190 protein-coding genes, 2 pseudogenes and 3 riboswitches (1 of these 195 running past the window's edge) are annotated in these 230,686 nt (G+C 50.0%); of the genes and pseudogenes, 29 read left to right on the top strand and 163 right to left on the bottom strand.

All coding sequences use genetic code 11. The features are described 5' to 3' along the window. From R50912_RS29900 to R50912_RS30010, 23 genes and pseudogenes are all read right to left on the bottom strand, one after another. Positions 1–578: the 5' portion of an ABC transporter ATP-binding protein gene (locus R50912_RS29900; RefSeq protein WP_052416757.1), read on the bottom strand. Its footprint begins 151 nt before the window's first position; the window shows 578 of its 729 coding nt (coding positions 1–578); its start codon is at positions 576–578; the stop codon falls past the left edge of the window. A 2-nt stretch (positions 579–580) separates the two neighbouring features. Further along, positions 581–2,302, bottom strand: a complete 1,722-nt coding sequence (locus tag R50912_RS29905; RefSeq protein ID WP_156123505.1) for an alkaline phosphatase — start codon at positions 2,300–2,302, stop codon at positions 581–583. A 227-nt stretch (positions 2,303–2,529) separates the two neighbouring features. Then, positions 2,530–4,542, bottom strand: a complete 2,013-nt coding sequence (gene ligA, locus R50912_RS29910; protein WP_042240045.1) for an NAD-dependent DNA ligase LigA — start codon at positions 4,540–4,542, stop codon at positions 2,530–2,532. A 76-nt stretch (positions 4,543–4,618) separates the two neighbouring features. Next, entirely contained in the window at positions 4,619–6,976 is a 2,358-nt protein-coding gene (pcrA, locus tag R50912_RS29915) for a DNA helicase PcrA (protein ID WP_042240049.1), read from the bottom strand. Between the two features lie 222 nt (positions 6,977–7,198). Continuing rightward, positions 7,199–7,909, bottom strand: a complete 711-nt coding sequence (locus tag R50912_RS29920; protein WP_042243610.1) for a heptaprenylglyceryl phosphate synthase — start codon at positions 7,907–7,909, stop codon at positions 7,199–7,201. A gap of 219 nt (positions 7,910–8,128) precedes the next feature. Further along, positions 8,129–8,995 carry a phosphatidylinositol-specific phospholipase C/glycerophosphodiester phosphodiesterase family protein gene (locus tag R50912_RS29925; RefSeq protein ID WP_042240051.1) on the bottom strand — a complete coding sequence of 289 codons (867 nt, stop codon included), beginning with the start codon at positions 8,993–8,995 and terminating at the stop codon, positions 8,129–8,131. A gap of 121 nt (positions 8,996–9,116) precedes the next feature. After that, positions 9,117–10,517 (bottom strand): undecaprenyl-phosphate glucose phosphotransferase, encoded by a 1,401-nt coding sequence (locus R50912_RS29930; RefSeq protein ID WP_042240053.1) that lies wholly within the window; start codon positions 10,515–10,517, stop codon positions 9,117–9,119. Continuing rightward, complete coding sequence (locus R50912_RS29935; RefSeq protein ID WP_042243612.1) at positions 10,514–11,413, bottom strand: glycosyltransferase family 2 protein; 900 nt, start codon at positions 11,411–11,413, stop codon at positions 10,514–10,516. The genes R50912_RS29930 and R50912_RS29935 overlap by 4 nt, the downstream gene beginning before the upstream one ends. A gap of 354 nt (positions 11,414–11,767) precedes the next feature. Then, a complete protein-coding gene (locus R50912_RS29940) occupies positions 11,768–12,781 on the bottom strand; it encodes a glycosyltransferase family 2 protein (protein ID WP_042240056.1) in 1,014 nt (337 codons plus the stop codon). A 442-nt stretch (positions 12,782–13,223) separates the two neighbouring features. Beyond that, positions 13,224–14,084, bottom strand: a complete 861-nt coding sequence (gene rfbD / locus R50912_RS29945) for a dTDP-4-dehydrorhamnose reductase (RefSeq protein ID WP_042243614.1) — start codon at positions 14,082–14,084, stop codon at positions 13,224–13,226. An 8-nt stretch (positions 14,085–14,092) separates the two neighbouring features. After that, entirely contained in the window at positions 14,093–15,115 is a 1,023-nt protein-coding gene (gene rfbB, locus R50912_RS29950; RefSeq protein WP_042240058.1) for a dTDP-glucose 4,6-dehydratase, read from the bottom strand. A gap of 75 nt (positions 15,116–15,190) precedes the next feature. Continuing rightward, a pseudogene (locus R50912_RS29955) lies at positions 15,191–15,520 on the bottom strand (dTDP-4-dehydrorhamnose 3,5-epimerase family protein); the annotation flags it as partial. 161 nt (positions 15,521–15,681) lie between these two features. After that, a complete protein-coding gene (locus tag R50912_RS29960; protein ID WP_042240063.1) occupies positions 15,682–16,029 on the bottom strand; it encodes an EamA family transporter in 348 nt (115 codons plus the stop codon). 34 nt (positions 16,030–16,063) lie between these two features. After that, positions 16,064–17,137, bottom strand: coding sequence for a Gfo/Idh/MocA family protein (locus tag R50912_RS29965; protein WP_042240066.1), 1,074 nt, complete (start codon positions 17,135–17,137; stop codon positions 16,064–16,066). 11 nt (positions 17,138–17,148) lie between these two features. Then, the gene (locus tag R50912_RS29970) at positions 17,149–18,306 is read right to left on the bottom strand and encodes a glycosyltransferase family 4 protein (protein WP_052416758.1); all 1,158 of its coding nucleotides are present in this window, start codon (positions 18,304–18,306) and stop codon (positions 17,149–17,151) included. An 85-nt stretch (positions 18,307–18,391) separates the two neighbouring features. Then, positions 18,392–18,760 carry a DUF2304 domain-containing protein gene (locus tag R50912_RS36535; protein ID WP_042240071.1) on the bottom strand — a complete coding sequence of 123 codons (369 nt, stop codon included), beginning with the start codon at positions 18,758–18,760 and terminating at the stop codon, positions 18,392–18,394. 10 nt (positions 18,761–18,770) lie between these two features. Further along, entirely contained in the window at positions 18,771–19,472 is a 702-nt protein-coding gene (locus tag R50912_RS29980; RefSeq protein WP_042240075.1) for a glycosyltransferase family 2 protein, read from the bottom strand. A gap of 12 nt (positions 19,473–19,484) precedes the next feature. Further along, on the bottom strand, positions 19,485–20,957 hold the full coding sequence (locus R50912_RS29985; RefSeq protein WP_042240078.1) for a DUF2142 domain-containing protein: 1,473 nt from the start codon (positions 20,955–20,957) through the stop codon (positions 19,485–19,487). Next, complete coding sequence (locus R50912_RS29990) at positions 20,954–21,517, bottom strand: hypothetical protein (protein ID WP_042240081.1); 564 nt, start codon at positions 21,515–21,517, stop codon at positions 20,954–20,956. Before R50912_RS29990 ends, R50912_RS29985 begins: the two co-directional genes overlap by 4 nt. After that, positions 21,498–23,729 (bottom strand): glycosyltransferase, encoded by a 2,232-nt coding sequence (locus R50912_RS29995; RefSeq protein ID WP_042240085.1) that lies wholly within the window; start codon positions 23,727–23,729, stop codon positions 21,498–21,500. The genes R50912_RS29990 and R50912_RS29995 overlap by 20 nt, the downstream gene beginning before the upstream one ends. A 14-nt stretch (positions 23,730–23,743) precedes the next feature. After that, positions 23,744–24,496, bottom strand: a complete 753-nt coding sequence (locus tag R50912_RS30000; protein WP_052416759.1) for a glycosyltransferase family 2 protein — start codon at positions 24,494–24,496, stop codon at positions 23,744–23,746. A 118-nt stretch (positions 24,497–24,614) separates the two neighbouring features. Then, the gene (locus R50912_RS30005) at positions 24,615–25,352 is read right to left on the bottom strand and encodes an ABC transporter ATP-binding protein (protein ID WP_042240088.1); all 738 of its coding nucleotides are present in this window, start codon (positions 25,350–25,352) and stop codon (positions 24,615–24,617) included. 11 nt (positions 25,353–25,363) lie between these two features. Then, positions 25,364–26,149: an ABC transporter permease gene (locus R50912_RS30010; RefSeq protein ID WP_042240090.1), complete on the bottom strand. Its 786-nt coding sequence runs from the start codon at positions 26,147–26,149 to the stop codon at positions 25,364–25,366. A gap of 269 nt (positions 26,150–26,418) precedes the next feature. Here R50912_RS30010 and R50912_RS30015 point away from each other — a divergent pair, with 269 nt between their 5' ends. Then, positions 26,419–29,160, top strand: coding sequence for an O-antigen ligase family protein (locus tag R50912_RS30015; protein WP_042240094.1), 2,742 nt, complete (start codon positions 26,419–26,421; stop codon positions 29,158–29,160). Positions 29,161–29,289: 129 nt separating this feature from the next. Here R50912_RS30015 and galU read toward each other — a convergent pair whose 3' ends face one another. Further along, positions 29,290–30,177, bottom strand: coding sequence for a UTP--glucose-1-phosphate uridylyltransferase GalU (gene galU, locus R50912_RS30020; RefSeq protein ID WP_042240096.1), 888 nt, complete (start codon positions 30,175–30,177; stop codon positions 29,290–29,292). Between the two features lie 246 nt (positions 30,178–30,423). Continuing rightward, on the bottom strand, positions 30,424–32,943 hold the full coding sequence (locus R50912_RS30025; protein ID WP_042240100.1) for a U32 family peptidase: 2,520 nt from the start codon (positions 32,941–32,943) through the stop codon (positions 30,424–30,426). A 267-nt stretch (positions 32,944–33,210) separates the two neighbouring features. On the opposite strand from R50912_RS30025, the gene rfbA reads away from it, so the two are divergent. Together rfbA and rfbC are read left to right on the top strand one after the other, a co-directional pair. Further along, positions 33,211–34,089, top strand: a complete 879-nt coding sequence (gene rfbA, locus R50912_RS30030) for a glucose-1-phosphate thymidylyltransferase RfbA (protein ID WP_042240103.1) — start codon at positions 33,211–33,213, stop codon at positions 34,087–34,089. A 21-nt stretch (positions 34,090–34,110) separates the two neighbouring features. Next, the gene (gene rfbC / locus R50912_RS30035) at positions 34,111–34,665 is read left to right on the top strand and encodes a dTDP-4-dehydrorhamnose 3,5-epimerase (protein ID WP_042240107.1); all 555 of its coding nucleotides are present in this window, start codon (positions 34,111–34,113) and stop codon (positions 34,663–34,665) included. Positions 34,666–34,777: 112 nt separating this feature from the next. Here rfbC and R50912_RS30040 read toward each other — a convergent pair whose 3' ends face one another. From R50912_RS30040 to R50912_RS30050, 3 genes are all read right to left on the bottom strand, one after another. Next, a complete protein-coding gene (locus R50912_RS30040) occupies positions 34,778–36,748 on the bottom strand; it encodes a copper amine oxidase N-terminal domain-containing protein (protein WP_197073001.1) in 1,971 nt (656 codons plus the stop codon). Beyond that, a complete protein-coding gene (locus R50912_RS30045) occupies positions 36,729–37,874 on the bottom strand; it encodes a S1C family serine protease (protein ID WP_081956719.1) in 1,146 nt (381 codons plus the stop codon). Before R50912_RS30045 ends, R50912_RS30040 begins: the two co-directional genes overlap by 20 nt. Before the next feature lie 127 nt (positions 37,875–38,001). Continuing rightward, on the bottom strand, positions 38,002–38,211 hold the full coding sequence (locus R50912_RS30050; protein WP_039307102.1) for a DUF2759 family protein: 210 nt from the start codon (positions 38,209–38,211) through the stop codon (positions 38,002–38,004). 424 nt (positions 38,212–38,635) lie between these two features. On the opposite strand from R50912_RS30050, the gene R50912_RS30055 reads away from it, so the two are divergent. Together R50912_RS30055 and R50912_RS30060 are read left to right on the top strand one after the other, a co-directional pair. Continuing rightward, positions 38,636–38,875, top strand: a complete 240-nt coding sequence (locus tag R50912_RS30055; protein WP_042243624.1) for a DUF3977 family protein — start codon at positions 38,636–38,638, stop codon at positions 38,873–38,875. A 196-nt stretch (positions 38,876–39,071) separates the two neighbouring features. After that, complete coding sequence (locus R50912_RS30060) at positions 39,072–39,884, top strand: hypothetical protein (RefSeq protein WP_042240113.1); 813 nt, start codon at positions 39,072–39,074, stop codon at positions 39,882–39,884. A 224-nt stretch (positions 39,885–40,108) separates the two neighbouring features. Here the strand turns inward: R50912_RS30060 and R50912_RS34610 are convergent. The 3 genes from R50912_RS34610 to uvrB form a co-directional block, all read right to left on the bottom strand. Then, positions 40,109–41,442 (bottom strand): IS3 family transposase gene (locus R50912_RS34610; protein WP_156123452.1). Its coding sequence is split into 2 segments (ribosomal slippage): positions 40,109–41,061 and positions 41,061–41,442, totalling 1,335 coding nucleotides; the frame shifts between segments, so codons are not numbered across the junction. Positions 41,443–41,585: 143 nt separating this feature from the next. Continuing rightward, entirely contained in the window at positions 41,586–44,462 is a 2,877-nt protein-coding gene (gene uvrA, locus R50912_RS30075; protein ID WP_042240115.1) for an excinuclease ABC subunit UvrA, read from the bottom strand. Between the two features lie 483 nt (positions 44,463–44,945). Next, positions 44,946–46,937 carry an excinuclease ABC subunit UvrB gene (gene uvrB / locus R50912_RS30080; RefSeq protein ID WP_042140176.1) on the bottom strand — a complete coding sequence of 664 codons (1,992 nt, stop codon included), beginning with the start codon at positions 46,935–46,937 and terminating at the stop codon, positions 44,946–44,948. 179 nt (positions 46,938–47,116) lie between these two features. Here uvrB and R50912_RS30085 point away from each other — a divergent pair, with 179 nt between their 5' ends. From R50912_RS30085 to R50912_RS30095, 3 genes are all read left to right on the top strand, one after another. Next, positions 47,117–47,905, top strand: a complete 789-nt coding sequence (locus R50912_RS30085; protein ID WP_042240117.1) for a flagellar motor protein — start codon at positions 47,117–47,119, stop codon at positions 47,903–47,905. Beyond that, entirely contained in the window at positions 47,902–48,795 is an 894-nt protein-coding gene (locus tag R50912_RS30090; RefSeq protein WP_042240120.1) for an OmpA/MotB family protein, read from the top strand. Before R50912_RS30085 ends, R50912_RS30090 begins: the two co-directional genes overlap by 4 nt. Positions 48,796–48,879: 84 nt before the next feature. Beyond that, a complete protein-coding gene (locus tag R50912_RS30095; RefSeq protein WP_042240123.1) occupies positions 48,880–49,512 on the top strand; it encodes a hypothetical protein in 633 nt (210 codons plus the stop codon). A gap of 86 nt (positions 49,513–49,598) precedes the next feature. Here the strand turns inward: R50912_RS30095 and gcvH are convergent, their stop codons facing one another. Beyond that, positions 49,599–49,991 carry a glycine cleavage system protein GcvH gene (gcvH, locus tag R50912_RS30100; protein WP_042240125.1) on the bottom strand — a complete coding sequence of 131 codons (393 nt, stop codon included), beginning with the start codon at positions 49,989–49,991 and terminating at the stop codon, positions 49,599–49,601. Between the two features lie 184 nt (positions 49,992–50,175). After that, a riboswitch (glycine riboswitch) is annotated at positions 50,176–50,271 on the top strand. Positions 50,272–50,274: 3 nt separating this feature from the next. Next, positions 50,275–50,374: riboswitch (glycine riboswitch) on the top strand. A 135-nt stretch (positions 50,375–50,509) separates the two neighbouring features. Here gcvH and gcvT point away from each other — a divergent pair. From gcvT to gcvPB, 3 genes are read left to right on the top strand one after another with little or no spacing between them, the layout of a single operon-like run. Continuing rightward, positions 50,510–51,631 (top strand): glycine cleavage system aminomethyltransferase GcvT, encoded by a 1,122-nt coding sequence (gene gcvT / locus R50912_RS30105; protein ID WP_042240127.1) that lies wholly within the window; start codon positions 50,510–50,512, stop codon positions 51,629–51,631. Continuing rightward, positions 51,631–52,983, top strand: a complete 1,353-nt coding sequence (gcvPA, locus tag R50912_RS30110; protein WP_042240130.1) for an aminomethyl-transferring glycine dehydrogenase subunit GcvPA — start codon at positions 51,631–51,633, stop codon at positions 52,981–52,983. The genes gcvT and gcvPA overlap by 1 nt, the downstream gene beginning before the upstream one ends. Continuing rightward, positions 52,980–54,440 (top strand): aminomethyl-transferring glycine dehydrogenase subunit GcvPB, encoded by a 1,461-nt coding sequence (gene gcvPB, locus R50912_RS30115; RefSeq protein ID WP_042240133.1) that lies wholly within the window; start codon positions 52,980–52,982, stop codon positions 54,438–54,440. Before gcvPA ends, gcvPB begins: the two co-directional genes overlap by 4 nt. A 117-nt stretch (positions 54,441–54,557) precedes the next feature. Here gcvPB and R50912_RS30120 read toward each other — a convergent pair whose 3' ends face one another. Then, a complete protein-coding gene (locus R50912_RS30120) occupies positions 54,558–55,364 on the bottom strand; it encodes a helix-turn-helix domain-containing protein (RefSeq protein ID WP_042240135.1) in 807 nt (268 codons plus the stop codon). A gap of 216 nt (positions 55,365–55,580) precedes the next feature. On the opposite strand from R50912_RS30120, the gene R50912_RS30125 reads away from it, so the two are divergent. The 4 genes from R50912_RS30125 (at position 55,581) to R50912_RS30140 (ending at position 58,793) form a co-directional block, all read left to right on the top strand. Beyond that, the gene (locus R50912_RS30125; protein WP_042240138.1) at positions 55,581–55,931 is read left to right on the top strand and encodes a hypothetical protein; all 351 of its coding nucleotides are present in this window, start codon (positions 55,581–55,583) and stop codon (positions 55,929–55,931) included. Positions 55,932–56,134: 203 nt separating this feature from the next. Continuing rightward, positions 56,135–57,151, top strand: a complete 1,017-nt coding sequence (locus tag R50912_RS30130; protein ID WP_042240141.1) for an ABC transporter ATP-binding protein — start codon at positions 56,135–56,137, stop codon at positions 57,149–57,151. A gap of 15 nt (positions 57,152–57,166) precedes the next feature. After that, positions 57,167–57,976, top strand: coding sequence for an ABC transporter permease (locus R50912_RS30135; RefSeq protein WP_231637735.1), 810 nt, complete (start codon positions 57,167–57,169; stop codon positions 57,974–57,976). Positions 57,977–57,995: 19 nt separating this feature from the next. Beyond that, the gene (locus R50912_RS30140; RefSeq protein ID WP_042240144.1) at positions 57,996–58,793 is read left to right on the top strand and encodes an ABC transporter permease; all 798 of its coding nucleotides are present in this window, start codon (positions 57,996–57,998) and stop codon (positions 58,791–58,793) included. A 344-nt stretch (positions 58,794–59,137) separates the two neighbouring features. Here the strand turns inward: R50912_RS30140 and R50912_RS35415 are convergent, their stop codons facing one another. From R50912_RS35415 to R50912_RS30165, 6 genes and pseudogenes are all read right to left on the bottom strand, one after another. Then, positions 59,138–59,311 (bottom strand): hypothetical protein, encoded by a 174-nt coding sequence (locus R50912_RS35415; protein ID WP_197073002.1) that lies wholly within the window; start codon positions 59,309–59,311, stop codon positions 59,138–59,140. A gap of 635 nt (positions 59,312–59,946) precedes the next feature. After that, positions 59,947–62,970 carry an efflux RND transporter permease subunit gene (locus R50912_RS30145; protein WP_042240145.1) on the bottom strand — a complete coding sequence of 1,008 codons (3,024 nt, stop codon included), beginning with the start codon at positions 62,968–62,970 and terminating at the stop codon, positions 59,947–59,949. Positions 62,971–63,209: 239 nt separating this feature from the next. Further along, a pseudogene (locus tag R50912_RS34615) lies at positions 63,210–63,813 on the bottom strand (cation:proton antiporter); the annotation flags it as partial. A 194-nt stretch (positions 63,814–64,007) separates the two neighbouring features. Beyond that, the gene (locus R50912_RS30155; RefSeq protein ID WP_042240148.1) at positions 64,008–65,171 is read right to left on the bottom strand and encodes an ABC transporter permease; all 1,164 of its coding nucleotides are present in this window, start codon (positions 65,169–65,171) and stop codon (positions 64,008–64,010) included. Next, entirely contained in the window at positions 65,164–66,330 is a 1,167-nt protein-coding gene (locus R50912_RS30160; protein WP_042240151.1) for an ABC transporter permease, read from the bottom strand. The genes R50912_RS30155 and R50912_RS30160 overlap by 8 nt, the downstream gene beginning before the upstream one ends. 16 nt (positions 66,331–66,346) lie before the next feature. Continuing rightward, positions 66,347–67,282: an ABC transporter ATP-binding protein gene (locus R50912_RS30165; protein WP_042240154.1), complete on the bottom strand. Its 936-nt coding sequence runs from the start codon at positions 67,280–67,282 to the stop codon at positions 66,347–66,349. A gap of 217 nt (positions 67,283–67,499) precedes the next feature. Between R50912_RS30165 and R50912_RS30170 the strand changes: the two genes are divergently transcribed. Both R50912_RS30170 and R50912_RS30175 read left to right on the top strand, forming a co-directional pair. Further along, the gene (locus R50912_RS30170) at positions 67,500–68,663 is read left to right on the top strand and encodes a sensor histidine kinase (protein WP_042240157.1); all 1,164 of its coding nucleotides are present in this window, start codon (positions 67,500–67,502) and stop codon (positions 68,661–68,663) included. Between the two features lie 49 nt (positions 68,664–68,712). Continuing rightward, a complete protein-coding gene (locus R50912_RS30175) occupies positions 68,713–69,372 on the top strand; it encodes a response regulator transcription factor (RefSeq protein WP_042240160.1) in 660 nt (219 codons plus the stop codon). A 378-nt stretch (positions 69,373–69,750) separates the two neighbouring features. Here the strand turns inward: R50912_RS30175 and R50912_RS30185 are convergent, their stop codons facing one another. From R50912_RS30185 to ftsE, 5 genes are all read right to left on the bottom strand, one after another. Continuing rightward, a complete protein-coding gene (locus tag R50912_RS30185; protein WP_442950497.1) occupies positions 69,751–71,073 on the bottom strand; it encodes a PDZ domain-containing protein in 1,323 nt (440 codons plus the stop codon). Between the two features lie 169 nt (positions 71,074–71,242). Continuing rightward, positions 71,243–72,709 (bottom strand): S41 family peptidase, encoded by a 1,467-nt coding sequence (locus R50912_RS30190; RefSeq protein ID WP_042240165.1) that lies wholly within the window; start codon positions 72,707–72,709, stop codon positions 71,243–71,245. A 117-nt stretch (positions 72,710–72,826) separates the two neighbouring features. Continuing rightward, positions 72,827–74,134 (bottom strand): murein hydrolase activator EnvC family protein, encoded by a 1,308-nt coding sequence (locus tag R50912_RS30195; RefSeq protein ID WP_042240168.1) that lies wholly within the window; start codon positions 74,132–74,134, stop codon positions 72,827–72,829. Between the two features lie 43 nt (positions 74,135–74,177). Beyond that, on the bottom strand, positions 74,178–75,092 hold the full coding sequence (gene ftsX / locus R50912_RS30200; protein ID WP_042240171.1) for a permease-like cell division protein FtsX: 915 nt from the start codon (positions 75,090–75,092) through the stop codon (positions 74,178–74,180). Next, positions 75,082–75,768, bottom strand: a complete 687-nt coding sequence (gene ftsE / locus R50912_RS30205) for a cell division ATP-binding protein FtsE (protein ID WP_039302777.1) — start codon at positions 75,766–75,768, stop codon at positions 75,082–75,084. The genes ftsX and ftsE overlap by 11 nt, the downstream gene beginning before the upstream one ends. Positions 75,769–76,057: 289 nt before the next feature. On the opposite strand from ftsE, the gene R50912_RS30210 reads away from it, so the two are divergent. Beyond that, positions 76,058–77,485: a VanW family protein gene (locus tag R50912_RS30210; protein ID WP_042240174.1), complete on the top strand. Its 1,428-nt coding sequence runs from the start codon at positions 76,058–76,060 to the stop codon at positions 77,483–77,485. A 208-nt stretch (positions 77,486–77,693) separates the two neighbouring features. Further along, a complete protein-coding gene (locus tag R50912_RS30215) occupies positions 77,694–78,092 on the top strand; it encodes a CBS domain-containing protein (protein ID WP_042240177.1) in 399 nt (132 codons plus the stop codon). 77 nt (positions 78,093–78,169) lie between these two features. Here the strand turns inward: R50912_RS30215 and R50912_RS30220 are convergent, their stop codons facing one another. From R50912_RS30220 to R50912_RS30255, 8 genes are all read right to left on the bottom strand, one after another. Continuing rightward, positions 78,170–78,772: a DL-endopeptidase inhibitor IseA family protein gene (locus R50912_RS30220; RefSeq protein ID WP_052416762.1), complete on the bottom strand. Its 603-nt coding sequence runs from the start codon at positions 78,770–78,772 to the stop codon at positions 78,170–78,172. Positions 78,773–79,013: 241 nt separating this feature from the next. After that, positions 79,014–79,637 (bottom strand): type 4a pilus biogenesis protein PilO, encoded by a 624-nt coding sequence (gene pilO, locus R50912_RS30225; protein ID WP_042240180.1) that lies wholly within the window; start codon positions 79,635–79,637, stop codon positions 79,014–79,016. Next, the gene (gene pilM, locus R50912_RS33695) at positions 79,621–81,249 is read right to left on the bottom strand and encodes a pilus assembly protein PilM (protein ID WP_052416763.1); all 1,629 of its coding nucleotides are present in this window, start codon (positions 81,247–81,249) and stop codon (positions 79,621–79,623) included. The genes pilO and pilM overlap by 17 nt, the downstream gene beginning before the upstream one ends. 15 nt (positions 81,250–81,264) lie before the next feature. Further along, positions 81,265–82,014, bottom strand: coding sequence for a prepilin peptidase (locus R50912_RS30235; RefSeq protein ID WP_042240183.1), 750 nt, complete (start codon positions 82,012–82,014; stop codon positions 81,265–81,267). Between the two features lie 86 nt (positions 82,015–82,100). Continuing rightward, complete coding sequence (locus R50912_RS30240) at positions 82,101–82,544, bottom strand: type II secretion system protein (RefSeq protein ID WP_052416764.1); 444 nt, start codon at positions 82,542–82,544, stop codon at positions 82,101–82,103. A 193-nt stretch (positions 82,545–82,737) separates the two neighbouring features. Then, positions 82,738–83,943: a type II secretion system F family protein gene (locus tag R50912_RS30245; protein ID WP_042240186.1), complete on the bottom strand. Its 1,206-nt coding sequence runs from the start codon at positions 83,941–83,943 to the stop codon at positions 82,738–82,740. Continuing rightward, positions 83,943–84,992 carry a type IV pilus twitching motility protein PilT gene (locus R50912_RS30250; protein ID WP_081956721.1) on the bottom strand — a complete coding sequence of 350 codons (1,050 nt, stop codon included), beginning with the start codon at positions 84,990–84,992 and terminating at the stop codon, positions 83,943–83,945. The genes R50912_RS30245 and R50912_RS30250 overlap by 1 nt, the downstream gene beginning before the upstream one ends. Before the next feature lie 43 nt (positions 84,993–85,035). Beyond that, entirely contained in the window at positions 85,036–86,700 is a 1,665-nt protein-coding gene (locus R50912_RS30255; protein WP_042240190.1) for a GspE/PulE family protein, read from the bottom strand. Between the two features lie 366 nt (positions 86,701–87,066). Here R50912_RS30255 and R50912_RS30260 point away from each other — a divergent pair, with 366 nt between their 5' ends. Continuing rightward, entirely contained in the window at positions 87,067–91,761 is a 4,695-nt protein-coding gene (locus tag R50912_RS30260; protein WP_042240191.1) for a collagen-binding domain-containing protein, read from the top strand. A gap of 96 nt (positions 91,762–91,857) precedes the next feature. Here R50912_RS30260 and R50912_RS30265 read toward each other — a convergent pair whose 3' ends face one another. The 3 genes from R50912_RS30265 to R50912_RS30275 are packed head-to-tail and all read right to left on the bottom strand — an operon-like array spanning position 91,858 to position 94,781. Next, positions 91,858–93,630 (bottom strand): hypothetical protein, encoded by a 1,773-nt coding sequence (locus R50912_RS30265; protein WP_042240194.1) that lies wholly within the window; start codon positions 93,628–93,630, stop codon positions 91,858–91,860. A gap of 13 nt (positions 93,631–93,643) precedes the next feature. After that, entirely contained in the window at positions 93,644–94,192 is a 549-nt protein-coding gene (locus R50912_RS33700) for a type II secretion system protein (protein ID WP_052416765.1), read from the bottom strand. Then, positions 94,176–94,781: a type IV pilus modification PilV family protein gene (locus tag R50912_RS30275; protein WP_042240198.1), complete on the bottom strand. Its 606-nt coding sequence runs from the start codon at positions 94,779–94,781 to the stop codon at positions 94,176–94,178. Before R50912_RS30275 ends, R50912_RS33700 begins: the two co-directional genes overlap by 17 nt. A gap of 206 nt (positions 94,782–94,987) precedes the next feature. Here R50912_RS30275 and R50912_RS30280 point away from each other — a divergent pair, with 206 nt between their 5' ends. Further along, the gene (locus tag R50912_RS30280) at positions 94,988–95,791 is read left to right on the top strand and encodes an alpha/beta hydrolase (protein ID WP_042240201.1); all 804 of its coding nucleotides are present in this window, start codon (positions 94,988–94,990) and stop codon (positions 95,789–95,791) included. Positions 95,792–96,025: 234 nt separating this feature from the next. On the opposite strand, the gene argH is transcribed toward R50912_RS30280, so the two are convergent. The 88 genes from argH to R50912_RS30715 form a co-directional block, all read right to left on the bottom strand. Beyond that, complete coding sequence (gene argH, locus R50912_RS30285) at positions 96,026–97,441, bottom strand: argininosuccinate lyase (RefSeq protein ID WP_042240205.1); 1,416 nt, start codon at positions 97,439–97,441, stop codon at positions 96,026–96,028. 138 nt (positions 97,442–97,579) lie between these two features. Then, entirely contained in the window at positions 97,580–98,815 is a 1,236-nt protein-coding gene (locus tag R50912_RS30290; RefSeq protein WP_039302739.1) for an argininosuccinate synthase, read from the bottom strand. A gap of 705 nt (positions 98,816–99,520) precedes the next feature. Further along, positions 99,521–100,489, bottom strand: a complete 969-nt coding sequence (gene argF / locus R50912_RS30295; RefSeq protein ID WP_042140216.1) for an ornithine carbamoyltransferase — start codon at positions 100,487–100,489, stop codon at positions 99,521–99,523. Continuing rightward, a complete protein-coding gene (locus R50912_RS30300) occupies positions 100,486–101,778 on the bottom strand; it encodes an aspartate aminotransferase family protein (protein ID WP_231637736.1) in 1,293 nt (430 codons plus the stop codon). Before R50912_RS30300 ends, argF begins: the two co-directional genes overlap by 4 nt. Positions 101,779–101,929: 151 nt before the next feature. Next, positions 101,930–102,745, bottom strand: a complete 816-nt coding sequence (gene argB, locus R50912_RS30305) for an acetylglutamate kinase (RefSeq protein WP_042240208.1) — start codon at positions 102,743–102,745, stop codon at positions 101,930–101,932. Positions 102,746–102,855: 110 nt separating this feature from the next. Further along, positions 102,856–104,088 (bottom strand): bifunctional ornithine acetyltransferase/N-acetylglutamate synthase, encoded by a 1,233-nt coding sequence (gene argJ, locus R50912_RS30310; RefSeq protein WP_042243645.1) that lies wholly within the window; start codon positions 104,086–104,088, stop codon positions 102,856–102,858. A 22-nt stretch (positions 104,089–104,110) separates the two neighbouring features. Then, the gene (gene argC, locus R50912_RS30315) at positions 104,111–105,166 is read right to left on the bottom strand and encodes an N-acetyl-gamma-glutamyl-phosphate reductase (protein ID WP_042240212.1); all 1,056 of its coding nucleotides are present in this window, start codon (positions 105,164–105,166) and stop codon (positions 104,111–104,113) included. Positions 105,167–105,349: 183 nt separating this feature from the next. Continuing rightward, positions 105,350–106,234, bottom strand: coding sequence for a YitT family protein (locus R50912_RS30320; RefSeq protein WP_042240214.1), 885 nt, complete (start codon positions 106,232–106,234; stop codon positions 105,350–105,352). 105 nt (positions 106,235–106,339) lie between these two features. Beyond that, positions 106,340–107,453 (bottom strand): peptide chain release factor 2 gene (gene prfB, locus R50912_RS30325; RefSeq protein ID WP_156123417.1). Its coding sequence is split into 2 segments (ribosomal slippage): positions 106,340–107,380 and positions 107,382–107,453, totalling 1,113 coding nucleotides; the frame shifts between segments, so codons are not numbered across the junction. Between the two features lie 571 nt (positions 107,454–108,024). After that, complete coding sequence (gene secA / locus R50912_RS30330) at positions 108,025–110,529, bottom strand: preprotein translocase subunit SecA (RefSeq protein WP_042240217.1); 2,505 nt, start codon at positions 110,527–110,529, stop codon at positions 108,025–108,027. Positions 110,530–110,840: 311 nt separating this feature from the next. After that, positions 110,841–111,398 carry a ribosome hibernation-promoting factor, HPF/YfiA family gene (gene hpf, locus R50912_RS30335; RefSeq protein WP_042240220.1) on the bottom strand — a complete coding sequence of 186 codons (558 nt, stop codon included), beginning with the start codon at positions 111,396–111,398 and terminating at the stop codon, positions 110,841–110,843. Between the two features lie 262 nt (positions 111,399–111,660). Next, positions 111,661–113,097 carry an S-layer homology domain-containing protein gene (locus R50912_RS33705; RefSeq protein ID WP_052416766.1) on the bottom strand — a complete coding sequence of 479 codons (1,437 nt, stop codon included), beginning with the start codon at positions 113,095–113,097 and terminating at the stop codon, positions 111,661–111,663. A gap of 340 nt (positions 113,098–113,437) precedes the next feature. After that, positions 113,438–113,635 (bottom strand): cold shock domain-containing protein, encoded by a 198-nt coding sequence (locus R50912_RS30345; protein ID WP_019915069.1) that lies wholly within the window; start codon positions 113,633–113,635, stop codon positions 113,438–113,440. Between the two features lie 229 nt (positions 113,636–113,864). Beyond that, entirely contained in the window at positions 113,865–114,200 is a 336-nt protein-coding gene (locus R50912_RS30350) for a flagellar protein FliT (RefSeq protein WP_042240222.1), read from the bottom strand. After that, the gene (fliS, locus tag R50912_RS30355; RefSeq protein WP_042240224.1) at positions 114,193–114,582 is read right to left on the bottom strand and encodes a flagellar export chaperone FliS; all 390 of its coding nucleotides are present in this window, start codon (positions 114,580–114,582) and stop codon (positions 114,193–114,195) included. Before fliS ends, R50912_RS30350 begins: the two co-directional genes overlap by 8 nt. 24 nt (positions 114,583–114,606) lie before the next feature. Continuing rightward, positions 114,607–116,133, bottom strand: coding sequence for a flagellar filament capping protein FliD (gene fliD, locus R50912_RS30360; RefSeq protein ID WP_231637737.1), 1,527 nt, complete (start codon positions 116,131–116,133; stop codon positions 114,607–114,609). A gap of 18 nt (positions 116,134–116,151) precedes the next feature. Beyond that, the gene (locus R50912_RS30365) at positions 116,152–116,556 is read right to left on the bottom strand and encodes a flagellar protein FlaG (RefSeq protein WP_042240225.1); all 405 of its coding nucleotides are present in this window, start codon (positions 116,554–116,556) and stop codon (positions 116,152–116,154) included. A 141-nt stretch (positions 116,557–116,697) separates the two neighbouring features. Further along, positions 116,698–118,077, bottom strand: a complete 1,380-nt coding sequence (locus tag R50912_RS30370; protein WP_042240227.1) for a flagellin N-terminal helical domain-containing protein — start codon at positions 118,075–118,077, stop codon at positions 116,698–116,700. A 148-nt stretch (positions 118,078–118,225) separates the two neighbouring features. Next, the gene (csrA, locus tag R50912_RS30375) at positions 118,226–118,459 is read right to left on the bottom strand and encodes a carbon storage regulator CsrA (RefSeq protein WP_042240230.1); all 234 of its coding nucleotides are present in this window, start codon (positions 118,457–118,459) and stop codon (positions 118,226–118,228) included. A gap of 1 nt (position 118,460) precedes the next feature. After that, on the bottom strand, positions 118,461–118,907 hold the full coding sequence (gene fliW / locus R50912_RS30380; protein WP_042240231.1) for a flagellar assembly protein FliW: 447 nt from the start codon (positions 118,905–118,907) through the stop codon (positions 118,461–118,463). Positions 118,908–118,994: 87 nt separating this feature from the next. After that, entirely contained in the window at positions 118,995–119,558 is a 564-nt protein-coding gene (locus R50912_RS30385) for a DUF6470 family protein (protein ID WP_042240233.1), read from the bottom strand. Between the two features lie 14 nt (positions 119,559–119,572). After that, positions 119,573–120,493 (bottom strand): flagellar hook-associated protein FlgL, encoded by a 921-nt coding sequence (flgL, locus tag R50912_RS30390; protein ID WP_042240236.1) that lies wholly within the window; start codon positions 120,491–120,493, stop codon positions 119,573–119,575. Between the two features lie 18 nt (positions 120,494–120,511). Next, entirely contained in the window at positions 120,512–122,113 is a 1,602-nt protein-coding gene (flgK, locus tag R50912_RS30395) for a flagellar hook-associated protein FlgK (protein WP_042240238.1), read from the bottom strand. 57 nt (positions 122,114–122,170) lie between these two features. Continuing rightward, a complete protein-coding gene (locus R50912_RS30400; protein ID WP_042240241.1) occupies positions 122,171–122,671 on the bottom strand; it encodes a flagellar protein FlgN in 501 nt (166 codons plus the stop codon). 12 nt (positions 122,672–122,683) lie between these two features. Next, complete coding sequence (gene flgM, locus R50912_RS30405) at positions 122,684–122,971, bottom strand: flagellar biosynthesis anti-sigma factor FlgM (RefSeq protein WP_039302663.1); 288 nt, start codon at positions 122,969–122,971, stop codon at positions 122,684–122,686. Between the two features lie 106 nt (positions 122,972–123,077). Beyond that, positions 123,078–123,485: a TIGR03826 family flagellar region protein gene (locus R50912_RS30410; RefSeq protein WP_042218081.1), complete on the bottom strand. Its 408-nt coding sequence runs from the start codon at positions 123,483–123,485 to the stop codon at positions 123,078–123,080. A 142-nt stretch (positions 123,486–123,627) separates the two neighbouring features. After that, entirely contained in the window at positions 123,628–124,506 is an 879-nt protein-coding gene (locus tag R50912_RS30415; RefSeq protein ID WP_052416767.1) for a ComFC family protein, read from the bottom strand. A gap of 62 nt (positions 124,507–124,568) precedes the next feature. Next, positions 124,569–126,728, bottom strand: coding sequence for a helicase-related protein (locus R50912_RS33710; protein WP_052416768.1), 2,160 nt, complete (start codon positions 126,726–126,728; stop codon positions 124,569–124,571). A gap of 501 nt (positions 126,729–127,229) precedes the next feature. Further along, entirely contained in the window at positions 127,230–127,673 is a 444-nt protein-coding gene (locus R50912_RS30425) for a hypothetical protein (protein WP_052416769.1), read from the bottom strand. Between the two features lie 313 nt (positions 127,674–127,986). Continuing rightward, on the bottom strand, positions 127,987–128,709 hold the full coding sequence (locus R50912_RS30430) for a response regulator (protein ID WP_042240243.1): 723 nt from the start codon (positions 128,707–128,709) through the stop codon (positions 127,987–127,989). A 4-nt stretch (positions 128,710–128,713) separates the two neighbouring features. After that, on the bottom strand, positions 128,714–129,871 hold the full coding sequence (locus R50912_RS30435; protein WP_042141753.1) for a sensor histidine kinase: 1,158 nt from the start codon (positions 129,869–129,871) through the stop codon (positions 128,714–128,716). A 57-nt stretch (positions 129,872–129,928) separates the two neighbouring features. After that, complete coding sequence (locus tag R50912_RS30440; RefSeq protein WP_042240245.1) at positions 129,929–132,661, bottom strand: stalk domain-containing protein; 2,733 nt, start codon at positions 132,659–132,661, stop codon at positions 129,929–129,931. 232 nt (positions 132,662–132,893) lie between these two features. Next, positions 132,894–136,943, bottom strand: coding sequence for an Ig-like domain-containing protein (locus tag R50912_RS30445; protein WP_042240248.1), 4,050 nt, complete (start codon positions 136,941–136,943; stop codon positions 132,894–132,896). Between the two features lie 216 nt (positions 136,944–137,159). After that, positions 137,160–138,362 carry a methionine adenosyltransferase gene (gene metK / locus R50912_RS30450; protein WP_042240251.1) on the bottom strand — a complete coding sequence of 401 codons (1,203 nt, stop codon included), beginning with the start codon at positions 138,360–138,362 and terminating at the stop codon, positions 137,160–137,162. Positions 138,363–138,565: 203 nt separating this feature from the next. Next, positions 138,566–138,838, bottom strand: a complete 273-nt coding sequence (locus R50912_RS30455) for an alpha/beta-type small acid-soluble spore protein (RefSeq protein ID WP_042240253.1) — start codon at positions 138,836–138,838, stop codon at positions 138,566–138,568. 191 nt (positions 138,839–139,029) lie between these two features. Beyond that, positions 139,030–139,599, bottom strand: coding sequence for a hypothetical protein (locus R50912_RS30460; protein WP_042240256.1), 570 nt, complete (start codon positions 139,597–139,599; stop codon positions 139,030–139,032). An 85-nt stretch (positions 139,600–139,684) separates the two neighbouring features. Further along, a complete protein-coding gene (locus tag R50912_RS33715) occupies positions 139,685–142,447 on the bottom strand; it encodes an S-layer homology domain-containing protein (RefSeq protein WP_052416770.1) in 2,763 nt (920 codons plus the stop codon). A gap of 514 nt (positions 142,448–142,961) precedes the next feature. Then, the gene (locus R50912_RS30470) at positions 142,962–143,303 is read right to left on the bottom strand and encodes a hypothetical protein (protein WP_042240259.1); all 342 of its coding nucleotides are present in this window, start codon (positions 143,301–143,303) and stop codon (positions 142,962–142,964) included. A 155-nt stretch (positions 143,304–143,458) separates the two neighbouring features. Beyond that, complete coding sequence (locus tag R50912_RS30475; protein WP_042240263.1) at positions 143,459–147,361, bottom strand: S-layer homology domain-containing protein; 3,903 nt, start codon at positions 147,359–147,361, stop codon at positions 143,459–143,461. 158 nt (positions 147,362–147,519) lie between these two features. Then, on the bottom strand, positions 147,520–148,647 hold the full coding sequence (locus tag R50912_RS30480) for a glycosyltransferase family 4 protein (protein ID WP_039303756.1): 1,128 nt from the start codon (positions 148,645–148,647) through the stop codon (positions 147,520–147,522). A 113-nt stretch (positions 148,648–148,760) separates the two neighbouring features. Next, on the bottom strand, positions 148,761–149,519 hold the full coding sequence (locus tag R50912_RS30485) for a WecB/TagA/CpsF family glycosyltransferase (protein WP_042240265.1): 759 nt from the start codon (positions 149,517–149,519) through the stop codon (positions 148,761–148,763). Positions 149,520–149,526: 7 nt separating this feature from the next. Next, positions 149,527–150,702 carry a polysaccharide pyruvyl transferase CsaB gene (csaB, locus tag R50912_RS30490; RefSeq protein WP_042240267.1) on the bottom strand — a complete coding sequence of 392 codons (1,176 nt, stop codon included), beginning with the start codon at positions 150,700–150,702 and terminating at the stop codon, positions 149,527–149,529. After that, complete coding sequence (locus R50912_RS30495; RefSeq protein WP_042240270.1) at positions 150,675–152,714, bottom strand: DUF5693 family protein; 2,040 nt, start codon at positions 152,712–152,714, stop codon at positions 150,675–150,677. The genes csaB and R50912_RS30495 overlap by 28 nt, the downstream gene beginning before the upstream one ends. Positions 152,715–152,861: 147 nt before the next feature. Next, positions 152,862–154,580: a phospho-sugar mutase gene (locus tag R50912_RS30500; protein WP_042240273.1), complete on the bottom strand. Its 1,719-nt coding sequence runs from the start codon at positions 154,578–154,580 to the stop codon at positions 152,862–152,864. Between the two features lie 47 nt (positions 154,581–154,627). After that, positions 154,628–155,050, bottom strand: coding sequence for a 3-hydroxyacyl-ACP dehydratase FabZ (fabZ, locus tag R50912_RS30505; RefSeq protein WP_039303787.1), 423 nt, complete (start codon positions 155,048–155,050; stop codon positions 154,628–154,630). A 305-nt stretch (positions 155,051–155,355) separates the two neighbouring features. Next, positions 155,356–155,589 carry a DNA-directed RNA polymerase subunit beta gene (locus R50912_RS30510; RefSeq protein WP_042240276.1) on the bottom strand — a complete coding sequence of 78 codons (234 nt, stop codon included), beginning with the start codon at positions 155,587–155,589 and terminating at the stop codon, positions 155,356–155,358. Between the two features lie 9 nt (positions 155,590–155,598). Continuing rightward, on the bottom strand, positions 155,599–156,420 hold the full coding sequence (locus R50912_RS30515; protein ID WP_042240280.1) for a flagellar hook-basal body protein: 822 nt from the start codon (positions 156,418–156,420) through the stop codon (positions 155,599–155,601). Between the two features lie 68 nt (positions 156,421–156,488). Next, positions 156,489–157,367, bottom strand: coding sequence for a flagellar hook-basal body protein (locus R50912_RS30520; protein ID WP_042240282.1), 879 nt, complete (start codon positions 157,365–157,367; stop codon positions 156,489–156,491). Between the two features lie 46 nt (positions 157,368–157,413). Continuing rightward, a complete protein-coding gene (locus tag R50912_RS30525; RefSeq protein WP_042240285.1) occupies positions 157,414–158,412 on the bottom strand; it encodes a rod shape-determining protein in 999 nt (332 codons plus the stop codon). 128 nt (positions 158,413–158,540) lie between these two features. Next, positions 158,541–158,828, bottom strand: a complete 288-nt coding sequence (gene spoIIID, locus R50912_RS30530; protein WP_038597396.1) for a sporulation transcriptional regulator SpoIIID — start codon at positions 158,826–158,828, stop codon at positions 158,541–158,543. A gap of 227 nt (positions 158,829–159,055) precedes the next feature. After that, positions 159,056–159,796, bottom strand: a complete 741-nt coding sequence (locus R50912_RS30535) for a M23 family metallopeptidase (protein ID WP_039303727.1) — start codon at positions 159,794–159,796, stop codon at positions 159,056–159,058. 61 nt (positions 159,797–159,857) lie between these two features. Then, on the bottom strand, positions 159,858–161,015 hold the full coding sequence (spoIID, locus tag R50912_RS30540; protein WP_042240289.1) for a stage II sporulation protein D: 1,158 nt from the start codon (positions 161,013–161,015) through the stop codon (positions 159,858–159,860). Positions 161,016–161,048: 33 nt separating this feature from the next. Next, entirely contained in the window at positions 161,049–161,231 is a 183-nt protein-coding gene (locus R50912_RS36310) for a group II intron maturase-specific domain-containing protein (RefSeq protein ID WP_331281936.1), read from the bottom strand. A 399-nt stretch (positions 161,232–161,630) separates the two neighbouring features. After that, positions 161,631–163,013: a UDP-N-acetylglucosamine 1-carboxyvinyltransferase gene (gene murA, locus R50912_RS30545; RefSeq protein WP_042240291.1), complete on the bottom strand. Its 1,383-nt coding sequence runs from the start codon at positions 163,011–163,013 to the stop codon at positions 161,631–161,633. Between the two features lie 198 nt (positions 163,014–163,211). Continuing rightward, positions 163,212–163,469 (bottom strand): DUF1146 family protein, encoded by a 258-nt coding sequence (locus R50912_RS30550; RefSeq protein WP_042240294.1) that lies wholly within the window; start codon positions 163,467–163,469, stop codon positions 163,212–163,214. Between the two features lie 194 nt (positions 163,470–163,663). After that, the gene (locus R50912_RS30555; protein ID WP_039309326.1) at positions 163,664–164,080 is read right to left on the bottom strand and encodes a F0F1 ATP synthase subunit epsilon; all 417 of its coding nucleotides are present in this window, start codon (positions 164,078–164,080) and stop codon (positions 163,664–163,666) included. 58 nt (positions 164,081–164,138) lie between these two features. Continuing rightward, the gene (gene atpD, locus R50912_RS30560; RefSeq protein WP_039309318.1) at positions 164,139–165,536 is read right to left on the bottom strand and encodes a F0F1 ATP synthase subunit beta; all 1,398 of its coding nucleotides are present in this window, start codon (positions 165,534–165,536) and stop codon (positions 164,139–164,141) included. A 124-nt stretch (positions 165,537–165,660) separates the two neighbouring features. Beyond that, complete coding sequence (gene atpG, locus R50912_RS30565) at positions 165,661–166,530, bottom strand: ATP synthase F1 subunit gamma (protein WP_039309316.1); 870 nt, start codon at positions 166,528–166,530, stop codon at positions 165,661–165,663. 112 nt (positions 166,531–166,642) lie between these two features. Then, on the bottom strand, positions 166,643–168,154 hold the full coding sequence (gene atpA / locus R50912_RS30570) for a F0F1 ATP synthase subunit alpha (RefSeq protein ID WP_042140249.1): 1,512 nt from the start codon (positions 168,152–168,154) through the stop codon (positions 166,643–166,645). Positions 168,155–168,165: 11 nt separating this feature from the next. Then, positions 168,166–168,717 (bottom strand): F0F1 ATP synthase subunit delta, encoded by a 552-nt coding sequence (locus R50912_RS30575; RefSeq protein ID WP_042140251.1) that lies wholly within the window; start codon positions 168,715–168,717, stop codon positions 168,166–168,168. Next, positions 168,714–169,202 carry a F0F1 ATP synthase subunit B gene (atpF, locus tag R50912_RS30580; RefSeq protein ID WP_039309309.1) on the bottom strand — a complete coding sequence of 163 codons (489 nt, stop codon included), beginning with the start codon at positions 169,200–169,202 and terminating at the stop codon, positions 168,714–168,716. The genes R50912_RS30575 and atpF overlap by 4 nt, the downstream gene beginning before the upstream one ends. A 97-nt stretch (positions 169,203–169,299) precedes the next feature. Further along, entirely contained in the window at positions 169,300–169,512 is a 213-nt protein-coding gene (atpE, locus tag R50912_RS30585) for a F0F1 ATP synthase subunit C (RefSeq protein WP_036699216.1), read from the bottom strand. A 107-nt stretch (positions 169,513–169,619) separates the two neighbouring features. Next, positions 169,620–170,387, bottom strand: a complete 768-nt coding sequence (gene atpB, locus R50912_RS30590) for a F0F1 ATP synthase subunit A (RefSeq protein WP_042140252.1) — start codon at positions 170,385–170,387, stop codon at positions 169,620–169,622. A 29-nt stretch (positions 170,388–170,416) separates the two neighbouring features. Beyond that, entirely contained in the window at positions 170,417–170,794 is a 378-nt protein-coding gene (locus R50912_RS30595) for an ATP synthase subunit I (RefSeq protein WP_042140253.1), read from the bottom strand. Beyond that, a complete protein-coding gene (locus R50912_RS30600) occupies positions 170,787–171,020 on the bottom strand; it encodes an AtpZ/AtpI family protein (protein ID WP_042140254.1) in 234 nt (77 codons plus the stop codon). The genes R50912_RS30595 and R50912_RS30600 overlap by 8 nt, the downstream gene beginning before the upstream one ends. A 179-nt stretch (positions 171,021–171,199) precedes the next feature. After that, positions 171,200–172,360 (bottom strand): non-hydrolyzing UDP-N-acetylglucosamine 2-epimerase, encoded by a 1,161-nt coding sequence (gene wecB, locus R50912_RS30605; protein WP_039309304.1) that lies wholly within the window; start codon positions 172,358–172,360, stop codon positions 171,200–171,202. 67 nt (positions 172,361–172,427) lie between these two features. Then, positions 172,428–173,057: a uracil phosphoribosyltransferase gene (gene upp, locus R50912_RS30610; RefSeq protein WP_020426095.1), complete on the bottom strand. Its 630-nt coding sequence runs from the start codon at positions 173,055–173,057 to the stop codon at positions 172,428–172,430. Between the two features lie 444 nt (positions 173,058–173,501). Next, a complete protein-coding gene (gene glyA, locus R50912_RS30615) occupies positions 173,502–174,749 on the bottom strand; it encodes a serine hydroxymethyltransferase (RefSeq protein ID WP_042240296.1) in 1,248 nt (415 codons plus the stop codon). Positions 174,750–174,818: 69 nt separating this feature from the next. After that, the gene (locus tag R50912_RS30620; RefSeq protein ID WP_081956726.1) at positions 174,819–175,472 is read right to left on the bottom strand and encodes a TIGR01440 family protein; all 654 of its coding nucleotides are present in this window, start codon (positions 175,470–175,472) and stop codon (positions 174,819–174,821) included. A 98-nt stretch (positions 175,473–175,570) separates the two neighbouring features. Further along, a riboswitch (ZMP/ZTP riboswitch) is annotated at positions 175,571–175,654 on the bottom strand. A 50-nt stretch (positions 175,655–175,704) separates the two neighbouring features. Next, positions 175,705–176,292: a low molecular weight protein arginine phosphatase gene (locus tag R50912_RS30625; protein WP_042240300.1), complete on the bottom strand. Its 588-nt coding sequence runs from the start codon at positions 176,290–176,292 to the stop codon at positions 175,705–175,707. Positions 176,293–176,391: 99 nt separating this feature from the next. After that, positions 176,392–176,964, bottom strand: coding sequence for a manganese efflux pump MntP (locus tag R50912_RS30630; RefSeq protein ID WP_042240305.1), 573 nt, complete (start codon positions 176,962–176,964; stop codon positions 176,392–176,394). A 474-nt stretch (positions 176,965–177,438) separates the two neighbouring features. Beyond that, a complete protein-coding gene (locus R50912_RS30635) occupies positions 177,439–178,599 on the bottom strand; it encodes an L-threonylcarbamoyladenylate synthase (protein WP_231637738.1) in 1,161 nt (386 codons plus the stop codon). A 303-nt stretch (positions 178,600–178,902) separates the two neighbouring features. Continuing rightward, entirely contained in the window at positions 178,903–179,682 is a 780-nt protein-coding gene (gene spoIIR, locus R50912_RS30640; protein ID WP_042240312.1) for a stage II sporulation protein R, read from the bottom strand. A gap of 76 nt (positions 179,683–179,758) precedes the next feature. Beyond that, entirely contained in the window at positions 179,759–180,958 is a 1,200-nt protein-coding gene (locus R50912_RS30645) for an FtsW/RodA/SpoVE family cell cycle protein (RefSeq protein ID WP_042240315.1), read from the bottom strand. Between the two features lie 453 nt (positions 180,959–181,411). Further along, the gene (locus tag R50912_RS30650) at positions 181,412–182,596 is read right to left on the bottom strand and encodes an FtsW/RodA/SpoVE family cell cycle protein (protein WP_042240319.1); all 1,185 of its coding nucleotides are present in this window, start codon (positions 182,594–182,596) and stop codon (positions 181,412–181,414) included. 157 nt (positions 182,597–182,753) lie between these two features. Continuing rightward, a complete protein-coding gene (locus tag R50912_RS30655) occupies positions 182,754–183,794 on the bottom strand; it encodes a N5-glutamine methyltransferase family protein (RefSeq protein ID WP_042240322.1) in 1,041 nt (346 codons plus the stop codon). Between the two features lie 25 nt (positions 183,795–183,819). Beyond that, positions 183,820–184,887 carry a peptide chain release factor 1 gene (gene prfA, locus R50912_RS30660; RefSeq protein ID WP_039309100.1) on the bottom strand — a complete coding sequence of 356 codons (1,068 nt, stop codon included), beginning with the start codon at positions 184,885–184,887 and terminating at the stop codon, positions 183,820–183,822. A 780-nt stretch (positions 184,888–185,667) separates the two neighbouring features. Next, positions 185,668–186,768 carry a redox-regulated ATPase YchF gene (gene ychF, locus R50912_RS30665; RefSeq protein ID WP_042140262.1) on the bottom strand — a complete coding sequence of 367 codons (1,101 nt, stop codon included), beginning with the start codon at positions 186,766–186,768 and terminating at the stop codon, positions 185,668–185,670. A 414-nt stretch (positions 186,769–187,182) separates the two neighbouring features. After that, the gene (locus tag R50912_RS30670; RefSeq protein ID WP_231637739.1) at positions 187,183–187,653 is read right to left on the bottom strand and encodes a GNAT family N-acetyltransferase; all 471 of its coding nucleotides are present in this window, start codon (positions 187,651–187,653) and stop codon (positions 187,183–187,185) included. Positions 187,654–187,697: 44 nt separating this feature from the next. Next, positions 187,698–188,837, bottom strand: coding sequence for a type 2 isopentenyl-diphosphate Delta-isomerase (fni, locus tag R50912_RS30675; RefSeq protein ID WP_081956727.1), 1,140 nt, complete (start codon positions 188,835–188,837; stop codon positions 187,698–187,700). A 139-nt stretch (positions 188,838–188,976) separates the two neighbouring features. Next, entirely contained in the window at positions 188,977–190,452 is a 1,476-nt protein-coding gene (locus tag R50912_RS30680; protein ID WP_042240325.1) for a phytoene desaturase family protein, read from the bottom strand. Continuing rightward, positions 190,449–191,606, bottom strand: coding sequence for a glycosyltransferase family 2 protein (locus tag R50912_RS30685; protein WP_042240329.1), 1,158 nt, complete (start codon positions 191,604–191,606; stop codon positions 190,449–190,451). The genes R50912_RS30680 and R50912_RS30685 overlap by 4 nt, the downstream gene beginning before the upstream one ends. Then, positions 191,603–192,343 carry a lysophospholipid acyltransferase family protein gene (locus tag R50912_RS30690; RefSeq protein ID WP_042240334.1) on the bottom strand — a complete coding sequence of 247 codons (741 nt, stop codon included), beginning with the start codon at positions 192,341–192,343 and terminating at the stop codon, positions 191,603–191,605. The genes R50912_RS30685 and R50912_RS30690 overlap by 4 nt, the downstream gene beginning before the upstream one ends. Continuing rightward, a complete protein-coding gene (locus R50912_RS30695) occupies positions 192,312–193,097 on the bottom strand; it encodes a carotenoid biosynthesis protein (protein ID WP_042240337.1) in 786 nt (261 codons plus the stop codon). Before R50912_RS30695 ends, R50912_RS30690 begins: the two co-directional genes overlap by 32 nt. Positions 193,098–193,099: 2 nt before the next feature. Next, entirely contained in the window at positions 193,100–193,957 is an 858-nt protein-coding gene (locus tag R50912_RS30700) for a phytoene/squalene synthase family protein (protein ID WP_042240338.1), read from the bottom strand. Then, a complete protein-coding gene (locus tag R50912_RS30705; protein WP_042240341.1) occupies positions 193,950–195,470 on the bottom strand; it encodes a phytoene desaturase family protein in 1,521 nt (506 codons plus the stop codon). Before R50912_RS30705 ends, R50912_RS30700 begins: the two co-directional genes overlap by 8 nt. Further along, the gene (locus tag R50912_RS30710) at positions 195,467–197,023 is read right to left on the bottom strand and encodes a phytoene desaturase family protein (protein WP_052416771.1); all 1,557 of its coding nucleotides are present in this window, start codon (positions 197,021–197,023) and stop codon (positions 195,467–195,469) included. The genes R50912_RS30705 and R50912_RS30710 overlap by 4 nt, the downstream gene beginning before the upstream one ends. A 209-nt stretch (positions 197,024–197,232) precedes the next feature. Continuing rightward, entirely contained in the window at positions 197,233–198,162 is a 930-nt protein-coding gene (locus tag R50912_RS30715) for a MerR family transcriptional regulator (protein WP_231637740.1), read from the bottom strand. Positions 198,163–198,444: 282 nt separating this feature from the next. Between R50912_RS30715 and R50912_RS30720 the strand changes: the two genes are divergently transcribed. Then, positions 198,445–199,986, top strand: coding sequence for a phospholipase D family protein (locus R50912_RS30720; protein WP_081956728.1), 1,542 nt, complete (start codon positions 198,445–198,447; stop codon positions 199,984–199,986). Between the two features lie 70 nt (positions 199,987–200,056). On the opposite strand, the gene cls is transcribed toward R50912_RS30720, so the two are convergent. After that, positions 200,057–201,565: a cardiolipin synthase gene (gene cls, locus R50912_RS30725; RefSeq protein ID WP_042240349.1), complete on the bottom strand. Its 1,509-nt coding sequence runs from the start codon at positions 201,563–201,565 to the stop codon at positions 200,057–200,059. Positions 201,566–201,769: 204 nt separating this feature from the next. Beyond that, entirely contained in the window at positions 201,770–202,465 is a 696-nt protein-coding gene (locus R50912_RS30730) for a TorD/DmsD family molecular chaperone (RefSeq protein ID WP_042240353.1), read from the bottom strand. A gap of 384 nt (positions 202,466–202,849) precedes the next feature. On the opposite strand from R50912_RS30730, the gene moaA reads away from it, so the two are divergent. Further along, the gene (gene moaA / locus R50912_RS30735) at positions 202,850–203,851 is read left to right on the top strand and encodes a GTP 3',8-cyclase MoaA (protein WP_042240355.1); all 1,002 of its coding nucleotides are present in this window, start codon (positions 202,850–202,852) and stop codon (positions 203,849–203,851) included. A 104-nt stretch (positions 203,852–203,955) separates the two neighbouring features. Here moaA and R50912_RS30740 read toward each other — a convergent pair whose 3' ends face one another. The 4 genes from R50912_RS30740 to R50912_RS30755 form a co-directional block, all read right to left on the bottom strand. Next, entirely contained in the window at positions 203,956–205,278 is a 1,323-nt protein-coding gene (locus tag R50912_RS30740) for a helix-turn-helix domain-containing protein (protein WP_052416772.1), read from the bottom strand. An 85-nt stretch (positions 205,279–205,363) separates the two neighbouring features. Further along, complete coding sequence (locus R50912_RS30745; RefSeq protein ID WP_042240357.1) at positions 205,364–205,543, bottom strand: aspartyl-phosphate phosphatase Spo0E family protein; 180 nt, start codon at positions 205,541–205,543, stop codon at positions 205,364–205,366. Positions 205,544–205,830: 287 nt separating this feature from the next. Then, on the bottom strand, positions 205,831–207,222 hold the full coding sequence (locus tag R50912_RS30750) for a helix-turn-helix transcriptional regulator (RefSeq protein WP_197073003.1): 1,392 nt from the start codon (positions 207,220–207,222) through the stop codon (positions 205,831–205,833). 176 nt (positions 207,223–207,398) lie between these two features. Further along, positions 207,399–208,010 carry a LysE/ArgO family amino acid transporter gene (locus R50912_RS30755; protein WP_042243688.1) on the bottom strand — a complete coding sequence of 204 codons (612 nt, stop codon included), beginning with the start codon at positions 208,008–208,010 and terminating at the stop codon, positions 207,399–207,401. A 331-nt stretch (positions 208,011–208,341) separates the two neighbouring features. Between R50912_RS30755 and R50912_RS30760 the strand changes: the two genes are divergently transcribed. From R50912_RS30760 to R50912_RS30770, 3 genes are all read left to right on the top strand, one after another. Continuing rightward, complete coding sequence (locus R50912_RS30760) at positions 208,342–209,829, top strand: aminotransferase-like domain-containing protein (protein WP_042243691.1); 1,488 nt, start codon at positions 208,342–208,344, stop codon at positions 209,827–209,829. A gap of 109 nt (positions 209,830–209,938) precedes the next feature. After that, positions 209,939–210,538 carry a TetR/AcrR family transcriptional regulator gene (locus R50912_RS30765; protein ID WP_042240360.1) on the top strand — a complete coding sequence of 200 codons (600 nt, stop codon included), beginning with the start codon at positions 209,939–209,941 and terminating at the stop codon, positions 210,536–210,538. A gap of 19 nt (positions 210,539–210,557) precedes the next feature. Beyond that, complete coding sequence (locus tag R50912_RS30770) at positions 210,558–211,301, top strand: SDR family oxidoreductase (protein ID WP_042140276.1); 744 nt, start codon at positions 210,558–210,560, stop codon at positions 211,299–211,301. Here the strand turns inward: R50912_RS30770 and R50912_RS30775 are convergent. From R50912_RS30775 to R50912_RS30785, 3 genes are read right to left on the bottom strand one after another with little or no spacing between them, the layout of a single operon-like run. Further along, the gene (locus tag R50912_RS30775; RefSeq protein ID WP_042240362.1) at positions 211,294–212,361 is read right to left on the bottom strand and encodes a sensor histidine kinase; all 1,068 of its coding nucleotides are present in this window, start codon (positions 212,359–212,361) and stop codon (positions 211,294–211,296) included. The two genes, R50912_RS30770 and R50912_RS30775, sit on opposite strands and share 8 nt — an antisense overlap. A 2-nt stretch (positions 212,362–212,363) precedes the next feature. Beyond that, the gene (locus tag R50912_RS30780; protein ID WP_042240366.1) at positions 212,364–213,035 is read right to left on the bottom strand and encodes a response regulator transcription factor; all 672 of its coding nucleotides are present in this window, start codon (positions 213,033–213,035) and stop codon (positions 212,364–212,366) included. Next, positions 212,965–214,830: an ABC transporter ATP-binding protein gene (locus R50912_RS30785; protein ID WP_042240369.1), complete on the bottom strand. Its 1,866-nt coding sequence runs from the start codon at positions 214,828–214,830 to the stop codon at positions 212,965–212,967. Before R50912_RS30785 ends, R50912_RS30780 begins: the two co-directional genes overlap by 71 nt. 236 nt (positions 214,831–215,066) lie before the next feature. Here R50912_RS30785 and R50912_RS30790 point away from each other — a divergent pair, with 236 nt between their 5' ends. Further along, positions 215,067–216,284, top strand: coding sequence for an MFS transporter (locus tag R50912_RS30790; protein WP_042240373.1), 1,218 nt, complete (start codon positions 215,067–215,069; stop codon positions 216,282–216,284). A gap of 102 nt (positions 216,285–216,386) precedes the next feature. On the opposite strand, the gene R50912_RS30795 is transcribed toward R50912_RS30790, so the two are convergent. Next, positions 216,387–218,099: a glutamine--tRNA ligase/YqeY domain fusion protein gene (locus R50912_RS30795; protein ID WP_081956730.1), complete on the bottom strand. Its 1,713-nt coding sequence runs from the start codon at positions 218,097–218,099 to the stop codon at positions 216,387–216,389. A gap of 247 nt (positions 218,100–218,346) precedes the next feature. Here R50912_RS30795 and R50912_RS30800 point away from each other — a divergent pair, with 247 nt between their 5' ends. After that, on the top strand, positions 218,347–218,592 hold the full coding sequence (locus R50912_RS30800; RefSeq protein ID WP_042240376.1) for a DUF2164 domain-containing protein: 246 nt from the start codon (positions 218,347–218,349) through the stop codon (positions 218,590–218,592). A 40-nt stretch (positions 218,593–218,632) separates the two neighbouring features. After that, complete coding sequence (locus R50912_RS30805) at positions 218,633–219,181, top strand: GNAT family N-acetyltransferase (protein WP_039309141.1); 549 nt, start codon at positions 218,633–218,635, stop codon at positions 219,179–219,181. A gap of 291 nt (positions 219,182–219,472) precedes the next feature. Here the strand turns inward: R50912_RS30805 and R50912_RS30810 are convergent, their stop codons facing one another. From R50912_RS30810 to R50912_RS30855, 10 genes are all read right to left on the bottom strand, one after another. Continuing rightward, positions 219,473–220,132 carry an MOSC domain-containing protein gene (locus R50912_RS30810; protein ID WP_042240379.1) on the bottom strand — a complete coding sequence of 220 codons (660 nt, stop codon included), beginning with the start codon at positions 220,130–220,132 and terminating at the stop codon, positions 219,473–219,475. Beyond that, positions 220,129–220,641, bottom strand: a complete 513-nt coding sequence (locus R50912_RS30815; RefSeq protein WP_042240382.1) for a GNAT family N-acetyltransferase — start codon at positions 220,639–220,641, stop codon at positions 220,129–220,131. Before R50912_RS30815 ends, R50912_RS30810 begins: the two co-directional genes overlap by 4 nt. A gap of 61 nt (positions 220,642–220,702) precedes the next feature. After that, entirely contained in the window at positions 220,703–221,920 is a 1,218-nt protein-coding gene (locus R50912_RS30820; RefSeq protein ID WP_042240385.1) for an MFS transporter, read from the bottom strand. A gap of 569 nt (positions 221,921–222,489) precedes the next feature. Beyond that, on the bottom strand, positions 222,490–223,317 hold the full coding sequence (locus R50912_RS30825; RefSeq protein WP_042240388.1) for a formate/nitrite transporter family protein: 828 nt from the start codon (positions 223,315–223,317) through the stop codon (positions 222,490–222,492). A 238-nt stretch (positions 223,318–223,555) separates the two neighbouring features. Next, positions 223,556–224,920, bottom strand: a complete 1,365-nt coding sequence (locus tag R50912_RS30830) for an FAD-dependent oxidoreductase (RefSeq protein WP_042140284.1) — start codon at positions 224,918–224,920, stop codon at positions 223,556–223,558. Between the two features lie 370 nt (positions 224,921–225,290). Then, positions 225,291–226,925, bottom strand: a complete 1,635-nt coding sequence (locus R50912_RS30835) for a formate--tetrahydrofolate ligase (protein WP_042240391.1) — start codon at positions 226,923–226,925, stop codon at positions 225,291–225,293. Between the two features lie 250 nt (positions 226,926–227,175). Further along, positions 227,176–227,655 carry a glutathione peroxidase gene (locus R50912_RS30840; RefSeq protein ID WP_042243697.1) on the bottom strand — a complete coding sequence of 160 codons (480 nt, stop codon included), beginning with the start codon at positions 227,653–227,655 and terminating at the stop codon, positions 227,176–227,178. Between the two features lie 694 nt (positions 227,656–228,349). Continuing rightward, the gene (locus tag R50912_RS30845; RefSeq protein WP_042240394.1) at positions 228,350–229,381 is read right to left on the bottom strand and encodes an LLM class flavin-dependent oxidoreductase; all 1,032 of its coding nucleotides are present in this window, start codon (positions 229,379–229,381) and stop codon (positions 228,350–228,352) included. A gap of 39 nt (positions 229,382–229,420) precedes the next feature. After that, on the bottom strand, positions 229,421–230,020 hold the full coding sequence (locus R50912_RS30850) for a methyltransferase family protein (RefSeq protein ID WP_042240399.1): 600 nt from the start codon (positions 230,018–230,020) through the stop codon (positions 229,421–229,423). 195 nt (positions 230,021–230,215) lie between these two features. After that, positions 230,216–230,554, bottom strand: coding sequence for a DUF3243 domain-containing protein (locus tag R50912_RS30855; protein ID WP_039309166.1), 339 nt, complete (start codon positions 230,552–230,554; stop codon positions 230,216–230,218). Positions 230,555–230,686 lie beyond the last annotated feature (132 nt).

The following is a 230,686-nucleotide window of genomic DNA, read 5'->3' on the forward strand; positions in this document are numbered from 1 at the left end:
TGAGTCCTACTAAGGTCCAGCAAAAGCGAGGAAATCTCATCTGCAGTCTCCCAATCCAAGCTGCCCGTAGGCTCATCAGCCAACAGCAGCGGCGGCTGATTCACTAATGCCCTTACAATTGCAACCCGCTGTTGTTGTCCGCGCGACAGCTGGGAAGGAAGATGCTTGCTGCGGTCCGCCAGGCCCACCTGTTCCAGCAAGCTGTCAACAATCTGCTTCCTCTCCTTATGCGGAAGCCGCGAGGTCATAGCAATCTCGACATTCTGCCTGGCTGTCAGCGAAGGAAGCAGATGAAAGTCCTGCAGCACATAGCCGATAGCAGAAGCCCGGAAAGCATCCCGCTTCGACTCTGTCATATTGTGAAGCGGTTGGCCGTCCACAACAATCCCGCCGCTGTCCGCACTCATCATTCCGCTGATTAAATGCAGGAACGTGCTTTTACCGGACCCGCTGGGTCCGGTAATGGCTACGTGTTCTCCTTTTTCAACATACCACTGGGGGATATCGAGAATCGGCACAAATCTTCCGTCTACTTTGAACTGTTTTTTCAAATCCTGAATTTGGAGCAATAAGGCCACTCCTATCTCAATAGAATACGTTCAGACAAAGCATCCCAAGTTAAGGTTGTGCCCTTCAGCTGGTTGAATGCACTAAGCGGCAGGTACAGCACGCCATTATCAATATCTACTGTGTACGATGCTGCCTTGCCGTTCAGCTTGGCTGTCTTATCCGTCAGGTTAACATCAATCGTATTCTTCGCAAAAGTCAGCTTAGCAGCGGCTGTATCCCCTTTATAGGTTCCTCCAAGCGCTTTGGCCAGAGCCTCTGCCGGGTAGAGCACCTCATTGTCACGGCTGATTTTAAACTTCGGATACACATATTTGGACTGCAGCTCTGCCGAACGCTTATTCAAATCGATACCCAGTATACCTGCGCCTGCCGTTGCGATTTGAGTGTTGTCTACCTGACCTTTCACCTTGTCCGCAATTGGACCATAAGCCCAGACCCCCACATCCACAGCCGAGTGTCCGTGACCAGACCAGCCTACCAGCAGACGCTTGGAAATCACCGCATTATACGCACCTTCACGTTTGTAAGAAGAACCGTCGCCATTCATGATCTGAGTAACTTCCTCTTCAGAGAGATCCGTAATCCATGTATTCGCCGTCACGATACTGCGGATCTCTTCCGGTGTCTGTGCCGCTTCAAGATCTGCTGCCAAACTTTCGGAGGAATGCTTCTGCTTGTTCCACAGATCGATGTTGATCTCGTAAATATTGTCGCGCGAGAGTGACAGGCCGCCTGTTTCATGGTCAGCAGTGACTACCACCGAAGTGTTGCCATTTTTCTTCGCAAAATCAATGGCTGTCTTGAATGCAGCATCAAAGTCGAGCGTTTCCTGAACAAGCGTCGGCAGATCGTTGGCATGACCGGCATGGTCGATACGCCCGCCTTCAATCATCATGACAAATCCGTCTTTATCCGTAGACAAAATATTCAGCGCTTTAGAGGTCATCGCCGCCAGACTCGGAATTTCTGCAGTCCGGTCCGGGACATAGGCAACATGCGAGCTGCCGAACAAGCCCAGCACCTTGGTGTTTTTGGAGGTGAGCGCATTTAAGGCCGAAGTATTCTCAACCACAGTGTATCCTTTGGCTTTGAAATCAGGGAGGATGTTCTTGTCTGTGCGTTTACCCTTCTCATCTTTGGTTACAAAAAACTGCTTGCCGCCGCCCAAAAGAACATCTACGCCGCTCTCCAGATATTGCGAGGCAATCGCCGATTCATTATCACGGCTGCGGACATGAGAAGCATAAACGGCTGGTGTAGCATGAGTAATCCGTGCGGTGGTTACAAGGCCGGTGGCTTTGCCGCTGCTCTCAGCTGCTTCTATAATAGAAGCAAATGGTTTAGATACGTCCTCGTTAGAGACGCTGATGCCTGCATTGTAAGTTTTATGGCCTGTAGCAAATGCCGTACCGGCTGAAGCCGAGTCTGTGACGATCCCGGACACGATTTTCCCGCCGTCCTCACCGCGGTCTGCATATGTAGTTGCTTGTCCAACGTAGTAAGGATCGAGGTTCAGATGATTGACGCTTTTGGTGTATTGTTGAAAATATCTGGCCGCAGAAATTTGGGCCGGACCCATGCCGTCGCCAATCAGAACGATAAGATTTTTGGACTGGGCTTTTGCAGCTCCCGCTGTACCTGTCGCACTCTGCGCTGCTCCAGCGAGCGTCGCCCCCGAAACTACTGCTGCCGCCAATCCTCCAAAGACAATGCCCTTCATTAGCTTTTTCATCATATACCCCTTCCTCATTATGGTGATTCTTACCCAAGCATACCTTGGGAAGGTTATCCAATTGTCAAAATAACTACGGTATTGTATTAAATTATCAGTTACTCATATATTGCTATAACGTTTATCCGGAATTCTTTCACACAGAAAAAGCCCTGCAACCTTCGCTGCAAAGCGAATGATTACAGGACTCTATGGGTTTAACTGGTTATTTGGGAATGTCTGCTTACCTACATCTCCAAAAGCCGGATCAGTTCATCTTCATCCTCAATGACCTGAATGCCGAGTTGCTGCGCTTTAGCCAGCTTGCTGCCTGCCTTCTCGCCGGCAATGACCAGATCGGTTTTCTTGGAGACACTGCCGGACACCTTAGCCCCGAGAGCCTCCAGACGCTCGGCCGCTTCCTCGCGGGTCATTTTCTGCAGAGAACCGGTCAACACAACGGTTTTGCCGCTAAAGAAAGTATTCGTACTGACTACACGCGGAGCTTCGGGCGCCTTAGCCTCTACACCCAGCGCCAGCATGCGGTTAATGCTTACAACCACAAACGGGTCGGCAAAATAATTCACGATGCTCTCCGCTACAATCCCGCCGATATCCGGCAGACCCGCCAGCTCCTCCGCCGTTGCGGACATTACAGCTTCCAGACTGCGGTAGTGGTCAGCCAGCATTCTGGTGGTAGCCTTTCCGGTATTCGGGATACCGAGGGCATATAAGAAGGAAGCGAGATCCCGCCCTTTGCTCTCTTCCAGTGCTTGGAGCAGATTATCCGCCTTCTTCTCCCCGAAACGGTCCAGCTTCACCAGTTGCTCGAAGGTCAATTCATATAGATCGGCCGGCTCACGTACACTAAGCTCTTCATGCAGCTGAGCAGCCGTCTTCTCACTGAATGTCTCAATATCCATGGCATCGCGTGACGCGAAATGCGTGATCCGGCTAACAATCTGAGGTTTACAGTCCAGCTTGTTGTTGCAGAACAGATGCGCACCGCGCATCTCCAGCGGGAACCCGCAGGCCGGACAATTCTCAGGGAAAATAATCTCCCCGCCGTCACTCTCTTCCGTCACCTTGCCCAGAATCTCCGGAATCACATCATTGGAGCGGCGGATGAATACCCGTGTGCCCAGCGCGAACTTCAGGTTCTTGCGTTCAATGTCTCCCACGTTGTTAAGTGTGCAATTCTGCACAGTAACACCTGCCAGCTCCACAGCCTCTACCCGTGCCAGTGGCGTCACTTTGCCAGTACGGCCTACGTTCCAGCTGACCGACTCCAGGATTGTCGTGGTTTCTTCCGCCTCGAATTTATAGGCAACCGCCCAGCGGGGGAACTTATCTGTATAGCCTAGTGCTTCACGGATCCGGAAATCTGTCACCTTGATGACTGCCCCGTCAATCAGATAATCAAGGCCGGAACGGCTCTCTTCGATCTCAGCCAGCTGCTCGGTAACGTCATCGAAATTACTGAAGTAATTGAGATACGGGTTGACCTTGAACCGGTTGCTGCGAAGGAAATCCATCATTTCCTGGTGATCGGCAAACTGCACACCCTCCGAGTACCCCACATTATAAAAGAAGGCATTCAATCTGCGGTCTGCAGTCATCTTCGGATTCAGGTTGCGCAGTGCGCCGGCTGCACCGTTACGTGCATTCTTCAGCGGCTCCGCCGCACGTGTATTATAGTCAGCCAGAACAGACAGGTTCATGATCCCCTCGCCCTGCACTTCGATCAGCCCTTCCTTGAACGGGATGTTCAAAGGAACGGATTTGATCGTCTTCACCTGAGCAAGGATACCTTCGCCTGTTACGCCGTTGCCCCGTGTTGCCGCCTGGACAAGTACGCCGTCACGGTAGGTCAGGTTCAGCGTTAAGCCGTCAAACTTCAGCTCCACCGCGTAACACGGGTCAGGCAGAGGATTCTCCGGATTCTTGGTATTGTAGTCATTCACCAGCTTCAGCACACGGGCGTTCCAGGTACGCAGCTGTTCAATGTTCTGCGCCTTGTCAAGACTCCACAATGGTGCCAGATGGCGGTGTGGCGTGAAGCCCTTCAGCAGTTCCCCGCCTACTCGCTGGGTTGGAGAATGCGGCAGTACAATTCCGCTCTCCGCTTCCAGCGCCACCAGCTTGTCGTAGAGCGCATCATATTCCTTGTCGCTGATCTGCGGCGCATCCATTGTATAGTAATGATAGTTATATTGATTCAGCTCGGCTACGAGCTCTTCCATCGTGAACATCATATCCATCCGGCACATCCCTCCGTCAAATAGGTTTCCTACGGTTAGCGTGATCCAAAAACACAATCGTTAATCGCAGCTTGCTTTATTCAACTTTGGTGATCGGTGCAAAACCGGCCAGCAGCCGCTTCACGCCCACCGGCGCCGGGAAGGCAATCTGCAGCTCCGTATCGTTGCCGCTGCCCTTCACGGCCACAACGGTGCCTATGCCCCATTTGCCGTGGGAGACCTTGTCTCCCGCCTTGAAGCCGGCGGACGCTGCGGCCCCTGCTCCCGGAGCGCTCTGCGCGCCTCCGGTCGTCACCACTACGCGGCCCGCGCCGGGCACCGCGCTCGCCGAGCTGCCGCTGCCGAAGCTGGCGGCACCGCCGCCTGCCGGCGCATTCCCGGCAGCAGCGGTGCGGCTGCCGAAGTTCCCGCGGCTGCCTCCGCCGAAGCCGCGGCCGCCGTAAGCACCGCCAACCTCTGCGCCTCCGCGCCGGAAGCGGTCTGATTCCTTAACGGTGTCTTCCTTCAGCTCCTCCGGAATCTCCTCCAGGAAGCGGGACGGCGCATTCGCGGTCGTCCGCCCGAACAGCGTGCGCATCCGTGCACAGCTGAGGAACAGCTGCTTCTCCGCACGGGTAATGCCCACATACGCCAGCCGGCGCTCCTCTTCCAGTTCATCATTGTCCTGGAAAGCACGGCTGTGCGGGAACACGCCCTCTTCCATCCCAATAATGAAGACGGTCGGGAACTCCAGCCCCTTCGCGCTGTGCATCGTCATCAGCACGACAGCATCGCTGCGCTCTTCTTCGTCATTCACGCTGTCAATGTCAGCGATCAGCGCCAGATCCGTCAGGAAGGAGACCAGCGACTTATCCTCGTTGTTCTTCTCGAATTCCATCGTTACGGACAGGAATTCATCGATATTCTCCAGACGGGAACGGGATTCAAGAGTATTCTCATTCTGCAGCTCCAGTCGGTACTGGGACAGTTCAAGAATCTTCTCTGTCAGCTCCGTTACCGAGAGGAATTCCACCATCCGGTGCAGGGCTTCGATCATATCATAGAACTCTACCAGCGTATTACGCGTCCGGCCGGCAAAGCCCAGATCATCCACCGTCTGCAGTGCCCGGAAGATCGATACTCCCTGGGAAGCCGCTGCTGCCGCCAATTTACCGACAGTCGTATCCCCGAGGCCACGCTTAGGAACATTGATAATCCGCGTCAGGCTGATATCATCATCAGGATTGGAGAGCAGGCGCAGATACGCCAGCAGATCCTTGATTTCTTTGCGGTCATAGAACTTGATCCCGCCGACGATCTGATAAGGAATATCCGATTTGATCAGAATTTCTTCTATTACACGGGACTGGGCGTTCGTACGGTATAGAATCGCATGATTCTGGTACGCCTGGCCCTGCTTCACATTCTTGCTGATCTCTCCGGTGACGAAGTATCCTTCATCATGCTCGGAGTCTCCGCGGAACACCTTGATCTTCGCGCCTTCGTCCGAATCGGTCCACAGCTTCTTCGGCTTGCGTCCGGTATTCAGTGCGATAACACCATTGGCTGCGTTCAGAATATTGGAGGTTGAGCGGTAATTCTGCTCCAGCATAATGGTTTTGGCTTCCGGATAGTCTTCTTCGAAATTAAGGATGTTCGAAATATCCGCCCCGCGCCAGCGGTAGATCGACTGGTCACTGTCCCCGACAACGCAGATCCGGTGATGACCCTCGGCCAGCATCCGGCAGAGCATATACTGCGCCCGGTTCGTATCCTGATACTCATCGACATGAATGTATTTGAACTTCTTCTGGTAGAAATCCAATACCTCAGGAACTTCCTTGAACAATTGGATCGTCTTCATGATGAGGTCATCGAAATCCAGCGAGTTATTGCTTCTCAGCCGTTGCTGGTACTTGGTATACACTTTGGCCACAAGGCCTTCAAAATAATCGCCGATCTTCTGTTCATACTGCGCCGGTGTAATCAGCTCATTCTTGTTTGTACTGATCACAGCCTGAATGGCCTTCGGCTCGAACTTCTTGGTATCAATGTCCAGATCCTTCATACAATTGCGGATAACGGATAACTGGTCCGTCGAATCCAGAATGGAGAAGTTCGAAGTGAAGCCGATCCGCTCAATATCCTTCCGCAGGATCCGCACACACATCGAGTGGAAGGTGGATACCCAAATATCCCGGCCCTCCGTCCCTACCAGCTTAGAGACACGATCCTGCATCTCCCGGGCGGCCTTATTTGTAAAAGTAATCGCCAGAATCGCCCAAGGCGGTGCCTTGCGGTTCGCAATCAGCCAGGCGATCCGGTGGGTCAGCACGCGGGTCTTACCGCTGCCCGCTCCGGCCATGATCAACAGAGGACCTTCGGTAGATTCTACAGCCTGACGCTGCGGAGGATTTAGCCGGCTTACGGCGTCTTGTATGTTAACAAGTTGCATGTGTGACATGCTCCTTTCTGAATATAAGCTTGTATAAACTGAGTTAAGATGTTTACTTAGCCTTAGTCGTCACTGCGGTGAATATTTGGACTTCCGGCCGCTGTTGTCTCCAGATTTCTTGATTGAATACCGCTTATTGCGGTTGAAATCCGGTGACAAAGGCGTTCGCTACCGCTCCTACAGTTCCTAATTTCCCCTCTGTTCCTTTCGGCTTTTATTAGTTTATAACCAGTCCAGCTGCGGCGTATTTCTCACTGCCTGAACGGTCAGCAGCGCCTGCTCCAGATCATAGTAAATAATATTGCCGACCACTACTGTATCACATAGAGCAGCTGCCTGCATGGCTTCTTCCTCACCTGTAATACCGCCTCCATAAAAAAGCTGGCTGTGCTCGACCATTGCCCTGACCTCACGCACAGTCTCCATATCTCCGAACCTTCCGCTGTACTCCAGATAAACCACCGGCAGATTCATCAGCTTGTCCGCAATCTGTGCATAAGCCGCTGCCCCGTCTGCGCTAAGCGAGTGGTCTGCTCCTGTAAGCCGTGCTACGGATGAATCGCCATTGAGCACAATGTAGCCCTCTGTCAGCAGCAATTCCCATGGGATCAGACTGCCGAACCGTTCAATTGCCCGGCGGTGATGGCCAAGAATCCATGAAGTATCGGCAGTGTTGAGCACCATGGGAATCATATACAGATCAAAACCGGGCACAGCGGCTTCCAGATCCGACACCTCCAGCGCACAAGGCAGATCATACTGCCGGATTCTCGAGAGAAGACTAACCGTATTCTCATAAGTTACACCAGTGGAGCCGCCTACAAGTATCGCATCGGTTCCCGAGAGACAGACAGACTCCAGCTCCCTGTCGGCAAGCTCCCGGTCCGGGTCCAGCTTGAACACATGCCGCCACGGCTTGATCATTTGCCGCATTCCATTCATTATCGTCCATCCTCAATGTTCATCTTAAGTAAACATTCTATTTCCATGTATTTCATAACAACAAATATACTCCTGCACACGCAAAAGCCGTATCTCTAGTCTAAGTCAGTACGAAGGCGGGTGTCAATTTAAAGCGAACAAAAATGCGAACATTTTTTCGCGTTTTTGGAGCGGCAGCTTTTGATGTACAGAAGCCCGCACGTTCAACTACTAGCGTATACCCTTGATCCGGCTTAAGTCGTCCTCAGAGACAAAATCGGTATAGAATCCGTCGACTCCCATCCGGGACAGCTCCGAAATTTCCTTCTCGTCATTCACCGTATGCACATAGACTCTTGCCCCGGCATTCTTCAGCTTCCTTACGAAGCTTTTGGTAGCTCTTACCGTCGGCATGGTGATGTCCACTCCGGTTTGACTGGCGAAATCAATGACCACTTCATCACTATCCTGTGTCTGATACAGCGTAAAGATCACTTCAGGAAAAGCATACACCCGGTTCACTACATCCAGCATATCTCTGCTGTATATCTGCGGAACGATCCGCTTGAGCAGAGCAGGGTCCCGCTTCTCCGCCGCTTCCACGATAAGCTGAAACTGCTTCTTTATCCGTTCCGGTTCAAGCTCCTTCGTGTCCGTTACAATATAGGCATCCGGGTAGATCACCATCAGGTTCATTATCTTCTCAATATCCAGCGGAGAGTAGATCTCCAGAACCGGACTGTTCATGACATCCTCATAATTCAGCACGGTCCCTTGCTTGGCGGCGGGAAGAACATTCTGCTGGCCCAGAAGCTTGCTCATATTGGCCGTCCATTCATGACGCGCAACGAGCCTGTCATCACTTGTCAGCAGCAGATCCGCCTCAAAAACCCGGGTTCCCTGCTCATAATTAGCGATAAATGCATCCAGCGTATTGGTATACGTAAAGTTATGAATTCCGCCCATGGCATGGGCTACAACTCTATGGGCTGCAAAGCCGGTAGCCGGCTGTTTCTCTTTTCCCCCAAGAGTGAGTACAAGCAGGAGTGCAATAGCTACGATCATAATGACGGAAGCGATAATCTTTTTTCTATCCATGATGGCAGGTTTCCTTTGCAAGTGTTAGAGTAGTTGGCCTGAAAACAAGAAGAAACGGCTGTGTCGTCCTCAGGGGGGCAGCAACCGTTTCTATGGAATAATATAGTATGAGACCGTTTCATTAATAAGCGTTCTTGAAGCCGTTGCGGATGGTTTTGGCGATGATCCGGATGTCGAACAATAGTGACCAGTTCTCGATATAGAAAATGTCGTGTTTGATCCGGTCCTCAATCGACGTGTCCCCGCGCAGACCGTTGCTCTGAGCCCAGCCGGTAATCCCCGGACGCACATGGTGCTTCACCATATACTTCGGAATCTCACCCCGGAACTGCTCTACAAAGTACGGGCGCTCCGGACGCGGACCAACCACACTCATCTGGCCAAACAGCACATTAAAAAATTGCGGCAGCTCATCCAGACTGGTCCGGCGGATAAATGTCCCAAAACGTGTACGGCGTGGATCTTCACGCGTACTCCAGCCCGTATCTACTTCGCCGTCTGTCTGCATCTTCATCGAACGGAACTTGTACATCATGAAGTTACGGCGGTTAAGTCCTACACGCTCCTGCTTGAAAATAATAGGTCCGGGCGAGGTTAGGCGTACACCCAGCGCTACAATCAGCATGACAGGAGACAACATAATAATGGCGAACAGGGAAAATACCAGATCAAACGCCCGCTTAGCCATTTTGTTCCCGGCCATATCCAGCGGAATGTCGCGTACGTTAATCATCGGCATCCCCGCAAAGTTATCGAAGTAAGGACGGGCCGGCAGGTAGTCGAAGAAGTCAGGGATAATCAGCGTCCGTACACCTGCCTTCTCGCAGGTAGCAATAATGGTCGGATATTTCGAATGGGCATCCAGCGGAAGCGCCAGAATGACCTCATCGACCGGCAGCATCTCCAGCATGCCTTCCAGCTGATCCACCGTGCCGAGAATCGGCTTATAACGCTCTTCCTCAATGCCATCCCATTTATGGAAGTCATCCAGGAACCCTATAGCCTCGTACCCCAGCTCAGGATACTGCTCCAGATTATTGTAGAATCTTTTGCCCAGTGTGCCTGCACCGAGAATTAGTACAAACTGGCGGTTGAATCCTTTTTCACGCAGCGATTTAAGCATCTTCTTCAGCACATAACGGTACAGCATAATGGAAAGAATATTGAAGCCCATATAAATAGCAAGGTATTGCCGGGATACATCGATCTCCTTCAGGAAGAACATCAGACCCAGCAGAATGAAGATGCCCATGGCGTGAACCTGAAAAATTTTAACGAATTCATCAATGAACCGTTTCTTGCGCTTTGGCAAATACAACTGAAGCACAATTCCGATCAGAATAGCGATGGCTCCGTAGATAATACTCCAGTAAGCATAGGACTCTACAGGAAGGGTCCTGTAGGATTCCAGCAAACCGCTTTTGAACTTCAGCCACCAAGCAGTCAGAAAGGCCACTTGAATAACCAGGAAGTCGGCAACCATATATAACTGTGTTAGAAACTTTTGATTACGGCGGATCATAATCTCACCTCAGCATTCGATTCATTGCGTAAACCGGCTTCCCCGGGGACTGTCAGACTCTGTGCTGGTGTTGGAACCTTACGTGGAGCAATCAGCGCATTGTGCAGCAGCGAAAGCGTGAACTTGACACCGACTCCCGCATATACCGCTCCGTTTATCATACTGTTGTACCGCTTGCTATAATGCTTCTTATGGAATAAAATCATCGCCCGGTGGAATTCGTACACGATCTTAAACGGTCTGCGGCGCGCACTGCCGCCCTTCAGATGCACGATCGATGTCTGCGGATAGTAATAGATCCCCCAGCCGGCCGCTTTGATCCGGTAACACCAGTCCAGATCCTCTCCATACATAAAGAACGTCTCATCCAGTCCGCCCACCTGCTCGATGGTCTCCCGCCGCAGCAGCATGAACGCTCCCACCAGACAATCTACCGGGTAAGAGTCATCGGGGTCCAGATAACCCAGCTGATAGCCGTTGAATCTTGGACGGTCGGGGAACAGCTTACTGAAGCCAAAAGCATAATAGAAGGAAGCGGACGGTGTCGGGAATCCTCTTTTACAAGCCTTATCCAGCGAACCATCCGGCAGTATCACCTTACAGCCAGAAGCCCCCAGATCCGGACGGCTGTCCATAAAAGCAACCATCGTCTCCAGCGTATCCTTGCGCACCACTGTATCGGAGTTGAGCAGCAGCACATATCGCCCTGAGGAAGCTTCCATTCCCTGATTATTGCCCTTGGCAAACCCTACGTTCTCTGAATTGGCGATCAGTAGCACATCCGGAAATTCCTTGCTTATCATCTCTACCGAGTCATCATGGGAGTTATTATCTATTAGAATAATTTCATAGGAGTAGCGGGTCTCGGAGTCATATACCGACCTCAGACAGTCCATCGTCAGGCGGCATGTATTGTAATTAAGAATGATTATGCTAACATCTACATTCACTGCTGTACTCTCCTGACAAATATAGTAATCTATCGACAATTATTATAACACAAAAACCTCCTTGATAGGCGGAGCCTGTTTAGGGAGGTTTTTACAGGTGTGAGGATAATGTGGGAGGAACAGTGCTATAAGATTGAACTTGTATTTTTTCTATTATCGGATTGCCGTGACTCCAAAGAATGTTTGGCCCTCCGGCCGCTGTTGTCTGCAGATTTCTCGATTTTCACCGCTGTTCGCTGTAGAAATCCGGGGAATAGAAGAATATTTTTCACAATCGGTTGAGTTCTCTTTCGTTTCGCTTCATAATCTCTGGCGCTTAGCCTTCTCCTGAATATAGCGGCGCTTGCGTTTCAAAGCGGCTCTCTGTGCGAAGAATGATGACCAGGCTCCCATTAACTTGGGTTCCTTCAATAACGAGTAGCCATGTGCTGCGATCTCGTAAGGCAGAGAATATAGTAGGGTAAGCAGCATCCTGCCGGAGGACTCGTTCTTGTAGATCATTTTATAACGGTTGATATATGAGATCCGCTTGATGAACATCGCCTTGCCGCTCCGTCCGGATGTTTTCCAGCCCCGTTCGTGGTAGCCTATAGCTTCCGCATCATAATAAGCTTGCCAACCAAACAATCCCGCGCGCCATGCCACATCCACATCTTCCTTATAGGCAAAAAAGTCCGCATCAAAAAACTCGCCTTCGACGCTAATATCCTCAATCATCCGCCGGGAGTACATCGCCGCCGCGCCGGATACGCCGAATACCACACCAGACTCGTTCCACAGATCAGCGGACTCTCCCGCTCCACGGTCAAACGCCCTGCGGGCTCTATTCATCCGCAGTCCCGTGCTGTCAACGAGTGAATGATCTGCCTTCAGCAGCAGTTTGCCTGTGGCACTGCCGATCTGGGGATTGGCTTCAAAGCAGGCGACTAGTCTGGATATATAATCCGGAGCCAATGTAAGATCGGGATTCAGCACCAGTACATAATCTGTATTTGTGCCGGCAATAGCCTGGTTGTGTGCGGGGGCAAAGCCGGTGTTGTGTTCATTTTCTAGGAGGACGAGAGATGGCATTCGGGTAATGCTACCTGCAGAACCGGCTACTCCTTGGACCGTTGTAGTTCCTCGGCCCGAGTTCGAATTAAGCCCGTGGTAGAACGCTCTGACTTTATCCGCCGAACCATCCGTTGAAGCGTTGTCCACAATGACAATTTTTTTGACCTGATAATCCTGGGCCAGCACGGCCGACAAGCATTCAATGATGTCATCTGCGCTGTTATAGGTAACGATATGTACACTGACTGTTTTAGGGTTCATGGGTGACCTCGAATTCCTGGTTCTTTAATGAAATCTATATTTATTATAGCGGAAAGAAGGTTGACAGGCTATGTTAAGCACATTAGAAGGTAATGTTAGTTACATAGTTATTGTAGTTCAACCCTATTGCTATATTGTCGCAGACAGCAAAAAACTCCTTACCGCATAAGCGATCAGGAGTTTCATTTGTTGCTATATAAGAAGTACTTTTGATTTGAACTTGAAGCTTAGTCGTCACTGCGATGAACATTTGGACTTCCGGCTGCTGTTGTCCCCAGATTTCTTGATTTGAACCGCTATTCGCGGTAGAAATCCAGTGACAAAGGCGGTCGCTACCGCTCCTACAGTTCCAAATTTCCCCTCCGCTTCTTTCGCTTTTTGTTCTTTTTTTAGTGCGTCTTATATAGTTAGTTAGTTCTTTCTGCAAATCCCGTGCCAGTGATTACTTCAGCTCCAGCAAAAAGTCTCTTAGACCTTCCCGCCATGGGCGGATGTCCTGGAACCCGTTGGTACGGATGGCCAGATGCTCCATCACCGAGTTGCGCGGGCGCGGCGCTGGTCGTGGAAACTGTTCGGTAGCACACGGCTCAAGCTTCGCTGTGAATTTCAGCCCCAGGATATCCTCTGCTTCCGCAAAGATCGCTTGGGTGAATTCATACCATGTGCAAGATTCACTGTTCGAGACATGGTACACTCCATACTTTTCAGTCTGGATAAGCTCAAGCAAGAATCTTGCCAGGTCCACTGTATAGGTAGGTGAGCCCTTCTGGTCATCGACAACCTGTAGCAACGGCTTTTCCTGCCCCAGCTTCAGCATGGTTTTCACAAAGTTATTGCCGTATTTGCCATAGACCCAAGAGGTACGTACGATATAGAATTTAGACGATAAAGACTGGACCAGGATTTCTCCAGCCCGCTTAGACTTACCGTAGATACTCTTAGGGTCTGTATTATCATATTCATGGTAAGGTTGAACCCCCATGCCATCGAACACATAATCCGTGCTGATATAGACCAGCTTAGCTCCAGCCTTCTCTGCGGCAAGAGCGACATTTCGGCTTCCGGTAGCATTGATCAGATACGCTGCGTCAACATCGGTCTCTGCTGCATCAACCGCTGTATGGGCCGCACAGTGAATAACTGCATCAGGAGCGAAAGCGCCGATGATCTCCTGGCACTGGTCCAAATCGGTAATATCCATCTCTTGACGATCACAGCCTAGTACCTCATAATCCTGGCCTTGGAGCAAAAGCATAAGATCCTGGCCTAGTTGTCCGGCTGAGCCTGTAACGAACACTTTCATCTTCGCCATTACAGTGAGTCCCCCAGACGGCTGCCGTACTGGAGTGCAGCATATTTCTGGTATTCTCCAGACTGAATGCGGGTCCACCATTCCTTGTTATTCAGATACCACTGAATAGTTTCCTTAATGCCAGTTTCGAACGTGTGCTTAGGCTTCCAGCCCAGCTCGTTCGTGATCTTAGTGGGATCTATGCCGTAACGGCGGTCATGTCCAGGACGGTCCTGAACATACGAAATTAACGAATCCGGTTTGCCCAGCTCCTGAAGTACGGTATTCACGATATGCACATTCGTCCGCTCATTATTGCCGCCGATGTTATACACTTCACCGTTAACTCCTTCATGAATAACCAGATCAATCGCGCTGCAGTGGTCCTCAACATACAGCCAGTCACGGATATTCATTCCGTCACCATATACAGGCAGCGCCTGATCAGCCAGCGCACGGGAGATCATCAGCGGAATCAGCTTCTCCGGAAACTGATAAGGACCGTAGTTATTGGAGCAGCGGGTAATATTAACCGGCAATCCGAATGTTTCGTGATAAGCACGAACCAGCAAATCCCCGCCCGCTTTGCTCGCGGAGTAAGGGCTGTTCGGTGTGAGCGGTGTTTCTTCAGTGAACAGGCCAGTAGCACCAAGCGATCCATAGACTTCATCCGTGGATACTTGCACGAATTTAGTTACACTGTATTTCTTGGCCGCATCCAGGAGCACCTGCGTACCGAGAACATTCGTCTTCACAAATATATCAGGCTCCAGAATACTCCGGTCCACGTGAGACTCAGCCGCAAAGTTAACCACTACATCCACACCGTCGCCGATCAGCGCATCCATCGCCGCTACATCGGTAATGTCCGCTTTGACAAACGTATAGTTAGGATGATTTTCGATTGATTTCAGGTTCTCCAGATTCCCTGCGTAAGTCAACGCATCAACGTTGACGATCTGGTAATCAGAATGTTGCTGCAGCATGTATATTACGAAGTTGCTGCCGATGAATCCGGCTCCGCCGGTAATGAGGAGTTTCATTTGTGTACCCACCTTTTACTAGAGAAATGATTTATGCTATCGATTCCAGAGCGGAACGATTCTGTACATTGAGTATTAATCAAAATTCAACTCTGCATCCTTCAATAACGGATGATGCTGATCTTTGCCAGACAACACTGGCTTCGTTGTCGGCCAGTCAATCCCAAGCGCCGGATCACTCCATAGTATGCCGCGGTCATTCTCAGGGGAATAATATTCGTCCACTTTATACAAGACTTGGGTGTTTGGCACGAGCGTGCAGAAGCCATGAGCAAACCCCTTAGGCACCAGCAGTTGCCGCTTATTATATTCACTGAGAATAACCCCGACCCATTGTCCGAATGTGGGGGAATTGCGCCGGATATCTAGGATCACATCATATAAAGATCGAGTCAGCACACGAATGCGGCACCCTAGTTTAGGCCTAACTCTACTGAAAAAAGTTAAAATTAATTAATTTAATGTATTATATATAAGCCCTTCATAACTGGAATATCACTTCTAATATTAATGAGCCAATAAAATCAACATATACAACCCTATTTGTCTTCTATTCACATAAAACTTTATTTAATATTCATAAAAATAACACCAATAAATATGATCCCTATCCCTATCCATTGAAAACTACTAATTTTTTCATTTAGGATGACTAAAGATAATGTAATTATTAAGATGTATGAGATTCCAGAAACTAATGGAGAAATATAACTGAGTTTAAATTTTTGTAGAATAATTATCCACAGAAAAAAGCTCATTAAATAAAATAAAACTCCTCCTACTAGCCATAAATCAATATGAATACCGAAAGTTCTATTTAAATAATTTATTTTTGTGTTTGATCCGCCTAATTTAATTAGTACCATCCCAAATGCTGATAATAAAAGGTAAAGCACTACCAAAATATAATTCATAAAAAAACTCCCTAAGAGAAAAATATATAATTCATTAATTAATATTGTATTTTTTGTGAACCTGACTGACAATTTCATTCATTGATTCAACATTTCTATACCCGCTCTGGCTATCTATACTGGGATCACTTTGACCCGTTTCAATTGCTTTAATAAATTTACTTATAACAACGTCATGACCGTATAATAATCTTCCAGTAAGCATTTTAAAGCCATTCATAATAGTTCCTTTCCAATGATGGAACGTCATCATCCATGATGTTGTAATTACATTTTTCGCTCTATGCTCTTCATCATTTGGTACCGTGATGACAATATCTCTAAAAAAATCATATATAAGTAACTTCTTTTCGCAAGAAATTATTAACGCCCATTCACAAATCGGTGAATTGAAATTAATTAGTAAATTCACAGGCTTTTCCCCTGCGATCATATCTGTGTTTAATAGCATAGGAGTGTTTTCGCTCTTATCCTTACCATAGAAGGCATTTGTATTGATTATTTCCACTTTCCCACCTAATCTGTCGAGAAGATAGAGGAAGTGTGCCGCTTCATCATAGAATAAACCAAGAGGAAGATCATTATACCAGACTGGTAGTCTTCGATTTCTATTCGTATATTGAACTTCAAAGAAAGAAATAATCTCACCAAATTCCCCTTTATTAATTCTTTTTTCAAGTTTCATAAAATTATCAGCAAATTGAAAATTATGCATAACATTCAAAATTAATTTATTTGATTTCGATATATCCCCGAGCTCTTTGGCCTCAGTTGTGTTCATTACCATAGGTTTTTCAATTAAGACGTGTTTATTTAGTAATAAGCAAGCCTTGGCGACTTCAAAATGATCTTGAGGCGGTATTCCTATAACAACTGAGTCTATATCTTTAAACCAGCTCAATTTCTCTAATTGTTCATAAATTCCCTTCCCCTTTTCAAACACATACGAATTAGTGATTTTGTTTTTTAATGATGTATTGTTAACATTTTTTTCAGAAACTCCAATAACTCCGGCAATATTTAAATTTTTCATTGTTTTTATAGCTGGTATATGCCTTGTGTTAGATATATTACCGGCTCCGATTATACAAATGTTATGTGTTTTCAAAAAAAAACCCCCTAGACATATTTATCAAGTTTATCAATTCGTTGCAAATTATTAATAAGGTTTGTTGCAGTTACCGACCAATCAAACTCAGCCAATACTTTTTCTCGAACATTCTTCGAAAGCATTACTCTATTTTTTTTATCCGAAATCAAGATATCTAGACCTCTATATATAGCATCATTATCCAATGGATTGATCAGAATACCATATGAATCATCTATTACTACTTCAGGAGTACCGCCCCTGGGTGAAGCCAAAATTGCACATTGATATAAAGCCGCCTCTAAAATAGATGTAGGTAACCCTTCTGGGAAATTAGTTGTTAGAACAAAAATATCTGAAGTAGTCATTAATTTCAATACCTCGTCATGTTCCATTCTGCCTAACAAACTAATCTTTTCTGTTTTCATTTTAATCACTTCAGAGTGTAATGGACCATCGCCCGCTATTACCAGACTTATATTATTATGTTTTGCACACAGTTTATTAAATGTATCTACTAGCGAAATAATCCCCTTTTCTTTGATTAATCTCCCAGCATAAGTAATTACTACTTCATCATTATCTATGTGCAGAAAATCCCTATAATTTTTGTGGCTTTTGATTTGGTAATTAACATCAATACCATTATAGAGAACATCTATTGCAGTAATCCCAAAGTGTTGAAGCCATTTATTACAAGCGTAAGATACACCATAAAACTCTTTTACTAGACGTTTGAGGAAAAAGGTAATCGTATGCTCATATATATGCCCAAAAAGGTCTAATAATTTATTATTGAGGGTAAAGTGCCCCGTTCCATGTTCGATAAGAATAACGGGTTTCTTTTCTCTTTTTGCAATTAATGAACCAATAATGGAATGTATATAAAAACGAGCATTAAGTATATAGTAATCAGAATTTTCCGCTTTTATCTTCTTAAGTATCTTTAAAAAGCTCATATTAAACTTTGGAAATGGAAGTCTCCCGTTTATAAATTTCAGTACTGGAAATCGATATACTTTAATCCCTTGATAAAGCTCATATTCAGGTGAATCATCAATATTTGAAGTTACTACTATGACCTCATAATTACTCAAAATCATTTTTTTCGCCAACTGCAAAGTATATGTCTCTATCCCTCCCAAATGCGGATAGAAATGGGCTGCAAACAAGCATATTTTTTTCAAACTATAAACACTCCTATATTCAAAGACCAGAATATTAAATTATTTTGTCGTGTTATCAGATAGGACAAATTCTATACACAGCCCTTTATTCTTCACACGACGAACTATTCTCCAACTCTTTGAGTCTTTTTTTCAACAAGCCCATTTCTTGTGATATTTGCCTCATTTTGTATGATTGATTGGATATTGAAACACTTAAGCTAAATATAATCATTAAACTAAAAATAATCCCAATAAGGAAAATGAAGTTTGATGGTTCCTGAAAACCAAGAAAAAAGGTAAAATAAAATGCTATTTTCGGAAAAACAGAGATGATAATCATAATTGATACAACCATGATCCAAAGCAAAGCATACTTTAATTGCAACTCATATTTTTTTATCATGTTAAAAAGTAATAATAAAAACAATACGGAAATTACAATTAAAAATATTTGTAGTTTTAATGGGAACATTCAATCACCCTTAGTTAACTTGTTGTTTTCTAGTAAAATCAATAAATATAGCCAACGTAACTTTAATCATATAGTATATCGACTTGAATGCTCTTATAGATGAAACCCCACCACTTCGCTCACGCATCTTCACAGGAATTTCCTGTATAATATAACCGTTTCTACTAAGTGCCATGATGGACTCTGGCTCTGGGAAATCCACTGGATAATGCTCAGCAAAATAATCAATAATTTTCTTATTACATGCTCTAAATCCTGATGTTGGGTCAGTTAAATTTTGTTTTGTTAAAGTATTCAGTAAGCGAGCGAAATATACAATGCCTAATCTTCTTGTAAGCGAAGATTGGAATCCCTCCTTGTTTATAAATCTAGAACCAATTACAAAGTCACATTTACTATTAATTATTGGATTGATTAGTTCTTTAATGTAACTCGGATCATGTTGCCCATCTCCATCAATTTGAATAGCAATATCATAGTTCATTTTTTTTGCGTAAATATAACCTGTTTGAACAGCCCCACCAATACCTAAGTTACAAGGCAAATTTATCACATTTGCGTTTGTAGCTTCGCAAACAGTCGATGTCATATCGGTCGAACGATCATTTATAATAACAATATCCAACAAATCTTTGTACATAGACATTTCATTAATCAAAGCTTCAATATTTTCTTCCTCGTTATAACATGGAATTATTCCCAAGACTTTCACAACTCACACTCCTCATATTTGAACAAAAGGGATCCAATAACGCAAAAGTATTATTATTATTGTTAATACTAATGAAAAAACTGTTACCCTTGGAACAATGAAGTCAATCATGTTATAAATCCCTAACGGCTTAAGTCCCTTATGCTTAATAAGGCCCATTTTAAAGACTGCAAAGCAAATGATTGAGATTGGAATAAAATATCTACCTTGAACGCCAGATATATATGGATATCCTACTCCACCAATATCATTCTTTGAAGTCCATATTATATACAAAGCTGTCTCTAACAAAGCGATTATTGATAAAGCAACCAAAGTAATAAATACCTTACTTTTAATATCAATCTTTATTTCTTTGCCCGAATTATCAAGGATAGAAGTGAAAATCAAAAAGATAAAATACAAAATAGTAAAAACATATGGGAAATTAGTATCTAACCACCCCAAATTCCCAACAAAACTAATAAAGTAAAATTCAGAGTTACTCACAACAGAACGAACTAAGATATGAATATATTCGAAAGGTGCACCCAATATGAATTTGATTTGCTCTGTAGAGTTGTTATCGGTAGATATGCTTCCCACACCTAACATTAAATTTGATAGAATACTCCAAATTAAGTAGGAGAAACAGCCAGAAGCTATGATTATAGAAAACCAGACATATTTTTCTTTTTTACTATTAAACTTAGAATATGGAATCAGTAGAAATAGTAGAAATAAAGGAAAATAAATTTGCTTAAATTGTATTATTATGATGGAGAAAAAAATAAATGAAAATAAATAATTTTTGTTTATCTTAGTAACGTTGATATCATAACAAACTTTAAACATCAATGATATAAATAAGAAGATAGTGCCTATTATAACTCCATCATAGCTCAATGATGCGGATAGACTGAATGTCATTGGCATTAAACAAATTAAAAATAGTGTATTTTTTAAAAAAGGAATCCATTTAATTGAAAAAAAACAAGCGATAAGATAAAAAAGTAAATTAAATATCCTACCCAAGTATAGATAATTTATAGGAGATATGTTGTTATTTAAATTAAAAATCGGATTATCGATAGTTAATTTCATAACCAACATCCCTATGGCCTGTGGTAAAAACAAAATTGGATTACTCCTTGAAGTTGAGTATTCAATAAAAACGTCAGATCCTTTGTTAACTTGAATATGGGAATCTATATATTGACTTTTATAAGCATACTTTGCATCTATATTTCCCATTAAATATTTCTGCTTATTTTCAAAATCAACAATAGCTTGTGGAATATAATTCCCCACTTGCCCTTCATCATTAATTTCAGGGAATAAATGAAATGATGCAACTAAAAATGCCTTTTTAAAATGACTATCTTCATCTGCTGCTTGTAGGGGAGGAATCAAAAACACAATTAACAAACCAAAAATCAATCCAAGAGAGAGAAATTTATATTCAAGTTTCATACTATTTCCCAATATCCCGCCTACTTCCTTCAAAAATTAATATTCCACTTTTCGCCAATATAATTAAATATTGTTCTATTATAAAACACTTTGAATGTCAAATCCCCATCCTGTCGAGATCCATTTATAAATAGAGAACCTTCCTTGTATGAATCCATACTACTTTTATATGCAGCAATTGATTCTCCTTTTCCGCTATCTAGCGATTCTATATACACATAATATTCTTGTTCTTTAGAAAATTTAATGGGAGGAAATCTAAAATCGAAAAACTCATTATCTCTTACACTATTTGCTTCAACAGATGTTTGATATATGTCATTCTTATCATTTATTCTTCTTATACCTATCTTTAACTTACCCTCGTTAACTCTCATAAAGGTAGCTAACTTTATAGAAACACCACTTAGATTATTCTGATGGTAAATGAATGACTGCCCCACTTCATTGCCTTGTGTCAATTCATTAACTGTTTTGTCAGCGACACTCTGTTCAATACTGTCTCTAATCACACCTATATTTCCAACGTATACGTAAATTATAATTAATAAAAGGATGACTAATAAAAATCGTTTAACCCATTTTAAGTTCATTATAATACTCTCCATATTCCACATTCGAGTTTTCATTATATTCGTATAGGGCCATCACTTCATTATACAAATTCCCCCATTCCCTGCTTTCAGCCGTCTTTACTCCAGCGCTTATAATTGAATCTCTAACTTCCTGATTGTTACACACTAATTCAATCATCTGATGTGCATTTGTTATATTACCTTGCTCATATAACAGACAATTTTCCCCATGCCTCAAATACTCAATGTTGCCAGCGTTTGGCGCTACTATGGCAACGCCACCTGTTGCCATCATTTCTAGAGGTGGATAAGAGAAACTTTCGAGTAAACTTGATTTAATTAATATATCACACTGGGAATAAATCAGGCCTACTTCATCGTAGGGAACCTTATTAAAAAATTTGTCTACTTTATACCAATCTTTAGGAGCTCCACTGTAAGAAAGATACCATATTTCAAACTTTTCTTTATCAAGAGAATTCACAATTTCAAAACTTTCATCAACATTCTTATAATGATCTTTAGAATTCCCCTCTACTAATATTTTCACTTTTCCATTACCAAAGTTCCTCTTTCTGAATTTAAATAGCGTTAGGTCGATTCCGTTAGGAGCAAATAATACAGATTTACCGAATTCCTTTTCCAACCAATCCTCACACCACTTCGATATAGTTATATATTTAAGATTATTGTAAGAAGTATAAGTTAAATTAGCCAGAATACGAGAATAATTTCCTGGTTCATAAAAGTCTGTTTCATAGTTTTGAACTAAATAGTATTTATCCTTTATTTTTGGGTAATTATTCAAAAAGGATGTTGTAGTCCAGAGTGTTGCTACACATTTTTCAAAGTATCCATGAAAAGCATGCCGATGATAAGAGATAGCGTTTATTTCACCATCTTTATTGATTATATTTTCATCTTCTTCACTCATCGAAATTATTGTAACATCCTTTCCAGATTCTCTTAGAATATTACAATGTTTAATCACCACATTTACACCACCACTTATTTGAGTGGACGGAAGTACAAATGCGATATTAGGATTGGTACATGATTCAATGAATTCATATAATTTATAACCAGTTTTAGAAGTCACCCATTGTTGTAAAACCTCTTTGTGAGCAGTCTTTCCGATTTCATTTCTATACTCCTTATTACTGATCAATACCGATAATTTCGTTTCCCATTCAGTAGCGTTGTCACATAATAAACCTGTAACTCCATCTTTCACCACCTCGGTAAAAGCACCTACGTTACTTGCCACTGTAGGTATTCCGACCAACGCAGCTTCCATCCATTTATTTTCGGATTTTGCTTCATTAAATGTACTGTTGACAAGCGGCGCTAAATTTATATCTACACTGGCTATTAATGATGGCAGTTTTTTCCAATCGGTGAATTTTTCGAAAATAATCCTATTTCTATATTTTTCAAGCTGTTCAGGTAAATCAAGAAATCCTACAACTTTTAAAAATACATTATCATGTTCACTAAAAATATTACTTATAGAAGGTAGTATCAAATCAAAATCCTCGTTGTGAGTTATGCTCCCGCTAAAATAACCCAATATGACGCGATTATCGTCAAATTCTCTAAGTTTCATTTTCATAGCATCCATTGACAATTCAATCATTTGTTCAGAGGCAACATTTCTATTTATAAATACATCTTTAACGTAAGATTTCAATTCATTCGCCAATCTAGCTGTTGTGGTTATGGCATAATCACACATAGCCAGCGTTTTCTGGGTACGATTCACACCGTCCATATACATTGCCATTTCTATTTCATTAAATGTTTCAAGGTGTTTAATTTGTTTTACATATTTATAGTCTATTACCAAGTCATCAATATCAAAGATTACAGTCTTGTTAAAATATTTTGCTCTAAGAATAAAGTCACCAATTGTCTCTGTATGTGGGCAACGAAAAAACACAAAAGTTCTATAATATCTAACCATATCAATTGTTAAATCTTCATAATAGATGCTATCACAAGAATATCCATTAAAATGCAACTGTTCTATTTGATGATCAATTCTGTATCTACTGGGATGTGGTAAAGTACAGCCATTTATGAAGAGAATATCTTTAAACGATGTATGATCTCCGACTCTTCTTTTCATTATTTTTCTTGAAGTATAACGAAGCGTCTTTCTTGTAAAAGTACTTAAACCCTCATACTTTATTGTTGAATATGTTTTTTTAAGCAAACCCTCAATAGTCACAACCAATCACCCTTCTAAGCTTTTTTTATGTTCAACATCAATTTTTTCCGAGCCTCTTTCACATATGACTTTCGATTTTCTCCGCCAGAAGTTGATGATTCGGATATTCTCCAATGGTATAATATTTTTGGCACATGCAATACTTTATCGGTCAAAGCCATCACTCTTATTGCAAGGTCCCAATCTTGAACTCCTTCATATCCCTCTCTAAATCCACCAACCTCTCTAAGCAAGGAGGTTCTATATGTTACCAAATGACATATATAATTTATATAATATATCATTTTTTTATTGTACGTAGTTTTGAAGAATGGAAAACATCTTATACCATCCAATATTTTATCTTCATCACTATATATTAAATCAGATTCTTCATTTTCATTTAATGCCCTAACGATTTCATAAAGAGCAAATGGCGCCAATATATCATCATTGTCTAGGAGTGCTGTATATTCCCCCGTTACCAAATCAAGCGCCGTGTTACTGCACGCAGAAATATGTCCATTTCGAGTTCTATAAATAACTTTTACTCTAGAGTCTTTTAACTTGTACTCTTCTAATATTAATTTTATATTCAAATCAGAGGAATTATCATCAGCAATACAAAGTTCCCAATTTGTGTAATTTTGCTCTAAGACCGACTCAATACATTCACGTAAAAAGGTTTCCTCAACATTATAGACTGGTATAATTACTGATATGAGCGGCATATATTTAAATGGAATCTTTTGAGTTACATTTCTTTCGTTTTCAGAGATCCATTTCATATAATACTTACCTTTTGTTATGCATTGCTTCACTATGAATAATTTAATTTTTATACGGATAAGATAAGAATATCCTAGAAACCATAGGTTAGTGATAGAGCTCACCTCACCATCATCATTAATTGTATTTTGAGAAATAATAATCACAAATTTCCGAAATATCCCCAGAACTTATAACCTTTCCCTTTTCTATAATCACACCTTTACTACACAAGGTTCTAATTTGATCTATAGAGTGGGATACTAAAATCACTGTTGTCCCTTTTCTAACCATTTCTTTTATTTTAATCTCACATTTTTCTTGAAACTTGAAATCACCTACAGACAAAATTTCATCAACTATTAATACGTCAGGTGTTATCGCCGTAGCAATTGAAAAACCAAGCCTTGCATACATTCCTGACGAAAAATTCTTAATAGGGACATCAATAAACTCCTCTAGTTCTGAAAAATTTACAATTTCATCAAAAAGCGCCTTCATCTCTTTTTTGGCATATCCTAATACTGCCCCATTTAAAAATATATTTTCCCGAGCTGTTAGTTCAGCATCAAAACCTGCTCCTAATTCTATGAGGGGAGCCATCCTCCCATAAACCTCTACTCTTCCATGGGTTGGTTTGAGCACCCCCGCTATAACCTTCAAGAGTGTGCTTTTCCCTGCACCATTTAACCCTAAGACTCCAAATATCTCACCTTTATCAATTTTAAAACTAACATCTCTCAAGGCCCAAAACTCAGTATATGAAATTTGACGTTTAAATTTTTTTATTAAGTATTCTTTTAGTGTAGTAATTTTTTCCGAAGTCATATTAAACCGCATCGAAACATTACTAACATCAACAATAGTTTCTTCCATTTCAAAGCTCCTTATATATATAATATAAATTTATCTTGTCGTTTCTTAAACATATAAAATCCAATCAGCATTGTTACAAGCGCATAGTTAAAACATTGAAAATTAAGTTCAAAAGAAGGAATCCGACCATATATCAACCCTTCTCTAAAATGAGTAACAAAATAGAACATAGGGTTACTATAGAGTAAAAAGAGGTACCTATCAGGCATTGTTGCCATAGGATAGATAATGGGAGTTGCATACATCCAAGCTGTTAATAAGACACCATAAATATGCTCAATATCCCTAAAAAATATAACTAGACTACATAAGATCAATCCAATACCAATACTGAAAATAAAAACATATGCTATTGATACAAAGGAAAACAGAATAGTCCATTTTAATTGAACCCCTGTAAACACACAAACAATTAATACGGCGCAAAATGAAAACAACATGTTAACAAGTGAATAGGCTATCTTAGATAATGGAAAAATATATTTAGGCACATATACCTTTTTAATTATTTGACCCGAAGAAAAAATGGATGTCATTGCTAATGATGTAGAGTCGGAAAAAAAGGTGAAAAGCACTTGTCCGGTAATAACATAAGCAGCAAAATATTCTACATTAAACTTGAATAATTCACTAAAGACCAAAGTGATTATTAACATTGTAAATAAAGGATTTAAAACGCTCCATAATATCCCTAACACAGATCTTTTGTACTTAATTTTAATATCTTTGAAAACTAGCAACTTTAGCAATTCTTGATACCTTAAGAAATTTGATAGATATTTTTTAACTTCGCTCACTTCAATAATCACCTATTCATTTTTATTTGTTTTAAGCAAAAACACTCCATTAAATAATCCTAAAAATACCAGTAATATGAATAAGGGTAAGGTCTATCTCCTAATGAACAACAAGATTAATAATCGTACAAAGGTAAATTATTATACATTTTATTGCACTTCGGTTCCATCCAATAGAGCATTAGTTTCATTATTTCCATTTAAAGTAGCGACTACATTTAACATTATGCTAAAATATCCTCGTACCTACAGAAAAAGGAGATCATAACGTGTCGAAACCAGTATACGGTAAAAATGCTGTACAGTCGAGAAATGTTGAAAAGATATCCAGTTACATATGGGCTTTGGTTATTGGTTTCATTGTGTTTTTGGTTTGGACCCCGTTTCAAGTGGGATTATTTAATGGGCAGCAGATCGACTTCGAGAAGCCGATTTATGTGTCTTCGCTGCTGAGCAGCCTCTTGCTGCTGGTATGGATAGGCTTGTACTTCACAAAGTTCAAGCTGGAGGGTCAGCGGGACTTGCTGGCTGTGGCCTCGCTGCTGCTTCCCGCTACGTATGCGTTGTCGCTTATTGGCGCTGTTTCGCATTATATGGCGATGAACCTGCTGTTTATACAGAGCATGTATGTCGCAATATTCATTATAGCGTTATATCTGCTCCAGCAAAAGCAACTAAATGTTGTCATTCAGAATGCCATTTTGGCAATCGCTTATTTCATTGTCGGATTTGGGCTGTTAAACTGGCTCGGCAGCTCGAAATTCGCTGGCAGTATGGTAGGCTGGTTCTCTAACACTGTACGCAGTGGTAAATATTTGGACGCCGTGATGACAGACTCTAACGGCCTGCGTCTGACTTCAATTTTCCAGTATGCCAATACTTACGCAGCTTTCCTGATGGCTTTCTTATTTGTCGCAGTGTTTGCGCTCGTCCGCTCTAAAAAATGGTATGGCACATTGACTCACAGCTTCATGCTTGTACCGATTATTGTGTCTCTGCTGCTGACCTTATCCCGTGGCGGACTCGTAATGCTGCCTGTAGTGTTTATTCTTCTTCTGTTGTTCCTGAAGCCTGCTCAGCAGATTCTGTGGATTATTCATCTTGCGGTTTCTGGTATCGCTGCCCTGCTGGTTACAAGCCCTCTAACTACCCTTGGTACAGAGCTGAATACTGCCTTCACTTCTTCAGCCGCGTTAAAAGCGTGGGCGTACCTGCTCGTGGCCTCAGCGGTTGTTGCAGCTCTTGGCTGGGCGATTCAGCGTTTCGCCGCTCCGTGGCTGCAAAAGAAGCTGGGAAGCTGGGAAACACGCAAATTGACAGGGCTGTGGATTCCACTCGGCTCGATCTTACTTGTAGCAATCGCTGCTTTCCTGCTTATTGGTACAAGCTTACGCAGCGTTTTCCCTGACAATATCGAAACACGGCTGGAGAACATCAACTTCAAACAGCATAGTGTACTGGAGCGCATCACCTTTTATAAAGATGCTATGAAGGTTGTGAAGGATTATCCGATCATTGGATCCGGCGGCGGAGGCTGGTCTTCCTTATATGAACATTATCAAAACAACCCTTATGTAAGCCGTCAGGTTCACAATTTCTTCCTGCAGTATTTAATTGAAGTGGGGATCGTCGGATTTATCGTGTTTATGGGCTTTATCGGGTATATTTTCTATAAATACATCCGCGCTTACCTGAAACGGGACAAGGACGAGTTCAACAATGGATTCTTCTTCTACATTATCGCTCTATCCATTCTTGTTCACAGTCTGCTGGACTTTAATATGAGTTATGCGTTCATGGGGATTCTGGTATTCATTGGTTTGGCAGGTATGGGAGCAGTTATGGACAACAAGCCGCTGCGCCAGAGCTGGAACAAGGCTGGACTGCGCTTCGGGTACTTTGCTGTGCTGGCCATCGGCTCTGTGTTCCTGCTCTTCCTGTCCATCAGCTATATCGGATCCAGTAATGCCGCACTTAAGGGCAAGAACCTGGTTAACGTCAGCCAATCCTATGAAGAGATTAAGACTCCGCTGGTCGAAGCACTGCAGAGTCGTCCTTTCCATCCGGAAGCGGCAATCTACCTTGCTTCCCTTGACCTGACGGTCTTTAAACAAACACAAGATGAGCAGTATCTGGCTGAAGCTTATAATGTTCTGAGCCGTGCACTCAAGGATGAGCCTTACAATAAAGATCTACTGAAACAATTGATTAGTTACTACGATCTCAAAGGACAAAGTGATCTGGGCTTCAATGTCTACCGCGACAATGCAGATAAATTCAATTGGGATATCGATTGGTATGAGGCATTGATTAGCCGTGCACAGGCTTTTGCAGCTGCAGCCAATGTGCAAAAAGACGAAGCTAAGAAACAGGAGTACCTGACTGCCGGTCTTGAAGCATACCAGCATGTGGTTGACGGGGTAGAGCACCTGAAGACTTTGCCGCCTGAACAGCTGCAGGGCCGTCCGTTCTCAATCACGCCAACAATTGCATTGAATGCAGGCAAGCTGCAAATGCTGTCAGGACAAGCTGAGCAAGCAGCCGCTACCTTGAAGCTTGGTTTTGCAGACAATTATGCAGATATCGTCAGTAGCACAACACTATGGGACACTAACTGGTATAGCTCTCTTATCGCCCGTGCCTTTGAACTGGCGCAACAATCCTTCGCTCAGCAGGATGAGGCTAACAAAATCATTCATCTCAACATTGGACTCGATGCCTACAATCAAGTGGCATCTGATCTGCAAGGCCAGCCTCTTCCTTCGTCAATCAACTTGAACGCAGGAAAACTTCAGTATATGGCAGGTCAGATACAGACAGCCGCAGCGACTTTAAAGCTTGCCTTGAGCGATGATTACAGTGATGCAGCCAACCGCGAAGCAGCCCGCTGGTATTTAGCTGCACTGAAGAAATCTGAGTCCGCGCAGGACCAGACGGTCTATGATAAGCTCATTGCCGCTGATCCTGCAGAGGCTGCAGAGATTGACATCATTGTGAATACACAGTACTAATCATTCAAAGGAAACATCATAAGCACACATAGAGAAAAGCGGTCCACTGTCTGGGTACAGTGGGCCGCTTTTTTAAGATTAAATGATTATATTTCGCGCAAGAATTGTAGTTAATAATGATTCAACCTGCTACCTGCTGTACAGCTTCTCTTCATTCTCGATTACTTCTTTGAGATACTGCAACAGCCCTTCTTTGAGCTCCTCATGCTGAAGCGCATAATGGATACTTGTCTGGATGAATCCCATCTTCTCGCCGACATCATGACGTTTGCCTTCGAAATCATACGCAATAATCCGCTCCACTTCACTTAAGCGGGAGATAGCATCCGTAAGCTGAATCTCTCCGCCTACACCCACCTGCTGTTCGCCAAGCATGTCGAAGATACGCGGAGTCAGGATATACCGTCCCAGGATCGCCAGGTTGGAAGGAGCATCTTCTCTCTTCGGCTTTTCGACTAGGCGGTTGGCCTTGTAGACACGTTCTGCTAATTCAATTCCATCCACCAGTCCATACCGGGAAACTTCTTCCCACGGCACCTGTTGAACTCCCACAATAGAGGATTTGTACTGATCGTATACATCAATCATCTGCTTCAGACATGGCTTATCCGACTCTACAATGTCATCCCCAAGCAGAACAGCAAAAGGTTCATTGCCGATGAATTTACGTGCGCACCAGATGGCATGTCCGAGGCCGCGCGGTTCTTTTTGACGGATGTAGTGGATATCGGCCATTTCCGAGGATTTACGTACCGATTCCAGCAGCTCCCACTTCTGCTTCTCAGCCAGGTTAAACTCCAGTTCGAATGAGTTGTCGAAGTGGTCTTCAATTGCACGCTTGCCTTTCCCCGTCACAATAATGATATCTTCAATCCCGGAAGCTACTGCTTCTTCAACAATATATTGGATTGTCGGTTTATCTACAATCGGCAGCATTTCTTTGGGCATCGCTTTGGTTGCGGGCAGAAATCGGGTACCCAGACCAGCCGCGGGAATAATGGCTTTACGGATCTTCATGACATAGCTCCTTCTGGCTTCTTGTTTTCACCACTAATTTCTTATAGAAAAATGGCATATTTGATTCAATTATAGCAGTTATAGCAGATTTTTGGCAGGGTGATTGTGTTGCATCTTGGAACAGATGTAAAAAAAGCAAAGGCCAGATGTCCTGAGAGTGTATTTCTCCTCAAAGGCAGTCTGGCCTAGCATGTATTTATTAGATCCTGCATCAGTACATATACGTCTGAAGATTACACAAATTGCTTACTTCGCATTAACCAACTGCCCGCGTGTAACCCCAAGCTGGTTGGTGGCCTTCAGGCTCTTCCAAACCTGCGTTCCGGAGATTTCTCCGCGAAGTGCGCGGCTGTACAGGCTGATAACCTCAGCTACCTGCTCTGGTGTTTCCTCTAGGAACTCTACACGGAAAGAAGATACGCCAAGCTCACGGAAGTGATTCAGGTATTCTGCACCTGACTGTTCAACAGCGTTATAGACAGTGTTACGGCAGCCTTCATCCACACGGACGGGATGAGACATGCCAATGCGGTCCTGCAGCGATGCACGCTGCTCCTCGCAAGGACGTCCGCAGTTGGTATAGTCTGTACCTTCACTCATGAAGGTACAGTACACGCAGTGCTCGGTGTGGAACATCGGCAGATGCTGGTGAATAACAACCTCCATCCGCGAGGTGTCGCTGTGTCCGAGCAGATCAACCATCTGCTGGATGTTCAGATCATACGACGGTGTTACCACGTCACAGCCGGCATTCAGGAACAGATCGACCGCTCTGTGGTTGGCGATGTTCAGCGAGAAATCGCCGATCAGCCGGGGATGCACAGCATCCGGATGCTCCATCCGATGGCGCAGGTAATAATACAGCGCGCCGGTATTGCGCACCAGCACAGCATCCGGCTGCAGCCGCAGGATGTTGGCATGGTAGCCGTTCTCGTTCGGCATATGGATGCGCGGTGTGGCCAGCGTGATGCTGGCCCCTGCAGCCCGCACAGCGTCTACTGCCGCCGGGAACTGCTTGATGAACTCGAAATCGGCGTAAATGCTTGTTACGCCGGCTTCAAGTGCAGCCTGCACCTGCGGCAGGCTGCGGCACAGCGCGGTGAGCTCCGCTTCACCGCGCGCCTCTGCGGCGCCCCTGCGGGAGGCGCCGCCGTAGACCTCTACCTCCCGTTTCACATACACGGGAGGCTTTGGGCGCTCGCCTGCAAGCAGCTCCACCGCCTGGCGGCGGATGCTGTTCAGCTCGCGCATAGGCACGATCACGTCGCCTTGCAGATGCGACTCCAGCGCTTCAAGCTGGAACACGGTTCCGCCCAGGCGGCCGAATTGTTCTTCCAGCAGCGCGGTGTCCATCGGACGCTTCTGCGCTGTCTCCAGCGCGAGCTCCGAGTCCACACGGACGGTTACCTTCTTCTGAATGTCCGTCCACCAAGTCGTCAGCTTCTCACCGGCGCAGCCTTGCACTCTCACATGAACCGGGAATACCCGGTACGGCTTCTCGGTCTCGAACGACTGGCGCAGCGCCTTGTCGAGTGCCGGATCATTCGTCTTCCAGATGCGGTCGCCAACATGGAGACGACGCAGATCCACGTCATTGCGGCCGGGCACGATGTCGATAACCCAGCCTTCGCCGGCTTCGCCTTCCAGCTTGACGCCTTTGCGGCGCAGATCGTAGACGCGGCCGCCTTCTTCCTTCTTCGTCGGGTCTCCAGCATCGAACACAATCCCGTCACCGCGCTTAAGCGGAGCATGAATGCGGCAGACCACACCATCGCGCAGAATCTGTTCGACGGTTCCCATGAATACACCCCTGCTTTTCGGGAAGGTGCCATCTACTAATTTCTTATTGTTAGTTCCGTCCAGGAAACCATGAGTGAAGCCGCGCGAGAAGCTCTGCTGCAGCTCACGCATGTCCTCCTTCGAGGTCGGTGTCCAGTTACCGTCAAAATACTTATCAATCGCTTTGCGGTATTTACTAACCACATTCGCAACGTATTCGGGAGTCTTGAGCCGGCCTTCAATTTTGAAAGAGGTCACTCCTGCTTCAATCAGTTCAGGCATCAGATCAATAGCGGCAAGATCTTTCGGGGACAGCAGGTAGGTTACATCCCCCATCGGCTTCACTTCTCCGTCTACCACCAGGTCATACGGCAGGCGGCAGGCCTGGGCACATTCTCCGCGGTTCGCAGAGCGTCCGCCCCACATTTCGGAAGTCAGACATTGTCCGGAATAGGATACACATAGTGCACCATGCACGAAGACTTCCATCGGCAGGCGGGCTTGTTCGCCAATCGTGCGGATCTGCTTCAGATTATTTTCACGGCCTAGTACCACACGCTCCAGCCCCCAAGGCTTCGTGAATTCCACCGCTTCCGGTGAAGTAATTGTCATTTGTGTAGAGCCATGAATCGGGAAATCCGGAGAGATCTCACGAATCATCTGGACCAGACCCAAGTCCTGTACAATGACCGCATCCACACCGGCATCCACGCAGGCATCGATCAGTTCTTTGGCATCCGGCAGCTCATTCTCAAACACAAGTATATTAAAGGTCAGAAACCCCTTCACTCCATAGCTGTGCAGAAAGGCCATAATCTCCGGCAGCTCATCCATGCGGAAGTTGTTGGCTCTGGCCCGTGCATTGAATTTCTCTACGCCAAAAAAGACAGCATCCGCCCCGTTCGCCACTGCTGCACGCATGCAGTCCCAGTCTCCCGCCGGAGCCAGTAGTTCTACGTCTTCTCTGCGTAATCCTTGCTCTTTCATTTATATCCTCCTAAACCGCCGTTCTGGCGGATGTATGTCATCCCTCTAACTAATCAATTGTATCAAATATCACAGCTATCTGCCAGCACAATAGAAACACTTGGATGAATTTTCAACTTTAAAATATCTTTATACAAGCCTGCATTCTTGCTTTAATAGACAAAGCAAGAATAACCAGCGTAAAATATGAATGGAAAAGAATAAATACGCAAAAGATCTCACTGTTCCCAAAATTTATATGTAGCAAAAGGAGAGTTGAAAATAGTTATGAAAGGCATAATTCTTGCGGGAGGAAGCGGGACCCGCCTTTATCCTCTCACAATGGTGACCAGCAAACAGTTATTGCCGGTCTATGACAAACCAATGATTTATTATCCTCTGTCTACGCTGATGCTGGCAGGTATCAAAGAGATTCTTATCATTTCTACCGCTGAGGATACACCACGGTTCGAGCATTTACTCGGCGATGGCTCCCAGTTCGGAATTTCGCTGCAGTACATTGTCCAGCCGAGCCCGGACGGATTGGCACAGGCTTTCATTCTGGGCGAATCGTTCATCGGGGAAGATTCTGTAGCTATGATTCTCGGAGATAATATATACTACGGGAATGGCATGACCAAAATGTTGAAACAAGCAGCCGGCAAAACAAGTGGAGCGACCGTATTTGGCTACCATGTACCCGATCCCGAACGCTTTGGTGTAGTGGAATTCGACGTAGACGGCAAGGCTCTCAGCATTGAAGAGAAACCGGAGCATCCGAAATCTAATTATGCGGTTACCGGCCTGTATTTTTATGATAACCGGGTGATTTCTATTGCTAAGGAAGTCAAGCCATCGCACCGTGGTGAGCTCGAAATCACCTCGATTAACGAGGCCTATCTGAAGCTTGGAGAACTGGATGTCGCTCTGCTTGGGCGAGGTTTCACTTGGCTGGATACCGGAACACACCAGAGTCTGGTCGACGCCACCAATTTCGTAAGAACGATTGAAGACCATCAAGGTATTAAAATCTCCGCACCAGAAGAGATTGCTTATATCAACGGCTGGATTACAAAGGAACATCTGCTGGACTGCGGACATAAGCTGAGCAAGACCGGCTATGGACAATATCTGATCAAAGTTGCTACTGGTAAAATCCAATTTTAAACAATAGAAAGAGTGAATAAGATGAAGTTTACCAAAACCAATCTGGAAGATGTTCTCGTTGTCGAACCGGCAGTCTTTGGAGACCACCGCGGCTGGTTCATGGAAACCTACAGCGAGGCTAAATTTCAGGAACAAAACATCAATTATCAGTTCGTTCAGGACAATCAATCTTATTCAGCTGTAAAGGGAACCCTGCGGGGACTTCATTTTCAATTAAATCCAAAGGCGCAGACCAAGCTTGTCCGCTGCACACGCGGATCCATTTTTGATGTGGCTGTGGATATCCGTCAAGGCAGTCCTTCTTACGGCAAGTGGTTCGGAATTGAACTTACAGCCGAGAACAAGAAGCAACTTCTGATCCCTAAAGGCTTTGCCCACGGTTTCATGACGCTAACTGAGGATGTAGAAGTCCAATACAAATGCGACGAGTTGTATGCACCTGAATGCGACGGCGGAATTCTGTGGAATGACCCTGATATCGCCATTGAGTGGCCGATTGATGTTATACCAGTGCTGTCTGTTAAAGATGAGAACGCACCGCAGTTAAAAGACGTTAAACTTAATTTTGTATATTAAATACTGAATCCATTCTAAAATTCAACAAAAATAACGCCCCGGCTCATCGTTAGCCTAGGGCGTTATTTTCTGTTCTTTAGTTTCTTGTCAAAGGACTACCATAAATTTACGTCTAGCCCATTCCCCCTACTTCCCCCCACCCAAACGACCCCAGCACCCTCTCCAACACCGCCTGCAGGCTGGCTGTTGCATTGGCATCGTTCAGCGTGACGGTGATCGTGTAGACCACATCATTTTTGCCGAAAATGATGTTTCGCGTGCTCACAGGGATACTGTTCTTGGTCTGCTGTACGGTGAGAATTGTGGCAGGCACTCCCGCAAAGGTGGTTTCCTCCACACTTTTCACCTGCGGCCCTTTCGGGTCTTTTTTGGTATTCTGGTAATAGCTCTGCAGCTGGCTGACGGCATATTCCATGGTAACATCCGGACTGGCGTAGATCTGGAACCGTCCGCCGGTGAAGCGGTATTCCACGGTCTGGCTCTCAAAAAGATCCTGATATGGCGTCCATAGGCGCGGAATATCAATGCTGTAGCCGTAAGCTTTGGAGCTCTTAGGGATCGACTTTGTGCTGAGCAGTGCGTAATCATCGGTTTCCAGACGGCCAAAGTTCTCCTTGATCTGCTCAAAATCAATATCGATGGAGTTTAGCACATCTGTGAACCGCGCCTTGTCGTCATCCTGTCCCGATGCTGTCCGGTATTCAAAATAATAGCGATAGCCGTTCTTCAGCAGCAGAATTTGATATTCCGTACTCCAGCCGTTGCCTGGATTGAGTCCGATTTCATTAATCAATACCGGCTCACCGGAGACTTTGCCTGCAATGCCGTTCTTCAGGGTATAGGCTTCGGTCACATAGGTGTCACGCAGCTGCGACTCCAGTTCCCGGCTCCAGCTCTCAAGCGTTGAGCCCGCAGGGGCGGAGCTCACTTTTACACGCAGATAACTTCCCTGTTTGCTCTCATACAATAAATGCTGGTCATCCACACTCCAGTCTGCCGGCACCAGCAGCGAGATTCCGTAGTCTTCGTTATATCCTTCGCGCAGCCCGTTTGTGACTGTGGAGAGATCGCGGATGCTTTTGTCGGAAGAATTATAGGAAGGTTGGAAGGAGTCCAGCAGCACGGCATACTGATCCAGATCTTTATAGTTCACTGCGTTATCGTCCGTCAGATAAATTTCATACAGCCTGCCGTCAGCATAATATTGCCTGCCTTCCCATAGCGCTCCGCTGGAATCCTTGCTGACTATCCGGGCGTAAGGAACCTTGGCTTCAGGCACAACCTCCCGGTCCAGTACAGTCTCTCCGCCCTCCTCCGATGACCGCACCAGATTCTCCAGCAGCCCTTCCGGATCAAGCAGCACCTCCTGCGGTGAAGCATGGACCTCCAGATAATAATCATTCTCTGCACTCATAAAAGTCGCTACATTCTCATTCCCACCGCTGTCACCCACGACAAGTCCGGGAGGATAATTCATGCTCCATTCAAAATAACTGTTGCCGATCCGGGTCTTGCCGACATCACTGTCGATGCCGCTCTCCGGTTCTGCTGCCGCCTCCTTCTCCGAAGGAGTAAGTGTCACCAGTAATCCCCCGCCATCTGCCGCAGTAATCCGCGCACCGAGCACTCCGGTCACGAACCGTAGGGGCACCATCAGCACACCGGAAACCATCCGCGGCGGCGCAGCAAGCTTAATTTTGACGCCATCCTTCCAGGCAGTGGTACTGCCTATCGTCATCGCTCCGGTATGCGGACCGTACATCAGCTTCACTACATTGTTACCTTCAAGAGAGACTGTGCTGCCGAATGCTTTTTTGAAAATCCCCAGCGGTACCATGACCGCCCCGCTCTCCGTAAAAGGTTTCTGAATCAATATCGGTTCGCCGTTAACCTTTGCAGATGTACTGCCTACTTTGAGGCTTAGCTTTAGAATCGGAGTTTCTGCCGCATAGGCATTCATACCAGGAAATACAGCTAGCAGCAAAAGCACTACCAGCATGACAGACAGTCCACGGAGTATATAACCCATCCCCAATCGCGGCGTTCCTGCTTCTGCAAGCCTTCTACTCTTCCGCCTGATCATCGCCATCCCCCTCCGCCTCTTCCGTATTCACCAATGGATCACCTTGGCCCAGAACAAGGCTTCTGGCGACGATATCGCCGTCACTTTGCATGAGCAGCTTGACCACTGCACCCGGTTTGTATTGCTTGAACCATTCATTAATGTCCACAAGCGACGTGACCCGGTGGCCGTCTATCGCATACAGCGCATCTCCCTCGGCAATTCCTGCCTTTCGTGCTTCTGCAGTGGCCACCTTCGTAACCGTTAAAGGCTCCTGCGTAGGCAGCCCCACAATGACGGGCCAGCTCTCCTCCAGCTCCACCCCGAGACTCGGACGCCGGACCTCCCCGTATTTAAGGAGCTGATTCATAATGTACTGTACCGTATCTGCGGGGATGGAGAACCCCATATTCTCTACACCTACTGCTGCGTATTTTAAGCTGTTGATTCCAAGGACCTCACCCTTCATGCTGACCAGCGGCCCCCCGCTATTGCCTGGGTTAATCGCCGTATCGCTCTGAATAAGCCGGTAAGCCGCATCCACCGAACGATTGAGACCGCTGATCACGCCCACGGTAGCCGAATTTCTGAGTGAGAAGGATATCGGTGTCCCAATTGCTATAACCTTGTCTCCCACCTGCAGACCCGCTGAGGTACTGGCGAATGTTGCAGGCTTCAGGGATTTGGCCTTGATTTTGATCAGTGCAAGATCACTGAACTCATCCATATATGTATCTGTGATGTTATAGCTTGTACCGTCAGAGGTAACCACTACCGCATTTTGCAGCCCCGTCATGACATGCGCATTGGTAATGATCCACCCGTCCGCTTTGACAATAATTCCTGAGCCGTGTGTCAGATTGTAACGGTCATCCGGGCCGCTGGCATCCCCGCTTGCTTTACCGATAATGCCCACAACGGACGGCGAGACCGCCCGGATAATTTGTGGAACCGGATCTGCTACGGGCTTAGCCACTTGCTCCTTGTTCACAGGTTTAACTCCGCCTACTTGTCCAGCCGTTACAGGACCTGTCCCTCCGTACACTGCACCAAATGCTGACAGCGGATTACCCGTGAATCCCGATAATAACAACCCGCACAACAGCACAACCCCACTCCGGGCAACTGCATTCTTTCCCCCGTTCATCGCCTTCCCCCTTTCTCCTGTAGAGCTGATTCCTTTATCATTTAAAAAAAGACGCCTTTAGGCTCGCCGGGTGGCGGATAAAGGTGTCTTTGAAAGACCTTGCTTCTGAAGTTAGTTGTGCCTGAACTTAGCTGAACCAATTCATAATCATTGCATAATCAGAGACTGCAAAAACCAGCAGGCTCACCACTCCGAAGCCGATGGCAAATTTGTTCTTCTGCGGAGCTTTCAATAGCCGGACCACACCGATAAGAATCAGGATCGTGAATAGAATCATAAATACATCGAAGGTATGAAATGTAGACGGTTCTTGCGCGGCAGCTTCTGCAAGCAGCATGGCAATCCCTCCCTGAAAGTGTTGTCAAGCAAGTTCATCTAATCCATATCACCTTCTATGTTATCGCTACCATTTCAGTGACGCAATAGAAATTGTCTAAAAATTATGTATTTGTCATAAAAAATATTTCCAAAGCCGGAAATCAGCTGAAATACAGAGATATTTATCATTGACCGTTTGTTGTGATATGTGATTTTCAAGGAGCTGATTCCTATTGCAACGCAAACAGCCTCTGCTATCTATTCAACGCAAAACCCTCTCTTTGAATCTTACTGCGGACATGCTGTAGTTATGCCTGTTCTGCTTCGCTGCCGCCAGCTTAATTTTTGTCTGCACACATGAAATCGCATGCCACAACCCTCACTGTAAAACTCCGGACGACGATGTTATGATCAGTCATGCAGAACTGGAGGTGCCCGCCGGCTTGAAATACATTGAATTCGGAATAGGAAACAGATGGCTGGTACGGACTGAGACCGAGAAGCCTGATGGTACAGAGACCGAAGCACGGGGAATTATCGGGCCTGTTAAATGCCGTTCCCTGTATATAAGAGTCTGGATCAGAAGAACGGTATGGATTCTGGATTCACAGGACGGCTTCAAGAAAGCCACAAAACCGCGCAATCAATTCAAAGTGATCTTTGGTATCCGTAGTGAGTTGTAGTAGTGGGTCTTATTGATCCCCTCAGACAATTATTTACCCACCATACGCTTCTTACCCGTCTGAGGTACAACAACTTATAACCTAGAATGAGCGTAAAGACTACTCATCTACTACTTTTTATGAAAATATTGCTAAAGTGATGGTTATTTTATACAATTAAATCAAATTATACATCCAATTTGTAGGAGAGATTTATTTGAAAAAAGTATTCATTTTTATGTTTGTTATTACATCTTTATTTTCTTTTTCTAATAGCACCAGCAGTAATGACCTAAAGGCTAAATCAATTCAAATGAATAAGTTTTTCCGTGCCTGGCAAGGCGTAGGAGCTGACAAGAAATATATCTATGTGACTTCAGATAGGGATACGAAATTTTCTCTTTCAAATACAATATCTGTGTATGATGTTTCAGGGAAATATGTAGTAGAAAAACAGTCTGCTTATACCGGTAAAGATAAACAAGGTCGTTTCATGTCTTTTGGAGATTGTTTTGTATCCAATAGTTTTTTGTATGCTACAGTCTATAATTTCAATTCAGCACCGCCTATAAATAAGCGCATTAGCCGTGTTGTAAAATACAGTCTACCAGACTTAAAACTGATAGAAGAGTATGATATCGGACAGGGTACAGCAGAATCATTAGCGACCTACAAAGGGTCTTTCTGGGTAGTGTATCACGATAGAAATGAAGTCAAGCGTTTTGATAGTAAATTTAGATATCAGGCTACCTATCCACTGTCTGCGAAATTTGGCGGCGAGGGAGGATATCAAGGCATATTTTTTAAAGATAACGAACTTTATGGTAACCTGCATGGTTCCAATCAAAATGGTAAGGAATATGCCCAAGGATTGGATCATTACAAATTTAACGGCAATACTTTTGAATTTATAGAAAGGATTAAAGTCCCTACTTATGGAGCAGGTCAGGGTGTTGAAAAGGTAGAGAATAAAGTCTATTGGGTCGATCGACCAGCAAATAAGATTATTATTACAAATGAATTTTTATAATAATTACTGGCAGGAATACGTCTTTATCTTGCCCTCGAATCATAAAGGATAAATTCGATTCCATGGGAATTACTGGAACGCAATACTAAAATAGGCGCATGCCTACCACTACACAGGACTTCCACCCTAGAGATTACAACCATAATAAGCGTAAAAAAACAGCCCCTGCCCCACCTCTGAACTGTGACCCGATTTGAGGACGGTTTAAAAGAAATACCCTAGAGCTAGCTCGCAAGGAGATGACTTCTGAATTCGTCAGGAGTCATCTTCTTTAATGTCCATTGGTATCGCTCGGAGTTATAGTAGGCAATATATTCCGAAACACGAGCCCTGACTTCTGTGAGATTCTGACAATCTCGAACGCTCATTTCATCTTTCATATGCCCAAAGAACGACTCCATCGATGCATTGTCCCAACAGTTCCCTTTACGGGACATAGACTGTTGAAAACCTGCCTGCTCAATTTGGAGACGAGTTTTAGGATGTGTGTAGTGCATGCCCTGATCGGAGTGGAAAATGGCTTCTGGATGAAGATTTCCATCAAGCCGTTCCAGCAGACGCCGAATGGTTTTTTCAACGATTGGTAACTCTAGTGTCCCTGCTACACAGTCAGCAAGAATTTGCCGGGTTGCTCCATCTTTTATGCACGAAAGATAAGCCCACTGTCCGTTTCCGTACCGCAGATAGGTGATATCGGTTAGAAAGACTTTCTCCGGCTCTTTCTGGTCAAATTGGCGTTTCAGTAAGTTTGCGCAGGTCTGATGCTCCTGCGTTGCCTTTGCCATCTTACGGTACGGATTAGCTTGCCGTAAGGCTGCGACAAGGTTAAATTTACGCATTAATCGGCGAATCTTCTTGTGATTCATGGTGACACCGCTGAGATGCTCCAAACGCATCTTAATCACCAAAGCGCCAGCTCTTCCTTGTAATGCGTTGAAGTGTTGCTTAATAAGAACAAGGTCGCGCTCGTCGTCGGCTGCACGAAGTTGACGCCTTTGCTCGGCGCCCAGCCATCTGTAATAGCCACTGGTGCTCACAGCGGCGACTCCACATAGATAACGAGTCATACGGCTTAATCCATGGGCTCTCAGGGTGTGATAAATGATTTCGTAGCGCTCCGAAGGTGTTAAGGTTTTCCTTGGTTCCGTTCGAGCGCTTCGAGCTTTTTTAGAAAGTCGACCTCAGCTTCTAGTAATTTAATCTTCGCCTTTGCGCGCTTCAGTTCTTCGTCAGCAGACAAGGCACATGCAGGCTTTCGTCCAGCGCTGCCTTTGCCACGCCGTTCTTCCAGTAGTCCTAGTTCACCATATTTAGCAAAGCTATCTCTCCAGCGTTTCAAACTATGCTTTGGTTTTTTAGAACCGATGAGATTTAGGTCAAAGCCCGCCTTAAGAAATATTTCTGACGGGGGTGTCCCCTCGTTGTAGGCCTTCACTGCCGCCAACTTAAACTCAGCAGTATACGAAATATTCGTCTCGGATACTCGCTGAACATTTGGATTCTTCTCTAATCTTCTAATGATATCTTCCGTAAATAGGGTTCGATTTAAATTTCCCACAGTCTTATCCCGCTCCTTTTCCAATATTCTGATTAAAACACAAAAGACCCACAAGAAGGTCACTTTTTTCAAAGTGTCTTTCTTGTGGGTCACAGTTCACTCGCAGTGGACCATGGGCTATTTAAGCTTGTAGCTTCCTCCGGTTACACCGTATCAGAGGTCTGAAGTTCAAGCGCCTGAGTGCGTTCGGTGTCGCGGATGAGGACTGGCTTCAGATACCGGCCTGTGTAGGATTCCTCGACCGTAATCAGCTTTTCCGGCGTTCCGGTCGCAAGCACTGTTCCTCCTCCGCTTCCGCCTTCCGGCCCCATATCAATAATATAGTCAGCAGTCTTGATTACATCGAGGTTATGCTCAATGACCAGGACCGATTCACCAGAATCCACCAGACGGTGCAGCACCTCAAGCAGACGGCCAATGTCATCTACATGCAGGCCGGTTGTCGGCTCATCCAGAATGTACAGCGTCTTGCCGGTACTCCGGCGGTACAGCTCGGAAGCCAGCTTCACGCGCTGCGCTTCACCACCGGACAGGGTTGTCCCCGGCTGGCCGATGTTGATATAGCCCAGACCCACATCAAGTAGCGTCTGCATTTTGCGGTGGATACGCGGGATATTCTTGAAGAATTCCGTTGCATCCTCGACGGTCATCTCCAATACATCGGAGATACTCTTGCCTTTATATTTCACTTCCAGCGTTTCGCGGTTATACCGTTTGCCCTTGCAGACTTCACAAGGCACATACACATCCGGCAGGAAGTGCATTTCAATCTTGATAATCCCGTCTCCCCGGCAAGCCTCACAGCGGCCGCCCTTCACATTGAAGCTGAAGCGCCCCTTCTGGAAGCCGCGTACCTTAGCCTCATTGGTCTTGGAGAACAAATCGCGGATATCATCGAACACGCCTGTATACGTGGCCGGATTGGAGCGTGGTGTACGTCCGATCGGGGACTGGTCAATCTCAATTACTTTATCCAGATTCTCCAGACCGCGGATTTCTTTATGCACACCGGGACGGACCTTGACGGCCTTGTTGAGCTGGCGTGCCAGGCTCTTATAGAGAATTTCGTTAATAAGCGAAGATTTGCCGGAACCGGATACTCCGGTTACTGCTGTAAAGACACCAAGCGGAATCTTCACATTTACATTCTTCAGATTATTCTCTTTAGCCCCGCGAATCTCTATCCAGCGCTCATTATCGGTAGGCCGGCGTGTCGAGGTAACAGGGATAAATTTGCGTCCGCTTAAGTATTCACCAGTCAGGGAGTTCGGATCGTCCATAATCTCCTGAGGTGTACCTTGAGCAATTACCTGTCCGCCATGTATTCCGGCACCGGGACCAATATCGATAATATAGTCGGCAGCCATCATAGTATCCTCATCATGCTCAACGACGATCAGAGTGTTGCCCAGGTCGCGCATATGAGCCAGCGTAGCAATCAGCCGGTCATTATCCCGCTGATGAAGCCCTATGCTCGGCTCATCCAGAATATACAGGACACCCATCAGACTGGAGCCAATCTGTGTAGCCAGCCTGATCCGCTGCGCTTCACCGCCGGATAACGAGCCCGCTGCGCGGCTAAGGGTCAGATAGTTCAGCCCTACATTTACAAGGAATCCTAAGCGGCTGCTGATTTCCTTAAGAATCAGGTTAGCGATGGCCGTTTCTTTCTCACTGAGCTTGAGATTCTCGAAGAAGTCCAGACAATCTCCGATCGAAAGATCCGTAACATCGGCAACATTCTGCTGATTAATCGTCACAGCCAGAATCTCTTTCTTGAGTCTTTTGCCTTTGCAGACATGGCATGGCTTGGCGCTCATGAAGCCTTCGATAAACTCACGGATGCCTTCGGAGGCAGTATCGCGGTAACGGCGCTCCAGATTCGGGATGATCCCTTCAAAAGCAACAAGTGCATCCTTGCGCTGGCCAAAGTCGTTCTCATAACGGAAGCGGATCTTCTCGCTGCCCGTTCCGTGCAGCAGCTTGGCCATATGCTCCGGCGACAGGCTGCTGACAGGAACATTCTGCGGAATTTTGAAATGCTCACATACCGACTTCAGGAACTGCGGATAGTAGTTCGATGTACTGCCTGTCCAGGCTAAGAATGCACCTTCTTCGATGGACTTTTCCGCATCCGGGATCAACAGATCCGGATCGACTACCATCTTCACACCAAGCCCGTCACATTCCGTGCAGGCACCAAACGGGCTGTTGAACGAGAACATACGCGGAGCAAGCTCTTCTATACTGAACCCGCAGATTGGGCAGGCAAAGCTTGCGCTGAATAAAAGCTCTTCCTGGCCCATCACATCGACCAGAATCTGACCGCCCGACAGCTTCAGTGCAGTCTCCAATGAATCGGTAAGACGGGTCTCTATATCATCCTTAATGACAATCCGGTCAACAACGACTTCAATTGTATGCTTCTTATTCTTCTCCAGTACAATATCTTCCGTAACTTCGCGAAGCTCACCGTCAACACGCACACGAACGAAGCCTTGCTTGGAGATATCCGTGAACAAGCCTTTATGTTCACCCTTACGGCCAGAAATCACAGGGGCCAGAATCTGCAGGCGGGTCTTCTCCGGGTATTGCATAATCCGGTCCACCATCTGTTCAACAGTCTGTGATGTAATCTCTATACCATGATCCGGACAATGGGGATGCCCTACCCGGGCAAACAGCAGCCGCAGATAGTCATAAATTTCTGTAACCGTACCTACGGTCGAACGCGGGTTACGGCTTGTGGTCTTCTGGTCAATCGATATTGCCGGGGATAGCCCGTCAATGGAATCCACATCCGGCTTCTCCATCTGACCCAGGAACTGGCGGGCATAGGCAGACAGCGATTCAACGTAACGGCGCTGGCCCTCAGCATAAATCGTGTCAAATGCCAAAGATGATTTACCCGAGCCGCTCAGTCCCGTCAGCACGACGAAGCGGTCACGCGGAATCGTTACGTCGATGTTCTTGAGATTATGTGCCCTTGCACCCTTGATTATTATACTTTCGTTCGCCAACGGTACCTCTCCTTTATAAAAACCTATTAAAATGGAAAAACATTTAGCAAAATATTTTCGATCCCTCCCAAACCCTCCCTTCCAAGGGAGGGCCCCAAGGGTTGCACCCTCTGGACACCCGCAAGCTCGGCGGAAAGAGTTAGGACTGGGATGGAATCGGCTACTGGGGCAATAGGAGCGCTAGTCCCTACGGGACCGCTATACTATAGGCGCAGGATAGGGCTCGCGGTATGCTGCAGCGGGCCGACAACCGCTGTTCCTGCGGAATGCGCGAACTGCAGCTGTTCCTTCGGAATGCGCTAAGTGCGTAACTGCAGGCTGTCCCTACGGGATGCGTAAACTGCAGCTGTTCCTTCGGAATGCGCTAAGTGCTTAACTACAGGCTGTCCCTACGGGATGCGCGAAGGGCAATCTATCTTCAAAAAGAACGGCCAGTGAAGCGCCGTTCCGTGATCATTAAGTGTAAGTGCTGGCGGGGCCAGCTTACTCGGCCCGCAGTTCAAGCAACGCATCACGCAGCTCGGCGGCGCGTTCGAATTGCAGGTTCTTGGCCGCGTCCTTCATCTCGGCCTCCAGACGCTGCATCAGGCTCTGCTTCTCTTTCTTATTCAGCTTGCCGCCGGCGCCGGTGAGATAATCGGCCTTCGACTCTGCCACTTTGGTGGCCTCGATGATGTCACGCACTTTCTTGTTGATTGTCGTAGGCGTGATGCCGTGCTTCTCATTATGGGCAATCTGAATTTCACGGCGGCGCTGGGTTTCGCTCATCGCCTTCTCCATGGAATCCGTAATGCGGTCGCCGTACAGAATGACACGTCCATCAGAGTTACGGGCCGCCCGGCCGATCGTCTGAATGAGCGAACGCTCGGAGCGGAGGAAGCCTTCCTTGTCAGCATCGAGGATGGCGACAAGGGAGACCTCCGGCAGGTCAAGACCTTCTCTTAACAAGTTAATGCCCACCAGTACATGAAACGTACCGAGCCGGAGATCCCGCAGGATGGCCATCCGCTCCAGCGTCTTGATATCAGAGTGCATATAACGCACCTTAATCCCGATTTCCTTGAAGTAATCGGTCAGATCCTCAGACATCTTCTTCGTAAGTGTTGTAACGAGCACACGCTCATCACGCTCTACACGGTCACGGATTTCACTAATCAGATCATCGATCTGGCCCTCTGTAGGGCGTACTTCGATGATCGGGTCCAGCAGGCCGGTAGGACGGATAATCTGCTGCACCATAGTATCGCAGTGCTCCATTTCGTATGGTCCCGGTGTAGCAGACACATATACAATCTGGTTCACTTTCTCTTCGAATTCCTCGAACTGCAGCGGACGGTTATCCAGCGCGGACGGCAGGCGGAAGCCATGCTCCACCAATACTGTCTTACGCGCACGGTCACCATTGTACATAGCCCGGATCTGCGGCAGCGTTGCATGGGACTCATCAATAACAATCAGCATATCATCCGGGAAGTAATCCATTAAGGTATATGGAGTCGCTCCCGGCTCACGGAAGGTAAGCGGGCCGGAATAGTTCTCGATACCGGAGCAGAAGCCTACTTCCTTCATCATCTCAATATCATACCGCGTCCGCTGCTCCAGGCGCTGGGCTTCCAGCAGCTTGCCCGCATCACGAAGCACGGCCAGCCGTTCCTCAAGCTCCCGCTCAATGTTGATAATAGCTACACGCATTGTTTCTTCCTGGGTAACAAAGTGCGAAGCCGGGAAGATCGCGATATGATCGCGCTCGCCAATCAGCTCTCCTGTGAGAACATCAATCTCCGTAATGCGCTCTATCTCATCCCCGAACAGCTCCACACGAATCGCATGCTCCCCCTGTGAAGCCGGGAAGATCTCAACCACATCGCCGCGTACCCGGAACGTCCCGCGTACGAAGTTAATGTCATTACGCTGGTACTGGATCTCCACGAGCCTGCTCAGAATCTGATTGCGCGGCTTCTCCATCCCTACCCGCAGTGTCAGCAGCATACTTCCGTATTCCTGCGGCGAACCGAGACCGTAAATGCAGGACACACTCGCAACAATAATAACGTCACGCCGTTCGAACAGCGAACTGGTGGCGGAGTGCCGGAGCTTGTCAATTTCTTCATTTATGCTGGAATCTTTCTCTATGAAGGTATCGGAGGAAGGAATGTACGCCTCAGGCTGGTAGTAATCGTAGTAACTGACGAAGTAGTCAACGGAATTGTTCGGGAAAAATTCTTTGAACTCACTTGCCAGCTGCGCAGCAAGCGTCTTGTTGTGCGCAATAACTAGCGTCGGGCGGTTCAGTTTGGAAATCACTTGTGCGATGGTAAAGGTCTTGCCTGTACCTGTCGCTCCCAGCAGCGTCTGGTGCTTCTTGCCCTGCCGGATGCCGTCCAATAATTCTTCTATGGCATGAGGCTGATCGCCCTGGGGTGTATACTCGGACTCCAGTTCAAATGTCTTTGTACTGACGACAATATCACTCATTTGCCCGTCTCCCCTCTATCGTCTAAAATATGAATATATTATAATTGTGGCCCTAATGATTCCCCATCCATACCGTACTGAAAAATATGGAAGATAGGAATACACGTTCCCGTTTATTATACAGCGTTGACCAGATTGATGCAAACCATAATATATAGAAATTTAAGGAGCCTGAACTTATGGATATCACTTCAATTATCGGCCTGCTGGCAGGCATTGCCGCAATGATTGGCGGCTTTCTCTGGGAGGGAGGAAGCTTATCGGGCCTGCTGCAGCTGAATGCCGCGCTTATCGTATTTGGAGGTACGCTTGCCGCTGTACTCATCAGTTTCCCGGCCTCCAGATTACGCAGTGTCCCGGCGGCTCTGCGCCTGGCATTCGGCAGACATCCCGATACCACCCAGAAGAAGGCCGAAGAGCTGATCTCCATGGCTGCAATTACTCGGCGCGGGGGTGTGCTCGCACTGGAGAAGAGAGCGGAGGAGCACCCCGATACCTTTACCCGCGAAGGGCTGTTTCTTATTGTTGACGGCACCGATCCTGATCAGGTCCGGCAAATTCTTGAACTGGAGATGGACGCCAAGGAACTGAAGTATGAAGGCTATGCCAAAATTTTCGAAGCCGCCGGCGGCTATGCTCCCACTATGGGCATCATCGGCACCGTAATGGGGTTGATACGGGTACTCAGCAATCTGACGGACCCTTCTAATCTGGGGGCCTCGATCGCCGTAGCTTTTACAGCAACGCTCTATGGTGTAGCCAGTGCTAATCTTATATTTTTACCCATCGCTTCCAAAATCAAATCCCGCAGCCAAAGCGAACTGGGCAGCATGGAGATGCTGCTTGTCGGTATCCTGTCCCTGCAGAATGGGGATCATCCGCACCTGGTCCGCAAAAAACTGACCGCCTTTATTCCCGATGTCTCTCCGGGGCGCAGCAGCAAAAACAACCAGGGAGAGCCGCTATGAGACAAAGAAACCGCCGCCAGCGGCGTAATGGAGGTAAGGAGAGCAGGGACCGCTGGATGATTACCTATGCGGATCTGATTACGCTTCTGCTCATTTTTTTCATCATCCTATACGCCATGAGCAGTCTGGATACGCAAAAATATGCGATCGTTACCGGTTCATTATCTGATACCTTTAAGAGCGGCAGTTCTGTGCTTGAAGGCGGAAATGGAGTGCTGGATGGTAGTCAGGGGAACACCGGGGCAGCAGTCTCGAATGAACAAGAAGCAGGCGGAAGAACCGGTGGCGGTCTTTCTTCCGGGGGCAATGTGAAGGAGAATGGTTCGAACGGAACCGGGACAGGCACGGATACGTCCGGTCAAGAGGGGGAAACTGCAGAACACCAGCCTTCGGCGCGTGAGCTCGCTTTTCGTGAGCAGGAGGCCAAACTGGCCGCGCTTATGGGTGTAATCACCAAATACGTGGAAGATAATAACCTTGGCGAGCAGATCTTTGTAGCGGATAAACCGCAGGGCATTGCCATCACGCTTAGCGACCGGTTCCTGTTCGATGCTGGCAAAGCCGAGCTGAAATCACCTGCCCTACCGGCACTGCGCCAGCTCTCCGGCCTGTTCCGCGGAATCGGTGCCACGATCAGCATCGAAGGCCATACCGACAATGTTCCGGTAACCGCTGCTTCAGATTACACGGATAACTGGGAGCTATCCGGCGCCCGCGCACTCTCTGTACTGCGCTTCTTCCTGGATAACGAGGGGCTTAGCCCCGATACTTTTCAGTATGCCGGTTACGCGGATACCAGACCTGCCTACGATAACGCTACCGTTGAAGGGCGGCAGAAGAACCGCCGGGTTGAACTCATTGTCCTGCGGCAGCTTCAGGAGGAAGAATAACACGTATCTGCAAGCGAATCAGCTCAGAAATCTGCAGATGAGAAGGCACGGCAACCATTTGCTAGTATAAGGAGATTGAACGCTATGCAGACTACAAACGGAACGACACCGGATGCCACCCGTTTTCTCTATTTTCTGCGGCAGCTGGTTTCGCTGATCATGATTGTTTTTGCTCAGGGAATCATCACCTTCTTCATTGGTTTATTATCTGTATTTATGATGTTCTTCTCCTCCGATTACTTCTGGGGCGACCTAGCCCATGTGTATCCACCCGATAAACTGATGTATATAGGCATAGACTTCCTTATTGCCGGCGCAGCCTTTGCCCTGCCCTGGCTCGGGGTCTGGTGGATGCTCTACGGGCTGTCCGAGGATGGACGCATCCGCTGTTTCCCACTTCTTTTACTCTTTGCCTATCTGACATTTGTGATCCTCTTTCTGCAGATCAATCCGGTCTATAACCCGGAAGCCATGATCCCTTCCTCCGCCGGGGAATCCACCTTTCTGGTCTGTATGGGCATGTCTGCCGTGGTGCTTTTCCCGTTTTATTCGGCCGGTGTGTATTACTTCGTACTTAAACCCAATACCCGTCCCAGAAAAAGATACCGGTTCCTATTGCTGTGCCTTATCTTTGCCGTTGCCGGTCTGGCTCTGCTGCCCGCCCTTTGGCACTTGGCGCCAAGTATTTATCCGGGGCTGCTTAGCTTTCCGGAGTGATACAGAAACGAAAAAAGACAGACCTCTCACATTAGTGACATCTAATGTAATAAGAGAAGCCTGCCATGTTCATCTGTGCGTAAAAACTATTCCCCAACCAATTCCTTATAACCAGCCGCATCCAGCAGGCCCGATACTGCATCCGCGAACTCACCATCAAGCTCCAGCTCAAAAATCCAACCGCCGCCGTATGGCTGATCATTGATCAGCTCCGGGCTGGATTCGAGTGCGTCGTTGATCTTGGTTACCTTGCCGGATACCGGCGAGTACAGCTCCGACACCGTCTTGACAGACTCGATACTGCCTACGCTATCGCCCGCGGAAATGGCTGCGCCGACTTCAGGAAACTCAACAAACACGATGTCGCCCAATAAATGCTGCGCATGATCCGTAATTCCCACACGTACTACGCGTCCTTCACCCTGCTGTGCCCATTCATGCTCTTCGCTGTATAGCAGGTTGTTAAGCACTTCACTCATTTCAAAGCCGCCTCTTTTCCACATTTGGAGTTCTAAATTTAGTTATAGCCTAAGTTATCACCTTGCCTAATGTCAATATAACTGACAGGAAAATTAAATTTGTCATCTTTTTGACGTTTTTTGATTGACAGCGTGCTTGTAAACCCGGTTTAATGGAGTCAGTAGAAAAACATATGGTTTGCGAATGATGGCATAGGGAGAGACTGACCCTCAGGGGCAGCGCCGAAGGAGTAAGCCCGGGATGGGTGAATCTCTCAGGCAAAAGGACCTTTGCCGGACGCATCTCTGGAGAGCATCCACAGCCTGGACAACAGGAAACGGATCACCAACGGGGAAACCTGCGGGCAGGATAGCAGGGTAACTCTCAGGTACAAAGGACAGAGCGAAAGTCAATTTATGCGTTAGTGCATAATGGCTTTCGCCTGTCCTTTTTTATATTTTTAGCTGAAACAGATACTGCGCTTATAAGGCGGCATTACCGTTTCTGCTTACATGTAAACAGACTAAGGGGTGACACGATGGAGTCTTTGAGAAGAACGCCTTTTTATGATCTCTATGCCGCTTATGCGGAGTCCAGATGCATTGATTTCGGCGGCTGGGAGCTGCCGGTGCAGTTTACTGGCATCGTTAAGGAACATGAAGCAGTCCGCCAGCAGGCCGGACTGTTTGATGTATCGCATATGGGTGAATTCATGGTTGACGGCAGCGGCGCTGAAGCCTTCCTGCAGCAGATGACCACCAATGATGTCAGCCGCCTAGCAGACGGCGCAGCGCAGTATACCCTGATGCTCTATCCGAATGGCGGCGTAGTAGATGATCTGCTGGTGTACCGCCTGGGCCATGAGCGCTACATGCTGGTCGTCAATGCCTCCAATATCGACAAGGACTTCCAGTGGCTGGAGGAGCATCTCACCGCTGAATTCAGCGGTGTCAGCCTGAAGAATGTCTCTGATGAGACGCTGCTGCTCGCTCTGCAGGGTCCGCTGGCTGAGATGATTCTGGCCGAAGTTACCTCTGCCCCGCTTGCAGAGCTGAAGCCCTTCCACTTCATCGAACACGCCGAGGTCTGCGGCGTTTCTGTACTGCTCTCCCGCACCGGCTATACCGGTGAGGACGGCTTTGAGCTGTACGCCCCCGTCCACACAGCGGCTGCACTCTGGAATGGTCTGCTGGCCGCAGGCGCGCCGCATGGCCTGACCCCTGCCGGACTCGGCGCACGCGACACGCTCCGCTTCGAAGCCAAGCTGCCGCTGTACGGCCAGGAGCTCTCGGCGGATATTACGCCGCTCGAAGCGGGTGTCCAGTTCTTCGTGAAGCTGGACAAAGCCGGTTTCATCGGCCGCGATGCCTTGCTGAAGCAGAAGGAAGCCGGCCTCCCGCGCCGCCTTGTGGGGCTTGAAATGATCGACCGCGGGATTCCCCGCTCCCATTATCCCGTATATGCAGACGGTGTGAAGATCGGTGAAGTCACAACCGGTACCCAATCCCCGACGCTGAAGCGGAATCTTGGACTTGCCCTGCTGGATGCTGCCTATACTGAGATCGGCACAGAGGTGTATGTGGAGATTCGCGGCAAGCAGCTGAAGGCTGCCGTGATCAGAGCCCCGTTCTACAAAAAGATCCAAGGAGTGAAGCCGTAATGAAGCACCGCTATCTGCCTATGACGGAGCAAGACCGCGCAGAGATGATGGAAACTGTAGGGATTCAGTCCATCGATGAACTATTCGCTGATATCCCTCAATCTGTCCGCTACCAGGGAACGATGCCAATGTCCGGCCCGCTGGACGAATATGCGCTGCTGCGCCATATGAAGGGTCTGGCTGACAAGAATGCCGACTTTGATACCCATGCCAGCTTCCTTGGCGCCGGACTCTATGACCACCACATTCCTGTTGTCATTAACCATATTATTTCCCGTTCAGAATTCTATACCGCCTACACCCCCTATCAGCCGGAAATCAGCCAGGGCGAGCTTCAGGCAATCTTCGAATTCCAGTCCTATATCTGTGAGTTGACCGGCATGAAGGTCGCTAATGCAAGCATGTACGATGGTGCAACAGCCTTCTCCGAAGCAGCCGTGCTTGCCGCAGGCGCCACAAAACGCAAGAAGCTGATTGTCTCCCGTACAGTTCACCCGGAAGCCCGCCAGGTGCTGCGCACTTCCGCCAATGCCTGGGGCCTGCAAATCGTGGAGATCGATTATAAGGACGGAGTTACCGATCTTGCCAAGCTGGCTGAGGCCATTGATGCCGATACCGCCGCCGTTCTGGTCCAATCGCCCAACTTCTTCGGCGGCATCGAGGATCTGCGCCAGATTGAGCCACTGATCCATGCGGTCAAGGGCCTCCTCGTGGTCAGCGCGAATCCCATTGCACTCGGCGTGCTGGAAACCCCAGGCAAGCTGGGCGCCGACATCGTAGTCGGCGACGCACAGCCGCTGGGGATCGCCGCATCGCTCGGAGGACCAACCTGCGGATTCTTCGCGGTTGCTGAACCGCTGATGCGCCGCATGCCGGGCCGGATCGTCGGCCAGACCGTTGACCGTAACGGCAAACGCGGCTTCGTGCTAACGCTGCAAGCCCGCGAACAGCATATCCGCCGCGAGAAGGCGACGTCGAATATCTGCTCCAACCAGGCGCTGCTGGCGTTATGCGCTTCCGTCTACTTGTCCGTGATGGGCAAGGAGGGCATGCGTGAGGTTGGCGAGCTGAACATCCGCAAGAGTCATTATGCCGCAGGAAGGCTGGCTGAAATCACCGGTGCAGAACGCGTCTTCACAGCCCCGTTCTTCAATGAATTTGTCCTGAAGCTCCCGGAAGGGAGCAGCGTCAGTGAAGTGAACTCCAAGCTGCTGAAGGCAGGTTATCTGGGCGGCTATGATCTGGGCCGCGAGTATCCCGAGCTGACCGGACATATGCTGGTTGCCGTGACTGAGAAAAGAAGCAAGACCGAAATTGACGAATTCGCCACTGCACTGGAGGGCTGTATATGAAACCGGAACAAACCCTGATCTTTGAATTAAGCCGTCCTGGCCGCTCGGCTTACTCATTGCCGCTATGTGATGTGCCTCAGGAAGAGAGCATCAGCTCACTGATTCCTGAGGGCTTGCTCCGCAGCGAGCTCGTAGTGCTTCCGGAGGTATCCGAAGTGGATGTTATCCGCCACTATACCGCCCTGTCCCGGCGTAACTTCGGGGTCGATAACGGCTTCTATCCGCTAGGCTCCTGCACGATGAAATATAATCCGAAGATCAATGAAGATGTCGCCCGCTTCACCGGCCTCTCCAAGATCCATCCGTACCAGCCGGAAGAGAGCATCCAGGGTGCGCTTGAGCTGATGTATACACTGCAAAAGGATCTCGCCGGACTGACCGGCATGGATGCCGTCTCCCTGCAGTCTGCAGCTGGTGCCCATGGCGAATGGACCGGCCTGATGATGATCCGCGCCTACCATGAGAGCCGCGGCGAAGTCCGCACCAAGGTCATCGTGCCGGATTCCTCGCACGGTACCAACCCGGCCAGCGCCGCAGCCGCCGGACTCGACACCGTCACCATCCCTTCCAATGATAAGGGAATGGTCGACCTCGAAGCACTGAAGGCGGCGGTCGGCAGCGACACCGCCGCGCTGATGCTCACGAACCCGAGTACACTCGGACTGTTCGAGACGCAGATTGTAGAGATCGCCGCGATTGTCCATGAAGCCGGCGGACTGCTCTATTATGACGGAGCGAACTCCAACGCCATCATGGGCATCACCCGCCCGGGCGATATGGGCTTCGATGTGGTCCATCTCAACCTGCACAAGACAATGAGTACTCCGCACGGCGGCGGCGGCCCGGGAGCCGGACCGGTCGGCGTGAAGGCGAAGCTGATTCCTTTCCTGCCCCAGCCGTCGGTTGTGCAGAACGAAGACGGCAGCTTCTCGCTTGACTCCGGCGGGCCGCAATCTATTGGCCGCGTCAAAGCCTTTTATGGCAACTTCGGGATTCTCGTCCGCGCTTACGCCTATATCCGTACCTACGGCCCGGACGGACTGCGCGAGGTATCCGAGAACGCTGTGCTGAATGCCAATTACATGATGCACCGGCTGGCACCTTATTTCGAAATTCCATTCCCGGGTGTCTGCAAGCATGAATTCGTCATGTCCGGCAGAAACCTCAAGCAGTACGGCGTACGTACCCTGGATGTTGCCAAACGGCTGCTCGACTTCGGCTACCATCCGCCGACTGTGTACTTCCCGCTGACCGTAGAGGAATGTATGATGATCGAGCCGACTGAAACCGAAAGCAAGGAAACGCTTGACGGCTTCATTGAGACGATGATTCAGATCGTTAAGGAAGCGCAGGAGACACCGGAGATCGTAATTAATGCACCGCATACTACGGAGATCAGCCGTCTGGATGAGACCCAGGCCGCGCGGAAGCCGGTACTGAACTGCTCCTGCGGCTAACCGTCACTGGCGGCAAGCGCAAGCGAAATAACAGCAACGCAAATAAATAGCCGGGCAAGCGATACGCTAGTATCACTGCCCGGCTATTCTTATGTATATATAGGCTTTGCGCGCCTTCTATGGCGTAAGCCGTTTGACGAACTGGAAGCGGTCATTCACCCGCATTTTACTGTAGATACTCTTCAGCATATTCCGAACCGTGCCTTCACTGATGCCCAGATCACTCCCGATGTGCAGCGCGCTTTTCTCAAGTAACCATAGCCGTGCTACATCCTGCTCCCGCGCTGTCAGCTTATATTCCTGTAAAGTCGCTTCCAGGCGGTATTGCTGCATCTCCGGGTTCTTCTCCATCCACTTCTCCATAATATTCTCGGCAATCTGCTGCACGAACGGAATCGCGAATTCAATCGGTTCTCCTCTATTAAAAGAAATGTCCACATATCCGAAGACAGTATCCTCATTCTGCAGCGGAGCACACACACAGTTCCAGTTCTGGAAGGCCTGGTCGGAATGCTCCGCTCCCCGCACTACCCCGATGCAATTCATCTCCATGGCCAAGGATACGGCATTCATGCCCGAGCGCTGCCTGCATAAGCTAACCCCCGGACGCAGCTCCGCCTGTTCCATCTCCTCCCGGGTAACCGGAGAAGAACAGACCAGCTCCAGAATGGTACCCGCCTTGTCCGTCAGGAATACAACATAAGGAATAGAGAGCAGCTGGCTTAATTTATTCATTTCACTGCGGATGGAAGATATCATGGCTCTATGATAGATGTGCTCTTTCGATTCTTCTGGAAAAGAAACCCCGGACTGCCCGCTATGTAATTCGATTTGCTGTGCATCAAGCGGCCGGAAAGCTTCAAGCTGCTGTGCTTCCAAATCTCCGGGCACGCTCCATGCTCTCGATTGTTCAAAGATTCTCACGACGATCAGCCTCCATTATTACCCTATCCTACTACAACCGATTTTAAAATAATGTATTATAACATACAATCACGGAATAAAGAACATTCAGCATTGGACCTGTAAATGAATCTGCAAGCGCTGTAAAATAGAAAAATCTGCAATCAAAATTCACAAGTGAAGACGGCTATATTGTCCTGTAATAAGGACCTTACCGTTTCAGTAAGGAGGTTCTACATGCTTCGCATCGGCTATATCTCGGTATTCCTGAATCTGGCAACCGCTATGGTATCGTTCATGCGCTTCGGCAATAATGATGCGCTGGCGATCATGATCAGCTACACACTAATGTTCTTCCTGGGTTACAGGCTGCTCCGCTCCAAAAGCAATCTGGCCCTAATCCCGCTGCTAACAGTCAGCTGCTCCTTCCTGATGTACAACGTGGTCTATGTTCTATTGAAGCAATTACAACTCATAGACCTGTACGCTATAGACTGGAGACTTGAAGTTCAGCTGGTACTGCCACTGTTCATAGGGTACCTCCTCAAAGCCATCCTCGAGCGAAGCGGCAAATCCCGGTTAGTATGATCAACACGGGTAGCCGCTTTTTTTGCAGTATCATTCGCCATAATAGTCTAAATAAATATATTCATTCGATGGATTGTGATAGTTTTCGACATTGCCGCAGTGATATATTTATTCATACGTCTTTTACATAGATTGGGATTCATCAATTTATATGCTGCAAACAAGCGAACGCGCTTTCAAAGTAACTTTCAGGAGGGTTAGCCTTGAGTATTATCGAAGCCAGAGGGCTGAGTAAGTCCTTTATGCAGGCAGTGAAGGAGCCGGGCCTCACGGGAGCGGTTAAGCACCTGTTCCTCCCCCGGCATATCGAGAAGATGGCGGTTAAACCGCTGAATCTGCGTGTGGAAGCAGGCGAGACGGTAGCTTATGTGGGCCCGAACGGCGCCGGCAAATCCACCACCATCAAAATGCTGACTGGAATCCTCATGCCCTCAGCCGGCACTGTTTCTGTAAACGGTATCAATCCGTACAAAAAAAGAATGGACAATGCCGCCCAGATTGGCGCCGTGTTCGGCCAGCGTACCCAGCTGTGGTGGGATATCCCGATTGTGGAGTCTTTCTCGCTGCTGAAGGATATTTATCAGATTCCTGGCGCCGTCTATAGGGCGAATATGGAGCTGTTCACTGAAATGCTTGGAATGAGCGAGTTCATCCATCTCTCTGCCCGGAAGCTCTCCCTGGGTCAGCGGATGCGCGCCGATCTGGCCGCAGCCCTGCTGCATAACCCGCCGATTCTGTATCTGGATGAGCCGACGATCGGCCTTGACGTATCCGTGAAGCAGAAAATCCGCGAGTTCATCAAACAGATCAACCAGGAGCAGAACACTACAGTGATGCTGACCACCCATGATCTGGGGGATATTGAGGATCTGTGCAAACGGCTGATTATCATCGACCATGGGGCGATTATTTATGACGGCAGCCTGAGCGAGGTTAAGGCCCGTTTTGCCAAAAACCGTGTCATCTTCTTTCAGGTCGGATCACCGATGCCGGAGTTATACGCGCAGCTCGCGCAGACACCGGGAATGAAGCTTGCGCAGCAGAGCGCGCAGGAATTCTCGGTCTCTTTTGACCGGTACGAATATACCGCCAGTGAAGTGGTGGGCCGGGTGATGAGATATGGCGAGGTTGTCGACTTCCGGATGGAAGATACTAATATTGAGCAGGTCATCAAGGCCGTCTATGACGGCAATCTGGATCTGACCGGAACCAGGGAATAAGGAGGCTTACACACAATGATGACTGCTGCCCAGTTTAAAATGTACAGAAGTATCGCGAACCGCTCCCTGCAACGGGTGTTGGCCTACCGGATTTCTTACATCATTACCTTTCTGGCGAACTCTATCAATCTGCTGGCCATTTACTTCCTGTGGCAGGGCATTTACAGCGGGCGGGAAGTGGTAGGCAGCTATACCTGGGACCAGATGAAAACCTATCTGCTGGTTACCTTTCTGGCCAACTCCGTGTTGTCCTGGTATTCGGAATCGGCTATTTCCGGCAAAATCCTTGACGGCAGCGTTGCTGTCGACCTACTGAAGCCGATCGATTTCCAGACCGCAAGGTTCGCGGAAACCTTGGGCTCGAGCCTGCTTGAAGGCGGCATGAGTACGGTCCTGCTGATCCTGTTCGCCACCTTCCTGACCGGAGTCACCTTTCCGGGTTCGCTCTCTGTCTATATTTTGTTCGCAGTCAGTCTGCTTGGTGCAATCGTGGTGAAATTCGGCGTTGTCTATCTGGCGGCACTTTTATGCTTCTGGTCCACCGGATCGATGGGCATCGTCTGGACACGGATTGCTCTGACCAATCTCCTGTCCGGAGCTTTGGTGCCCCTGGCCTTCTTCCCGGACTGGCTGGAAAAGCTGGCGCTCCTGCTGCCCTTCCAGGCCATCATCCACACGCCGTCGATGATCTTTCTGCAGCAGGCCGATACCGGGGAGAGTCTGCGCCTGATCGGTATCCAACTTTTCTGGGGGGCAGCACTCTGGATTGCCGGCAAGGCAATGTGGAGCTGGGCGGTACGCCAGGTGACCATCCATGGAGGCTAAGGCTGGAGGAGGCCGCAGAATGAAAATGTCCCAGATGCTCTACCTCTACAAACGGCTGTATGTGCAGCAGCTTAAAGCGATTTTGGAATATAATAAGGACTTCTATATTTTGATGTGCTCTGCCGCCTTGACACAGATTCTGGGGTTTGTCTTCCTCTGGGTGATCTATGACCGGATTCCGGATATTAACGGCTGGAGGTTCTGGGAAGTTACATTTATGTACGCCATGATCTTTCTGACGGAGGGCATCGGCTCTTTGTTCTTCGAAGGCACCTGGCGTCTGGGCAGACTGGTCAACATGGGCGAGCTGGACCGTTATTTGCTGCGGCCGGTGCCCGTTGTCCTTCAGGTATTCTGCACCGGGATCGGCATCAACGGACTTGGCAATCTGCTGATCGGCGGAGTGATCGTCTGGCAGTCGCTCATTCATAGCCCGGTTCACTGGACGCTGGGCAAAGCGGCCATTCTAATCCTGCTGTTTATTACTGCAGTCATCATCCGGGTATCGATCAACCTCGCGGGGAATTCCGCCGCCTTCTGGATCCGCAATGCGGGCAACGCGTTTCCGCTGATGGTGCATAACCTGTCCGATCTGGCCAAATACCCGATTACCCTGTTTCCGCAGGCGATCCGCATCTTTATTTCTACTGCGCTGCCCTATGCGTTCATCAGCTTTTATCCGGCAACCTATATTTTCGGCAAAAGCGGATGGTCCGGCTGGTGGCTGCTCGCTCCTGTTGCGGCAATAGGAAGCGCGGCTGCGGCTTATGGTATCTTCCGGTATGGATTGTCTAAGTATGAGAGTACGGGGAATTGAACGTCCGTTAAGTTATAAAAAGTCTAGTTTTGGAGTAGGATCAGTGGTAGTTCATTGGTGAACGCTCCGCAAACGGAACGTTGTTCCAATCGCTGTTGTGTCCAGATTTTTTGATTTTACCTTATCGGTGAAAATCCGGACACAAAGGCGACCGCTAACGCTTCTACACAATCGTTCCGTCCGCTCCGCTGTTTAAGCGGGAATCGGGTTTACACCTTTAAACACATAAATGCCTGAACACCTGAACACTGTAAAAAAAGAGACCTCCCTATAAAACTGGAAGTGCTGGCATCCAGTTCAATAGGGAGGTTTCTTTGTGCATACTGATTGTATTTCTGCTTTGCCTACTGTGCAGTAAATTGTCGCTTACCCAGATCTAACTCATATACATGTGGCTCCGGTTCAGGATCACCGCCAGCGCCAACCGGCGGGTACACATCCGCTTCCTTGAAGCTGATCTTATCGAACTCCAGAACATGATCGGATAGCCGCACGAATAAGAATGCAGGCAGCTCCAATTTTAACTGATCCAGAGCTCTCCCCTGTAGATGGTGTCGTAGCAGACAACCTGCAATTCAAGCAAGGTATCCCGCTGCTGAAGTCGTATTTCCTGAAAATCCTGCCCAAAATACAACAATCTCCTCATCAAAACGGCTGTAATCCAAAATTGTTGTACAAAAGACAACAATCCTCTTCATCCCGACGCCTTATCGGGACAATTCTTGCATTTCATACAACAATCGTCATGATTACCCTGAAATCTATGGAGCCAAGTTATAATACGTACAACATTTTTGCATACACAGTGTGATCTTGTGATTCTTCATCTCGCCAGCACCAGATCTGGTATGCATAATGAAGGATTCCACTGGTCAGACCCCCTTAGCGCAGGATCAGTTACTTGCTTCAAGTGGGGCTGTTTTGGACGAAGCTGACGAAGAAGACTCCACTGCCGCATCGCAGACGGCGAAGAGCAGTGCGGACAATCCCGCACTGCTCTGATTAGTGCTCTCACTACTGCTACCAATTCCCATTGCTGTCCCAATAACTACTTTCCGCTACTACTTTCCGCTACTACTTTCCACTACTATTTTCATCAACTACTACTTCCAGCTATGTCCATCCCGTTCTCTTCTTGCAGCTACTTCCCCAATCAGCTAGGCAGATCCGTTGACGCCACAGTTCCGGCTGCGGCAGCCTTCTTGCGTTCTTTGGAGGATTTGCGGAAATAGAGCAGCTCATAGATTGCCGGAACTACGAGCAGCGTCAACAAGGTTGCCGCAGTCAGGCCGCCGATAACTACAATGGCCAGACTCTGCGAGACGATGCTGCCCTGCTCGGACTGCCCGAACAGGAGCGGCAGCATGGCGCAGACGGTAGCAATGGCCGTCATCAGAATCGGACGCATCCGCGTCCCGGCCGCTTCAAGAATAGCTTCGCGGACCGTCATATGCTCCTCATTATGCTTAATGCGGTCGATCAACACAATCGCATTGGTGACCACGATGCCGATGAGCATTAATGCGCCGAACAATGCGGTGAAGTCAGGGGTCACACCCGAGATCAGCAGGGCTACGATGGCACCGATTGCTGCGAGCGGCAGGGAGAACATGATCGCCAGAGGCGCACGCAGCGTCTTGAAGGTCAAAACCATGATCAGGTATACCAGACCAATCGAGATCAATGCGGTCATGCCCAGGTCGCTGAAATCTCCGGCCTGATCGGCCGAGGCACCGCCTGCGAACAAGGTTACTCCCTCTGGCAAGGTAATGCTGTCAGTCTCTGCTTTAATATCTGCACCGATCTCCGAGACCCGCTTCAGATCTGCCTCTGCGGTAATCCGTACATAAGGCTTGCCGTCTTTATGATACAGCATTGCCGGCTGGTCGGTGACCGTAAGCTCTGCCACTTGTGACAGCGGCTGCGGGCCGGCGGATGTCATAAGCGTAATCTTCTGCAGATCCTGCTGCGATGCAGGCTGGACCACTGGCTCCAGCACTACTGCGGCAGGGGAACCATCCAGCTCAATCTGGCCCAGCGGAACCGGGTTCAGCATCGCACTAAGCTGCATGGAGATTTCCTGGGCATTCGCCACAGCCGGATCTACTTTGAACGCAAACACCGGCTTGGTATCCTCCATGTTGCTGGCTACTTTCCCTACGCCTTCGATTGTTTTCACTTTGGCAGCGACTTCCTTGGCAACCGCATTAATGGCCGGAAGATCATCGCCCACAATATCAATGTATTCATTGGTTGAGCTGGAGCCCATCATACTGGCTGCTCCCACGGTCAATGTTGCTCCGTCATAGGAAGACTGCATACTGCGGACATGATCCATGAACGCCTGGGCATCGGTATCTTCCTTCATCATGACGGTATAATCCACTTGGGTCAGCGACACCACACTGCCCCATTGTGCCGAATCCGCGCTGTTGCCGGATTGCATAATGACGACCTCCGCCTGCGGCTGCTTCATCAGCTCAGCTTCCAGCTGCTTGCCGTTCTCCAGCACCTCTGAGACCGGAACATTATTCGGATAGACCAGTTGAACGGTTACTGTGCTGGCATCTGTAGCATCGAGCGCGCCTTTGGGCATCGTGACATAGGCGCCGATGGAACCCACGAGCAGCAGCAGTCCGAGGGATAACGTAATCCACTTCCGCTGCAAATTCCACTCCAGGAAGCGTCTGAACTTGCGGGAAGGCTCATGCTCCTTCAAAGAGGAGCCTTTCAGCAGCAAGGAGCTGAGCAGCGGTACTACCGTTAAGGCAACTATAAGCGAGGTCAGCAGTGAGTAGGTGACCGTCAGGGCAAACGGCAGCAGGAAGGCTTGCAGCCCACCGCGCAACAGGCCCATCGGCAGGAATACTGCCACCGTTGCAATCGTCGAGGTAGTAATCGCCCGGGCAACCTCCCCGGTTGCGCTGATTACCATCTCACGGGACAAGCTCTCTTTTTGCATCCGCCGGTAAATGTTCTCGATCACCACGATACTGTCATCGACCAGCCGTCCAACCGCAACGGCAACGCCGCCCAGCGTAACTATATTCAGCGTGATCCCGGACACCTTCAGCAGGTACAAGGTAACCGCCAGTGATAACGGAATGGAGATAGCCGTAATCAGCGTTGCCCGTACATTGCGAAGGAAGATCAGGATCACAATCGTGGCGAATAAAGCGCCGAGCAGCACCTCACGCAGCATGCTGTTTACCGAAGTCACGACCATATCCGAAGTGCTGAAGATCATGGATACCTCGGCATTTTTGACGCTGGTGCTAAGCTCCTCTGCTGTACTACGCACCTTGTCACCCACATCCACCGCGTTGGCACTTGCTTCTTTGGTGATAATGAGGAACAGGACATCCTTGCCGTTCGAGCGGCTCACACTCTCTTGGTCCAGCTTGGGCTCGACAGCAGCAATATCTCCTAGCGTTACTCCCGCTGCCACCGGCAGCTTTTGAAGTGTATCGACGCTCTCAATGGATGAAACCACGTTCACATTGCCCGTTTGGCCGCCAATCGTCTGCTCACCCACAGATGCCGATACGCTGCGGCCCTGAAGCAATCCCATAACCTGCGCCGTGTTTACTCCCTTCGCCGCCATTGCTGCCGGATCAAGCTTCACCCGGACCTGCGGAGAAGTTTTGCCGTAGAGGGCGACGCTCGCTACACCATCAATTTTTTGCATCTCGGGGAGGATCTTGTTCTCGGCAATCTCCAGATTCTCCTTGGTGAGCCCTTCATCGAACGATACAGTGACCTGCGACACAGGAATCATCGAGGTATTCAGCTGAATGATGAACGGGTCCATCACGCCTTGCGGGAATTTCAGGGCATGAACTGCCTTCTCAACCTCCTGCGCTGCTTCCTTCATATTGGTTTTGCCGTCAAAATAAATATCCACCTTGGCATAGCCGTCAGCGGAGGTGGACATCTGCTCCGTCTTGCCTTTCACCAGTGAGGTCGCAGCCTCAATCGGCTTCGTCACTTGTGTCTCCATCGCATGCGCATCCTGGCCCGGACCCAGGACCGCAACGGTCACCTGAGGATTATCTGCCTCCGGCATGAATTCCATCGGCAGCGAGGTATAACTCATGATACCGACCACAAGCGCCATAACCACCAGCAGCCCGACTGCCCCCTTATTGCCAAACGACCATTTCGTAAGCCATGTCATTTCTTTTACCCCTTCCATCTCATCAAATGTATTGAACTCTTTATGTCTGTTCTCTTATGTATGAGCTGCAGATTCTTGCTTAAGTGTAGAAGCTTTGGGCTGATGCCAAAACGGTCCGGCGGAGGGTTTCGTTCTCGGTCTTAAGGCGGGTGCCGGCTCCTCCCAGAGGTACAACGCACAAAAGCTGCCCTGCAGAGGACAGCCTGTTAAAGAATAACCTGGTAATCGCCGCATAGCAATTAAGGCGATTTCCGTACCGCTTCTTCCTGGAACACACTCTTTAGCAGCGGCGGTGTCACCAGTGTGCTGATAATTACAGCAATGATAACATCGGTGAAATATTGTGGCAGCAGCCCGTGCTCAAGCCCCGTGGCCGCAATGATCAGGGCGACCTCGCCTCTGGAGATCATTCCTGTACCAATCACCAGTGACGAGCGGGTATTGAAGCCGGTAAGGCGTGCGCCTATTCCGCCGCCAAGCAGCTTGGCCAGAATGGCGACCAGCGACAACACCACCATGAATCCGATCTGGCTGCCGAGGCCCTCAAAGCTAACACTGAGACCGATGCTGACAAAAAAAGACCGGCACAAACAGCGAGTAAGCATTCGGCTCTACTTTGGACTCCACCACATGCTTGAAGGAGGTTTGTGCACTGGCAATCCCGGCGGCAAACGCGCCGATAATGCCTGCCATCCCCATCATTTCAGCGAAATAAGAATATCCGAACAGAATCACCAGCGCTGCCGTGATCGTCGCTTCGGTCACCCGCAGCGGAGCAAGCCAGCGCATCACCTGGGGTACAACCAGCCAGCCTGCAAGGACAGCGGCGGCGAAGAACAGCAGGCTGCCCCAGCTGCACGGACAGTTCCCCCGCCAGTTTGGTGAATAACAGAATCAGCAGCAAATATAAGATGAATTCCATGATGCATTCTACTCCCTTTACTCTGTATTGGGTCCCTAAAAAAGACAAAGAGGAACCCTTGGTGACGGGCTCCTCCTAAAAACACATGGCTATAAACCACGAAACATGTTAAAGCTCAAGCACTGATCCCCGCTTCATTCGGACGCAGTATGGTGGAGCCAATCGCCAGCAGGATTGCAGCCATCAGGCCCAGAATGGCAAAAGGCAGCCACAGCTCGTTCCAGCCTCCGCCCGTTGCGGCGATATCTACCGCCTGGATGGCCCATTTCTGCGGTGTGAAATTAGCCAGCTTCTGCATATAATCCGGCATAATCGAGATTGGCCAGAAGCAGCCGCCCAGCATACAGGTCGGTGTAAGGATCAGCGAATTGAGCATGCCGGCATTACGCGGATTGCGGATCAGTCCTGCTACGGTGCTGGCAATGCCCATGGATACCAGCATGAATGCGGCCAGAACCAGGAAGTAGAGAAACATCGGCATCTCATAATCGTAGCGCAGCACCCATTTGCCCAGCGAGAGCACCACAATGATCTGAATAATCCCTACGAGAAAGCTGCCAAGGAAATTGCCGAGGGCAATTTCGTAAGAACGGACCGGGGCGCTGAACATCCGCATCATCGTGCGCCCCCGGCGGTCATCGTTGATCAGGGACACGGAGCTTGTCACCAGTGCCATCAGGAACATGAGCGTCAGACCGGTAATCACACCCAGCGTCTCCCGGGGATATAAATCATAATCCGTACGTATGCTGCCCACATGATGCTGCTCCGCCTGCTTCAGCACAGCAGCGAACTGCGCCTGCTGATCTGCTGCTGTGCCGCCGCTGAGCGCAGCAACGGCATGCGCAGCTTCAGCCATATTCCCGGCAATTGCATTGACCTTCATCTTGACGATAATGGAGCTTTCGCTCGCCCGAAGCTCAAAGATGCTAATCTGCGGCTCCTGCCCGGCAATCAGGGCGGTTGAATACCCCTCTGGAATCCATATTCCTGCCGTCCCCTCCTGCCCGATCACAGCTTCCTTCAATGCCGCCTCATCACTGCGCTGCTCAAACTTGTAATCGCCGGTCTGCTCCAGTTCGGAGAGCAGATGCTTTCCGGCAGCACCCGTATCCATATTGGCGTATAATACGGTCGCCGGACCATCGCCAACGCCCCCAGTGAGCGAAATAATTCCTGCAACTACAATACTGGGCAGCAGAATAAATATCAGCACCCCTTTGACAGTGCCAATGCTTCGCCGGATCATATTCCAGGCAATGGTTATTATTTTATTCATGGTAGCCCACCTTCCGGTATGAGACAGTCATTACGCACAGCAGAACCGCACAAATCAGACACATCACCCATAAGTTCGGCAGAATCTGCTTCAGACCGGAATGGAGCATCATGCGGATAATCGCCTGCTGTGCCCAGTGGTTGACCGTGAATGCACCGATGCTGTTCACCCAGGAATCAGGAAGCGGAGCCATCCCCCCGCTGACGAAGGTCATCACTACGGTCAGAACAGTAATAACATTCGTTGCGCTGGCCGCTGTTTTGCTGAACAGGCAGATCACCATGGAGAACGTCATGGATGCGATGATCATCAGCAGGCAGAACAACAACAGAAGTCCCGGCCGGTTGCCCCAGTAGACACCGAACAGCCAGTCTGACAGCACAATGATCGCCAGACACTGAAGGATGCTGACCAGGCCTACCCCCAGCATTTTGCCGATAAACAGCTGGGAGCCCTTGACCGGCATCGAATTGATCCGAAAAAGCGTATGGTTCTCTTTATCACTGAAGAGAGAGCCCGTCACCGTCAGCCCGCTGTACAGAAGAAACATCAGCAGCATGGAAGCCGCGTAGAATTGGGAGGCTGTATAGGTTTTACCCCCATTATTCAGATCACCCATCACCACTGCCCCTGTCTCTGCCGGTACCGGGGGAACGGCAAGTGCTTCCGGCCCAAGCGCTACCGCTGCCGACTGCTTGTAATTGATCGTACTGAGAAAATTGTCAAAAGCCGTTCCCGCCACCAGATTATCGGTATGATCCTTGCCGAGAATAAACTCCAGCCGGGCGCGCTCTCCGTGCTGCACCTCTTCATCGAAGCCGGAAGGAACAATGACTGCATAGGCGTATTTGCCCGTACGAAGCCCGCTTTCAGCCGCCTCCCGGCTCTCTGTCTTGTCGGCGATGATGAGATCCTTCACTTCCGGCGCCTCCAGAAAAGCGGTTATCATCGCAGAAGTCTCTGCTTCTCCGCCTGCGGCATTCACAACAGCTACCCGTACAGGATCGATTTCATCGGCTTCTTTCACGCCCACCACCCCGGAGAGCGAAGCCCCCAGCAGAAAGATCAGCACCAGCGGCAGCAGAAACATATTAAGCAGCATCGAACGTGAGCGGAACAATCTGCGTAGTTCATAGTTCATAATGGTCCAGGTATTCATCTTACTGTCCTCCCCTCTAATCCCGTAATGTCCGCCCGGTCAGACTGAGGAACAACGTCTCCAGATCCGGCTCTTCAATGTTAAGGGAGGCGATCACCCCTTCATGCTTGGCGAAAATAAACAGAATGTCCTGCAGCTCACTTTGTGAGGAAGGCAGATACAGCTCCACAGCATCCTGCACAGCCTCCACCCGGCTGATCCGGGGATGCCGGCTAAGCTCGTTAATTAGAGCTGGAGTGATATTCGCCGCCTTAACTACGATTTTCTCCTCATGGGCTACCCGCTCCCGCAGCTCGCTTTCCGTGCCGCAGGCTATAATATGACCTTTATCCATAATCGCCACCCGGTCACAGACCGCTGCTACCTCCTCCATATAGTGGCTGGTATAGATAATCGTTGAGCCCAGCTTATTCAGTGTTTTGACCGATTCCAGAATGTGATTGCGGGACTGCGGATCAATGCCGACGGTCGGCTCATCCATAATAATCAGGCGCGGCCGGTGCATGATGGCACAGGCGATATTGAGTCGCCGTTTCATCCCCCCCGAGAAGGTGGACGGCTTATCCCTGGCCCGGTCGCTAAGACCTGTGAATTCGAGCGCTTCCTGGATCCGTTCCTTCAAGAGCTTCCCGCGCAGGCCATACAGCTTCCCGAAAAAGCTTACATTCTCTGCCGCCGACATATTCTCGTATAAGGCCAGCTCCTGGGGGACAAGCCCTATACGCTTCTTAACCTCCAGCGGCTTCTCCCTTACGGACAGACCATCGATCAGAATCTCGCCGCTGTCCGCCTTAAGCAGACCGCAAATCATGCTGATTGTTGTGCTTTTCCCGGCACCATTAGGGCCGAGCAGGCCGAATATTTCGCCTTCCTGCAGACTGAAATTCACATGATCCACGATCAGTTTGCTGTCATACCTTTTCACCACATCGGTTAATACCGCAAGTGCCATTTGCCATCGCTCCTGTTCCCTTAGTTCTCGTATTCTCATTGTAGCGTAGTGAAGGCGTGGCCGAAGGTACAGAAGGTCATCCTCTGGAGGTGACCAAAGTCATCTCCTGAACGATAGCACTCTTATGATAAGATGGAGATAGCTGAGAAGTAATTGATGGATAACTTATCGAGGAAATCATATAAATTCATATATTCTATAAAAAGGATGACCCTAATTGACCAGAGAACTGAATATGCTGCGTTACGGTCTCATTATCATTCCTGCAGTACTATCTATCTATGTCTATGAGTACGCCGACTATGAACAGTTCACTCTTCATTTCCTCTTGCTGCTCCTGATCGCGACGCTTGGCACAAAACTGCCGAAGCCCTTCCCTCTGCTCACCGGAGGCATTGAACTGATCTACACAGCCTGGCTGTGTTACCCGTACAGCACATTGATGATTTTCCCGGCCCTGTCGGCGGTACTGTCCTACTCCTGGCTGCAGCGTAAGAACATGGCAATTGCCTTCTTCTGTATTCATCTGGTGCTGCTCAATGTTGCCTTCCGCGATGCTGCCCCGGCTGTGCAGGCGTTCACGAACCTCACCTTCCTGCTGGCCGCCGCGCTGAATATACAGCTGATCCGGACGGGACGCGGCCGCGCAGATACCTTGTTTCTCTACGATGAGCTGCGCAAGAAGCATTTCGAGCTTGAGGAAGCACGCTCGCGTCTGCTCCAGTTCACCACGCAGGTAGAGGTTGCCGCGCAAGCGGAGGAACGGGTGCGGATCGCACGCCAGCTGCATGATGATATCGGACACCGGCTAATCCGGGTCAAAATGATGACCGAAGCCGCCATCCATACGCTGCCGGCAGCTCCCGAAACAGGTCTTGGCATGATGCATCAGATCCGGGACCAGCTCTCGGCCAGTATGGACGATATGCGGGCTGCGCTGAAGCGGATCAACTATACGCCGCAGCTTGAAGGTGCGTATGCGCTCGACCGGCTGCTGGAGGAGGTAGGCCGTGATACCGGCATTGCAACCTCCTATACTGTGCAGGGGATTCCTTATCCGCTCTACCCGAGCATTCAGGTCGTGCTCTATAAAAACGCCCGGGAAGCCATCACCAATGCACTGCGGCACGGCAAGGCGGACTCTGTCTGGATTACCTTATCGTATAGGGATCACGAGATCATGATGGAGGCAGGAAATAACGGCCGGCTGCCCGAAGAAGACGCCCTGCATAAACTGCAAAGCGGCGGAGGCATGGGTCTAACCGGTATGACGGAACGCACCGTCCTGATCGGCGGGACCCTGGAGCTGCGGCCTGTGCCGCAGTTCACAGTCATCACCCGGTTGCCTGTGTACAGGCAAGGAGAGGATATTCAGTATTAGTTATGGGCTGGCGGAGCCCCAATTACAGTGAGAAGGAGCTAAGCATAGGATGATTAAAGTATTGATCGTGGACGACGACTCTTTTATCCGTGAGAGCTTGAAGGTACTGGTCGGGCTGGACCCTGAGATTGAGGTGGCCGGAACGGCAGGGGATGGCTTTGAAGCGCTCGCTTTGTTGGGGACGCCAGGCGGCGGGGCTGATGTCGCACTCATGGATATCCGGATGCCGGGGTGCGGCGGTGTGGAAGGCACACGCCTGATCAAAGAGGCTCATCCGCACGTAGCCGTTCTAATGCTGACTACCTTCGACGATGATGAATATATCATTGAAGCACTGCGTAACGGAGCCAGCGGTTATCTGCTCAAGAACATTCCGCCGGACCGGATCATTCAGGGCATCAAGACTGTACATGAGGGGAACATGCTCATTCATCCGGATATCGCCCGCAAACTGGCCGGCTTCCTCCAGCCGCCTGTCCGTCAGGAAGCCGCCCATAGGCAGGCTCTGGAATCCTACGGGCTGACTAAAGCAGAGCTGACCATAGTGTCCTCGATTGCAGAGGGACTTACCAATAAAGAGATTGCCGGGAAGCTGTTCCTAAGTGAAGGCACGGTCAAAAACTATATTACCGATATCCTCAGCAAGCTCGGGCTGCGGGACCGTACACAGATCGCCATTCTCTATTTGAAGAGTCAGGGGAACCGGTAGGGACTTGGTTGGGTAGGGGCTTGGGTAGCGGCTTGGGTATTACGTGCGGAAACGGCGATCCGTCCTCCACTGGGTAGTCTCGATTTCTGGACATATCAGATTTTTCAGGTGGAGAGAGAACGGGGACTTTTGTGGGACATTAAATTTGGCGTATACGAGATTGGAATGAATCATAGGGTGGCGGTTTGGCCTGGTTTGGGTAACCGGGGCACATTGTTGTACGTAATGCAGGAATTCTGCCGGATTGGCGGGTTAGCGGAAATTAGAGCCTTCAAGTTGTATGTAGACTCTTATATCCCCTCAAAAAAGGCCAGTTCCCTGGGTGATAATCAGGGAACTGGCCTTTCAAGTTTTGCTGTTACAGGTTAAGTAATTCCGTCAGACTCCGGCAGATTTCTGCTTAGCCTCCGCAGAGGCGGCAGGCTTCTTCCGGCCCCGCCGCCCGGGCGTATGGCCCCGCTGGCGGGTTCCCGTCTGCATCCCGATGATGCTGAAGATACTGGACGGCTTGGCCTCTGCGGTCACGCTTCCGTCCGGTTCCGGCACCAGAATGATGCCGAGCTGATGGTGATCGCCATCGTAGATCGCGCGCTGGAGGTATTTGCTCTCGCCTTCGCGGTTCAGCACCTCCAGCTTGCAGAACGCCGAATTCATGCGCAGCGCCTCATGCAGCTGCGCCGCGCCGGTCAACAGGACCCCGTTGACCTTCAGCAGGACCTCGCCGGGCAGGATGCCCAGCTCCTGCCCCGGGCTGCCCGGCAGCACGGCCAGCACCTTGCGGCCGGCCGGGGGATGCACGAAGACAGGACTGATACTGCGCTCCTCCAGAGCGCTGTACCAGCTTAACCCTTCGTGCAGCAGCACTGCAGTGAGCGCCGCGACCAGGGTCAGCGGGCTCCACCAGTCCGCAAGCAGGCTTAAGCCGAGCAGGACGATGCTGTATACCAGCAGCCGTCCTGAAGTGCGGGCCGCCTTGCGTCCGGGCAGCATGCCCTGGGTCATCTCGCTGAAGCCGATGATGACCGGCAGGGAGACCATGCCCAGGCCCCCGCCCAGCAGCGGATGCCAGGGCAGTTCACCGATTCCCGCACCCGGGGGAATCAGCAGGAACAGCGGCAGCGGCCAGAAGGCCTGCAGCTGGTAGCCGCCGACCACCTTGCCGCGCTTGCCGGCAAGGAAGAGCGGGGTCGCCAGCCTGGCGCCCTGCCAGCGCGCCAGCAGCGCTTCAGCCAGATGGAGCAGCGCGGCCAGCACCAGCAGCGCCGGGATATCCATCTCCCGCAGCGCCCCGGCAATCGTTCCTGCGGCTCCGCTCTGCAGCGTATCCGGAAAGAACGAAAGAACAAACTGAGCAATTCCCAGCACACCTATAGAATACGCAAAGCATAAATAGCGCACACGAAAAAGCATTAATACCAGACTGACCACCCAGATGCAGGCTACAGCCGTATAGGATAAGGAGACACCCAAGGCTACAGCTGCTAAGGAAACCACAAGTCCCGCAACCCCGCCAGTCCACACCGTCCGCCACGTTTCTCGGCCCCAGCTATGCAGCTTCACATGGATGAGCTTCCGCTCCAGCGCAACCTGCCTGCGGTAATAGAGTGCAATAAATATAAGAGCGATATAGTAATAAGGCTGAATCAGCAGATGAATGACCGCTGTACCCCAGCTAGCAAGCAGTTCCAACATCACATTCAAACCGTTCGTCACACTCCTTTTCGTCCGGGACTAGTGGAAATGTATTAGGTGTCCTCTAAAATGAGTCTATGTTATCGAAGCAGCAATACCCTGTATCGCCTTCAGCCCAAGGTGTACAACATAAACTTTCTTCTATTTGTAGAAAAAAAGAAGGCTGGAATCAGCCTTCTTACTTGTTCGACGCCGTAGCCTTGATTTCCTTCCGGATCTCTTCGATTCCCTTATTCCGCTGATTGTCTTTGGCCGGGTCCTGAATGACCTTGATCAGCGCCAGCTCCAGCGCTTCTGCGGTCTTGGCATCAATCACGCCTGTTGACTTCAGCTTAGCGGCGCTCTGGAATTTCTTGACCGCTTCCTTGGTACCGGCATCGAAATATCCATCCTTGCGGCCCGGCTTATAGCCCAGACCATCCAGCATCGTCTGTGCGCTTTTGACATCCGTGCTGTTCATATTATATTGCAGCGTTACACTCTTATTAATCGGCGCCACCGAGAAGTAATCCGGCTGGGCGACCGCAATATCCGGCTTGATGCCCTTGCCGTGAATCCAGGTGCCGTCTGGTGTCAGCCACTTGGCAATCGTAATCTTCAGCAGACTGCCGTCACCCAGCTGCTCTTCGAAGCTGGTCTGGACGGTGCCTTTCCCGAATGAGTCCTCACCGATCAGCTTCGCACCCGCAGATTGCTGCAGTGCTCCTGCCATGATCTCCGAAGCGCTCGCGCTGCCTTTATTCATGAGCACAACTACCGGATACTTTTTCCTGGAGCCCTTTGAGGTACTGACCTCGCGCTGCTTGTTTTTGTCTTCGACCTGTACGATTGCCTTGCCGGCCGGTACAAACTGCTCTGCCATTTCGATAACAACCGGCAGCACACCGCCGGGGTCATTGCGGACATCAATGACAAGTCCCTTCATGCCTTGCGTTTCCAGCTTGGTCAGCTCTTCCTCGAACCGCTTCCCAGTGTTCTGTGAGAATTGCGTAACCTCGATCACTCCGATATTGTCCTTCTCCATCGTAGCGTAGACCGTTTCCAGTCTTACATCATCGCGGGTAATGACGAATTCCAGCGGCTCCGCTGTGCCGGTACGTTGAATCTTCAAGGTTGCGTCGCTTCCCTTGGGACCGCGGATTTTGGCTACAGCATCATTAAGCTCAAGCCCCTCCAGTGATTCCCCATTAACGGAGAGGATTACATCCTTGGCCTGAATGCCGGCCTTCTCAGCCGGTGAACCTTTGATCGGCGAGACTACAACGACCTTGCCGTTATCCGAGGAGACTTCAGCACCGATGCCCGAGAAGGAGCCTTCGATACTCTCTTCGAATCTTGCTGCCGTTTCCTTGCCCATATAGTTGGAATAAGGGTCGCCCAGTGCTTCCATCATACCGTTGACAGCGCCGTCGATCAGCTTCTCGCGGTCCACGGTCTCATAATAATTGCTCTCGATCAGGCTGAGGGCGGTACCTAGCTTCTTGGATTCTTTGTCTTGCAGTCCGGCTGTCTGCAGGACCGTCGCAATTCCCTCGCCTGCCGCTTGTCCGAATACATGCGCATAGCCGGTCACGCCCAGGGTCAGCAGGCTGCCGCACAGCAGCGCGGCAACGATCATAAAGGCTGCGGTACTCTTCTTTAACATGATGTTCCCACCGTCCCTTCTTGTCCATCTTCTCACCCGCAAGGGTCCGTTCCATGAGAAACGGCATCTCTTCCAGTATATGCCGCTGAATGAAAATATATTTATTAGAGCTCAAATTTACAGATAAGGCATAGGATTAACCGTCTTGCCGTCGACCCGAACTTCGAAATGCAGATGCGGTCCGGTCACGCGTCCAGTGGCACCGGATTCGGCAATCGTCTGTCCGCGTTCTACCCGGTCTCCCGGTTTCACTTTGATTCCGCCTTCGCGGATATGGCCGTACAGCGTCCATACCCCGCCGCCATGGTCAATGATTACACAATAGCCGTAACCGCTCCACCATTCCGCCACCAGGACGGTACCGGAATCGGCCGCATGGATATTCGTGCCCTGCGGAACCGCAAAGTCCACACCGGTATGCATTTTGCCGACTTCACCCGTAACCGGATGCGTCCGGACACCATACGGCGAAGAGACACGAGCCGAGCCTACCGGCAGCAGGAAGGGCCCATCACCGCCGGCATATTCCTCTACGCTGGCAATGGAGCTTCTGCTGCTGCTCGCAGACTTGGCGGCCTTGGCCGCTTTGGCAGCCGCCGCTGCCGCCCGGCGTGCCGCTTCGGCTTTGGCGGCCGCTGCGCGGCGTGCCGCTTCCTCAGCCTTGAGCTTGTCCTTCTGCTCCTCCAGGGCAGAGCGGTTGCTGGCCAGTTGCACCAGCTTGGCATTCTGCTCTTCGGAGATCACCTCAGCCTCTTGAATCTCTTCATCGTAGTAAGCAATTAGCTCCTGCTTCTCCGCTTCCTTATCCTTCAGCACACTTCGCTGGGACTCCAGATCGGTATACAGCTGCTTAGCCTGGGCGTATTGCCCCTCCAGCTCCTGCTTCTTCGCGATGACCGTCTGCTTGTCCAGCTTATGCTGCACCAGCAGATCCTGATCCTGATCCACGATCATCTTCAGGGAATCGGCCCGGTCGAGGAAATCCGAGAAGCTGGTGGAAGACAGCAGCACATCCAGATAAGAGACTGCACCATCCGTGTACATCAGGCGGACACGTGATTCCAGTAGTTTTTCGCGGGAAGCCACACGTGCCTCTGCATCGTCCAGTTCAGTTGCCGTCACATTAAGCGACTCCTCCGTACTGGCGATTTTACCGGAAATGGTCGTCATCTCACCCTTCACCTGGGCAATCTGGTCCAGCACATACTGGAGATTCAGCGTCGTCTTATTCTTATAGTGCTGCGCTTCCTGATTGCGGGATGCCGCCTTCTCCTGCGCCGCCTTGGCCGCCTGGACCTCCTGCTGCAGCTGCTTCAGCTGCTTGTCAATCTCGGCAACACTTGTTTTCTTCGCATATCCGTCAGAGGGCCCGAACATTGTTACAGCCAGCAACATTACGGCTATTCCGGCGACAATCTTCTTCAACTCGCACTCCCCGTCCTTTGTTCAAATGTGAAATTCATCTATGCTATACCTTCAAGAATTTGCGGATCGACACCGTACTTCCCCAGACGCCAATTAATACACCGAGGCCAACCAGCAGTCCGCAGAGCAGCAGCCAAATATCCTCAAAAGGAATCAGCCGCAGCCCCAGCATCGGATCTCCCTGCACCGAAGAGACCAGACTGCTATAGCCCACATACAGCGCCCCCGAAGTAACCAGCGAGCCGATCAGCCCGATGAGTGCACCTTCAATAAAGAACGGCCAGCGGATAAAATAATTCGTTGCCCCTACGAGCTTCATGATGCCGATTTCCTTGCGGCGGGCGAGAATCGTTACGCGGATGGTGTTCGAGATCAAGAACATGGACATCAGCGCCAGACCTGCCACAAAAATAAACCCGATGTTGCGCACAGCCTTAGTCACTTTAAACAAGGTCTCCACCGAGCCTTTGCCATAATTCACTTTGTAGATCGGCTGCTCTTCAAGGGTCTTGTTCAGTGCTTCTATCTTCTCAGCTACAAACGGAACAGTGGTCGGCTCGATCACCTCTACGAGCAGCTTGTCCGGCAGCGGATTATTATCTTCATCGAAGCCTTCCAGGAGCTCGGCGGCATCCGGCCCCATATCTTCACGGAATTCCTTCAGACCCTGTTCTTTGGAGACGAACTCCACCTTGCTGACTTCCGGCATACTGCCGATTTCGTTTTCCAGCTTCTCCCGCATTTTCTGGTCCGTATTCAGCGTCAGATGCACATTGATCTGCACCTGGCTGTCAGCTTTGTCCGCTACTTCATTGACATTGAGCACCAGCAATATAAACACTCCGAGCACGAAGAGAGAGACAACGATGGACGTGATGGAAGCCACTGACATCCAGCCGTTGCGGAATACGTTTTTGAAGCCTTCCCGCACATGCCGCAAGAAGGTTTTAAAACTCATAACCGTAATCCCCTCTCAATTGGTCTCTGACAATCGTCCCGTTCTCAATAGCCAGCACCCGTTTGCGCATTTTGTTGACAATATCCCTGTTGTGGGTAGCCATTACGATCGTTGTTCCGCGAAAATTAATCTCATCCAGCAGCTGCATGATGCCCCATGAGGTCTCCGGGTCCAGATTGCCGGTAGGCTCGTCCGCAATAATGACAGAAGGGTTGTTGACAATGGCTCTGGCAATGGCGATCCGCTGCTGCTCTCCCCCTGAGAGCTGTGAGGGCTCACGTCCCGCTTTGCTGCGCAGTCCCACCAGATCGAGCACTTCATTCACACGCTTCTTGATCACCTTCTTCGGCGCCTCGATAACCTCCATCGCAAAAGCGACATTCTCATAAGCCGTCATCTTCGGCAGCAGGCGGAAATCCTGAAACACCACGCCGATGTTGCGGCGGACATAAGGAATCTTGCGGGGCTTGAGCTTGCCGATATTGAACCCGCCTACAGAGATCTGTCCTTTGGTCGGTGTTTCTTCTCTATAAATTAATTTCATGAACGTTGATTTACCTGCGCCGGACGGTCCGACGATATAGACGAACTCATTCCGGTCGATTTTGACAGATATTCCTTGTAGCGCGTGGGTTCCGTTAGGATAGGTCTTCCATACATCCTGCATCTCGATCATCTTATCACTTCCCGATTCTGACATATTCCGCCGGGCCTTATCTTATCGACACCAAACTGCGGAAGCTTCCATAAACTGCATTATTATCGCAGGCGTATCTATTGTAACAAATCCCTAACCCCTTGAGTACCCGAAAGTTTTACCGAATCCTTACATATACATAAAAATATCAGGTTCACTCCAGCTTCTGTTCTAATATATATCGGTATTCCCAGGCGTTCTTTAAGACTTGATTCCATGGCCCGTGCCGCTTCCGGCGCAAATCCGCCCCTACAGAAGGAGATTGCTTATGAAAAAAGTACACGCTGCCCTCATCGCGGGTTTCGGCCTGATTCTGGCCGGCTCGCTGGTCGCCGGAGGGTTTCATTTATATGGCTCCCAGACCACCTTGCCCAAGGGAACAGCCATTGCCGGCTGGGATATCAGCGGCCAGGACATCACCGAGGTGCGGGCCGCGCTGGAGGCAAAACTTCAGGCGCTTGAAGCTACGCCGCTCACACTGAAGGCCAAGGGGGATACCGGGTTGAGTGTCTCACTGCAGCAAGCAGGGGTAACCTATGAAGCCCAGGAATTCCGGCGCGCCCTGAAGACGCTGACGGATGGTCCGCTAATGGATCGGGTACAGGCACGGTACAATTGGAACGGGAACTGGAATATCGGAATTCATCTGGAGATTTCGCAGCTTATGAACAGCCTAAGTCCGGCATGGGAAAAAGAATCCTTCGGCGTTCCTGTCGACGCAGTGCGGCAGATTACCAGTGATGACCGTGTCGTCTATACTCCAGGGACCACCTCCTTCGAGGTAGACTGGCATGCGCTGGAGCTCGCCCTGCAGGCGGCCGTACCCACCCGGCTTGCCGGCAACGGGGCACTGGAAGGGAAACGCATTTTGCTGGAGGTGCCCTTAACGGTCAAGCAGCCGAATGTCACGCTGCAGGCGCTGAGGGATCAAGGCATCGAGCGCAAAATCACCCAGTTCAGCACCTCACTCGGGGCCAGCGGACCCGGGCGCAGCTTCAATGTGGAGGCTGCCGCCAAAGCCGTCAACGGGACCATACTGCCGCCTGGTGCTATTTTCGATTACGGAAAAGCGATCCAGAAGGCCCAGGCGGAATATGGCTTCCGCGAGGCTCCGGTGATTGTCAACGGCAAGCTGCAGCCCGGCACGGGCGGGGGAATCTGCCAGGTCTCCAGCACTCTGTATAATGCCGCGCTGCGCTCCGGGCTTGAGATCGTTGAACGGCGCAACCATTCACTTCCGGTCAGCTATCTGCCCAAAGGCCAGGATGCCACTTTTGCCGAGGGCTATATCAACTTCCGTTTCCGCAACAATACCGGCAAACATCTGATTATCAAGTCCGAAGTGAAGGGCCGCACGCTGACCGTCAAGCTGTTCGGCACTTTTCCGAGAAACGTTACTTATTCCTTAGAATCCCGCACTGTTGAGGTACTTCCTCCCACCGACAAGTATGTGAGCGATGCCTCGCTCCCGAAGGGCGGAACAAGGGTACTGCAATCCGGCAAAACCGGCTATGTAGTGGAGACCTACATTACCCGTTATGTTGACGGTAAAGCCAAGGAGAAGACGAAGCTCTCCCGTGATGTCTACTACGCCCAGAAACGCGTCATTGCCATCAACCGTGGAGGCATGAGCAAATCTACGCTGCCGGAATCCCCGGGCAGACAGCTGGTGGAGGACGGGGTAAAGGGCCAATAAGCTGCTGCAAGTAAAAACGGCTGTGCCCTCCTTATAAAAGGGAGGCACAGCCGTTCGTGCGTAACATTCGGCGGAAACTTAAACTTTAGCCCAAGCATGCTTTTTAATAAAAATGGCATCCTTTACATAAGGCTTACCGGAGAAGCCATTATAATTTACGATTGCGCGCTACAGTTGAAAGTAGAACCTATCAGAAAGGATGAATTCTATGATTACAGCATCAACGACTGACCTGTCCGCCCTCATCCGCCAAGCACCTTCCGTTTCGCCATCGATGACCTGCCGTGAAGCCCTGCGGGTACTGTTTCAGCATCCGGAATCCAAATGCATCATCGTCCGCAGTACAGATAATGAGCCGGTTGGACTGATCATGTGCGAACGTTTTTTCCTCAAGGCTACAGGACGGATGGGTATGGACAGATTCTACCATGAACCCGTATCGCAGCTGATGAACCGCAAACCTCTGGTGGCCGATATCTCCACCCCGGCTGAGTTACTCTGGGCCGAAGCCATGCAGCGTCCCGAACCGATGAGAAACGACTGCATTATCGTGACCGATCAAGGCCGGATTGCCGGTATTCTTCATCCTGCGGAGCTGCTGCACTGAGTGCGGCGGAGCTGCTGCGCTGATTGCGGCAGAGCTGTTGGCCTCTTAGTTATGCACAGTTCCTTACCATCCCCGAACTAGAAAACCGTAGCCGGCGATACATCAATTCTCCAGTATCCGCTTACCTTTTTGAGTTTCACCACTACATTCTCATTAACACCTGTCGTTCCTGCTGGCGGTACGCTGAGCTCGAACACTGCTGACTGTGCAGTTTTTGAAACCATCCGGGCTGTGGCTCTGCTGTAATCCAGCGTGTTGCCCAGATCTACATTAGGCTGCGCCATTCTTCCGTTATACTCCAGAAATTGAGTCTGCAGATAGAAGGCTGCGGCGTTGTGAGTGTATGCCCGTTTAATATAGTTCATCAGTTGCTGCTTGCTGCCAAGATCACTGGAGAGATAACGGTACTCTACTGTATTATAATTAAACAACTCAGGATTGAATTCACTGCCCCCCCGGCTTGCATACGCGTATATCGCCTTCGCATGAACCATGAGTGGAATAATACTCTTCTCGGTCAAATTATTGATTGTAGCGGGACCTTCCTTGCCTGGTGCAGACACCGCTACTGTTCTTACTCCCTCTATTCCCACCGCTGGCGAAGCCGCGAGCGCTCCGCTTCCCGCAGAAACCAGACCCAGTGATAGTGCTAATGAACCGATCAACATTTTTTTGTTCATTCTGAATGCCTCCTTGTAATCCTGTTTTATATATTGAAGAACTATTTCTCTCCAACTGCTGCGATAAGTACTATATAACTTACGATAGCCCGTAAGCTAAAATACCCAATACTACCCCATGTGTAAACGGTTAAACCCCAAAACAGCATAAAAAAGCTCCGCCCTCCTGTTTATAGGGGCCAGAGCTGGGATAAATGGAACTATATAGGGTAAATAATGCGCTACCTATGACTGTCTAAGCTCAGGGCTGCTCTTGATCCAGAACAGCAACTTGCGCCGGAGTTTCTGTTGGTTCCGACGACTTCTCATAGTAGGCAGTAAAAGTAATATTAGCTGAAATAATGTTACCGGAATCGCTGGAGTGCTGGAAACTGAACGCATCCACATTAATAATGCGGGGTAGAAGCTGTAGTGCAGTCATCCAGCTTCGCACACTATTATAGGTTCCTTCCACAAGCGCAGTCATCTTCAAGGCCTTCACGGTAGGGAACACTACTTCGGAGGAACCGGTCATAACCTGAATGGGATTCGTATCATCCAGCGTGAAACCGATATCCTTCAGCCGGGCATTGGTCATTGTTCCGATGGCTCGCAGATCGAGAATAAGCTGCTCGCTGTCGTCACCGCGCGGGAGCTGGGCCAGAAGCGCATCCTGAGCCTCGTCATTCACCGCCGAACGGTTCAGTTCTTCAATTTTGTTCTCCATGAGGCTGTTTTGCTGCTCCAGTTGCGACATCTCTGATTCCTGCTCCGCAATCTTGCTGTTTGTAGGCTGGAATCCCAGCAGGAAGAACGCGAACAACAGCAGGAACAGGACAAGAATCCCCAGCACAATAGGCGAACGGTATTTATTGATTTGTTCCATTCTCATCCGCCTCCCCCGGGTTAGATGCATCAGTATCCTGCTGCGTGCTTTTCGCCAAATTCACATGATATATTGCCGTGTAGAATCTCGTTAGAGTCGCTGGAGATTGCGTACTTCCGGACGGATCTCCTTCAGACAGCTTCTGAATACTCACGTCAACCGTGAAGGACATTTTGCGCAGTTCAGCGAGATATTCGGAAGCATCCTCCATTTTGAGCATCTTGACGGTCAGATCAATGGAGGTGAGGTATGTGTAACCAATATTGCTAAGCGAAGCCCCTTGCGGCAGCCCGGAAGCCAGCTCATTTAATACAGAAACAATATTCAGCTTGTACTTCAGGATCTCTTCAACGGCCGCTTTACGGTCCAGTTTGCCTGAACCGCCGTTATTAGCTTTGGCCAGCTCCAATTGAAGCAATGCGCTCCGGTCCTGCAGACCCTGGATTTGCTCTGACTGATCGTTAATCTGCCCCTTGTTCGCTGCATAAAAGATCCCGGTGCCCACTATGCCCAGCAGCCAGATTCCGACCAGTGCAATGGCCAAATAGGGAAATAACATGGCCTCACGGTCTTCACGGGGCAAGAGATTAATATGCTGTGTACCTGAACCTAGTGCAGCTCCGGTCGCAATCCGGTAGCTATTCAATTGCAGGTTCTGGCTTCTGGCTACACTAGTCTCCAATTGATCAAGACTTACCGGAATAATCTCCTGTTCGGATAAAGACTGGCTAAGCTCCTCATGCAGCTGGCTGCGGATGCCCGGAGTCCCTGTAATCAGTACATTGCTGATCCGGGTACTGCCATCGTGCAAGCTGTACTGGTAGAAGTTCAGCATCCGCGAGATTTCAGCTGTAATCTCCAGCATCTGCTCGGGTGAGAGATGTTCCTCCACATTCTCAAGCGTAGCAGCTGCCTCCGACCTGTATTTGATCTCTTCCTGTACAGGCGGAGCTACCGGCTCCGCTCTGCCCGCTTGCAGATCGGCAACATTAATCGTACGGATAAAGACAGGATTGCCTTCACGGAACATATAGATATCCAGCAGTGACTGCTCCAGATGGATCAGCATCGTTTCTGCAAAGGCTTCGCCCTGATTCAGCATGATGCTTCTTGCTAACGCCGTAGCGGAAATTTCGACACTGCCCACCCGTAAACCAGCCGCTTCCAGAATATCGATATAATCCTGAATCGGCTTGCGCGGCGCGGCAAATACCAGCAGATGACTCTGGTTTTCATCCACGCTTGTTGTAACGTAATCATACACCGGATTTTCAAAAGGCAGATGCAGACCCGTTTCTACCTCCAGCTTCACAAGCTGCTCAAGCTGTTTTTCATTCGTGCTGGGAATACTCATTTTACGGATAATGATTTGAGCAGGCGGGATAGCCAGGGACACCTTCGAACCGCGAAGGCCTTGTTTTTTAACCCAGGGCTTAAGGATATCCAGCAGTGACTCACCGTCAGCAATCTGATTCTCGACAATCATGCCCGGATGCAGCGGAAGGACCTTCTTCTTGCGGACTTCCCATGTTTTATTCTTCTTTAAGCTGACGCAGCGTATGGCGGATTCCTCAATGGAAATCCCGACCGCTTGTTGACCTAATCTCAGCATCCGATGATGTTCCTCCTAACCGATAAACGAAAGATATGCGCCGATGATGTCCGGGCCGAACAGATATGAGAGCAGTGAACCCAGAGCCAGGAAAGGTCCAAACGGGATTGGCTGTTTGCGCTGGACAATGCCTAACAGCTGCATAATTGCTCCGATGGCGGCGCCCAGCGCACAAGCCAACAGAAACGCCACAATGACATTTGGCCAGCCGATGATCCAGCCCAGCAGTGCAAACAGCTTGACGTCGCCCATTCCCATTCCCCCAAACAGGGCCAGCAGAAGGAGAACGCCTCCACCACTTAAAGCGCCAAGCAAATGATACCATAGCGGGACTTCCGCCATGAAAGGAACCAGTCCCAGAAATACCGGCGCAAAGAATAACAGCACTTTGTCAGGAATCAGCATATATCTCAGATCAGAGACTGTAATAATGACCGCCAGGCTGACCAGCAGCATCCCTGTAATTCCCTCAAGCGTGAGGCCGAATTTCAGATACATCACCAGAAATAATAGTCCAGTTGCGGCTTCTCCAAATAGATACATTGGTGACACCCTAGTTCCGCAATGCCGGCACTTCCCCCGCGATAACAGATAGCTGAGAACCGGGATCAGATCCAGTGGCGTAAGCCGCGTCCCGCACTTGGGACATTGCGATGGCGGATTCAGTAAAGACTCTCCTGCCGGTATCCGTAGTCCTACTACGTTATAGAAAGAACCGAGCGTGAGGCCTAGTAGAGTTATATAGATTGCGATAAAAATAGTCATGATGGGTTAGTGTCCCTTTCGGGGATTTTAAAAAAGGAATCGGAATGGTTCCGATTCCTTTCTATAAACGAATAATTCAAATATATTTATTTGGTAATGATTTGGGAAGCTGTATAAAGACCATTTCTAACTTTTGCAGGGGCAGGAGTTAAAGTAACAGACTGCAATATTCCATCTGCAGTAAATTTCACCAATGTTGTAGCCGGGGTGAGTGCAACTTTTGTACTAGGCAATACTAAGCCGGCTTCAATATAGTGATTTGTTTGAAGTGTTTCTAGAGTAACCGAAGTATTAGATACAAAGTTACCATTTTGTTCTCCAATGACATAGAGTCTTGCTGCTTCATAAACTTGACGTGCTGTGGCCAGATCTGCATCCTCACGTGAATTAGTAACGATATTACCAATGAGCGGAATCGCAATAACCGCAATTATCCCCAAAATAACGATAACCGCCAGTAACTCAATCAGCGTAAACCCTTTCTGATTCTCTTCCTTGCTGAGTCTTCTCTTAATTGCCTGTGCCAACATTTCGTTTCCCCCTTGATAATAGTAGTGTGTGATGTTCCGACAGAAATCTCATCCTATGTTGCTACCTTCCTGCTGTATTGCTCTTGGTATAGAAGCAGCTTCTCCATCGTCCAGCACCTGCGGAAGCAGCTTCAGCTCCCGCGCCGCCTTTTCCGGCGTCACCCCTCTCAATGGCTGCAAGGAACCGCAAGGTTCACATATTGCTGTACAGACTGAACATCGGCAGCATGATGGCTGCTACAATTACGCCGACTACCCCTGCCAGAAAGGCAATCAACAGAGGCTCCAATAAGGATTTGAGGCGGTCAACTGTGTTCTCTACATCCATCTCGTAGAAGTCAGCGACCTTCGACAGCATCGTATCCAGCGCTCCGGTCTCTTCACCGATGGCAATCATCTGTGTAACCAGCGGCGGGAACACCCATGCCTTCTTGAGCGGCTCAGAGAGCGGATTTCCCTGTCTGAGGGAATCACTTGCACTGCGGATATAACGCCCGATTACCTTATTGCCTGCCACTTCCTCTACAATAGCCAGGGATTGGAGGATGGGTACCGAGCTGGCGTAGAGTGAAGAGAATGTCCGGGTAAACTGTGCAATCGAGCCCTTCTGATTCAACTTACCAAAGACCGGAACCTTCAGCTTGGCGTAATCAAGTACATAGGCCCCTTTCTCGGTACGTTTAGTTATTTGATAGGCAACTACTAAGAGAAGTACCCCCAGAATCCAGAAATACCATTGCCCCTGAATACTTTTGCTGAGTGCCAATACCATCTTGGTAATCGCCGGAAGCTCGGCATCAAAAGACTCAAACATGGTGACAAATTGCGGTACAATTGCCCATAACAGATAAATTACTGCACCTATAGCCATCACCCCAACAGTAATCGGGTAAGTCAGTGCAGATTTTATCTTCTCGGTTGTTGTATGCTGCTTTTCAAAAAACATCGCCAGCCGCTCCAGCGTTCCTTCCATATTCCCGGATTCCTCACCGGCGCGAATCATGCTGACAAACAGCGGCGGGAATATCCTCTTGTGATCCTGGACCGCCTGGGAGAAGGAAATCCCCCGCAGCAGGCTTGAACCGACATCCTGCAATGCCTTACGTAGCGGCTTACTATCCGTCTGCTCTGCCAGGATGCGCGTAGCATCTACAATGGATACTCCGGCACGCATAAGTGTCGCGAACTGGCGGCAGTAAATAATAAAGTGAATGGTTTTAACCGGATTGCCTATATAAATATCCATTTGCAGAATGGAAGTTTTACGTTCCACCAGCGAGAATACCGTCAGATTGCGTTTGCGGAGTTCATCCATGGCTGCCGGCTTATCCGTAGCGGTAAGCTTCCCTTTGATTGGCCTGCCGGCCGCTGTTTTGACTTGATACTCGAACAATGCCATCAGCCGTTCACCTCACTCATATACGCTTTGGCTGCAGCAGGATGTACAAGCCCTTCCGCAAGATATTCACGGATGTTCATCTCCAGTGTGTGCATACCCAGCGCCTTGCTTGTCTGCATGACATTCTTCAGTTGATGCGTCTTCTCCGTCCGGATCAGGTTGGCAACCGCGGGCGTATTCACCAGAATCTCTGTTGCACATAACCGCCCGCGGCCCGAAGCTCTCGGGAATAAGCGCTGGCTGACTACAGCAAGCATCACCGAAGCCAACTGGGAACGGATCTGATTCTGCTGATGGCCTGGAAAAGCGTCGATAATCCGGTCAATCGTCTGCGGCGCATCTGTCGTATGTAGCGTTGCTAATACTAAGTGTCCAGTCTCAGCAGCAGTAACGGCTGCTGAGATCGTCTCCAAATCACGCATTTCCCCCACCAGAATGACATCCGGATCCTGTCTTAATGCTGCCCGGAGACCGCTGGCGAAGCTGTTCGTGTCGCTCCCCACTTCCCTTTGATCCACCAGACATTTGCCATGGCTGTGCAAGAATTCTATAGGATCCTCCAGGGTCACGATATGCTTGCTCTCGGACTGGTTGATGGAATGAATCATCGCCGCCAGCGTTGAGGATTTGCCGCTGCCCGTAGGGCCTGTCACCAGGATAAGACCTTGCGGCTTCTTTACCAGAGATGCCAGAATCGGAGGCAGGGATAACTGCTCCAGCGACGGAATCTCAGCGGGAATAGACCGGGCTGCGATGCTTACTCCACTCCGCTGACGGTACACATTTACTCTGTAACGCACTCCATTATCAAGCGGGTAGGAGAAATCAATCTCACCGGTCTCATTGAAAATACTGTTATGCCGCTCCTCCATAAGCACCTCTGCCATTGCCAGTGATTCCCCGGCTGTGACCTGTTCCCCTTCAACCGGATACAGGGTTCCATCAATGCGTATTACCGGCGCTGAACCTACAGAGATATGCAAGTCGGAAGCCTTGGAGGTATAGGCCATATGAAGCAGTTGTATAATGTCTCTCGTGAATGTCGGCACTGGCTATCCTCCTCAACGTTTTGTCAGCTTACTTAAGACTTGTTTACTGCGATACCGTCTCCCGCAGAACCTCTTGGAGCGTCGTGGTTCCCTGCGTAACCTTGAGGAAGCCGTCTTCCATTAGCTGTACAAGCCCGCGCTCGCGCGCGGCAACTTTCAGTTCATCGACGGATGCCAGATCCGTAATCAATTGCCGCATATGGTCATCGATAGTTAACACCTCGTGAATGGCAATACGTCCACGGTAACCTGTAGTGCTACAGCTGCCGCAGCCCCGTCCGCGATGGAGAACGTCTGCTGGCAGACTGTATTTCCGCAGCATGATCGCTTCCTGCTCAGACGGCTTGTACTTTTCTTTACAGTCCGGGCATATTTTACGCACAAGCCGCTGGGCAACTACCCCTATCAGGGAAGAAGCAATAAGATAAGGCTCAACTCCCATATCCCTGAGGCGCGATATAGTGCTGATAGCATCATTGGTATGCAGCGTCGACAGGACAAGATGACCCGTTAAGGAGGCTCTGACTGCAATCTCCGCCGTTTCTGTATCGCGGATCTCCCCTACCATTACGATATTCGGATCCTGCCGGAGAATCGAACGCAGTCCTGCTGCGAAGGTAAGGCCAACAGCAGCATTCACATGCACTTGATTGACTCCTTCGAGCTGATACTCTACCGGATCTTCAACCGTTATAATATTTGTGCTCTCCACATTTAATTGGTTCAATGCCGAGTACAAGGTTGTCGTTTTGCCGCTCCCTGTTGGCCCAGTAATCAACAAAATCCCGTACGGTCTGGCAATCATTTCTCTAAAAGTAGCAGCATTCGACTCACTGAAGCCAAGACTGTCCACTGATTTCACGCCTGTGCTGAGATCCAGCAGCCGGAGTACAATTTTCTCCCCGTGCATTGTCGGCAGTGAAGATACGCGGATATCAACCATTTTGTAATCAAATTGCATCTTGATACGCCCGTCCTGCGGAAGCCTGCGCTCCGCAATGTTAAGCTTCGCCATGATCTTCAGTCTGGCTGTAATAAAGCCCTGCATCTGTTTGGGAATCACACGTTCCGTACGCAGCGTGCCGTCAATCCGGTAACGGATAGACAGGTTATTCTCACCCGGGTCTACATGGATATCGGATGCCCGCAAGGCCACTGCCTGCTGAATCATCTGATTGACCAGCCGGACTATAGGCGAATCTTCATCGGTAATCTCCGTCTCTTCAATTTCTTCCTGGGTGGGCAGTTCAACCATCATCTGGCTCATAGAATCACGCATGCCGTAATGCCGGGCAATCGCCCGCTGCAGCTCATCCCGGGTGGAGATCGCAGGTTCGATTCTGAACCCTGTACTCATCCGCAAATCCTCAATGGCGAAATAGTCCAACGGATCAGCCATAGCCACCATCAGCTTGCCGCCTTCCTTCATGAACGGGAGCACCTGATATCGTTTGGCCATACTCTCCGGAATAATCTGCGTAATGGCCGGGTCAATCTGATATTTGAACAAGCTTACATGAGGTATGCCAAGCTGGAATTCCAATACTTCAATTAGCTGCTGCTCGGTAATATAACCCTGCGAGATCAGCAGATCACCAAGCTTGCGTTTGGTTTTGCGCTGTTCGGCTAGAGCCTCGGTCAACTGCTCCTGCGAGATAATGCCGTTATCTACCAGCAAGTCTCCCAGTCTTTTTTTTATGATTGGCAAAGTTACTCATCTCCAGCTCTCACCCGTTTAATTTTTCTTACCGGTTAAAACTCTCATAATCTAGCAAAAAAAGGATTCGAAGCTACTATTCTTCTGGAAACTCATACCGATTTCCTATATGTAGTCCTTTGCGTGTTACAGAAATCATTTTCCCGGAAATTCGATGGTTTCCTAGTTCTAATTACTTAAATTTGAGGTAAATTTTTCATATATTATGATTGCCTATAGAGGTAAATTGTCCTAGAATGATATATAGCATATAACCGTTATTTTTACAATTAGGATTTCCAATACTTGGTCAATTTTAGCGAAAGTTTCGATAAATCTACCAATCGATTATTAATATCTTTACGGGGGAGATGCTAGATGAAATTATTCCGGCGGAGAACATGGTTTCTAGTTTCCGGGGCTACATTTGCGGCTATATTAATTGCTTTGTTTGTCCATTCTTTTGTTCTTTCAGTCAATGCAGTAGTAGATAGTTCGTATACCATCCGTATTCTTGAGATCACTGATCCAAACAGCACTGCAAGCTTGGCACTGGATGCCAATGATAAATACCCCAAGAGTGAACTCGATGGTCTTCAGGGATTAGCCAACGTCAAGATTGATACAATGACTATGAAACGCTTCGTATCCCTGCGTGATAACTGGGACGGCAAATACGATGCTGTCTATATCGGTAAAGGGGCATTCAACAAGACAATGATTAATAGTACAGGATCCACTTCCGAAGCTGATCGCAAGATTGCCCATAATACCACTGCGGTCGAGAATGATATTACCCTCCTCAAAGCTAAAGAGATCACCGACTACTATATCAGCAAAGGCCTGAATGTCTTCCTTCGCGAGGAGACCTTCAGCCAACAGACTACAAGCAACACTCAGGGTGTCCTGTATGCAACGTTCAATCCCTACCGCACAGCTACTCGCTCCAATGTAATTTTCCTGAAGAACCTGAACGAACTCAACACACTTACGGCTGCGATAAAGGATGGCAGTTGGTCTAACCTATCCACTCTTGAGCAGCGCCCTAGACTAACCATTACCAACAAACCTGATAATTACAGCGAGGGTTCTGCTACCGTATATAAGTCCGGAGACACACTGGTCTTCCCCATCAAGATCGATAACATCTCAGACCCCAAAACATCAGTGCGGGTCAAATTATATATGAATGTGGACTCTTCTCTGCCCGTAACTGAAGATACGGTAGTTGCTACCAAAGAAATCACTTCTCCAACAGATACATTGAGCTATACGCTGCCGTCTACTTTCTCAGGGCCGTTGTATTGGAGAATGGAAATCAGCACAATTGCCGGACTGAAAGACTTTGATACAGGGAACATCTTTTATAAGGGTATAAAGCCCGTCATCAAAGTACTTCAGATTATGCCTTCGGGCAAGACAGACAGCAACCTGTTGAATTCAAACAATATGCAGACTTCATATTTGTCCAGCGATAATTACGAGTTGCAGATCACTCCAAAGGACATGAGCTGGTTCAACACCTATATTACCGACCATGCCAGTACAAGTGATACAACTTCAGGCCTGAACGGAAAATTTGACATGGTGGTCTTCGGTTTCCAGGATATGTACGACCGTGTCAGTACGCCAATGCTCTCCAAGGCAGCTGCAGAGGCGGTTAAAGCTTTTGCTAAAGAGACCGGACAGAGTCTGATGCTTACACATGACACTATCTTCCGTGAGGTAACGGCTCCTTACCAAGAGAGTACCAATAATTATAACTATTGGAGCCCTTACTTCCACGATATGGTTGGTCAAGCTTTGCCCCGGACTTATCTGGGCGGAAACGCGGTGAATCCGTCTACCAAGGTAGTTTCGGTCAACCAAGGGCTTCTGACGCAATACCCGTTTAACCTTGATACAACCGGTATGACCGCGAACCGGTATTCAGTGGCTACGACCCATGACCAGTTCTTCCCGCTGAACCTGGAGCGGGCCGATGTTATTCCCTGGTATAATATTTCGGGTTCCAGCCGTGACACGGACGACAGCTATAACCATTTTTACACCTATTCAGTTGGCAATATTACATTCTCGGGTACCGGCCACACGAACACAAGGTTTCCCGAGTGGGAGCAGAAGTTATTCGTCAATACCATGTATCGTGCGTTCACCGGCGCCAATCACGCGCCTGATATTACCGTCTATACTCCGCAGGACATGAGTACCAAGCCAACGTACCAAGACAAATTGACTGTTAGCTATGCCGCTACTGATTTTGATTTCAAGGACAAGGAACTGATCACAGCAATACAGATTAATAAGCTAACCGACAAGGGAACATACGTAAAGGTCGATGAAATGCTTGAGAAGACTGTCCGTTCGGGTGAAACAGTAACTCAAATCTTCAATAATCCTCTGCATGAGGATGGCAAGCTGCAGATTCAGATTACTGCAAAGGACAAGCAAGGTGCCCTTGCTACGAAACTTATCACCCTTAATGTCAAAAAGGTAGATTCCAATCTGTCTATCAGCCGCACTCTCTCTTCTGATACAGTGGAAAGAGGACAGCCTCTTACCATTACGTATAGTGTAAAACCTAACCCTATTCCGGTTAATACCGTAGACGCAGGCGACAAAGGTGTTACACAGTTAGTGATCTCAGACATTCAGTATTCAGAGGTATTCCCGGCATATCTGAAATTCAATGATTTGGAGGCTGAAGGCCTCACCCATAGCGGGAATGATGCATCAGGCTACACGATCACCAAAAATCTCGGTAATCTCACTTATCATTTGTCAGAGGATGGTCTGACTTATGTGCCTGATGTAACTACAGGGATCAGCTTCACCGTTACTACAGTACCTACTGAGAAGATACATTATCTGCTTGATAACTCTAATTTGAGCTTTGAGGATCTGCATTCTCTGCCGGCTGCTACAGCAACTGCCAGTGCTACTGTCAGCCCTATTGCTACTGCCAGTGCTGCAACAGCTCCTGCAACAGCTTCACCTACAGTTGCTGCTACTGCTACCCCAGCACCAGTAAGTTCATCAAAGATATTCAGTTCGATAAGTAGTATTAGTAGTGAATTCAATGCATTTGTTCTTGGTAATGTTTATCTTAGGAGTACCAATACGGATGGACGTATCGCTGCGGCTGGAGACGTAGAATTCACCAGCTACAGTCTTTATGGGAATGGAGGTACCCTCAGTAATTCATTGGTAGTGGGAGGGAATTTCATCTTTAACGGAGGCAATGGAGCTACAGTTAATGGTAATGTGGCTTATGGAGGCAACTCGACAGTCACTGTTAACAATTCAGTCACCGGTTCATTGACTAAAGCTACTCCTATTAATTTTGAAGAAACCGAAAAATATCTTTTAGCACAATCTACTGATTTCACTTCATTAACTGCAAATGGCACTGTAGGCACCGATCTTAGTTTTGTCGGAACCGATGCTTTACAAAATGTGTTTAACGTTACAGCCAGCACGCTGAATAACGTCAAAATCAATGCACCACAAAGCTCAACGGTTGTCATTAATGTCTTAGGACAAATCATAAACATCAGTGGCGGATTCGATTTAACAAATATACAAAATAACCATATTATTATGAACTTTCCTCAGGCTACATCTCTTACTATTAACGGTGTAGCAGTAAAAGCAACGGTACTTGCTCCTTTAGCCAACGTTCAATTCGATAATGGCCAAATGCTGGGCACACTTATTGCGAAATCACTGCGAACAGATAACGGCGGTTATCTTAAGTTGGGGGTATTTAACGGTACATTGCAGCCTGTAACAGTAGCTACACCAACGCCAGTCATAACACCTGCGCCAACTGCAACACCAGAACCGACCGCGGAACCGACACCGAGTCCTACCCCGGCCCCGGTTCTGGCTAGAGTGACAATGAAATTTGATGCTCTGAGTTTTGATGCAATTGTTAAATTAACCGGTGTTACTTTGAGTGATGCCACCATTCGAGTTAACACCAGCCTGAACATGCTGCCTCAGGCTAATATTACTCCCTTGGACGTAAGTAATCCTACCTATACATGGGTTTCAGACAATCCTTCCGTGGCAACAATCACGCAAGAAGGAATAGTCACAGGATTAGCACAGGGTGAAGCCTCTATTACACTTACAGTTAGAGATATTGTTGGAACTGCCTTCTCAGCTACAGCTAAGGTTGAAGTCATAACACCGGCACTTAATATCTCTGGTCCATCAACGGGGATTGTTGGCATACCGAACGAATACCATGCCACTTATAATACCGTAAATGATACTATCAAGGGTTATGAATGGTCGATTAAGCCCGACAGTAATACGGCAGGTGCAGTACTGGATTTTGATTCCACCAAATCACTTAATGATTATGCAACCTTAGTAGCTTCCCAATCCGGTCAAGTCGTACTAATTGCAGTCGCCAAAACCGAAGCTTTCCCAAATGGTTCTGCACCTAGAGAAGTTACGGTTACCTTCACCAATCCAGTCCAAGAGTTTGTCATTGAAGGACCACCTTCAGTGAAGGTTAACGATACAATCTCACTAACGATTAGGGTCATTAGACCATTGCCTTACGATCCGGCCGAATATGCTTGGAGCTTTGTAGGCGACGGTCGCACATACGCAACATTCACGAATGAACCGGACAGCAGTAGTCATATTAAACTGACTGGCCTAAAGATTACAGATATCAACCAGCCGGTGGTTGTGAAGGCCTCCTTGAAGGGAGCACCAGCAGAACAACCCGTCGAAGCAATATTCAATGTAACTGTGGGAACCCGCTTGACTGACCTGAAGTTAATTGAATCCATCGATATTGGTGTGGGAAAAGAAAACTCCCGTGACCTGTGTGATTCCAAGTACCTTACGTTGTACCCGGAGGATATAGAGTTGAAGGACGTAATAGACAAGTTGGAATGGAGCAGCAGCAACCCGGCAGTGGTAGCAGTGTCTTCTGACGGCAAAATTACAGGCTTGATTAAAGGATCTGCAAAAGTTACGGTCATATTCAAAGATGATCCTTCAATCAAATCTTCAGTCATGGTCAACGTACTTAACGAAGACCGTTACTAATTTAACAGCTCCATGAAGAAACCCCGGCCAGCATCCAGTGGATGTGAACCGGGGTTTCTCATGGTTATAACTTCTTTTGATAATCAACCTAATTTTCTATTTCAGTTTAAGTTCCTCCACACTGATATTGATCGATTGAACACGGGGCAATCCCGCTTTTTGGTCGGCGAATACCTTATTGTTATAGGAAGCATTAAATCGAATCTGGCTATCATTCTGAATAACCAAGAAGTTCCCATCCTCATCTGTCGCACTGCCACGTACCGCGTTAATCGTCAAGTCTCCTTTGGCAAAAAATCCTCCACTTAAAGAAAAGACAGAACCTACACCATACAGCAAAGCATCTGAATCGGTATAAAAGAAGGCCTCCAATGGCTTAGCCGATGCAGCATCGGTGAAGGCTGCCAAACGGTTAATTAGAATAGGGCCCTGCGAAATTAGAACCAGTTCTTTATCGTTCATCCCCTGAATTGAAGCATCCTCTACAAGAGTGGTGTACTCCTTATCACTGCCTGTCAACTGTGACTGCTGCAAAGCGAAGATTGTGGAATCGAATTCAACCTTGCCTCTAATCTCTACTTTTCCCGTGACGAGGATATTCGCTTGTACTTGCACAGGAGTAGAACGTCCAGAATTGTCAATCTTCAGATTTCCGTCAATGATGTACCAGTTTTTATCCTTATTGGCATATTGAATTCCCTCAAGCTCAATACCGTCCAAGGTTAAATCACCTTCGTAAACAAGAGATCTGCTAGGTTTGGTTAGTTGTTTCACTATTTCATCATAGGACTTTTGGGCTTTCAGGCCAATTTCTGTAGTATCAGCCGGATCAGGCTTTGGAGGTAGGACCTCCGGATGATCAAATATTGTATCATAGGTTCCAATAAGATATTCGGCTAAAGTTCCTTTCTCCACATTGTTGAGAATTTCCGAGCGTATGGCAAGACCACCCATTGCCTCTGCAACCTTATCTGTAAAAGAGGAAATAACATTCACTTCTACAAAGCTGCGGTGATTCTTGATCTTCACATTATCTGATTTAATCTTCCCCGTCATATCAGTAGTTGAGGTTATTTTATCTGCAGTAAGGTTGCCCAAAATCTGATCCTGATATATTAGCTTCTGTAGTGATTGTACATGCGCCTCTCCTTCAAGCTGAAAAAGCTTGGAATAAAACGTATGGTCTACTCCTTTATATCTGTAATTAGCAGTATCACTGATTGTTAAAGTGTCCCCTGCGTATATATTGCCCTTAATATATGGAGAACCATTTATAGTCAGGTTATGCTCAGAACCCAGTGTGTAGTTGAGAAAATCGGGAAAAGTATCAATAACAACTACCTGTGATAAATTTCGGACAACCCCATTAATCTCTGCCTGGGAGTTCAAAGTCAGGCGATAGCTGACAGGCATACCACTCGTCGGATCTTTTTTCGTCTCGTAGTCTATACTGGTAATTTTGCCTGATGCCTTCCTTCCATCTGCCTGTAATAAATCAGTGCTGGCGAGCAGAATATTCTGATCATCATATAGATTCCTCAAAAAAAGATCAATTGCATTATCCAGATCTGACTGGCTAACCACAATGCTAGCTTGGATGGTCTGATTCAGCCGAGCCGTAATATAGGCCACCGCCTCATCCAGCGTCTTCTCCGCCAAATGCAGACTTTGCACATCATTCTTACGCGTCTCTGTACGCTGTGCGCCTCCAACTGCTGCAGTAAGTACACTCAATCCCAAGATCGTAAGAAGCAGAACAATAAACATAACCAGCACTAGGGCAGAACCACGTTCCTCCCGGAAGCGCCTGGCGAATTCCTTCAGTTCTTTAAGTCTCATATGACGCTGTGACGGTCCAGCTCCACGCATGGGCAGCATCCTCCTAGAATCCAAATTTACTCTTCATTTCCATGGTGTAGTCCCTGCCGTCATACTCCTGTGCCAATTGGAGTGTAATCTCAATCAGTCCGCTGCCACACGGAGAAGCGCTTGTACAGAACCTGCCGTCAGGCGTTGCAGAGGAAATGAGTGAACCGGTCAGATCTGATTTAACTGACGTCCGGGAGTCATTGGAAGGCTCCTCTGTTTCGGTGCCAATAACCAGCTTCCCTTGAGTGAAAGCTATCTTGACCACCTCAAAGCTAGGATCTGTATCGCTTTTCTTCTTTTTTAGAAGAATTCCATCGTTGGTGTTCGTTCTCTCTACCCGCTCCGGGGCAAATGTATATAATTCATTTATAATTGAAGACATAATAATATCCGCTTCATCTCTGAGAGAATTTTCGATTGTTATTTTATGATAGCTGCGGAATCCAAGCATAGTGACCATAGAAATGATGCCCACAATCATTGAAAATAAGGTTATGGCGGCAATAAGCTCAATTAGCGTGAAGCCCTGCTGTGACTTTAGCCGGTCAACGTATTTTTTCATCGGTAATATAACCCTCCACCACCGTGCTGACTGTATTCGCATTGGGACCGCCCGGTCCAGTAACTTTTACTTGTACCGGAATCAGATAAGGGGCCATTTCTTGTTTGCGGGTGTCTATGGCATCCTTCCCTCCACTGCTGCTCTTTCCCGCCAGCATATCCTCATGCAGCTTTGCCTGATAAGTTATATTTACCTCATATTGGATATTGTTGATAAAAGGATTCAGCACTTCAGGCAGCACCCCCGAATTGATAAACCCCGCATTATTATATAAACAAGAAGCATCTTTACACTGCTCTGCTTCAATAACAGGGTGTACAGCACTTTGGCTAGTTTCTTTTACATTAAAGTATTGGCCCATAGCCTCAAAATCCTGCTTCTCCATATAAAAGAGCGCATTACGCGCCAGATTGACCATGATCGTCTTATTCTGGTTCGATTTCGAATAGGACAGCGCGTTGGTGAAGTAGGAGGTTAGCACCAGAGAAACTATCGACAAAATCACGATGGCTGCCAGCACCTCAATCAGCGTAAATCCCTCTTCCTTGCCCCGCTCACGGTTTCGGTTCCACTTGTCTCTCCAAGACATCCTGTTCGCTCCCTATGCTCTATTGGATTCAATCATCGGTCTTGAGTCCTGCACCCTTCTCCGTCTCTCTGAATCTTTCTACCTACTTCCATTATATTCTTTCAACTCCGGCACCAGCAATGCTTGCAAGGAATAAATCTAGAGATTTCTACAATTTATATCGTTTAGCGGCTGTGCTATTATTTGGGCTGAAAGGGGATATGCAAATGGCTTTAATCGAATGCAAGTTTTATTCGGAAGTGCTGGGGCTGAACACCTCGATGACCGTGATTCTGCCGCAGCAGACTACTACACAGATCGGAATGAGTAATGTGTCACGGGGGAACCTTCACCCTACGCTTTACTTGCTGCACGGCTTGTCCGATGATGATTCGATCTGGCTGCGCCGGACCTCGATAGAGCGTTATGTCGCGCAGATGGGCATTGCCGTTGTTATGCCTCAGGTCCACCGCAGCTTCTACACCGACATGGCGGCGGGCGGACAGTATTGGACATTTATCAGTGAGGAGCTGCCGGCGCTGGCCCGTTCGTTCTTCCCGTTGTCAGCGAAACGCGAGGATAACTTCGTGGCCGGACTGTCGATGGGCGGTTATGGAGCGATGAAGCTGGGACTGCGCAAGCCGGAGACCTTTGCCGCTGCCGCGAGTCTGTCCGGTGCCCTGGATATGGCCCATCATTTCATGAACTGGGAAGATAAATCGCAGAAGACGAAGGAGTATATGCAGATTTTTGGAGACAAGGACATTGCAGGCACGCCTGAAGACCTGCTGTGGCTGCTGAAGGAAGTGGACCGCTCCAAAGGGCCGAAGCCCCTTCTCTATCAGTGCTGCGGCACCGGGGATTTCCTCTATGAGGACAATCAGACTTTCCGTAAGGCCTGCTCCAAGACCAAGCTGTCACTGACTTACGAGGAAGGGCCGGGCGAGCATGAATGGGGATATTGGGATACCAAGATCCGTGATGTACTGAACTGGCTGCCACTCGGCAAAGCAAAGTCCGCTGACTTGTAAGCGGGTACCCGCCACGCATGTGAATTATAACTTCATTTTCTGCAAAAAAAGACTGTCCTCCCGCATCCTATCGATGCGGTAGAGGACAGTCTTTTTGAAAAGATAAGAATTTATATGCTTTGCACAATAATGCTCCTTATCTTTCTCGCTGAAGCAATACCGTCCTTATTAAAGGACAGCACAGCCGTTTCCACTTGTTGATTCAGTTATATCCGCTGCCAGCTTAGCTGCTTCTTATTGTGCAGCATCCCCATGCTGCACAACCCATTCGTTAGCCGCCAGCAGAGCTGCCTCGGCCCGTTCAATCGCTGCTTGCACCTGAACAGTGGCTGTGCCGCCGTATACGTTACGGGCGTTCACAACAGCCTCCGGCTGCAGTACAGCGTAGATCTGGTCATCGAACAGCGGCGAGAACTGCTTGAATTCCTCCAGCGTCAGATCCAGCAGGAACTTGCCTTCGTTAATGCAGTACAATACGGTCTTGCCTATAACCTCATGCGCCTGGCGGAAAGGCAAACCCTTGCCCACCAGGAAGTCAGCGATATCGGTCGCGTTGGAGAAATCGGTATTTACGGCTTCGCGCATCCGCGCCTTGTTCACCTTCATCGTGGAGATCATCGGCGCGAACAGCTGCAATGCTCCTGTCAAGGTGGCTACAGTATCGAACATGCCTTCCTTGTCTTCCTGCATATCCTTGTTATAGGCCAGCGGCAGCGATTTGAGGACGGTCAGCAGCCCGATCAGGTTGCCGTAGACACGGCCTGTCTTGCCGCGTACAAGCTCCGGCACATCCGGGTTCTTCTTCTGCGGCATGATGCTGCTGCCGGTGCAGAAGGCATCGTCCAGCTCCACGAAGCTGAATTCCGTGCTGCTCCACAGCACCAGCTCTTCGCTGAGCCGGGACAGGTGAGTCATCACCAGCGCTGCATTGGCCAGGAACTCAACAATGAAATCACGGTCGCTGACAGCGTCCAGGCTGTTCTCATAGACGCTGTCGAAGCCCAGCTGCTCGGCCACGAAGTGGCGGTCAATCGGGAACGTTGTTCCCGCCAGCGCCCCTGCACCCAGCGGCAGCACGTTGATCCGCTTGTAGCTGTCGGTCAGGCGCTCCGCATCGCGGCGGAACATGGACACATAAGCCAGCAGATGATGCGCGAACAGAATTGGCTGAGCGCGCTGCAGATGGGTGTAGCCCGGTACAATGGTCTCCACATTGTCCTTGGCTTGCCCGATCAGCGCTTCCTGCAGCTCATGCAGGAGAGCCACCAGCTCTACTACGCGGTTACGCAAGTAGAGATGCATATCCGTCGCCACCTGATCGTTACGGCTGCGGCCAGTGTGTAGCTTACCGCCTACCGGGCCGATCTCCTCGATCAGATTCTTTTCAATATTCATATGAATATCTTCATCGGCTACGGAGAACACAATCTCTCCCGCACGCACCTTATCCAGTACCTTATTCAGTCCGTTCTTGATCGTCTCCACATCATCCTGCGGCAGAATCCCGCATTTGCCCAGCATCGTGACATGCGCCAGACTGCCCTGCACATCCTCTTCCGCAAGTGCCTTGTCGAATCCGATGGAAGCCGTATACTCCTCCACCAGCTTGTTCGTTCCTTTGGTAAAACGTCCGCCCCACAGCTTGCTCACCTGTTGTTTCCTCCTCGATTGACGTTAGAAGGGCCGCCCCTGTCCGGATGGGAGGAACGGCCTTCTTCTGTCCGCTTATATTGTGTGATGCTGTATACATTCTTATATTTTGAAAAACCGCTAAGCGGCTATATGCTGCTACTTGTTGGACTCTGCTACGCCGGCCGATACCTTCAGGCGCAGAGCATTCAGACGGATAAAGCCAGTTGCATCTCCCTGGTCATATGCCTGTGTAGGATCTGCTTCCATAGTAGCGATATCCGGGTTGTACAGGCTGACCGGACTCTTCACACCGGCTCCGATGATGTTGCCCTTGTACAGCTTGACGCGTACAGTACCGGTTACGTTCTTCTGGCTTTCCTTCACCAGAGCCTGCAAGGCAAGCCGTTCAGGAGCAAACCAGAAGCCGTTGTACACAAGCGTGCTGTAACGGGTGATCAGACTGTCGCGCAGATTCATGACTTCACGGTCCATGGTGATCGACTCCATTTTGCGGTGAGCGGTGAACAGGATCGTTCCGCCCGGTGTTTCGTACACGCCGCGGCTCTTCATGCCGACGAAACGATTCTCCACCATATCCACACGTCCGATGCCATGCTTACCGCCAAGCTCATTCAGCTTCTCCATGACTTGCAGCGGGGATAACGGTTCGCCGTTCAGCGCTACGCAATCGCCCTTCAGGAAGTCCAGCTCCAGATATTCCGCTTCATCCGGAGCATCCTCCGGCGCATTCGACAGCAGGAACATTTCTTTGTTCTCCGGTGCGCTTGGATCAAACCAAGGATCCTCCAGCACGCCGCTCTCATAGCTGATATGTAACAGGTTGCGGTCCATCGAGTACGGCTTGGCTGCTGATGCTTGCACCGGAATGCCATTGGCTTCAGCATAAGCGATCATTTCCGCACGTCCCGGGAACTGGTTGCGGAACTCTTCCAGACGCCAAGGTGCAATTACTTTGATGCTTGGTGACAAGGCAGCGGCGTTTAATTCGAAACGCACCTGGTCATTCCCTTTACCGGTTGCCCCGTGAGCAATGGCAGTTGCGCCTTCGGCGATGGCGATGTCCACCATCCGCTTAGCGATCAGCGGACGGGCAATGCTTGTACCCAGCAGGTATTGGCCTTCATAAAGCGCACCCGACTGGAACATCGGGTAGATGAAATCATTCGCGAATTCGTCGCGCAGATCATCAATGTAGACTTTGGAGGCGCCGGTCGCCAGCGCTTTTTCCTCCAGGCCGTCCAGCTCTTCCTTTTGGCCGATATCGGCTGTAAAAGCAATAATCTCCGCGTCATACGTTTCTTTCAGCCATTTCAGAATGACTGAGGTATCCAATCCGCCGGAATAGGCGAGTACGATTTTTTCTTTTGCCATGGGGGTTTAACTTCCTTTCGTTGTGGGGGAGGTTATAAGATCAACTGCAATCTCATAATCGGGTTTTGGACGTCACTGCAGAGAATATTTGGACTTCCGGCCGCTGTTGTCTCCAGATATCTTTGAATATACCGCTGTAGCGGACAATATCCGGAGACAAAGGCGGACGCTAACGCTCCTACAGTTCCAAAATTCCCTTTCGATCCTTCTACCCCTCTTATTTCAATCCAGTTCATCTTATATAGGTTTGTATATAAGATAAGATCCAAACAGGCTTACCCCTGTTTTACTCTACGATTCAAACAACTAACAGGACTTATATAGGCTTAGTACAATGTCAGATTTAAACTAGTGAAAACTACTTTGGTAAATCGCTTGCTGAGGGTTTGCAGTAACCCGATTACGGTGTATATGCAGGTTTAATTGTACTTTATACAACTAAATCGTCTGATTTTCAACCGATTACCCATTTAGTTGTATTTCATACAATTATAATGCCCGTTGCACGCGGTTTTCACCTATTCGGGCAGATTTAGTTGTACAGACTACAGTTATAAGAGGCAAGCCTCCCTTTTCGCTGTTTTTAATTGCACAGTATACAACTATCACTGAATTTCACTTGGAACTGAATACATTCATTGCTCTGAATACATCCATTGCTTCCTTGTTGTATTAAATCAATTCTTTAGTTCTGGTTGTACTAGGTTAGCCCATCAAAGCAGCCATAAGCGCCTTCTGCGCATGCAGGCGGTTCTCCGCCTGATCGAAGATGACGGAGTTCGGTCCGTCAATGACACCGGTGCTGACCTCTTCCTCACGGTGGGCCGGCAGGCAGTGCAGGAACAGATAGTCGCTTTTGGCACCCTTCACGAGTTCCTCATTGACCTGATAATCCTTGAACGCCGCTTCACGCGCCAGCTGTTCAGCCTCAAAGCCCATGCTCGCCCATACATCCGTATAGATCACATCAGCGTCCTGTACCGCCTCCTGCGGGCTGCGGGTAACGGTGATGACCGAACCTGTCTCCTTAGCGATCTCGCGCGCCTCGGCCACTACAGCTGCGTCAGGCTCATATCCTTCCGGTCCGGCGATCGAGACATGTACACCCAGCTTGGCACCGCCGATCAGCAGGGAATGCGCCATGTTGTTGCCGTCGCCGATATATGCCAGCTTCAAGCCCTTCAGCTTGCCCTTGTGCTCGTATACAGTCTGGTAATCCGCCAGAACCTGGCACGGATGCGCCAGATCGCTCAGGCCGTTGATAACCGGAACAGATGCATAACGGGCCAATTCTTCCACTTTATCATGGCCGAAGGTACGGATCATGATACCGTCCAGATAACGCGACATCACCTGCGCCGTATCACCAACCGTCTCACCGCGGCCGAGCTGGATATCATTTTTGCTGAGGAACAGCGCATGGCCGCCCAGCTGATACATCCCCACTTCAAACGACACACGTGTACGGGTAGAAGATTTCTCAAAAATAAGCCCGATCGTCTTGCCCAGCAGCGGCTGGTAGACTTCACCGTTCTTAGCTTTGCGTTTCAGCTCAATCGCCAAATCAATCAAATACGTGATTTCCTCCGGGCTATAATCATTCAGCTCCAGAAGGTCACGTCCTTTGAGCTGTGCGGCAATAGCCTCTGTAACACCCGTTGTTCCCTGACTCATGAATCTGCCTCCCCGTTTGCTCTATTAGCATAAGTATGAATTAGTTCCGAAAGGATGTCCACCGCCTGGTCGATCTCCTCGCGGGTTACGTATAAATTAGGCAGCAGGCGAACGACATTTGGTCCGGCTTGGACGAACAGCAATCCGCGCTGCTGTCCCGCCAGCACAATCTCGGCCACAGGCTCTGCACATTCAATTCCGATCAGCAGGCCTTTGCCGCGGATATCCTTCACGAAGGTTGTGTCCGCCAGCTTCTCTCTGAGCAAGCCGGTCAGATAATCGCCCATCTCAGCAGCACGCTGCGCCAGCCCGTCTTCCAGCATCGTCTCAATCGTCGCTTCCATGACCGCCGCGGCCAGCGGTGTGCCGCCGAAGGTAGTCGCATGACTGCCCGGGCTGAATGCTTCACGCAGATATCCCTTGCCCAGCATAACACCGGCAGGGAAACCGCTGGCCACGCCTTTGGCCAAGGTGAAGATATCCGGCTCAATGCCATAATGCTGATGGGCGAACAGCTTGCCTGTACGGCCCATGCCAGTCTGCACTTCGTCCACGATGAGCAGCAGTCCATGCTCCTTGCACAGCGCGACTACAGCATCCAGGAAATCCTGCTGCACCTCAATAACGCCGCCCTCGGCCAGCACCATCTCCAGCATGATCGCTGCCGTATGCTCCGTGATTGCAGCCTTCAGCGCCTCCAGATCATGGAGAGGCACAGTCTTGAAGCCTGCCGGAAGCGGAAGGAAGCCTTCTTTTACCTTCGCCTGACCTGTAGCTGTTAACGTAGCCAGCGTGCGTCCGTGGAAGGACTGCTCGAATGTAATTACTTCGTAGCGGTCCGCACCCTTCACCTTCTGATGATACCGGCGCGCCAGCTTAATCGCTGCTTCATTCGCTTCCGCTCCGCTGTTACAGAAGAACACCTGATCCGCACAGCTGTTAGCGGTAAGCAGCGCAGCAACCCTGTCCTGGCCCGGAATGTGAAATAGGTTCGAGACATGCCACAGCGTATCAATCTGTTCCTTCAGCTTCGCGCCGACCTTCTCCGGAGCATGGCCCAGGCTGGTTACAGCGAGTCCGCACATGAAATCCAGGTATTTGTTGCCCTGATCATCCCACACCCAGCTGCCCTTGCCCTTGACTAGACTAATATCATATCTGGCGTACGACGGGAATACCGCACTCAGCTTGGCAGGAGCAGTAGCGGCCCCCTGTTCCTTCGTTTCCACAGAACGTTCCTGCGGCGCCCCCGTCAAAGAATCCTTGCCCAACTGTGTAAGCTCACTCATTCTCAGTCACTCTCCCACCATGCTGCTGCCGGATTACCGTCAGCGCCTCTAATTTACTTTCTGCTCTACCAAGTACCTATCAGCCAGATGCCAATCAATTCAACATTGCACTATCTATCCCACTCTAGCAGTTTAGCTGCTAACTGCATAATTATCGGACAATCCGCGTCCCCAGCTCTTCACCCTGCAGCACCCGGCTGAGCACATTCGGCTCTTTGCCGTCGACAATGACAACCTCGGACACCTTGCCCTGAATGCAGTCCATCGCAGCACGCACTTTGGGAATCATTCCGCCGTAGATTTCACCATCCGCAATCAGCGCCTCAATCTGCGCCACCGTCACGGACGGAAGCACAACCTTCTCTCCGTCCAGCTCACGCATAATTCCCGGTACATCCGTAACCACGATCATCGTAGGCGATCCCACAAAAGATGCCACCGCTCCGGCAGCTGTGTCCGCATTAATGTTGTAACGTTGACCCCCGCCATCTACACCGATAGGTGCGATTACCGGGATGTAACCCATCGCGAGGATACCCGTCACAATCTCCGCTCTGACCTCGGTTACTTCGCCCACCATACCCAATACATCGCTGTTCGCAACCGGACGCGCCATAATCAGGTTGCCGTCAACGCCGGATAATCCGAGCGCCTGCCCGCCGATGGCTTGAATCCGGCGGACAATCGCCTTATTAATGCTTCCGGCCAGCGTCATCTCTACCACATCGAGCACTTCTTCCGTCGTCACCCGCAGGCCGTTCACGAAGCTGCTCTCAATGCCGAGCTTCTCCAGATTCCCCGAGATCGCCGGACCGCCGCCGTGAACAATGACAGGCTGAACCCCGCTTCGCTGCAGCTCCCTCAAATCCTCAAAGAACGAATCCGGCAGCGCAGCCAGCGTACTCCCGCCGCATTTCATCACGAACAGGCCTCTGCCCGGCTGCTTCTCTATAGGTTCTAACGTCATCTCTCAGTTACCTCCCTATAAGCTGAACTCAAGATACTAACTTAAAGCTCAGTCGTCACTACAGTGAATATCTGGACTTCCGGCCGCTGCCCTCCGCCAACCAGCGCAGATCAGGTTCGGTACGCGGCATTAATACGCACATAATCATAAGTGAGATCGCAGCCCCAGGCCGTGGCACTTCCGCTTCCGTCTGACAAGGTTACCGTAATCAGCACCGTATCACTCTTTTGCAGATAATAGAGAGCCTGCTCTTCGTCAAAAGCCACCGGACGAGACTGCCGCAGCACCTCTATATCTCCCAGCTTAATATCTACCTGCTCCGGAGATACCGGAACTCCCGCGCGGCCTACAGCAGCGATAATCCGTCCCCAGTTGGCATCCGCACCGAAGATCGCAGATTTCACCAGACTCGATCCGACTACAGTTTTGGCAATAGCAGCAGCACCTTCATCATGCACTGCACCATTCACCTGCACTTCGATCAGCTTCGTGGCACCTTCCCCGTCACGGGCAATCGCCATCGCCAGACTTCGGCATACATGCGTGAACGCTGCGGCAAAAGCCTCCCAATCCGGATGCAGACGCGTCAGCTTCTCATTTCCCGCCAGGCCGCTCGCCATAGTGACCAGCATATCATTCGTGCTAGTATCTCCATCCACTGTAATCATATTAAAAGTAGAGTTGGTCGCACTGCGCAGCAAGCTGAGCAGATCCTCGGCATCAATGACAGCATCTGTTGTCATAAAGCCCAGCATCGTCGCCATATTGGGGTGAATCATGCCCGAACCCTTAGCGGCTCCGGCAATAACTACCTCTGTACCGCCCACCGTCAGCTTTACGCAGCTTTCTTTTTTGACCAGGTCCGTTGTCAGAATCGCCTGGCTGAACTCCTCCGCACCGGCAGCTCCGCCGTCCAGCTTCTCCGGCAGTCCGGCAATCCCACTGCGCACACAGTCCATCTTCAGCAGCTCCCCGATTACCCCGGTCGAGGCTACCGCAACATCCAGCTCGTTCACGCCCAAATAACGGGCAGCCGCAGCGCGCATCTCATACGCATCCGCTTCACCCTGGTCACCTGTGCAGGCATTGGCATTCCCGCTGTTCACGATTACCGCCTGCAGTGTCCCGTTCGCCAGACTCTCCCGTGTTACCTTCAGCGGAGCCGCCTGAAATACATTCGTGGTAAAAACCGCAGCAGCCGTCGCCGGAACCTCGCAGAGAATAGCTCCAAGGTCGTTACGTTCGGTTTTTTTGAGACCGCAATGCAGCCCTCCTGAAGTGAAGCCCTTAGGTGTAGTAATACTTCCGCCTTCCACGACGGTATATAGTCTGTTCTCGCTCATGTTATAGTTTGACCGCTGCACTTTATGGATACACTGGTGTGTAGCCAAGACCGCGGGTTTCCTCCCATCCCATCATCAAATTCAGGTTCTGAATCGCCTGTCCTGCAGCGCCTTTAACGATATTGTCGATGACCGACACAATGGTGACCCGTCCGGTACGTGCGTCTGTCGCGAAGCCGATGTCGCAATAGTTCGATCCGCTGACTTCCTTCGTCGCCGGAACCACTCCGGGCTCGCGCACGCGCACATACGGTCTGCCTGCATAATACCTACGGTATAAATCTACTAGTTCCTGTTCACTATGTTCGCCAATCAGTCCGGCATACATCGTGCTCATAATCCCCCGGGTCATCGGCACAAGATGCGTAGTGAAGGTTACCGTTACTTTTTCTCCTGCGATATCGGTAAGCACCTGCTCAATTTCCGGGATATGCTGATGTTTGTTGATTTTGTAGGCTTTGAAGTTCTCATTGATCTCGGCAAAATGAACCATAAGGCTCGTTCCCCGCCCTGCCCCGGACACCCCGGATTTCGCATCAATAATGATGCTGTCCGGCTTGATCCAGCCTGCCTCAAGCGCCGGAACCAGTCCCAGCAGCGTAGCTGTGGGATAACAGCCGGGATTAGAAATGAAGTCCACACCGGCGGCACGCTCACCGTATACCTCGCATAACCCGTACACCGCCTGCTGCAGATACGCTTCCGGCGGAGCGGGATGCTTATACCACTGCTCATACTCCGCGCCGTCCTTCAGCCGGAAATCGCCCGACAGGTCAACGACCTTGAGGCCGGCTTCGAGCAGCTGGGGCACCAGCTTCGCGCTCACTCCAGAAGGCGTAGCTGTGAATACGACATCCGCCCTGCCGGCAATCTCTGCCGCATCCACACCATCCAGATTGCGCTGCACAATTCCCGTCAGATGCGGGAAGCCTTCCTCCATCGGCGCACCGGCGCTCGAAGAAGATATTACTGAAGTAATCTCTATATCAGGGTGGCTCTGCAGCAGCCTGATCAGCTCTACGCCCCCATATCCCGTTGATCCGACAATCGCCGCTCTCAGCTTGCCTGTCACTGTCATCCCCGCTTCCCGTTTCTGCTTTATATCATTATTACCTGTGAATAACCGTTCTGCAAATATGTATTATTATACGACCGAATTAATATAAATACAACACGTAACGTTAACTTTCTTCGGAGGTTCCCACTCGAAACGACCATGCCTTTTATCAAAAGAAAAGCGCAGAGCTCCCCTAAAGGGAGTCTACGCTTCTCTTTTGAAACCTTCGCCCAGCACTTCATGGGCCTCCGTAATAATTACAAACGCACCCGGGTCCACCGAGCGGACGATCGCCTTGAGCCTCGTAATTTCATTCTGGCCTACTACGGCCATCAGGACAGTACGATTGTCTCCGGTGTATCCGCCTTGCGCATTCAGCTTGGTCAGCCCGCGGTCCAGATCATTCAGAATCGCCTGCGAGATATCCTCTGTCTGATCGGAGATAATATACGCCACCTTCGTGGTGCTGAAGCCAACCTCCAGCGCATTGATTACCTTGCCCGTCACGAACAGTCCGATTAGTGCATACATTGCCTGCTCCATGCCCAGCACAAAAGCAGCCAGCGTAATCACCGTACCATCCAGCAGCACGACGGACAGCGAGAAGCTGAAGCCGGTAAGCTTTTGAATAATCTGCGCGAGTATGGTCAGTCCGCCTGTTGATCCGCGTCCGCGAAAGACCAGACCGAGGCCCAGCCCCACACCGATCCCTCCATAAATAGAGGCCAGGAGCGGATTTGTAGTCGGCACCGGACCATCCTTGGTCAGGAAGATAAACAGCGGCAGCACAAAACTCCCCAGCAGCGAGCGGATACCGTACTGTTTACCGAGGAATAGTACCCCGAGAATAAAGAGCGGAATATTAAGCGCCCACTGGGTAAAAGCCGGCTCCGCCCCAAACCAGGCCTCGGCAAGCACCGACAACCCCGATACCCCTCCGGAAGCAATCTGGTTCGGGAGAAAGAACAGGTTGAATGCCAGCCCCGTAATCAGCGAGCCGATCAGAATGAGCGCAATATCCACGGTATGACGCAGCGGCCCGTTTAGCGGAATGAGCGGAGGTTTGTTGCGTGAATTGATTTTTTGCATAGTTGCCTGTGCTCCTTAGAAGTGATGTTGCTGTATAGCAAATCCAGTCTGATCATCAGAAAAAAATCCCTACACCTCCGAAGACGCGTAGGAATATCCATGCCCTTATTCAGTTTCCGTCTTGATCTGACTGCGCAGATAGCCGTCAATGAAGCCATCCAGGTCGCCGTCCATCACCGCTCCGACGTTGCCGGTTTCTACAGAAGTACGGTGATCCTTCACCATGCTGTAGGGGTGGAACACATAGGAACGAATCTGGCTGCCCCAGGCAATCTCCGATTGTTCGCCGCGGATCTCATCGAGATGCGCCTGCTGCTCCTGGATTTTGCGCTCATAGAGCTTGGAACGCAGCATCTTCATTGCTTGTTCCCGGTTCTTGATCTGTGAACGTTCATTCTGGCACGTTACCACGACTCCGGTTGGCAAGTGGGTAATCCGCACCGCCGAGTCCGTAGTATTGATATGCTGACCACCCGCGCCGCTGGCCCGGTACGTATCGATCTTCAGATCCTCTGTACGGATATCTACTTCCACATCATCCGCAATCTCCGGTACCACATCGCAGGATACGAAGGAGGTATGCCGTCTGCCCGAAGAGTCAAAAGGCGAAATGCGCACCAGACGATGTACACCCTTCTCCGCCTTCAGGTATCCATATACATTGTAGCCCTTAATCAGCAGCGTTACACTCTTGATGCCCGCCTCATCGCCCGGCAAATAATCAAGCACGTCTACCTTGAAGCCCCGCTTCTCCGCCCATCGTGTATACATGCGCAGCAGCATTTGGCCCCAGTCCTGGGATTCTGTTCCGCCTGCTCCTGGATGCAGCTCAAGGATCGCGTTCAGCTTATCGTACGGCTGATTGAGCAGCAGCTGCAGCTCGAACTCATCTACTCTGCTGCTTACACTGCGAATCGTTCCGGCAATCTCAGACGCAAGCGCGTCATCGCCTTCTTCATCCGCCAGCTCCGCCATCATCGCCGCATCGTCATAATCCTGCTGCAGCTTATCGTATTGATCGACCACCGACTTCACGGCGTTCATCTCGCCAATAACGCTTTGCGCCTTCTCCGGCTCATCCCAGAACCCGGGCGCTGCCATCTTCTCTTCAAAGTTCGCTATCATCTCCAGCTTAAGGTCTAAGTCAAAGTGACCCCCTAAGATTGGTTAGTTTCTTGCCTATTTCACGCAGGTCCTGCTTCACATTAGGATCGATCACTTGGATCACATCACCTTTCAAAATAAAATATTGCGCCGGCCGCTGGGTTTGGAGGTTTTGCGGACAGGGGGAGATACAGCTTCTGCTCGCTGCATCATTGCTCTTAAGAAATGCCTATCGGTGTACGCCGTAACTGCGGGGAATGTTTGGACTTCCGGCCGCTGTTAGGATTGAATTTCCTCATCTAAACTGCTTATCGCAGTAGAAATTCAATCCTAAAGGCGGACGCTGACGCTCCTACAGTTCCAAACTTCCCCTCCGCCACTTCCACCTCAATTGCAGCTCTGCAGAGCCATTCCGTTCGCTTCGCTTGAAGCAATTACCCCATTCCTGCAAACATCCAAAAAAGCGGCCGGGCCGCAAACGGGGAGTCCCCCGGGCCCAGCCGCTTTTATTGTCATTATAACCTAAGAACTTATGAGCAAGACTATTCTGTGAAAAGTATTCGCAGCTTGATGCCTGCTCATTATTTCACGAGAAACTAGCAGAATCAGCCGTGCCGTTCCTTTTATAGATAGCGCCGTTCCAGCGAGAGTTCACTTAACCCTGCAGAGCCGCAACTCTGTTTCTCTTACGCCTGACCGTGACAGTTCTTATATTTCTTGCCGCTGCCGCAAGGGCATGGATCATTACGGCCGACTGTAGATTCCACATGCACCGGACGTTTCTCAGCAGGCTCAGCGTTCGTGGAGATCTTATCTTCTTCCACTACCGACTGACGCTCCTGATTCGCCTCGATGTGCGCCTTCATGATGTAGGTCGCCACTTCTTCCTGAATGTTCGCCGTCATGGCATTGAACATTTCGAAGCCTTCGAACTGATATTCGCGAAGCGGATCGGTACCGCCGTAAGCACGGAGGTGAATCCCTTGACGAAGCTGATCCATAGCATCGATATGATCCATCCATTTGCTGTCTACGGAACGAAGTACAATGACCTTCTCGAATTCACGTACCAGCTCAGCGCCGAGACGTTCTTCACGTGCAGCATATTTCTCAAGCACACGGGCGAAGATGAATTCGATGATTTCTTCTACTTCCTTGCCCCATAGATCATCACGGGTCAGGGAGTCTTCCTCCAGCAATTTGCTGTTCACATAATCCGCAACCTCTTGCAGCTCCCAGTTCTCCGGGATATCGTCACTGCAGTGGGCATTAACAATACGGTCAACAACCGGCTTGATCATTTCCACCACAACGTCTTTGATATTGTCAGACTCGAGAATTTCGCGGCGCTGCTTGTAGATAATCTCACGCTGCTGATTCATCACGTCATCATATTGCAATACGACTTTACGGATATCGAAGTTGTTGCCTTCCACCCGTTTCTGGGCAGATTCAACCGCTTTGGTAATCATACGGCTCTCAATCGGCTGATCCTCTTCGAATCCAAGACGGTCCATCATGTTCAGCACGTTGTCCGCGCCAAAACGTTTCATCAATTCATCCCCAAGCGACAGGTAGAACTGTGTGGAACCCGGGTCACCCTGACGTCCGGCACGTCCGCGCAGCTGGTTATCGATACGGCGTGATTCATGACGTTCTGTACCAATAATATGCAGACCGCCAAGATCGGTCACGCCTTCGCCCAATACGATATCCGTACCGCGTCCAGCCATATTCGTAGCAATTGTTACGGTTCCCGGCTGACCGGCATAAGAGATGATTTCAGCTTCTGCAGCATGATGCTTCGCGTTCAGCACCTGGTGTCTGACACCTTTGCGTTTCAGCATTTCAGATACGCGTTCGGAGTTCTCAATCGATACCGTACCTACAAGCACCGGCTGATTCTTTTTGTGGCGTTCCACAATTTCAGCGACTACAGCGTTGAACTTGCCATTCTCGCTTTTGTAGACCACGTCCGGCATATCGACACGCTGATTCGGTTTGTTGGTAGGTACCTGGAGGACTTCCAGACCGTAGATTTTCTTGAATTCCTCTTCTTCTGTCTTCGCAGTACCGGTCATTCCACCAAGCTTGCGGTACATACGGAAGTAGTTCTGGAAGGTGATTGTAGCCAGCGTCATGCTCTCATTCTGGACCTCAATCTCTTCCTTAGCTTCGATAGCCTGGTGCAGCCCATCGCTGTAACGGCGGCCCTGCATCAGACGTCCGGTGAACTCATCGACGATCATAACCTCGTCTTCGTTGACCACATAGTCGACATCCCGGCGCATAATTGCATTTGCCTTCAACGCTTGTACGATATGATGGTTCAGCGTAACGTGACTGTGATCATATAGATTCTCTATGCCAAAGGCACGTTCAGCTACAGCAACGCCCTTCTCGGTTAAAGCAACAGACTTCACCTTAATATCAACAGTGTAGTCTTCTTCGGCAGTCAGCTTCTTCACGAAACGGTCTGCTGCATAATACAGCTCTGTCGATTTCTCAGCTTGTCCGGAAATGATCAGAGGCGTACGGGCTTCATCGATGAGGATGGAATCGACTTCGTCAATAATACAGAAATACAGCGGACGCTGTACCATCTGTTCCTTATAGAGCACCATGTTGTCACGCAGATAGTCAAAACCAAACTCATTATTCGTGCCATACGTAATATCGCAGGCATACGCTGCTTGTTTATCATTATGGTCCATGCCGTTGAGGTTGACCCCAACCGTCATGCCCAGAAAGTTATAGATTTGCCCCATTTGTGCGCTGTCGCGCTGAGCCAGATAATCATTTACGGTTACGACATGCACGCCTTTGCCCAAGAGTGCATTCAGATATACCGGCAGTGTACCTACCAGCGTCTTGCCTTCCCCGGTCTTCATTTCGGAGATCCGGCCTTCATGCAGCGCCATACCCCCAACTAACTGAACGTCAAAATGCCGCATGCCCAGCGTCCGTTTGGAAGCTTCGCGTACGGTTGCAAATGCCTCGGGAAGAATCTCTTCCAAGGTTTCACCCTTCTCAAGACGGGCACGGAACTCTACCGTCTTAGCCTGCAGCTCTTCATCCGTAAGCGATACGAAATCCGGCTCCAAACCATTGATTACTTCGACCGTCTTCATGAGACGTTTGACATCACGTTCATTAACGTCGCCAAATATTTTTTTTACAAGTCCTAGCATGGTTAACCCCTTTCATGCAACACAGATGGTGGAACCGAGCCCATCCTCAACAAATTGAAAGGGCCATATATGATTTCGATTCCGCTGCTTCATAAATTGTAACAGTTTGTAAGAGAAGCCGCAATACAAGCTGCCGCAACCTTATTCTGCATAATGCCTTTTCATAGAAACAGATGAGGTATTCTTTCCTGTCCCTTCTGTATATACGCACAAGAGCCCTATTCGCTTGAAGCGAATAGGGGCTCGTCTAATTGTCCACGTCAGGCTGAAACGAAAGCCCTTCCTTATTCCAGCAATTTCCGGTTAGCAGGTTAGTTCTGTTCGATCAAACCATACTTGCCGTCATCGCGTTTGTAAACAACGCTAACTTCAGAAGTGTCGATGTTGGAGAATACGAAGAAAGTATGTCCAATCATGTTCATTTGCAGAATCGCTTCTTCCACATCCATAGGCTTCAAGGTGAATCGTTTATTCCGCACAACCTCAAGATCATCATAATCCTGTTCCTGATCCTCAACAGCTACGGCATTGCCTGAACCTTCTACGAACAAGGTCTTCAAGCTGCCTTCCTGGCGGAATTTGCGATTAAGTTTGGTCTTGTGCTTGCGGATCTGACGTTCCAGCTTGTCCACTACGGCATCGATGGATGCATACATATCATCGCTGCGGTCTTCCGCACGAAGCGTCACACCTGCCAGCGGGATTGTAACTTCCACCGTATGAAGGCCGCGAACGACGCCAAGCGTCACATATCCTTCTGAGGTAGGGGGTGCATCGAAATACTTCTCAAGTCTGCTGAGCTTCTTATCAACATAGTCTCTCAAAGCGTCGGTCACTTCAATTTGTTGACCTCGAATGCTGAATTGCATGGGCACTCCTCCTTTGTTTACCTTTTCATTATAGCAAATTGTCAGGGCTAAGTAAAAAACAAATCATGACAGCCTTTACATTTAGCTAACAAAAGATGTCACCGCCCTGTCTTAAACAATAAACAGGTCCGGCTAGCGCATAAACTCGCCCTGGCCGGACCCATTACAGCTACAATAGTATCTCACTTTGAAGCGAAGATTATGAATGATTGCTGACATACTGCATGTTGCAGATAGTAGCGTCTGTGTCCATTCATATTACTTATTTGGTCTGGATACGCAGAATCTCTACTGGGGAGAAGTTACCATTAGAACCCGTGATGAAAAAGATTTTATAGGCTGTGTTGGAAGTCAGTCCGGTTAGCGCAAAGGTATGCTTTACAACTGGAGATACCGTAGAATTCGGACCAGTAAAAGTTCCCGTTAAGACAACGCCAGCACTATTCTTTCCTTCAGAAATCTGTTGTGCTGTAGGATCAGCTTCCGTTGCTTTGACTACAACATATTTCAGCGGTGTTGGTGCGCCACTCTGCCCGTATTTCGCATACACAGCAGCAGTTACAGTCCCTATGTTGTCAATCCCCACCTGAGTAAGTGATGTGTTACTGCTTGCTGCTGTTTTCAATCGAAGCGGTGTTACGCCAGACCAATTGCCTGAATTATCTGCCAGAGCAACATATACGGTATATTCAGTACCTGCACTCAGACCATATACAGAGAACGCAACGCTTGTGTTGGCAGTGACTGCTGTTTTGCCGGAATGAACGCCTGCTGCTCCTGCACTAGTCAATCCGTCTTTCACTTGTGCTGCAGTTGGTGCTGTTACGTTCATGCTGTAAGGAGCAACTACATAATATACTGCTCCTGTTACCGAAGGCGTAACATATACATCAGCAGTAACCGAACCCACATGACCGTACGTCACATTGCTTACAGAAGGCACAGTAGCGTTGCCGCCACCACCGCCAGTGCCACCACCACTACCACCGGTAACCGGGGTTGCTGTTGGGCTGGTGCTTGGCACAGGTGTTGCTGTAGGAGCAGGCGTTGCCGTAGGGGCCGGTGTAGGTGTTACTCCACCAGTGCCGGACGGTTTATAGACAACAGAGTTACTGATGATTCCGACCGCTTCGGCCCGTGTAAGTGATTTCTTTGGTCCGAAGGTTCCGTCCGGATAACCATTAATAATCTTCTTGTCTGCTGCTGCTACCACCGCACCTTTGGCCCAGGCTGCTACTTGGGCACTGTCCTTGAACTTAAGTGTAGTGGAGCTTGTACTCAGCTTCAGCACTTTGGCTGCAATGACAGCCGCTTCCTGCCGGGTAAGCGGATTGCTGGCGCGGAAGGTATTATTCTCATACCCGCCGATGTAACCGGCCTTTACGGCTTTGGCTACTTCGCTGTAGACCCAATTTGTGCTTTTGACATCCTTGAAGCGAATGGAAGCCGTTTCGGTGAACCCGAACAGGCGATTGATCAGTGCCACATACTCACCACGGGTAATAGCCTTGTTCGGCTTCACCGTTCCGTCAGGATAGCCGCCCAGGTATCCTTTATCCAGCCAGCTCTGCAGTTGCTTCTGTGCCCAGTGACCTTTAATGTCTTTGGGGGTAGCCGCAGCTGACACACTGCCTAGTGATCCGAGCAACATCGAAATACCAAGTAATCCGGCCATAAGGCCACGCCATGTTTTCTTCATTCTTTTGTTCATCCTCCTGAGTGTTTGATGGGCATAGGCTTCACTGCATGTCTTCTTATCTAGGTTCTTTTCGGAAGCATACGCCTAAGTTAATAATGGGGTGCTATCTAGGCAACAATAAGCCCAACATCTCTCATTACCCATATTTTGGAGGGAACTAACGGATTCTTGAAATAAAACTATACAAAGTGTCTAATGATGTGTCTTTTCCGCCTTATGTTGCGCGTCATTTGTTAGGTGAACGTAAAAAAGACCCCGGGGAATATCCCCAAGGTCTAACGCTAGCGTTGTCTCAATTGCTAACCATCTACCATATATGTAGGTCGGCTTCGCCGGATGATTATAATTTGATGACGTTAGCTGCTTGTGGTCCGCGTGCGCCTTCAACGATATCGAACTCTACGGATTGGCCTTCGTCCAATGTCTTGAAACCGTCAGTTTGAATCGCGGAGAAGTGTACGAATACGTCGCCACCATCGGCAGTTTCGATGAAACCATAACCTTTTTCTGCGTTAAACCATTTTACTTTACCTTCCATTGACTAAACATTCCCTTCGTCATCAGATGAACGTGAGTCTTGCTCACAATTCGACTATACCACCGCTGCTTCTCTATTGTCAATTGGAATAGTAAATGTTTACTTGCAATATTTTACCAGACAATAATTGACCTCGAAAAAGGATAGATTCAGTGATACAAGATACAAAAAAAGGAGCAGACGCTATTAAAATACCCGCCCGCTCCCCAGCTGAAACATCTGGATTTTATTATTTTTTTCGGTCCATTAGAATGCTGTCTGGGGTGTAGCCTACCTCGTAGGCATTGCGTTGGGCTTTGGCTTGGTTGCGCTTCTGCAGCCAGTCTTTGGCTTCCAGCCGGTGGGCATTCATCCGGGCCATGATGGCTGGGTCATGTTCCATAATTCGACGAAGTACATCTTTTTGTGCAGAGGTCATCTGACAGATTTCTACTTCTTTCCCGATGGCTTCGACAAGTTTCTGGCGTTGTTCCACGAAGGCTTCGAGTTCTTCATAAGTGGCATCTTCCAACTGTTGGTTCATTACCTGGGTCAATTGTTCAAGCTCCTGCAACAGATTATCCATGCTGGACGTCTTGTTCTGCAGTCATTTTAGAAGCCTGAGCGAAAGTCTGACGAAGTTCCAGTAGGTAACCAATCGCCTCCTCTGCCTGTTCCTTGGATTTCTTTATGTTGGATTCAATGAATAGATAATTAATATATTCATACATTGAAGCAAGACCCTTGGAAACTTCATATGAGTTATCCAATGTAGTGATAAGCTCATTTACAATTGTCTGTGCCTTACCCAGGTTAGTGCTCACTTTATTAAAGTCGGCCGACTCTATTCCTTCTAACGCCGCCTTACCAAAACGTATCGCTCCGTCAAACATCATAAGCAACAGTTGTGCCGGACTTGAAGTCTGCACCGAGGATTGCCGATATTTATCGTAAGGAGATGTTATCATTCATGTTCACCCTTTGTTGAATATTTATTTGAAATAGCTTGAGAGGTTACTAGACTGGCTATTATACTTATTCATTGCGGTTTCCATGGCAGTGAATTTCTTATAATAGTTAGATTCCATAGTTGTTAGGCGGGTCTGTAAATTTGCTATTCGAGTATTATAGTCAGTTAATTTTTTCCCCATGAGGCTTTCAGTCTTATAGGCACCGGTAATCTCCGTAGTATATTTGGAAGTGCCAGCCTTCACAACTAACTTATCCAAAGATGTATTAAGCTGTTCTGCCATTTTACTATATATCCCTTGCGAACCAGCCGTACCTTGAAATATTGATATTGCTTTTTGAGGATTTTCCTGAAGCGCTTGCTTCAATTTATCAGTATCAATATTAATTTTACCATTTTCATAATACTGGCCTGTGGTAATACCCATTTCACTAAGCCCTTTTAATTGACCTGTTATAATGGTTCTCAAGGAAGCTAGTGTTGATTTCAGAATATCATCATTTTTCAACATTCCACTTTTTGCTTTGGCTTCCCACAGCTCAATATCCTTTTCTTTCATATCTTTCTTCTGTTCATCTGTTAGTGGAGTGAAATCTTTATATCGTTCCTCAGATACTTTTGTATTTAACAAACTTATCAGGTCGTTATAATCTTTAACAAAGTTAGTGATGGTATCCAATGTTTTTGTTGTATCGGTTTGAGTAGAAATATCGGTAGCACCATCTGTGCCTGACGCCGCGAGCAGAGTCATCTTCACACCATTTACTGTGATTGTGTTGTTCTCAGAACTAAAATCTTGTACATATGTTGCCGGATCACCTGCCTGTGCTCCATTATTAGCGACTGAAACCTCAATCGAGGCCTTTTTAGCTGCAATTGGAACTACACCAGGATCCATGCCAAAAAGATTCAATAGCGAACTTTCTGCAACCACACCACTGGAGTTAGTCATTTTCAGATTATTATCAGGTCCATAATCCTTAGCAGTGATATTAAAGCGTCCACTGACTTCATCAAAACTTGCAGTTACCTTTGCATTACTAGCCCCATTAATTTTACTAACTACATCAGCAATCGTATCATCTTTACTTAAAGAGATGTTGGTCTTATTAATGAATAAATCATAGGTAGAAAGCCCTCCACCCAACTCATCTAGAGTGGTCTTAAGTGTTGCTTTTACTCCATCTTCCACCATACCGACAGTTAACTCCGCTTTTGGTAAAGAAGACTTCTCAGCAAGATTATTAACCTTAACGCTCATGGGAATAGAACTTGCATCAGCATTCGCTTCTGCCTGAATAGCTTTGGTATTACCAGTCACAACAGCTTTCTGTGCATTCATTGCGGCCGCTAAATTATATTTTAGAATCTTATTATTACGGAAGTCTACAAGTTTAGAGTTAATTTCACGGTAATTATCTCGTTGCCATTGAAGTGTCTGTTTCTGTTGATTCAGTTTATCTAAGGGTATTCGTTTGGCAGTCATCATTTCTTTAACAATACTTTCTGTATCCATACCTGAAACCATACCACTAAGGCGAATAGTCATAAGTTCATCCCGTCCTTTCTATACTTTCTCATCAATGATGATTCCGGCCAATTCCATCATCTTCGCTACCAGATCCAATGTCTTCTCGGGAGGAACTTCACGAATAAGCTCTCCTGTATCTTTATTAAGCACCTTTACCATAATGGCGTGCGTTTTTTCGTGTATGCTGACTTCCAAGGTGGTTGAAGGACCTTGAAGGGCCTTAACAGCCTTCTCAATAGTACGGATCAATTGCTCTTCTCCTACCGATACCGCTGTACCCTGTTTCTCTAGCGTATTAAGTTGAGTTGTATGTATTAACGGAGCAGTTGGGGGAAGACTCCCAGCATTATCTGGGATTACATCCTTAACTGGAGCAGTTGAACTGGGCGTATAAGTTGAAGCCTTGCCTCCACTAGCTGTAAATGAAAACTGTACGTTCATAATAGAACCTCCGATAATAACAATTTACTATATATATCGGTTAGTTCTTGCGGAAGATTAAGGGAATACAGAAAGATTCGTAATTAATCCATGAAAAAAGAGACCCCTAAAATAGGGATCTCTAATCTTGCTAAGAAAGGATTAACGAAGCAATTGAAGAACGCCTTGCGGCTGTTGGTTAGCCTGAGCCAACATAGCCTGAGCGGCTTGTGCAAGGATGTTGTTCTTAGTCTGGCTCATCATTTCTTTAGCCATGTCAACGTCACGTACACGGGATTCAGCAGCAGTCAAGTTCTCAGCAGTAGTTCCCAAGTTATTGATCGTGTGTTCCAGACGGTTCTGGAACGCACCCAACTTAGAACGTTCGCCGGAAACTTGTTTGATAGCATCATCCAATGTTTTGATTGCTGTCTCTGCGCCTGTAGTTGTCAGAACATTTACATCTTTGATTTTATTAGTTGTATTACCCAAAGTTGTAGTATCCATTTGATTAATATCAATCAACATTGTTTGATCTTTGTTAGCTCCGATGTGGATGGAAGCACCAGTACTTGTTACGTTAATTGAAGCTGTATCATTTAACGCACCAGCTGCTGTGAATTCCGCGCTTCCATATAGCAATTGCTGTCCAACACCTTTAACGGCAGTAGTAACACCGTTTGTTACGTCAGCAATGTTAGCCTCAGCATCTACACCAGCAGTTGTTGCTGCGGCACCCAATACTCCACCGGCATTCCAAGCAGCATTAGAACCACTGAGGTCGATCTTTCCAGTAGAACCAAACGTCGTGGCGGTAAGTACGGAAGCTGTACCATTTACACCAGTAGTCATTTCTACTCCTGTTTTATCTTTGACAGCGTTAATAGCTATTTTCAGACCAGCTACTGTAGTAAGACCTGTAGTATCAATTTTAACACCATTAATAACCAAGTCACCAGCAGCTACTGCTGTTATTACATCTGCATCCGCACCAACTGCTCCCGATGTTTTAGTAGCTTTAGTAGCAGCTTTTGTGATTTCAACGTCATATTGTCCTTTAGCAAGGCCCGTGGCGGATACGATATCAACTTTAGCTGCATCAGAAGATATACCCTTAGCACCCAACGATCCATTCAACAGCGTCTGGGTATTGAACTCAGTAGTACTGGAAATTCTATCAATTTCGGAATTCAACTGACCCAGTTCCTTCTGGATTTCATTACGGTCGGAACCTGTGTTAGTATCATTACCTGCTTGTACAGAAAGTTCACGCATACGCTGCAGGATGGAATGTGTTTCATTCAAAGCGCCTTCAGCGGTTTGAATCAAAGAGATACCATCTTGAGCATTACGGGAAGCCTGATCCAAACCACGGATTTGGCCGCGCATTTTTTCGGAGATTGCCAGACCAGCTGCGTCGTCACCTGCACGGTTGATACGAAGACCGGAAGACAGCTTCTCAATATTCTTGTTAGTGTTAGCAGTGTTAGCTGCCAGTTGACGGTGCGTGTTCAAAGCCGCGATATTGTGGTTGATAATCATTTTGTATTTCCTCCCTGAAATTGAGTTGTTCCACATCCATGTGGTAAACGCTGCCGTTAAGGTCGGCCGCCCCTCCGGATTCAGCGTCTAATATATATATCGTCTTGTCCGGTAATTTGTTTATAGCTATTTACATGAATTCGCAAATTTATTTTTGTGTGCGTAACCGTTCCATTAGAGCATTAAGATTGCCTGGGGTTGGCGAAGCAGATTCCTTATTGGCTTCTTTTATTGATAGGTACACTTCTTCCCTGAAGATATCGACATGCTTCGGAGCGTTAATACCTACCTTCACAATATCTCCTTCAACACTCAAAATAGTAATCTCAATATTATCCTGTATAATAATCGACTCGCCTTTTTTGCGGGTAAGAACGAGCATATTATTCACCACCCTTTTCAAAATGATCATGGGGAGCATTCCATAAACTATGTCTTGTTTGATAGTTCGAGTTGTGAAGTACAACCTGCTTCCCTGAGCGTGTATTCGGATTTAGTACAATAGGGGCAAGTAAATTAACAGTTGAGTGTTCCAACTCTTCTTTAATTGTAACCATACAACGAATATTTACATCCTCTATAATCTCTAATTCTTCTTTATCCGCTTGTGGAAGCTCAAATTCATAAGTCGGATAAAAAACAAAAGGGTCACTCAATAAAAATGATACACTTTCATTTTGAAGAGATTGTAAATAACTAAACGGTCCGTCTTCTACCGTAATCAAAGCAAAATCAATATCTTCTTCAAAACCTGGAACACCTTTGGGAAAATGATATATTTGTTCTTCCGTAATATCCAGCGTTCCCCAAGTCAATGTTTCTATAATCATTCTACGAACACTCCTTATTCTTATTGTCTAATAAAAAAGCCATAGATATTTGGTTATATCAACCGAATCTATAGCTTGTAACATTATTTACATTTGAATATCAATCTCCGGTGGAATAAAGCTTATGGATTGTCTCTGCCTTAGATAAATATCTAACTTAGATGGTGTAAAGCTAATTTGAGGGTTGTGAGCCTCTGCTTGAATACTCACTTCAGACTTACGATATTCAATTTGCGGAGGTACTAACTCGACATTTATATGCACGTTATCAACCGATGCAGGTCCACGAATCTCCGGGTAGGACACCGGCTGCCAATCTTCACCGTAAACCTCTGCTATACTATTTCCCGGTTTATGAAAATTAGCCACCCGCTCCCCTTGCTCCATTCGTTTGGCAATGCCTTGAAGCCATAGCTGCTCAATACCTGAATAGATACGCTGATTCATCTCGCGGTACGTTCCACCAGTATATGCGGCTCTGGCCTGAGTCTGATCAATGGTCATTTCAGCAGGAGACTGACGAATTTCTAATTGCCCAGGAGTTGTATATATTTGCAGATCCGCTTTAGGCTGAACTATTGATAGGCGCCCGGTAGTAGTCTCCATTCCAATCAATGCATTTGTTTGCCGTATTTGAACTGCGGGTATCATCTAGAGGCTTCCCCCTATCGTATGAAGTCAACCAGGGTAGCCTGAATAATTTTGGAACCTACAGATAGAGAAGCATTGTAAATGTTCTCTTGGATCTTGGACTTCATTAACATCTCCGCATAATCACCATCTTCAGTCTTGGACTGCAGGTCTGTTAAATTCACTTCCATATCACTTAGTCTGTTCTTCATCAATTCTATCCGGTTAGCTTTGGCCCCTACTTCAGCCTGGACTGTTAATATCTTATTGATTCTACTATCAAGATTTCCTAATTGAGTGGATACCTCCGAGGTATCTCCATCAGCCAATGCAGTTGTAATTTTATCGATGACTGCAAATATATTATCTTCTTCATTTCCGCCAAATACATCACTACCTGTAATATTGATTGGAAGTTGAACACTGTCACCTACAGAATAATTCAATAGCCCTTTATCTGTAACAACAGAAGCTGCACCAGATGTGTCAGGGGTTCCATCTGCTCCTGTAGCAAACTTATAGGGTTGAACATCATATTGCTGTCCATTAAAGATGTATTTCCCCTTAAACTGGCTATTGGAAATATCAATAAGCTGTTCCTTAAGCTGTTTAACCTCTGCATTAATACTATCAAGAGCCTCTTGAGGATTAGATCCACTAGCTCCTTTTACAGAGAGTTCACGAAGTCGTTGGATCACATCTCCCGTCTGAGTCAATACTGTATCATTAAATTCCAGCCAAGATGTAGCATCATCTACGTTCTCCTGATATTGCTCATTACCTGACAAGTCCGCACGGTATCGAAGAGAATAAGTAATGCCAACCGGATCATCGGAAGGCTTGTTAATCTTACGTCCAGTTGCTAACTGCAGTTGTGTATCGTTCATCGTGCGGGCGTTGCGGTTCAGGTTAAGCAAGAGCTGTGAATTCATCATATTAGAGGTTACCCGTAACATCGCTTAAATCCCCCTTTCTTATCTGCCTACGGTGCCGGTGGAATTGATCAATTTATCGAGCATTTCATCATAAGTTGTCATAAAACGCGCAGCAGCGCTATAAGCATGTTGGAATACCAGCATATTGGACATCTCTTCATCTAGAGATACTCCACTAACTGATTGGCGGCGTGCATTTACTTGCTCGACAAGATAATTGGAGTTTTCTGTCTGGCGGGTCGCTTCTTGGGATTGAACTCCCAGTTGTCCAACCATTGATTTATAAAAGGAATTTGCTGTTGCCTTAATTCCGGTAGTAGGAGATGTGAACGAGCCTGATTGTTGGGTGGCTAGAAGCAGGGCAAGCGTATTGTTCCCTTTGACAACTGATTCAGAAGTACCTGTTCCCACAGTTCGGAGCGAGGTAGCTAAAAGGTTAGTATCAGCGGCAATTACAGAATTAAAGCTAATATTACCTGCAGTAAATACATTCCCGTCACCAGTAATTGTGAACAGCGGCTTACCGGGATTGAGCGTGCCATCCATGGTATAACCGAGCTGATGAAGACCATTCAAGCCTTTCACCGTTGTCTTCACATCAGCGCTTAAAGTAACGCCTTTAGGGAAGGGTGTACCGGCTGTAATTGTAGTCGTGGTCCCACCTGCTTGGGGAATTGTTACATCAGTAGTTAATACTGTACCCTCAGGAAGGATAGATCCCTTAGGGAGAGTAATCTCCATATCACCGTTAGCAATAGTATTCGCAATGTTATCAAGCTGTTTCTTATAATCCGCTACATACTTCTGACTGGAAGAGATCATTCCGTGAACTTCTCCAGTCTTGAGATCCCCCGAAGCGAATGCAGTGTTAAGGAATGCACTGTCTACTGTCGCAGATACAGCGGCACCTTGTACTAGCTGTTGGCTGCCAAGCGAAATGTTATAGCCGTATTCAGTATCTATTACACTGACATTGGCAATCTTGGAGAGCTTGTCCGTCAGCAGGTCACGTTGATCCCGCAGGTCATTTGCTTTATCGCCCATGCTCTCAATTTTGAAAATAGATGAGTTCAAATCTGCAATGGAAGTTAAATATCCCTGTACCTCAGTACCTTTGACTGCCACATTGGAGGCCAAATCCGTATCAAGGTTGCTGAGCTGTCTACTCATATAATTAAGTGCATCGGTCATAGCCTGAGCAGTCTGAACCACAATCTTCCGGGAAGTGCTGTCTTCCGGGTTCTTACTGAGATCCGACCAGGATTTCCAAAAATTATCGAGCACTGTACTTATACCCGTATCTGATGGTTCTTTAAAGATCGACTCCAGCTTATCCAGTGTATCCGATTGGATCGCCCAGCTCCCCAAAGCTGAATTCTCGCCCCGGTATTGGGTATCCAGAAAAGTCTCTCGAATCCGATCAATTGAACCGAATTCTACCCCTGTCCCCATCTGTCCCGGCAGTGTTGAGTTATTGAGACCATAGGCCTCGATAGGTATAGCCGCCTTCATATTCACACGCTGGCGTGTGTAGCCTTCCGTATTGGCGTTGGCTATGTTGTGGCCGGTTGTATTGAGCGCAGCAGTCTGGGTAAACAGGCTTCGTCTTGCAGTTTCTATCGAGTGAAATGTGGATGTCATGCTACTTGTTCCTCCCTTGTGATTGCTGCGGTGAAAGAGGCCATGAGGATAAACGGGTTATCCGCGGGCATCAAAAAGGCCCGGCCGAGTCACACTGCTGCCCTTGTCGGACGGATGATGGTATGTCATTTCCTGATTTGGTCTTCCGACAAGCAAATCCAGGGAATAATCTATAAAGGTAAGCGACTGCTCAATCAGCTTCTGATTCAGCTCATTGGCAAGTTTCAATTGCTGCAATGTGCCGGAAAGCTTCTGCTGAATATGCAGCAGGCGCGATTTGTCCTCAGGATCAAATACAAGGCGGGACAGCTCGGTAAGATTCAGATTCAGATTGGAACGGATTCCAACCCCCTGCAGAAAAGTAAATGCCGCTTCCGCACGCTTCTCTTCCAGCTGTCCGATCACCTTCATAAGCTTGGACTCACGGTTCAGGATGTCGATGAGACCCTCCACCTTGTTGTCCATGATGGTCTGTTTCTTGACAGCGGCCAAATCCAGCATTTGCACATGCGCTTCGTCCAGCCGCTCTAGCAATTCTAATAATGTCGTAAGTGCCATGGGTGTGTTCACCTAATTCTCGGAGGATTGCTTAAAGTAGGGGGCGAGTGTCTCTGCGAGCTTAGCTGCGTCAACCTGGTAGGTACCTGCGGATACTTGCTGTTTCAGGCTCTCGATCTTGTTCGCACGTTCAGCGTCAATCTTGCCGCTTTTCTGTGCCTGGAGCAGCTTAATGGCTTCATCCGAAATCGATACCTCGTCCTTGCGTGTGCTCTTCTTCATTTGTTCCTGCCTTTGCGATTCCGCACTCCGTTGATACGGGTTCATCGCGTTAATTCGTCCGGTCTCGTTAATTTTCATAACTTCCACCTTCCTTCTGATATAAAAAAGCCGATAATCTTTACTAAGTTTATCGGCCTTTGTTGAAACATTCTTTATAGCTGCAAACGTTTTTTTGCAGATTTTATTAGTTCCGGAACTTGTCCACGGCGCGGTATGCGGCATCCGAAGTCTTTTTGGTACTGCTTTTGTCCACAGTTTCCTTGGCAGCATTTGCCAGATCCTTGGTCAAGCGGCTGCGGCAGCTGTCGCACATATGCCCGTCACGGATCAAGGTTCCGCAGACTTCGCAAGGGTACATCATGTTAGGTGCGTTCGCTATGGAAATCCGGCCCTCACGAATGAAACGGGTGATTTCCTTAATGGAGATCTCCGTGGCATCGGACAGTTCCTGAATATTAGTGCCTCTATTTTTGCGCAGGTAGTCTACACAGATTTCATATTCATGCTCTAAATCTTTGATACAAGGCTGGCACAGGTTCATCAAATTCTTAACATATAGCCGGCCGCATCTTGGACAATTATCTACATTCATTTCTACCGCGGCTCCCTTCCTTACATTCTGCACAGCTTATAAATATCTTATGCTAATAAGATTACATGATAGCTGAAGTTCCGTCTATGGTTAGTATCGGTTGTGGAGCAGGTTTAATTTAATTTCCGAACGGCCGAAACCGCTAAGAACGTGCCCATGTCAGACTGTATATCTCCGCCGCATAGCCCAAATCACCAATGAGCCGGTGAAGTGCTTCAGCGCAGGCCCGTATTGTGCTTCCAGTGGTGTAGATATCATCGATAATAATGATCTGCAGGGGGCGCTGCTGAAGCGGGGGAGCCATTGAATCCATTTGTTCTTTCAAACTTTGCAGAATCTTAGGATCTGTATTCCCGGCAAAAACCTGCTTCATATCGGCCAGCCGTTCACTTCTGCTTTTGAAGCTCTGTTTGCCGGTATGCCGGGTACGAATCAGCAGCGGCAGCTGCGGAATCCCCCTCCGTAGAGATAATACATCTGCCAGTTGCTCCGCCTGATTAAACCCTCTTTCAGCCAGGCGGGCTGAGCTTACAGGCACAGGGACCAGCAAATCGGCTTGCCATAGGGCCGGGTGAATAAGAAGATAGTTTGACTTTGCTGAAAAAGGTTTACCCGGAGATATATCCAGTAGCGGAGCATTTCGCCCTACCTCACTCTGCTCTTGTTGAAGTATAGCATATGCCTTGTCCAGCATCAGGCCCAGTGTAGGGGCCAAGCGTTCATTCCCTCTGTATTTGTACTGACCCAGCAACTCGCGCATCTCACTTGTATAGGCCACCGCGCTGCGGTTGCAGCGGATCGGCACTGGCTCGCGGCTGCGGCTGCAATCCGGACAGCCGACATGGCGACCGCAGGTCTGGCACCGGGGACAGCGGATCCATGGGATCCCTGTATGGCAGCTTACGCAAATTCCCGGCAGCCCGGATGAAGGACGGCCTCTTTTACCACAGAACAGACATTGAGGCAGGGTAGGAGCGATTAACAATTGGGCTTTTTTAATCCATGACATTATGGAATTCATCTATAACCTCCTTCAGGTGATGTGCACATTATTATGACTAAAAGAGTAGGAAGCTTCTTATCTCACAGGTATCCCTGTCTATGGGCAATGGCGTTCATGCTGCGAATCTGTGAAATCGCTCTGCGCTGTGACTTGCTCCACTCTGCGGAAGCGAATACGACGTGGCCGTCCGGATCATCTTTGGAGCGTCCTGCCCGGCCCGCCATCTGCACCAGAGCTGCTTCGTCAAACAGACTGCTGTCCGCATCCAGAATAAATACATCACTGCGCGGAACCGTAACTCCCCGCTCCAGAATTGTCGTCGTTACCAGGAGTGAAATCGTACAATTGCGGAATTCCAGCACCTTCTCTGCTCTATCCGGATCTTTCGAGGAGGTTCCTTCTATAGGAACGCCAGGAAAAACACGCCTTAAAAGCTGAAGCAGTCCTGCGATATGGGCAATCCGCGAGACAAAGAGAAAAATCTGTGCTTTGCGGTTAAGAGATCTTTGCAAGGCGCGGATCAAACTTCCAGGGAGTCTCCCCTGCTTCAAACAACGGTGGAGCGGCGGCATATGTAAATGCACTGGGACCGGCAAGGGATGACCGTGAAAGCGGACGGGCACTCTCGCATGAGGTAGTCTTCCTGAACGGGCAAGGCGCTGTAATTCCATCGGTGGTGTAGCTGAGAGGAAAATGAATGATCCTGAGGGCTTACAAACCTGCCCGGCAGCGTAGGCCAGCATGGGATCATTATGATAGGGAAAAGCATCGAGTTCATCGATAATGACCAGATCAAAAGCTTGATTGAACCGCAGCAGCTGATGGGTTGTGGCCAGCGTTATTCTGCTTGCTCTCCAGCGGTCCTCGCTGCCTCCATACAGCACGGCGGGGGTATCCCCCGGGAAAGCCTTGGCCAGACGCGGCGCCAGCTCCAGCACGACGTCGCGCCGCGGTGTTGCGATCAGCGCCCGGCCTCCGGCTGCGAGCGCCGCCTCCAGGAGCGGGAACGTAATCTCCGTCTTTCCCGCTCCCGTCACTGCCCAGAGCAGGAACCGCTCTGGGCCTTGCACGGCGGAGCGCTCCCGCGGCTCCGCCAGGAACCCCAGCGCAGCGGCGGCCGCAGCCGCCTGCGCTGCGCTAAGTCCCCACCGGCGTGCCGCTACGGTGGGGGACACGCCTGCCGTGCAGCGCACGGCAGGCAGCGGCGCGCTGCGCAGCAGCAGCGCGCAAGCCCGGCTGCGCCCGAGTGCGAGGCAGGCCTCGCAATAGGCGCAGCCGGCAAGGCCGCACGCGGCGCAGGCCGTGCGGCCCGTGGGTACGCTGCCGCAGCGCAGGCAGCGTGGTGCCCCGCGGCGGGCGGCAGCGCCGCGCCGGGGCAGGCGAAGCAGCGGCAGGCGAAGCGCTGCACCGCGCAAGAGGCGGCCGGTGACCTGTGGGAACCGGCCAACAGTCAGGCGCGGTCGGGAACCGCGCCCGGCAACTGTCTCGCTCATTCGCTCCAGCACTCCCCCGCCTTGCTTCAGGTTGTCTGTCCGCTCCGTCTCTTTCACGCTCTGCTTCACCTTGCTCCTCTGTCCCATCACTCCCCCGCCTCGCTTCGGGTCATTATAAGCAACTGCCGCCCCAATCCTTATCCGTCTCTGAAGATGCGCCAACTGCGCTGCAGCGGGCCAATTCTCTGCCAACTCAGGCAGCCGTTCTGCCACCAGCGCATCCACTTCGCCCTGCAGCAGGGAACGGCCGGCAAGCACTGCTGCCAATTGATTAGCCGCCACTGCCAATGCAGCGGGCCCGCCCCATCCCAATAAGCTTTCCTTAGGAAATACCTGCTCACCACCGTAGTTCCCGGAAATTGCAGCCTCCTTCACATCTCCTCCCGCCCGGTCCAGCATAGATTCTCCACTGATATTTCCCTCAGTCAGCCACTCCGCCTCCCGGAAGCCACCCGCCGCCTGCTCTTGTCTAATTTCAGCCTTCAAACAGTTAGCAATGTAGCTTTTCCAATCCTCCTTCTTCCATAGACGCATGGCAGGGGAAGCTTTGAAGCCCTCGCGCAGCTGTACTCCCCAGCCTAACGGGAGCGATGGTGATAACAGCACAAGCCTGTCCGCTTGCCCGCCCCCCCAGCCTTCAACTCCATTTCCCTCAGCATTCCACCACAACCTGTCCACAGCCATGTTTAGCGATATCCTGATCTCCCAAGCGGCATTGCACTCTACCGCATATACTGCTACTCTCATCAAATCCCTCCCTCTCTCCATCAAAGTGGCTCATCACCGAGACCATAGATTGCGATTTCTCCCGAATCCACACTAAATTAATTGAACTTTTTATTTTTCTATTCCGCGATAGCCGTGACTACAGCAAACGTTTGGACTCCGGACACTATCAGGTTTGCATTTAGCTGTACTTGAACAGCAGGCAGCCTAACTGCATTTACTGCAACTATTTATTGCTGTAACGGCCTATCTATCCACTGAAGTGTATTTCGTACAACTAAAATCCGGGAAAACAGCAGTTTGGCCTCATGTCTGCAATAATAAGTGTACGAAGTGCAGCTATCTCCAGATATCCTGTCTAAATCTGAATAATAGCTGCACGAAATACAACTAAAGCAGCTGACCTTAAGTTTGGTGTCCGGCTGAATCACTAGGCAATCCGTGTTTGCTCATCAAACACCAAAAAGCACACTCCCCCATCACTGGAGAGTGTGCTTCACCCGTTGCCGACATATTTAATTATCATTCGCCATGCTTCGATCCGTATCCCCTGCTTCCCGGCAGCCGCATCATCTTCAGCGGAAAAGGCTGCTCCTGTATCCGCAGATCCAGTACGTTTTCCTTCCGGTGCTCCGCTTCGCTAAGAGTGTCGTAGTGCGGCATTACCGGAGCGAACCTGATAGACGAGCCGCTGCAGTCTAACCGTGAGGCAACCGCCAGCGTTCCATCCAAGGAACCATCATCCATCAAAGTGACATACAGCGGTCTCCCCATCCAAAAAGCATAAACTGCGAGCATTCGGATATACCATTCCACGACAGCTTCATGATTGCGGGTGATCAGAATATAATGAAGCCGCTTTCCAGGCCTCATTGCCCCCCGGCTCTCTTCCCTGCGATGCAGAATATGAACAAGGGCTGCTGCGGATGCATAGATAGACATAATCCAGATTAACTGGGCGATCATGGAGATGCACCTCCCTCTTATACCGACACTATATGCCGGTGATAAACGGACGGTGACAGCCCAGCCTGCCGGGACAGCTGACCCGGTTAGTCTCTATGTATCACAAAGCACAGAATTTCCGCTTTCCTGCAGTAAGACTGATTAAAGCTTCGTTTTCGGGTACATATTTAATTCAGCATTTTGCAAAATTCGAATATCATGCGGACTGAAACAATACTTTAATTGCAGCTAAACCGCTGCAATCAAGTTATGTACCGTTTTATAAGGATCATTAGGATTCTCCAAAACGCTCAGTTAAAAGTTTACGTGTGAATTATAATGTTACCCAGCCATATTTGATCGAATTGATGACAGCCTGCGTGCGGTCGTCGACTTCCATCTTTTGCAGAATGCTGCTGACATGGTTTTTGACGGTTTTTTCGCTGATAAAAAGGTATTCCCCAATCATCTTGTTGCTCTTGCCTTCAGCCATAAGGCGCAGCACTTCTGCTTCGCGGCGGGTCAGCGGATTATTGTCGCCTGCAACAAATTTCACGCCTGCTTCCTTAACCGGAGTCTCGGCCATGGCACCTGTCTCGTTAAGATACGTCATGCGGCGCAGCTGATTGATCAGCTTGCCGGTTACCTTGGGATGAATGAAGGCATGGCCTTCACATACAGAGCGGATCGCATTAATAAGCGACTCTGCCTCCATATCCTTCAGCAAATATCCATTCGCACCCTTGCGCAGGGTTTCGAATACGTAACTCTCGTCATCATGAATAGAGAGGATGATCACTTTAACATCCGGGAACATTTCCCGCAGCTTCTGTGTAGCCTCCACACCGTTCTCAATAGGCATATTAATATCCATCAGCACGATATCCGGCTTGTTGATATTGCAGAATTCAAGCACCTGGATGCCGTCACCGCACTCACCTATGACTTCAATGTCGTCCTCCATATTCAAAATACGTTTAAGCCCTTCACGAAACAACTGATGATCATCCGCCAAAAGAACCTTTATGGGCGTTTTTCCAGAATTCTGGTTTTCCATCACATTACTCCTTTCCTTTGTCCACATTCGTCGGAATGTGAATTATGATTGTTGTGCCCTGGTTCTCTGCTGACTGTATTTCCACTCTACCTTCCAGCAATTCCACACGTTCACGCATTCCCACCAGCCCAAAGCTTTCACGGTTGGCTTGCTCACTGATCTTTTTCACATTGAAGCCTAAGCCATTGTCTTTCACTACGATCTTAATTAACTGTGCCTGATACGTAATTTCCACCAGAACATAACTTGGATAGGCATGCTTCGCCGCGTTGGACAAAGCTTCCTGAACAAGACGGTAGACTGCAGCCTCCATAGCTGAGGACAGCCGGTGCTCTTTCCCCCTTGTTTCAAAAGAAGTGCGGATCTTCGTCTTCTCCTCATAATCATGCACGTATTTCCGGAGTGTCGGAATCAGTCCTAAATCATCGAGGGCCATCGGACGGAGATTAAAAATCACTTTACGCATTTCTTCCAGGCTGTACCTTACCTGCCCCTTTAAGTCTATTACTTCGGCTTGTACCAGCCCAAATTCCTGCTTTACCAGCATTCTTTCTACAATTTCCGTCCTTAGGACTAGATTTGCCAGCATTTGAGCAGGACCATCATGAATTTCCCGGGCAATTCTCTTCCGTTCTTCTTCCTGGGCCTGGATTATCTTGAGTCCAACCATTTGCGTGTTTTTCGCAGATTCGACAATTCTCGTCACTTGGCCTAGTTCTCCAGACAGATATTCCAGGACAACGCTCATTTGCGAACCAATCGATTCGGCCCGCTCCACAGAATTTTCGACACTGCGAGCCCGCATTTGCAGCTCATCCCGTCTGCTCCGCAGGTAGGCTTCCCTCTCCCTCGTCATCATCAGCTCTAACTGAAGCTCCGTCGCTTTCTCGTAAGCCACCCGGATATCCTTCTCCGTGTAGCGGACAAAGTCCCGGCTGACCTCAGTCAGCCGGATCCGGGAGCGGTGGTACTGCAGCTCCAGCTTGTCTACCTTTTGCAATGTTTCATCCGTTTCTTCCATAACCCGCTGCAGTTCTTTGGTGAGTGCAGCAAGCTCATCACGTGCAACCTGCAATATTTCAAAAATCTGATACTTGCTGCTCTCCATCACGTCGATGGTATTCTTAATGACGCGATCAATCGCATCGGCTTGAAATTCCACGGATGCTTGCCCCATTTCTATCGGATCGTATTAAAGGCTTTCCTTTATACTAACATATCACGATTCGATAGTTACGGTCTTCGTTATCTGTTCCCATTTTACAGTGAGTCCTAGCTGTTCTGTCACGAGTCTAAGCGGTACTAAAGTCCTGCCATTCAGGATTAAAGGCGCTACATCAGCACTCTGGCGTTTCCCGTTAAGCAGGAATTCCTTCTTATTTACCGTCAGATCCAGCGCTTTCGCTCCGCGAAGCACCATGATCTTCTTGGTATTCTGATCCCATATGGCATTCCCGCCAAAGGCATCAAGCACATATTTAATCGGCACATACGTGCTGCCATCCTTTACAATCGGCGCAACATCAATCGCCTGCTTTGTGCCGTTTACAAGCATCGACTTGGCTCCGATACTCATGGATGCCGTTCCCTTTGGCAATCCGGCTTCACTGGACAGCGAAGGCATAACAAAGGAAATATTATCAAACGCTACCGTACCTGTCTTAGCCCGCTCGTCCTGGCCCTCCTCTACATTTACCACGTAAAGTCTCTTTAGGGAAGCTGGGAATTTAATCCCTGAACCGGAAAGATCAATATTGAGGTTCTTCCAGCCATTCCAGTCGATCACTTTGGCCAGATCAATATACGCTGTTGCCCCGCTGGCATCCGATACCTCTGCACGCAGCCAGTTAAGACTCATATCCCCCATCACGTCTACGGACATAGACGTTGCCGTTGCCGGAATACTCTTGCCTGTTGTCTCGTTGAACTGTGCATAAGCATAGATTTTACCGGTGCCAGCCGTCATATCATAGCTAAGCGACAATACCTTCGAGCCAGCCCGTTCCGCACTGCCCGGGACAACTGCTGCCGTTCCCGTTACCCCCGCCGCATTGGTTGTGAAGGCAAATGGATACGTGGCATTTTCGAAATTCTCCCAAGCCGTTGACGCCGCTGCAGAGAACACAACAGCTGTGCTGAAGCCGTCATAACGGGCAATGGCGTATCCGGTTGTTACCCCCGGATCCACGGATTCGACAGTAAGCTTACCGTCACCTACATTCCCTTTAAAGCCGATAAACTCCCATTTCAGCGATGCAGCCGGCACTGCAATCGTTGCCCCGCTCTTCGCCACCGCATGAACTGGAACAGATACGGAGGCTCCCGCTATAAGCGGCGCAGTAGTTGTGCTTGAAGTCAGACTTGTCAGGTCATCTCCGCCCAGAACGGTTACCTTGGTCTCTGCACTGGCCGAGCCGCTGGTAGCCTTCAGGTTAACGCTTCCCGCCTTGACTGCGGTTGCTTCCCCTGCATTCACCGTAACACTGCCGCCGCTGGAGCTCCACGCAGGATTAGCTGCAGCTACATCAATTGGATTATAGTAAGTATCATAGCCTTTTAGAGAATACGTGGCTTTTTGTCCGATTAACAATACAGAATTGCCGCTGATCTTAATTCCTTTCACTTCACCTTGTGGAGCAGAAGTATATACACCAAGGCCGTTAACGATGCTGCGCTGCTCTGTGCCGTATTCTGTATTAAAGGTTAGAGTAGTGGAGGTTTCCGCAAGCGGACGATCTACCATCGTTGTAGAGCCCCCTCCGTCCAGGTTGATCCCTTTCCAGACACCGATATTGGTCATGAACGATTGCAGCTCCGTCATGGACAATCCTGCACTATTATTATTTTTCTCGGCTGCAATGACATATACATATCGTCCATCCTCTGAATAACCCAGAGCTGTGCGGGCACGATACCCGCCGATGCTGCTGGTGGAGCGGGAGAAGGTCGCCGCTTTCCCGTTATTTACCAGAATGGTGTGCCCCCCGATCATCATTTGCAGTGTGGAGGGGTCAAGCTCCTGCTGAGTAGTTTTGGAACGAAGCGTGTAGACACTGCTTAGCTTCTGGCCTACAACCAGATGAGCTTTTACAAATTGGGCTGCAAGCCCGTGAGTCCGCAGAATGTACGCCCCTTTAGGCACGGTTATCGGCAAGGCAGCGTCTGGGGAAATCTGGGTAACGATATCATTCTCTACCAGTACCTCTGTAGGTGTCGTAGAGCTGTTCTTAGGCCGCTCCAGTGCTGTCCAGGCATCTGTGTAGATATAGGCGGCATTGGCATGACTGTAGGTGGAACTGCCGCCCTCAGGGTTATAGGCCCCTTTATTGATGCCGGATAACGGAAACTGTGAACCATCCTCAGCAGTCAGCATACCTTCGAATGTATATTCATCAATAACCGGCTTACGGTCTTTAGTCACAGCAAAAGCATACATTCCATCAAGCTGCGAAGGTGTAGATACTACAACTCCGCCTGATACTTGACCACCGATCGGTGCACCTTCCCCGCCGGTATTGAAGTAATCCCCGTTAACTGCGGCCACTGCTCCGGTTTCTGCCGCCATACCTCCGGTACTTTGCCGCGTAGTCAGATTACCGCCTTTGCCCGTCATTACATCTACAGAGACATAGGGGTTATTCAGATCGACCCGAACCACGTCAGCCAGCCCTGTTACACTTTTGCCGGACCGCACGGTCGTAAATTTATATTTCATCATCATCGCGCCTGAAGTAATGACTTCTTCGCTCAGCTTTGTCACTGAGAAGGAAGCTGTAGCAGCTTGCGCTACTGAAGCGGAGCCTAGACTGAATAAGGAAGGCCCAGTGCTTCCAATAACCGGCATGATCCACAATACGCCTGCTAACGAGGCAGCAACCCACTTTTTAGAAGATAGACTTTTGTTTCCCCGTAACCACTCGCTATTCTTTTTCCCCATGAAAACTTCATTCATTTCAGTATAACTCTCCCATCTTATTTACTCTTAATGTATAAAAAAATATCTCTATCAATAGTTCCTGCTATTCCATTACATCTTTAATAGACTGGTTATAGCCTAAAAAGTTGCGGAAATTGGCAGATTCCAACTCTATTTGAACCGGGGAAGCACCACATTTCTATCCATAGAAAAAAGCGTCCGGCCAAGGCCGGACGCTCACAGATCAAATATGACTGCTATATTCGGTTTACAAAAAACCTGCCATCGAAAGCATACGCTGCAGCATCACTGCAGCTTGGGCGCGGGTAGCATTGCCCTGCGGCTGAAATTCGGTGGGTGTCATACCGAGAATAATTCCCTGCTGGACCGCTTTGGCTACAAATTCAGCGCTTTGATTCTGAATCTTAGTCTTATCCTTAAAAACAGATAATGCTACAGAAGAGGTTCCATTCAACGTAATCGGCTTTCCGGAATACTCCATAGCCCGAATAATCATGATTGCCAGCTGTTCACGGGTAATATTATCATTCGGACGGAAGGTGGCATCCGTATTGCCGGTGATAATTCCTGCTTTAGCCGCAGCCCCGATATAATCACCGGTTTGTGTAGAGGGCTGCACATCTCTGAACCGCTGCGCCGTCTCACGGTCACCCAGCAGTCCCAGCCCCCGGCTGAGCATGACTGCAAATTCGGCCCGTGTAATTTTTTGCTCCGGCTTAAAGCTGCTGCCATAACTGCTGTCGATAATATTTTTAGCAGCCAGCAGGGAGACTATCGAATTACTCCAATGTTTGCTCATGTCACTGAACGTCCGGGTGGATAGAAATGTTCCAACCACCTGATTGCCGACTGTATTTGCCCGAATCACAGTATTACTGCCAGCCGTGCTGATTTTGGTAGGCAGATAGGTAGAATCATAATAAGCAAGATCCAGCCTGGCTGCTGAAACCTGATTACTGTTTAGTGTAGCAGTCGTACGTGCAGCATACTCAGCTGCTACGCTGAGTGCGCTGGCATTGGCATAGTTGCTGCTGACTGAAGCCGTCAGACGGATATCTGTTAAGCCCGTAATAGCCTGCAATCCTTGCGATTGCAGCTTTTGCTCAAATGGCGTAAATGTGTCTGCCGGAACTTTTTCTATCCTTAATATAAGTGAAATATTGCTGCTGTCTGCCACCAGGCTTGCCGCAAGGCTATTCATATCGACGTTATTCAAAGGCAAGGTATAGAGATGATCTCCAAAGCGTATAACCATTGTAGCCTTCTTATCCCGGTTCACTGCATTTAGAAGCGGCTTCAGCGGCAAGATCACATAAGCTGCCATTTCTGTAGAGGGCACTTCAAAAGCTAGCCCGGAAGTTCCCAGCTTGTACAGGTAATCATAGCTTGCTGTCAAACGGTCAGCAGTTAGTATATATCTTTTGACGGACTGGCTATATACAGAACGGTCATCTGCAACCGTTGCGGAATCACTTTTGAGCAGCGGATATTCCTGGCCGAATTCACTGGCAGCAAGTGTCCCCAGATATGAAGGGCGGCTGGAAGTACCCGAAGAGGTTCCTGTCCCGTTGTAGACTGAGAGCGCAGTGAATGAAGGCAGCGGAATTCCGCTGGCATCCGTTATCGCTCCGGATCCGGCCATATACGACAGATCCACAACTTGCCCTATTTTAACTATGGTGGACAACGTCAGCTTCAGCACATTTCCCGAGACATAATAGGACTGAACACCAACACTACTGCCATCTACCCGGACTCCAAACTGATTCGTATAGAGTGAGGCAGAAGATGCTTGCATATTCTTACTAAAGGTGACCGTAATCTCATCCCCCGAGATTGTAGCCGAACTAATGTCAGGTACAGAGGTTCCCGTACTTCCGGATACCGATACTGCCTGCAGATTAAGATAAGCTGCACGGTTACCGTTCAGGTCGCTGAGACCGGCACTGCCCGGTACATACGAAAGGCTAGTATATTGATTAAGGGCAAGCGTATTCTGGAGCGTAAGTGTGACCTGGGTTCCGCTTACCGAAATGCCAGTCACATAATTGGGAGTACTGGTACTGCCCACTAGAACAGAGAATTGACTGTTTAGCGGCAACGCCGATGAGGATATTCCTTCATTATAAGTCAGTACTATTTTATTCCCTGTTCCAACAGCATTCTGGAAGACCGGTGCAGTGGTATCACTGGTATTCCGGATATAGAAATCGTTAAAATTAGCAATACTCTGGCCGTACTGATCCTGAAGCGGATAGGAGCCGGCGTAGTATGAGACTCGTATAGTCTGTCCGTTGGATGCAGCATTATTTAGGCCGAGGACAACGGAGCTGCCGCTAGAGCTGATGCTGCTCACTCCCAGGGAACCACCATCCGCATAGACATAGAATTGGCTATAGGCATTGGCAGAGACCGGCTTTAGGTTATCATTGAAATTCAGTGTCACTGTTTTGCCGGATAAAACTCCATCCCTTGGTGTAGGCAAGGCAGATTGAATTGAATTCGTAACCTGTTGTGATGTAAAGGTGCCGGCTGAGTTGCCGTGGCTATCCTGAATCGTACGTAAGCCGCCTGAATAACTTATCTTCACGACTTGTCCAACGGCTATTCCTGTAGAAAGGGTAATGTATACACTGTCCCCTTGAACATACACACTTTCTATTGTGCGTTTCTCCTCATTCACCGTCACCGCGAAGCTTGAATAGAGGAGAGCTACCCCCGAATTAAGCGTTTCGTTATATTTCAGACGGATCGTACGGTTGTTATCCAGCTGTGCCGACACAAGTGCAGGAGCAGTGGTATCCATTACCTCCGTCTGAAAGCTCCATGACGTCTTGCCGTTTATTCCGTCATATACCAGTCCTGCAGTATTTGCGTCTGTAAATACGCCTTTGGCGATATCAACATAATAGGTTGTGGCTGGATCGAGAGTCGTATTCGGGCTGATAATGAACTCTTTGGCCGAAGCCCCATTGCTCACGTTAACGGGAACTTTGATGCCACTGCTTTTATAGAGCGTCACACCATCAATAATACCCTTGTTGTAGGCTGCATCTCGGTTAAAAGTGATTGTCATGGCTTTACTTATCCCTACAGATTCACTCCTGTCAGCAGGCGACAAGGCCGCAGCAGCAAGACCAGAAAGCGGAGTGGTTGTAAAAGTCCAAGTGTACGGACCCGAGGCCGGAAACACATTTCCGTCCCGGTCATAAAAAGCCCCTTGAGGGATCGTTACCGTGTAAGTCGTTCCGCTTAACAACGGAGAATCATTCGTAGCTGGTGTGAACGCAATAGACTTCTCCCCGCCACCAACTACAGAGGTTGAGTTCACATTAATCCATCTGGTTCTGGAATCATCCGGTGCGCCTGGAGAGACCGTAATATATCCGGATGCCGGCATCATAGGACGGTCAAAGTTCAGCCTGAACACTTCCGTTGTAGGTACGTTCACAGCACCTTTATCCGGAACTGTAGTTATATTCTTCGCCTCTCCGCCTACTGTAGAGAAGCTCCAGACATTTCCGCTGGAGATTCCGGCAAAGGTTCGATTATCGTCTGCTTTGAATGCATAGGAATCGATAAGTATATAATAATTGCTCCCCGCTGCTACTTTATTCGCGGTTATTGTCAGCTTCACCGTTGTCGAGGAAGCATCACTTTGCACATCTACACCAGGAACATCATCCCATATTCTGAATTCCTGAACGATGTCATTGTTGAAAGAAGACATTAGCCGGACAGTTCCGCCGCCCTTCAGCAACTTTTTATTCAATTTGAAGCTCAATTGGGTTAGCCCCGCTGCATCTACTCTGCTATTGTTCGCTGGTGTAAGTTCACTTGCTGCTATTGAGGTATCATTCTCAGGCGCTGTGACAAACGACCAGCTGGTGGCTGCAGACCCGTTACCTTCACTGTCTTTGAACAATCCTTGAGGGATCAATGCCGTGTATTTAGTATTGGGAGCAAGCTTCTTGTCTCCACCCCACTTAATATCATAAGCATTGGAGGTGCCTACCAGTCCATAACTGCCAATAGGAATCTCCACAAAGACTTCCTTCGATTCACTATTAGTAATAGTAATTTTCCCGTTCTGCGGAATTACCTGACGATCGAAGCTCAGTCTTAGATTTGCAGCCGTGTTCACATAATAAGCTCCTGCCGAAGGTGATACCGTAATGCCGAATTCAGCGGCTGCATAGACTGCCTGGTTTGTGAGTCCGCTCATGGGCTGCCATGTTCCCATCATCATGCTGCCTGATAGCATAATTGCTGTCCAGATTGAAATTTTCCTTTTCATGCCGTGATAGACTCCTCTCAAGCCATACTTTCGTCTTTTCGTATATTCTTATATTCGGTTAAAGGGCTTCCAAAGTTTAGAAAAGTGCTTGTCCGAATCCGTGAATGTTCGACAAGTCCATGAACACAAATAACCCGCAAAGGCTGCTCCATTGGCCGGAGATTCGCCTTGCGGGTTTCTAATAAACACTTCTTCGTCTGAAATGATGTCTCTATATTAAATCCCTGCCTGGGCTTTCAACATATCTGCTTTGTCGACACGTTCCCAAGGAAGGTCAATATCTGTACGTCCAAAATGGCCATATGCTGCGGTCTGTCTATAAATAGGCTTACGCAAATCCAGCATGGAGATGATGCCTGCCGGACGAAGATCGAAGTTGCTGCTGATAAGATTCGCCAGCTTCTCTTCACTGATCTTGCCTGTTCCGTATGTATCCACATTGATCGAGACAGGATTAGCTACACCAATCGCATATGCCAGTTGAATTTCACATTTGTCAGCAAGGCCTGCAGCAACCAGATTCTTCGCTACATAACGTGCAGCATAAGCCGCAGAGCGGTCTACTTTGGTTGGATCCTTACCGGAGAATGCTCCGCCGCCATGACGTGCATATCCGCCATATGTATCAACGATGATTTTGCGCCCGGTCAGACCGGCATCACCTTGAGGACCACCAATCACAAAGCGGCCTGTAGGATTAATGAAATATTTAGTAGCTTCATCCAGCAGCTCAGCCGGGACAACAGGTAGAATAACATGCTCTTTAATGTCCGCCTGAATTTGCTCAAGAGAAATTTCTTCCGCATGCTGCGTGGAAACAACGATCGTATCTACGCGAACCGGTTTCTCATCCTGATATTCAATGGTTACCTGAGTTTTTCCATCCGGGCGCAGATACTCAAGAGTTCCATTCTTACGAACCTCCGCCAAGCGGCGGGCAATCCGGTGCGACAAAGCAATCGGAAGCGGCATAAGTTCAGGAGTTTCATTAGTAGCAAAACCAAACATCAAACCTTGGTCACCAGCACCAATATTAGCCGTTTCTTCAGCTACAAGGGCAGGATTCCGATTCTCCAGAGCTGCATTTACCCCTTGGGCAATGTCAGCCGACTGCTCATTTAATGAGCTAAGCACAGCACAGGTGTTAAAATCAAAGCCATATTTTGCACGGGTATAGCCGATTTCCTTAATCGTGTTACGTACAATTGCCGGGATATCCACATATTCGGACTTCGTACTGATCTCACCAATAACAAGCACGAGGCCTGTTGCTACGGCTACCTCGCAGGCTACCCGGGCATTCGGATCGTTAGCAAGAAATGCATCGAGTACCGCATCGGATATCTGGTCACAGATTTTATCCGGATGTCCCTCTGTTACAGACTCAGAAGTAAACAAATGACGCCCTTTAATAGACATGTACAACTACCTCCCATATTGTTAGTCTGACACTGTATAAGGGGGCACCTTAGTAATTAACAGGCCAAATATATTAAGTAGAATAATAAAGACTGATAAGCCGGTTTATTCAAAAAACGAACCTTTTCCGCATGGAAAAGGTCTAAGGCTTTCCTCAAAAGTCATATTATCTTATTTACCGGGTGCTGTCAATTGAAGGCAGCTTATGTGAAAAGAGACTGCTCCGCCTGTTTGATCAACCTCTTTGTAATTTCCCCGCCTACTGATCCATTATCTCTGGAAGTTAGGTGTCCCAGATACGGAGTACCACCGGTTGCACCGGCCCCGCCCGTCATTCCCAGCTCAGAAGCAAATTCCGTATCCATGCCACCGCCATATGATGCTCCATATAATCCAAATTCAGAAGCGATCTCATATTGCATTTGTTTCAGCATTGCCCGGCTCTCTGGTACAACTGTACGATTAGTGCGTGCCATGTTACAGCACCTCCTGTGATTTTTTTAAGATTACAGGTAGTATTGTGTACGAATTCCAGAGGTCTCAGTCCGCTTAATATTTGTCAGCTGTGGGAATGAGTTCCGGGTGTATGTTCAAGCATATTACAGGGCATTCTTAATATAAGAAGGAAACCATTCATTTACTGCTAACCAGTGCGATGTGCAAATGCTTATTTCAAAGTGTATGAACCGCGGACCAGTACAACAAGTCCTAATGTCTGACCGCTCTGCACCATTATACCGCGTCCATCCCGTGGGAAGGATAACAGGTGATTCGTAGGAGCCGCCACGCCGTTTGCCAGATCTACCCCATCTGTCAGATCAGCGACACCATTAGCATCCTGGGAATAAATAATCGCTTTACCTGCGCGCACAATAAATTCTGCACCTGCACCGGCAATTAGAGTCTGTCCGGGTTTTACATCAACGATTTCGCTGGCATTCCCAGCAGTTCCGGTATTTCCGGTACCTTGAGTTGGCGCAGGTGTCGGAGCTGTAGTTGCGGCAGGCGCATTCGTTGCAGTTGCACTTGGAGTTTGCGTTGGTGTAGTAATGGTCCCACCTTGCAAAGCCTTTTGAATCTGTTGATCTACATAACTCTTCGTTACAACAGGATCATCTGCTGTGCCTGGCTGTGAACCTACACCGGCACCTTCAGCTGTAATATTAAGCATCGAACCTGCCCATAGGCCACCAGCTAACAGTACCGCAGACATCGAGACTTTCCAAACCGTTTTCAACTAAATTCCTCCTCCACTCGGGATAAATGGCTATAAAAAAAGAATAGCCTCCGAAGAGGCTATTCTTTGCTTCGGTAATCGGAGATTACTTAGCGTCTACTTCTGTTCCAGTAGTAATTTTGTTACCGGAAGTATCTTCAATATTTGCAGCTGTATCTACTGTAACCTTAACCGTATTGATGTTATTAGCGTTAAGATCCAAGTTTTTCAAAGTAGATTTCACTGTAAATGTTACATAGTACTTACCAGCATCGTTACCCGCACCAGCAGTTACAGCATTTGCAGTGTACAGGGAATCAGCAGCAGTTGTAGCTACGCCATTAATAGTAAATACGAAGTCTGCTTTATCAACAGTAGTGCTCTTCACGTCCTCAGAGAAGCTGAGTACGAGTACCGAAGTATCACCAGTCGATACAGTTGCTGCAGTCAGCTTAGGTGCTACACCATCTGTCAAGCCGAAATCTCTACTGTATGCCAATGCTCCATTACCAGCAGCATCTGTGATACCAGCAGCTACAAATGTGAATACTTTGCTTTCGCTGATAGATGTCTTTGGAATGTGGATATTTACATTTGCAGTCAGAGGAGCTGAAGAGTTAGTACCTGTAGTATCAGTGAGTACAATGTAAGCAGTGCTTGGCAGTGCTTTGTCGCCATAAGTGTAGCTGTTAAGGTCACGAAGACTTGCAACGTTCAGACCTTTATCATCTTTAACACTTACAGTGATCACTACTTCAGTAGCAGCAGTTTCAGTGTAAGTAACACCAGTAACGCTAGGTCTGTCAGCATCTGTAGAAGTTGCAGTTTCTACAGTAACAGTAATACTAGCCGCTACAAATTTATTGCTGGAAAGGGAATCATCTTTAACCAAGGTAGCAGGGAGGCGAAGTGTATAATTACCACTCAATCCAGCAACTGCAGGATAGATCACTTTCGCACCATCAATTTTCGCACCAGTAGTGAAGTCGGCAGTAGCCAGTTGACCAGTGGATTCATTAATTAGGGTAGGAGTGCCTGTCAATTCCTTAACATTTTCAGAGAAGGTTACAACCAGACCTTTACCACTAGTGTAAACAGCGCTAACCACTGTAGGAGCAACAGTATCCTTAGTAATTGTAATTGGCTGAGTCAATGCAGTACCCAGTGTGTTACCCAGAGTATCCTTAACTGAAGCGCCAAATACTAGTGATCCAGTGAACGTACCAGCATCAGGAACTTTAAATCCAGCAGGAACCTGCAATCTGATTGTATCACTATCCTTAGATGTAATTACAGATAGAGTACCTTGGCTTTCACCATATACGTTCAACAAACGAACATTTGCAACAAAGGATTGATAGTTCACTTTCTTATTGAACTTGATATCAATATATTTGTCGCTAACTGGTGTTACGCTAGCAATAGTTGGGGCAGCAGTATCAGAAGTTACTGCTACAGTTGTTTTAATTGGGTTAGGGTTCGCTACGTTTCCTGCATAGTCAGTAACATTCAATAGGGAAACATCATAAGACGAACCACTGTTCAATGTGCCAGTAGTCAATGTGATAGTGTCGTAAGTATCGTTAGATACAGTTGCAGTAGCTGCAGCGCCATTCACATAAGCAATGATACCGGACTTTTTAACAGGCTCACTTACTTTTACTGTAACTGTATTAGTTGTAGTCTTAGCAACTGCAGTTGCACTTACAACTGTAGGAGCAACAACATCAGCGACAGTAATCAGGTTAGTGAAAGTAGGGAATTTAGTTCCAGCAGAAGTCTTAACAGCATCAGTCACTACAATCGAGTACTGACCTTTCAAGAACTCTGTGCCTGGGAATGTGATTGTTGCTTCAGTACTACCAGCATTCAAAGTAACATGAGCGCCATTAACGGTTACGTTATTAGTTCCAGTTACAGTTACTACTTTAAGTACATCTGCAATAACCGCATCTTCAGAAATCAAAGATTCTGCATCAATAGTACGGTTGAATTTAACTACCAGCTGCTTAGCATTTGGAGCTTCTACGGAAACAACCTTAGGAGCAGCCAAAGTTACTTTTGCAGTGTAATCTTTTTCAAGGTGTTTGAAGCTGATTGTTGTTTCAACGCCTTCTACAAGAGCAGTTGTCAACTCAACAGTCTGAGTTGTTTTGTCAGAGAATGTTACTACAACCTTTGTTGGGCTTGTTGCTTCAGCAGAAGCTACAGTCAATGTAGGCTGTACGGACATTTGATCAACTGCATAAGCTGTGGAAACTACCAAAGAGCGGGTAGCGTTAGCTTTGAAGTTAGTTGTTTGAGCAACCAGACCAGCATTGATAACTGCTTGAGCATAGCCCTTAGCCCATACAGAAGCGGAGTTATCAGTTGTAGTAGGTTGTTCCAGTTTCAAAGCGCGGAACAATACAGCCGCTACTTCTTCTACTGTAACTTTACCGTTGTAGTCGAAGATACCTTTAACAGTATCTTTACCTTGCATCAAGTTGGCTGCAGTAACAGCTTCGATGTAAGGAACAGCCCAGTTAGTAGCTGTGTAGCCTTTGTCTTTGTAAGACAACTTGCCAGATACTTCAGTAAGACCGAACAATTTAGTAACGATCTTAGCGAATTCTGCGCGAGTCAGATCTTTTTCAAGGTGAGCCTGACCATCTGGGTACCCATTGAGAATACCTTTAGCTGCCAGAGCGTCGAATGCCTGTTGTGGAGTTGCTTGTGCTGTTTCACCAAATGCTACAGAGGCAAACATCGAGAATGCCATTGCTGTAGATAATGCTACGGATAAAATTTTCTTCATAACCTTTTTTTCTCCTCCTTGGACGTTCATGAACTGAGATTTTTCTTTAGTTGGGTAGCTCATGTCACTCATTAGCCGATGCACCCCCTTTCCCGAGTTGAGCATATTAAGTATAAATAATGTCTGTGACGGGTATCACAGAAACTTGTAAACAGGTTCAAGGCAGACTAATACTAGATTCCTAATTCTACCTAAGTATTATACAATGTGCCTCTAGTCACGTAAAGCTAATTTTTCCATTCGGCCGTATGCTTTCATTCCTTAGTGGCCATTAGGCAATTGCCTTGTGCAAGTGACTCTACACCTTAAACGCAATAGTTTCGAGAAAGTTGCGCTTTGTTCAAAAAAACTTTTTTTCTTTTTGTATCCCTGGCCCTGTTCCAATAGAAGAACCATATGTATGTTCTACTAACTATTGTTAATGTTGGGTGGCTACGGGAATCAGTATAGCATAGACGCTTTCCAAACGTCATTAAGCAATATTTGTTAAGTCAATAAACATAATCTGCCTTCTTTACTCTAAAGCATCTTGACTTTGGCATTACAAAAAGCGCCGTTTCCGGCGCTCTTTTTTATGGCATATGAACTAACGGATCTTCATTGATAGTTGAATCAATTCCTGGCGTTTCTCAGGACTGGCATTTACATTCTCATACATTGCATCAATTGCTCCGCGGTTCTCGCGGTAGCTCTTCTCATGTTTGATGGTGGTATGTGACCACTCAATCAATGCATTCTCGGCAATAACGAGGTCATTATATGCATCATGGAACCCAGTAGACTGTACAAGCTCTTCCATCAGTTCCTGCGTAATCTCCTGCACTGCGCGTTTGGCGGCAATTTCCTTCTCCAGGATTTTGGCTCTATTCTCAAACATATTCTTTGCTTTCGTGTAATCCAGCTGTGCTTTTGATAAAATCGGTTTCATCGATGGCTTTCACCTTTCAGAAAATATTATTTTCTAAGTTATTGTAACGTAAATCGGTGCAGATTACAAAAGTTAATGTGCACAGTATGTAATTAAATTACAATAAAACAGGTCCGCGAACAGTTTTTCGCGGACCTGCTGTTCAAGTAGTCACATTAGTTGAAGGTTTTTGGGAAGATGCTGGTGCTCTTCTGCAGCAGGGCTACAGCAATTTTACCGGCTTCCGCTCTTGTAAGCTTGCCCTTTGGATTGAAATTATATACAGGCTTAGCTTGACCGGTAATCGTTGTTGCATTGCCTTCCATAATCTTCGCTTTCGATACTGCCTCAATGGCAGGTCTTGAGTAGAAGTCCATACTGCCAGAGTCAACGAATGACTTCCCTAAGCTTGTTAACAATTTGGCGTCGTTAGCAGACATCTTCAGCTTAAGGGCTCTGGCGATCATTACCGCAGCCTGCTCACGGGTCAGCGACTGGTCAGGACCGAAGAATCCGTCACTAAGACCGGTAATGATCCCTGCTCTCGCTGCTGTTTCAATGCTTTTGAAGTTCCATGTTGTTGAAACAGCTTCTGGTACAATATCGAAGAATGTTTGTTTGTTATTATCATAATTGAGCGGAATGCTTAGTCCTGTTACTAGCAATGTGGCGAACTCACCACGGGTAGTCGTATCATCAGCTCCAAAAGCATCGGATCGGATGTTGGTCATGATGCCTTTAGAATAGAGGCCATTCAAAATATTTCTCGCCCAAGGATGATTGGTGATATCCGTAAATCCTCTGCGGAGCTTCATTACAGTATAATAACCAAATTCATCGAACGGTACCGTAACCGTATGGTTTTTGGTATCCACCTCTCCGCCGATGTTCTCCCACTTCCCTGCATCGGTATATCGGAAAACAGTAACAGTCGTCCCGACCTCATCCACTATGCTGGAGTTGAATTTTAAGGTCAGCTCACCGCGCTGTGACGGTACAATTTTACGTGTAGAACTGTATTGCGTGAAATATCCTTCTATTGAATAAGGGGCAATTCCGTTCGTCGCTGGCAGATAGGATTGGGAGCCTTGGGTTCCCGACTCGCCTAGCCCGCCGTTCAGCCAATAAATATCCGATACTCTGGAGAAATTATTGGTAGTAGCAGTCGAAGTGAATCGTAGTACAAGCTCTTGCGGGATGACCAGCGGAAGCTTGCCGCCAAGGGTCCGGCTGTCCGAAGGACTGACATTGATGATATTCCCGTAATCGTTAGTCCGCTCTACAACGCCGTCGACGGGATCGGCAATCCCAAACAGCAGTTTCGTATCCGGATAATATTTAGCGGCTCCTGTAGTTGTGTAGCCCTTCATAATTGTCCCTTTCGGGAATGCAAGCTGAAGCGCTTTGTTAAATACAGTGTATTTCGTTGCTACCTTCTCTGCCATAAACTGAGTATCGATCTGTATAGCACTCGCATAATACACAGAAATTGTATCGTTCAGGGTAGAATCGGCCCGGACGATTTGAATTTTGATCGTTGTTGCCTTATCCGGTTTCAAGCCTACAAAATCATAAGTGAAGCGGTTATCAAGATCTGTACGCTTCACAGCCTCATACTTATCAATCATAACCTTGGTTGCACCTTCAGCTTCAATATCGAAGCGAACAAAGTTCTTATTCACTACAATTTGATCCCCGACTGTTGCTACAGGGGACAAGACCCTGTAAGGAGATACCTCACGTACAATTTCAAGCCGCTGCGTTGTTCTTGCTCCGGTCTTGTTGATTAGCTCCATGGTGTATACATGGCTTCCTGGAGCATCAAATTTGAAATCCCGCAGACGCAGTAGGAAATCATTGCTGCTGCCGTAATAATCAAAATATTGTCCGGCTGGATTAGAGGGTATAGGACCAAGCAGCTCATCTGTCGTTCCCAGCATTTTCGTGGTACCTGTTGAGGTGAAAATCAATTCTGAACCCCTATAGAGGTTCATGGTCGTCGCTCCACCACCCCGAAGCACCAGATCATAGCTCTCTGCATTAGTAGTGTACTTTTCATCTTTATAGACGAATTCCGCAGGCAATGCGAGAATTTTATTGCGCTCTGTTTCATTGCTTAATGACTGAATTGAGAAGGCAGTACGTCCGGTTCCTAACGCCGGATGAAACTGCGTCAAATTCGATACATTAGTATCAATAATATATATCTTCAGCTCTTTGGTGATGATCCGCTGATTCTGGCCGTTATCCTGGGATATCCCGGTGAATACAATCTTATTCTCGCCATAGACCAGCGGACCAGACTGCGTGATCCACAAATCGAAACTGAAGGTTTGTTTGTTTTTATCTACACCTAAAGCAAATTTATTAACACGTGTATTACCAACACTGTCTTTGGTATCGGGAAGGAGATTACTGTCGATACCGTTAACCTGAACCTGAGCACTCACGAAATTCTCGAACCCGATATATTCACCTGAAACCTTCATGCTGGTCTCAGCAGCAGAATTAAACTCATAGGTCTGTCCATCCTGCAGACTGCTTACGTAGATATAGTTCTTAGATATATACGAAATATCTGCATTATAGTAGGAATTAGATGTCCCATAACGGAACTGTACTTTCTGTTGTCCGTTTGAGAAACCTGTGATTTTGTAAATGTACTCGTTAGTTCCCTGTCCAGTCATTCCGGTGATAGGCGGATCTGTCAAAGACAGCGCTTTGTTGCTGAGCGGGAGATAATTGGCCGATAATTTGGCTGTGTCGATGCCCACATTGGTTTTGACCAGAATGTAGAAGTTATCCTTCTCCATCTGTTGTCCGTTCAGAGGCAGTTTGGAGATGTTTGAGATGCTGCCCGAACCTGTATATCCTGGAAGGTAATACATATCGTTAATTACAACTTCTCCCGGCAGATATCTATAAGAGTAGACCAGCGAAGAGCTATAAGTGCCATAGTCTACAGCCAGGGTAAATTCGGTTAGTCCGGTGATAAGCGTTAAGTCAGCCTGTGTTTTGAATTTAACCAGCTTGTATGCAGGAGTCACTCCGTCAGCGCCGGGAATGGTTAACTCCTGATCAATCGATGCTATATTTACTGGAATAGGGGTCGTGGTGTTTTTGTTAATAGTAAGCTTTCCTGAGCTCGCAAATGTAGTGCTGCTATACGGGACCAGAATTTGACCGGAGAAGCCTGCCTTATTAGTAGAGCTATCACTAAGCGTAGGAATGTTGTTCAGAATATTATATGTTCCTGAACCGTGTACTATATTTAAGGATGCGTAAGGCTGATCTGTATCAAAGAAGTATAAGGAGCGTTCGATATCTATGGAATCGGAAGCGTTCTTAATAGCTATTTTAATATTGGTTAAGCCTGGCTTCAGTGTTAATGAAGGGGAGAAGAACGTGCCGTCCTCAAGCAGGGTTGTTGTCAGTGCAGTTCCGCCATTCACAGAAACTGTAACCTGCGTTGCATTCGTCGCCTTACCCTGCAGCGTAACTGTGTCGACGGGAACGACTACTTGTGTCCCTTCATTTAGATTAAGTGCTGCAGGACCACCGAGCACTTGAAGTGCAGAAAGATATGGAACTTTGTCGTAAAGGATATAAAAGGACTCCGACCGTGTCAGGTTACCCTGCATACCGGAGAAAGTAATTTTATTAAAACCAGCATATAAAACAACACCGCTAGTAGTAAAGCGATTGCTTGGACTATTGGCATCGGGTGTAACCGTACCTGTAGTCAAACGGGTAGAGTCTGTAGTCCACTTTCCGTTTGTACTTTGAGTCAGTTGCTCAACAGTAACCTTCATTGTAGATGAAGTTACTTGAGAATAGGTACCAGTAATAGACAGGTTTTGGTTCGTAGTCAGATACACACTGGATCGGCTGATTAGCCCTTCTGCACCTGCTGTTATTACATTCGGATCCAGAACAACGGTATCCCGCAACTTGAGCTCATCCGGACTGAAGTAAGTCGTGGTAGCTGCCGCCGCAAGGGGCGTATATTTGCCTGGAAACATAGAAACGATCAGTGCCGCCAGCAGCAGCCAAACGAATGGTCTCTTAAAGCGTAACATGTGTATATCTCTCCTTTGAGTTTATGTTCTGATAAACCTCACTTTGTACTTTATCGGTCTGTGGGGGGCATATTTTTAGAATAAAACAAAAAACTCATCCAAAAAGGATGAGTTTTGCTATCTTAAGGAAAAAAATAGAATTATTATTTCAGTTTGTTCTAAGATTTAGAACTGCGCTCAGGATCCAGCTTCATGCGCATTCTTAGGAATAAGTCTATGACCGGGCGTTTGGTTTTGCTGATCACACCAGTGATCTCTGCACCAATCTGCAGGAAGAAGAGCATGACGCAGATCACCACGAATGTTACCCAGTTGGCTTCATAGAGTGAAGCAGATGTCTGAATGACAGCCAGAATTCCGAAGAAGGCTGCGATGCCATAAATAATCAATACGGTCTGGCGGTGGCTGAAGCCAAGTTCACGCAGGCAGTGATGGAGATGGCCTTTGTCCGGTGCGAAGATCGGCTTCTTCTGCAGCTTGCGCCGTACGATGGCAAAGAACGTATCCGATAAAGGAACCCCGATAATCAGGAGTGGAGTAATAAACGATACCACTGCAATCTGTTTGAATCCGAGCAGCGCGAGCAGTGCAAGACAGAAGCCCAGGAACAGCGAGCCTGTATCCCCCATGAAGATTTTGGCGGGATGAAAGTTAAAGAACAGAAAACCGAGTATACTGCCCAGAAGCAGTAAGCACAGCAGAGCAACCATGGTATTGCCCATCAGGAAGGCCATTACGGCAATTGTGGCAATCGCGATACCGGATACACCGGCTGCAAGCCCGTCCAGTCCATCGATCAGATTCACGGCGTTCGTGACGCCGACAATCCAGAAGATCGTCAGAGGGATGGCAATCCAGCTCTCCAGTGAGGAATAGCTATTATGAAAAGGAATGTTTACGAAATCAACAGTAATTCCAAAACCGAAAACTACGATGCAGGCTGCGGCAATTTGGCCCAGCAGCTTCACCTTGGCTGATAGCTCAAACCGGTCATCGAGACCGCCGATCAGCACAATCAGACCGCCGCCACAGAGCAGCGCCTTGATGAAGTTAGCCTCCCGCGGAGTGAAGTCATACGGAATAATCGGTAATACGGCAAGCAGGCCTAACACAAACGCCAGAAATATGCCGAGTCCGCCAAGGCGGGGCATGATCTTCGTATGCACTTTACGGGCATTAGGCACATCTGTCGCACCGATCTTAATAGCAAACTTCTTAACGAGCGGTGTCAAAAGCAGTGCAAGTCCCATGCACACAATAAATCCGGCGATGTATATGATTAACATTTGTTCAGTCGACCCCCATTTCTCTACCGCATTGAATTATACGCTGAACCAAAAACAAATTCCAATACCGTTTTTAGGCTGTTACACGGATTTTTTCAGTAAATATCCTCAAATTACTGGTCTTTTGTCACTTTATCTTTCTCTCGTACCACTTTTACTGCAAATTTCGGCAGCGCAAGCATTCTTTTGTAACGTGTAGGTTCTTTAATCAGCCGGTATAACCATTCCGCCCTCAATTTCTGGAAGACTTTGGGAGCACGGCGGCTCTTACCTGAGATTACATCAAAGCTTCCGCCGACACCCATCATAACCGGAATCTGCAGCCGGGACTTGTATTTAGCAATCCACGGCTCCTGGCTGTCTGCCCCTCTGGCAACGAAGAGCAGGTCAGGCTTAGCTTCGAGAATTCCAGCGAGAATCTGCTCATCCTCATCCGGACCAAAGTACCCGTCATGATAGCCTGCAATGACTATGCCGGGATATCCAGTTTGTAACCTAGAAGTCGTCTCGCGAATCACCTCGGGGGTTGAGCCCAGTAAATATACTCTCCAGTTGTAGCTTTCACCCTGGCGCAATAATTCATGTAAAAGATCAAAACCTGCTACACGCTCAGCAACTGGCTCTTTGCAGTAATCTGCTGCCCACACTACACCAGTCCCGTCGGGAACTACAAGCTCTGCTGATTTCATAATCTCCATATACGACGGATTCTCGAGGGCAGCCATGACCATGATCGGGTTAGCGGTAATGACCTGGTGTGGAACACGATTATGAACCGCCTCCGTCAAATAAGAAACCGTTGTCTTCATATCAACCTTGGATACTCGGATGCCGAAAATCGGCACTGTAGGTATCGCGCTATCTGCTTTCACTTGTCACTCATCCTTTACGGCGGAAATATTGGGCAACTTGCCGGGCCGGAGCCTCAGCTTCTTCAACCAGCGAAGCAATCAGCGGTTCACGCTCACGCTTCCATGCCTCTCCTGATTTCAGCAGTTCCAGAAGTCCCACTGTAACCATATCACCTTCCAGCGTAGCTGTGGAACCTACCGGCCGGCACCCGATTCGTTTAAGGAAATGGTCGATCTTCGGATCATAGGAGACTCCCATCAGCGGAACCCGTCTTCCGGCAGCATAGATCAGGCTGTGAAGCCGCATGCCAATCAGCGCCTGGCACTGTCCTACTTCACGCAGCATCTGCTGCGGATGGAGCGCATCCTCGCAAATACTGACGGCACCCCCATACTCCTCTACACCTTGTCCCAGCTTCTGCATGACATAACGTGAAGCCTCATTGTCCGCAGAATGATGGAACGGCAGAAAACGTAAATGAAGCGGCAGCTCTGCTGATGCCTTCACCAGTCCTTCAGCCAATGCATCCAGCTCTTTGCGCGACTGCTCCCAGAATCGGACGGAGATGCCTACGGTATAAGGCGCTGTCTGCAGAATAGAGTTATCTGAATCATGTACATGCGCATTCCCCCTACCCGGCTCATGTGTTTCTGTACGTGCATCTTCCGGGAGCGTCAGGCCCATAACCGGATCAGGGACCACATCTATTTTGCTCGTATCCAGACCCATAGACTGCAGCAGCAGGCGGGACTGCTCGTCCCGCACGGATACATAAGCACATTTACGGAAAACCGATTTGATCAGGGGATGAAACAGCTTGCGGTTCACCGGTCCGACTCCCTGGGCATAGATGAAGGTTGGCTTGCCCATCCATTGGGCCAGCTTAAGGATGGCCAGATAGTACGGAATGGTCTTGCTGCTTGTTACATCCTGTAGCAGACTGCCCCCGCCGCTTATCAGCCCGGAACTCTCTGATATTGCCTTCCGCACTTCTCCCAGCTTCATCCGGTGCACGGATTCGACGCCGTAAGTAACGGTTGTCCATTCCGGATCAATGGAGAGCACCACGGGGGTCAGCGTTATTCCAGCAGCCTCAGACTGCTTACGGAGTGCGTTCAGAATGGACTGTAGAACCGCCTCGTCTCCGCTGTTGCGGAATCCGTAATAACCCGAGATTATAATTTTTTGAGCAGCGGCGACCATCGTTTCCAACACCCTTCCGCAATCTGCCATACCCCTATAGCGATAATGCCGATGATAAGACCGAGTCCCAGACCCAGAAGGCCGCGGACCAGCGAGATCAGAACCGGCGAATGAATATGGGCAAAGGTATCTACCATGGACAACTGGCCGATAACTGCAATAATCATGATAAAAGCAGCATTCCGGTATTTATAGGCCATGAATGCGCCAAGGATAAAGAGCGGATGTGCCAGCAGGAACTCTTTGTTACGCGGTCTTACACCGACTGTGTTCTCTAGGAAGGTGCGGAACGACATTTCGAGTGAGCTTACACTACCACTGTTGCCTGTACGGCTTAAATAGTACATCCCCAGAATCCCCAGTACGCCGGCAACAATTACCATTGCGAGGGTGATCGGCGTCCGCAGCAGCTTCCCGGTCTTGTTGAAGGCAAACTCCCCACGGTATAAAAGCACATATAGCGCAGTGAGTCCAATTGGTGCTAAATGAAGCAGACTTACGCCGCGGAACTGATTGAGCACCAGGGCATAGGTGACATTATTCAAGAGCGCAATTACAAAGGGTACTGCACTAAACGAGATAAGCGCTGTTTTGACGTAAAGAACCAGACTATGCGTCAGCCTGCGGCGCGGGCCCATCACAGCAAAGGTCAAGGGATTGGCACGCAACGGCGGTCCCATTTCATTAATCTTGCGGACAGCCAGCACCATAGCCACGGTAGGCGCACTTATAGCCACTGCAAGCGCGAGTGCCTGTTCAAATAACGCCGGCTTCAGAACCATGAGTCCTGCACTCCCCAGCAGCCCCAGCACCCATGCAGGCAGTGTAAGCCAAGGAACAAAGTAGGAAACCAGGAGTGCAACCATGGCTACAGCTCCGATTACCGCAATTAATTTGAAATAACGCTGGAAAGAGGAATCCACCACGTCAAACGCAGTAGCTTGTCCCATTTCAAAACCGTTAGCTTCAATTTTTGCAACCGCACCATCAGGACCGCTAAGGCTCGTAACCAGATTGTCGAGCGTATCGGTAACCTGTGCCTTGGATGTATCCCGTGAAGGAATCGTATTGAGATAGATCATCCGGATGTTACGGTCTTTCGTAGCCAGTGCAAAGCGGTCGGCAATCACTTCTGTGGACAGGCCGGAATCAGCCTCACTGAGCGAGTACAGCCGCGTCACGTTATAGTCCAGCAAATAGGCCAGTTTGGTGAAGCCTTTTTGCTGTACCTTAATATTCTCAATGGCTGCAATCCCCATCCCGCGTTCCTTCAGCAGATCAGCGAATGCAGTGATACTGGCCAGATCGGCATCATCGGAGTAGCCTTTAACAGACTCGCCTTCGAACAGCAGACGTTTGACTCCAAGCTCCGCGTAACGGTCCAGCAGACTCTTAACGGCTTCCTGATTATACGCCAGCGAATCCACAAGGCGCGGCACAATATTGAAGCCTTTCTCATGCAGCATCTCCAGTGTGGACGGATCCGGCTGCAGCGGCTTGAGCGTTGCATTCTCCAGGGGAGTTTTGATAATCAGGCCCTGTTGTCCGCGGTAGGTCCATTCTTCTGTTGCAATATCCAAGCCGGCAAATGCATCCCGGATGATCGGTGAGAGCGTTCCACTGTTCTTCGCACTGGTAAAGAGGACATATGTATAGTTCTCATTCTCAGGAATTACAGTATCGGTCAGATTAGCGATATCAGCCGCTCCCCACAGCATCAGGCGGCGGGCCTTGCGGAAATCCTCCAATGTGCTTTCGTATATTGCCATACTCTGAACACCGGCAGACTTCAGCCGGTCGAGCTGCTCGGAGATATAATCCTGCGGATTCCCCCGGTAGCTGGCTACTTCGACCAGATCACGGTAATCAAAGACAAATTCAACCGTTTTGGAAGACTTCTCCGTCTGAAGACGGTCATACACAACCGGGAGAGCAGCAAGCAGGCCAATCACCACGATAATCCACAACCATTTGCGCGAAGCTATATTCCAGCGTTGCCATTTCTGTTGCACCAAAAGTACCTCCTCTTTCCCTTTAAAGCTTAGTGCCATTCCGTCAAAATAAGCTCAAACACTCTTGCTGTGGTCAAATTTAAGCGGAAACGGATGTCCCTATACCAGGAGCAGCTCCGTTTCCGCAGGCATGTTCTATATTTAGTATTATTTCCCGTCTACACGGGCCATAACCTGATTAGTCAATTCAGCCACTTTGTCTTTGGCATTCTGAAGCGATTCGCCAACGACGGCAAAATAAACCTTGATCTTCGGCTCGGTGCCGGAAGGACGCAGGCAGAACCATGAGCCGTCGGAGAGCAGATATTTCAGCACATTCTCCTTAGGCAGACCGTTCAGTCCGAGTGAATAGTCGAGTACCTCTGTAACTGAGGCTCCGGCAATTTCATGCGGCGGGCTGGTGCGCCAGTCATTCATGATTCCCTGAATCTGTGCTACACCGTCTTTACCTTTAAGGGTGCGCGATTCGAGGCTCTCGAGGAAGTAGCCGAATTGTGCATACAACTCCTGAAGCACATCGTACAGCGTCTTGCCCTGGGCTTTGTAATAAGCCCCTGCTTCAGCGATTAGCATCGCAGCCAGGACAGCATCCTTGTCACGGGCATAATTGCCGGCCAGGTAACCATAGCTCTCTTCATATCCGAAAAGATAAGTGTATTCGCCGGACTGCTCGAATTGGTTCATCTTCTCGCCGATATATTTAAATCCTGTCAGCGTGTTGAACACAGTAGCTCCGTAATGGCTGGCTACAGCCGCTCCCATCTCACTGGTCACAATAGTTTTAACTACCGCACCATTGCTTGGCAGCTTGCCTTGCTCCTGCAGGCGGCTCAAATAATAATGAATCATGAGGGCGCCCGACTGATTACCGGACAAGACCACAAACTTGCCTTCATTGTCCCGCACAACCGCGCCCATACGGTCTGCATCGGGGTCTGTACCAATTAACAGATCGGCATTCAGTTCTTCACCCAGCTTCATAGCCAAGGTGAAGGCTTCACGCTCTTCCGGGTTCGGGGATTTCACCGTGGAGAATTCTGAATCCGGCTGTTCCTGCTCGGGCACCACATGTACCTGGGTGAATCCGATCTTCTCAAGTACACGGCGGACCGGAAGATTGCCTGTCCCATGCAGCGGTGTGTAGACAATCGAGAAATCACGGCCAAGCGTAGAAGCAATCTCTTCACGGCCGACACTGACTGCGGCTACTGTATCCGTAAACGCTTCATCCTCAGCTTCACCCAGCCAGTGCAGCAAGCCTGCACTCTCTGCGGCTTCACGGGAAATACGCTTTACGCCGTTAAAGGAGTCTACTTGCAAAATATTGGCAATTACCTTCTCCGCTTCGTCAGGCACCAGCTGTCCGCCTTCTGCGTTATACACTTTGTACCCGTTGTACTCAGGCGGATTATGACTTGCAGTAATTACAATGCCTCCTGAGGCCTTCAGATGGCGAACTGCAAAGGACAGCTGCGGTGTGGACCGCAAGGATGGGAACAGATGTGTCTCAATTCCGTTGCCGGCCAGCACAAGTGCAGCTTCCAGCGTGAATTCCGGCGAAAAGCGGCGGGAATCGTGGGCAATGACCACGGAAGGACGTCCTTCTCCTGTATGCTGTCCCAGAATATAATTAGCGAAGCCTTGTGTCGCTCTGCCTACGGTATATCGGTTAATCCGATTGCTGCCGGCGCCGATCACTCCGCGCAAACCACCTGTCCCGAATTCAAGGTCTCTATAGAAACGTTCCTCCAGTTCCTTCGGCTCATCCGCAAGAGCCTTCAGCTCTGCCTTGGTGCTCTCGTCAACGGAAGGGTCCTGCAGCCAGCGTGTTAAGGTTTCTGCGGCCTTTGGGCTTAATCCAGTCATGTGAATCTCTCCTTCTCCATCTATAATTTATAATTTTATAACAGGAACTAGCTGAGTGCGAACATAATTTCCCCGGAAGCCACAATCTTGCCTTCCACTTTAGCGGTAGCTTGGCCTTTGCCGATGCTGCCTTTAAGCCGGGTAATCTCCACCTCAAGCACAAGGGTATCGCCAGGTACGACCTGGCCACGGAAACGGAAGCCGTCGAGGCCGGCCAGGAAGCCGATTTTACCGCGGTTTGCTTCCAGCCCCAGTATAGCTACTGCGCCCACCTGAGCCAGCGCTTCCGTGATTAGCACACCCGGCATTACCGGATATCCCGGAAAATGTCCGGTGAAAAACGGTTCATTCACCGTCACATTTTTGATGCCGACAGCCCGTTTGCCCATTTCTATTTCAGTGATTTTGTCCACCAGCAGAAATGGGGGCCGGTGGGGGATGATTTCTTGAATTTGATTGATATCCAGCATGATCAGCAAAGCTCCCTTCGGATGTAACCGCGTCTATAAAACCTCCGCCTACAACAGCGCTTTTGTTTTATTCTTCACCGCCCTGCATAAATATGGGCAGCTTCGGCAAAAACTATAACTATCCTTCACCACCTGCAGCAGTGGAGGTTAAGATAAGGGGCTTTCTCCACCGCACGCGGCAGCATGGCGGAGAGGGCCCTTTTTGGCGCTCTTAGGGCACGCCATCATTATACATTTTTCAGTATAAAAAAGAAAACTCCCCTGCACAACAAGGGAGCTTCCGAAATCCTATATTTAGGAATTATTTATGGTGCAAACACCAAATCATATACATGCTTCCAGGTGCTCCAGAGGAGCACATCGCTAAATTCTTTTTGGCCGAGAATCACGTAACCGACGACCAGGCCGCCTCCAAGCGCGGCAACAAGCAGCAGGGGAATCAGGAACCACTGGATAATGGTCCATGCCGAAATTCCGCGCCGCCTTACCGGCTGCTGCTGTTGTTCTTCTTCCGGTTTGTTGATCTTCTCACGACTCATTCCGTCACCTCACGCACGCATGTTATTAGCCAGGCCCAGCATCTGGTCACTGGAGGACAACGCCCGGGCAGCAAGCTGATAGGTGCGCTGAATCTGCATCATCTCGGTCATTTCCTTACTTAGATCCACGTTGGATGACTCCAGATATCCGGTACGTACGCCTACATCCTTCGCCTCACCTGCGGCTCTTTGCACAAACGCCTGCTGTGCAGTCACACCATCGGCAAGTGTATAGAAGTTGCCGTCCACAGCCCGCAGAGCCTTCTTGCTCAGCGGCTCTACAATCATAATTGTGCCCGCTATAATAGCAGGATCATTCTCACCGGTCTTGGTAAGTACCCGGCCGCTCTCGTCAATAGCAGCACTAACATTGGCCGGCACTGTGAGCGGATTCCCGTCTGTGTTCAGCACAGGGTTACCGGTATTATCTACAAGCATCATATTGTCAGGATTCGCGGTATCCGGGGTGAAATGGAAATCACCCTGACGGGTATACGCAGTAGCTCCGTTGACCTGAACTCCGAACAATCCATTACCCTGAAGCGCCAGATCCGTTGGATTCCCCGTTTCCTGAAGAGTGCCCTCTTCCCAGTTGCTTGTAACCGAAGGCACACGGACCCCAAAGCCGATGTTGAAGCCCAAAGGCATACTGCGGCCAGGCTGGTCATAGTCCTTAGATTGCTGCTGCACACGTGTGAGCACGTCCTCGAAAGAGCCTTCTTTGCTCTTATAGCCGTTTGTGTTCATATTGGCAATGTTATCCGCTATGATATCCAGCCGCTGCTGCAGGCTGGACATGGACACAGCGGCACCGATTGTCGAGTTGTTCACAGATCAAACCTCCCAAAAGCTTAATAACTTAAGAAGAAACCGGTTCACTTCATCAGTGCACCTGCAGCCTATACTCTGCCGACATCATTAACAGCCTTCTGCAGGCTGCTGTCATAAAACTGGATTACCTTCTGATTCGCTTCATAAGCCCGGTAGGCGGCGTTCATATCCACCGTTACCTGAGTGGCATCCACATTAGAGTTCTCCAGATACCCCTGACGCAACTGCAAATTATCGGTTGCATTGGAGTAACGGATTTCTGCAGCCTCCGCGTCATCGGCATGGAAAACGCCGTTCCCGTCACGTACCAGCTCCTGCGGTCTTGTAATTACACTGATCCCGATCCGGGTTCCTGAAGGCAGTCCGGTCGCATTGTTAATCAAGTTACCCTGCCCGTCCACTTTAAGGCTATCCTCAGGACCTGTCAATCTCAGCGGATTACCGTTACTGTCCAATACGCTGAATCCCCCGGAGCTAAGCACCTCTCCAGTAGGTCCTACTGTAAAACTTCCGTTACGTGTATATAAATTGTTACCCTCATTATCCTGTACTGTAAAGAACGCCTGCGGACGGTAAGTTACCTCGCCGTCAGGACTAATGTATTTACCTGAGCCGTCAAAAGCAAGATAAGTACCCGCATTATCCGGGTCCTCTACCTGTAAATCGGTTGACAGCGCGAAATCTGCGTTTTTGCCGCTTTCGATGAGATCGCCCTGCAAATACTGGGAAACAGACTGTTCGGCAAAAACCCCTGTGTTAAGCCGGCCGACAGGCTTCGTAACGCCACCGCTCATCGCCGAGATCAGCACATCGGGAAATGCATGACTGACGCTGTCGACCTGCTTGTACCCCGTAGTATTCAAATTGGCAATGTTCTGTGTCGCTGTATCATGTCTGCGCTGCTGTGTTACCATTCCTGCAGCCGCCGTATATAATCCTCTTAGCATGAGGTCAGTCCCTTCCTGAATCTGCTGTTAACTTATTATCGGCAGACTAGAACTTTTTCTTAACAACCTTATCTAAATGGTCAAGCATAATCCCCGTCCCCTTAACAACACAGTGCATCGGATCTTCGGCAACCCAGACCGGAACATGCAGCTGTTCAGAGAGCAGCTCGTCCAATCCGTTAAGGAGTGCCCCGCCGCCGGTCAATACGACCCCGCGGTCAATAATATCTGCCGACAGCTCCGGCGGTGTACGCTCCAGCACCGACTTGGCCGCAGCCACAATAGCGGAAACCGGATCCCACAGCGCTTCCTTAACCTCTCCGGATGTAATGGTCAGGGTCTGGGGAAGTCCGCTCACCATATCACGTCCGCGTATATCCAGCTCAGCCTTCATGCCGCCCGGGCGGACGGACCCGATAGTAACCTTGATATCCTCAGCTGTGCGTTCACCGATCAGGAGTTTATATTTCTGTTTGATATATCTTAAAATGGCCTCGTCGAACTTGTCCCCTGCGACCTTAATCGAAGAGGCGGTAACAACGTCGCCCATGGACAATACGGCTACATCCGTTGTACCCCCGCCAATATCGACGACCATATTTCCGCTTGGCTGATAAATATCCATCCCTGCTCCGATTGCCGCAGCTTTGGGTTCTTCTTCCATAAAAACTTCTTTGGCTCCACTGCGTTCCGCGGCTTCACGGATTGACTTCTGTTCAACGGATGTAATATTGGTGGGCGCGCAAATCAAAATACGGGGCCTTGAATACCAGGTCCGGCCCCCGACGCGGTCGATAAAATATTTCAGCATCATTTCTGTAATCGCAAAATCGGCAATGACTCCGTCCCGGAGCGGACGAATTGTAATTATGTTTCCAGGTGTGCGCCCAACCATCCGGCGGGCCTGTTCACCAACCGCAAGGACTCTCTTCGTATCACTTTCAAGCGTGACCACGGAAGGTTCATCCAGAACGACTCCCCTTCCCTTGACATGAATGAGCACATTGGCTGTGCCGAGATCGATTCCGATATCCTTGCTAAGCATAATGAAAGAGCCCCCAAAGTGTTATTTTAAATGAGAATAGTTAGATAGTACCAAATTTAAAAATACCATACTTTAGGGGGTGTACACAATGTAGTAAAGCTGAATTATTACTTAAAATTCCGAAAATCTTATGGCTTTGCTGCTACGGCTACCTCACGCTTTTTGCCTGTCGTTTTCTTATATTTGATTTTTGTGGCTTCTCCCCCCCGAAGATGACGGATCGATTTGTGATATTCGAGAATGTGCTTCACCTGATCGGCCAGATCCGGATTGATTTCCGGCAGCCGTTCGGTTAAATCCTTATGCACTGTGCTTTTTGAAACGCCAAATTCCTTGGCTATGGTCCGGACCGTGTGCCTGGTTTCCACGATGCAGCGTCCGATTTTGATCGTACGTTCCTTGATGTAATCGTGCACGCTCCCGCCTCCCAACTGTGGATAGTTTGGTACATTATATGAGGGGCGGGCCTATATATTCGCGCTTTCAAGACATGACAAGCTCCGGAAGGCCCATTTTATTTCTCGGACAACCTATTTATGAGCCGTTTGCAGTTCCATTCTCTATATAGAACCGGCCCCACCGTCCATTCCGGGTAGAAAAATAAAAAAAGCAGGAGGCTTTCGCCCCCTGCAGATATTTCGGATTAGCGCTGTGGAAGCAGATCCGAAGGATTCACAATCTTGCCATCCTCGTGCACTTCAAAATGCACATGGTTGCCGAGACCTTTCTCCAATTCGCTCTGTCCCGCTGTTGCCAGCGTATCGCCCTGCTTCACTTCATCGCCCTGCTTGACTTTGGTATCGCTGAGACTCTGGTAAACTGTCTTCAGATCACCCGGAGATGTAACCTCGATCACTTTACCGAGTACTGCCACATCTTCGACTCTGGTGACTTCACCGCTGAGAGCTGCCTTAACGTCAAACGTCTTGTTGTCCTCGCGGGCAATATCGATCCCGGTGTTGGTAATAAAGGTGTTATTGTACTGCACCATCGCCGCCACATGATTTTCTTCTGTGCCATTTTCATCATAGTACGGTTTGACCACTTCGACTTCACTTGGGCTCGCTACCGGCCAAGCCAGGCTTTCTGCTGAAGCTACGACTTCCAGGGCTTCCGGATCACCGGTCAGGGCTCCGGTTTCATTACCGGCAACACCTTCCTGTGATACGACCGCGGCGGTGTCCGGATTCAGCGGCTTCTGGCCGGCATCCTGATAGACCCACACCAAGGTTAGTATAATTGCCGCTGCTGCCGTGTAGACTGCCGGGAATACCCAGCGTTTGGATAACAGTCTGGTCCATGAAGAAGGCTTAGCGCCTGAATCTCCCTGCTTGTTTTTGAGAGATTCATCATGGTTTGGTTTGTTTTTGTCTTGTTCATTCATATGGTTATCACCTCAGTAACCAGTGTTACCGGGCGCTTCGCTTTTATACGTATCTTGCAAGTTATTTTTTCAGGAGAGTTGAGATTCCCGTAAAAGAGACCCCGCTGTAATAGTGTTTGAGAATCTGCGTGGCTGTACTTCCCTGCTTCGCCATACCATTCGCCCCCCATTGGCTCATGCCGACGCCATGGCCGTTTCCATAGGTTGTGATCAGCACCTTCCCGTCTTTCCGCTTCCAGGTGAACTGGCTCGAACGAAGTCCCAGCTTCTCTCTTACCTCCCGGCCTGTGAACACAGTGCCTCCGATAGAGATCTTCTTGATCCGGTGTCCTGCAGTCAGCGAGATGACTTCTGCAGGCAGTCCGGCCGAAGATGAAGAGACTTGCAAGGTCTTGCCTGAGGCAGCCAGATTCGCCGCAGCGGGAAGTTCCTTGGCAGTAAGACCCAGCTTGCGGCGGAGCTCCGAATTGCTGAAAGTATAGGTGACCGCGAGGTTCGGGGTAATCTCCCGCTCCCAGGGGCTGGCTACACTGCGCAAATAGGGAACCTCAGCATTCCAGTAATCCTCGGAGTTCTCCGTATACCCTCCACTGGAGGCGAAAAAGGAGGCCGTGATCGGCTGCCCTTTATAGGTCATGATGATCCCGCGCGTCTCTAAGACCGCGCGGCGGAGCTTCGCCAGTCCGGCGCGCTTGCTGCAGGATGCCCAGTCCCGTTCCAGCACGGCCTGCGAGATGTAAGCCTGATGGCTTACCGTATCGCTCACATCCGCCTCAGGAACGGGTACCCCGCTGTGGTCGCCGGCCAGCAGGCGGCGGGCAATGAATGTGCGGGCCGCTACGGCCTGGGCTTTGAGCGCTTCGAGCTCAAAGTCCGCCGGCATCTCGGCCGCCAGCACGCCGCTGACGTAGTCCTCCAGCGGCAGGGTCTCTATTTGTCCGCTCTGCGACAAATAGACGGAGACCTCCGGCTGCGGCGCTTCCGCAGCAGCCGTTCCCGGCGGTGCCGGCGCGGCCGTGGCCTGCGGCACGGCCGGAGGTGCTGGCTGTTGTCCCCCGCGCAGCAGGACAACAGCCAGCGGCAGCAGCAGCGCCGCCAGCAGCGGCGCTGCGAGCCAGGCGGCGGGGGCCAGCCGCCTGATCCGGGGCGCGCCGCACCGCGCACGCGCTATGCTGCGCGGGCGCTTCAGGATGCGCCGCAGCAATCTTAACTCTTTCATCTCTATGGCTCCTTCCATAAGCACCGGTGATTCTTATAGATATGAATTCCCGGCACCTGCTAGAACGTCATTCTGAGAGAAAGAGAGTTTCCAGATGTACATTCGAAGGCGTCTTCGCAGCCATTCGCTCCAGCTTTGCAATATCCGTTTCATGTCGGCTACATAGTAGTAACCGATCCATCCGCGAATGTAGAAAAAAAAACTTTCCGTTACTATGGCCTCTGCTGACTTCTCACAGCAAGCTTTACTCCGTCTTTCGGATTTTTTTCCTACTGGGCGTCTGTGAGATCTCCCCGGGTAAGAGCGATAACTTTCCCCTCATCCATCTGCCACATTTACATCCTGGGATTTGGGCAGCATTGGACTTCGCTTTGTTGAGCAAGCTCGTCCGTCCCAGCATGCCTTCTATGTGATTCCTGTTCGTCAGACCGAGGGTTTGCCTCCGGCTTCCTTCAGATTCCACCTCGCGGTGGACACCCTTGCCTTTAGCTAACAGTTCCTACTGCCAAGCCTGTAGCGGACTTTCACCGCCAAGTTATCGCCCATGCCGGACGCACTTAAAAAAGGGACCAGCCGCTTATTCGCGGGCTGGTCCCTTCAGGTTAAAAATTGCTATTATACCCAGGACGGCTGAATCTGAAAGCGCGGTTTAACCTCATCGCTCTTGAAGGATTCGCTTCTCGCCGGTTCCGGCTTCAGCACTTCTTCCTTCGCAGCTGCAGCAGGAGCCGCTGATTCTTCCATGGAAATACGCCATATGTCCGCACCAAGACCCGACAGCTTCTCGGCCAGATGCACATATCCACGGTCAATATGATGCGTTCCGCTAACTTCTGTAGTTCCTTCTGCCACTAGCCCTGCCAAAATCAGCGCAGCGCCTGCACGCAGATCCGTAGCACACACCTTGGCACCGACAAGACGGGCATTACCGGTAACGATGGCGGAACGGCCTTCAATCTTAATCTCAGCATTCATGTTATGGAATTCATCCACATGCATGAACCGGTTCTCAAAAACAGTCTCTGTAACTACAGAGGTACCTTCGGAACGCAGCAATAACGCCATCATCTGCGACTGCATATCGGTAGGGAACCCAGGGTATGGCAACGTCTTGAGATCCACAGCCTTCAGCGGCTTGTCGCTGATGACACGGACACCGTTCTCGTCTGGAATAACCGTAACGCCCATCTCTTCCATCTTGGCAATAACCGGGCCCAGATGATCAGCAATGGCGCCTTCCACATATACATCGCCGCCCGTAATCGCTGCAGCTGCCATATAGGTTCCAGCCTCGATACGGTCCGGAATGACATGATGTCTTACCCCATGCATACGTTCAACACCTTCGATCCGGATCACTCCGGTGCCTGCACCGCGCACAATACCACCCATGCCGTTCAGGTAATTCGCAAGATCAACAATCTCCGGCTCTTTCGCAGCATTCTCGATTACAGTAATGCCTTCGGCAAGTGCCGCAGCCATCATTATATTTTCGGTTGCACCTACGCTGGCCACATCCAGATAAATCTTGGCTCCGCGCAGCCTTCCGTTACTTTTCGCATCAATGTAGCCCTGGCCCAGACTGATCTCGGCACCCAGTGCTTCAAACCCCTTCAAATGCTGGTCAATCGGCCGAGTCCCGATGGCACAACCGCCAGGCAAGGAAATACGTGTATGCCCCATACGGGACAAGAGTGGACCCATTACCAGGAAAGAAGCCCGCATTTTGCGTACCCATTCATAAGGTGCTTCGCAGGAAGTAATATTTCTGGCATCAACCTCAATGATATCGTTCTGGTATGTAATACCTGCTCCCAGAGATTCCAGCACTTTGCTAATCGTGATTACATCGTCTAGCGGAGGTGCGTCCACAATGACGCTAACTCCTTCTTCTGCCAATAGAGAGGCGGCTATGATCGGTAGTACGGAATTTTTTGCGCCGCTAACTTTCACGCTCCCGGTCAATCTGTTGCCACCGCGGACGATAAATTTGCTCATTTTGGTTTCCCTCCGCGTCCATTATTTCTGAAATTAATTTGAGTTTAAAATTCGTCAGTTAAAATATTGAATATTCCGTCACTGCGCCTAATGTGCAGACGCATTCCTTAAACTTCAGTGTTGACATAATAAAACCTTATTATTCGACACTTTTTTCACTGCATTGGCCTACGACAGATATAACCAAACCAACCGTCATTAAAACATCCGGGCGATAAGTCCGCTCCAGCCCAGATAATCCAGCAGAAATCCGGCCACGAAATGGCCGAGGACAATGGCCAGCAGCAAATGCAGCAACCTGCCCTGAGGACTCTTGGGATATCTTATGACCAGATCGAGCTTTAGGTTCTGAAGTGCCCACCAGGATAATACGACACAGACTAGAGAAACTACCATCGAAATTAAACTGCTACTGCCGATCGCACTTGACAATTCAGCGGATAAGCTTGTGTTCATCATTAGCCCCCCGTGTAAGGTTACTCGGAAATCGACTCTTATATCATACTTGCGCAGGGGAAAAGAATCCAGTACTTTTACGAATTTTTAAACAATTGGCGTATTATCTGCCTAAGTGTTTACGATATGTTCATACTCTGCTAGATTCAGTTAAGCAAAAAAGCAGTCAAGCCCTGGGCTTGACCGCTTCTCTGCTACTGTTGTCCTTTTCCGGTCGAAACTTTGATCCGCGTTACAGCGCGCTGCAAGGCCAGCTCAGCACGGCGGTGATCAATTTCATCTTGCTTGCTTTGCAGCTTAAGACGGCGCTCAGCCCGTTCCTTAGCTGCTTCAGCGCGCTCCACATCAATATCTTTGGGCAGCTCAGCACTTTCAGCCAGCACCGTTACCTTATCTTTGTGCACTTCAACGAAACCGCCATGAACGGCGATAGACACCGTTACGCCGTCTGCTTTGACGCTAAGCGGAGCAACCTGAAGCGGAGTTACCAGCGGAATATGTCCTGGCAAAATGCCCAGTGCACCATTCACGCCACGTACCGTCAAGCTATTCACTTGCTTGGAGTAGACCAGATGCTCCGGAGTGACAATTTCGAGCAAAAAGGTATTCACTTCCATTCCTCCTCAAAGCTTTACAGAATAAAGCTCACTACCCGGCTCATGCCGAGGATTACAACGTTTTGGCTTTTTCCACTGCTTCTTCAATCGTACCTACGAACAGGAACGCTACTTCCGGAAGATCATCGTGCTTGCCTTCCAGGATTTCTTTGAAGCTGCGTACTGTTTCTTTGATCGGCACGTATTTGCCTTTGAAGCCTGTGAACTGTTCTGCTACATGGAAAGGCTGGGACAGGAAGCGCTCAACCTTACGGGCGCGGGACACAATGACCTTATCCTCTTCACTCAGCTCATCCATACCCAGGATTGCAATGATATCCTGAAGCTCAGTATAACGCTGCAACAGCTGCTTAACGCCTTGTGCCACGTTATAATGCTCTTCTCCGACGATTTCAGGTGCCAGCATACGCGAGCTTGAAGCCAGAGGGTCAACCGCAGGGAAAATCCCTTTTTCGGAGATTTTACGCTCCAGGTTGGTAGTCGCATCCAAGTGGGCAAACGCAGTAGCCGGTGCAGGGTCTGTATAGTCATCCGCAGGCACGTAGATCGCCTGGATTGAAGTAACAGAACCTTTCTTAGTGGACGTAATACGTTCCTGCAGCTGACCCATTTCTGTAGCCAGTGTAGGCTGGTAACCTACCGCAGAAGGCATACGGCCGAGAAGGGCCGATACTTCGGAACCCGCTTGGGTGAAGCGGAATATGTTATCGATAAAGAGCAGCGTATCGCGGCCTTCAACATCACGGAAATATTCCGCCATGGTCAGACCGGTCAGAGCTACGCGGAGACGCGCGCCCGGCGGCTCATTCATTTGTCCGAATACCATCGCCGTTTTCTTGATAACGCCGGAATCCGTCATTTCATGATACAGGTCATTACCTTCACGGGTACGCTCGCCAACACCTGCGAATACGGAGATACCGCCGTGTTCCTGTGCAATGTTGTTGATCAGTTCCTGGATAGTTACAGTTTTACCTACGCCGGCACCGCCGAACAGGCCGATCTTACCGCCCTTGGCGTAAGGGGCAAGCAAGTCGATAACCTTAATGCCGGTTTCCAGAACTTCTGCCTGAGTGGACAATTCATCGAATGTAGGAGCCAGACGGTGAATCGGGTTTCTTGCAGCCACCACTTCAGCGCCGTTATCAATTGGATTACCAAGCACGTTAAATACGCGGCCGAGTGTTGCTTCACCAACAGGGACCGAGATCGGTCCTCCCTGGTCAATGGCATCAATGCCGCGTACCAGTCCATCTGTGGAAGACATGGCGATACAACGCACCAGGTTATCTCCAAGATGATTGGAAACTTCAAGAGTCAGATCCATGTTACGGCCATCGCTCAGAGTCCCAACAATTTTGATAGCGTTGAATATCTCGGGCAGCTGGCCGCGTTCAAATTCAATATCGACAACCGGACCCATAATGCTCACAACGCGTCCTTTGTTCATCTTCATTTCCCTCCTCGAAAGCTGTTACATATGTAGAAACGGTCCATTACCCTTTACAGGCATCATCCGTTTCTGCGGATAAATACAAGGCAGGGCCAAGCCCGGAGGCATGGACCCACTCATATTAAGACTGCGCGTTCGCACCAGCCACGATCTCGGTAATTTCCTGCGTAATTGCCGCCTGACGGGCGCGGTTGTACGTAAGTCTTAGTTCTCCGATCATTTTTGACGCGTTCTTCGTTGCACTGCCCATGGCTGTCATCTTAGCTCCCAGCTCACTGGCCTTGCCGTTCAGAAGAGCACCGTAGATTAAAGTTTCGGCGTATTTAGGAAGCAGAACTTCCAGCACGCCTTCAGGAGAAGGTTCGTATTCATAGGCAGCTGTCGCTCCGTGATGCTCGCCTTTTCCTACACCATCCATAGGCAGAAGTCTGTCTACAGTCGGAACCTGGCTGATCGCATTGATAAACTGGTTGTAGCAAATGTACAGCTCATCGTAGACGCCTGTCTCAAACTGGTTTACCGCCGAATAAGCAATCGACTTGATGTCAGCAAACTTCGGGGTATCGGACAGCTCGGTGATTTCCTCTACAATGGGGTACTCACGGCGGCGCAAAAAGTCACGGCCCTTGCGGCCGATAACAAACAGTGCATACTCATCCTTGGACTTATGCCGCTCTGCGATCAGCATCGTTACTTTACGCAGAATGTTGGCATTGTAGCCACCTGCAAGACCTCTATCCGAGGTGATGATCAAATACCCTGTTTTTTTGACAGGCCGGCTGACCAGCATCGGATGCTGAACATCCTGCGTACCGGCAGCAATACTCGAGACCACCTCTTTAAGCTTCTCTGAGTAAGGACGCGCAGCTTCCGCTTTCTCCTGCGCTTTGCGCAGCTTGGAGGCGGCGACCATTTCCATCGCTTTGGTGATCTGTCTGGTGTTCTGAACGCTCTTAATTTGACGTTTAATATCGCGCATGCTTCTTGCCATGATTTCACCACCTCTGAGCTTTGGCGTAGCCAAAGCTAACATCGTAAGCATAAGCTGAGCTTTGGCACAGCCAAAGCTGACTTCGTAAGCGTAACTGAGCAAACTCTATATATTAGCTTGTAGCAAAGCCTCTTTTGAATTTCTCGATCGTTTCTTTGAGTGCTGCCTCGTTGTCTGCTGTCAGATCCTTGGTATCCGTAATGGATTGAAGGATTTCAGTTGCACTGCTGTCGATATACGCCAGGAATTCCTTCTCGAAACGCTTCACGTCTTTGACAGGAATATCATCCAGATGTCCTTTGACAGCGGTGTACAGACTGAGCACTTGGTGCTCAACATTAAGCGGCTGGTTTACGCCTTGTTTCAGAATCTCCATCATACGCGCACCGCGGTTCAAACGGGCTTGCGTAGATTTATCCAGATCGGAACCGAACTGGGAGAAGGCCTGAAGCTCACGGTATTGAGCCAAATCCAGACGCAGGGAACCGGCAACCTTCTTCATTGCTTTGATCTGCGCGGAACCCCCTACACGGGATACGGAGATACCGACGTTGATCGCCGGACGCTGACCGGAGTTGAACAGATCGGATTCAAGGAAGATTTGACCATCGGTAATCGAGATTACGTTCGTAGGAATGTAAGCCGATACGTCAGAAGCCTGTGTTTCGATGAAAGGAAGGGCGGTTAATGAACCTCCACCAAGCGCATCGCTGAGCTTAGCCGCACGTTCCAGCAGACGGGAGTGCAAGTAGAATACGTCACCCGGGAATGCTTCACGGCCCGGTGGACGGCGGAGCAGCAAGGACAATTCGCGGTAAGCCGAAGCCTGCTTCGAAAGGTCATCATAAATAACAAGAACATGCTCGCCTTTATACATGAAGTATTCGCCCATTGCGCAGCCTGCGTATGGAGCAATATAGAGCAGCGGAGAAGGCTCGGAAGCCGACGCGGTTACAACGATAGTATATTCCAGCGCGCCGTGACGGCGGAGGGTTTCTACTACCTGTGCTACTGTAGATTGTTTTTGACCAATCGCAACATAGATACACTTCATGCCGTTGCCTTTTTGGTTGATGATTGCATCAATGGCGATCGCAGTCTTACCGGTTTGACGGTCACCAATGATCAGTTCGCGTTGTCCGCGGCCGATTGGTACCATGGCATCGATCGCTTTCAGACCTGTCTGCATCGGTTCATGAACCGATTTACGGTCGATAACGCCCGGTGCATTATGTTCTACAGGACGGAATTCAGTCGTTGCAATTGGACCTTTGCCGTCAAGCGGCTGCCCCAGTGCATTCACTACACGGCCCAGCATGGCTTCCCCAACCGGAACCTGCATAATTTGTCCTGTACGTTTGACTTGATCGCCTTCACGAATGGCTGTGTATTCACCCAGGATAACAACACCGACGTTGCTTTCTTCCAGGTTAAGCGCCATGCCTACTACACCGTTGGAGAACTCCAGCAGTTCCCCTGCCATTGCGTTTTCCAGACCGTAGACACGGGCGATACCGTCTCCGACTTGAATGACGGTGCCAATTTCGGCCACTTCGATATCGGCTTTATATTGCTCAATTTGATTTTTGATCAAAGTGCTGATCTCTTCAGGTCTGATGCCCAATATCCTCACCCCTATCTTCTTTGCTTATCATTAAAGGATTTCTCAAGACGCTCCAGCTTGCCGGATAGACTGCCGTCATACAGCGTATCGCCGATGATGACCTTCAGTCCGCCTAGCAGGCTCTTATCCACCACATTGGTAACACGAATCTTGCGGTTTGTAAGCTGGCTGAACTCTGCCGCTACACTATCCTGTTCCTCTTGATTCAGAGAATAGGCGGAGTATACAGTAGCATCGCCGATGCCAAGGGCGTCCCCTTCTATCTTGACGTACGTGGCCAGCAGTTCTGCGAAAATATCGGTTCTGCCCCGCTCTACCAGCAGTTCTACCATGTTCATTACCGCTTCCGAGACTTTACCTTTAAGCGCTCCGCGCAGCACATTCAGCTTGTCGGATTGCGAGATGCGCGGTGCCAGAATGAACTGTTTCACCTCTGCATCATAATGAAGCACTTCGACTACTAACCTAAGCTGGGCTTCCACTTCAAGTGTAATGCCTTCATCCACTGCTGCACTGTACAAGGCTTTGGCATAGCGTTTGGCAACTACCGTATCGCGGCTCATGGTCGGCCTCCTACCTCTTTGAGGTATTGATCAACGAGTTGTTCCTGTTCGCCGTCAGCCTTAACTTCTTTTTCAAGCAGCTTGGATGCAATGCGGACCGATGCTGTACCCAGCTCGCTGCGCAAAGCTTCCACAGCCTTGTTCTTCTCGCTCTCAATATCACGGACTGCTTCGTCCTTAAGGCGGGTAGCTTCAGCTTTAGCCTGATCCAGAAGCTTGTCAACCTGATTGTTGCTTGTAACCTGGGACTGCTGAATGATAGCCTGCGCCTCTTGGCGTGCCTGCTGCAGAGCCTGCTTCTGTTCTTCTACGTAAGCGACCGCCTGTTCTCTGGTCTTGGCTGCTTCATCCATTTGCTGCAGCACCATTTCGCGGCGCTTCTCCATAATTCCGAACAGCTTGCTGAATGCAAATTTGCTGAGCAGGAAATACAGGATCCCAAAGGCGATAATGGAAAACAATATATTTGTCCAAACGATAGTCACTGAGGTCACTCCTTTCCGTTACCGCGGCATGCGGACATATACAAAAGTAAGGCGCGGATGGCACTTGCCCTCCCCGCCAAACCGTAAAAACGGTTTATTAAGTAAACATGATCAGGAATGCGATAACTGTAGCGGCCAAAGGAATAACTTCCACGATACCTACACCGATAAACATTGTTGTCTGCAGTGCGTTACGTGCTTCCGGTTGACGAGCGATGGACTCAACTGTTTTGCTGACGATCATACCGTTACCAAGACCTGCACCGAGTGCGCCTAAACCAACCGCGATTGCTGCTGCCAAAAATTCCATTTGTAAATATCCTCCTTTAATTTCGGTTCTTTTTGTAATGACTTAATGATATAAAAATCTCCCGCGAAGAGTATTCCGGCGGCTGCCGCTATCCTCACGGCAGTTCATTAATGTGCTTCTTCCTCGTGGATCGTCATCTGCGCGATGTACACCATCGTCAGAATCGTAAAGATAAACGCCTGAAGCGCACCAACAAAGATACTGAAGCCCTGCCAGACAGCCAGGAACGGGATACTGAATATCCCCAGCTTCAGAATTACGGTGATCAGAACCTCGCCGGCAAAAATATTAGCAAATAGACGAATGGCAAGCGCCACCGGCTTCGCCAGGTTCTCAATGATGTTAAGCGGCAAGAAGATCGGGAACGGCTCAATATAGTGTTTGAAATAATGTTTGCCATTCAGCTTGATTCCCAAATAGTTCATTAGTACAAACACGACAATCGCCAGCCCGGCGGTTACATTGATATCTGCAGTCGGCGATTTATACCACAGAATCTCTACATGCTCGCCATGTGTCAGATTTTTGGTTGCTTCGATAACATGTCCAAAAATGTGAACCGGACCTTCGGCTTCTGTAATGAAGGAAAACGGCAGACCAAGGAGATTGGAGACGAAGATAAACAGTATCAGCGTCAATCCCAGTGATATGTAAGGCTTCCCTTTCTTCAAATCCATGGCGCTGCTGATCAGTCCCTGTACAAATTCAACGACCCACTCCATGAAATTCTGGAGTCGTGACGGATTATCAACAGACAGGTTGCGGACGGACAGCATGACCAGAGCGAACACGATCACCGAACTGATCACCAGCATCAGTACCGCTGACAAGTCAATCGGTATTCCGCCAACATAGATTAAAGGCATTTCGTGCATAGTATCATCCCCCTTTCTCTTTAATATGGCTACAGCTTATTCTTGATTCCTAAATATATCCCCACGGGAATAGATAGAAGCTGGGGGATGAACAGGCCGGCAATCGTTGCCTCCAGCGAGAAATGCTCGATTTTGACCGAAAACATGGTGACCAGAATAGCGAAACTGATTCTTGTAGCGAAACCAAGGCTGAAAGAACTTTTCTGTTTATCCGCAACCGCCTGTGTCACCCTTCTTACTTTGAGGGCAAGATAACGAAAGTTAACGAGTCCTGCCAGCAAGCCCAGCGACATGCCCAGAGTAACTGCACGGGTCTCATGATGAAGAGCCCATCCCATTAACAAGCCTGCCATAATGATTACTGTCACCCTGGTAACGGTATTGATTACGGGAGTCATATTATCCATTTTGCTCCCCCAGAAATTTTTTGATTAGCAAAGCAACATTCACAACCCCGAGAACCATCCCGGCAATTGTTCCGATGGCCAGCCAAAGCTTAGGTCCGTCCATCAGGTTCTGCAGCCACCTTGCCACAAAAAAACCTATAACAATGTAAGCGGCAAGCAAGCTGCCTGCACCCCCGAGAACCAAAGCAATACGTCCCAGGCCGGCCTCGTTCTTTTGTTCCTTCATAGGCTACAATCCCAACTAATTTTACTGAATATCCAGACTCTTTGTCAATTCACCGAAAATTGCTCAAAAGTGCTTGAAAACATGAAAATAATCACAGCAAAACATACCAAAACCATATAAACCGTACAGTTTCACTGTATGCTGCTTTTATTTACTTTAGTATATTAGTTGTCGTGCCATCATTTATTATTTGTGAACATTCTGTGAAACTCTTCCGGACGTTCTTTAACAGCTCCGAAATGGTGCAAAATCGCATTGACAATTCTCTCGGAGGCTTTGCCGTCTCCATACGGGTTGGCGGCCCGGCTCATGGACTGATACAGATTCTGATCGGTCAATAGAGCATGTGTCCGTTGATACACCTTCTCCTCGTCCGTCCCCACAAGCTCCAATGTTCCGGCCTCGATCCCTTCCGGGCGCTCGGTTGTATCACGCAGCACAAGCACGGGAACTCCAAAGGAGGGAGCTTCCTCCTGCAGGCCGCCGGAATCGGTCAATATCAGGTGGGTATGCGGATAAAAATTATGCAGGTCAACGACATCCAGCGGATCAATCAGCTTAATTCTAGGGTGTCCGCCGAGGATCTCATGCGCCGGTTCCTTCACTGCAGGACTCGGGTGCACAGGATACACAATGGCTACATCTTCAAATTCATCAGCGATTCTTTTGACAGCACGGAAAATATGACGGTGCGGTTCGCCTTGGGATTCTCTGCGGTGCGCCGTCATCAAAATAAGTCTTTTTCCTGAAGCAAAATCCAGTACAGGATGCCGGTAGTCCGGCTGTACGGTATATTGAAACACATCAGTTACAGTGTTGCCTGTGATATAAATACTTGATTCTTTTTTGTTCTCGTGTCTCAGGTTGCCTGCTGACCAATCGGTCGGGGCAAAGTGCAGATCGGCAAGCACGCCGGTCAGCTGACGGTTCATTTCCTCCGGATAAGGCGAAAGCTTGTTCCATGTCCGAAGACCTGCTTCCACATGCCCAACCTGAATTTGCTGCAGGAAAGACGCATAGCTGGCCAGGAAAGTGGTAAGCGTATCCCCGTGTACAAGCACCAGGTCAGGTTTGACCTCGCGAAGCACTGGCTCTAGTCCTTCAAGCACCCGGATAGTAATCTCATTAAGGGTCTGCCGGTCCTTCATTACGTCCAGATCATAATCCGGCGTAATTTTGAATACCTCCAGCACCTGATCAAGCAGTTCACGGTGCTGGGCAGTTACACAGACAATGGATTCAATCTGCTCAGGGTGCCTGTTCAGTTCCAGAACCAGAGGCGCCATCTTGATCGCCTCGGGGCGCACTCCGAAAATCGTCATTACTTTAATTTTGGACATAACCCCTACCCTCTCTTCTGAAGACTACAGAAATTGTGTTTGTTCTATTAATACCTCAAGGGTATTATTACTTGGTTCCATACAGTCTGTCACCGGCATCTCCGAGGCCTGGGACAATATAACCATGCTCATTCAGATGATCATCAAGTGCGGCTACATAGATGTCCACATCCGGATGTGCAGCCTGCACCGCAGCGACGCCTTCAGGGGCAGCAATCAGGTTCATCATCTTGATCTGGGTGCATCCACGGTTCTTAAGCGAGGTAATGGCCGCAATGGCGGAGCCGCCTGTAGCCAGCATCGGATCAATTACGATCAGCTCACGTTCCTGCACATCTGTAGGAAGCTTAATGTAATATTCAACCGGCTGAAGCGTTTCCGGATCACGGAAAAGCCCGACATGTCCTACTTTAGCCGCCGGAAGCAGCTTCAAGACACCCTCCAGCATGCCAAGACCGGCGCGCAGAATCGGAATCAGTCCCAGCATTCTTCCCGAGATCACTTTGCTCTGCGTTTCAGCCACCGGTGTCTGCACCGTAATGGTCTCAAGCGGAATATCACGGGTAATCTCATAAGCCATAAGTGTTGCTACTTCATCGACATGCTCTCTGAATTCTTTCGTGTTGGTCCGCACATCGCGAATAAATGTTAATTTGTGCTGAATCAATGGATGATCGCAAATCACCAATTTTCCCATTTTGTCCCTCCGGTAATTGTAAGTCTTATTTATAGCCAGAGTAAGCGCTTTGCTTCCCGCATGGCTAAATCTTGTCTATTATATCATCACCAAGGCCGCTTTTCACCTACAGAAGGGGAAAAGCGCCTGCAAAGGCAGTCTTCCCAAATTTCACAGCTGCAGGGAAAGTTTAGGAAATCCCCCAAACCTCTGGATATAAAACAAAACTTAGTTTGTGCCATTAGGCACTTTTAATACTATTCACATTTCTTTCACTACTTTTATTGAAAATTCCATGAACTTTCATGATTATTACATGATAATTCATACCATTTTCTTACTATAATTTGTGAACATTATGCAACAGAAACCGGCCATACAACATTTGAAATCGCACCTATCAAAAAAAACCTTTGCGGCATCCGGTGGTACCGGACCCGCAAAGGCAGAATAAGCAGCTTAATATTAGTACTGCATACCAGGATAGATCGGATACTTTTCAGTAAGCTCGGCCACCTCACGTGCAGCCTGGGTCAAATTAGCGTCATCTTTCGGATTCTTCAGCACATTGGCGATAATCCGGCCGATCGCTACCATAGCCGGCTCGTCCATGCCGCGTGAAGTAACAGCAGGTGTACCGATCCGGATACCGCTTGTTACAAACGGACTGGTAGGATCGAACGGAATCGCATTCTTGTTGACTGTAATTCCGATCGAATCAAGCACCTTCTCCGCATCCTTGCCGGTAATGCTCAGATTACGGGTATCCAGCAGCATCAGGTGGTTATCCGTACCGCCGGAAACAATATTAACGCCTTCGCCGATCAGCGTATCCGCCAGAACCTTGGCATTCTTCACTACATTCTCGGCATAGGTCTTGAACGATGGCTGCAGCGCTTCACCGAAGGAAACGGCTTTGGACGCAATCACATGCATGAGCGGTCCGCCTTGGGAACCCGGGAAGACCGCTTTATCAATAGCAGCAGCCCATGGCTGTCTGCACAGAATCATCCCTCCGCGCGGGCCACGCAAGGTTTTGTGCGTAGTTGTAGTGACGAAGTGGGCATGAGGAACCGGGCTCGGGTGAACACCGGCTGCAACCAATCCAGCAATATGGGCCATATCGACCATGAATAGAGCACCTACGTCATTCGCAATAGAACCGAGTGCAGCAAAATCGATGGTCCGCGGATACGCGCTTGCTCCGGCAACAATCATTTTGGGACGGTGTTTGAAGGCTGCTTTACGCACTTCATCATAATCAATCAGGAAAGTATCCTCCTGTACGCCATAAGCTACAAAGTTATACAGGATACCGGAAGCATTAACCGGGCTACCGTGGGTCAAATGGCCGCCATGCGCCAGATTCATGCCCAGTACGGTATCGCCAGGATTAAGCGCGGCAAGGTAAACGGCCATATTGGCCTGTGCACCGGAATGCGGCTGCACATTGACATGCTCGGCACCAAACAGCTGCTTGGCACGGTCACGGGCCAGGTTCTCCACGATATCCACATCTTCACAGCCGCCATAATAACGTTTGCCGGGATAACCTTCGGCGTATTTGTTCGTAAGCACGGAGCCCATCGCTTCCATTACGGCTTCACTTACAATATTCTCTGAAGCTATGAGTTCAATGTTTGCACGCTGACGGCTTAGTTCTAAGCCCATTGCTTCCAGTACTGCCGGGTCACTCTTACGTAGTTGTTCCATGTTTCTTATTTCCTCCCTGTTATTCTAATTTATGTGGTGTTAAGACAAAACCAGTGATATACGCTGCTCTCAGTCACAATTCGCGGAGCCGCTTGTCTCCGGCGTACGGTACACTGCCCGTTCGCCGCCGATCAGCGGCGGTCTGCTCCATGCTGCGTTCACCCGGGCTGCCCCGATATAGCGCAGGCTTGGCCGGAAAGGTACGGCTACGCGGCGGAGGTGCATGCCAATTAGTGTCTCCCCGATATCAATGCCGGCGTGGGCCTCAATCGTCTCGGCCAGCACCGGATCTGTCATAGAGCGGTAAGCGGCGGCAGCCATGGACCCTCCGGCCCCCGGAACCGGCACAGCCGAAACCTCCTTAAGCCCCAGCGATTCCAGCAAAGAACGTTCCATCACCAGCGAACGGTTCAGATGCTCGCAGCATTGGTACACGGGATGAAAACCAAATTCAGCAGCAGCCTGCGTAATTCCCTGCAGCAGCAGCTGTGCAACCTCAAGCGCACCCCCGGTGCCGATCCGCACACCCGCCACTTCACTGGTGCTTGCTCCAACCACCAGGATTTTACCGGGACCAAGCTTCCCTGCTTCCGCCAGTTCGCGGACTACCGCCGCAGCTGCGGCGTCCAAGGTCAGCTCTGCGCTGCCCGCTTGTTGCCCGGCTGCTGAAGGCGCACCGGACGCGCGCTCTTCCCATAGACCCTGCTTCCGGACTTCGTCCATCTTACCGCCCCCTTCAAGCATTGATAACGCCTCAAATTCCACTACAGATACGACATTTAAACAAAAAAGAGCAGTCCGCAGATTTAGCTGCGGATGTGCTCTTTTGCCCAGGCGACCGGCCGTTTATTCCAGGTGCTCCATCGTGGTTTGATCCACACTTGTCGCCAGTTACACCGGAACCGGATAATATTTATTTCATCTTAAGGGATAGGCGGCGAAAAATCAACCACCTTCACAACCGCCGTAAGGATTCCAGCTTATCCAGTAAACTGTACAACGCAGTCCGGATCTCAGCAGCCGTCAGCTCATAATCTTCACGGGAGCCGCCGAACGGATCACTGATATCGAAGCTTGGAATCCGTTGCCGGATCTCAATAATCCGCTGCAAATCAGCGGCGCTCGGCTCTCCGCCCAGCGAAATACTGAGTTCGGCATCTGCATATAGGCTATCCAATTCACGGATATCGGCGTTCACAGACTCTTGCGTATGCACATATTCCTTAAGCGTATACGTCTTGTTAACGGCGTCAGGGAAATATTGCAGCAAATGCCGCTTATGCCCTCCGGTCAGGGTAAGCACCAGATCAGCCCAGGCGACAGCCTCTCCAGTCAGTTGCGAGGATACTATACGATCGTTAATGCCTTCATCCTGCAGGATTCCGGCAGCATGTCTGGATATGGAAGTACCTGAAATGGCGGAAACTCCGGCAGACCGCACCTCCACATCGATCCCCCGCTCCCCCGCAAGCTTCCGCAGAAGACCTTCAGCCATGGGGCTGCGGCAGGTATTTCCTGTGCAGACGAATAAAATATGCAGCATACTTTCCACCTCCGGTAAGAATATAATTTCGGATTAATCCACAACTTCCGATGAACTGAACCATGGAATGTTCTATTTATTTGTATTGCCGTTATTGTATCAGAAGATGAACAGCAAGCCAAACGCCAGAAGTATGGCGCCGCCCAGTGCTTCACCGTAATCACCGAGCCCGCGGCTTACTCTCCTGCCCAGCAGTAGTCCGGTAATAGACATCATGCCGCCGCAGACACCGAAGGCCAGCACTGTAATAACTATGCTATTCACAAACATTCCCAGTGAAACCCCAACCGAAAAGGAATCTACACTTACACTGAGCGAGATTAGCAGCATACCCCATACCGTCCGGTGATCTACCGCCCGGCTCCCGCCGTCACCCTTGCGGAATGAATTCAGAATCATATGTCCGCCCAGCAGTACAAGCAGCCCCCCGGCGGCATAGGCGGTCACCTGACCCAGCAGATGGCCGACATAGCTGCCTGTGAACAAGCCGAGCAGAGGCATCAGCACATGGAAAAAAGCAATGAGCAGGCTGAGCTGCAGCACATGCAGCAGACGGATCCCCTTCATCCCGATCCCTACACCGAGCGAGAACGCATCCATTCCAAGCGCAACTGCCATAACGGCAACCGTTACGAGTTGGCCCCAGCCCTCATAAATTCCGCCTATGCCCATGAAATATACCCCCAAAGTCCGTAAGTTCTTGTACAACAACGATATGCGGACAAGATGGTATTCATGACTATGAGGCGGCGGATAGCAGGGTTCAGGGGCGGTAACGAGGCTGATAATTTTAGAGATTTCAGGTCACACCAGATTCTATTGGCACGCGTAATGAAGGATATTATACAACACACTCTAAGTTCGTAACGGACACAGCAGCGCTTATTTCTTGTAAAACCAAATTTTATGCGGGCTAACGGACACCAGCGCACTTATTATGAGGAAATCCACTCAAAATGGCCTCCTGGAGATACCATAAGCGCAGTACGGTCCGTTAACCCGGATAAATGCATCCCTTTGCGAAAATAGCGGCTGTACGGTCCGTAAGGATCAAGGGGAATGACGAACCTAAACCAAAGCACAACGTAAAGCACAGGGTGCACACGAGGGAACAGTCCATTGACGCTCTACCAGATATCATAGAGATTAACCGGCATCGATCACCGATTCACCGGCGGCTTTCATCAGCCGGTTCATAATGGCAGCGCCGAGGCCCGTGACCGGGCAGGCCTCGGCCAGAATGTAGGTCGCTCCCGCTTCATCGAAGCGCCGCAAGGCGGCATACAGGGAGCGGGCCGCTTCCTCCGGCGAGCCGAGCGAGCCGAGAGAAACGACGCAGGCGGCCGTGAGGGCGGGATACAGGGCCCTATGCTCCTCAAAGAGGAGCAGGCCCGTGATCTCGCCCTCCCGCTGCGCCGCCTGCAGCAAGCCTGCGGCGGTCTCCGCCACGCGCTGCGGGGAGGAGCCGCGTACGATGCCAAGCGCGCCGCGCGGGGCATAGTGCGTGTACTTCATGCCCGGCGCGCGCGGCGCCGGGCTGCTGTCCTCGGCGGCTTGCGCAGCAGCGCCGCCCGTCCCGCCGCCGCCCACCTGCGGCGGCGGAGCCGGGGACTGGCCGCCGGGATGTCCGGCGGCAGCGTCCGCCAGGGCCAGGGCCGGGGCTGGGGCCACAGCCCCGGCACCCGCCACCGCCGCGAGCTGCTCGGCGGTGATGCCCCCGGGACGGAGCACCGCCACCGTCCCGTCCGGCTGCACCTGCACCACGGTCGACTCCAGGCCGACCCCGGCCGCGCCGCCGTCCAGAACCCCGCCGATATATCCGGCGAGGTCTTCCATCACATGGGCGGCCAGCGTAGGACTCGGCCGCCCGGAGCGGTTGGCGCTGGGCGCGGCAACCGGGCATTCCGCGGCGCGCAGCAGGGCCAGCGCCACCGGATGACCCGGCATGCGCACGCCGACCGTATCCAGCCCCGCCGTAACCAGCGGCGAGAGGACGCCGGGGCGGACCGGCAGCACCAGCGTCAAGGGGCCGGGCCAGAAGGCATCCATCAGCGCCGAGGCGACCGGATGCACTTCTATGACCAGGCCCTCCAGCTCTTCCCGCCGGGCTATATGCACGATCAGCGGGTTGTCGGAGGGGCGGCCTTTGGCCGCGAATACCGCTTCTACAGCGGAGGTATTCCGGGCATCCGCCCCCAATCCGTAGACCGTTTCGGTCGGAAAAGCAACGGTGCCCCCGCTCCGCAGCATAGCTGCCGCAGCAGCGATTGCCTCCCTGTCACTCTCTGCTGATGGAACCGAAGGCATGTCCTGCCCCGCAGCAGGTCCGGGTCCGGTACTCCCGGACGTCAAACTCCAATAAAGGGTTGCATCTATATTGCCGCTCCGGCGCTGAACCGCAAACGAAGAATCCTTAGGCTCTGTCATTTCATCACAAGCTTTCCTGTTTAATCACTTCACACTTCAATACTGCATCGTCCGGAAAAAGCCAAAAACGGCTCCACCAGGTGGAGCCGCAGCCACTTCCGCTCAAGTTCTGCATTTATCGTACCATATCCGGCAGGAAAACTGTAGATTCCGTAAACCGCCATTCCGCAAATCCCCGGAGGCTTAGCCGAACAATCCGCAGATCCAGCTCCACAAATTCTGCAGCAGCTCCCATACGAAGAACTTTACCTTCGGCGCTTCTGCATCAGCGTCCGCAACGCCGTCCCCGCTGGCAGAAGCCGTAATACCGAAAGCAGTCTGATCAACCCCGCCATCCGCCGTTTTCACCTTGGCTCCGTCTCCGGAGACCTTAGCGGAGACCGCCGAAGCCTTCTTGTCTGCAGCGGGTTCCGCAGCTGCGGCATCACCGGAGCCGGCATCAATGAAGCAGAGCGGCGGAAACAGCACACACCACCAGTTCTGACCTTTGCCTGCGCCAAGCGTGACCCGCAGCGCTTCATATTCCCCGGCAGGATAGACCCGGCCGCCATACATTTTCGTCGGAAAAGGTACGGTGCCCAGTTCGACTTTATAGCTATAATCAATTCCCCGCTGCGCAAGCTCTCCGCCCACCAGATCATTCAGCTCCGGGAGATGACTCTGAATCAGCGCCCGCGCCTGCTCCAGACTCTGGGGATCCTCCAGTCCGGCCACCCACTGGTTAATCTGTTCTACCACCTGGTCGCGGATCTGGCGCTTAACCAGCTGATCTCCCGTACCATCCGAATTCGCCAGAATACGCAGACGGATCGACTCCTGCGGAATGGTTACCTCCGCTACGGCAGCATCGCTTTTTTGCCCTTCCCAGGCCATCATCAATATCATAAAAAAACAAATTAAAATGGCAGTATACTTGAACGTAATCCGCAGGGAATCCCTTTTGTCCAGCTGATCGTTATTCATCTTGCGCAGCCCCTCTCCCTCTGAAACTCTTATGTTCCCAGTATGTCCGGGAATGAGAGACTGCAAACCTAGTAATCTATGATTTTAAGAATAAAGTAGTCTCATCCTTCAGCTTGGGCAGCGGAAGCGGCAGATCATCCTCCACATCCTGCCCGTAGAGCCGCACACTCATGGCAATCCCCATACAGGCCATGTTAATCAGAATCGAGGTTCCCCCATAGCTGATAAACGGAAGCGTAATCCCCGTTAGCGGCATCAGCCCGGTCATTGCCCCGATATTCTCCAGAATCTGATACAGCAGCATAGCTACGATCCCGACAATCAGGAGAGGGCCGCCGCGGTCTCTGCATTCCAGAGCAATCACAATTAATCTGTGGATCAGGATAAAAAAGAGCATCAGCAGCACCGCTGCACCCAGGAAGCCGAATTCTTCGCCGATCTGCACAAAAATCGATTCAGAATACAGATAAGGCACCCGGTCACTTTGCACAGTGCCGCCCTGCAGATAACCTTCGCCGCTGAGGCCGCCCGACGCAATCGCCGTCTTGGCATTCTTGGTCTGATAGCTCGCATCGCTGCTTGCCAGATCCGGTACCAGCCAGGGGTCAAAGCGCCTGACGAAGTGATCCCGGCCCAGCGTCTGCTCTATGAAGCTTACCGTCTGCTCATGATAGTGGATATAGCACAGAATGAAGCCCAGCACCGATCCCGCCAGAATAATCATCCCGATCAGAGCATGTGAGAATTTAATATTTCCGATCCACAAAAGCCCCAGCAGAATCACGATATAGCTGAGCGCATTGCCCAGATCATTCTGGATGATGACAAGCGCAAACGGCACCAGGGCGATTAGGCTAAGCGGCACCACGTCACGCCAGAAGCGCAGCGGATTTCTTTTTTTGCGGACAAGTACAGTGGTCAGAAAAAGAATCAGGATCAGCTTAAACAGCTCCGCCGGCTGAATGCTTAATTCACCGATGCCGATCCAGCCCTGGGCGCCATTTTTCACTTTGCCGATAAAGCTGACCAGCAGCAGAATACCGATCCCAAGGATGTAAATATAGAGTCCATACCGGACCAGAAGGCGGTAATCAAACAGGGTAAGCAGAAAAAAGGCAATAAAACCCAGCACATAATACTGAATCATCCGTATGTGTGTGCCATCCAGCTCAACTCTCCCGTGAGTCACGCTGTATATCGAGAAAATACTGACACACATCAGCAAGAGTAAAATCAATACGATGGAGCCATCAATCCGTCTGATTCTCTGTAACATCGGAATACTCCTTAACCTACGCGGATTATGGACCGGCCTGCTGCAGCATCCCCAGGGAACCGAATCCACTAATTTCCATTGTAAGACAAGTGGAGGCGTAAATACAATTTATGCGATCCTTGCCAGCCGGGAATAGCGTCAGCTTTAAACTAATAAGGTGAAAGTTATACTGGTGAATCGCTTGCTGAGAGGCTTGCAGTAATCCAATCTCCGCAATTACGGGATATGTGGTAGCTTAATTGCACTTTGTACAGCTGTACATTATACAACTATCACTGAATTTCCCCTTGGACCTGAACATGTCCATCGCTGCATGGTTAAGTCAACTCATTTCTTAAGTTCCGATGCTGACGTACTAGCGTACAGACACACAAAATGCCGGAACCCTTCCTTTTCGAAGAGCTCCGGCATGCGGATTACCTCTGATTGAATCAGAGATATTACAGTATACAGTTAGCCTTGCTTGGCCGGAGAAGAATAGATTGTAGGACTCGGCAAATCTTCCTCTACCTCTTGACCATGCAGGCGTACGCTCATTACCAGACCGATACTGGCCATGTTGATCAGCAGGGAGGTCCCCCCGAAGCTGATGAACGGCAGCGTGATCCCGGTTAGCGGCATCAGGCCGATGAAGGCACCGATATTCTCAAAAATCTGATAGAGCATCATTGCGACAATGCCGACAATCAGGAACGGCCCTCCCTTGTCCTTGCACTCCAATGCAATCAGAATCATCCGGTGAATCAGGATAAAGTAGAGCAGCAGCACCAACGCCGATCCGACAAAGCCAAATTCCTCGGCAATCTGTACAAAAATCGAATCAGAGTACGTATACGGCACGCGATCGGTCTGCACCGAGCTGCCCTCCATATAGCCTTCGCCGCTCATACCGCCGGAGGCTATGGCCATCTTGGCGTTTTTGGTATGATAGCTTGCCTTGGCCGTCGCTTCTTCCGGCACCAGCCACGGATCAAAGCGCTCTACCCAGTGGGAACGGCCGATATCTGTCAGGAAATCCTTAATTTCATCGTGGTAATGAATATAGCTCATGATCCCGGCAGCGGCGCTTCCGCCAATAATTAACAGCCCGATCAGCGCGTGGGTGAACTTGATATTGCCGATCCAGAGGAGGCCTACCAGAATTACGATATAGGAGAGCGCATTCCCGAGGTCATTTTGGCTAAGCACGATCAAAAACGGCAGCAGGCTCATTAGACCGAGCGGCACGACATCGCGCCAGAACAGCATCTTATTCTTATTCTTGCGGACCAGTACCGCAGCCAGGAACAGGATCAGAATCAGCTTAAACAGCTCGGCAGGCTGGAGACTGAAGCCTCCGAATTTAATCCAGCCCTGTGCGCCATTCTGTTCTGTACCGATAAAGCTGACCAGCACCAGAATCCCAATGCCTGTAACGTATACATATAACGCATATTTAACAAGCAGACGATAGTCCACGAAGGTCAGCCCTATGAAGGCGATAAAGCCCAGGATATAATATTTGATCATTTTGATATGCGATCCGTCCAGCTTGTCGCGCCCGTGGGTAACGCTGTATATGGAGAAAATGCTGACTACCATCAGCAGCACAAGAATGACCAGGATGACGCCATCTATCTTCTTAATCTTCTGAAGCATATTCTGTCTCCTTACTCAGTACTGGTTCCTCTTGTCACCTGGCCGCAGCCGTATACAGAGGTCCCGTCATTTCTATTGTAAAGGAAGGGGCAGCATAAATACAATTTCACCGTTTGGAGGCTCCTGCCGAATGGAAGCCGCATCCAGGATGGGGAGGCTAGCGGGCGATCCCCAGCACATGCCGGGCAATTCCGGCGAGATCCTCGATTGTGATGATCTCGTTCCAGTGACCGGCCGCCCGCAGCAGCTCAGCCACCTGCCCGGCCTGTCCCTGGCCGAGCTCGAAGCCGACCAGGCGCGGCGGAGCCGGGAGCAGCGGCAGCTGCTCCATCATGCGGCGGTAGGGATCAAGCCCGTCCCCGCCGCCGTCCAGTGCCGTGCGCGGCTCATGGTCGCGCACCTCTCGCTGCAGCCCGGCGATGTCGCCGCCGGGAATGTACGGCGGGTTGGAGACGAGAATATCCGTCTCCATCCCCGCGAACGGCTCGAGCAGATCGCCGAGCCGCAGGTCAACGGACGTGCCGAGCCGCTGCGCATTGCGCCCGGCCACGGCCAGCGCGCCGGGCGAGATGTCGCCGGCGCAGACCCGCCACGCCGGCGCTTCCGCCGCCAGCGTGACGGAGATCGCTCCGCTGCCGGCGCCGATGTCGACGGCGGTCAGCGGACGCACGGCGCGTGGGCGCGCCGCCTCACTGCCCGCGGCTCTCTCCCCCGCCGGCCTGTCAGCTTCTTGCGCAGCAGCTTCGCCACGCGCAGGCCCCGCCGCCGCCTGACCGCCCGCGGCTCTCTCCCCCGCGGACCCGCCAGCTTCTTGCCCGGCTTCGCCCCGCACCGTCACCGTCCCGTCCGGCCACAGCTCCGCGCCGTAGCGCAGAATCGCCTCGACGAGCAGCTCCGTTTCCGGGCGCGGAATCAGCACATCGGGCGTAACCTCGAAGGCGCGGCCGTAGAATTCCTGCTCGCCTATGATGTACTGCACCGGTTCACCCGCCGCCCGGCGGGTGACCAGCGTTTCCCACTGCGCCTTGACCGCTGGCGGGAATGGATCAGCCAGCGCCATATAATATGCCGCTCCGGACAAGCCCAGCACATGCTCCAGCAGCAGCTGGCTGCTGCGCTGCGGCTCATTGCATCCGTGCCCGGCCAAAAAAGAAGAAGCCTCCGCAAAGGCTTCCCGGATGCTTTGCAATTCCGACATGACGTAAGAGTCGTGTTTCAAAGCATTATTCTCCTTTTTCCATCAATTCCGCTTGTTCCGCAATAGACAGTGCCGAGATGATCTCGGTGATATCCCCGTTCATGACCTGCTCCAGACGGTGCAGGGTAAGGCCGATCCGGTGATCCGTTACACGGCTCTGCGGGAAGTTGTAGGTACGGATACGCTCACTGCGGTCCCCGGTTCCTACTTTGCTCTTCCGTTCCCCGGAGTACTTGGCTTCTTCTTCCTGACGCTTCAGATCCGAGATACGGGCACGCAGTACTTGCAGCGCCTTCTCCTTATTGGAGTTCTGGGACTTGCCGTCCTGACAGGTAGCTACGATACCGGTAGGTACATGGGTTACACGCACCGCAGACTTGGTCGTATTAACGGACTGTCCGCCCGCGCCGCTGGAACAGAAGGTATCGACACGGATGTCCTTATCATGAATTTCAATTTCGAATTCTTCCGCTTCCGGCATAACCGCAACGGTAGAAGTTGAAGTATGAATACGTCCGCCGGATTCGGTTGTAGGAATACGCTGCACACGATGCGCACCGCTTTCGAACTTCATTTTGCTGTAAGCGCCGCGGCCGTTGATCAGGAAGATAACTTCCTTGAATCCGCCGAGATCGTTCGTGTTAACATCCATCAGCTCTACGCGCCAGCCCTGGGTATCGGCATAACGGGTATACATCCGGTACAGGTCAGAGGCAAACAGTGCTGCTTCATCCCCGCCGGCTGCGCCGCGGATTTCCACGATTACATTCTTATCATCATTAGGGTCTTTGGGGAGCAGGAGCAGACGGATCTTCTCCTCCAGAACCACCTGGCGCGAGGACAGGTCGTCGATCTCCATCTTGACCATTTCCTTCATTTCATCATCAAGCTTCTCAGCCTGCATCATCTTGGCGGCTTCGAGCTCTTCCATTACATTTTTATATTCGCTATACGCCTCAAAGGCGGGCTGTAAGTCGGATTGTTCTTTGGAATAGTCCCTCAGTTTCTTACTGTCGTTTGCAACATCCGGGTCACAAAGCAGTTCACTGAGTTTCTCATAGCGGTCCGCCAGGGATTGCAATCGGTCCAACAAGGGAATTCACCTCTCCTGATTCAAATTCTTCGGTTATACATACTTAACATTGTCGATACAACAAAAATAGATATACGACTTTATATTATACCACCACTCCAGCCAATTGGCTACAGTACAAAGCGCCGGAATCAGGAAATCTTTTGAATCCTGAGCTGCGCCCACCTTATGATGTAAAAGCTGCAGCCAAGTTATGCATCAGGCGCGTGTCCTAATTACAAAATAAGCCGGTACTGAATAAATATCTGATGCCGCTCCCGGCCTCATTCCCATGAATAGTAGTAGTTGTATAGATTGGCTGTCATATGGCGATTATACGGCGGTCATAGGAGGAGGAGCCACTCTGCATGAATAGTTGGAAAAACGTATCTTAATTTCGATGTTTTGCAGCGTTAAGGGGAATGAATTGGATAAACGTCATTAAATTTCAGGCGTTTCCTCGAAAGTGATCTGTTTGCTGAATATTAAGTGCCGTTTTTCCAACTACTTCCTGACAAGGGTCCCTCTGTTCATGAGCAAGTGGAGATTATCCAACTGCTTTTCCGCCGCAGGCGGCAGGCGGTAGTGACAGACCAGACGGTAGACCAGACCGCAGACACTCGCGTCTGCCACTGACCCAGCCGAACCCTTGTTCATCGTACCCCGGCTTCTGAAGCCGCCTTTTCGGGTTTTCCACAAATAGGAGCTGACCCTTATCCTTATCCTCATTCAAAAAGAAACCATTCAGCAAGTAAACAACTCTACTTCTGAAGGGTTCCTCTGTCCTGAATTATAAATGGTCTATACGTTGAAGCGGAAATGCATAACGTCGCCGTCCTGCACCAGGTATTCCTTGCCTTCCAGACGCAGCTGGCCGCGTTCTTTTGCACCGTTCATCGAGCCTGCTGCTACCAGATCCGTATATGCTACAACTTCAGCCCGGATGAATCCGCGTTCGAAGTCCGTATGAATAACTCCGGCCGCTCCAGGGGCTTTGGTGCCTTTGCGGATGGTCCACGCACGGACTTCCTGCACGCCCGCTGTGAAATAGGTGTAGAGGCCGAGCAGTCTGTATGCCGCTTTGATCAGGCGGTTAAGGCCCGATTCCTGCAGACCCAGCTCTTCCAGGAACATCGCCTTGTCTTCGCCTTCCAGCTCGGCAATCTCAGCTTCCACTTTGGCACTAATCGGCACTACTTCAGCATTCTCAGCCGCTGCGAATTCGCGTACCTGCTTAACATACGGGTTCTCTTCAGCAGTCGCCACTTCATCCTCGCCCACGTTCGCCGCATACAGCACCGGCTTCAGGGTCAGCAGGTGAAGATCGCGCACGATCAGACGCTCGTCATCGGATAATTCCAGGCTGCGTGCAGGCTGATCCAGATAAAGAGCTTCCTTAACGCGCTCGAGTACTTCTACTTCCTGAGCGAATTTCTTATCGCCGCCCTTGATATTTTTGCGGGAACGCTCGATCTTCTTCTCGACGCTTTCGAGGTCGGCCAGAATCAGCTCCAGGTTGATCGTCTGGATGTCGCTGATCGGATTCACCTTGCCGTCCACATGCGTTACGTTCTCATCGACGAAGCAGCGTACCACATGAACAATAGCATCCACTTCCCGGATATGAGCCAGGAACTTGTTGCCCAGACCTTCGCCCTTGCTCGCACCGCGCACGAGTCCGGCAATATCTACGAATTCAAAAGCGGTAGGAACCGTCTTGTTCGGCTGCACCAGCTCGACCAGCTTATCCAGACGTTCGTCCGGTACTTCCACGACACCCACGTTCGGGTCAATGGTGCAGAAAGGATAGTTGGCGGATTCCGCCCCCGCTTGTGTTATAGCATTAAATAATGTCGATTTCCCAACATTGGGAAGTCCAACGATTCCAGCTTTCAAAGCCATTTATATGACAACTCCTATTTTCGGTTGAATTGATCACCGCATGAAATACCGACTGATCTAAACCATTATATATTAGAACAAAACCTCCAGCAACAGCGGATGTCAAGGGGATGTGTCTAATCTCCATACAGTGAAGCTTTAGCCCGAATAATTATCCCGTTACTTTCCAGGAACCCGGAGCCTATCCATTCAGTATGAAGAAACGGCTTCGTCGTCCTCTGAAAGAGGCTGCATCCGTTTCTCCAAAATAGAAGGATAATTGATAGCGTGAAGCATAAAAATTCTTATATTTCAAAAAAGCCCCCTCGCGGAGTCTCCATATACGATAATAGCGGACTCTCCATTTCAAAGCAGAATCCGCCTGTCTGCTGTCTGTCTGACTAGACTGAAGAACTGCAGCTAATTGTCCTGCACCTACAGCGTTTTGGACATCGTAATATCCGTAACCAGGAAGCCCATTTTCTTATACAGCTCAAAAGCACGGTCATTCTGGCCAAAGACATGCAGTCCGATCTTGGTCACATTCATCTTGCGGGCTTCTTCATCTAATGCCGCCAGTGACTGCTTACCATACCCTTTGCTCTGGAAAGGTTCGAAAATATAAAAGTCATAGATGAACGCCTCCCGGACTCCCCGGTTCTCGTTCACATTAAACCAGATGTACCCGGCTTGGGTCTCAGTCTCAGTCTCTACTATTGAATAGAGGTAAGCTCCCTCTGTGTAGAGTCCTTTGGGCAGGAAACGTGTCATTTCTTCCTGGGATAATTTCATGGCGGTCTCCGCATCCCAGGCTCCAGCCTTAATTTTGTCCTCTGCGTAATCACGGGTGGATTGTCTTAAGAAAAATTGAAAAGTCGATTCGTCCATTTGGACCAGTTTAATCATTGTTTTTTAGCCCTTCCTTTAATTCCATATTCATCGGCTTGCTTCTAACGCCGGATAAGACGCGGGGTACCGCGCAGGGAAGCAAGATCCGGCGCGCCGATGCCGAACATGACCGTGCGCAGCTCCAGTTCAACCTGTGCCAGCGCCTGGTCCAGCGCCTCCTCGGAGCTGACGGCCGGACCAAGCAGATTCCGCCCGAAGCCGGCCAAGTCGGCCCCAAGCGCCAGCGCCTTGGCGGCATCCACACCGTGCTTCAGCCCGCCGCTGCCGATCAGCGCGCCGTGCGCAGAGACCGCGCGCACTTCGGTAATACATTCCGCCGTGGGAATCCCCCAGTCCGCGAAGGCCTCCGCAGCCGCGCGCCGTACCGGGTCCGTACTGCGGAACTTCTCCACCTGACTCCAGGATGTGCCGCCCGCACCTGCAACGTCGATAAAGGCAGCACCAGCATTATACAGCAGGGCTGCGGTTTCTCCGTCAATGCCCCAGCCTACCTCTTTGACACCTACCGGTATCTCAAGGTTACGGCATAACGCCTCTATCCGCTTCAGCAGGGAAGCGAACCCGGTGTCTCCCTCCGGCTGGAATACCTCCTGCAGCCCGTTCAGATGCAGAACCAGCCAGTCTGCCCCGGCAATCTCTACCGCGCGGCGGCACTCTTCTACACCGAAGCCGTAGGAGAGCTGCACCGCACCGACATTGGCTATAACCGGAATTGTGGGAGCCTTATCGCGCACATGAAAAGAAGTCGCCAGCTCTGCACGCTCTACAGCGGCGCGGACAGAACCCACGCCGAGGGCCCAGCCCCTGCGCTCGGCTGCTTCGGCGAGCCGGGCGTTAATGTGCCCGGTCGCCTCGCTCCCCCCGGTCATGGAGCTGATCAGCAGCGGTGTCCGCAGCTCCCGGCCGAGAAATTCCGTACCGAGCCTGATCTCCTCAAAGTCCAGCTCCGGCAGTGCGTTATGGCGGAACCTGTACTGCTCGAAGCCGGTTGTAATTCCGCTGCCGGCAACGTCTTCATTCAGGCAGAGCCGCACATGTTCAATCTTGCGCTCCCCGGTTCTGGAGTCAGGCAGCAGAGATTTATGTCCCTCAGTGCCTGCTGCCCGCGATGCTGACCCGTACTCTGTGCCCGGCTGCTGCTCCGGACTTCGCGGCACACCGTCCTGCGGCATATGATTCATGCTGTCTTCCTCCGTTCTACCCTGTATTCATATATGTCCGGTAGCGTGAGACGCTACTTATAGGCTTCTTAAGCACAAGTACATTTCATTATAGCACAACACCGCCCGGCAGTTGACACGGGCGGATTCCTTCTGTCTTTTATTGACGGCCGGCAATATACTCACCCACCAGCCTTCCGGACAAGGATACAACCGGCGTCCCTCCTCCGGGATGCGTAGTTCCGCCGACGTACCAGAGCCCCTTAACATCTCTGGAGCGGTTCCCCGGGCGGGAGAAGGTCTGCCGCGCTGAATTGGAGGATATCCCGTAAATGGCCCCCCGGTGGGCGAGAGTATCGTCAGCGATATCCCGGGGGGTATAACGCTGCAGGACATCCGCTTGGGATAACCCTGTAATTCCATGGCCCTCGAGCACGGACAGCACACGTTCCCCGTAATCAGCGGTTTCTTCATTCCATTCACAGGCAGCGCTCAGATACGGCGCATTGGCCAGTATAAAAAGATTGCTGCCGCCCGGCGGCGCCAGCTCAGGCTCGGAATAACCCGAGTGGCATACATAGACCGCAGGCTGCTGCGGAGGACGTTTATGCTCAAAGATATCCTTGAATTCCTGTTCATAATTCTCAGGAAAAAAAACCGTATGGTGCAGCAGGGTATCATATCTGCGCGGCACTCCCGCCAGTGTCACCAGCCCGGACAAGGACGGCTCGTAGGCTTCGATCTTGCGGTCTGTCATGCCCGGACGGTTCTCTTCGGGCAGCAGCATACGGTTGATGCTCAGCACATCACCGCCGGCTATAACAGTCTTGGCCGGATAGAACCCTTGAGCCGTATCCACACCTTCCACAGCGCCGGAAACTACCGAAATCCCCGTAACCTCGGTGCCTGTAATCAGCTGTACGCCAAGTTCCCGGGCAAGTGTAGTTAAGCCTTTGACCAGCTCATAGGTCCCCCCCCTGACACCGTAGACCCCTTCCCTGATCTCCAGATGTCCAAGCATCGCAAATATCGAAGGCGCACGATACGGCGAGGAACCGACATATGTGGCATAGCGTCCCAGCATAGCCAGGGTGTTCGGATGACTGAAATAACGGAGCAGCAGGGCGTGCAGATTTAGAAAAGGCCTGACGCGCAGCAGGTCCCGTACAAGAGACGGCGATAATTTGTCCCGCCAGGACAGCAGCAGCCTGTTCAGGAACTGCTGCCCGCTGAGCTCGTATAGACGCGAGGCTTCGGCCAGAAAGTCTGGATAACGCACAGCATCTTCAGGACTATAAGACGCAATTTGCTCCTGCATAGCCCCGATATTGCGGGAGAAATCAACGATTGAGCCGTCAGTAAATACATTGCGGGTTCGCGGCTCCAGTTCATACAGCTGGACATACTCCTCCATGCGGGTCCCGGCAAGCTCATACAACGAACGGAAGACATGCGGCATCGTAATGGTGCTCGGGCCACGGTCGAACATGTATCCTCCCGCTTCGACACGCTGCAGCTTGCCGCCCGGCTGCTGCTGCCGTTCCAGCACGGTTACTTCCCAGCCTTTGACGGCTAGTGTTACCGCACAGGACAGCCCTCCGAATCCGGCACCTATAATCACAGCCTTCGGTTTCATAAATAACGCCTACCTTTCCATTCGTAGCCCCCGCGGGACCGGCCTCCGCGCCAGGATGCCACGGCAATTAAGGACAAGCAGAGTATACCGGCCGGCAAAAGCAAACAGAACCAGACCGGCTGCCTGCCTGCCGCATCACTGGTCCGCTTAATGGCGATACCGGCCAGCACTGCAACAGCCGGCATAACTGCTGATGAAGGCTGCCCGGTCATGCAATAGTATAAGACTGCCGCAACCGGCAGCATATAGAGTGATAAATACATCGTAAGCACAGCCAGCAGAAGCACGGGGTTGCGGCCGATACCGGCAAAGATATTCTTGCGGTAGCCGTTCCACACTTCTCTGGCATTGTGATACATCCGCATTGAAGCATGACCGGTGATATCTGCGAGGGTCACCGGTTCTCCCGCCAGCTTCACCGCACGGGCCAGAGCCATATCATCGACCAGTTCACCACGGATCGATTCATGCCCGCCGCAGCGGGTATAAGTATCCCGGTGGATCAGGATGAAGCCCCCATGTGCCGCAACAAAACGCGGGTCTCTTGAACCGCGGACAAGCGGGACCGGCAGGTGGCAGATGATCGTGAAGACCATCAGGGGAACCACCAGCCGCTCCAGCCATGAGCCGGTAACCTGGCGGGGAAATCCTGTAACCATGCCGCCGGCTTGAGCTTCGGCCGAAGAGAGGGCCGCCTCCAGAGCCAGCGGCTGCAACCGGACATCCGCATCCAGAAACAGCAGCCAGTCACCCTCTGCCGCCTCCGCCAGTTGGGCACAGGCATGGGATTTGCCCAGCCAGCCTTCCGGCAGCTCCCGTCCTTGCAGAACACTTGCCCTGTCTCCAAGGATGGCAGCGGCAATCGCTCCTGTGCCGTCTGTCGAAGAATCATCCAGCACTCTTACTTCCACTTCCCTTCCGCTGGAGCTGCAAGCCAGCACAGAGGAAAGGCAGTCCGCAATATTATCCGCTTCATTCCGTGCGGGGATCAGCACGGACAGGCGCCGTACTGCTGATGCTGCCGGCACCCGATGTAATTCTGAATCCCCTTGGCCCGGCCCACCCCCCAGCTTAGGAAGCTGCGCTGCATTCCACACGGCAAACAGCAGCTGGAGCAGCAGCACAACCGATATGATCTGTAAGACCGTGATCATCGCTTCCTCCTGCCCGGCCTTAGCATGTCAAGCCATTCATTCGTGGATCTTCCTCTCTTCAGAAGCGGCCTGAATTCCTCCGGCATGTGACCTTTATGATTAAGGATCTGATTGCGGTGTGCCTCCAGTTGGCCGCCAAGCGCAGCCTCCAGGCTGCGGGCAATGTCTGAGCGGTCCATGTCGGCCCAAGGCAGCAGCTGCGGGGTTCCGGCCAGTAGTGTCGCTTCCGGTTTGGTATGGCGGAACAGGCCATGATATAGCGTTACCGGCACTACCGCAGTCAGCGGACTGAGACGCAGAACAAGCGCTGCCCCCTCTCTCAGAATCAGCGGACGATGCTCCAGTGGCAGGATCTCACCTTCCGGATACATCCAGACGCTCTCTCCCGCCTGCAGCAACCCTGCTGTATAACGCAATGAAGCCCGCAAGTCTCCCGTACCGGCGGAGTTAATGGAATAGGCGCCAAGCTTCCGGAAGAAGGCATATTTGCGCAACTGCTCCTCTTCCATCATGAAGTAGTGCCTGCTTCCGGCCAGTTTCCCTGCCGCATGATAGGCCAGCAGACCATCCCACCAGGAACTGTGATTCATGAGATAGAGAATACCTCTACCTGCGGCTGCTGCAGGCTGCAAATCCCCGCATATTCCGATGGAATGGAAATGCCTGCGCAGCAGATAAAGTGAATTATAGCGGTAGAACAAGCGGTCAAAGCTTCCCGACTTGACGGCTTCCAGCATAACGCAAGCTCCCTTCCGCCAGAGCAATGCCAGCTCCGGCTATCACTGCACAGAACGGCAGACCCTCTGTAAGACTGATAAGACCGAACAGAATCAGAATCGCCTGGTACAGACGGGTACCGCGGCGGGCCGTCAGGCAGGTAACCGGCACAGCCGGCAGCAGCATGGACAAGGCAGCGCCGGCAATCAGCCAGCCCCCGAAATTGCTCCAAGGCACATGATAGAAGCCGCCGCCGCCCTCCCAGTGCCAGAAGTTTCTGGCATGGGCAACGGGATCAAGCACCAGATCCAGAAGCACCGTCCAGAAGCCGACCTGAACGGCCCGCAGCAGCAGCAGGCGCAAGCCGCGCTGCCCGAAATCATAGCTGATAAGTACGGCATTACAGACGACAGCGATCCAGGCGAAGCCCAGCGTAACAGGCACGCCAAACAACAAAGGTCCGAGCACCGTAGAATAGTGATATTCGCCGAACAACCGGCCTGAATGAACGCCGACCCATTCGACAGCCATTCCTCCCATCCAGATCAGGCCTGCAGCACGCCACATGGAAAGGTTACGGCGGCGTTCCACAGCTATGACTGACCAGTCAGACATGAAAGGCAAAGCCTGCCCGGAAGATAATACATGCGCAGCATATGCAGCATATAAGACTAGAAACAAACCATTGGAAAAGCTCAGACTTTCCGGAATCCCCAACCAGATCAGCAGCAGAGCGCCGACTCCATACCAGATCCAAAATAGGGTTCTGATCATGATTACACCACCACGGTTTCAATACCGGTATAGCGCACTACCGTACGCCGGAACAGCTTGAGCTTGGCTTCATCGCTGACAAAAGACCGCTTGTGGAATACGTCATAGCCGTCAGCCTCTACCGCATCAAGAATGGCGGCATAGAAGGCGGCAGCGAGTTCAATTGCCATACCGCTCTCCCAAGGATACGTATGCACATTCTCCAGGCCCTTTTCAAACCAGTGCAGTGCCTCCGCTCTGAGCTCCTGAAGCACAGCGATAAATGGCTCATTAACCTCTCCGGCTTCCAGCTCCTGCTGGCTGTAACCATGCCTCTCCATAACCTCAAGCGGCAGATATCTCCGGTCTCTCTGCAGGTCCTCGCCTACATCACGGATGATATTCACCAGTTGCATGCCAATGCCCAGAGATATCCCTGCGTCACGTGCCGCTTCATTCTGATCATCCCGCAGAACAGGCAGCAGCATTTCCCCTACGGTCCCCGCTACAAGATAGCAGTAACTCTTCAGCTGCTCCATCGTTTCGTACCGGGTGAAGGAGAGATCTCTGACCTGGCCCTCCATCTGCAGGTGAAAGGGCTCGTGCTGAAGCTGCGGGAAGCAGCTGAACAGCCAGCGCAGCGCCGGCCAGATGAAATGTCCGTCCGCTTCCTCCAGATCCCTGAAATGCGCCCTCAGTTCATCAATACTGTACGGCGAGCTGTCGGGCTCATCCACACTGTCATCAATAATCCGGCAGAAGGCATAAATAACATGCACAGCTTCACGTCTGGGACTTGGCAGATAATTAAAAGCCTTATAAAAGGAAGTAGACCCTTTCTTCATCAGTTCTTCACATTGCTGCAATATCCTTTCATTCATGACCGCTCATCTCCTTTATCAGCTCTTGAACTGCCAGCTTGGCTCCCTGCATCACAATTGGCACACCGCCGCCGGGATGGACGGATGCTCCTGCGGCATACAGGCCCTGGAGCGGATAAGGCTTCGGCTGGGGCCGGAATACACCGGATTGGCTTAACATCGGGGCAATACCGAAGCTTCCGCCTCCGTACATCCCTTCCTTACGGGCATCCGCCGGCGTTCTTAGCCTGCGCCAGACTATACTGGCGGTTAGCCCCGGGAATCCGCGCTTCTCGGCATCCCAGAGCACCTTGACGGCCAGTGCTTCGGCAATATCATTCCAATCTTTATCCGGTGCTGCCGGAACAGGGACAAGGAAATACAGTATACTTTCTCCGGGAGGAGCCGCACTGTCATCCAGCACTACCGGGTTGAACACATAATAAGAGGAATCCGCTGGGATCCGTCCGCGGTCAAACACCTCATGGAGACTGCTATCCAGACTATCCGGCAAGAAGAACTGGTGAACCTGAGACTGCGGCCAGCGCTTGGATACAGCTGCATAGATGAGCAGGCAGCCTGAGGAAGGTGTGAAGCTGCCGTGCCGGATCGGTTTATCAGTAGCGCCGCTTGTCTTATTTGTAGTTCCGGCTAGATTCTTGTCCCGCTTGAACAATCCGGATGGAAGAAGCTTCTCAATATGCGGGAAGTCACCGTTGTACAGCACGGCATCATAGGTTATCTGCCTGCCTTGAACGACGACCCCGCAGCATCTTCCGCCTTCTACCCTCAGGGAATCAACCTCTGTACTGGTATGAATCTGTACTCCGCGGCCCTCCAGCTCCCGGGCAATGATCTGCGGCAGGGTGCCATATCCCCCCTTCAGCATCCAGATGCCGAAGGCATGCTCCGCGTAGGGAAGCATCGTATAGATTCCCGGTGTGCGGAAGGGGGCTCCGCCGATATACAGGCTCTGCAGGGAGAAGGCATCCCTTAGCTCCTCATTCCTGAAATATTGCCCGACAGCAGAGCGCAGACTTCGGTACGCCCGCAGACGGACCATCAGCGACACATTGGCCGGGCTGAAAAATTCGCGCCCGTTCTTATAGCCTCTCTCCAGAAACGAAGCCCTGCCCTTTGGATACAAGTGTGACATATCTTCCATAAACCGCAGGAAGCCCTTCCCTTCTCCGGGATAAAGCCGGTCAATCTCCTCTGCCTGCTCTGCGGCCCCCGCGAATTTGGTCAGCACGCGCCCGCTCCTGAAGTGAACCCGGTAAAGCGGATCACAGCGCAGCAGCTCCAGACTTCCGCGCGGCAGCCCGCCTTCCTCCAGAATATCCAGAAGCATCTCCGGCAGCAGCACAATGGTAGGCCCGCGGTCAATCCGGTAGCCGTCCTGTTCTTCAAAGGCAACGCGCCCGCCCACCTGCTCTGCGCGCTCGTACATTACAACCTCATGCCCCTGCTGGGTAAGCAGCAGTGCTGCGGTCAGCCCGCCGATCCCGCTGCCCACAACGGCTACGCGGCTCATAGCGGAACCCCTGCGCCCGCACCGGGAGCGCCGGCTGGCACGGTGATGCTGCCCCGCTGGGCCTGGTCATGCTCCCGCAGCAGCCGCGCACTGATCTTGGCCGACTCGAAGATCGTCGGCAAGCCGCTGCCCGGATGGGTTCCGCCTCCGACCAGCCAGATGCCCCGCACCTCCTCGAAGGTGTTGTGCGGCCGCAAATGCATCATCTGCCCCAGATTATGGGCCAGATTAAAGGTTGCGCCATTGTATACATTCAGCTTGTTCTGCCAGTCCAGCGGAGAGAAGAATAAGCTCTCTTCCACCCGCCCGGTTATTCCCGCAAGCTGGGTAATCTGCTCCAGGCGCTCCATCATCCGGGCCTGGATCCCGGCACTCTCCTGCTGCCAGTTGATCTCTGCACTCAGATTAGGCACCGGCATCAGCACATAGAGTGAAGACTTGCCCGGAGGCGCCAGCGTCTTATCGATAACCGAAGGATTATGGACGTATATGGAGGGGTCTTCGGATAATACCCCAAGCTTAGTGATTTCTTCGACATTACGCCGGTAATCGGCGGAGAAATGAACCGAATGATGACCCAGCTCCACCTCTCCATCGACACCCAGATAGAGCATGGCTGTTGAACAGGAGTATCTTTTCCGGGCAACCTTGCGGGGGGTGTATTTCTTCAGAATGCCGGGCTCGAACAGCTGCGTCATCGCAGAGCCGAAGTCGGCCCCGATCACAACGTAATCCGCCTCCACCCGCTCCCCGTTCTCCAGCAGCAATCCTGCCGCATGCCCGTTCTTGACCACTATGCGCTTCACTCCGCTGGAGGTGTGCACATGCCCGCCATATTCCTGAATCACCTCAGACATCGACTGAAGGACACGGTTAATTCCGCCTATCGGATGGTACAAGCCGTAACGGTGCTCCATATAGGACAGGATTGTGAACGTACCGGGACATTCCCAGGGCGACATCCCCAAATATTTGGCCTGAAAGGTAAACGAGAACCGCAGACGTTCATCATCAAAATACCGGGACAGCCGGTTGTATACGTTATCTGCGGCGTTCAGCTTAGGCAACGCGTGCAGTACATCTCTTTTCAAATAGTCACCCAGGGATTGAAACGGACGCTGCAGCAGGGGAATAACTCTCTCCAGCTTGTCGCCCTCATCGGCCATAAACCGGCGGTAGCCGCTCCCGTTGCCGGGAAACAGCCGCTCAATCTCTCCGGCAGTCTGCTCCTGATCCGTAGAAGGCGTAAATATGGTGTCTCCGAAATGCAGTGAATATAGCGGATCAAGCGGCTTCAAGGACACATAATCATGCACGGAACGTCCTGCCAGGGCGAACAGCTCCTCCAGCAGATGCGGCATCATCAAAAAGGTAGCCCCCCTGTCAAAACGGTAGCTGCCCAGCTTGAGCTCTCCCGATCTTCCGCCAACTGTATCCTGCTTCTCATAGAGATCCACTGCGTAGCCTTCGGCGGCCAGCAGCATAGCTGCAGCCAGTCCGCCCGGTCCAGCGCCTATTATTGCAACTTTCGCGGTACGTTTGGGTCCAGTCAAGCGCCTTCCTCCTTATACCTGTCTGTCTTGAGGCAGATAACTCTTTTCAAACATTATACAAAAACTATACAATCATGCTACAAATATCATACATACTTTGCGGCGTCATGTAAATATCTGCAATCCGACTTCCAATAATTAGAGTGCGCAGCCTGTAAAAGCAAAAAAAAACCGGCCGGCTCCCAAAGGGGACCGATCGGTTCTAATAGCTATATTCTATGCTTCATTCGGGCAAACTCCCGGTCAAACCAGGCTTGCCACTGCTCAGGGGGCTCATCCATCTTATAGGTCGCCCTGGTGGCCTCTGGACCGGCCGTTCCATATCCTTTGCCGCCGACAATAAATTGCAGCTCCGGGTGCATGCTGCCGAGCCGTCCAAGCAAATCTTCACAGTACGGCACAAGCTCTTCATCCGTAACGGACAAGCAGACCACCCCGATCCGGCCTTGCTTCTCCAGCATATCCATAACACCTTCCTCCGGCGTATTGGCCCCCAGATAAATGACCTCAACCCCGTTCTTACGCAGGAAAAGCGAGAACAGCAGCAGCCCTATCTGATGATGTTCTCCCGCGGGACAAAAGGCGAGCACCTTCGGCAAATGCGCATAAACGGGGAATACATGAAAGAACTGGGACAGCCGGTTAGAGATCATATGCGTCATATAATGCTCCTGGGCTACCGTTGCCGTTCCTTCTTCCCAGGCGTCGCCAACCTTGACCAGCACCGGCACAAGCACCTGATATACCATAGTCTCATAGCCGTACAGTGAGAACCCGAAATCAATTAATGCATCCGCCCGCTCGCCCTGGATTTCATGCAAGGCTGTATAGATCTGCTGCTTCATTTTGTCAATAGCATCTCTGGGATCGCCGCCCGCCGCGTTCAAACGTTCATCCAGATGTTTCTGCTTACGCATCTTCAGCATCCGCACGGCATGGGAAATACTGATGCCCTGCTTGTCCGTCTGTTCCTTCAACCAGCGAAGGTCCGCGATATTCTCCTGGCTGTACAGCCTGTAGCCCGATTCGGTACGTTCCGGAACAACAGCCTGGTACCTGTTCTCCCACGCCCGCAGAGTGACAGAAGGAATATCGAGCATTTCGACGACCTGTTTGATGGAATACACGATGTATCTCACGCTCTTTTCCTATTTACACTGAATACTTCTGAAGATTCAAACCTTATACAAATTATTTACACTCATTATACATTTGCTTCTGCTGTATGTCATTAGAACTTGTATAACCCGGCTTTACAGGAACGATACGGTATAAATCCGGCGACTTTAGCAAAAATAAATCTTTCAGATGATTTTGCAGTCAACTGCTTCACTTCTCCTCAGCGGGCGTTAATAGGTAGTTACAATGCCGGCGCCAAGACCTACGGACTCTGGCTCCGCAGCACCCAGGAGGATCATCCCATGAATCAAGGCAGCCGCTCCATTACGCCCGAACAGTCGCAGCTAATTATAGCTTCCGGTGCGATTACGTCACCCCGCAAGCGCAAACCGCAGTTTATGCTGCGCCGCTCCAAGATACTGATTGCCTTCATCCTTCTTTTGGTATGGCTTGCCGGGGTAATGATCTACCAGACCCATAAACCGCTGCCCCCCGGGATTTCCGTGGAGAGTCCTGCGTATAAGGTGGAGAATGTGGCCTTCTGGCACGACTTGACCTATCAGGACAGCAACGGGGCCGAAGCAAGGGAAGAACAGATTCTCCCGAGAATTCTGCAGATTATTGGAGAAGCCAGAGAATTCCTCGTAATCGACCTGTTCCTGTTCAATGACTATACCCACACCGACCAGCAGTTCCCTGCAGTCAGCCAGGAGCTTACTGATAAGCTTATCGCCCAGAAAGCGGCCTATCCCGGGATGGAGATCGCCTTCATTACCGATGAGGTGAATACGAATTACAGCTCTGCGCCCAATCATCTGCTGGAAGAGATGAAAGCCGCCGGAATCAAGGTTATTATGACGGATGTGGATACGCTGCGTGACTCGACCCCGGCCTACTCCGCTGTATGGCGGACCTTCATTCAGTGGTTCGGACAATCCGGCAAGGGCTGGATTCCGAATCTTATGGCCAGCGGAGGACCCGATATTACCGCGCGTTCGTATCTGAAGCTACTCAATGTCAAAGCCAATCACCGTAAAGTGGTGCTCAGTGAGAACACCGCGCTGATCTCTTCGGGGAATGTGCATGACGCCAGCGCCTATCACTCTAACATTGCCTTGGAGGTGCAGGGTCCCATTCTGGCTGACATTCTGCAGAGTGAGCAGGCTGCCGCGAACCTCTCGGGAGCGGGCCCTTTGCTGAGCAGGACACCGGACTTCAAACAGCAAGCCCTCCCCGCCGGGGAGCCGCAGCTCGAGGTCCGCTATTTGACCGAAGGCAAGGTGTACAAGTACGCTCTGGATGATATCCAAGCAGCAGGGCAGGGGGATGTCATCTGGATGGGTATGTTCTATCTGGCGGACGACGGAATTATTGATGCCCTGCTGGCAGCTGATGCACGCGGCGCAGAAGTAAGGCTGCTGCTGGATCCCAATCAGAATGCCTTCGGACGGGACAAGATCGGTATCCCGAACCGCCCGGTTGCGATGGAGCTGAACCGGAAGTCTAAAGGGAATATCGCAATCCGCTGGTACAATACGGGCAAGGAGCAGTATCACAGCAAGCTGTTGTTCATCGCCAAGGCGACCGGCAACTCCATCGTTCTGGGCGGATCAACGAATTTCACGGCCCGTAATCTGGATGACTATAATCTGGAGAATAACCTTTGGGTATCCGTGCCGCAGGGGCAGCCGCTATATGCTGAAATGGAGAGCTACTTCAACCGTTTGTGGAATAACGAGGGAGCCGAGTACAGCCTGCCGCTGGAGGAATATCAGAGTGAGATTACGTGGATTAAGTATCTCCTCTACCGGATGCAGACCCGCCTCAGGCTCACTACCTTCTGATGATGCCAGACAAAAGACCGCCGGAGAGAGCAGCAGCTCCTTCCGACGGTCTTTTTAGCTATTCTCCTGGCTACAGCAGCGGAGACATCAGGCGGGCTGCCGATTCCAGCAGCCGCTCCACCAGCCTTTTATCCATGAAGGTCTCATGGACAATCTGCCGTGTGGACAGCAGGTCACGCTCGAAGTCTGCGACAATGCGCGAGACACTCTCGGTCTGCAGCAGCAGCGCATTCACCTCGAAGTTCAAGTGGAAGCTGCGCATATCCATGTTGGCTGTGCCGATGGTAGCAATCTCCCCATCCGCAATCAGCAGCTTCGAGTGGATGAAGCCCTTCTCATATTCATAGATCTTCACCCCGGATTCCAGCAGTGCCGGGAAGTAGGAATGCGAAGCCAGGAATGGAATCCACTTATCCGGCTTGGCCGGGAACAGCAGACGGACATCCAGGCCCGACATCGCCGCCACACGCAGCGCGGTCAGAATATCCTCATCGGGGATGAAGTAGGGGCTGGCGATCCAGACCGACTTTTCGGCCGAGGCAATCATGGAGAAGAAGATATTCTTGAGTGCACGCCGTTCATTATCCGGTCCGCTGGCAATAATCTGGACCGCTCCGTCGCCAGTCGTGAAGCGCAGCTGCGGAGAGAGATAATCCTGCTCCAATATTTTCTCACCGGTGGTGTGCATCCAGTCCTGCAGGAAGATAATCTGCATTGTCCGCACCGCTTCACCTCTCAGCAGCATATGCGTATCCCGCCAAAAGCCGTAAGTCTTGCTGCGGCTCAAATATTCATCGCCAACATTAAGTCCGCCCATGAATCCGACATCGCCATCGATGACGACAATTTTGCGGTGATTCCGGTAGTTCACCCGGCTGGAGAAAAAGGAGGTCGAGTTGCCATAGGCAGCTACCTGAACGCCGGCGTCACTGAGCTCCTTAAGGAAGGCCTTGGATAGCTGAATGCTTCCGACAGCATCATACATAAACCGGACAGCTACGCCCGCCCGGGCTTTCTCGATCAGAATCTGCTGTATGCGTGTCCCAATATGATCCGCCCGGAAAATATAGTATTCCATATGGATATGGTGCTGGGCCTGACGCAGCTCGAGCAGCAGGGTCCCGAAGGTTTCTTCACCGTTGGTCAGGATACGCGTCTCCGAACTGAAGGAAATCGGCGTACGCCCCAGTCTCTGCGACAATCCCAGCAGCTTCTGGCGTCCTGGACTGAACACCGACCAATCCTGGTGCATTCGCAGCGCGTCATTCTCAATCCGTTCATAGGCCATCAGGTCGCGCTGGGCCTTCTTATCATATTTGCGCCGTTTGAACACATTCTGTCCGAACAGAAAATAGAAAACAAGTCCAAGCACCGGAATTAAGGCCAGCAGCAGAATCCAGGACATTGTGGTAGAAGGGTTACGGTTCTCCATGAAGATACCCAGCCCGATAGAGATAACCGTCAATGTGGAAAAAATACTGATGATCGTTCCGGCCGTACTTCCAAAAATACCAAACCCAAAGTAATAAAAAGCCAGCATAGCCCCTATGATGACTAAAGCCTGCAGTCCTCTTCTCATACGCAACCTACCTTCTCGTTCTACCATTCATCACTAAACTGACACATTTATATATTACATGAAGACACCGTTTCTTCCTACTGGAATCCTATACGAAACTTGAATTGCAACAATACTGTAACCTCTTGGCAGGAAGCTGAACCTGTAGCAACAACAAATAAGGCGCCCTTCCACTTCGGAAGGACGCCTTAATTATTCAGCTGTTTAGACCATTTCCGCCGCGCTGCTCTCCAGCGAAGCCTTCCAGGCGCGCAGCATATGCAGATCCTGCGGCAGGAATTCCTCCAGCATGTGGCTGAGTCCAAGATATAGCGGGCTGTCAGTCGCTGCGTTCAGCCGTTCACAGAACTGCGGTGTCCATTTCAGCAGATGATCTTCAAGGAAGTTCTCCTGGATCTCCAGAAGCTCCATTGCACTGCGGATGGAGAAGCTGTTGTACAGCATCCGTTCATGCAGGACTGCCATGAATTCCAGTTCAATGGCGATATGGTCGTCAGCTTCCCCGCTGCATTTCTTGAACACAATTCCTGCCGAAGCATATACATCGGAAAGTACGTTACAGAATTCTTCTTCACGGCCTAACTGGGCAGCTTCCCGGGCCACAAGGGTACTGGCAGCACGCTCATTCATCAGCCGCTTATATTCGAGCTTCTCTTGCTCACAGATGGCCGGCAGCATTGCTGGCTCCTGGCTGCACAGGTAACGCTTCAGTTCACGTCCGCCTTCGGTCATCTCTGCAGCGATGCTCATCTCACGGTTGCGGCTCCACTGGGCGACCAGTGAGAGCGATGGTTTTCTTCCGTAGAAATCAACCAGAAGCTGATATATTAATCCCCGACTCTCCAGCCAGCGGCTAAAAACCTCCGGCACGACAAGTGATGGAACTGTAGGTATAGTCATTTTGCAAATCCTCCCTATTGGTTTGCCGGACGCCGGGGCTTCCTGGAGGTCGCCGCCTGAACCTTCCGGTATCATAGCTGTGTTCTTCGCAAAAGTGAAAGGTTATAAAGTTTGAATCTTCCGCACCTAAATTATATCGAAATTGTTAAGCGCTTTCGGTGAGCATTCTATGACCATTCCTTGAAATTGTCGTACTTTTGTCAAAATTAGGCTGCGCCTTTCCTCTTCCGTCACATATTATTTAGGTTGTCCGTTTCTTATGCTGTATGCATTCCCTCCTCTTCCATAATTGCGAATTGAGCCAGCTGAAGCGTTAGACATTGACGCAGAGGAATGAAGTCTTTAAAATTTAAAATAAAACTGAACAGGTGAAGGAGTAGTGCCATGGAGCCGCTGACCGATCCTTTTGGACGGATACATGATTACATCCGCATTTCGGTTACAGACCGCTGCAACCTGCGCTGTATTTATTGTATGCCTGCGGAAGGAATGCAATTCCAGCCGCAGGACGAGATTATGAGTTATGAGGAAATTACCGCTGTAGTGGAAGCAATTGCGCCGCTGGGCCTGCGGAAGGTCCGGCTGACCGGCGGAGAACCGCTGGTCCGTAGGGATCTGGAGAAGCTGGTATCCATGATCTCCGCTATACCCGGTATTGAAGATATATCGTTGACTACGAATGGTCTGATGCTTCCCGCCAAAGCCGCTGCCCTGAAGCAGGCAGGCTTGTCACGGGTGAACATCAGCCTGGACTCCCTCCGCCAGGACCGGTTCTCCATGATCACCCGCGGCGGCGATGTCGCCAAAGTGCTGAAGGGGATTGAAGCCGCCGAAGCGGCCGGCCTGTCACCGATCAAGCTGAATGTTGTGCTGATGAAAGGCATTAATGATGATGAGATCAAGGATTTCATCGCCCTGACGCTGAACAGCCCGCTGAATGTACGGTTCATCGAATATATGCCAATTGGCAGTGCAAGCGATGCCTGGCGGCAGACCTATCTCCCGCTCGAAACGGTAGTAGAAGCCTGCAATGAAGCAGGCTGGACTACCGAGGAGGCCGATATGCCTTCCGGAAATGGCCCCTCCCAGAACCGGCGTGTCACCGGGGCGAAAGGAACCTTCGGACTGATTCATCCGGTAAGCGAGCACTTCTGCGATAACTGCAACCGGCTGCGCCTCACGGCCGACGGCAACATCAAAGCCTGCCTTTACTGGGAGGATGAATATAATGTGCGGCCACTGATAAGTGATCCTGCTGCGGTGCAGGCTCTTGTCCGCCAGGCGCTCGGCAACAAGCCGCATAATCACGAAATGGCGCTGGCCCTAGAGCGTAAAGCGCAGAGCCATACGCCTACCGCACGCCGCATGTCACAGATCGGCGGCTAACCGCAGGCGGCATTACCGGTTGAACAAATAAACGGCTGAGATTCCCTGGAGGGGCTCTCAGCCGTTTTGCATGAATATACAAAGGGAATGCCATTCCTGAATCCTCAGCCGAGTTTAGTGATATCCGAAATCGATATCTCAAAATCCACGGATATAGTTCCCCGGATCACATTACGTTCACAGTCTATTTTGGCGGACAGGTCCACGCCCTGCATGATTACGTCACCGCCTTTATAACGTCTGCGGGCCAGATAATAGTTCGCCAGCTCGCGGCGGAACTGGGCATGGCTGTCTTTCAGCATCAATATATTGCGTTCACCAAAGACGCTGGAATAATTGCGGTAAGGGATATAATTGGCGAATCTGTGCAGGATATGATCCACATCCCAATTATAACGGTTGGCCGATTCAATAATTTTGAATAGTGCCGTAAAGATCTCATTTTCCCGGGTAGAAATGTATTCCACGTACTCATCCAGCACTTCGATTTGTCCGTCCATCAAGCGGTAGAGATAGGTATTAGCCGTTCCCCATTCCTGGTATTGGGCGATTATCCGCCTTGCTTCCTCAGTGTCTTCCCGTATCCAGCTTCCATCCATATATAAGGGTATAATCTCCAGCGCAGATTTATATTCCCCGTACTGCTCTAATACATAGGCACGAAGTAGCTGGGCGTATAAAATATATGCGTACAACGGTCTTTTATGTTCTTGTCCATTATTTGGCATACGGCCTGATATTCTATGCAGCTCGTACAGATGAGAAGCAATCCTGAGCATTTCCTCCGCCAGCTCGCCCACCTTCTGCCACTTATGAAGTGAGGCATACGTATCGGCCAGCTGTTTCAACGCATCCAGCTGATTGACCTCATCCAACCTGCCCACATAGCCCTCACACAAGGTAGCTGCTATCAAATTATTGTGCGGATCGTCTCCCAGATTAATCAGAAACAACCGATATTGGCAGAGCGCCAGACGCTCGGAATGCTGGTATTTCTCGCTGGCGCCCACATTTTCATAGATTAATGAGGCTGCTTGCCAGTTCTTTTGCTCGAATAACTCCTCGGCCACTTCAAAGAGCAGCGGTACATAGAGCAGATTATCAAGCAAATTCTGTATAATCCGCTCAATACAGTCCAGACGTGACAGCGCCGCACATTGCAGCAGGAATGGCCGCAGGCGCCGCCAGGTTGGTGCCGAATCATACAGACATTCATCTACATACTTACTGTAAAAGTAGTCCTCGGGAAGCCCCATCCCGCGTGTAACACGGATCAGATGATTCATCGCCAAAGCCTGCTGACCCTTCATCACCCGGCTGAGTGTACCGGAATGTATCCCGCTGATGATAGCAAACTGATTAATGGACAGGTTATGCTTGAAGAGATACGCTGCTATTTCGTCCCGGATTTTGACTGTATGCTCCACAGTATTTATCACCCTTTTCACACGCTTATCCATAGAATGTTAGATCTAACTTATCTGTTGTTTCAATTCATCTCTTAAGTTACTGCTAAGCAGGCGGCCTTTTCTTCATCCGGTAGGTATGATCATAAGAATTAAGCAGCTCATCCAGCACTACAGATTGCCGTAGTACCTCAGGATGACATAAACCGCCATATTGGACTTGCAACTTATGAAGCTTGCTTCTAGCTCTCTCAATACGAATTCTGACACTTGCCGGACTATACATGGAAATCCCGCCTCCTTATGAAATATTATAGATTTTTATGTAAAAATACAAAATATTGGACTGATTGCATTATCTGTAAAAGTTAATATATTAACAAAGCTCTGGCGAAATTGGAATTGTCCATAAAAAAGACGTCCCTGCATTAGCAGAAGACGCCGAAGACGATACTGTATAACTGCAGACGCTGATTCTAGGCGCCCGTGCCATGTCCCATTGTTTGAATCAGTTGTTGTTGTACAGGTTCGCCAACTATCTGTGCTTCAGGAATAGCAATCAGTACAACAATACTACATGAGGCTAGCAATAATAGGAGTTTTCTTTTCATTTGCATCCCGCACCTCTCTGATTAGGATTTTGTATTGCCTCTGCTCATCTTCTCCAGCAATATGCCTGTTCTGCTCGAATAGATCAACACATTTGAAGATCATGCTCTCATTCTTAAGTTTAGAAGATGATTCTAAACCTTTTAGGATATATCCAATGCCTTCACTTCGCTTATTTCGCAGATAATAGACTCCCAGTTCAACAAGAAATCTGGCATGTTGGTCAGCCTTAATCTGCTGATTGTACATTCCGAACTCATTGAGATGTATCCTATAGGGCATGTAATCAGAGAAACGTTCTAAAATAGAATCTACATTCCAGTTATACAGATTTGCAGATTTTACGATATAAAATAAAGCTGTGAAGATCTCCCCTTGTTGCGAGGAAATATAGTTAACATATTCAGCTAACACCTCTAGCTGCCCAGCCAGTAAGCGGTACAAATAAGTATTAGCCTTGCCCCATTCCTGGAATTGCGCTACAGTCCTCTTCGCCTCCTCACTTTCTTCATGTATCCAATTTACGTCCGAATATAAAGGTACAAGTTCAAGAGCCATTTTGTAGTCTCCATATTCCTCGTATACATTTGAACGCATTAGATGGGCATACAATATATAAAAGCAAAAAGGTCTTTCTCCGCTCTTCACCGTCTCTTTATGTTTCGAGCGACAATAAAGATCATATTGAATTGTAGCAATCCGTAGTAATTCAAGAGCAAGCTCATTTACTTTATTCCATAATTGCATTGTATAGTAGACATGCATCAAATCTTTCAGCGCATCCAGCTGATCCGCCTCATTCAGGCGCGGGAAGTAGCTCTCAAACAGAGTAGCAGCCCGCAGGTTCGTGCTCTGATCATCTCCAAGTGCAATCTGGAACAGGCGGTATTGGCACATAGCCAGCCGTTCGGAGTACTGATATTTCTCGCTGGCGCTTACATTCTCGTAAAGCAGTGCCGCCCCCGGCCAATGCCCCTGCTGAAACAATCCTTCCGCTACTTCAAACAACATGGGAACATAGGTCAGATTATCAAGCAGATTATGCACCAGCAGCTCGATACAGTCCATGCGCCCAAGCTCTGCACACTTTACAATAAAAGGCCGAAGCCGCCGCCAGGTTGGTGCCGAATGATAGAAGCATTCATCTACATATAAACTGTAAAAGTAGTCCTCGCATACCCCCATCCCTGCAGTAATTAACTCAAGATGGCTCATGGCAATCGGCTGATGACCATTAATAATCCGGCTTAATGTCCCGGAATTAATGCCGGATCTTATGGCAAAATGATTGATGGACAGCTCATGTTTTGATAAATAGTCCACTAGCTGATCTCGAATCGTGGCTGCAGGCTCCAAGGAAACACCACCTTTCCAAATCCCATAATTTAGAATTTTATGTTTATATCTGTATAGTAGGCGATTATAATCCAATGGTCAATAGACTAGATTCAGATAAATTATGAATGTGTGAAGTTTTCGAAACAGTTTGGCAATCTGGTTACCAAATCGGGCTCTGCAGGGCTAAATTGGCGTTAAAAGCTCCTCCACAGCTGTATTCCCATGTAGGCGGCGATCGCCCAGATCAATAATGCTGAAGCGGCATTCAGCCTCTTAATCACTTTACCGGAGGCATCCATCCTGCCGAGCAGGCGGCCCGCAGCGGCAAGACCCAGGAACCAGATCCAGGAGACAGCTACCGTAGCCGCCGCGAAAGCCCAGCGCACCATACCGTCATACTGCAGCGAGCTCGTACCGATGACGCCCACCGTATCCAGCAGCGCATGCGGATTCAAGAGGGAAACGGACAGTGCATACAGCATCTGACCCTTCGGAGAGAGGCGCCCCGACTCTTCCTGCGCCGGAGCAGAGCGCCAGATTCTCCAGCCCATGAAGCAGAGAAACAGGATTCCCGCACTATAGATAAGGGGTGTGACCCAGTGCAGCGATAGAATGACCAGAGAAATACCGCCTACTGCAGCGGTTATAAGCAGCGTATCGCATGCCGCTGCCGTCAGAACTACAGGCAGCACACTGCGGAATCTCGCGTGCTGTGCCCCTTGATTGAATACGAATATATTCTGCACGCCCAGCGGCAGAATAAGCCCGAAGGCCAGAATGATTCCATGTACAATGGCTTCCGTCACAACTTCTTCCTCCTTCATATAAACTGTGATGCTGCCGGATGGACAAGCCTCCACAGCTTCTTGCTTCTTCCCGGTTAACGCATTCTGATCGTACTCTGGTGCAGAGGCTGCCGTAACCATCCAAGTTGTCCGTCTCATACCCAGCCAAGCTTAATAGACGACTATGAACCATGGTACACTCAAGAAAAGAAACCACAAAAGAGGAGCCGGTCCCTTGACACATCAGCATCCGCCAGATCATCCAGAGGTAAGCGCTGCCGGTCCTTCCGGTCATCCTGAAGCTCCCGCACCTGCCGCTCTTGAAAAGGAGCCGGACGGCTCACTCTCTGTCCTGCAAGGCACATGGAAGCCGGACCCGGCTTCCCCGCTGCCGCTTCATAGTCAGATATCCGCCTACTTCCTCGCCAAGATCAGCAGCGGGGCCTGGCCTCCCGGCATGCGGCTGGCTCCGCAGCGTGAGCTCTGCCGCATGCTCGGTGTTAACCGCAGCACGGTGGTCACGGCGCTGGGCCAGCTGACAGCACTGGGCCTGATTGAGGGCAGACGCGGCGGAGGTACCGTAGTAGTAGCGGATGCACGTTCCGGCATCCGGCCCGCCGGTGAATCCAACATGGTCACAGCTCCGGCAGAACCGGAGCGCCGGGGCAACTGGAATGATTATGTGGAGGAGGGGATTCACTATCCCAACCTGCCTACCGTACAGGATATCAACCGGCTCGAATATGAGCCGGGTCTGATCCGCCTCGGAACCGGCGAGCCTGCGCCGGAGCTGTTGCCCGGCGCAGCGATGAACCGGGTGCTGGCCGGACTCTCGCAGCGGATTCTTCCACCGCTCTCTTATGAGGAACCGCTCGGCAATCCGGCGCTGCGGGCTGCGGTCAGCCGGATGCTGGCCCGAAGCGGCATTGCAGCCGACCCCGCCTCCATTCTTATCACCTCCGGGGCACTTCAGGGACTCCAGCTTATTGCTCTAGGCCTTCTGCCGCGCGGCTCATCGGTCCTGCTGGAGAAGCCTTCCTATCTGTATTCGATTCATGCCTTTCAGTCTGCCGGCGTGAAATTCAGCGGGCTGCCCATGGACGGACGCGGCCTGATCCCGGAGTATCTTACAGCTGAGGCTGTCCGCAGCAAGGCGGCGATGCTCTACAGTATCCCTTCCTTTCATAACCCTACCGGGATTCTGATGGATGCCGGGCGGCGCCGGGAGCTTATGCAGGTCACAGGCAGCCTTGGGCTGCCTATTCTCGAGGATGGCGCCTATCAGGAGCTGTGGCTAGATGCACCGCCTCCACTGCCGCTGAAGGCGCTGGACCGTGAGGGAAGGGTGCTGCATCTGGGTACCCTGTCCAAAGCAGCCAGCCCCGGCCTGCGCATCGGCTGGATTGTCGGCCCGGAGCCGGTAGTCCGGCGGCTGGCCGACATCAAAATGCAGAGCGATTACGGCGCAAGCTCCCTGTCACAGCTGGCTGCCGCCAGTTGGCTTGAGAACGGCTATCATGAGGAGCATCTGCAGGTGCTGCGCGGCAGACTCCGGGAGCGCCGTGATCTTGTACTGGAGCTGCTGCAGCTTCATTGCGCTGGACTAGCAACCTGGAATGTACCGGCAGGCGGATTCTACATCTGGCTGTCCCTCCTGCATCCTGTGCCTCCGCGCAAGCTGTTCACTGCAGCCCTGCGCGCCGGATTGCTGCTGAATACAGGCGATCTGTACGACCGTAGTGACCGCGGGCATCTCCGACTGTCTTACGCTTATGCTTCTCCGGCAGAATTGGAACGCGGAATCGCCCTGCTGGCAAATCTACTCAGGCAAGCTCCATGAATCACACGAATAGCGGATAACAAATAGGGCATGACAAATGACAATAATAGATATTTGTCATTTGTCATGCCCTATGTTATGCTTCTTGCACAGGAAGGGGAAGTTACCCGTGAATAAATTAAGCTCTTTTTTGAGCAAAACAGAAATCCTTAATGCCGCTGAACAAACCCTGCGCAAATACGGGCCGGACAAGGCTTCTGTCACTGATGTAGCCAAGCTGCTGGGCGTGAGCCACGGAACCCTGTACCGGCATTTCCCCAGCAAAGCTGCATTGCGGGAGGCGGTGACGGAACGCTGGCTGGAGGAGATGATTGTGGCTCCCCTAAGCGAAATTGCCGGAATGCCTGCAGATAATGCCTTGGGGCAGCTTGGAGATTATATCGCTAAGCTCGTAGAGCTTAAGCAGCATTATGCCGCACAGGACAGCGAGATGTTCAAAATGTATGCAGCCGTCACTGAAGAATCGGCAGCGCTTGTTGAAGTCCATATCCGGAAGCTTCTCGATCACATTGACCTTCTCATTGCCCAGGGCATGGAACAAGGTCTTATATCACGGAGTATCCCGGCGGCGGTACAGGCACGTTCAGTCCTCTATGGCACCGCACGCTTTCACCATCCGGCGCACGCCTATGAGTGGCGCAGCCCGGGCATCATGCAGGAGTTCACCCAGCTCTGGGCGCTGCTGGAAAGAGGATTATCCGTACATTAAATTCAAGGAGGAACTACTAATGACACAACCATTACAAGGCAAGGTGGCTATTGTTACCGGATCATCAAGAGGAATCGGGCGGAGTGTCGCTGAGCGGCTGGCGGAGCAGGGGGCTTCCGTTATCATCAACTATTCGAGCAGTCCCGCCCAGGCAGATGACGTAGTAACGGCCATTCGGGCGGGCGGCGGAACAGCCGCAGCCCTGCAGGCAGACATCAGCAAGCCTGCCCAGATTGAACAGCTGTTCAAGGAGACCAAGGCGCTCTATGGAAAGATCGATATCGTGGTCAACAATGCGGGGATTATGATGAATTCCCTGATCGGAGAAGCTACCGAAGAGCAATTCGACAAGCAGTTCGCCATCAACGTCAAGGGCACCTACTTCTCCTGCCAGCAGGCCTTCTATCACCTCGAACAGGGCGGGCGGATTATTAATTTCTCCACTTCCGTCAACGGCCAGATGTTCCCGGCCTACAGTATTTATGCCGGCACCAAAGGTGCGGTTGAGCAATTCACCCGCCAGCTTGCCAAGGAATTCGGCAGCAAAGGCATCACCATCAATGCGGTGGCACCAGGACCAGTAGCCACAGAATTGTTCCTGGAGGGCAAATCAGAGGCCGTACTGGAAGGGCTGAAGAAGGGCAATGCCTTCGGACGTCTGGGCCAGCCGGAGGATATTGCCGGCGTGGTCAGCTTCCTGGCCGGAGAAGACTCCGGGTGGATTACCGGCCAGACCCTCCGCGTCAATGGCGGATTCATCTGACTTGCAGAGGTATACGTACGACTGAAGCCGTCCCCTCACCGGGACGGCTTGTTATCTGTATGCTGCCTTCGTGAAGTTCAACAATTTTCTTCACCAGCGGCAGTCCCAGCCCGCTTCCGCCGCCCCCGCAGACGCTTCTGGATTTGTCCACTTTATAGAAGCGTTCGAAGATCCGCGGCAGCTCCTCTTCGGCAATGCCGATTCCGCTGTCCTTCACCTCCACTTCAATCCACTCCTCTGAGATACGCAAGGAGACGGTAATCCGTCCGCCCTGCGGGGTGAACTTGATGCTGTTATGCAGCAGGTTGGTCCACACCTGGCTGAGCAGGTCTTTTACCGCAACCACGGTGGTTTCTGCAAGATCTGCCTCTACCTCAATATCCTTGCCCAGCCACTGCGGCTCTGAGGCCAGGATCATCTCCTGCAGCTGCTTATCCAGCCTGTAGGGCTTCCGCTCGAACGGGAAGCTCTCTGCCTCCAGTGCCGACAGCTTCAGCAGATTGTCGCTCAGGCCGGACAAGCGGCGGCTCTCCGCTTCAATGATATCCAGGTAATGCTTCCTGCTCTCAGTACTGAGGCTGTCATCCTGCAGGGCTGCAGCGAACCCGCGGATGGAGGTCAGCGGCGACTGGATCTCATGCGATACGTTAGAGATGAAATCCTGGCGCAACGTCTCCATCCGGCTAAGCTCGTTAGCCATTTCGTTAATCCCCTCCACAATACCGCCAAACTGCCTGTACTGTCTGCTGTTCTCCAGTTCGATTTTGAAATCACCTTTGGAAATCTGCCGCATCGCCGTCAGGATCGGCACATAGAATCTCTGGTCCTGCCCGCGGGTAGCGAAAGCGATGGCGCCAGCCACGCAGAAGAAGATAATCACCTGCATGCCCATAATAAACAGATGATACCCGTATTCGGAGAAGGACCAGCCGAAATGCCGGACCAGCAGCCTTGAGCCGAAATAGCTTCCGTTCCAGGAGATAAAGAGCATCGCCAATATGCCGGCTATAGGCGCAATCACATTGATTATCTTCCATACTTTCTTAATCCTGCTCAGCATGCTTATCCCTCCAGCCGGTAGCCAAGGCCCCGGATTGTGCGGATGGCGAACCCGAATTTATCCCGGGGAAACCGCTCGCGCAGACGGCCCACATGCACATCCAGCGTCCGCTCATTCCCTTCAAAATCATAACCCCAAATCTCTTCAATCAGCCGGTCGCGTGTCAGCGTCTGACCCGGATAGCTGGCCAGCTTGAACAGCAGTTCAAATTCCTTAAGCGGCAACGTAACATCGCCATGCTCGGATACAACCTCGTATGTTCTGCGGTTCATCCGCAGGCTCCCTACGGTAACGCTCTGGGCGGCAGAAATTTGGTACCGCTTCAGCAGCGCTTTCACTCTGGCGATCAGTACGGGCGGCTCGAACGGCTTGACCAGATAGTCGTCTGTACCGAGCTCGAAGCCTTTGACAATTTGTGAGGTTTCACCTTTGGCTGTCAGCATCAGGATCGGGAAGTCATACTGCTTGCGCAGCTCCCGGCACAGCTCCCAGCCGTCCATATTCGGCATCATGACATCAATAATCGCCAGATCGGCCGGTGTCTCTTCGAGCAGCCGCAGCGCCTCCAGCCCATCGGAGGCACTCAGCACTTCTTCCATGCCTTCAGCTCTCAGAAAGACTCCCACCAATTCGCGGATGTGCGGATCGTCGTCCACTACCAGTATTTTGGCCATATCCTGTAGAACCCTCCTCTATCACACTGCCCTGAAGCTCCGGCGTATTCATCTGCAGCTGCTGCTCGGCAAATTCACGGTACAGCTCATGATCCCGCAGCAGCTCTTGATGTGTTCCCTTGCCGGTTATCCGGCCCTTTTCCATAAATATAATCTGGTCCGCATTGACGACTGTAGCCAGTCTGTGGGCAATGACAATCGTGGTCCGACCCTGCATCAGATTGCCCAGTGCCTTCTGTACAACGGCTTCCGACTGGCTGTCCAGACTGGACGTTGCCTCATCGAGCATGAGAATCCTCGGATCGCGCAGCAGCGCTCTGGCAATGGCGATCCGCTGCCGCTGTCCGCCGGACAGCTTCACTCCGCGTTCGCCGACGTCCGTATTGTACCCGTCCGGAAGCTCTGCAATGAAGCCGTCAGCGTATGCCATGGCCGCAGCACGCTGCAGCTCCTCCTTACTGATCTCGCGGTCCAGTCCATATCCCAGATTCTCGGCAATCGTTCCGGCCAGCAGCGGACTTTCCTGCGAGACATACCCGATCCGCTTACGCCAGGATTTCAGCGAGAACATCGACACTGGCTTGCCGTCCATCCGGATAACACCGCTCTGCGGCTCATAGAATCGTTCCAGCAGTGAGAACAGCGTCGTTTTACCGCCGCCGCTTGGGCCGACAATCGCTGTCACCTGGCCCGGCAGCATCGTGAAGCTTATCTTGTTCAGCACTTTCTCGCCCGTTTTGTATCCGAAGCTGAGGTCTTCCACATCGATTGGGCCTTCCCCGCTGCCAGCCTCTTCTACACCTTCATACACTTCTTCCTCTGCCGCAAGCGTCTCGATAATCCGCTCCGAGGCACCTTTGGCCTTCTGAAGCTGCGTGAAGAATTGAGTCAGCTGGGTCAGCGGCATAATAATCTGGATCAGATACAGAATGAAGGCCACCAGCTCACCGGCGGTCAGAACCCCCGAGGACACCTGCATTCCGCCATAGCCGATAATCACCACAAGCAGCATCATGAAGACGAAGGAGACCAACGGGCTGATCATCGCACTGATTTTGCCCTCACGGATGCCGAAGGACAGCAGGTTCATAATTCCTTTTCGTCCGGCCTCATACTCCTTCTGCTCGGCTCCGGAGGATTTAACCAGCCGGATTTCAGACAATACACCGCTAAGTGTGGCGGTGAAGGAGGCTGTCTCATCCTGTGTGCCTTTTGATATTTTGTACATCTGCCGGCCCAGCGGTACCAGAATCAGCGCCGACAGCGGGAGGACGGTGAACAGTACCAGCGTCATTTTCCAGTTCAGGAAGAGCAGGACAGAGATTGAACCGACAATGGAGATCACGCCGGTAAAGAGGCTGGCCAGATGCTCCGAGATCAGTGTCTTGAGAATTCCTGTATCATTGGTCATCCGGCTGACGCTTTCACCTGTCCGGTTCTCATTGTAATAGGACACAGGCAGCACAAGGAATTTGCGCCACAGCCGGTCCCTAAGTCCGGCGACAATCTTCTGCCCGACCGCATTCAGCAGATAAATCGAGACACCGCCGGCAAGGGTCTGTGCGATGAAAGCTCCGGCAATTCCGGCAATCTGCAGCTTGCTGACGGAAGCCAGCGAGAAGCCGTCGACCAGGTTCTTCGTGAACATTGGAATAACAAGACCCACCAGGGTCGAAATCATACTGAGGCCCAGAGCCAGTGCCAGCAGCATGTAGGAGGGTTTGGTTTCATGCAGCAGCTTCAGGAACGGCTTCATCGCTGCTCCCTGCTTCTGCGGTGCTTGAGTGTTCTTCATGGTTAATCCCCTTTTCCGGCGGATAGATGTCAGGAACAGCTGATGTCCCGCTTCCGCCTTCCAAACTAGAATAACTGTGCTTTGTAAACTGAAATTAAACTGTTAATTTTCCATTGATTTGTAATTCCCTATATAAGTTGGTTTGTATCCCTTTTCAACAAATGTTACAGTGATAGAAGCGGCAACTTCTGCCGTTCTAAGGATTCAAGGCATCTGGCGGGAAAGGAGTGCAAAGTTTGCGGGAGAACCTCGATAAGCAGCTGTCTTTCACCTCTCTTAAATGGTTCAACTTCTTCGTGTATGGAACGATTGTCCTGTTCACCAGCTTCTTTCCGCTATATCTTCAGATCATGGGAATGAATAAGCTGGAGATCGGGAGCCTGATGTCGGTAGGTGCGCTCGTCTCTATTATTGCCAATCCCTTCTGGGGTATCTGGAGTGACCGTTATCAGAATATCCGGCGGATTGTCCTGGTCATGCTGACCGGCACGCTGGTCTTGTCCCAGCTAGTCTTTCAGGCGAATACATACGAGATGATATATATTTCTATTCTGTTCTTCTACTTCTTCCAGGGGCCGCTGTTCGCCCAGAGCAATACCATGATCCTCAGCTATATCGACGGTACCAGCCAGCGGTTCAGCTCATACCGGCTCTGGGGATCGTTAGGCTGGGCGTTTACTGCCATACTGGCCGGACCCGTGATTGAATGGGCTGGTGTTTCTGTGCTGTCTTATCTCTTTGCAGCACTGCTGTGCGCGGCGATGATTGCTCTGATCGCTATGCCGAAGCTTGATCATTCTATCGGAATCGCTCCCTTGCCATTCAGGGGACTGCGTCAGATCTTCTATAATCCGTTCTTCCTGTGCTTCATCCTCTTCGGCATTCTGGTCTCTATCCCGAATACGATGAACAACACCTTTGTGTCACTGTACATCACAGAGCTGGGGGGAAGCAAGACCATGATTGGGCTGGCGGTGTTCCTCTCTTCCATTCTGGAGATGGGAGTGCTGCTCTTGTGCAATTATATTCTTAAACGTAAAATCTCTGTACTGCTGGCCTCCCTCACGTTCGTCAGCGCCCTGTTCTTCCTGCGCTGGTGGATGATGGCCGATGCAACCACTCCACTACAGGTTGCCTTCATTCAGGTGCTGCACTGTATTACCTTCGGCGGATTCTTCTATGTCGGCACCCAGCTTACTATGCTGCTCGTTCCAAGGGCTTACCGGTCCTCGGGACAAGCACTCTACACGCTTACATGGAGCGGAATATCCGGCATCCTCGGCGGCGTACTCGGCGGCTGGATGTATCAGAATCTCGGAGTGCAGACGATGTATCAGTCCGGTGCGCTCCTCGCCCTGTTCGGCACCATCGGCTTTGGTCTCATGTGGCTCTTCTTCATCCGCGGCGGCTACCGGCCTCCGGCAGATCCCGAAGACGGAGCGGCAGAGGAGTAGCGGCGGGACCCGAGGTAGGCGGGACCGTTCGATTCACAGCACACAGCAAACAGGCTTGGCTTCCCGTACGGGAGGCCAAGCCTGTATTCATTCATGGAGAGTCTAGCCTTGTTTGGGCTGGAAAGAGCTCTTCAGGGAAACCACCAGATTGAATACCAGATGCTCCGGTGATGAATACTTACTGTCTACATTAAAATAACCATGGCGGAAGAATTGGAACTTGTCCTGCGGCACACTGTCCTTCAGGCCCGGTTCGACGAAGCCCTGAATGATCTCGATCGATTTCGGGTTAAGCTGATCCAGGAAGGTAGGCTCCGGCTTGCCTTCAGCAGCTTCCAGACCTTCGATTTCGGCCTCGGTCTCAGCTTCTTCTGCGGAGATCAGCGGCTCATAGAGACGGAATTCTGCCGGTACCGCCTGGCTCGCATCTACCCAGTGCAGCGTTCCCTTGACCTTGCGTCCGGTGAATCCGCTGCCGCTCTTCGTTTCAGGATCATAGGTGCAGTGCAGCTCAATAACTTCTCCGTTCTCATCCTTGATGAACTCGTTGCACTTGATGAAGTAAGCATTCTTGAGCCGGACCTCGTTGCCGGGGAACAGGCGGAAATACTTATTCGGCGGAACCTCCATGAAGTCATCGCGTTCAATATAGATTTCACGGGAGAACGGAATTTGGCGGTTACCCATTTCCGGGTTCTCCACATTGTTCTCAATCTCGAAGTATTCGGTTTCGCCCTCAGGATAATTCGTAATAACTACTTTCAGCGGCCGCAGCACAGCCATGGTCCGGGGTACCGTCAGCTTAAGGTCTTCACGGATGAAATGCTCCAGCATCTGCAGGTCTACGAGGCCCTGGCTCTTGGAAATGCCGGTCTCATGCACGAAGCTGCGGATCGCTTCCGGGGTATACCCGCGGCGGCGCAGTCCTGATATCGTCGGCATGCGGGGATCATCCCAGCCGTCGACATGGCCTTCATCCACCAGCAGCTTCAGCTTACGCTTACTGGTAACGGTCTGGGCGAGGTTAAGGCGCCCGAATTCATATTGATGCGGCGCAGCCGGCATCTCGCATTCCGCTACAACCCAGTCATAGAACGGGCGCTGGTCCTCGAACTCCAGCGAACAGAGGGAATGGGTAACATGCTCAATGGCATCTTCGAGCGGATGCGCGAAGGTATACATCGGATAGATGCACCATTCATCGCCGGTATTGTGGTGATGAGAGTGAGAGATACGGTAAATGACCGGATCGCGCAAATTGATATTTGGAGAGGACATATCGATTTTGGCGCGCAGCACCTTCTCGCCGTCCTTGAATTCGCCTGCCCGCATGCGGTGGAACAAGTCCAGGTTCTCATCGATACCGCGTTCACGGTAAGGACTGTTCTGTCCCGGCTCCGTCAGCGTTCCGCGGAATTCACGGATCTGCTCTGCCGTGAGATCATCGACATAAGCTTTGCCCTTCTTGATCAGCAGTTCGGCCCGCTCGTACATTTCACCGAAATAATCCGAGGCGAAACGCAGCTCTTCCCATTCGTATCCGAGCCACTTCACATCTTCCTGAATGGAGTTCACATACTCCGTGTCTTCTTTGACCGGATTGGTGTCATCGAATCTCAGATGGGTCTTGCCGCCGAATTCATCAGCCAGTGTAAAGTTAATCCAGATCGCCTTGGCATGTCCGATATGTAAATAACCGTTCGGCTCCGGCGGAAAGCGGGTGACCACTTCCTTAACCTTGCCCGAGCGGAGATCTTCGGTAATGACGTTCTTAATGAAATTGGAGGGTGTACCCTGGTTCTCCACAATGATCAACCTTTCGTTCTGTATTATTACTACTTCCTTGTATAAACATGTTTCCTATTAATATACCCGTTAGACAGGGAATGTTCAATAAAAGTTAACCAGAAACGGCACTCCTGTCCCTGATGTACAACGTATCTGTCCCGGTGAAACTAAGCCGCCTTTAAGATCCAACAGCGATGAAACTGCATCTTTGACTTCTCTCCCGGCGATAGAGTAGCATGGATCATATAGGATTACCGAGAAGAGGAGGGTACCCATGAAACCGATCAAACTGCCCAAAGAGCAGCGGGAATTGATCACCGAGAATATCCGCGCATACTTCGAAGCCGAACGCGGGGAAACGATTGGCCATCTTGCAGCAGATAATCTGCTGGAGTTCTTCCTGAACGAGCTTGGGCCGGCTGTCTATAACGGGGCACTGAGTGACTGCCGGACACTGGCCTCACAGCGCATGCAGGCGCTGGAGGAAGATATCTACGCTCTGGAGTGGAAAAAGCGTTAGGGCAGAAGACTATACCTTACGCTGCAGAGGGGGAAGCCGCATGTTTAATTATGTCATTGATGAAGAGCTGAAGCTGAAGCTGCTAATGCCGGAGCATGCCCGCCATATGTACGCCCTGGTGGAGCGCTCACGCCACCGGCTCAGGCAGTGGCTGCCTTGGGTGGACGGCGTAGCCGAGCAGGCCCACCTGACTACTTTCATCAAGAATGCCGTGAAGCAGGGCAGTGACAATGGCGGCTTCACGGCCGGACTATGGGTCCGGGAGGAATTAGCAGGGATCATCGGGTATCACGAGATTGACTGGCACAACCGGTCTGTCGGTATTGGCTACTGGCTGGGTGAAGGTTATGAAGGCAACGGCTACATGACCAGCGCCTGCCGGGTATTTGTGGATTATGCCCTGCTGGAGCTGGAGCTCAACCGTGTAGAGATCCGCTGCGCCACGGGTAACACGGCAAGCAGGGCTATTCCCGAGCGGCTCGGCTTCATCTTCGAAGGCGTGATCCGCGAGGCGGAGAAGCTGCCCGCAGGTTATGTGAACCACGCAGTCTACGGTCTGCTGCGCAGCGAATGGAAGCTGCTGGGCTGACAGCAGATTGTAGCTTCACGCTCTGCGGGAAACGGTGCCCGTCCGGTTCAGGGACGGCTTCGTTCGTTTCAGCTAATGGGCAATAAGGGCAGCAGTTGGATAAACAACACTTAATTTCTCACCTTTCGTCTAACAAGGCTGAAACTAACTATTATAGTTGCTGTTTTTCCACTTGTTTCCGGTTATTTACTAGAAGTCGGCGAATTACGATACGTTTTTCTACTCGTTTACTTGCAGGGCAGGGTTGGTGGCTCAGCTCTACTCCCTGCTCCACCAGCTACACCCGCACCACTAGCTCTCCGCGCTATCCGCAGCACCCAGCCAGCCCCGGAATTTCTCCCGGATGCCGGCTGTGAGGCTGTCCAGCCGGGCTAGCTCGTCTAGTCCGGTCTTATCCTTGCGCCCGTGCTCCATTGAGTACAGCACCTGCTTCACAGGGAAACTCCCCGCTCCGCTCTCCCGCTTAATAATCCGGTCACCGGATGCAATCCTGCCTTCACGCAGCACGCGGAAATAGAACCCGCTGTAACCGGTGGACAGCACCCGAGCAGGCATATCCGCCGGTCCATGCTTCTGCGAGAGCTTGAAGCAGGGGAAACGCGGCTGGCTTACCTGCAGCAGTGCCGTACCAATCTCAAAGACATCCCCGATGCATACCTCGGTCTCTAGAAGTCCGCTCACTGTGATATTCTCACCGAATGCGGAGTAGTCCAGCTTCCGGCCAAGCAGCTCTTCCCAGTAGGCATAATGCTCAACCGGATAGACGCAGACAGCCTTGTCGGGGCCCCCGTGGTTTACCAGATCCGCTTGCCCGTCCCCGTCGAAGCCTTCCGCATGAAGCTCCAGCGGACCTGTGACCGGCAGCTTGTAGATTCCCGTTTCCAGCGGTTTGCCGCGGTAATCCACGGTCTTCGGCTTGCCTACATTAAGTGAGACGACTTCCATCTTCATTCCTCCTCGTCCAGCATGCAGCTCATGAATACCTCATCTACATATCTTCCGCCCAGATAGAACTCCTCCCGCAGCCGTCCCTCCTCCTCAAATCCGCATTTGCGGTAGAACGAGAGTGCCGGTGTATTGCAGGAGAGCACACGCAAGCGCAGCTTACGGATTCCATTCTCTGCGGCATGGCGCTTGATCTCTGCAATCAGCCGGCTGCCTACACCCAGGCGCTGGAAGCGCGGATGTACGGCAATATTAACCTCGCATACATGGCGGTTGCTCTCCATTCCGCTAGGACAGCCGAAGCCGACATACCCGCATAGCTCCCCGTCCTGCAAGGCTACAAGCTGGGAGCCTGGCGGTGCATGCAGCAGATAATCCTCCCGGGAGCGCCACATCAGCGGACCGGGTGTTGTCTCCTCTGTCCAGATCATATTATCGAGAATGATCAGCTCACGGGCATCCCTGATTTCAGAGGGACGGATAGTGAAAGCCGAATCCCTGTTTAGTTGTTGCATAACCTTTACACCCCTTGCCTTGCTAAGCAGATAATAAAAGGATTAGTTACAGCGCAGCCGTTTATGCAGTATTGCTCCGGGTCTTCACAGTCCCGCGGTTAACGTAGGCATGGACCGCGAAGAATCCCACGGACAGAACCGCCATCCCGCAGGCCAGCCAGCCTGTCGGCGCAAGGCCCCCTCTGTCGAATTGAATCCCCATCAGATACGGGCCGATAACCCGGCCGACCGCGCCGATACCGCCGCTAAGCCCGAGATAGAAGGGCGCACTGCGCTGGGCATGCTCCGAGATGAAGGATGGCATGGCCGGTGAGATCAGCATCTCACCCAGTGTAGCCAGCACCATCGCCAGCAGCATGCCCGGGTAGCTCGGCATGAACAGTATGACCGCATACCCGCCCAGATAGAATACGGCGCTTGCTGTCATCTGCGCAGTAGAAGTCCCTGCGAACCAGCGTTTGATCAGACTGACCAGCGGCTGCGCGGCAAAGATAAGTACGCCGTTCAGCGTCCAGAGGAAGCCGTATAACTGCTTCGACCAGCCCTCTGAAATAATAAACGGCGATACTCCGGTATTCCAGATCGAATTGCCGATCAGCAGAAACATCGAGCCAATAGCCATGTAAAGATAAATCCGCGTATACCCCAGCAGCTTCCAGCCTGATGCTTCCCCCTGCGGGTGTTTCTTCTGTATTTTCTCGTGAGACGGCGGTGGCGCTGCCCCCACCCTGCGCAGATAGACAAAGAAGAATCCGGCAAACACCGCCGAAGTCACGCCGTTCAGCACAAAGCTCAGCATATAATTGCCTAGGAATCCGCTAAGTGCGGTACCCAGTGCTACCCCGATATTATTCGAGACATAGACGATATTGAACAGCTCTCCGCGCTGCTCCGCGAACCTAAAGCCGATAAAGGCCTGAATAGCCGGGAGAGACAGGGAGTTGAACAAACCCATCAGGCCCATAACTATAATGAATATACTCCAGCTGCCGCTTGCCCATGGAAGAGCAAACAGGGTCAGCGCGTTCATAGCCAGTGCTCCGACAATCAGGCGGTTTACCCCTACCTTGTGATACAAAGATCCGCCCAGCAATTGCCCGGCAATTCCCCCGAGGGATTGGACCAGCAGAACAATTCCCGCATCTTTCATACTGCGTCCCAGCTCATCAAATACATACATCGTAACCAGAGGCCACATCAGCGCACTGCCGGTTGCATTAATGAGACTGGCAATCAAGAATACTTTGACTTCCTTCGGATAGGCCTGCAAAAATCTCATAACTTGTCTTTCATCCCCTGTAACATAGGTGTCATTAATCCATCCAGTATCATCTGAAAACAGGAGGAAGAGCAAGTTCCTGCGTTAATGCTTTATCACATAGAATCGCTGAATTCACTGTCGCGATATTCCTAATCACTTCACGACTGAAGTGCTGTTTATATTCTATAACCTCATCTTCTGCACGTAAAGAAAATAGGTCGATATGACCTGATTCGTTCCCCGCAGGCCAGGGTAATAGTGCATATGAAACACTCCCTATTTATTCGCCGTGAATCCGATTTCGTTCCCCCGAGTCGGATATGCACGGCGAATTTTGTTGTGCCCTGAAGTTATTCCAGGCAGAGTCCGGGTTACAAGTAGAAACGGCTGCGCCGTCCCTAAGAGGACGGTATCCGTTTCAGCGAGAAATTGAAGGATAAGTTATCGTGTGAAACATACAAATTCTTATATTTACACAAAAAACACTTCCTGTCTCTCTGCGATTCCCATAAAACAGGGTGCCGAGAAGCCAGGAAGTGCTTGGGCCAAACTATTGAACATGCCGGTCATCACCGGCGGATTATGAATTAAGCGTGTTTCTTCACACCTGCAGCGGAGATTCCTTCAACAGCCGTTACAGCTACCGGCTCCTTACGCAGGTAAGCCATCCAGTAAGCCGCTGCGACGAAGATCGCGCCGCCCGTAAGATTGCCCAGCCATACCGGGGCAAAGTTGGCGAAATACTGCGCCCACGTGAAATGTCCTTCGAAGATGGCAGCAGGGATAAGGAACATGTTAGCTACAACGTGCTGGAAGCCGATGGCAACAAACGCCATTGTCGGGAACCAGATACCGAGGATTTTGCCGCTGAAATTATCTGCTCCATAGGAGAGCCACACTGCCAGCGCCACGAGCCAGTTACAGCCGATCCCGGAGATAAAGGCCTGCAGGAAGGTCGCATCAATCTTGTGCTCAGCCATACTCACCAGCTTCTCCAGATACACCCCGTCCGATGTAAGGCCAACGACATGACCGAAGAAATAAGCAACGAACAGGGCACCTGCCAGGTTGCTGAGTGTAATCAGCACCAGGTTCTTAATCACTTCCCAGAACGAAATCTTCTTCGCAATAAAAGCAAGCGGCACCGCCATCATGTTGCCTGTCAGCAGCTCTCCTCCGGCAAGCAGCACCAGTATAAGCCCTACCGGGAATACCGCAGCTCCGATGAAGTTAGCGATAGACCCCCACTCGGCAGGCGCACCTGCAATGACACGAATATCCAGCAAAAATCCAAGCGCAATAAACGCTCCTCCCAGGAAACCGAGAATAAGTACAGTGCTGAGCGGATTGTGCGCTTTCTTGACTCCGTTCTCTACCGTTACTTCGGCGATCCCCTGCGGTTTGTTATAAGCCATGATTCCTATCCCCTTCTAATTACTTAAAATTTGTTCCTTTATGCCATTGTAACGTGATCACAATCACATTAACGTGATAAAAATCACTCTCGGAAAACCTAAGTGAAAGTTTTCACTGACATGTCAAATTTACCATAAAAGCTTAGGCGGCGGAATATTTTTCTCGTTCGGACCCGGAATTAATAGTTAAAAACACAAAAAAAAGGAGCCCTTAACGGGCCCCGCAATATCAGGGGGTTTAGACGTGTACTGGTTCTTTAACGGCAACTGTCTTGGGCAGTGCCTGAAGTCCTGCAGTGTTCAGGAAGTTCCAAGGCTTGTTGTAGTGCGGCTGGAAGAAGAAATCAATGAAGGCCAGCTGGTCCACGGTCATTTTATTCTGAATACAAACCGAAACGGTATTGATCGACTGCGTCAGATCCATCTTGGACATAATCTGTGCCCCAAGAATGCGGCGGGTCGCACGTTCAAAGACGACTTTTACCTGAACCTGCTCGAATGTCGGCATAAACTCCGGACGGTAGTTGTCAATTAGCATTACACTTTCAGCATCCATACCCTCGGCTTTGGCGGCATCCTCGGTAAGTCCTGTACCGGCAATATTATCTTCATAAATCTTGATGCCTGATGTTCCCTGCGTGCCCATATAAGGAATCGTGTTCGAGACCAGATTGCGGGCTACCAGGGTCCCCATGCGTACAGCGTTCGTGGCGAGCGGAATATAAGCATGTTTGCCGGTCGGGTTGTAATGAATCGCACAGCTGTCACCAGCGGCATATACATCCGGCAGGCTGGTCTGCATGTAATCGTTGACCATAATCGCGCCGTTCGGAAGCATATCGACTTGACCCTTGAGCAGCTCTGTATTCGGACGGAAGCCGATGCAGAGAATGACCAGATCGGTTTCATGCTCTCCCTTGCTTGTAATGACCTTAGTCACTTTGCCGTTCTCTCCGGCGAATGCTGCAACCTTCTCTCCAAGCGCAAGCTTGATGCCGTGCTCTTCAAGAGATTGTTGAATCGGAGCCGTAAATTCCTCATCCAGATATTTGCTCAGAATGCGGTCTTCCCCGTCGATCAGGGTAACTTCCTTGCCGTTCATCTGAAAAGCTTCAACCAGCTCAACGCCGATATAACCGGCTCCGACTACTGTAATTCTTTTCACCTTCTGCGCTTGTTCAATAATGGTGTTGGAGTGATTATAATTCTTCGAGAGCAGAATCCCCTCCAGCTCTATACCTTCCAGCTTAGGCACAATCGGCCATGAGCCTGTTGTCATAATCAGCTTGTCGTACGTATCTTCAAATTCTTCGCCTGTAGCGAGGTTGCGGGCCTTCAAGGTTTTGCGGGCGGTATCCACATTCGTCACTTCATGGCGCATCTTCGTTTGCACACCCAGTGCTGCAAGCTGTTCCGGGGAAGAATAAAACAATCCCTGCGGGTCCTTGACGACTCCCCCTACGTAAAGCGCTATTCCGCAAGACAGGAACGATATGTTATCGTTGCGCTCATAAACCGTAATCTGGGCATCCGGGTACAGCTGTGCGGTATTAACAATTGCGGCGGTTCCGGCGTGTGTGCATCCAATGACTGCTACTTTCATGATTTCTTCCTCCTCCAATTTACAAGCCTGTTTCTCTGTTGTTGTGATTAATTTCACTTTATATACTGATTATATTGTGATATTTATCACATTACAAGTACTTTTGTGAATTTTCTCACATTGTTCACAATTTCAATTTTTAATTATCTGCACGGGTTTTATTTTCGCCTTGCATTAGTTTCCCCCGCCAGTAGGACATTATGTCTGTCAGCAGCAGGAAGCAGCAGGAAGCAGCGATAGGGTATGAAACTGTATAAATTCTAATCTTTGCAGCAAAAAAAGCCCCACTTTACCGCAAACCTTCTGCGGAACAAGTGAGGCTCTATCTAATGGATGGATGGCTGCCGCCTGCCTGCGGCCAAAAAACCTTTTATTCTAAACCGGAAATCACACCATCTTCATCAACCTGCAGCCCTTCTGCGGCTGGTTTGGCGGGAAGTCCCGGCATTGTGACAATGTTCCCTGTGATGACTACAGCAAAACCTGCGCCAAGGGACAGCGTAATATCCCGGACACCCATGGTGAAGCCTTCCGGTGCTCCAAGCAGCCTCGGCTGATCAGAGAAGGAATATGGCGTTTTGGCCATACAGACCTGAAGCTGGTGCAGGCCCAGCCTGTCAATCACAGCCAAACTGCGTTTGGCTGCCGGAGAAAAGGCCACTTCTGCGCCATGGTAGATTTCGGTGACGATTTTATTGATTTTGGACGGGATATCCAGGTTGTCTTCATACAGCGGCGCGAACTTTACGGCTTCTTCCCGGTCCAGCAGCTTCTTCAGCTCCTGCGCCAGTTCCAGCCCGCCTGCGCTTCCCTCGGCCCATACCTTGGAGATAGCCGCAGGCACACCCAGCCGGCGGCAGGCCTCCAGCACATCGTTAATCTCCGCCGGGGCATCTCCTTCAAAGTGATTGAGGGCAACGAGTACAGGCACACCGAATTTGCCAAGATTCTCAATATGGCGCTCCATATTGGACAATCCGGAGAGCAGCGCCGCCCGGTTGCCGGCATACAGCTCTTCTTTGCGGACGCCTCCGTTATATTTCAGTGATTTCACTGTAACCACCAGCACTGCGGCAGAAGGGGTCAGGCCGGCCTGGCGGCATTTAATATCCATGAACTTCTCGGCACCAAGATCTGCGCCAAAGCCCGCTTCAGTCACTACCACGTCTGCGAGCTTCAGGGCATAGCGGGTTCCGATTACACTGCTGCAGCCGTGGGCAATATTAGCGAAGGGTCCGCCATGCACAATCACGGGCGTGCCTTCAATCGTCTGCACCAGATTAGGCTTGACCGCTTCCTTGAGCAGTGCAGTCATCGCCTCTACAGCTCCTATATCCTTGGCGGTTATTGGCTGTCCCAGCGTATCATAACCGATCAGCATCCGGCTCAGCCGTGTTTTGAGATCCGCGAGGTCATTGCAGAGACACAGCACAGCCATAATCTCTGAAGCCGTCGTGATCTGGAAGCCGCTCTCCCGCACCGTCCCGTTGCCGTCGCCAAGACCGGTCACAATATTCCGCAGGCTGCGGTCATTCATATCCATCACACGTTTCCAAACTATCCGTTGCGAGTCCAGGTTCAAGGCGTTGCCCTGAAAAATATGATTATCGATCATCGCGGAGAGCAGGTTATGCGCAGAGGTCACCGCATGGATATCCCCGGTGAAATGCAGATTGATCTCATCTGCCGGAACAATCTGCGCCTTGCCTCCGCCGGTTGCGCCGCCCTTCATGCCCAGGCAGGGTCCAAGCGAAGGTTCACGTAGTGCCGCTACCGTCTTGATTCCCGCCACATTCAGCGCCTGGGATAATCCGATGGTCGTCAAGGTTTTGCCTTCACCCGCCGGTGTAGGGTTAACTGCCGTAACCAGGACCAGCTTGCCGTCCGGTTTGTGCTTCAGCTCTGCCCACAGGGACGGCGACAGTTTGCTTTTATACTTACCATACAACTCCAGATGCTCTTCATTGATTCCTGCTGCCGATGCTACCTCTGTTATTAACCTCATGCCTTTATGAAACCCTCCTGCCGTTATTATCCTGCACCCCATAATTCTTTATGCAATCTCCGTAGATGAGTGAAACATTCCTCTTCAAAGGATACAGTGTCTCTGAAAAGATTCAAGGATAATTTTCATACGGGGGATACTTCCGTCTATACAGCCAAGCAGAAACGGCTTGCTTAGATATCAAAAAAACCCCCGGACAGGGTGCGCGTGCACCAAATCCGGGAGCGGACTATTTTGTGACAAGACATACTTATTTCAGCAGAGATTCAATAAGGTCCTTCATACTCTCCGGTGATTCCTTCGGCTCCACACGCGCCACCACATTACCGCTGCGGTCTACCAGAAACTTCGTGAAGTTCCACTGGATATCGCTGCTCTCCCCGTCACCCGGCTGCTGGCCCTTCAAATATTGGAACAGCAGGCTTGCCTCCGGCCCATTCACATCTACCTTGGCAAACACCGGGAAAGTAACGCCGTAATTGATCTGACAAAAGGCTTCTGCTTCCTCACTGGTACCCGGCTCCTGTCCGGCAAACTGGTTGCAGGGGAACCCCAGCACAACAAGCCCTTGATCTCCGTATTGCTCGTACAGCTTCTGCAAATCTCCGTATTGCGGGGTAAGCCCGCACTTGCTGGCCGTATTGGCGATCAGCAGCACCTTGCCCTCATAGTCCTTAAACGCCACTTCTGTACCCGAAGGTGTGACTCCGGCAAAACTATAGATCGACATCCTGCTTCGCTTCCTTTCGGCTGTATGTTCGTATTTACCCTGGCGGCTTATAGAGTCCATGCCCTTATGCGGCTTATGCAGCTCATGCATCACTACGGGCATTCCTCTTTATTTTATCCTATTGGCAGCGTGATACAAAATTTCAGGCTCCGATTGCGTTGCGGATGGCAGCAGCAAGGATAATCGTTAAGTGAGCAGCCCACTTTGGGCCGCATTGTACTCGGTTTATCGAGTACAGTGGGCTGGTTCACCCCGCAGTGACACATTGTACTCGGTTTATCGCATACATTGGGCTCGTTTACCTTTGCAGTGACGCACCGATTGTACTCGGTTTTCCGCATACATTGGGCTCGTTTACCCCGCAGTGACACATTGTACTCGGTTTTTCAAGTACATTGGGCTCATTTACCTTCGCTGTGACACATTGTACTCGGTTTTTCAAGTACATTGGGCTCGTTTACCTTCGCAGTGACAGATTGTACTCGGTTTTCCGCATACATTGGGCTCGTTTACCCCGCAGTGACACATTGTACTCGGTTTTCCGCATACATTGGGCTCGTTTACCCCGCAGTGACACATTGTACTCGGTTTTCCGCATACATTGGGCTCTCGTTTACCTTCACAGCCAGCCCACTTTCAGCGGATTTAGGGTACAATTATGCTCTTCAGCTTCATATCCAGCGTCCCTGGAAAGCTACACCCTTCGCGTCAGCCCGCAGGCTTCGGCAATAAGCCGGACGGATGCCAGCTTATCCTCAAAGCTGTGAATATGCGATGAAATCATCAGCTCCCCGCATTGATATTCCTCCGCCAGCGCCTGCAATTGCTCCCTGACTTCCCTCGGCGACCCTACGACCATCCGCTTACGGTTATCCTTAATGGAGAACCTGTCATAAGGTGTATATGTATAATTCATAGCAGTTTCTACAGAAGGAGTGGCGGTGGAGAGATGCTCTTTCTCCAGCAGTACCAGCGACAGATCCATGCTGGCGGCCAGGCGGTCGGCTTCCTCAGAGGTTCTGGCACAGACAGCAAAAACTGCCACCAGCGATTGTGGCGTTGCAGCAGCACGGGATGGAGCGAAGCTATCCGCATACTCCCGCACCGCTTCCGCACCCCCGTTCCCGTTGATAAACCGGGCAAAGGCATATCCGGTCCCCAGCCGGGCGGAGAGCGCCGCACTGGCACTGCTTGAACCCAGCAGCCAGATTTCCGGTGCTGTACTCACGGCAGGTGTAGCCTGCAGTCCGGCATAGCGGTGTGGAGGTTCCACAGCCCCTGTCTCATCAGACTCATGCAGAAAAGCAATGAGCTCCTTAAGCTGCTGCTCATAACGGTCTATATCCTCAGGATTCACACGGTTATCCTGCAGCGCCCTGGCGGACAGCGCACTGCCGCCTGCTGCTCTGCCCACACCCAGATCGATCCGCCCGGGATACAAGGCTTCCATGACGCGGAAGTTCTCGGCGACCTTGTAAGCACTGTAATGCGGGAGCAGCACAGCTCCTGAGCCGATGCGGATCTCCGAAGTTACAGCAGCCAGATGAGCCATCAGCACCTCCGGACTGGAGCCGGCCAGTCCGGGCGCCGCGTGATGCTCAGCAACCCAGAAGCGGTGATACCCGAGACGCTCTGCTTCGCGGGCCAGCAATGCTGTCTGGGCCAGTGCCTCCGCAGGCGAGCTCCCTTCAGACACCGGCGATTGATCCAGAATGCTTAATTTCATATAGGATCAGCTCCAATGGGTTGGATTTTGTCTTCGGCTTTAAATATATCTTGGAGTTTTGCGGCAGTAATCATCATATTCCTGTCCGAATACAAGTCTTAGATGTTTCTCTTCCTGCAGTATCAACAGGTGAATAGCTAGAACGTTAAGCACCAGAATGATCAGGGTCAAGAAATTGGGATACATCAAATACAAACCCGAGAACATAAGATCAAAGCCGACAAAAGCAACGTTCCGGCTATATCTATACACCCCCCGGGTGATAAGCTTAGTCGTTGCAGACTTATCTATCCCGACTCTCCATGAGGTACGCATTGATGTCATAGCGAGAATGAACACTGCACATCCTAAACTAACTATACCCACACCGGCGAAGTTAACAACCGGAAGATTATAATGCCAGCCTATAAAATCGACAAAATAAGGTTCAGCTAATGACATAGAGAACCATGTAGCCCCCCAAATGAATGTAGCTATTTTAACTAATCGTTCTGTTAATTTTATTCCGGAGCTTTTCTTGCCTTTGGCCAGCACATTGGCCTTAATGCTGTTCTTTCTGTACAGAATCACAAGCTTTAACACATAAGAAACCAGGAAAATACAGAATACAATCAGGGATAAAATATTAAGAGTACCCATTATAAATTCACTCCCTCAAACATATGAATAGTTGATCATATATTAAATTAATTGTATCCCCTAACCATTTACTTGTCAAAAGCCTTCCGCGCAGATGAAAAGGCGGTCCCGTTACCGTCACGGAACCGCCTAAGCTGAAGCGGGATAGCTGATAAGCCGCTGGTGTTCATCATTTAAGAATATACTGGCTACCTCTTAATGCTGCACCATCTTCACCAGCATATGCGCCAGCCGGTGGCGCTCTTCTTTGTTTCCGGCCTTCCACAATTCCAGCAGCAGCTTCTCCTCACTGTTGCGGGGCTCTTCGTACGCCGCCAGATAATCGGCGATTTTCTCGGCAGCCACAGCCAGCTGCTCATCGCTGAGCCCGATTTTCTGCGCTAGGTGGATGCGCTTTCCCAAGTAGCTTTTGAAATCCTCGAAATTGTTCAGGATCATTTCCTTCTGCCCCGGCTCAATCCGGTCCAGCGCATCGTTCACCCGGTGCATCGTCACACTTCCGTCCTTGCTCACCACATGATTATGTTCAGACATACAGAACACCTCCCATTTATTAGTGTGCGGTTTCCCACTAATTAACCAGAGGCCCCGCGGGTGAACCAAACGAAGCCCGCCGAAGGATATAGTAGGATTGATCATCATCCCGTGACACACCGCCTTCCTGCG

This window comes from Paenibacillus sp. FSL R5-0912, from assembly GCF_000758605.1.
Lineage (GTDB): Bacteria > Bacillota > Bacilli > Paenibacillales > Paenibacillaceae > Paenibacillus_AQ.

Excerpts from the sequence above, each read along its gene's own strand:
- R50912_RS29905 (WP_156123505.1), bottom strand. The coding sequence starts at position 2,302 with ATGAAAAAGCTAATGAAGGGCATTGTCTTTGGAGGATTGGCGGCAGCA.
- ligA (WP_042240045.1), bottom strand. The coding sequence starts at position 4,542 with ATGGATATGATGTTCACGATGGAAGAGCTCGTAGCCGAGCTGAATCAA.
- pcrA (WP_042240049.1), bottom strand. The coding sequence starts at position 6,976 with ATGCAACTTGTTAACATACAAGACGCCGTAAGCCGGCTAAATCCTCCG.
- R50912_RS29920 (WP_042243610.1), bottom strand. The coding sequence starts at position 7,909 with ATGCGGCAAATGATCAAGCCGTGGCGGCATGTGTTCAAGCTGGACCCG.
- R50912_RS29925 (WP_042240051.1), bottom strand. The coding sequence starts at position 8,995 with ATGGATAGAAAAAAGATTATCGCTTCCGTCATTATGATCGTAGCTATT.
- R50912_RS29930 (WP_042240053.1), bottom strand. The coding sequence starts at position 10,517 with ATGATCCGCCGTAATCAAAAGTTTCTAACACAGTTATATATGGTTGCC.
- R50912_RS29935 (WP_042243612.1), bottom strand. The coding sequence starts at position 11,413 with ATGGACTGTCTGAGGTCGGTATATGACTCCGAGACCCGCTACTCCTAT.
- R50912_RS29940 (WP_042240056.1), bottom strand. The coding sequence starts at position 12,781 with ATGAACCCTAAAACAGTCAGTGTACATATCGTTACCTATAACAGCGCA.
- rfbD (WP_042243614.1), bottom strand. The coding sequence starts at position 14,084 with ATGAAAGTGTTCGTTACAGGCTCAGCCGGACAACTAGGCCAGGATCTT.
- rfbB (WP_042240058.1), bottom strand. The coding sequence starts at position 15,115 with ATGAAACTCCTCATTACCGGCGGAGCCGGATTCATCGGCAGCAACTTC.
- R50912_RS29960 (WP_042240063.1), bottom strand. The coding sequence starts at position 16,029 with ATGAATTATATTTTGGTAGTGCTTTACCTTTTATTATCAGCATTTGGG.
- R50912_RS36535 (WP_042240071.1), bottom strand. The coding sequence starts at position 18,760 with ATGTTCCCATTAAAACTACAAATATTTTTAATTGTAATTTCCGTATTG.
- R50912_RS29990 (WP_042240081.1), bottom strand. The coding sequence starts at position 21,517 with ATGAACTTAAAATGGGTTAAACGATTTTTATTAGTCATCCTTTTATTA.
- R50912_RS30000 (WP_052416759.1), bottom strand. The coding sequence starts at position 24,496 with ATGAAATGGATCTCTGAAAACGAAAGAAATGTAACTCAAAAGATTCCA.
- R50912_RS30005 (WP_042240088.1), bottom strand. The coding sequence starts at position 25,352 with ATGGAAGAAACTATTGTTGATGTTAGTAATGTTTCGATGCGGTTTAAT.
- galU (WP_042240096.1), bottom strand. The coding sequence starts at position 30,177 with ATGAAGATCCGTAAAGCCATTATTCCCGCGGCTGGTCTGGGTACCCGA.
- R50912_RS30025 (WP_042240100.1), bottom strand. The coding sequence starts at position 32,943 with ATGAAAGAGCAAGGATTACGCAGAGAAGACGTAGAACTACTGGCTCCG.
- rfbA (WP_042240103.1), top strand. The coding sequence starts at position 33,211 with ATGAAAGGCATAATTCTTGCGGGAGGAAGCGGGACCCGCCTTTATCCT.
- rfbC (WP_042240107.1), top strand. The coding sequence starts at position 34,111 with ATGAAGTTTACCAAAACCAATCTGGAAGATGTTCTCGTTGTCGAACCG.
- R50912_RS30040 (WP_197073001.1), bottom strand. The coding sequence starts at position 36,748 with ATGATCAGGCGGAAGAGTAGAAGGCTTGCAGAAGCAGGAACGCCGCGA.
- R50912_RS30045 (WP_081956719.1), bottom strand. The coding sequence starts at position 37,874 with ATGAACGGGGGAAAGAATGCAGTTGCCCGGAGTGGGGTTGTGCTGTTG.
- R50912_RS30050 (WP_039307102.1), bottom strand. The coding sequence starts at position 38,211 with ATGCTGCTTGCAGAAGCTGCCGCGCAAGAACCGTCTACATTTCATACC.
- uvrB (WP_042140176.1), bottom strand. The coding sequence starts at position 46,937 with ATGAGTGATATTGTCGTCAGTACAAAGACATTTGAACTGGAGTCCGAG.
- R50912_RS30085 (WP_042240117.1), top strand. The coding sequence starts at position 47,117 with ATGGATATCACTTCAATTATCGGCCTGCTGGCAGGCATTGCCGCAATG.
- R50912_RS30090 (WP_042240120.1), top strand. The coding sequence starts at position 47,902 with ATGAGACAAAGAAACCGCCGCCAGCGGCGTAATGGAGGTAAGGAGAGC.
- R50912_RS30095 (WP_042240123.1), top strand. The coding sequence starts at position 48,880 with ATGCAGACTACAAACGGAACGACACCGGATGCCACCCGTTTTCTCTAT.
- gcvH (WP_042240125.1), bottom strand. The coding sequence starts at position 49,991 with ATGAGTGAAGTGCTTAACAACCTGCTATACAGCGAAGAGCATGAATGG.
- gcvT (WP_042240127.1), top strand. The coding sequence starts at position 50,510 with ATGGAGTCTTTGAGAAGAACGCCTTTTTATGATCTCTATGCCGCTTAT.
- gcvPA (WP_042240130.1), top strand. The coding sequence starts at position 51,631 with ATGAAGCACCGCTATCTGCCTATGACGGAGCAAGACCGCGCAGAGATG.
- gcvPB (WP_042240133.1), top strand. The coding sequence starts at position 52,980 with ATGAAACCGGAACAAACCCTGATCTTTGAATTAAGCCGTCCTGGCCGC.
- R50912_RS30125 (WP_042240138.1), top strand. The coding sequence starts at position 55,581 with ATGCTTCGCATCGGCTATATCTCGGTATTCCTGAATCTGGCAACCGCT.
- R50912_RS30135 (WP_231637735.1), top strand. The coding sequence starts at position 57,167 with ATGATGACTGCTGCCCAGTTTAAAATGTACAGAAGTATCGCGAACCGC.
- R50912_RS30140 (WP_042240144.1), top strand. The coding sequence starts at position 57,996 with ATGAAAATGTCCCAGATGCTCTACCTCTACAAACGGCTGTATGTGCAG.
- R50912_RS30145 (WP_042240145.1), bottom strand. The coding sequence starts at position 62,970 with ATGACATGGCTTACGAAATGGTCGTTTGGCAATAAGGGGGCAGTCGGG.
- R50912_RS30155 (WP_042240148.1), bottom strand. The coding sequence starts at position 65,171 with ATGAATAAAATAATAACCATTGCCTGGAATATGATCCGGCGAAGCATT.
- R50912_RS30160 (WP_042240151.1), bottom strand. The coding sequence starts at position 66,330 with ATGAATACCTGGACCATTATGAACTATGAACTACGCAGATTGTTCCGC.
- R50912_RS30165 (WP_042240154.1), bottom strand. The coding sequence starts at position 67,282 with ATGGCACTTGCGGTATTAACCGATGTGGTGAAAAGGTATGACAGCAAA.
- R50912_RS30175 (WP_042240160.1), top strand. The coding sequence starts at position 68,713 with ATGATTAAAGTATTGATCGTGGACGACGACTCTTTTATCCGTGAGAGC.
- R50912_RS30190 (WP_042240165.1), bottom strand. The coding sequence starts at position 72,709 with ATGTTAAAGAAGAGTACCGCAGCCTTTATGATCGTTGCCGCGCTGCTG.
- ftsX (WP_042240171.1), bottom strand. The coding sequence starts at position 75,092 with ATGAGTTTTAAAACCTTCTTGCGGCATGTGCGGGAAGGCTTCAAAAAC.
- ftsE (WP_039302777.1), bottom strand. The coding sequence starts at position 75,768 with ATGATCGAGATGCAGGATGTATGGAAGACCTATCCTAACGGAACCCAC.
- R50912_RS30210 (WP_042240174.1), top strand. The coding sequence starts at position 76,058 with ATGAAAAAAGTACACGCTGCCCTCATCGCGGGTTTCGGCCTGATTCTG.
- R50912_RS30215 (WP_042240177.1), top strand. The coding sequence starts at position 77,694 with ATGATTACAGCATCAACGACTGACCTGTCCGCCCTCATCCGCCAAGCA.
- R50912_RS30220 (WP_052416762.1), bottom strand. The coding sequence starts at position 78,772 with ATGAACAAAAAAATGTTGATCGGTTCATTAGCACTATCACTGGGTCTG.
- pilO (WP_042240180.1), bottom strand. The coding sequence starts at position 79,637 with ATGGAACAAATCAATAAATACCGTTCGCCTATTGTGCTGGGGATTCTT.
- pilM (WP_052416763.1), bottom strand. The coding sequence starts at position 81,249 with ATGCTGAGATTAGGTCAACAAGCGGTCGGGATTTCCATTGAGGAATCC.
- R50912_RS30235 (WP_042240183.1), bottom strand. The coding sequence starts at position 82,014 with ATGACTATTTTTATCGCAATCTATATAACTCTACTAGGCCTCACGCTC.
- R50912_RS30240 (WP_052416764.1), bottom strand. The coding sequence starts at position 82,544 with ATGTTGGCACAGGCAATTAAGAGAAGACTCAGCAAGGAAGAGAATCAG.
- R50912_RS30245 (WP_042240186.1), bottom strand. The coding sequence starts at position 83,943 with ATGGCATTGTTCGAGTATCAAGTCAAAACAGCGGCCGGCAGGCCAATC.
- R50912_RS30260 (WP_042240191.1), top strand. The coding sequence starts at position 87,067 with ATGAAATTATTCCGGCGGAGAACATGGTTTCTAGTTTCCGGGGCTACA.
- R50912_RS30265 (WP_042240194.1), bottom strand. The coding sequence starts at position 93,630 with ATGCGTGGAGCTGGACCGTCACAGCGTCATATGAGACTTAAAGAACTG.
- R50912_RS33700 (WP_052416765.1), bottom strand. The coding sequence starts at position 94,192 with ATGAAAAAATACGTTGACCGGCTAAAGTCACAGCAGGGCTTCACGCTA.
- R50912_RS30275 (WP_042240198.1), bottom strand. The coding sequence starts at position 94,781 with ATGTCTTGGAGAGACAAGTGGAACCGAAACCGTGAGCGGGGCAAGGAA.
- R50912_RS30280 (WP_042240201.1), top strand. The coding sequence starts at position 94,988 with ATGGCTTTAATCGAATGCAAGTTTTATTCGGAAGTGCTGGGGCTGAAC.
- R50912_RS30290 (WP_039302739.1), bottom strand. The coding sequence starts at position 98,815 with ATGGCAAAAGAAAAAATCGTACTCGCCTATTCCGGCGGATTGGATACC.
- argF (WP_042140216.1), bottom strand. The coding sequence starts at position 100,489 with ATGAGTCAGGGAACAACGGGTGTTACAGAGGCTATTGCCGCACAGCTC.
- R50912_RS30300 (WP_231637736.1), bottom strand. The coding sequence starts at position 101,778 with ATGAGTGAGCTTACACAGTTGGGCAAGGATTCTTTGACGGGGGCGCCG.
- argB (WP_042240208.1), bottom strand. The coding sequence starts at position 102,745 with ATGACGTTAGAACCTATAGAGAAGCAGCCGGGCAGAGGCCTGTTCGTG.
- argJ (WP_042243645.1), bottom strand. The coding sequence starts at position 104,088 with ATGAGCGAGAACAGACTATATACCGTCGTGGAAGGCGGAAGTATTACT.
- argC (WP_042240212.1), bottom strand. The coding sequence starts at position 105,166 with ATGACAGTGACAGGCAAGCTGAGAGCGGCGATTGTCGGATCAACGGGA.
- R50912_RS30320 (WP_042240214.1), bottom strand. The coding sequence starts at position 106,234 with ATGCAAAAAATCAATTCACGCAACAAACCTCCGCTCATTCCGCTAAAC.
- secA (WP_042240217.1), bottom strand. The coding sequence starts at position 110,529 with ATGCTAGGACTTGTAAAAAAAATATTTGGCGACGTTAATGAACGTGAT.
- hpf (WP_042240220.1), bottom strand. The coding sequence starts at position 111,398 with ATGCAATTCAGCATTCGAGGTCAACAAATTGAAGTGACCGACGCTTTG.
- R50912_RS33705 (WP_052416766.1), bottom strand. The coding sequence starts at position 113,097 with ATGAAGAAAACATGGCGTGGCCTTATGGCCGGATTACTTGGTATTTCG.
- R50912_RS30345 (WP_019915069.1), bottom strand. The coding sequence starts at position 113,635 with ATGGAAGGTAAAGTAAAATGGTTTAACGCAGAAAAAGGTTATGGTTTC.
- R50912_RS30350 (WP_042240222.1), bottom strand. The coding sequence starts at position 114,200 with ATGGATAATCTGTTGCAGGAGCTTGAACAATTGACCCAGGTAATGAAC.
- fliS (WP_042240224.1), bottom strand. The coding sequence starts at position 114,582 with ATGATAACATCTCCTTACGATAAATATCGGCAATCCTCGGTGCAGACT.
- fliD (WP_231637737.1), bottom strand. The coding sequence starts at position 116,133 with ATGACTATTCGCCTTAGTGGTATGGTTTCAGGTATGGATACAGAAAGT.
- R50912_RS30365 (WP_042240225.1), bottom strand. The coding sequence starts at position 116,556 with ATGAACGTACAGTTTTCATTTACAGCTAGTGGAGGCAAGGCTTCAACT.
- R50912_RS30370 (WP_042240227.1), bottom strand. The coding sequence starts at position 118,077 with ATGATTATCAACCACAATATCGCGGCTTTGAACACGCACCGTCAACTG.
- csrA (WP_042240230.1), bottom strand. The coding sequence starts at position 118,459 with ATGCTCGTTCTTACCCGCAAAAAAGGCGAGTCGATTATTATACAGGAT.
- fliW (WP_042240231.1), bottom strand. The coding sequence starts at position 118,907 with ATGATTATAGAAACATTGACTTGGGGAACGCTGGATATTACGGAAGAA.
- R50912_RS30385 (WP_042240233.1), bottom strand. The coding sequence starts at position 119,558 with ATGATACCCGCAGTTCAAATACGGCAAACAAATGCATTGATTGGAATG.
- flgL (WP_042240236.1), bottom strand. The coding sequence starts at position 120,493 with ATGTTACGGGTAACCTCTAATATGATGAATTCACAGCTCTTGCTTAAC.
- flgK (WP_042240238.1), bottom strand. The coding sequence starts at position 122,113 with ATGACATCCACATTTCACTCGATAGAAACTGCAAGACGAAGCCTGTTT.
- R50912_RS30400 (WP_042240241.1), bottom strand. The coding sequence starts at position 122,671 with ATGGCACTTACGACATTATTAGAATTGCTAGAGCGGCTGGACGAAGCG.
- flgM (WP_039302663.1), bottom strand. The coding sequence starts at position 122,971 with ATGAAAATTAACGAGACCGGACGAATTAACGCGATGAACCCGTATCAA.
- R50912_RS30410 (WP_042218081.1), bottom strand. The coding sequence starts at position 123,485 with ATGAATGTAGATAATTGTCCAAGATGCGGCCGGCTATATGTTAAGAAT.
- R50912_RS30415 (WP_052416767.1), bottom strand. The coding sequence starts at position 124,506 with ATGAATTCCATAATGTCATGGATTAAAAAAGCCCAATTGTTAATCGCT.
- R50912_RS33710 (WP_052416768.1), bottom strand. The coding sequence starts at position 126,728 with ATGAGAGTAGCAGTATATGCGGTAGAGTGCAATGCCGCTTGGGAGATC.
- R50912_RS30425 (WP_052416769.1), bottom strand. The coding sequence starts at position 127,673 with ATGATCGCCCAGTTAATCTGGATTATGTCTATCTATGCATCCGCAGCA.
- R50912_RS30430 (WP_042240243.1), bottom strand. The coding sequence starts at position 128,709 with ATGGAAAACCAGAATTCTGGAAAAACGCCCATAAAGGTTCTTTTGGCG.
- R50912_RS30440 (WP_042240245.1), bottom strand. The coding sequence starts at position 132,661 with ATGAATGAAGTTTTCATGGGGAAAAAGAATAGCGAGTGGTTACGGGGA.
- R50912_RS30445 (WP_042240248.1), bottom strand. The coding sequence starts at position 136,943 with ATGAAAAGGAAAATTTCAATCTGGACAGCAATTATGCTATCAGGCAGC.
- metK (WP_042240251.1), bottom strand. The coding sequence starts at position 138,362 with ATGTCTATTAAAGGGCGTCATTTGTTTACTTCTGAGTCTGTAACAGAG.
- R50912_RS30455 (WP_042240253.1), bottom strand. The coding sequence starts at position 138,838 with ATGGCACGCACTAATCGTACAGTTGTACCAGAGAGCCGGGCAATGCTG.
- R50912_RS33715 (WP_052416770.1), bottom strand. The coding sequence starts at position 142,447 with ATGAGTGACATGAGCTACCCAACTAAAGAAAAATCTCAGTTCATGAAC.
- R50912_RS30470 (WP_042240259.1), bottom strand. The coding sequence starts at position 143,303 with ATGAAACCGATTTTATCAAAAGCACAGCTGGATTACACGAAAGCAAAG.
- R50912_RS30475 (WP_042240263.1), bottom strand. The coding sequence starts at position 147,361 with ATGTTACGCTTTAAGAGACCATTCGTTTGGCTGCTGCTGGCGGCACTG.
- R50912_RS30480 (WP_039303756.1), bottom strand. The coding sequence starts at position 148,647 with ATGTTAATCATATACATCGCCGGATTTATTGTGTGCATGGGACTTGCA.
- csaB (WP_042240267.1), bottom strand. The coding sequence starts at position 150,702 with ATGGTCGCCGCTGCTCAAAAAATTATAATCTCGGGTTATTACGGATTC.
- R50912_RS30500 (WP_042240273.1), bottom strand. The coding sequence starts at position 154,580 with ATGACTGGATTAAGCCCAAAGGCCGCAGAAACCTTAACACGCTGGCTG.
- fabZ (WP_039303787.1), bottom strand. The coding sequence starts at position 155,050 with ATGCTGGATATCAATCAAATTCAAGAAATCATCCCCCACCGGCCCCCA.
- R50912_RS30510 (WP_042240276.1), bottom strand. The coding sequence starts at position 155,589 with ATGAGTCGTGAGAAGATCAACAAACCGGAAGAAGAACAACAGCAGCAG.
- R50912_RS30520 (WP_042240282.1), bottom strand. The coding sequence starts at position 157,367 with ATGCTAAGAGGATTATATACGGCGGCTGCAGGAATGGTAACACAGCAG.
- R50912_RS30525 (WP_042240285.1), bottom strand. The coding sequence starts at position 158,412 with ATGCTTAGCAAGGATATCGGAATCGATCTCGGCACAGCCAATGTGCTC.
- R50912_RS30535 (WP_039303727.1), bottom strand. The coding sequence starts at position 159,796 with ATGAATGAACAAGACAAAAACAAACCAAACCATGATGAATCTCTCAAA.
- spoIID (WP_042240289.1), bottom strand. The coding sequence starts at position 161,015 with ATGAAAGAGTTAAGATTGCTGCGGCGCATCCTGAAGCGCCCGCGCAGC.
- murA (WP_042240291.1), bottom strand. The coding sequence starts at position 163,013 with ATGAGCAAATTTATCGTCCGCGGTGGCAACAGATTGACCGGGAGCGTG.
- R50912_RS30550 (WP_042240294.1), bottom strand. The coding sequence starts at position 163,469 with ATGAACACAAGCTTATCCGCTGAATTGTCAAGTGCGATCGGCAGTAGC.
- atpD (WP_039309318.1), bottom strand. The coding sequence starts at position 165,536 with ATGAACAAAGGACGCGTTGTGAGCATTATGGGTCCGGTTGTCGATATT.
- atpG (WP_039309316.1), bottom strand. The coding sequence starts at position 166,530 with ATGGCAAGAAGCATGCGCGATATTAAACGTCAAATTAAGAGCGTTCAG.
- R50912_RS30575 (WP_042140251.1), bottom strand. The coding sequence starts at position 168,717 with ATGAGCCGCGATACGGTAGTTGCCAAACGCTATGCCAAAGCCTTGTAC.
- atpE (WP_036699216.1), bottom strand. The coding sequence starts at position 169,512 with ATGGAATTTTTGGCAGCAGCAATCGCGGTTGGTTTAGGCGCACTCGGT.
- atpB (WP_042140252.1), bottom strand. The coding sequence starts at position 170,387 with ATGCACGAAATGCCTTTAATCTATGTTGGCGGAATACCGATTGACTTG.
- R50912_RS30595 (WP_042140253.1), bottom strand. The coding sequence starts at position 170,794 with ATGGATAATATGACTCCCGTAATCAATACCGTTACCAGGGTGACAGTA.
- R50912_RS30600 (WP_042140254.1), bottom strand. The coding sequence starts at position 171,020 with ATGAAGGAACAAAAGAACGAGGCCGGCCTGGGACGTATTGCTTTGGTT.
- wecB (WP_039309304.1), bottom strand. The coding sequence starts at position 172,360 with ATGTCCAAAATTAAAGTAATGACGATTTTCGGAGTGCGCCCCGAGGCG.
- upp (WP_020426095.1), bottom strand. The coding sequence starts at position 173,057 with ATGGGAAAATTGGTGATTTGCGATCATCCATTGATTCAGCACAAATTA.
- glyA (WP_042240296.1), bottom strand. The coding sequence starts at position 174,749 with ATGGAACAACTACGTAAGAGTGACCCGGCAGTACTGGAAGCAATGGGC.
- R50912_RS30620 (WP_081956726.1), bottom strand. The coding sequence starts at position 175,472 with ATGGACGAAGTCCGGAAGCAGGGTCTATGGGAAGAGCGCGCGTCCGGT.
- R50912_RS30625 (WP_042240300.1), bottom strand. The coding sequence starts at position 176,292 with ATGCTGCATATTTTATTCGTCTGCACAGGAAATACCTGCCGCAGCCCC.
- R50912_RS30630 (WP_042240305.1), bottom strand. The coding sequence starts at position 176,964 with ATGGGCATAGGCGGAATTTATGAGGGCTGGGGCCAACTCGTAACGGTT.
- R50912_RS30635 (WP_231637738.1), bottom strand. The coding sequence starts at position 178,599 with ATGCCTTCGGTTCCATCAGCAGAGAGTGACAGGGAGGCAATCGCTGCT.
- spoIIR (WP_042240312.1), bottom strand. The coding sequence starts at position 179,682 with ATGAATAACGATCAGCTGGACAAAAGGGATTCCCTGCGGATTACGTTC.
- R50912_RS30645 (WP_042240315.1), bottom strand. The coding sequence starts at position 180,958 with ATGTTACAGAGAATCAGACGGATTGATGGCTCCATCGTATTGATTTTA.
- R50912_RS30650 (WP_042240319.1), bottom strand. The coding sequence starts at position 182,596 with ATGCTTCAGAAGATTAAGAAGATAGATGGCGTCATCCTGGTCATTCTT.
- R50912_RS30655 (WP_042240322.1), bottom strand. The coding sequence starts at position 183,794 with ATGTCGGAATTGCAAAGCATCCGGGAAGCCTTTGCGGAGGCTTCTTCT.
- ychF (WP_042140262.1), bottom strand. The coding sequence starts at position 186,768 with ATGGCTTTGAAAGCTGGAATCGTTGGACTTCCCAATGTTGGGAAATCG.
- R50912_RS30670 (WP_231637739.1), bottom strand. The coding sequence starts at position 187,653 with ATGATTAAACTGGTCCAAATGGACGAATCGACTTTTCAATTTTTCTTA.
- fni (WP_081956727.1), bottom strand. The coding sequence starts at position 188,837 with ATGAATCATATGCCGCAGGACGGTGTGCCGCGAAGTCCGGAGCAGCAG.
- R50912_RS30680 (WP_042240325.1), bottom strand. The coding sequence starts at position 190,452 with ATGAAACCGAAGGCTGTGATTATAGGTGCCGGATTCGGAGGGCTGTCC.
- R50912_RS30685 (WP_042240329.1), bottom strand. The coding sequence starts at position 191,606 with ATGATCACGGTCTTACAGATCATATCGGTTGTGCTGCTGCTCCAGCTG.
- R50912_RS30690 (WP_042240334.1), bottom strand. The coding sequence starts at position 192,343 with ATGCTGGAAGCCGTCAAGTCGGGAAGCTTTGACCGCTTGTTCTACCGC.
- R50912_RS30695 (WP_042240337.1), bottom strand. The coding sequence starts at position 193,097 with ATGATCAGAACCCTATTTTGGATCTGGTATGGAGTCGGCGCTCTGCTG.
- R50912_RS30700 (WP_042240338.1), bottom strand. The coding sequence starts at position 193,957 with ATGAATGAAAGGATATTGCAGCAATGTGAAGAACTGATGAAGAAAGGG.
- R50912_RS30705 (WP_042240341.1), bottom strand. The coding sequence starts at position 195,470 with ATGAGCCGCGTAGCCGTTGTGGGCAGCGGGATCGGCGGGCTGACCGCA.
- R50912_RS30720 (WP_081956728.1), top strand. The coding sequence starts at position 198,445 with ATGAATCAAGGCAGCCGCTCCATTACGCCCGAACAGTCGCAGCTAATT.
- cls (WP_042240349.1), bottom strand. The coding sequence starts at position 201,565 with ATGAGAAGAGGACTGCAGGCTTTAGTCATCATAGGGGCTATGCTGGCT.
- R50912_RS30730 (WP_042240353.1), bottom strand. The coding sequence starts at position 202,465 with ATGACTATACCTACAGTTCCATCACTTGTCGTGCCGGAGGTTTTTAGC.
- moaA (WP_042240355.1), top strand. The coding sequence starts at position 202,850 with ATGGAGCCGCTGACCGATCCTTTTGGACGGATACATGATTACATCCGC.
- R50912_RS30745 (WP_042240357.1), bottom strand. The coding sequence starts at position 205,543 with ATGTATAGTCCGGCAAGTGTCAGAATTCGTATTGAGAGAGCTAGAAGC.
- R50912_RS30770 (WP_042140276.1), top strand. The coding sequence starts at position 210,558 with ATGACACAACCATTACAAGGCAAGGTGGCTATTGTTACCGGATCATCA.
- R50912_RS30775 (WP_042240362.1), bottom strand. The coding sequence starts at position 212,361 with ATGCTGAGCAGGATTAAGAAAGTATGGAAGATAATCAATGTGATTGCG.
- R50912_RS30780 (WP_042240366.1), bottom strand. The coding sequence starts at position 213,035 with ATGGCCAAAATACTGGTAGTGGACGACGATCCGCACATCCGCGAATTG.
- R50912_RS30785 (WP_042240369.1), bottom strand. The coding sequence starts at position 214,830 with ATGAAGAACACTCAAGCACCGCAGAAGCAGGGAGCAGCGATGAAGCCG.
- R50912_RS30800 (WP_042240376.1), top strand. The coding sequence starts at position 218,347 with ATGAAACCGATCAAACTGCCCAAAGAGCAGCGGGAATTGATCACCGAG.
- R50912_RS30805 (WP_039309141.1), top strand. The coding sequence starts at position 218,633 with ATGTTTAATTATGTCATTGATGAAGAGCTGAAGCTGAAGCTGCTAATG.
- R50912_RS30810 (WP_042240379.1), bottom strand. The coding sequence starts at position 220,132 with ATGAAGATGGAAGTCGTCTCACTTAATGTAGGCAAGCCGAAGACCGTG.
- R50912_RS30815 (WP_042240382.1), bottom strand. The coding sequence starts at position 220,641 with ATGCAACAACTAAACAGGGATTCGGCTTTCACTATCCGTCCCTCTGAA.
- R50912_RS30820 (WP_042240385.1), bottom strand. The coding sequence starts at position 221,920 with ATGAGATTTTTGCAGGCCTATCCGAAGGAAGTCAAAGTATTCTTGATT.
- R50912_RS30825 (WP_042240388.1), bottom strand. The coding sequence starts at position 223,317 with ATGGCTTATAACAAACCGCAGGGGATCGCCGAAGTAACGGTAGAGAAC.
- R50912_RS30830 (WP_042140284.1), bottom strand. The coding sequence starts at position 224,920 with ATGAAAGTAGCAGTCATTGGATGCACACACGCCGGAACCGCCGCAATT.
- R50912_RS30835 (WP_042240391.1), bottom strand. The coding sequence starts at position 226,925 with ATGAGGTTAATAACAGAGGTAGCATCGGCAGCAGGAATCAATGAAGAG.
- R50912_RS30840 (WP_042243697.1), bottom strand. The coding sequence starts at position 227,655 with ATGTCGATCTATAGTTTTGCCGGAGTCACACCTTCGGGTACAGAAGTG.
- R50912_RS30845 (WP_042240394.1), bottom strand. The coding sequence starts at position 229,381 with ATGAAATTAAGCATTCTGGATCAATCGCCGGTGTCTGAAGGGAGCTCG.
- R50912_RS30850 (WP_042240399.1), bottom strand. The coding sequence starts at position 230,020 with ATGGGTACTCTTAATATTTTATCCCTGATTGTATTCTGTATTTTCCTG.
- R50912_RS30855 (WP_039309166.1), bottom strand. The coding sequence starts at position 230,554 with ATGTCTGAACATAATCATGTGGTGAGCAAGGACGGAAGTGTGACGATG.